The 163,969-nt window shown below is 72.3% G+C and carries 155 protein-coding genes, 6 pseudogenes and 1 riboswitch (1 of these 162 cut by a window edge); of the genes and pseudogenes, 84 read left to right on the plus strand and 77 right to left on the minus strand.

Going from position 1 to position 163,969, the window contains the following annotated elements; translation table 11 throughout:
- A protein-coding gene (locus tag STBA_RS17770; RefSeq protein ID WP_077060184.1) for a phage holin family protein crosses the window boundary here: on the minus strand, nucleotides 1–263 show its 5' portion. Its footprint begins 109 nt before the window's first position; 263 of the gene's 372 nt are visible here — the first part of the coding sequence; its start codon is at nucleotides 261–263; its stop codon lies beyond the left edge, outside the window.
- A gap of 48 nt (nucleotides 264–311) precedes the next feature.
- On the opposite strand from STBA_RS17770, the gene STBA_RS17775 reads away from it, so the two are divergent.
- Together STBA_RS17775 and STBA_RS17780 are read left to right on the plus strand one after the other, a co-directional pair.
- A complete protein-coding gene (locus STBA_RS17775; protein WP_077060185.1) occupies nucleotides 312–629 on the plus strand; it encodes a cupin domain-containing protein in 318 nt (105 codons plus the stop codon).
- 161 nt (nucleotides 630–790) lie between these two features.
- The gene (locus STBA_RS17780; protein WP_077060186.1) at nucleotides 791–1,003 is read left to right on the plus strand and encodes a DUF5326 family protein; all 213 of its coding nucleotides are present in this window, start codon (nucleotides 791–793) and stop codon (nucleotides 1,001–1,003) included.
- Here the strand turns inward: STBA_RS17780 and STBA_RS17785 are convergent.
- A complete protein-coding gene (locus STBA_RS17785) occupies nucleotides 969–2,261 on the minus strand; it encodes a YibE/F family protein (RefSeq protein ID WP_077060187.1) in 1,293 nt (430 codons plus the stop codon). The genes STBA_RS17780 and STBA_RS17785 overlap by 35 nt on opposite strands.
- 73 nt (nucleotides 2,262–2,334) lie before the next feature.
- A riboswitch (TPP riboswitch) is annotated at nucleotides 2,335–2,446 on the plus strand.
- On the opposite strand from STBA_RS17785, the gene thiC reads away from it, so the two are divergent.
- The 3 genes from thiC to STBA_RS17800 all read left to right on the plus strand — a co-directional run bounded on the left by thiC (nucleotide 2,438) and on the right by STBA_RS17800 (nucleotide 5,844).
- Nucleotides 2,438–4,081 carry a phosphomethylpyrimidine synthase ThiC gene (gene thiC, locus STBA_RS17790; protein ID WP_077060188.1) on the plus strand — a complete coding sequence of 548 codons (1,644 nt, stop codon included), beginning with the start codon at nucleotides 2,438–2,440 and terminating at the stop codon, nucleotides 4,079–4,081. Its footprint overlaps the riboswitch before it by 9 nt.
- 74 nt (nucleotides 4,082–4,155) lie before the next feature.
- Entirely contained in the window at nucleotides 4,156–4,452 is a 297-nt protein-coding gene (locus STBA_RS17795; RefSeq protein ID WP_253194807.1) for a putative quinol monooxygenase, read from the plus strand.
- Between the two features lie 27 nt (nucleotides 4,453–4,479).
- Nucleotides 4,480–5,844 (plus strand): VWA domain-containing protein, encoded by a 1,365-nt coding sequence (locus STBA_RS17800; protein WP_077060189.1) that lies wholly within the window; start codon nucleotides 4,480–4,482, stop codon nucleotides 5,842–5,844.
- On the opposite strand, the gene STBA_RS17805 is transcribed toward STBA_RS17800, so the two are convergent.
- A complete protein-coding gene (locus tag STBA_RS17805; RefSeq protein ID WP_077060190.1) occupies nucleotides 5,834–6,448 on the minus strand; it encodes a TIGR03086 family metal-binding protein in 615 nt (204 codons plus the stop codon). The two genes, STBA_RS17800 and STBA_RS17805, sit on opposite strands and share 11 nt — an antisense overlap.
- 169 nt (nucleotides 6,449–6,617) lie before the next feature.
- Between STBA_RS17805 and STBA_RS17810 the strand changes: the two genes are divergently transcribed.
- On the plus strand, nucleotides 6,618–7,907 hold the full coding sequence (locus tag STBA_RS17810) for an ATP-grasp domain-containing protein (RefSeq protein WP_077060191.1): 1,290 nt from the start codon (nucleotides 6,618–6,620) through the stop codon (nucleotides 7,905–7,907).
- Entirely contained in the window at nucleotides 7,892–9,169 is a 1,278-nt protein-coding gene (locus STBA_RS17815; RefSeq protein WP_077060192.1) for an NAD(P)-binding domain-containing protein, read from the plus strand. The genes STBA_RS17810 and STBA_RS17815 overlap by 16 nt, the downstream gene beginning before the upstream one ends.
- A 497-nt stretch (nucleotides 9,170–9,666) precedes the next feature.
- On the opposite strand, the gene STBA_RS17820 is transcribed toward STBA_RS17815, so the two are convergent.
- Nucleotides 9,667–10,314 carry an NAD(P)H-dependent oxidoreductase gene (locus STBA_RS17820; protein ID WP_077060193.1) on the minus strand — a complete coding sequence of 216 codons (648 nt, stop codon included), beginning with the start codon at nucleotides 10,312–10,314 and terminating at the stop codon, nucleotides 9,667–9,669.
- Nucleotides 10,315–10,501: 187 nt separating this feature from the next.
- On the opposite strand from STBA_RS17820, the gene STBA_RS17825 reads away from it, so the two are divergent.
- From STBA_RS17825 to STBA_RS17835, 3 genes are read left to right on the plus strand one after another with little or no spacing between them, the layout of a single operon-like run.
- Nucleotides 10,502–10,846: a helix-turn-helix domain-containing protein gene (locus STBA_RS17825; RefSeq protein ID WP_077063405.1), complete on the plus strand. Its 345-nt coding sequence runs from the start codon at nucleotides 10,502–10,504 to the stop codon at nucleotides 10,844–10,846.
- Nucleotides 10,847–10,891: 45 nt separating this feature from the next.
- Nucleotides 10,892–11,683: a hypothetical protein gene (locus STBA_RS17830; protein WP_077060194.1), complete on the plus strand. Its 792-nt coding sequence runs from the start codon at nucleotides 10,892–10,894 to the stop codon at nucleotides 11,681–11,683.
- A gap of 10 nt (nucleotides 11,684–11,693) precedes the next feature.
- A complete protein-coding gene (locus STBA_RS17835) occupies nucleotides 11,694–12,029 on the plus strand; it encodes a rhodanese-like domain-containing protein (RefSeq protein ID WP_077060195.1) in 336 nt (111 codons plus the stop codon).
- A gap of 29 nt (nucleotides 12,030–12,058) precedes the next feature.
- Here the strand turns inward: STBA_RS17835 and STBA_RS17840 are convergent, their stop codons facing one another.
- From STBA_RS17840 to paaA, 6 genes are read right to left on the minus strand one after another with little or no spacing between them, the layout of a single operon-like run.
- Nucleotides 12,059–13,231, minus strand: a complete 1,173-nt coding sequence (locus STBA_RS17840; RefSeq protein WP_077060196.1) for an aminotransferase class I/II-fold pyridoxal phosphate-dependent enzyme — start codon at nucleotides 13,229–13,231, stop codon at nucleotides 12,059–12,061.
- Nucleotides 13,232–13,273: 42 nt separating this feature from the next.
- Nucleotides 13,274–14,320 carry a 2Fe-2S iron-sulfur cluster-binding protein gene (locus STBA_RS17845; protein WP_077060197.1) on the minus strand — a complete coding sequence of 349 codons (1,047 nt, stop codon included), beginning with the start codon at nucleotides 14,318–14,320 and terminating at the stop codon, nucleotides 13,274–13,276.
- A complete protein-coding gene (gene paaD, locus STBA_RS17850; RefSeq protein ID WP_077060198.1) occupies nucleotides 14,320–14,799 on the minus strand; it encodes a 1,2-phenylacetyl-CoA epoxidase subunit PaaD in 480 nt (159 codons plus the stop codon). Before paaD ends, STBA_RS17845 begins: the two co-directional genes overlap by 1 nt.
- A complete protein-coding gene (gene paaC / locus STBA_RS17855; RefSeq protein WP_077060199.1) occupies nucleotides 14,793–15,530 on the minus strand; it encodes a 1,2-phenylacetyl-CoA epoxidase subunit PaaC in 738 nt (245 codons plus the stop codon). Before paaC ends, paaD begins: the two co-directional genes overlap by 7 nt.
- Nucleotides 15,527–15,820 (minus strand): 1,2-phenylacetyl-CoA epoxidase subunit PaaB, encoded by a 294-nt coding sequence (gene paaB, locus STBA_RS17860; RefSeq protein ID WP_077060200.1) that lies wholly within the window; start codon nucleotides 15,818–15,820, stop codon nucleotides 15,527–15,529. The genes paaC and paaB overlap by 4 nt, the downstream gene beginning before the upstream one ends.
- Complete coding sequence (paaA, locus tag STBA_RS17865) at nucleotides 15,817–16,776, minus strand: 1,2-phenylacetyl-CoA epoxidase subunit PaaA (RefSeq protein ID WP_077060201.1); 960 nt, start codon at nucleotides 16,774–16,776, stop codon at nucleotides 15,817–15,819. Before paaA ends, paaB begins: the two co-directional genes overlap by 4 nt.
- A gap of 131 nt (nucleotides 16,777–16,907) precedes the next feature.
- Between paaA and STBA_RS17870 the strand changes: the two genes are divergently transcribed.
- The 3 genes and pseudogenes from STBA_RS17870 to STBA_RS36585 all read left to right on the plus strand — a co-directional run bounded on the left by STBA_RS17870 (nucleotide 16,908) and on the right by STBA_RS36585 (nucleotide 19,672).
- Nucleotides 16,908–17,636, plus strand: a complete 729-nt coding sequence (locus STBA_RS17870; RefSeq protein WP_077060202.1) for a DUF5819 family protein — start codon at nucleotides 16,908–16,910, stop codon at nucleotides 17,634–17,636.
- Between the two features lie 119 nt (nucleotides 17,637–17,755).
- A pseudogene (locus tag STBA_RS36580) lies at nucleotides 17,756–18,947 on the plus strand (HTTM domain-containing protein).
- Nucleotides 18,944–19,672, plus strand: a complete 729-nt coding sequence (locus STBA_RS36585; protein ID WP_077060204.1) for a TrmH family RNA methyltransferase — start codon at nucleotides 18,944–18,946, stop codon at nucleotides 19,670–19,672. The pseudogene STBA_RS36580 and the gene STBA_RS36585 overlap by 4 nt, the downstream one beginning before the upstream one ends.
- Nucleotides 19,673–19,704: 32 nt before the next feature.
- Here STBA_RS36585 and STBA_RS17885 read toward each other — a convergent pair whose 3' ends face one another.
- Nucleotides 19,705–20,166 (minus strand): Lrp/AsnC family transcriptional regulator, encoded by a 462-nt coding sequence (locus tag STBA_RS17885; protein WP_077060205.1) that lies wholly within the window; start codon nucleotides 20,164–20,166, stop codon nucleotides 19,705–19,707.
- Nucleotides 20,167–20,249: 83 nt separating this feature from the next.
- Between STBA_RS17885 and STBA_RS17890 the strand changes: the two genes are divergently transcribed.
- Nucleotides 20,250–20,864 carry a LysE family translocator gene (locus STBA_RS17890; protein WP_077060206.1) on the plus strand — a complete coding sequence of 205 codons (615 nt, stop codon included), beginning with the start codon at nucleotides 20,250–20,252 and terminating at the stop codon, nucleotides 20,862–20,864.
- A 15-nt stretch (nucleotides 20,865–20,879) separates the two neighbouring features.
- Here the strand turns inward: STBA_RS17890 and dnaE are convergent, their stop codons facing one another.
- Nucleotides 20,880–24,419: a DNA polymerase III subunit alpha gene (dnaE, locus tag STBA_RS17895; protein ID WP_077060207.1), complete on the minus strand. Its 3,540-nt coding sequence runs from the start codon at nucleotides 24,417–24,419 to the stop codon at nucleotides 20,880–20,882.
- A 205-nt stretch (nucleotides 24,420–24,624) separates the two neighbouring features.
- Between dnaE and STBA_RS17900 the strand changes: the two genes are divergently transcribed.
- Together STBA_RS17900 and STBA_RS37200 are read left to right on the plus strand one after the other, a co-directional pair.
- Entirely contained in the window at nucleotides 24,625–24,843 is a 219-nt protein-coding gene (locus STBA_RS17900) for a hypothetical protein (RefSeq protein WP_077060208.1), read from the plus strand.
- An 849-nt stretch (nucleotides 24,844–25,692) separates the two neighbouring features.
- Entirely contained in the window at nucleotides 25,693–26,484 is a 792-nt protein-coding gene (locus STBA_RS37200) for an SLATT domain-containing protein (protein WP_216355938.1), read from the plus strand.
- Between the two features lie 379 nt (nucleotides 26,485–26,863).
- On the opposite strand, the gene STBA_RS17910 is transcribed toward STBA_RS37200, so the two are convergent.
- Both STBA_RS17910 and STBA_RS37830 read right to left on the minus strand, forming a co-directional pair.
- Nucleotides 26,864–27,235: a UTRA domain-containing protein gene (locus tag STBA_RS17910; RefSeq protein ID WP_077060209.1), complete on the minus strand. Its 372-nt coding sequence runs from the start codon at nucleotides 27,233–27,235 to the stop codon at nucleotides 26,864–26,866.
- A gap of 252 nt (nucleotides 27,236–27,487) precedes the next feature.
- Complete coding sequence (locus STBA_RS37830) at nucleotides 27,488–27,652, minus strand: hypothetical protein (RefSeq protein WP_171987726.1); 165 nt, start codon at nucleotides 27,650–27,652, stop codon at nucleotides 27,488–27,490.
- 288 nt (nucleotides 27,653–27,940) lie between these two features.
- On the opposite strand from STBA_RS37830, the gene STBA_RS17915 reads away from it, so the two are divergent.
- Together STBA_RS17915 and STBA_RS17920 are read left to right on the plus strand one after the other, a co-directional pair.
- Nucleotides 27,941–29,248, plus strand: coding sequence for a hypothetical protein (locus STBA_RS17915; protein ID WP_077060210.1), 1,308 nt, complete (start codon nucleotides 27,941–27,943; stop codon nucleotides 29,246–29,248).
- Nucleotides 29,249–29,252: 4 nt separating this feature from the next.
- Nucleotides 29,253–29,993 carry a creatininase family protein gene (locus tag STBA_RS17920; RefSeq protein WP_077060211.1) on the plus strand — a complete coding sequence of 247 codons (741 nt, stop codon included), beginning with the start codon at nucleotides 29,253–29,255 and terminating at the stop codon, nucleotides 29,991–29,993.
- A 53-nt stretch (nucleotides 29,994–30,046) separates the two neighbouring features.
- Here STBA_RS17920 and STBA_RS17925 read toward each other — a convergent pair whose 3' ends face one another.
- The 3 genes and pseudogenes from STBA_RS17925 to paaN all read right to left on the minus strand — a co-directional run bounded on the left by STBA_RS17925 (nucleotide 30,047) and on the right by paaN (nucleotide 32,821).
- Nucleotides 30,047–30,871 (minus strand): prolyl oligopeptidase family serine peptidase, encoded by an 825-nt coding sequence (locus STBA_RS17925; protein ID WP_077060212.1) that lies wholly within the window; start codon nucleotides 30,869–30,871, stop codon nucleotides 30,047–30,049.
- Nucleotides 30,872–30,996: 125 nt separating this feature from the next.
- Nucleotides 30,997–31,146 (minus strand): annotated as a pseudogene (locus tag STBA_RS38850) (4a-hydroxytetrahydrobiopterin dehydratase); the annotation flags it as partial.
- 31 nt (nucleotides 31,147–31,177) lie between these two features.
- Nucleotides 31,178–32,821 (minus strand): phenylacetic acid degradation protein PaaN, encoded by a 1,644-nt coding sequence (gene paaN, locus STBA_RS17935; RefSeq protein WP_077060213.1) that lies wholly within the window; start codon nucleotides 32,819–32,821, stop codon nucleotides 31,178–31,180.
- A gap of 78 nt (nucleotides 32,822–32,899) precedes the next feature.
- Here paaN and STBA_RS17940 point away from each other — a divergent pair, with 78 nt between their 5' ends.
- Complete coding sequence (locus STBA_RS17940; protein ID WP_077060214.1) at nucleotides 32,900–33,502, plus strand: TetR/AcrR family transcriptional regulator; 603 nt, start codon at nucleotides 32,900–32,902, stop codon at nucleotides 33,500–33,502.
- 189 nt (nucleotides 33,503–33,691) lie between these two features.
- Entirely contained in the window at nucleotides 33,692–34,858 is a 1,167-nt protein-coding gene (locus tag STBA_RS17945) for a nitric oxide synthase oxygenase (RefSeq protein ID WP_077060215.1), read from the plus strand.
- 38 nt (nucleotides 34,859–34,896) lie between these two features.
- Here STBA_RS17945 and STBA_RS17950 read toward each other — a convergent pair whose 3' ends face one another.
- Entirely contained in the window at nucleotides 34,897–35,400 is a 504-nt protein-coding gene (locus tag STBA_RS17950; protein WP_077060216.1) for an Lrp/AsnC family transcriptional regulator, read from the minus strand.
- Nucleotides 35,401–35,548: 148 nt separating this feature from the next.
- Here STBA_RS17950 and pdhA (STBA_RS17955) point away from each other — a divergent pair, with 148 nt between their 5' ends.
- The 6 genes from pdhA (STBA_RS17955) to STBA_RS17980 are packed head-to-tail and all read left to right on the plus strand — an operon-like array spanning nucleotide 35,549 to nucleotide 42,127.
- Nucleotides 35,549–36,622 (plus strand): pyruvate dehydrogenase (acetyl-transferring) E1 component subunit alpha, encoded by a 1,074-nt coding sequence (gene pdhA / locus STBA_RS17955; protein WP_253194809.1) that lies wholly within the window; start codon nucleotides 35,549–35,551, stop codon nucleotides 36,620–36,622.
- 8 nt (nucleotides 36,623–36,630) lie between these two features.
- On the plus strand, nucleotides 36,631–37,590 hold the full coding sequence (locus STBA_RS17960; protein ID WP_077063407.1) for an alpha-ketoacid dehydrogenase subunit beta: 960 nt from the start codon (nucleotides 36,631–36,633) through the stop codon (nucleotides 37,588–37,590).
- Nucleotides 37,587–38,864 carry a dihydrolipoamide acetyltransferase family protein gene (locus tag STBA_RS17965; protein ID WP_077060218.1) on the plus strand — a complete coding sequence of 426 codons (1,278 nt, stop codon included), beginning with the start codon at nucleotides 37,587–37,589 and terminating at the stop codon, nucleotides 38,862–38,864. Before STBA_RS17960 ends, STBA_RS17965 begins: the two co-directional genes overlap by 4 nt.
- Nucleotides 38,865–38,895: 31 nt before the next feature.
- On the plus strand, nucleotides 38,896–39,714 hold the full coding sequence (locus STBA_RS17970; protein WP_077060219.1) for an NTP transferase domain-containing protein: 819 nt from the start codon (nucleotides 38,896–38,898) through the stop codon (nucleotides 39,712–39,714).
- Nucleotides 39,711–41,009 carry a molybdopterin molybdotransferase MoeA gene (locus STBA_RS17975; RefSeq protein ID WP_077060220.1) on the plus strand — a complete coding sequence of 433 codons (1,299 nt, stop codon included), beginning with the start codon at nucleotides 39,711–39,713 and terminating at the stop codon, nucleotides 41,007–41,009. The genes STBA_RS17970 and STBA_RS17975 overlap by 4 nt, the downstream gene beginning before the upstream one ends.
- The gene (locus STBA_RS17980; protein WP_077060221.1) at nucleotides 41,006–42,127 is read left to right on the plus strand and encodes a potassium channel family protein; all 1,122 of its coding nucleotides are present in this window, start codon (nucleotides 41,006–41,008) and stop codon (nucleotides 42,125–42,127) included. Before STBA_RS17975 ends, STBA_RS17980 begins: the two co-directional genes overlap by 4 nt.
- A 159-nt stretch (nucleotides 42,128–42,286) precedes the next feature.
- Here STBA_RS17980 and STBA_RS17985 read toward each other — a convergent pair whose 3' ends face one another.
- A complete protein-coding gene (locus STBA_RS17985; RefSeq protein ID WP_077060222.1) occupies nucleotides 42,287–43,162 on the minus strand; it encodes an NAD(P)H-binding protein in 876 nt (291 codons plus the stop codon).
- Between the two features lie 40 nt (nucleotides 43,163–43,202).
- On the opposite strand from STBA_RS17985, the gene STBA_RS17990 reads away from it, so the two are divergent.
- From STBA_RS17990 to STBA_RS18000, 3 genes are read left to right on the plus strand one after another with little or no spacing between them, the layout of a single operon-like run.
- Nucleotides 43,203–44,009 carry a TetR/AcrR family transcriptional regulator C-terminal domain-containing protein gene (locus tag STBA_RS17990; RefSeq protein WP_077060223.1) on the plus strand — a complete coding sequence of 269 codons (807 nt, stop codon included), beginning with the start codon at nucleotides 43,203–43,205 and terminating at the stop codon, nucleotides 44,007–44,009.
- Nucleotides 43,993–44,868 carry a phosphotransferase gene (locus STBA_RS17995; RefSeq protein WP_253194811.1) on the plus strand — a complete coding sequence of 292 codons (876 nt, stop codon included), beginning with the start codon at nucleotides 43,993–43,995 and terminating at the stop codon, nucleotides 44,866–44,868. Before STBA_RS17990 ends, STBA_RS17995 begins: the two co-directional genes overlap by 17 nt.
- Before the next feature lie 36 nt (nucleotides 44,869–44,904).
- Nucleotides 44,905–45,207, plus strand: coding sequence for a zf-TFIIB domain-containing protein (locus STBA_RS18000; protein WP_077063408.1), 303 nt, complete (start codon nucleotides 44,905–44,907; stop codon nucleotides 45,205–45,207).
- 117 nt (nucleotides 45,208–45,324) lie between these two features.
- Here the strand turns inward: STBA_RS18000 and STBA_RS18005 are convergent, their stop codons facing one another.
- Nucleotides 45,325–45,549: a DUF397 domain-containing protein gene (locus STBA_RS18005; RefSeq protein WP_077060225.1), complete on the minus strand. Its 225-nt coding sequence runs from the start codon at nucleotides 45,547–45,549 to the stop codon at nucleotides 45,325–45,327.
- Nucleotides 45,546–46,370 carry a helix-turn-helix transcriptional regulator gene (locus STBA_RS18010; RefSeq protein ID WP_077060226.1) on the minus strand — a complete coding sequence of 275 codons (825 nt, stop codon included), beginning with the start codon at nucleotides 46,368–46,370 and terminating at the stop codon, nucleotides 45,546–45,548. Before STBA_RS18010 ends, STBA_RS18005 begins: the two co-directional genes overlap by 4 nt.
- A 244-nt stretch (nucleotides 46,371–46,614) precedes the next feature.
- Here STBA_RS18010 and STBA_RS18015 point away from each other — a divergent pair, with 244 nt between their 5' ends.
- A complete protein-coding gene (locus STBA_RS18015; RefSeq protein ID WP_077063409.1) occupies nucleotides 46,615–46,962 on the plus strand; it encodes a hypothetical protein in 348 nt (115 codons plus the stop codon).
- A gap of 34 nt (nucleotides 46,963–46,996) precedes the next feature.
- Here STBA_RS18015 and STBA_RS18020 read toward each other — a convergent pair whose 3' ends face one another.
- Nucleotides 46,997–48,280 (minus strand): RNA-guided endonuclease TnpB family protein, encoded by a 1,284-nt coding sequence (locus tag STBA_RS18020; protein ID WP_077063410.1) that lies wholly within the window; start codon nucleotides 48,278–48,280, stop codon nucleotides 46,997–46,999.
- Between the two features lie 22 nt (nucleotides 48,281–48,302).
- Between STBA_RS18020 and tnpA the strand changes: the two genes are divergently transcribed.
- The 7 genes from tnpA to STBA_RS18055 all read left to right on the plus strand — a co-directional run bounded on the left by tnpA (nucleotide 48,303) and on the right by STBA_RS18055 (nucleotide 55,282).
- Nucleotides 48,303–48,719, plus strand: a complete 417-nt coding sequence (tnpA, locus tag STBA_RS18025) for an IS200/IS605 family transposase (RefSeq protein ID WP_077060227.1) — start codon at nucleotides 48,303–48,305, stop codon at nucleotides 48,717–48,719.
- An 85-nt stretch (nucleotides 48,720–48,804) separates the two neighbouring features.
- Nucleotides 48,805–49,767 (plus strand): NAD(P)H-quinone oxidoreductase, encoded by a 963-nt coding sequence (locus STBA_RS18030; RefSeq protein WP_077060228.1) that lies wholly within the window; start codon nucleotides 48,805–48,807, stop codon nucleotides 49,765–49,767.
- Between the two features lie 88 nt (nucleotides 49,768–49,855).
- The gene (locus tag STBA_RS18035) at nucleotides 49,856–50,179 is read left to right on the plus strand and encodes a hypothetical protein (protein ID WP_143659507.1); all 324 of its coding nucleotides are present in this window, start codon (nucleotides 49,856–49,858) and stop codon (nucleotides 50,177–50,179) included.
- 347 nt (nucleotides 50,180–50,526) lie between these two features.
- Entirely contained in the window at nucleotides 50,527–51,150 is a 624-nt protein-coding gene (locus STBA_RS18040; protein WP_077060230.1) for a PadR family transcriptional regulator, read from the plus strand.
- Nucleotides 51,147–51,890, plus strand: a complete 744-nt coding sequence (locus tag STBA_RS18045) for an ABC transporter ATP-binding protein (RefSeq protein WP_077060231.1) — start codon at nucleotides 51,147–51,149, stop codon at nucleotides 51,888–51,890. The genes STBA_RS18040 and STBA_RS18045 overlap by 4 nt, the downstream gene beginning before the upstream one ends.
- Nucleotides 51,887–54,694, plus strand: coding sequence for an ABC transporter permease (locus STBA_RS18050; RefSeq protein WP_077060232.1), 2,808 nt, complete (start codon nucleotides 51,887–51,889; stop codon nucleotides 54,692–54,694). The genes STBA_RS18045 and STBA_RS18050 overlap by 4 nt, the downstream gene beginning before the upstream one ends.
- Nucleotides 54,695–54,715: 21 nt before the next feature.
- The gene (locus tag STBA_RS18055; protein WP_077060233.1) at nucleotides 54,716–55,282 is read left to right on the plus strand and encodes a bacterial proteasome activator family protein; all 567 of its coding nucleotides are present in this window, start codon (nucleotides 54,716–54,718) and stop codon (nucleotides 55,280–55,282) included.
- A 67-nt stretch (nucleotides 55,283–55,349) separates the two neighbouring features.
- Here the strand turns inward: STBA_RS18055 and STBA_RS18060 are convergent, their stop codons facing one another.
- The 3 genes from STBA_RS18060 to pdhA (STBA_RS18070) are packed head-to-tail and all read right to left on the minus strand — an operon-like array spanning nucleotide 55,350 to nucleotide 58,985.
- Complete coding sequence (locus STBA_RS18060) at nucleotides 55,350–56,807, minus strand: dihydrolipoamide acetyltransferase family protein (RefSeq protein WP_077060234.1); 1,458 nt, start codon at nucleotides 56,805–56,807, stop codon at nucleotides 55,350–55,352.
- A 26-nt stretch (nucleotides 56,808–56,833) separates the two neighbouring features.
- Nucleotides 56,834–57,817, minus strand: a complete 984-nt coding sequence (locus tag STBA_RS18065) for an alpha-ketoacid dehydrogenase subunit beta (RefSeq protein ID WP_077060235.1) — start codon at nucleotides 57,815–57,817, stop codon at nucleotides 56,834–56,836.
- Nucleotide 57,818: 1 nt separating this feature from the next.
- Nucleotides 57,819–58,985, minus strand: coding sequence for a pyruvate dehydrogenase (acetyl-transferring) E1 component subunit alpha (gene pdhA / locus STBA_RS18070; protein WP_077060236.1), 1,167 nt, complete (start codon nucleotides 58,983–58,985; stop codon nucleotides 57,819–57,821).
- 358 nt (nucleotides 58,986–59,343) lie between these two features.
- On the opposite strand from pdhA (STBA_RS18070), the gene STBA_RS18075 reads away from it, so the two are divergent.
- Complete coding sequence (locus tag STBA_RS18075; protein WP_077060237.1) at nucleotides 59,344–60,009, plus strand: response regulator transcription factor; 666 nt, start codon at nucleotides 59,344–59,346, stop codon at nucleotides 60,007–60,009.
- Between the two features lie 32 nt (nucleotides 60,010–60,041).
- Here STBA_RS18075 and STBA_RS18080 read toward each other — a convergent pair whose 3' ends face one another.
- Both STBA_RS18080 and STBA_RS18085 read right to left on the minus strand, forming a co-directional pair.
- Nucleotides 60,042–61,088 carry a phosphotransferase gene (locus tag STBA_RS18080; RefSeq protein ID WP_077060238.1) on the minus strand — a complete coding sequence of 349 codons (1,047 nt, stop codon included), beginning with the start codon at nucleotides 61,086–61,088 and terminating at the stop codon, nucleotides 60,042–60,044.
- Nucleotides 61,072–62,712, minus strand: a complete 1,641-nt coding sequence (locus STBA_RS18085; RefSeq protein ID WP_077060239.1) for a protein kinase — start codon at nucleotides 62,710–62,712, stop codon at nucleotides 61,072–61,074. Before STBA_RS18085 ends, STBA_RS18080 begins: the two co-directional genes overlap by 17 nt.
- 240 nt (nucleotides 62,713–62,952) lie before the next feature.
- On the opposite strand from STBA_RS18085, the gene STBA_RS18090 reads away from it, so the two are divergent.
- Entirely contained in the window at nucleotides 62,953–64,611 is a 1,659-nt protein-coding gene (locus STBA_RS18090) for a Stk1 family PASTA domain-containing Ser/Thr kinase (RefSeq protein ID WP_077060240.1), read from the plus strand.
- A gap of 43 nt (nucleotides 64,612–64,654) precedes the next feature.
- Here STBA_RS18090 and STBA_RS18095 read toward each other — a convergent pair whose 3' ends face one another.
- From STBA_RS18095 to STBA_RS18125, 7 genes are all read right to left on the minus strand, one after another.
- Nucleotides 64,655–65,479 carry a maleylpyruvate isomerase family mycothiol-dependent enzyme gene (locus STBA_RS18095; protein WP_077060241.1) on the minus strand — a complete coding sequence of 275 codons (825 nt, stop codon included), beginning with the start codon at nucleotides 65,477–65,479 and terminating at the stop codon, nucleotides 64,655–64,657.
- A gap of 279 nt (nucleotides 65,480–65,758) precedes the next feature.
- Nucleotides 65,759–67,042 (minus strand): M18 family aminopeptidase, encoded by a 1,284-nt coding sequence (locus STBA_RS18100; RefSeq protein ID WP_253194813.1) that lies wholly within the window; start codon nucleotides 67,040–67,042, stop codon nucleotides 65,759–65,761.
- Nucleotides 67,043–67,047: 5 nt separating this feature from the next.
- Entirely contained in the window at nucleotides 67,048–70,428 is a 3,381-nt protein-coding gene (locus tag STBA_RS37205) for an SAV_2336 N-terminal domain-related protein (protein WP_077060243.1), read from the minus strand.
- Nucleotides 70,429–70,431: 3 nt separating this feature from the next.
- The gene (locus STBA_RS18110) at nucleotides 70,432–71,379 is read right to left on the minus strand and encodes an AAA family ATPase (protein WP_077060244.1); all 948 of its coding nucleotides are present in this window, start codon (nucleotides 71,377–71,379) and stop codon (nucleotides 70,432–70,434) included.
- A complete protein-coding gene (locus tag STBA_RS18115) occupies nucleotides 71,376–73,526 on the minus strand; it encodes a trypsin-like peptidase domain-containing protein (protein WP_077060245.1) in 2,151 nt (716 codons plus the stop codon). Before STBA_RS18115 ends, STBA_RS18110 begins: the two co-directional genes overlap by 4 nt.
- On the minus strand, nucleotides 73,523–73,924 hold the full coding sequence (locus STBA_RS18120) for a CU044_2847 family protein (RefSeq protein ID WP_077060246.1): 402 nt from the start codon (nucleotides 73,922–73,924) through the stop codon (nucleotides 73,523–73,525). Before STBA_RS18120 ends, STBA_RS18115 begins: the two co-directional genes overlap by 4 nt.
- Nucleotides 73,925–74,083: 159 nt before the next feature.
- Nucleotides 74,084–75,913, minus strand: a complete 1,830-nt coding sequence (locus STBA_RS18125; protein ID WP_077060247.1) for an acyl-CoA dehydrogenase — start codon at nucleotides 75,911–75,913, stop codon at nucleotides 74,084–74,086.
- Nucleotides 75,914–76,023: 110 nt separating this feature from the next.
- Here STBA_RS18125 and STBA_RS18130 point away from each other — a divergent pair, with 110 nt between their 5' ends.
- The gene (locus tag STBA_RS18130) at nucleotides 76,024–76,533 is read left to right on the plus strand and encodes an SseB family protein (protein WP_077060248.1); all 510 of its coding nucleotides are present in this window, start codon (nucleotides 76,024–76,026) and stop codon (nucleotides 76,531–76,533) included.
- A 76-nt stretch (nucleotides 76,534–76,609) separates the two neighbouring features.
- Nucleotides 76,610–77,569 (plus strand): pirin family protein, encoded by a 960-nt coding sequence (locus tag STBA_RS18135; protein ID WP_077060249.1) that lies wholly within the window; start codon nucleotides 76,610–76,612, stop codon nucleotides 77,567–77,569.
- 34 nt (nucleotides 77,570–77,603) lie between these two features.
- Here STBA_RS18135 and STBA_RS18140 read toward each other — a convergent pair whose 3' ends face one another.
- The gene (locus STBA_RS18140) at nucleotides 77,604–79,706 is read right to left on the minus strand and encodes a SpoIIE family protein phosphatase (protein ID WP_077060250.1); all 2,103 of its coding nucleotides are present in this window, start codon (nucleotides 79,704–79,706) and stop codon (nucleotides 77,604–77,606) included.
- A gap of 150 nt (nucleotides 79,707–79,856) precedes the next feature.
- On the opposite strand from STBA_RS18140, the gene aspS reads away from it, so the two are divergent.
- The gene (aspS, locus tag STBA_RS18145; protein WP_077060251.1) at nucleotides 79,857–81,626 is read left to right on the plus strand and encodes an aspartate--tRNA ligase; all 1,770 of its coding nucleotides are present in this window, start codon (nucleotides 79,857–79,859) and stop codon (nucleotides 81,624–81,626) included.
- A 28-nt stretch (nucleotides 81,627–81,654) separates the two neighbouring features.
- Here the strand turns inward: aspS and STBA_RS18150 are convergent, their stop codons facing one another.
- The 3 genes from STBA_RS18150 to STBA_RS18160 form a co-directional block, all read right to left on the minus strand.
- Entirely contained in the window at nucleotides 81,655–82,182 is a 528-nt protein-coding gene (locus STBA_RS18150) for an SgcJ/EcaC family oxidoreductase (protein ID WP_077060252.1), read from the minus strand.
- A 142-nt stretch (nucleotides 82,183–82,324) separates the two neighbouring features.
- Nucleotides 82,325–82,846: a tellurite resistance TerB family protein gene (locus tag STBA_RS18155; RefSeq protein WP_077060253.1), complete on the minus strand. Its 522-nt coding sequence runs from the start codon at nucleotides 82,844–82,846 to the stop codon at nucleotides 82,325–82,327.
- Between the two features lie 83 nt (nucleotides 82,847–82,929).
- The gene (locus STBA_RS18160; protein WP_077060254.1) at nucleotides 82,930–85,179 is read right to left on the minus strand and encodes a heavy metal translocating P-type ATPase; all 2,250 of its coding nucleotides are present in this window, start codon (nucleotides 85,177–85,179) and stop codon (nucleotides 82,930–82,932) included.
- A 187-nt stretch (nucleotides 85,180–85,366) separates the two neighbouring features.
- On the opposite strand from STBA_RS18160, the gene STBA_RS18165 reads away from it, so the two are divergent.
- From STBA_RS18165 to STBA_RS18200, 8 genes are all read left to right on the plus strand, one after another.
- Nucleotides 85,367–86,146, plus strand: a complete 780-nt coding sequence (locus tag STBA_RS18165; RefSeq protein WP_077063411.1) for a class I SAM-dependent methyltransferase — start codon at nucleotides 85,367–85,369, stop codon at nucleotides 86,144–86,146.
- A 136-nt stretch (nucleotides 86,147–86,282) separates the two neighbouring features.
- On the plus strand, nucleotides 86,283–86,855 hold the full coding sequence (locus STBA_RS18170) for an NAD(P)H-dependent oxidoreductase (RefSeq protein WP_253194815.1): 573 nt from the start codon (nucleotides 86,283–86,285) through the stop codon (nucleotides 86,853–86,855).
- Nucleotides 86,856–86,966: 111 nt separating this feature from the next.
- Nucleotides 86,967–87,986: an ATP-binding cassette domain-containing protein gene (locus STBA_RS18175; protein ID WP_077060256.1), complete on the plus strand. Its 1,020-nt coding sequence runs from the start codon at nucleotides 86,967–86,969 to the stop codon at nucleotides 87,984–87,986.
- A complete protein-coding gene (locus STBA_RS18180) occupies nucleotides 87,983–88,855 on the plus strand; it encodes an ABC transporter permease (protein WP_077060257.1) in 873 nt (290 codons plus the stop codon). Before STBA_RS18175 ends, STBA_RS18180 begins: the two co-directional genes overlap by 4 nt.
- Before the next feature lie 143 nt (nucleotides 88,856–88,998).
- On the plus strand, nucleotides 88,999–89,661 hold the full coding sequence (locus STBA_RS18185) for a response regulator transcription factor (protein WP_077060258.1): 663 nt from the start codon (nucleotides 88,999–89,001) through the stop codon (nucleotides 89,659–89,661).
- Nucleotides 89,658–90,887 (plus strand): HAMP domain-containing sensor histidine kinase, encoded by a 1,230-nt coding sequence (locus tag STBA_RS18190; protein ID WP_077060259.1) that lies wholly within the window; start codon nucleotides 89,658–89,660, stop codon nucleotides 90,885–90,887. The genes STBA_RS18185 and STBA_RS18190 overlap by 4 nt, the downstream gene beginning before the upstream one ends.
- A gap of 124 nt (nucleotides 90,888–91,011) precedes the next feature.
- Nucleotides 91,012–91,290, plus strand: a complete 279-nt coding sequence (locus tag STBA_RS18195; RefSeq protein ID WP_077060260.1) for a hypothetical protein — start codon at nucleotides 91,012–91,014, stop codon at nucleotides 91,288–91,290.
- Nucleotides 91,291–91,603: 313 nt separating this feature from the next.
- Nucleotides 91,604–91,900 (plus strand): hypothetical protein, encoded by a 297-nt coding sequence (locus STBA_RS18200; RefSeq protein WP_077060261.1) that lies wholly within the window; start codon nucleotides 91,604–91,606, stop codon nucleotides 91,898–91,900.
- 73 nt (nucleotides 91,901–91,973) lie between these two features.
- Here STBA_RS18200 and STBA_RS18205 read toward each other — a convergent pair whose 3' ends face one another.
- The 4 genes from STBA_RS18205 to STBA_RS39295 all read right to left on the minus strand — a co-directional run bounded on the left by STBA_RS18205 (nucleotide 91,974) and on the right by STBA_RS39295 (nucleotide 94,701).
- The gene (locus STBA_RS18205) at nucleotides 91,974–92,540 is read right to left on the minus strand and encodes a hypothetical protein (RefSeq protein ID WP_077060262.1); all 567 of its coding nucleotides are present in this window, start codon (nucleotides 92,538–92,540) and stop codon (nucleotides 91,974–91,976) included.
- A gap of 128 nt (nucleotides 92,541–92,668) precedes the next feature.
- The gene (locus STBA_RS18210; protein WP_079251999.1) at nucleotides 92,669–93,208 is read right to left on the minus strand and encodes an META domain-containing protein; all 540 of its coding nucleotides are present in this window, start codon (nucleotides 93,206–93,208) and stop codon (nucleotides 92,669–92,671) included.
- 44 nt (nucleotides 93,209–93,252) lie between these two features.
- Nucleotides 93,253–94,293, minus strand: a complete 1,041-nt coding sequence (locus STBA_RS18215) for an FAD-dependent oxidoreductase (protein ID WP_077060264.1) — start codon at nucleotides 94,291–94,293, stop codon at nucleotides 93,253–93,255.
- A 276-nt stretch (nucleotides 94,294–94,569) separates the two neighbouring features.
- A complete protein-coding gene (locus STBA_RS39295; RefSeq protein WP_290443884.1) occupies nucleotides 94,570–94,701 on the minus strand; it encodes a hypothetical protein in 132 nt (43 codons plus the stop codon).
- A gap of 4 nt (nucleotides 94,702–94,705) precedes the next feature.
- Here STBA_RS39295 and STBA_RS36600 point away from each other — a divergent pair.
- Nucleotides 94,706–94,795, plus strand: a pseudogene (locus STBA_RS36600) (DUF1772 domain-containing protein); the annotation flags it as partial.
- Between the two features lie 57 nt (nucleotides 94,796–94,852).
- On the opposite strand, the gene STBA_RS18220 reads toward STBA_RS36600, so the two are convergent.
- Entirely contained in the window at nucleotides 94,853–95,077 is a 225-nt protein-coding gene (locus STBA_RS18220) for a DUF397 domain-containing protein (RefSeq protein ID WP_077060265.1), read from the minus strand.
- The gene (locus STBA_RS18225; RefSeq protein ID WP_077060266.1) at nucleotides 95,074–95,949 is read right to left on the minus strand and encodes a helix-turn-helix transcriptional regulator; all 876 of its coding nucleotides are present in this window, start codon (nucleotides 95,947–95,949) and stop codon (nucleotides 95,074–95,076) included. Before STBA_RS18225 ends, STBA_RS18220 begins: the two co-directional genes overlap by 4 nt.
- A gap of 206 nt (nucleotides 95,950–96,155) precedes the next feature.
- Between STBA_RS18225 and STBA_RS18230 the strand changes: the two genes are divergently transcribed.
- The 4 genes and pseudogenes from STBA_RS18230 (at nucleotide 96,156) to STBA_RS18245 (ending at nucleotide 98,931) form a co-directional block, all read left to right on the plus strand.
- Nucleotides 96,156–96,380: a hypothetical protein gene (locus STBA_RS18230; RefSeq protein ID WP_077060267.1), complete on the plus strand. Its 225-nt coding sequence runs from the start codon at nucleotides 96,156–96,158 to the stop codon at nucleotides 96,378–96,380.
- Nucleotides 96,381–96,472: 92 nt separating this feature from the next.
- Nucleotides 96,473–97,015: a hypothetical protein gene (locus STBA_RS18235; RefSeq protein ID WP_143659508.1), complete on the plus strand. Its 543-nt coding sequence runs from the start codon at nucleotides 96,473–96,475 to the stop codon at nucleotides 97,013–97,015.
- 71 nt (nucleotides 97,016–97,086) lie between these two features.
- Nucleotides 97,087–98,430, plus strand: coding sequence for a S28 family serine protease (locus STBA_RS18240; RefSeq protein WP_079252001.1), 1,344 nt, complete (start codon nucleotides 97,087–97,089; stop codon nucleotides 98,428–98,430).
- Between the two features lie 134 nt (nucleotides 98,431–98,564).
- Nucleotides 98,565–98,931, plus strand: a pseudogene (locus STBA_RS18245) (helix-turn-helix domain-containing protein).
- Nucleotides 98,932–98,981: 50 nt separating this feature from the next.
- On the opposite strand, the gene STBA_RS18250 reads toward STBA_RS18245, so the two are convergent.
- Complete coding sequence (locus tag STBA_RS18250) at nucleotides 98,982–100,199, minus strand: serine hydrolase domain-containing protein (RefSeq protein WP_077063412.1); 1,218 nt, start codon at nucleotides 100,197–100,199, stop codon at nucleotides 98,982–98,984.
- A 382-nt stretch (nucleotides 100,200–100,581) separates the two neighbouring features.
- Here STBA_RS18250 and STBA_RS18255 point away from each other — a divergent pair, with 382 nt between their 5' ends.
- Together STBA_RS18255 and STBA_RS18260 are read left to right on the plus strand one after the other, a co-directional pair.
- The gene (locus STBA_RS18255) at nucleotides 100,582–101,049 is read left to right on the plus strand and encodes a cupin domain-containing protein (protein ID WP_077060270.1); all 468 of its coding nucleotides are present in this window, start codon (nucleotides 100,582–100,584) and stop codon (nucleotides 101,047–101,049) included.
- 104 nt (nucleotides 101,050–101,153) lie between these two features.
- The gene (locus STBA_RS18260) at nucleotides 101,154–101,627 is read left to right on the plus strand and encodes a MarR family winged helix-turn-helix transcriptional regulator (protein ID WP_077060271.1); all 474 of its coding nucleotides are present in this window, start codon (nucleotides 101,154–101,156) and stop codon (nucleotides 101,625–101,627) included.
- Nucleotides 101,628–101,955: 328 nt separating this feature from the next.
- Here STBA_RS18260 and STBA_RS18265 read toward each other — a convergent pair whose 3' ends face one another.
- Nucleotides 101,956–105,114 (minus strand): AAA family ATPase, encoded by a 3,159-nt coding sequence (locus STBA_RS18265; protein WP_077060272.1) that lies wholly within the window; start codon nucleotides 105,112–105,114, stop codon nucleotides 101,956–101,958.
- Nucleotides 105,115–105,204: 90 nt separating this feature from the next.
- Nucleotides 105,205–105,423, minus strand: coding sequence for a DUF2277 domain-containing protein (locus STBA_RS18270; protein WP_077060273.1), 219 nt, complete (start codon nucleotides 105,421–105,423; stop codon nucleotides 105,205–105,207).
- Between the two features lie 168 nt (nucleotides 105,424–105,591).
- Between STBA_RS18270 and STBA_RS18275 the strand changes: the two genes are divergently transcribed.
- The 3 genes from STBA_RS18275 to STBA_RS18285 all read left to right on the plus strand — a co-directional run bounded on the left by STBA_RS18275 (nucleotide 105,592) and on the right by STBA_RS18285 (nucleotide 110,762).
- Nucleotides 105,592–106,560, plus strand: a complete 969-nt coding sequence (locus STBA_RS18275; RefSeq protein ID WP_077060274.1) for a right-handed parallel beta-helix repeat-containing protein — start codon at nucleotides 105,592–105,594, stop codon at nucleotides 106,558–106,560.
- 125 nt (nucleotides 106,561–106,685) lie between these two features.
- The gene (locus STBA_RS18280) at nucleotides 106,686–109,901 is read left to right on the plus strand and encodes a substrate-binding domain-containing protein (protein ID WP_077060275.1); all 3,216 of its coding nucleotides are present in this window, start codon (nucleotides 106,686–106,688) and stop codon (nucleotides 109,899–109,901) included.
- An 81-nt stretch (nucleotides 109,902–109,982) separates the two neighbouring features.
- A complete protein-coding gene (locus STBA_RS18285) occupies nucleotides 109,983–110,762 on the plus strand; it encodes an alpha/beta hydrolase (protein WP_077060276.1) in 780 nt (259 codons plus the stop codon).
- Here STBA_RS18285 and STBA_RS18290 read toward each other — a convergent pair.
- Nucleotides 110,752–112,104: an FAD-binding oxidoreductase gene (locus tag STBA_RS18290; protein ID WP_077060277.1), complete on the minus strand. Its 1,353-nt coding sequence runs from the start codon at nucleotides 112,102–112,104 to the stop codon at nucleotides 110,752–110,754. The two genes, STBA_RS18285 and STBA_RS18290, sit on opposite strands and share 11 nt — an antisense overlap.
- Before the next feature lie 67 nt (nucleotides 112,105–112,171).
- Nucleotides 112,172–112,714, minus strand: a complete 543-nt coding sequence (locus STBA_RS18295; protein ID WP_077060278.1) for a helix-turn-helix domain-containing protein — start codon at nucleotides 112,712–112,714, stop codon at nucleotides 112,172–112,174.
- A 95-nt stretch (nucleotides 112,715–112,809) separates the two neighbouring features.
- Between STBA_RS18295 and STBA_RS18300 the strand changes: the two genes are divergently transcribed.
- Together STBA_RS18300 and STBA_RS18305 are read left to right on the plus strand one after the other, a co-directional pair.
- Complete coding sequence (locus STBA_RS18300) at nucleotides 112,810–113,658, plus strand: NAD(P)H-binding protein (RefSeq protein ID WP_077060279.1); 849 nt, start codon at nucleotides 112,810–112,812, stop codon at nucleotides 113,656–113,658.
- Nucleotides 113,659–113,723: 65 nt separating this feature from the next.
- Nucleotides 113,724–114,164 carry a DNA-binding protein gene (locus STBA_RS18305; RefSeq protein ID WP_077060280.1) on the plus strand — a complete coding sequence of 147 codons (441 nt, stop codon included), beginning with the start codon at nucleotides 113,724–113,726 and terminating at the stop codon, nucleotides 114,162–114,164.
- Between the two features lie 313 nt (nucleotides 114,165–114,477).
- Here STBA_RS18305 and STBA_RS18310 read toward each other — a convergent pair whose 3' ends face one another.
- From STBA_RS18310 to STBA_RS18320, 3 genes are all read right to left on the minus strand, one after another.
- Complete coding sequence (locus STBA_RS18310; protein WP_077060281.1) at nucleotides 114,478–115,452, minus strand: 2-dehydropantoate 2-reductase N-terminal domain-containing protein; 975 nt, start codon at nucleotides 115,450–115,452, stop codon at nucleotides 114,478–114,480.
- 31 nt (nucleotides 115,453–115,483) lie between these two features.
- Nucleotides 115,484–116,569 carry a peptidoglycan-binding protein gene (locus STBA_RS36605; RefSeq protein WP_077060282.1) on the minus strand — a complete coding sequence of 362 codons (1,086 nt, stop codon included), beginning with the start codon at nucleotides 116,567–116,569 and terminating at the stop codon, nucleotides 115,484–115,486.
- A gap of 121 nt (nucleotides 116,570–116,690) precedes the next feature.
- Entirely contained in the window at nucleotides 116,691–117,434 is a 744-nt protein-coding gene (locus tag STBA_RS18320; protein WP_077063413.1) for a sulfite exporter TauE/SafE family protein, read from the minus strand.
- Nucleotides 117,435–117,675: 241 nt separating this feature from the next.
- On the opposite strand from STBA_RS18320, the gene STBA_RS18325 reads away from it, so the two are divergent.
- Together STBA_RS18325 and STBA_RS18330 are read left to right on the plus strand one after the other, a co-directional pair.
- Nucleotides 117,676–118,380: an ElyC/SanA/YdcF family protein gene (locus tag STBA_RS18325; RefSeq protein ID WP_077060283.1), complete on the plus strand. Its 705-nt coding sequence runs from the start codon at nucleotides 117,676–117,678 to the stop codon at nucleotides 118,378–118,380.
- 187 nt (nucleotides 118,381–118,567) lie between these two features.
- The gene (locus STBA_RS18330) at nucleotides 118,568–119,683 is read left to right on the plus strand and encodes an acyltransferase (RefSeq protein WP_079252003.1); all 1,116 of its coding nucleotides are present in this window, start codon (nucleotides 118,568–118,570) and stop codon (nucleotides 119,681–119,683) included.
- Nucleotides 119,684–119,747: 64 nt separating this feature from the next.
- Here STBA_RS18330 and STBA_RS18335 read toward each other — a convergent pair whose 3' ends face one another.
- The 6 genes and pseudogenes from STBA_RS18335 to STBA_RS18360 form a co-directional block, all read right to left on the minus strand.
- Nucleotides 119,748–121,196 carry a polysialyltransferase family glycosyltransferase gene (locus STBA_RS18335; RefSeq protein ID WP_077060284.1) on the minus strand — a complete coding sequence of 483 codons (1,449 nt, stop codon included), beginning with the start codon at nucleotides 121,194–121,196 and terminating at the stop codon, nucleotides 119,748–119,750.
- A gap of 3 nt (nucleotides 121,197–121,199) precedes the next feature.
- Nucleotides 121,200–122,165, minus strand: coding sequence for a glycosyltransferase family 2 protein (locus tag STBA_RS18340; RefSeq protein WP_077060285.1), 966 nt, complete (start codon nucleotides 122,163–122,165; stop codon nucleotides 121,200–121,202).
- A 237-nt stretch (nucleotides 122,166–122,402) separates the two neighbouring features.
- Nucleotides 122,403–123,035, minus strand: coding sequence for an MBL fold metallo-hydrolase (locus STBA_RS18345; protein ID WP_077060286.1), 633 nt, complete (start codon nucleotides 123,033–123,035; stop codon nucleotides 122,403–122,405).
- Nucleotides 123,035–124,120 carry an S-(hydroxymethyl)mycothiol dehydrogenase gene (locus STBA_RS18350; RefSeq protein ID WP_077060287.1) on the minus strand — a complete coding sequence of 362 codons (1,086 nt, stop codon included), beginning with the start codon at nucleotides 124,118–124,120 and terminating at the stop codon, nucleotides 123,035–123,037. Before STBA_RS18350 ends, STBA_RS18345 begins: the two co-directional genes overlap by 1 nt.
- A gap of 168 nt (nucleotides 124,121–124,288) precedes the next feature.
- Nucleotides 124,289–124,816 (minus strand): hypothetical protein, encoded by a 528-nt coding sequence (locus STBA_RS18355; protein WP_077060288.1) that lies wholly within the window; start codon nucleotides 124,814–124,816, stop codon nucleotides 124,289–124,291.
- Nucleotides 124,817–125,096: 280 nt separating this feature from the next.
- Nucleotides 125,097–125,726 (minus strand): annotated as a pseudogene (locus STBA_RS18360) (lytic polysaccharide monooxygenase); the annotation flags it as partial.
- 391 nt (nucleotides 125,727–126,117) lie between these two features.
- Between STBA_RS18360 and STBA_RS18365 the strand changes: the two are divergent.
- Nucleotides 126,118–127,197 carry a glutathione S-transferase C-terminal domain-containing protein gene (locus tag STBA_RS18365; RefSeq protein WP_077060290.1) on the plus strand — a complete coding sequence of 360 codons (1,080 nt, stop codon included), beginning with the start codon at nucleotides 126,118–126,120 and terminating at the stop codon, nucleotides 127,195–127,197.
- Between the two features lie 28 nt (nucleotides 127,198–127,225).
- Here the strand turns inward: STBA_RS18365 and STBA_RS18370 are convergent, their stop codons facing one another.
- Nucleotides 127,226–127,591 carry a PH domain-containing protein gene (locus STBA_RS18370; RefSeq protein WP_077060291.1) on the minus strand — a complete coding sequence of 122 codons (366 nt, stop codon included), beginning with the start codon at nucleotides 127,589–127,591 and terminating at the stop codon, nucleotides 127,226–127,228.
- Between the two features lie 117 nt (nucleotides 127,592–127,708).
- On the minus strand, nucleotides 127,709–129,160 hold the full coding sequence (locus STBA_RS18375) for an SPFH domain-containing protein (RefSeq protein ID WP_077060292.1): 1,452 nt from the start codon (nucleotides 129,158–129,160) through the stop codon (nucleotides 127,709–127,711).
- Between the two features lie 284 nt (nucleotides 129,161–129,444).
- Here STBA_RS18375 and STBA_RS18380 point away from each other — a divergent pair, with 284 nt between their 5' ends.
- Nucleotides 129,445–131,535: a restriction endonuclease gene (locus STBA_RS18380; protein WP_077060293.1), complete on the plus strand. Its 2,091-nt coding sequence runs from the start codon at nucleotides 129,445–129,447 to the stop codon at nucleotides 131,533–131,535.
- Between the two features lie 25 nt (nucleotides 131,536–131,560).
- Here STBA_RS18380 and STBA_RS18385 read toward each other — a convergent pair whose 3' ends face one another.
- Entirely contained in the window at nucleotides 131,561–132,313 is a 753-nt protein-coding gene (locus tag STBA_RS18385; protein WP_077063415.1) for a LysR substrate-binding domain-containing protein, read from the minus strand.
- Nucleotides 132,314–132,372: 59 nt separating this feature from the next.
- Here STBA_RS18385 and STBA_RS18390 point away from each other — a divergent pair, with 59 nt between their 5' ends.
- Entirely contained in the window at nucleotides 132,373–132,804 is a 432-nt protein-coding gene (locus STBA_RS18390; RefSeq protein ID WP_077060294.1) for a DUF5997 family protein, read from the plus strand.
- A 4-nt stretch (nucleotides 132,805–132,808) separates the two neighbouring features.
- Here the strand turns inward: STBA_RS18390 and STBA_RS18395 are convergent, their stop codons facing one another.
- Nucleotides 132,809–133,390 (minus strand): TetR family transcriptional regulator, encoded by a 582-nt coding sequence (locus STBA_RS18395; protein ID WP_077060295.1) that lies wholly within the window; start codon nucleotides 133,388–133,390, stop codon nucleotides 132,809–132,811.
- A 33-nt stretch (nucleotides 133,391–133,423) separates the two neighbouring features.
- A complete protein-coding gene (locus tag STBA_RS18400; RefSeq protein ID WP_077060296.1) occupies nucleotides 133,424–134,965 on the minus strand; it encodes an MFS transporter in 1,542 nt (513 codons plus the stop codon).
- A gap of 260 nt (nucleotides 134,966–135,225) precedes the next feature.
- Between STBA_RS18400 and STBA_RS18405 the strand changes: the two genes are divergently transcribed.
- The 8 genes from STBA_RS18405 to STBA_RS18440 all read left to right on the plus strand — a co-directional run bounded on the left by STBA_RS18405 (nucleotide 135,226) and on the right by STBA_RS18440 (nucleotide 142,122).
- Nucleotides 135,226–136,026, plus strand: coding sequence for an AraC family transcriptional regulator (locus STBA_RS18405; protein WP_077060297.1), 801 nt, complete (start codon nucleotides 135,226–135,228; stop codon nucleotides 136,024–136,026).
- 225 nt (nucleotides 136,027–136,251) lie between these two features.
- Complete coding sequence (locus tag STBA_RS18410; protein ID WP_077060298.1) at nucleotides 136,252–137,310, plus strand: iron-siderophore ABC transporter substrate-binding protein; 1,059 nt, start codon at nucleotides 136,252–136,254, stop codon at nucleotides 137,308–137,310.
- Nucleotides 137,307–138,350, plus strand: coding sequence for an iron ABC transporter permease (locus STBA_RS18415; RefSeq protein ID WP_077060299.1), 1,044 nt, complete (start codon nucleotides 137,307–137,309; stop codon nucleotides 138,348–138,350). Before STBA_RS18410 ends, STBA_RS18415 begins: the two co-directional genes overlap by 4 nt.
- Nucleotides 138,347–139,408, plus strand: coding sequence for an iron ABC transporter permease (locus STBA_RS18420; RefSeq protein WP_077060300.1), 1,062 nt, complete (start codon nucleotides 138,347–138,349; stop codon nucleotides 139,406–139,408). The genes STBA_RS18415 and STBA_RS18420 overlap by 4 nt, the downstream gene beginning before the upstream one ends.
- Nucleotides 139,405–140,217 (plus strand): ABC transporter ATP-binding protein, encoded by an 813-nt coding sequence (locus STBA_RS18425; RefSeq protein WP_077060301.1) that lies wholly within the window; start codon nucleotides 139,405–139,407, stop codon nucleotides 140,215–140,217. Before STBA_RS18420 ends, STBA_RS18425 begins: the two co-directional genes overlap by 4 nt.
- 75 nt (nucleotides 140,218–140,292) lie before the next feature.
- A complete protein-coding gene (locus STBA_RS18430; RefSeq protein ID WP_143659509.1) occupies nucleotides 140,293–140,838 on the plus strand; it encodes a hypothetical protein in 546 nt (181 codons plus the stop codon).
- Nucleotides 140,839–140,876: 38 nt separating this feature from the next.
- Nucleotides 140,877–141,446 (plus strand): SigE family RNA polymerase sigma factor, encoded by a 570-nt coding sequence (locus STBA_RS18435; protein WP_077060303.1) that lies wholly within the window; start codon nucleotides 140,877–140,879, stop codon nucleotides 141,444–141,446.
- On the plus strand, nucleotides 141,412–142,122 hold the full coding sequence (locus tag STBA_RS18440) for a hypothetical protein (RefSeq protein ID WP_077060304.1): 711 nt from the start codon (nucleotides 141,412–141,414) through the stop codon (nucleotides 142,120–142,122). Before STBA_RS18435 ends, STBA_RS18440 begins: the two co-directional genes overlap by 35 nt.
- A gap of 266 nt (nucleotides 142,123–142,388) precedes the next feature.
- Here the strand turns inward: STBA_RS18440 and STBA_RS18445 are convergent, their stop codons facing one another.
- The 3 genes from STBA_RS18445 to STBA_RS18455 all read right to left on the minus strand — a co-directional run bounded on the left by STBA_RS18445 (nucleotide 142,389) and on the right by STBA_RS18455 (nucleotide 144,869).
- Nucleotides 142,389–142,754 (minus strand): antibiotic biosynthesis monooxygenase, encoded by a 366-nt coding sequence (locus tag STBA_RS18445; RefSeq protein WP_077060305.1) that lies wholly within the window; start codon nucleotides 142,752–142,754, stop codon nucleotides 142,389–142,391.
- A 277-nt stretch (nucleotides 142,755–143,031) separates the two neighbouring features.
- Nucleotides 143,032–143,910 carry an ABC transporter permease gene (locus tag STBA_RS18450; RefSeq protein WP_079252004.1) on the minus strand — a complete coding sequence of 293 codons (879 nt, stop codon included), beginning with the start codon at nucleotides 143,908–143,910 and terminating at the stop codon, nucleotides 143,032–143,034.
- Nucleotides 143,907–144,869, minus strand: coding sequence for an ATP-binding cassette domain-containing protein (locus STBA_RS18455; protein ID WP_077060306.1), 963 nt, complete (start codon nucleotides 144,867–144,869; stop codon nucleotides 143,907–143,909). The genes STBA_RS18450 and STBA_RS18455 overlap by 4 nt, the downstream gene beginning before the upstream one ends.
- Nucleotides 144,870–144,974: 105 nt before the next feature.
- On the opposite strand from STBA_RS18455, the gene STBA_RS18460 reads away from it, so the two are divergent.
- Nucleotides 144,975–145,655 carry a TetR/AcrR family transcriptional regulator gene (locus STBA_RS18460; RefSeq protein WP_079252005.1) on the plus strand — a complete coding sequence of 227 codons (681 nt, stop codon included), beginning with the start codon at nucleotides 144,975–144,977 and terminating at the stop codon, nucleotides 145,653–145,655.
- Nucleotides 145,656–146,079: 424 nt separating this feature from the next.
- Here the strand turns inward: STBA_RS18460 and STBA_RS18465 are convergent, their stop codons facing one another.
- The 4 genes from STBA_RS18465 to STBA_RS18480 all read right to left on the minus strand — a co-directional run bounded on the left by STBA_RS18465 (nucleotide 146,080) and on the right by STBA_RS18480 (nucleotide 150,288).
- The gene (locus STBA_RS18465; RefSeq protein ID WP_077060308.1) at nucleotides 146,080–146,613 is read right to left on the minus strand and encodes a hypothetical protein; all 534 of its coding nucleotides are present in this window, start codon (nucleotides 146,611–146,613) and stop codon (nucleotides 146,080–146,082) included.
- A gap of 260 nt (nucleotides 146,614–146,873) precedes the next feature.
- Nucleotides 146,874–147,866, minus strand: a complete 993-nt coding sequence (locus STBA_RS18470; protein WP_077060309.1) for an esterase family protein — start codon at nucleotides 147,864–147,866, stop codon at nucleotides 146,874–146,876.
- Nucleotides 147,867–148,111: 245 nt separating this feature from the next.
- Nucleotides 148,112–149,134 (minus strand): winged helix-turn-helix domain-containing protein, encoded by a 1,023-nt coding sequence (locus tag STBA_RS18475; RefSeq protein WP_077060310.1) that lies wholly within the window; start codon nucleotides 149,132–149,134, stop codon nucleotides 148,112–148,114.
- Nucleotides 149,135–149,898: 764 nt separating this feature from the next.
- Nucleotides 149,899–150,288 carry a hypothetical protein gene (locus STBA_RS18480; protein WP_077060311.1) on the minus strand — a complete coding sequence of 130 codons (390 nt, stop codon included), beginning with the start codon at nucleotides 150,286–150,288 and terminating at the stop codon, nucleotides 149,899–149,901.
- Between the two features lie 157 nt (nucleotides 150,289–150,445).
- On the opposite strand from STBA_RS18480, the gene STBA_RS18485 reads away from it, so the two are divergent.
- On the plus strand, nucleotides 150,446–150,853 hold the full coding sequence (locus tag STBA_RS18485; RefSeq protein ID WP_077063417.1) for a MarR family transcriptional regulator: 408 nt from the start codon (nucleotides 150,446–150,448) through the stop codon (nucleotides 150,851–150,853).
- Between the two features lie 644 nt (nucleotides 150,854–151,497).
- Here the strand turns inward: STBA_RS18485 and STBA_RS18490 are convergent.
- Both STBA_RS18490 and STBA_RS18495 read right to left on the minus strand, forming a co-directional pair.
- On the minus strand, nucleotides 151,498–152,724 hold the full coding sequence (locus tag STBA_RS18490; RefSeq protein WP_077060312.1) for an MFS transporter: 1,227 nt from the start codon (nucleotides 152,722–152,724) through the stop codon (nucleotides 151,498–151,500).
- Nucleotides 152,721–154,154: an NAD(P)-binding domain-containing protein gene (locus STBA_RS18495; protein WP_107485246.1), complete on the minus strand. Its 1,434-nt coding sequence runs from the start codon at nucleotides 154,152–154,154 to the stop codon at nucleotides 152,721–152,723. Before STBA_RS18495 ends, STBA_RS18490 begins: the two co-directional genes overlap by 4 nt.
- Before the next feature lie 104 nt (nucleotides 154,155–154,258).
- Between STBA_RS18495 and STBA_RS18500 the strand changes: the two genes are divergently transcribed.
- Nucleotides 154,259–155,332, plus strand: a complete 1,074-nt coding sequence (locus STBA_RS18500; RefSeq protein WP_077060313.1) for an NAD(P)/FAD-dependent oxidoreductase — start codon at nucleotides 154,259–154,261, stop codon at nucleotides 155,330–155,332.
- A gap of 77 nt (nucleotides 155,333–155,409) precedes the next feature.
- Nucleotides 155,410–155,769, plus strand: coding sequence for a metalloregulator ArsR/SmtB family transcription factor (locus STBA_RS18505; RefSeq protein ID WP_077060314.1), 360 nt, complete (start codon nucleotides 155,410–155,412; stop codon nucleotides 155,767–155,769).
- An 82-nt stretch (nucleotides 155,770–155,851) separates the two neighbouring features.
- On the opposite strand, the gene STBA_RS39510 is transcribed toward STBA_RS18505, so the two are convergent.
- A complete protein-coding gene (locus tag STBA_RS39510) occupies nucleotides 155,852–156,274 on the minus strand; it encodes a DUF6082 family protein (protein ID WP_366510825.1) in 423 nt (140 codons plus the stop codon).
- A 343-nt stretch (nucleotides 156,275–156,617) separates the two neighbouring features.
- Between STBA_RS39510 and STBA_RS18515 the strand changes: the two genes are divergently transcribed.
- Together STBA_RS18515 and STBA_RS18520 are read left to right on the plus strand one after the other, a co-directional pair.
- The gene (locus STBA_RS18515; protein ID WP_077060315.1) at nucleotides 156,618–157,388 is read left to right on the plus strand and encodes an oxidoreductase; all 771 of its coding nucleotides are present in this window, start codon (nucleotides 156,618–156,620) and stop codon (nucleotides 157,386–157,388) included.
- Between the two features lie 58 nt (nucleotides 157,389–157,446).
- Nucleotides 157,447–158,193 carry an SDR family oxidoreductase gene (locus STBA_RS18520; RefSeq protein ID WP_077060316.1) on the plus strand — a complete coding sequence of 249 codons (747 nt, stop codon included), beginning with the start codon at nucleotides 157,447–157,449 and terminating at the stop codon, nucleotides 158,191–158,193.
- Here STBA_RS18520 and STBA_RS18525 read toward each other — a convergent pair.
- From STBA_RS18525 to STBA_RS18535, 3 genes are all read right to left on the minus strand, one after another.
- A complete protein-coding gene (locus tag STBA_RS18525; RefSeq protein ID WP_077060317.1) occupies nucleotides 158,142–159,098 on the minus strand; it encodes a LysR family transcriptional regulator in 957 nt (318 codons plus the stop codon). The two genes, STBA_RS18520 and STBA_RS18525, sit on opposite strands and share 52 nt — an antisense overlap.
- A 432-nt stretch (nucleotides 159,099–159,530) precedes the next feature.
- Nucleotides 159,531–160,193 carry an NAD(P)-binding domain-containing protein gene (locus tag STBA_RS18530; RefSeq protein WP_077060318.1) on the minus strand — a complete coding sequence of 221 codons (663 nt, stop codon included), beginning with the start codon at nucleotides 160,191–160,193 and terminating at the stop codon, nucleotides 159,531–159,533.
- Nucleotides 160,190–161,059 (minus strand): helix-turn-helix transcriptional regulator, encoded by an 870-nt coding sequence (locus STBA_RS18535; RefSeq protein ID WP_077060319.1) that lies wholly within the window; start codon nucleotides 161,057–161,059, stop codon nucleotides 160,190–160,192. Before STBA_RS18535 ends, STBA_RS18530 begins: the two co-directional genes overlap by 4 nt.
- Nucleotides 161,060–161,172: 113 nt before the next feature.
- Here STBA_RS18535 and STBA_RS18540 point away from each other — a divergent pair, with 113 nt between their 5' ends.
- From STBA_RS18540 to STBA_RS18550, 3 genes and pseudogenes are all read left to right on the plus strand, one after another.
- The gene (locus STBA_RS18540) at nucleotides 161,173–161,871 is read left to right on the plus strand and encodes an SDR family NAD(P)-dependent oxidoreductase (protein WP_077060320.1); all 699 of its coding nucleotides are present in this window, start codon (nucleotides 161,173–161,175) and stop codon (nucleotides 161,869–161,871) included.
- An 84-nt stretch (nucleotides 161,872–161,955) separates the two neighbouring features.
- Nucleotides 161,956–162,099 (plus strand): annotated as a pseudogene (locus STBA_RS18545) (esterase); the annotation flags it as partial.
- Between the two features lie 86 nt (nucleotides 162,100–162,185).
- Complete coding sequence (locus tag STBA_RS18550) at nucleotides 162,186–162,578, plus strand: ester cyclase (RefSeq protein ID WP_077060322.1); 393 nt, start codon at nucleotides 162,186–162,188, stop codon at nucleotides 162,576–162,578.
- A gap of 372 nt (nucleotides 162,579–162,950) precedes the next feature.
- On the opposite strand, the gene STBA_RS18560 is transcribed toward STBA_RS18550, so the two are convergent.
- Complete coding sequence (locus STBA_RS18560) at nucleotides 162,951–163,676, minus strand: SDR family NAD(P)-dependent oxidoreductase (protein ID WP_077060324.1); 726 nt, start codon at nucleotides 163,674–163,676, stop codon at nucleotides 162,951–162,953.
- Nucleotides 163,677–163,969 lie beyond the last annotated feature (293 nt).

A 163,969-nucleotide genomic window follows, 5' to 3' on the forward strand; every position in this document is an offset into this window, starting at 1 on the left:
CAGCCGGTGAGCATCAGCATCAGGGCGTTGATGATCAGGGTGAACAGGCCGAGAGTGAGAATCAGCACGGGGAGCGACAGAAGCTTCACCACGGGCTTGACGATCAGGTTCACCAGGCCGAAGATCAGCGCGACGATGAGCAGCGTCACCGTCTTGCCGCCGGTGCTCGCGTCGTCCTGCCCCAGGGTGATGTCGTCCACCAGCCAGACGGCGGCGGCCAGGGCCACCGCATTGGCGAGGAACCGAACCAGAATGCTTGTCATACAGGAGATCGTTTCAGATGGCACGGGCGGCGCAAGGGGAATGAGCCGATGAAGGAATTCCGGCTGGACCAGCTGGAGGCGGAACGCATCGCGAACGACGGCGCGTACCTGCGCTTTCTTCGCGAACGCAACATGTCGGTGGGCCTGTACGCGCTGAACGCGGGCCAGTCCGACCCGCAGCGCCCGCAGCGGCAGGACGTCGTCAATTTCGTGGTCAGCGGGCGGGCCTCGATGACGGTCGGCGAGGAGACGACCATGGTGGCGCGCGGCAGCGTGGTCTACGTCCCGGCCGGGGTGCAGGCCAGGTTCCACCACATCACGGAGGACCTGCGGGTGCTCATCATGTTCTCCCCGCCCGAGGGCTGAACGCGGCCCCGGGCCGCCCCGGCAGGCCGCTTCTCAGGGTCGGCGTCAGGGGCGGTTCAGGGGAGGACCGGGGCCGGTGGGACTCCCGGTGCCGCCCCGGCACGCATAGCATCGGGATGGACACCGGGGGCAGAAGCACGCGCGGAACAGGAGCCGTGGCAATGAAGGAAGCCTTTATGACACTGCCGGGGTGGGTGCGGTGGGTCGCCATTCCCGCCATCGCGCTCGTCGTCTTCGGCACCCTGCTGATCGGCCTGATCACGTGGGTCGTCGGGCTGCTGTTCCGTATCCTGCTGTTCGCCGCCCTGGTCGCCGTCCTGATCTTCGTGGTGCGGAAGTTCACCTCTTCTTCCTCCTCCGGTGGCGGCTGGTAGGCGGCGGGACCGCCGCCGCCGGGTGCCGGTCGGCGTTCACCACGAGCGCCGCGAGCAGTGTCGTGACCGGCACCGACGCCACCAGGCCCACCGATCCGATCAGCGTCCGTACGATCTCCTCGGCGACCAGCTCGCTGAACGCGACGGTGCCCACGCTGCTGTGCGCGATGGTGAACAGCAGGAGCAGCGGCAGCGCCGCGCCCGCGTAGGCCAGTACCAGCGTGTTGACGACCGAGGCGATGTGGTCGCGGCCGATCCGCATGCCGGCCCGGTACAGCTTCAGCCAACTCGCCCCGGGGTCGGCCTGCTTCAGCTCCCACACGGCCGAGGTCTGCGTCACGGTCACGTCGTCGAGCACGCCGAGCGAGCCGATGAGGATGCCGGCGAGCAGCAGGCCGCGGATCTCGATGCCCGGATAGAGGCTGTGCACCAGGCCGGTCTGGTCGTCGGTGTTGCCGGTCAGCGCCGCCCACCCGATGAACAGCGAGCCGAGCAGCCCGATCAGCACCAGTGAGACCAGCGTGCCGACCACGGCCACCGAGGTGCGCGCGTTCACCCCGTGGCACAGATACAGCGTCACCAGCATGATCATGCTGCCGCCGATCACGGCCACGAGCAGCGGGTTCGAGCCGTGCAGGATGGCCGGCAGGATGAACAGCGTCAGCACGGCGAAACTGATCACGAGGCCCACGAGCGCGAGCAGCCCGCGCAGCCGGCCCACCGCGACCACCGCGAGCGCGAAGACCACCGCGAGCACCAGCATGGGGGCTTTGCGGTTCACATCTGTGACGTGATACTGCAACTCCTCTGGCGCGTCGGGGGCGTAGGCGACGATCACCTCCTGACCGACGTGGTAGCGCTGGGTCGCGTCCGGGGGGACCACTTCCTCGAACGAGCGCCCGGCGTGCGGCCCCGAGGTCACCTCGACCGCCGCCTGTTCGCACGCGCCCGACACGCCCCGCGGCACCTGGACCCCGACCTCGTCGCACGGCACTTCGGTGACAGCAGTCACCCGCGCCTGCTCGTGCTGCTGGTCGAACCCGACGCCGGTGTGCTCGTGCTGCTCGGGCGCGCCGCCCGGCCACAGCAGCACCATACCGGCCACCACGGCACCGGCGAACGGGATCAGAACGGCCGCTATCACCCGGCGCAGATGGCCCGAGACGGGGGCCACCGGTCCACCGTGGTGGTGGGTGTGGCCGTGCGGATGAGGCGGGCGGGCGGGGGGTTCCAGCGTGGCTTCGTCGCGTTCGGTCACGTGCCGATCATCGCGTAAAAAGCCAGGCCCACTGTTCAGCCCGGCCGGTGTGCCGTTAGCGTGGGAGCGCGAGTTTGCACATCGCGGGAGCTCCGAGCACGGGGCTGAGAGGGCGCTGGGGCTGCGCCGACCGCCGAACCTGTTACCGGGTAATGCCGGCGTAGGGAGTAGGTCTCATGACCACGCGGGACACACGTTCGTCTGCCGCCATCGGATCGCACAAGGCATATCTCACCGGCTCCCGCCCGGACCTCAGGGTTCCGGTGCGGCGGGTCCACCTCACCGACGGGAACGCCGTCACGCTCTACGACACCTCGGGGCCCGCCACCGACCCGGCCGTCGGCACCGACGTCCGTGACGGGCTGCCCTCGCTGCGCCACCGCTGGATCGCGGAGCGGCGCGCCGACGGCACGGGGGACGTCACACAACTGGCCTATGCCAGACGCGGGGTGATCACGCCCGAGATGGAGTTCGTGGCGATCCGCGAGAACCGGTCCCCCGAGTTCGTCCGCGACGAGATCGCCGCGGGCCGCGCGGTGCTGCCGGTCAACGTCAACCACCCGGAGTCCGAGCCGATGATCATCGGCAAGAACTTCCTGGTGAAGGTCAACGCCAACATCGGCAATTCCGCGGTGACCTCCTCCGTCGAGGAGGAGGTGGAGAAGATGACGTGGGCCACCCGCTGGGGCGCCGACACGGTCATGGACCTGTCCACCGGCCGCGACATCCACACCACCCGCGAGTGGGTGCTGCGCAACTCCCCCGTGCCCATCGGCACCGTGCCCCTCTACCAGGCCCTGGAGAAGACCGGCGGCCGGGCCGAGGAGCTGAGCTGGGAGATCTACCGGGACACCGTCGTCGAACAGGCCGAGCAGGGCGTGGACTACATGACGGTGCACGCCGGCGTGCTGCTGCGCTACATCCCGCTGACCGCTCGCCGCAAGACCGGCATCGTCTCCCGCGGCGGTTCGATCATGGCGGCCTGGTGCCTGGCGCACCACCAGGAGAGCTTCCTGTACACGCACTTCGCCGAGCTGTGCGAGATCTTCCGCGCCTACGACATCACGTTCTCCCTCGGCGACGGGCTGCGCCCCGGCTCCGTCGCCGACGCGAACGACGAGGCGCAGTTCGCCGAACTCCGCACGCTCGCCGAGCTGAACCGTATGGCCAAGGCCCACGACGTCCAGACGATGATCGAGGGCCCCGGGCACGTTCCCATGGACAAGATCAAGGAGAACGTCGACCTCCAGCAGGAACTGTGCGAGGAGGCGCCGTTCTACACCCTCGGCCCTCTGACCACGGACGTCGCCCCGGGGTACGACCACATCACCTCCGGTATCGGTGCCGCGATGATCGCCTGGTGGGGCACGGCGATGCTCTGCTACGTCACCCCGAAGGAACACCTCGGTCTGCCCGACCGCGACGACGTGAAGACCGGCGTCATCACCTACAAGATCGCCGCCCACGCCGCCGACCTCGCCAAGGGCCACCCCGGCGCGCAGGTCCGGGACGACGCCCTGTCCGACGCGCGCTTCGAGTTCCGCTGGGAGGACCAGTTCAACCTGGCCCTGGACCCGGACACCGCCCGCGCCTACCACGACGCGACGCTGCCGGCCGAACCGGCGAAGACCGCGCACTTCTGCTCGATGTGCGGGCCGAAATTCTGTTCGATGAAGATCAGTCGCGAGGTGATGGAAAAGTACGGGCCCGACGGCGCGGACGCCTCGCTCAGCGAGGAGGAGATCGAGGCGGGCATGCTCGCGAAGTCCAGGGAGTTCGCCGAAGCAGGCCGCCGCGTCTACCTGCCGCTGACCGACTGACCGACTGACCGACTGACCGGCACGGCGCGCGCGGTCCGGTGGCCGCGGGCCGCGCGCGGTGGGAAGGTGGCGGGGTGTACGGATACATCGGAAGCATGCGGACCGAGCCGGGGCGGCGGGACGAGGTCGCCGCGCTGCTGCTGCGGTCGGCCGACGCGCTCCGGGCGTTCGGGTGCCGGTCGTACGTCGTGGGCGTGTCGGACAGCGACGCGGACGTCATCTGGGTCACGGAGGTCTGGGAGAGCAAGGAGGCGCACGACGCGTCGCTCGACCTGCCCGAGGCGCAGGACGCCATCGCGGCGGCGATGCCGCTGCTCACCGGGGAGTTCACCCGGCAGGAGACGACGATCGTCGGCGGGCTCGGTGCCTGACCGGCCGGAAGCGGGCAGACTGGCCGGATGACTGGCATATCCATCGGCAAGGGCGCGAACGTGCCCGTCGCCGCCGGCGCCGTGCGCGCCGTCCTCAGCTGGGCCGCCGGCCGGCCGGACGCGCCGGACGCGGACGCCTCCGCGCTGCTGCTCACCGGCGAGGGCAAGGTGCGCGGCGACGGCGACTTCGTGTTCTACAACCAGCCCGAGCACGCCTCGGGCGCCGTTCGGCACGTGGGCAAGCAGCCCGGCGCGGACGCGGTCGAGGTGCATCTGAACGCGCTCGAGCCCGGGATCGAACGGGTGGTGCTGGCCGCCTCCGCGGACGGCGGCACGTTCGGGGAGCTGCCCGGGCTGCGGCTGCTGCTCCAGGACGCGGCGAGCGGCGCGGAGTTGGCCGCGTTCGACATGACGGCGGACAGCGAGACCGCGTTCGTCAGCGGGGAGCTGTACCGGCGGAACGGGCAGTGGAAGTTCCGCGCGGTCGGGCAGGGCTACGACTCGGGTCTCGCCGGGCTGGCCACCGACTTCGGCATCAGCGTCGAGGAGGAGGCGCCGCCGCCCGCGCCGCCCGCCGCGGCACCACCACCGCCGCCGCCCGCGGATCTCGGGGGCACGGAGCTGCTGCCGCCCGAGATGCGGGAACGGCTGTCGCTGCGCAAGGAGAAGGTGACCGTCTGCCTGGACAAGCACGGCGCGCCCGGCGGCCTGCGGGCGCGCGTGGTGCTCGTGCTCGACGCGTCGGGGTCGATGACGAAGCTGTACCGCACCGGCGTCGTCAAGGACACGGTGGAACGGATGGCCGCCGTGGCCGCCGCCCTGGACGACGACGGGCAGATGCAGGCCTGGACGTTCGCGACGAACCCGGCGCAGCTGCCGGACCTGCGCCTCGGCGAGCTGCCGGCGTGGCTGGAGCTGCACGTCCGCGTCGGGGGCCACAACGCGCCGATGTTCCGCAGGAAGAAGAAGGACGGCGGCGGGCCGCCGCCCGGCCGGCAGCCCGGCCAGGTCGACATGGCGATGGTCGGCATCCAGAACGAGGAGCAGAAGGTCATCGAGGCCGTCCGCACGTTCGTGCGGCGCCGGCCGCTCGACGTGCCGACGCTCGTGCTCTTCTTCTCGGACGGCGGCGTCTACCGCAACAGGGAGATCGAGCAGCAGCTGCGCGACGCGGCGCTCGAACCGGTCTTCTGGCAGTTCGTCGGGCTCGGCAAGTCGAATTTCGGAGTGCTGAAGAAGTTCGACACGCTGCCGGGCCGCAAGATCGACAACGTCGGGTTCTTCTCCGTCGCCGATATCGCGAAGGTGCCGGACGACGAGCTGTACGACCGGGTGCTCTCCGAGTTCCCCAAGTGGCTGCGGGCCGCCGCCCAGCTGGGCATCACGTCCTGACGGGCGGCGCCCACGACGGGTCGCGGCCGCTGAGCCCGACGGCGCGGTCGAGGAGCAGCGCGGTCTCCGGCACCGGAACGACGGGCCCGAAGCCGGTGCCGCTCCGCGCCGCGTTGTCCGTCTCCTGGCCGAGCAGCGCGATCGAGGCGCGGGCCGCGTCCTCGTCGGCGGCGAAGGGCTGCCCGGTGGCCCGCGCCAGATCCCAGGCGTGCAACACCAGTTCGTTGAGCGCGACGAGGCCGGCGACCTCGCCGGGCAGCTCCACGCCGCCGGCCTGCGTGGTGCCGCGCCACGCGGCGGGCTCGTGCCAGGCGGCGGCCAGCTCGTCGAGCTGCTCGCGCAGCCTGCCCCGCCAGTCGCCATCCAGCGTCGGGCGCGGCGCGTCGGGTGCGTCGGGGGAGACGCTCGTCCAGGGCCCGAGGTCCTTGCGGGCGGCGTCACGGAAGGCGAGCGTGAGGGCGAGCAGGTGCTGGAGCAGGTCCCGCACCCGGTAGTCGGGGCAGGGGGTGGGGTGGTCGAAACGGTCCTCGCCGACGCCGTCGAGCAGGGCGGCGAGCCGCCGCGCGGTCGGTGCGAGGTCGGGGCCCTTGGCAGGTGTGGTCATGGTGGGTGGACCGCGCGGGCGGGTGGAACTCATCGGTCGGGCGCCCGGGACACGGGGTAAGTCACACCGTGTGCGGAATGCGCCGGGCGAACGCTTCCGGTAGTCCGACCGAGGAGTCCGCCGCCCCGGTGGCCCGGCGGGCGCGGTGCCGCGGTGAAGGATCGGCGGCATGTCACCGTCACCGCTCGATGCCGGGGTGCCCGCGCTGCTGCTGCGCCTGGACCGGAACCCGTTCCACCACGGTTCGCTGGGGGCGGTCAGGTCTCTGGGGCGTGCGGGGGTCGAGGTGCACGCCTTCGTGGAGGGCGCGCGCAGCCCGCTCGTCCGCTCCCGTTATCTGTGGCGCGGGCACGTCTTCCGCGGGGACGCCTGCTCGGCGGCGGAGGTGGAACGGGCGCTGCTGCGGGTGGCGGGGCGCATCGGCCGGCCGGCCGTGCTGATCCCGATGGACGATCTGGGTGCGATCACCGCCGCCCGGCTGGCCGGGCGGCTGCGCGGCCGTTACCTGCTGCCCCGGGGGCCCGCCGCCCCGGCGGAACGGGCCGCGGACAAGGCGGAACTCGCGGCGCTGTGCGGCCGGCTCGGGCTGGCGCACCCGCGGACGGCCGTCCCGGACAGCGCGGCGGACGCGGTGGCGGCGGTGCGGCGGCTGGGGCTGCCGGCCGTGGCGAAGTGGAGCCGGCCGTGGCTGCTGCCGCCGGGCGGGGCGCTGCGCAGCACCACGGTGGTGACAGGAGCCGGGCAGGTGCGGCGGCTGTTCGCGTGCGCCGGGCGCGCGGGCAGCAGGCTGCTGCTCCAGCGTCTTGTGCCGGGGGGCCGCGGCGCGGACTGGTTCTTCCACGGCTGTTTCGCGGCGGACGGCAGGCTCCTGGCGGGCGGCACCGGGCGCAAGGACCTGTCCTGGCCGGTCGGGGCGGGGCTGACGGCGGTGGGCAGCCGCCTGCCGCACCCGGCGGTGGCGCGCGCGGCCCTGCGGTTCGCGGACCACCTCGGCTACCACGGGGTGCTCGATCTGGACTTCCGCGTCGACGCCGGGTCCGGGGTGCCGTACCTGCTGGATTTCAACCCGCGCCCGGGCGCGCAGTTCCGGCTGTTCGAAGGGCCGGACGGGCTCGACGTGGTGCGCGCGCTGCACCTGGACCTGACGGGGCGCGCGGTGCCCGCGGCGCCGCGGGCACCCGGCCGGGGCCGGGTGTTCGTCGCGGAGAACTACGGGCTGCTCGCGGCGCTCGCCGCGGGGCGGCGGTGGCGGCGCGGGGGGCGCGAGGTCGAGTGGGCGTGGTTCGCGGCCGACGACCCGGCGCCGTTCTTCGCGATGGCGGGCGGCTGGCTGCGCCGCGGCCCGCTGCGGGCACGGGCGGAGGACGGGAACGCGAACGGGAACCGGAACGGGGACGGGACAACGGGGGAAACCGGAGTGACGGAAGCGAAGGATGTGGCGCGATGCATGACCTGGTAGTGGTGGGGGCCGGGCCCTACGGTCTGTCGATCGCCGCGCACGCCGCGGCGGCCGGTCTCGACGTGCGGGTGCTCGGCCGGCCGATGGCGTCGTGGCGCGACCACATGCCGGCCGGCATGTTCCTGAAGTCGGAGCCCTGGGCGTCCAGTCTGTCCGACCCGGCCGGCGCGGACACGCTGGCCGCCTACTGCGCGGGCCGCGGCCTGCGCGCCGCGCACGGCGAACCGCTGCCGATCGACACGTTCACCCGCTACGGGCTGTGGTTCGCCGACCGGCTGCCGCTGCCGGTGGAGGAACGCACCGTGACGGCGGTGCGGCCCTGGGCGGACGGCTTCCGGGTGGAGACGGGGGACGGCCGCCCGCCGCTGCCCGCGCACAACGTGGCGCTCGCGGCCGGCGTGCTGCCGTTCGTCTCGCTCCCCGGCGCGCTGGCCGGGCTGCCCGCCGGGCTGGCCGGCCACAGCAGCGACCACCGCGATCTGGCCCGCTTCGCGGGCCAGGACGTGACGGTGATCGGCGCCGGGCAGGCGGCGCTCGAGACCGCGGCGCTGCTCGCCGAGGCGGGGGCGCGGCCCACCGTGGTGGCGCGCGCGGACGCCGTGTGCTGGAACACCCCGCCGCAGCCGCTGCGCCGCGGTCCGGCGGCGGCGCTGCGTGCGCCGCACAGCGGCCTGGGCACCGGCTGGTCGAACTGGGCCTGGGCACAGCTGCCGTGGGCGGTGCGGCGGCTGCCGGCCGGGACGCGGGCGCGGGTGGCGGCGACGGCGCTCGGCCCGGCGGGTGCCTGGTGGCTGCGGGAACGCCTGGAGGGCGTCGTTCCGGTGCGGCTCGGCCGGCGGCTGCTGCGGGCGGAAGCGCTGCCGGGCGGCGGGGTCGGCCTCGACGTGGCCATGCGGGACGGGTCGGGCCGTGAGGTGATCAGGACCGGGTACGTGATCGCGGCGACCGGTTTCGTGCCGGATCTGCGGCGGCTGCGGCTGCTCGACCCGGCGCTGCGCGAGCAGCTGCGGACCGTGCGCGGCACGCGGGCGCCCGCGCTGAGCGCGTGCTTCGAGTCGTCCTGGCCGGGCCTCTTCTTCGCCGGGCTGCTGACCGCGCCCGTGTTCGGCCCGGCGATGCGCTTCGTGCACGGCGTCACGTTCACCGCCGACCGGCTCACCCGGGGCGTGCGCCACCGGCTCGGCGCCGCGTCCCCGCGGCTGCCGGGGCAGGGAGCGGGGCGCGGCGCCGACCGGGCCGGTCGGACCCGGGCGGCCGGGTAGCACGGCGGCCGGGCAGGACGGGGCTCAGGCCCTGTCGTTCGGGTCTTCGCGGGGCCGCGCTGCCGGCTACGGCACTCCCCCAGCCTGGCGGCTGGGAGGTGCCCCCACGCTGCGTTGTCGCATCGCGCAAGTACGTCCCCCAGACTCCTCCCCCAGACTTCGTCTGGGAGGTGCCCCCAGGGAGGTACCCCCACGTACGAGCTGCGATCCTCCGCCATGGGGGCACCTCCCAGGCCCCCGAGGGCCTGGGGGAGCACCGCGTCTGGGGGCACCTCCCGGACGGGGTCTGGGGGAGCCGCGGGCTGATCCGACAAGATCGACAGGACAGGACCTAGGCCCTGTCCGGCCGATCTTGCCGGGCCCGCGACGCCAGCTACGGCACCTCGCTGCGTTACCGAATCGCGCGAATACGGACAGGTATGAGCTGCGATCCGGCGCCTTGCGATGCACCGCATCTGACGCCGCGGGCTGATCCGACAAGATCGACAGGACAGGACCTAGGCGACGAGCTGGGTGGCCAGGCTCTTGGCCCGCGCGCGGGCGTCCTCGTGGGCCTGGGCGGCCGAGGCCTCGGACTGCTCGACCAGGGACGCCATGGCCGGGGTGGTCGGGGCCAGGGTCAGCTCCGGGACGATGAACTCGACGTCGAGCTGCAACTGCTGGCCGAGCACGAACTGGAGATACGGGTGGTTGTAGTCCCGGCCCTCCATCGGGGTGCCGGGCCGGTAGGAGCCGCCGCGGCTGGTGACGATGGTGACGGGCTTGCCCGCGGCGCTCGGCGCCTCCCCCGCGGTGCGGCCGACGACGATGATGTGGTCGAGCCACGCCTTGAACGACGAGGGCACCGAGTAGTTGTACAGCGGAACGCCGAGCAGCACGGCGTCGACGGTCTCCAGCTCCGTCACCAGGGAGTCGCGCAGGGCGAAGGCGGCCTTCTGCTCCGGAGTGCGCTCCTCGGCGGGGATGAAGCCGGGGTAGTACGCCTCCGCGGTCAGGTGGGGCAGCGGGTCGGTGGCAAGGTCGCGGTAGATCACCGTGCCTTCCGGGTGCTGCTCCGCCCACGCCTGGCGGAAGCTTGCGGTGACGGCCCGGGAGACGGACTTGTCGCCGTTGAACGAGCTGTCGATGTGCAGCAGCGTGGCCACGAGGGTTCCTCCACGTATGGTCTGAGCATTAGATTAGGAAGTGAAACTTCCGCTGCTACTAGTTTTACCATAGTGACTTACTTTTCTGCACCAGCTGCCTCTCGGGTAGGGTGGTTACATGCTGGAAGTACCGGACAACCAGGACAAGGCGCTTCTGGCGGCCGACGCGGAGAGCGAGCGGCACGCGCTGTGCACCGCCCCGGACGCCGCCGTGCTGCGCGTTTTCGGGCTGCTCGGGAAGCGCTGGACGGGCGTGCTCATCGCCGCGCTCATGGGCGGCCCGGGGCACTTCACCGAGCTGCGGCGGGCCGTTCCCGGCATCAGCGAACGGATGCTGTCCGACCGGCTCACCGAGCTGGCCAACGAGGGCCTGGTCAGCCGGCACGTCCAGGAGGGCCCGCCCCTGCGCGTCAGCTACCGGCTGACGGCCGCGGGCCGCGAGCTGCGCCCCGCGCTCCAGGAGCTGACCCGCTGGGCGGAGGCCCATCTGGAGGACGCCGCGGGGAAGTGCCCCGCCGAGTTCCGCGACTGAGCCGGGCGGCGCCCGGCCCTCGCCACGGCCCGTAGGGTTGAGCGGGTGACGGACGACTACGACGAGACGACCGCGCGGCTCGAACGCGCCGTCCGGGCGGCCGAAACGGCGCTGATCGAGTTCGAGATCGCCGTGGAGACCTTCCGCATCGAGGTGGAGAACTTCTCGCGCCTCCACGAACGGCGGCTCGGGCCGCTCTATGCGCGTCTTGAGGAGCTGGACGCGGAGATCGCCGAGGCCGTCGCGGCCCGTACCGGCGATCCGGCGGACCAGCGGCGGGCCGCCGAGGCCCGCGCGGCGGTAGCACCGATGCCGCAGGTCGCCGAGCTGTTCCAGGGCTGGCTGGACGGCGAGGGCTTCAGCCCGGAGGGCTACGCCATGCTCACCGAGCAGTCGGTGCAGGAGCCGCAGCGCGTCCGGCCGGACGAGGAGGCCCGCAAGCTCTACCGCGAGGTGGTCCGCGAATGCCACCCCGACCTGGCCGCCGACCCCACAGAACGCGACCGCAGGGACGCGTTCCTCGCCCGCGTGAACCAGGCGTACGCCCGCGGCGACACCGAGGAGCTGCGCGCCCTCGCCGAGGAGTGGGCGCGCGGCGGCGCGGGCCCCGAGCCGGAGCGCAGCCGCGGCGAGGAGCTGTACGCACGCCTGGAGTGGCTGGCCCGGCGCAAGGAGTTGCTCGCGGACGCCGCCTCCGCCCTGGAGGACAGCGCGATCGGCTCCATGCTGCGGATGGCGGGCGACGACCCGGACCTGATGCTGGCCGAGGTCGCCGAGGAGCTGCGGCAGCGGGTCGCCGCCCGCGAAGCCGAACTGGCCGGGCTGCTGGCCGGGTAGGGTCGGGGACATGAGTTTCACCCTTCCCACCGTGACGGCCGACGCCGTGCCCGCGGGCGCGCCGCTGCTCGACGTCCGCGAGCCCGAGGAGTGGGCCGCGGGGCATGCCGAGGGTGCGGTGCACATCCCGATCGGGCAGGTCGTCGAGCGCCTCGGCGAGATCACCGAGCTCGCGTCCGAGGGGCGCCTCCACGTGGTGTGCAAGGTCGGCGGCCGGTCCGCGCAGGTCACCGCCTACCTCGTGCAGCAGGGGCTCGACGCGGCGAACGTGGACGGCGGCATGCACGCCTGGCAGGCGTCGGGCCGCGCGCTGGTCGGCGAGGGGGACGACCCGTTCGTCCTCTGACCGCCCCCGCCGCCGCGGCCGGACCGGGCCTACGGGGTGAGGGCCGCCAGCCGGGCCACCGCGTCGCGCAGGGACGCCTCGCGCCGGCAGAAGGAGAAGCGCACCAGCCACGGGGTGGTGTCCACGCCCTGCTGGAACGCCGAGGTCGGGATCGCCACCACCCCGGCGCGCTCCGGCAGTTCGCGGCAGAACCGCAGTCCGTCGTGGAAGCCCCACGGCCGGATGTCGGCCTGGAGGAAGTACCCGGCGTCCGCGCGGAAGGGGCTGAGCCCGGCCGCGCGCAGGCCGCCGGCCAGCAGGTCCCGGTTGCCGCGCAGCGTCTCCCGGAGCCCGGCCGCCCAGTCCGCGACGCCGCCGAGCGCGGTGCCGATGGCCTCCTGGTAGGGCGTGCCCGAGGCGTACGTCAGCCACTGTTTGACCGACATCACGGCCGCCACCAGCGCGGCGGGGCCGCTCACCCAGCCGACCTTCCAGCCGGTGACGTTGAACGTCTTGCCCGCGGAGCTGATCGTCAGGGTCCGTTCGCGCATGCCGGGCAGCGTCGCGATCGGCACGTGGCGGGCGCCGTCGTAGACCAGGTGCTCGTACACCTCGTCCGTGACGACCGTCAGATCGTGCTCGCACGCGGCCTCCGCGATGAGCACGAGTTCGTCCGGGGTGAACACCTTGCCGGTCGGATTGTGCGGCGAATTGAGCACAAGCAGCCGTGACGCGGGCGTCAGCGCGGCGCGCAGCGCGTCCGGGTCGAGCTGGAAGCCGTCCCCGTCGATGGCCAGCGGAACGGTCACCAGGCGCGCGCCGGACAGGCGGGCGCCGGCGGGGTACGCGTCGTAGGCGGGGTCGAAGGTGACGATCTCGTCGCCCGCGCCGGTCAGGGCCAGGCAGGCCGCGGCCAGCGCCTCGGTGGCGCCCGAGGTCACCAGCACCTCGGTGGCCGGGTCGAGGTCGAGACCGTAGTGCGCGCGCTGGTGCGCGGCGATCGCCTCGCGCAGGGCGGGGAAGCCGAACGCGGGCGGGTACTGGTTGTGCCCGGCGAGGACGGCCTCGGAGACATCCGCGAGGAGCGCCGGCGGCGCGTCCAGCTCCGGCACGCCCTGGCCGAGGTTCACCGACCCGGTGGCGCGGGCCAGTTCGGTCATTTCGGTGAAGATGGACGTACCGGCCGCGCGGCCGGTCCCGCTGTCCTGGCGCTGCTGCCTCATGCGCTCAACGATAGGCCGCGGGCGAGGGCCGTATCTCCCGGCTCAGGCGTCGAAGTCGAGGCCGACCCGGTCCGTCAGCGGGCGGGACTGGCAGGCCAGGACGTACCCGGCTTCGGTCTCGGCGGGCTCCAGCGCGTAGTTCCGGTCCATCCGCACCCGCCCGTCCGTCAGCCGCGCGCGGCAGGTGCCGCACACGCCGCCGCGGCAGGCGTAGGGCGCGTCCGGCCGGTTGCGCAGCACGGCGGACAGCAGCGTCTCGCCCGCCGCGACCGGCCAGCTCGCGCGGCGCCCGTCGAGCGTGGCCGTCAGCGTCGCGGACCCGGGGGTGCCCCCGGCGGCGTTCGCGCCGGGCTCGGGCGGCGCCGCTCCGGCGTGGAACAGCTCGATGTGCACGCGCTCGCGCGCCACCCCGAGCGCGCGCAGCGCACCGCGCGCCGCGTCGATGAGCCCCTCCGGTCCGCACAGGTACCAGCCGGCGACGGCGTCGCAGGGCAGCAGCGCGGGCAGCAGGGCGCGCAGCCGCGCGCGGTCGAGCCGCCCGGGGGGCAGGCCGGCGCTGCGCTCCTCGCGGGTGAGCGCGTGCAGCGACTGGAACCGGCCGGGATGGCGGTCCTTCAGGTCGGCCACCTCGTCGAGGAACATCGCGCTGGCCGCGCTGCGGTCGCTGCGCAGCAGCGTGAAGCGGGCGGCGGGCTCGTTGGCGAGCAGCGTGGCCGCCATCGAAAGCACCGGCGTGATGCCGCTGCCGCCGGCCACGGCGGCGAAGTGTCCGGGGCGCGGGCGCAGCGTGAAGCGCCCGCGCGGCGGCAGCACGTCCACCCACGAGCCCGCGGCCAGCTCCCGCGCGAAGCCGGCGGAGAACGCGCCGCCCGGCACCTGCCTGATGCCGACGGTGAGCAGGTCCGCGCCGCCGTCGGCCGCGGCCGAGGCGATGGAGTAGGTGCGGCGCAGCGCGCCGTGCCGGAACGTGAGGTGCTGACCGGGAACGTGCCGGAACGCGGCGCGCAGCGGCGGCGGCACGGCGAGCGTGACGGCCACCGCGTCCTCGGCGGCCCGCGCGGTGCTGGCGACGCTGAGCGGGTGGAACATCACCGCTCCTTCATGTGGTCGAACGGCTCGCGGCAGGCGGCGCAGCGGCGCAGCGCGCGGCAGAGGGTGCCGGAGAAGCGGCTGAGCACGGTGGTGTCGGTGCTGCCGCAGCGCGGGCAGGGCACCGGCGGGGCGGGCAGCCCGACGAACACGGGGCCGCCCGCCCGGGGCGGCGCGATGCCCGCCGCGGCGAGCTTGCGGCGGCCTTCCGCGGTGATGTCGTCGGTGCGCCAGGGCGGGTCCAGGACGGTGCGGACGGTGACCTCGGGCACGCCGTGGGCGCGCAGGGTGCGCCGGATGTCCTCGGCCATGGTCTCGACGGCCGGGCAGCCGAGCCACGTCGGCGCCAGCTCCACGACGACGGGCCCCTCCTCGTGTCCGCGCCGCACGGAGCGCAGGACGCCGAGGTCCGCCAGGGTCACCATCGGCAGTTCCGGGTCGGGGACCGCGCCCGCGAGCGCGGCCAGCCGGGTCACCACGCCGCCCCCGGGTGGCTGCGGTGCAGGTGCTGCATCTCGGCGAGGAGGCGGCCGAACGGCTCGGTGTGGATGCCGCGCCGCCCGCCGCCCGCCGACCAGGCGGTGGGCGGCGGCGGGGCCTCGGGGACGGGGAGCGTCGCGGCGCGCAGCGTTTCGGTGACGCGCTCGGTCCAGGCGGCGCGCAGCCCCCCCGGGTCCGTTCCGGCGAGTCCGGGCACGGGCTCGAACAGCTCGCCGGTGAAGCGCCACAGCGCGCGGACGGCGCGCCCCGTGCGCGCGTGGCTCTCCGCCGTACCGTCGCCGAGGCGCAGCGTCCAGGTCACGGCGTGGTCGCGGTGGTAGCGGGTCTCGGGCGCGGCATGGGCGGCGATGGCGGCGAACGGGCCGCCGCCGGCCGCGAGTTGTGCGTACAGCAGCTCCTGCCAGGTGGCGTGGAACAGCTGCCGGACGACCGTGTGCGCGAAGTCGCCGTTCGGCTGCTCGACGAGCTGGAGGTTGCGGAAGTCGCGTGCGTCGCGGCGGAACGCGAGCTCGTCCTCGTCGCCCGCGAGGGAGAGCAGCGCGCGGGCCTGGCCGAGCAGGTCGAGCGCGAGGTTGGCGAGGGCCACCTCTTCTTCGAGCACGGGGGCGTGCCCGGCCCATTCGGCGAGCCGGTGGGACAGGATCAGCGCGTCGTCGCCGAGGGCGAGCGCGGCCTCCCGTTCCGACTCCGTGAGCGCGGGCGCCGTCACAGGTGCCGCACCCCCTCGGGCACCTCGTAGAAGGTGGGGTGCCGGTAGGGCTTGTCCGCGGCAGGCCGGAAGAACGGGTCGCGCTCGTCGGGGGACGAGGCGGTGACGGCCGCCGCGGGGACCACCCACAGCGAGACGCCCTCGCCGCGGCGTGTGAACAGGTCGCGGGCGTTGCGCAGGGCAAGCTCCGCGTCCGGCGCGTGCAGGCTGCCCGCGTGGGTGTGGGCCAGGCCGCGCCGCGGCCGGACGAACACCTCCCACAGCGGCCAGTCGGCGTCGCCGCCGCTCATCGCGCGGCTCCGGCCGGGTGCTTGGCGGCGTAGGCCGCCGCCGCCTCGCGCACCCACGCGCCCTCCTCGTGCGCCCGGCGGCGCTGGTCGAGGCGCTGCTCGTTGCACGGCCCTTCGCCGGCCAGCACGGCGCGGAACTCGTCCCAGTCCACGGCGCCGAAGTCCCAGTGGCCGCGCTCCTCGTTCCACCGCAGGTCGCGGTCGGGGAGGGTGAGGCCCAGGGCCTCGGCCTGCGGCACGCAGATGTCGACGAAGCGCTGCCGCAGCTCGTCGTTGGTGTGCCGCTTGATCTTCCAGGCCATCGACTGCGCGGTGCGCGGCGAGGCGTCGTCGGGCGGGCCGAACATCATCAGGGAGGGCCACCACCAGCGGTCCACCGCGTCCTGGGCCATGGCGCGCTGCGCGCCGGTGCCGCGGGCGAGCGCGTGCAGCAGCTCGTAGCCCTGCCGTTGGTGGAAGGACTCCTCCTTGCAGATCCGCACCATCGCGCGGGCGTAGGGGCCGTAGGAGCAGCGGCACAGCGGCACCTGGTTGGTGATCGCGGCGCCGTCGACGAGCCAGCCGATGGCGCCCACGTCGGCCCAGGTGAGGGTCGGGTAGTTGAAGATCGACGAGTATTTGTGGCGGCCGGTGTGCAGTTTGCCGAGCAGCTCCGCGCGGCTCGCGCCCAGTGTTTCCGCGGCCCCGTACAGGTAGAGGCCGTGGCCCGCCTCGTCCTGGACCTTGGCGATGAGGATGGCCTTGCGGCGCAGCGAGGGGGCGCGGGTGATCCAGTTCGCCTCGGGCTGCATGCCGATGATCTCGGAGTGCGCGTGCTGCGCGATCTGCCGGATCAGCGTGGCGCGGTAGGCGTCCGGCATCCAGTCGCGTGGCTCGATCCGCTCGTCGGCGGCGATGGTCCGTTCGAAGTCCTCGGCGCGGGCCCGTTCCGGCTCCGCGCTCACCGCTGTACCCACCGCTCAGCCCTCCGCGCCGACCGATCGTTCGGTTCGATGGTGCTGCGGACGCTCCGGCGTGTCAAGGCGGCCGGGAGACAGGTACCGTGCTCGGGTCAAGCGAGATGAGTCCCTGGGGGAGCGGGCCGAGCATGCTGTCATCCGACACGGCACAGGAAGAAGCCGAAGCCGACGAGACACCGACGGAGTCCGTCCGCCTCGGCGCGCTGTCGCTCCCGGCCCGGATCGTCATCGCGGTCGCGGTGGGGGGCGTCGCCGCGTTCACGGCGTGGCACATGGCGATGGTGTTCCTCTTCGTCGCGCCGTCGAACACCCTGAACGAGGAGCACCACGACACCGTCCGCGGCTACATATACCCGGAGTTCGAGCAGAACTGGAAGCTGTTCGCGCCCAACCCCCTCCAGCGCAACGAGAGTCTGGCCGTGCGCGCCGAGGTCACGGACGAGGACGGCGCCAGCAGCGTCACCGACTGGATCAGCCTGACCGCCATGGACATCGAGGGCATCGAGCACCAGCTGCTGCCCAGCCACACCGCGCAGAACACGCTGCGCCGCGCCTGGGACTTCTACACCAAGTCCCACGACGACGACGGCGACGCGGTGGGCCTGCGGGGCGAGCTGTCCGAGTCGTACGTGCGGCGCATCGCGCTGCTGCGGCTGGCGGACCGGATGGACGTCGGCACCGTGGAGCGCATCCAGCTGCGCTCCACGATCCAGCGGGTGCCCGCGCCCGAGTGGCGGCAGGAGGACTTCGACACCTCGCCCGTCCACGAGGAGCTCGACTGGTGGGTGGTGACGACCGAGGACCTGCCGACCGGTGCACTCGCCTCGGAACGGACCGGGGAAGGGGACCAGCGGTGAGCATTCCCGCTCAGCGGACGAACGCGGCCGGCACGGCCACCGGCGGGGGAACGGACGGGCCGCCGCCCTCGCCGTTCCGCGACCTCGGGGGCCGCTTCGACGCGGCGCTCGCGCGCGGCATCGGCCACATCACGCGGCGCGCCCTCGGCCCGCACCAGACGGCGATCGTGCGCATCGGCTTCGCGACGACCGTGCTGCTCTTCCTGCTGCACGAGTGGCCCAACCGGCACGAGCTGTACGGTCCGGACAGTCCGTGGGGCTTCGACCTGGCCACGCAGTTCGTCGACAACAACGGCGCGTTCACGCTGCTGCTGTGGTCGGACTCCGGGGCCTGGTTCGAGCTGGTCTACCACCTGACGATCCTCGCCGCCGTCGGCATGCTGCTCGGCTGGCGCACGCGCGCGACGTCCGTGCTGTTCATGGTGGGCGTGCTGTCCGTGCAGAACCGCAGCGTCTTCATGGGCGACGGCGGGGACAATGTCATCCACCTCATGGTGATGTACCTGGTCCTCACCCGCTGCGGCCAGGTCTGGTCGCTGGACGCGCGCCGGCGCGCGCCGGGCGCCGGGGCGCCGCGCCACGGACGACCCGGTGGGCATCGCGGTGTGGGCGGTGCTCGGCGTCGTGCTGGTGGCGGCGCTGGTCAGCGGCAAGATCGACAGCCCGGTGTGGAGCCTGTTCTTCGCCGGGATGTGGCTGGTGCACGGCTACTGGTGGCTGATCCGGCGCTTCGCGCCCGGCGAGCCGCGCATCGTCTCCGACATCATCGCCAATCTCGTGCACAACGCGGCCCTGTTCGTGATCATGGCGGAGGTCTGCATCATCTACGCCACCGCGGGCTGGTACAAGATCCAGGGCTCGCGCTGGCAGGACGGCACCGCCGTCTACTACCCGATGGAGCTGGACTACTTCAACGTCTGGCCCGAGCTGAGCGACCTGCTGGTGGGCAGCGGCCTGATCATCACGGCCCTCACCTACGGCACGGTGTTCGTGCAGGTGGCCTTCCCGTTCGCGCTGCTCAACCGCCGCGCGAAGAACGTGCTGCTGGTGCTGATGATCGGCGAGCACATCGGGATCGCCGTGCTGCTCGGGCTGCCGTTCTTCTCCATGGCCATGATCGCCATGGACAGCGTCTTCCTGCCGACCGCCTTCCTGGTGTGGCTGGGCGCGCGCGCCCAGCGGGTGACCGATCCGGTGCGCCGGCGCCTGCGCCGCCGTCCCGCGCCCGGCCGGCCCGCGCGGGACGTGGGCCCGGCCGGGCCCGGGGCCGCCGCCGCGGACCGGGCACCGGCCTGGGCGAAGTCCCGGTGACGAAGGACACGGCCGCCGCCTGGCACGAACTGGCCGCGCGGGACACCGTTCTGCTGGACGGCTTCCACGCGCTCAAGCACGCGCTGCGCTTCGGCGCCGAGGTGCCGCTCGCGGTGGCCGCGGACCGCGCCGCGGCGCTCGGACTGGCCCGGGACCTGGCGCCCGACCTGCACCCGCGGCTGGCCGCCCTGCTCACGCCGGTGCCGCCGCGGGACCTCGCGGCGCTCGTGCCCCGGCCGCACCCCACCGGCGTCGCCGCCCTGGCCCGCCCCGCGCCGCGCCCGCCGGTGCCAGGACGTGGCCCCGTGGTGGTCCTGGAGAACCCGCGCCACCTCGGGAACATCGGCGCCGTCATCCGTCTCGCCGCCGGCACCGGCGCCGCGGGCGTGGTCACCACCGGCACCGCCGACCCGTGGCATCCGGCGGTGCTGCGCGCCGCCGCCGGGCTGCACTACGCGACGGCGGTCGACCGGGCCGGCGGCCTCGACACCCTGCCGCCAGGACCGCTGTACGGGCTCGACCCGGCCGGCACGGACATCCGTTCCGTCCCGGTGCCTGACGGCGCGCTGCTCGCCTTCGGCTCGGAACGGCCGGGCCTGTCCCCCGCCCTCAAGGAACGGGCCACCGGCCTGGTGGCCCTGCCGATGCGGGAGGGCGTCTCCAGCTACAACCTGGCGACCAGCGTGGCGATGGCCCTGTTCCACTGGCTGAGCCGCCCTCGGTGACCCGCCCCCGGTGACCCGCCCCCGGTGCCCCTTCAGCCCCGGCCGATGGGCAGGCCGGTGTCGGGCTTGATCTCCTTCATCGTCAGGTGCGACGTGAGCTGCGCCAGGCCCGGCAGGTCGGACAGGGTGGCGGTGTAGAAGCGTTCGAACGCGGCGAGGTCCGCGGTCGCCACGCGCAGCAGGAAGTCCGGATCGCCGAACAGCCGGTGCGCCTCGACCACTTCGGGCAGCTCCGCCACCCTGCGCTCGAACTCGGCGATGGTCGCCCGGTCCTCCCTGGCCATCACCACGGTCACGAAGGTCTGGAAGCCCCGGCCGAGCGCGGCCCCGTCCAGCCGCGCCCGGTAGCCGCGGATCACGCCCTCCCGTTCGAGCCGGCGCACGCGGCGCAGGCACGGCGAAGGGGAGAGTCCCACCCGGTCGGCCAGCTCGGTGTTGCTCAGACGGCCATCCCGCTGGAGCTCGCGCAGAATGCTGCGGTCTATCCGGTCCATGGCGCAATATTCTGCCTCGCTGCCGTCCGGCTCGGCACTTTTTGGCAATCGGCTGCCGCGGCATTCGCACTAGCGTCCGAGGCATGGATTCCCTGCTGCTGTTCCTCGGCGTGGATCTGCTGCTGGTGTGCACCCCGGGGCCCGACTGGCTGTACGTGATCGCCCGCGGGCTCGGCCAGGGCCGCCGGGCGGCGCTCACCGCGGTGGCCGGGGTGTGCGCGGGCTACCTGGTGTACACGGTCGCGGTCACCGCCGGCCTGGCCGCCGCGGTCCGCGCGTACCCGGCGGTGCTGCCCGTGCTCCGCTACGCGGGCGCCGCCTACCTGACGCTGCTGGCCGTCCGGATGCTGCTCGCCGCCCGCCGTGGCGCGCGGGCCGCGGCGCCGGAACCGGCCGCGCCGCTGAACACCGCGGCCGTCGCGCGGCAGAGCATGCTCACCGCGCTCCTCAACCCGAAGGCGCTGCTGCTGTTCGTCTCGCTGCTGCCGCAGTTCACGGACACCGGTGCGGCCCTGCCGGTCGGCGCCCAACTCGCGCTGCTCGGGGCGCTGCACATTCTGCTGTGCGGGCTGGTGTACTCCGCGGTCGGGCTCACCGCCGCCCGCGTGGGCGGCGCGGTCCGCAGCCCGGGGCGCGGGCTGACGAGGATCTCGGCGGGGCTGCTGCTCGTCGTGGCCGCCGTGACGGCCGCGCCGTGACCGGTCCCGAGCCGATCAGGACACGCGCGTGACGGCGACGGCGGCCTTCAGGTCGCCCCAGAATTCGGGGCGGACGGCCACGCGCGGGCCGAGCCGGAACACGGTGGTCCGCGACCGGCCGCGCATCCGCAGGTGCACCTCGGTGCCGCCGGGGTGGGCGTGCAGGATGTCCTTCAGCTGCGCCACCGTCCGGGGCGTCACGCGGGATTCGGCGATCTCTAGGCAGATGCGCGTGCCGGCGGCGGACGCCAGGTCGGGCACCGTCAGCTCCATGCCGACGAGCCGCGGCACGTCCTCGCGCCGGTCGAGGCGGCCCTTGACGAACACCACCGCGTCCTCGACGAGCTGGTGGGAGACCAACTGGTAGGCGGCGGGGAAGAACAGGCAGTCGATGGAGCCGTTCAGGTCCTCGACGCCTGCGATGGCCCACGGGTTCCCCTGCTTGGTCACCTTCCGCGTCAGGCCCGAGACGATGCCGCCGACGGTGACGACCGTGCCGTCCGTGTACTCGCCCGCGGTCAGGGCGGCGATGCCGGTGTCCGACCCGGCCCGCAGCACGTCCTCAAGACCGTCGAGCGGATGCGCGGATACGTACAGGCCGAGCATGTCCCGTTCCCCGGCGAGTAGTTGGGCGCGGTCCCACTCCTCGGCCGGGAACTCGGCCGCCGTCCCGGGCGTGGGGCCGGGGCCGTCCGCTTCCCCGTTCATGCCGCCGAACAGGTCGAACTGCCCTTCCGCCTCCTTGCGCTTGAGGGCGACGACGGAGTCGATCAGCGCCTCGTGGCGTTCGGCGAGGCCCTTCCTGGTGTGCCCGAGATCGTCGAACGCGCCCGCCCTGATGAGGGATTCGACGGTCCGCTTGTTGCAGGCGACCACCTCCGACTTCTCCAGGTAGTCGGGGAACGAGACGAACTTCCCGTGCGCCGCGCGCGCCCGCAGCACCGCGTCCACGACGGGCCTGCCGACGTTCCGCACCGCCGTGAGGCCGAAGCGGATGCGGTCGTTGCCGTGCGGCGTGAACGTGGCGTCGGACTCGTTGACGTCGGGCGGCAGGACGCGGATGCCCATGCGGCGGCACTCCCCCAGGTAAAGCGCCATCTTGTCCTTGTCGTCGCCGACGGAAGTGAGCACGCCGGCCATGTACTCGGCCGGGTGGTTCGCCTTGAGGTAGGCCGTCCAGTAGGAGACCAGCGCGTAGGCGGCGGCGTGCGCCTTGTTGTACGCGTAGCCCGCGAACGGGACCAGGACGTCCCACACCGCGCGGACCGCGCCGGGGGAGTAGCCGCGCTCGCGCATGCCGCGTTCGAAGTGGACGAACTCCTTGTCCAGCACCTCTTTCTTCTTCTTGCCCATGGCGCGGCGCAGCAGGTCGGCCTGGCCGAGTGAGTAGCCGGCCAGGATCTGCGCGGCCTGCTGCACCTGCTCCTGGTAGACGACGAGGCCGAAGGTCAGGCCGAGGACGTCCGTCAGCGGCTCCGCCAGCTCCTCGTGGATCGGCGTGATCTCCTGGCGGCCGTTCTTGCGCAGGGCGTAGTTGGTGTGGCTGTTCATGCCCATCGGGCCCGGCCGGTACAGGGCGGTGACGGCGGTGATGTCCTCGAAGTTGTCGGGCTTCATCAGGCGCAGCAGGGAACGCATCGCGTTGCCGTCGAACTGGAAGATGCCCAGCGTGTCGCCGCGGCCGAGGAGTTCGAACGTGGGCCGGTCGTCCAGCGGCAGCGCGAGCAGGTCGATGCGCAGGCCCTTGTTGCGTTCGATCAGGGTGACGGCGTCGTCCATGATCGTGAGGTTGCGCAGGCCGAGGAAGTCCATCTTCAGCAGGCCGAGCGATTCGCAACTGGGGTAGTCCCACTGCGTGATGGTCACCCCGTCGGAGTGCCGCACCCACACCGGCACGTGGTCGGTGACCGGCTCGCTGGACATGATGACGCCCGCGGCGTGCACGCCCATCTGCCGGACCAGGCCCTCCACGCCGCGCGCGGTGTCGACGACCTTCCGCACGTCCGGCTCGTTCTCGTACATGCCGCGGACCTCGGCGGCCTCGGCGTACCGCGGGTGCGCCTCGTCGGTGATGCCGGACAGCGGGATGCCCTTGCCGCCCGCGTCGGCCGGCATGGCCTTGGTGATGCGGTCGCCCACCGCGTAGGGGTAACCGAGCACGCGCGCCGCGTCCTTGATCGCGTTCTTGGCCTTGATGGTGCCGTAGGTCCCGATCATGGCGACCTTGTCGGCGCCGTACTTCTCGGTGACGTAACGGATCACCTCGCCGCGCCTGCGTTCGTCGAAGTCGATGTCGACGTCCGGCATGGAGACGCGCTCCGGGTTGAGGAAGCGTTCGAAGATCAGGCCGTGGACCAGCGGGTCGAGGTCGGTGATGCCCAGCGCGTAGGACACCAGGGACCCGGCCGCGGAACCGCGGCCGGGACCGACGGCGATGCCCTGCCGCTTGGCCCACATGATGAAGTCCGCGACCACCAGGAAGTATCCGGGGAAGCCCATCCGGACGATGACGTCCATCTCGTACGCGGCCTGGTCGGCGTACCGCTGTCCGACGCCGCCGGGGAAGCGGCGGGCCATGCCCCTGCCGACCTCGGCGCGGAACCAGGACTCCTCGGTGTAACCCTCGGGAACGTCGAAGCGCGGCATCAGGTCGTGCTTGTCGAACCAGCCGGTGACGTCGACCTGTTCGGCGACCAGCCGGGTGTTGGCGCAGCCCTCCTGCCAGGCGTCGGAGGAGTCGACGGCGTACATCTCCGCGGGCGACTTCAGGTAGTAGCCCGAGCCGTCGAAGCGGAAGCGGCCCGGGTCGGCGAGGCTCTTGCCGGTCTGGATGCACAGCAGCGCGTCGTGGGCCGCGGCCTCGTCGGCGCGCGTGTAGTGGGCGTCGTTCGTGACCAGCGGCGGGATGCCCAGCTTGCGGCCGATGTCCAGCAGCCCGTCCCTGACCCGGCGCTCGATCTCCAGGCCGTGGTCCATGAGTTCGACGAAATACCGGCCGGGGCCGAAGATGTCGCGGTAGTCCGCCGCGGCCTTCAGCGCCTCGTCGGACTGGCCGAGCCGCAGCCGCGTCTGCACCTCGCCGGAGGGACAGCCGGTGGAGGCGATCAGGCCCCGCGCGTAGGTGGCGATGGCCTCCTTGTCGGTGCGCGGCCACTTGGTCAGCCAGCCGGTCGCGTAGGCGTCGGAGGAGAGCCGGAAGAGGTTGTGCAGGCCCGTGTCGTCGTAGGCCCAGATCGTCTTGTGCGTGTAACTGCCGGAGCCGGAGACGTCGTCCCGCTTCTGGTGCGGCTGCCCCCACTGGACGCGCCGCTTGTGCCGCCGCGACTCCGGCGCCACATACGCCTCGATGCCGATGACCGGCGTCACACCGGCCTCGCGGGCCTGGTGGAAGAAGTCGTAGGCACCGTGCAGGTTCCCGTGGTCCGTGACGGCCAGATGCGTCATGCCCGTCTCCCGGCACGCCTTGAACAGGTCCGCGAGCCGCGCCGCGCCGTCGAGCAGCGAGTACTGGGAGTGGACGTGCAGATGCGTGAACGGTTTTCCGGCATGCCCCATGCGGGCCACCGTACACCCGTCTTGGACGTACGTTCAGGACGCTCGTTCAATCCTCGCGAGGCTCGAACAGGTGCGCCCGTCTCGCGGCCGGATGTCATCCGAACGTGTTCACCGTTGCGCAAGGCGGAGGAAACTCGCGCGGCACCGGCCCGCCGAGCGCGCACAGTGGACGTTCGGAAGACGGACGGACGTCAGAGGAGACGCGATGTCCTGGGCTGACGGGACATGTGTGGTCGATCTGCGCAGCGGCCGGCTGGGCCGGGTCACCGGCCGCACCGGCAGCCGCCTGCACCTGCGGCCGCTCAGCGGCGGCCGCCCATGGGACTGCCCGCGGGGACGGGTGCGCGCGGCCACCGAATGGGAGCAGCGGAACGCCGACGTCCTGGACGCCACCTGGCGCTTCTGGCGCCCCGCCGCAGGCTAGCGACCTGCGGCGCGGGTAACCACCGGACCTCCCCCGCGCCTCGGCGGCGAGCCCGGCCGCCGCTCCGCCCGTTCCGCTTCCGCGGCGGCGGCACGTTCCCAAGGGGGAGCGCTCCCTGCGCACTACCGCGAACCCCGGCAGACGCCCGCCGGCCTCATCCGGCATGCCTGCCGGGCCGGCCCGGCTGCGGCAGCCCTGCCTCCCCGCGACACCACAGCCGTCGCAGGCGGACTCGACGGCGATCAGCGGCACTCATCTGCACCAAGACCCGCCCAGCGCAGCAAAGTCCGCGTGTGGGCTTCGAGCCCTCACCCCTTCCGTGCCCCGCCGCACGACCGTGCAGGACGCCGTGTGGAGCTGCGCCTCATCGGCGATACCCAAGTTAGAACACAGGGGACAGAAGCCACATTCGTACGGTTGTCCGACTAAAACAGGTCGCTTGGGTGGCTGAATCTGACACTTCGGGCACTGCCGATACCGACAGCAACTATTGTTAACTTTCTGTGGCGCGGCAAAGCGGTTGCCGCACCGTGAACCAGGCAATGCGCCCAGAAGCTAACAGGGGAGGCATTGAAAGATACTTTCGTGATATTCACTGCCGTAGGCGCGGGCTCCTTGACGACACTCGCAGGCGTCATCAGCGGTGCCTTCCTCATCATCGCGGCTCAACGGAACTCTCCGCCCACGCGGCGTGGATCGAATGCCGGGGAGCCGCCAGATGGCGAACCACTGCAGACTCCTGAGACCCGCACGCCAACCTCTACGAAAGAACAGCCCTCGACTGCTCAATCGACACAAACAGAAGGCTCAAGGACGATGACGACCCCGTTCCCGGATACAGCAGACAGGGTGAGAGCCCTGATCAGGCACAAGAAGGAAATCGGCGAGATTCGGGTCGCCTTCAGGGTTCGAACCATCCAAACGGTAACTCGATGGTTAGCCGCAGCTCTCGCCGTCGCTCTATTATTCGGTTTTACGGTCGCGAATGTCGCGTTCGGGTGGTCGGCCATCGCCCTGGCAAATAAGATCGCTATCCCTGTAGTTCTGCTCAGTGCGGCGACCTTCGGAACGATCCGTTTTGTCGAAGGTAAGGCAAGCGGGCACTACGAAAAGACAGCGCGCGAACTGAAGATTGAACTCGAAGCAGCAGAGGAGCTTCGGCTCCTGGACGCCGCCCGTCTCGGCCTTCCGGTGACAGACCGCCAATACTCCTACAAGGACTCTATCCCGGTCGAACTTGAGGGCCTTCGCAAAGACGGAAGAAAATATAGAAGGAAGCACAACATCGCACAGTCTGTCATTATCGTCGGCTCGCTGAGCGGAACGGCCGTTGCCGCCCTTGCTGATACCCCGACTCCCATCAAATACTGGGCTATGGGTATCACCTTCTCCGTCGGCGTGGCAGCAGGGTTTACCGGCTACTACAAATGGCGTGAGCGGGCCTTCTATCTTCAACAGACGGCGGATGACATCGAACACCACATCACCGCCTTTGAGTTGGGGATCTCGCCCTACGATGATTCGGATGAATCGACAAGGCTGGCAAAGTTGGCCAAGGAAGTCGAATTCCTGCGTGTTGAGCAACGCAAGCGTGAACAGCAGCTTGATCAGCCGCACGAGGGAAGTGTAGAAGTTGCCTAAAAGGCGACCTCGGTTAATGGGCTTCACCATCAGCCGCTGGTTACTCGCACCAATCACCACATGGCAAGCCTTACGTCTCACTAAAAAAAACCCCGCCTTGGGGTCGCAGAGGGCATGGATAATTGCCCGCCTCGCCACTCACCCTGAAGAGAAAACGATGGCTAGAGTGTACTGGCTGAAAATCAAAACTGGTCGGAAGAGGGGGGCGAGAAATCGGCGAACTCCATGAAGGCGCGGTATTCTGCGTAGATGTCAACGATGGGGGCAGGAGCCGTCCGGCTGAGAGGCTTCTGTCGTAACACGCGGGGGTCGCCCCCTTCCGTCTGTCCGGGCCAAAGGAGTGGTCCGGACAGACGGACAGGTTGGATATCTGGGGGTGTTACAGCGCTGTTGACGCGGGTTGTGGTGTAGATGGCTTCTGCGCGGTCGCCGGACAGGTGAGGAAGGCGGCTTCCAGCACGCGGCCGGTGGTGTCGATCGCTGTGCGCTGGATGGACAGCATGGATACGCCGATGGTGATGCCGAAGGTGTCGGCTTCGTCGGCGGTCGGGGGGCGTGCGGTGACCTGTTCCACTACCCGGTCGAGGGCGATCCCCGCGGCGGACAGCCGTTCGCGGAGGTCGGCACTCCTCAGTGACGGGGGGCATGTCGCCGAGGGGCGCCCGATACCGGCGAGGGTCGTGGGCTGGTAGACGTGCGTGATGCAGTGCGGGGCGCTGCCGCGGTGCCGGCTCGCGCAGGGGCAGCCCACGCTACCGCCGTCGTGCCTGGCGAGGGCTGATGCGGCGGGCGGCCCAAAGCACGGTCGTACGGGACATGGTGAGACTTTCGCCGCCGGCGAAGTGCAGACGCTTGCCGCCCCGTCCGATGCTCACCATATCGAGGACGACCCATGCCTGACCGCCGACCATGACTTGGTCTCCGCGCCGGACCGTGCAGGCGTCAACCTCTATGGAGACCAGGACGCCAACCGGAGGACTGCCCGCCTGGGGAAAAGCGCTCGTCATGTGCCCGCCAACCGCTTCAGATGTTCGTCGATCCGCTTGTTCAGGCCGGCCAGCTGGGCACCGAGGTCCTCCTCATCGGGTGGTCCCGTCTCTCGTCCGCTGCGGTCGTGCTCAGCGTCGCGTGCGGGCGATCCGGTCTCGGGGGGCCCTGCTTCGCTCATGACCTCACCCCCGCCCGCCGATGGGCTCCGGGGCGCTGGTGCCGGCCCGAAGTGGAAGGCATCAGTGGCGGGTCGAAGACTCTGGCGGCACGGTTCGGCATGTCAGCGCTCCTCTGCAGCGTCCGCTATGTCCCCGGACCGCTGTCCCACGGTCGCGGGGGTACGTGTGAGCACAAGCGTCGTGGCTTCGGGGCGCGTCATGTAGACCCGCATGATTACCCACCGTGGATAAGATCTCTCTCAGTGGAGCCAACCCACCCCAGCCGTCCCTGTCTCGGAGCGTGGCGCATGCCCTCCAAGTACGAACCGCCCCACGAGCTTCCGGACCGGCTGCTGCGCGACGCCGAAATGATCGAGGCATGTCGACAGCGTGAATTCGCACGCATCTTTGACCTTGTCAGGACCCGGGCCGGGATCTTCCCCTCTCTGATTGCCCGGCGTTGCGACATGACACCGAGCCGCGTCGGTGAAGTGCTCAAGAATCAGCGCGTCATCAGGGACATCTCGGTGATCGAGCGCGTAGCGGACGGCTTGCGCATCCCAGGCCGCATGCTCGGACTCGCCGCCCGCGGCTGGGAACGGGACGAGCAGGCGCCCCCCACCCCGCAGTTCGGGACGCCCGGCGCCTGGTCTCCCGTTGTGGAGGACGATCCGACCGACCCGGCGTTCGTCGTCAGCATGGTCGAGAGCCAACTGCCCAAGCACTACGCTGGCGCGAATTTTTTCGGAGCGCGTCAGACCATTCCGTCCGTGCTGCACCAGGCCCACGGCATCATGCGCGTGCTGGACACGGCCGCCGTTCCCACTCGTCAGGAACTGCTGGGGATCGGCAGCCGAGTGGCCGAGTTCCTGGGATGGCTCTTCCAGGACCTGGGCGACTTCCGAACGGCTGGCTACTGGTCGGATCGGTCCATGGAGTGGGCGCAGGAAGCGGCCGACGATCCTATGCAGTCATACGTGCTCTTCCGGAAGGCGAACCAGGCGATTGCCCAGGCCAACCCGCAGAGGGCCGTGGGCCTCGCTCGCGCCGCGCAGCGCATGCCCGGAATGACGCCTCGGATCACGGCTCTCGCCGCCCAGCAGGAGGCCCAAGGACACGCGCTCATGGGCAACCCCAAGGCCGCGCTCGCCAAGTTCGACGAGGCACACGCGCTGGCCTCGCGGGCGAACGCGACCGACCCGGGCCGCACGCTCGACACCTCGTACTGCACGCCGACCTATGTCGAGATACAACGGGCCAACTGCTGGATGGACCTGGGCGATCCCCGTCGCGCCGCGCAGCTCTTCGAAGCCGAACTCGTCGCCGTTCCCCAGGTCTTCCGCAACGACCGCGGCGTTTATCTCGCGAGACTTGCCCGTGCCTACATCGCAGCCGACGAGCCCGAGCGCGGGGCCGACGCCGCAAGGAAAGCACTGGGGATCGCCGGCCAGACGGGTTCGGCCCGCACCATGAACGAACTCGCCGCCGTCCTGCGCGCGGCTCAGCGGCATCTGCACGTGCCCGAGGTGGCCGAGCTTGCCGAGCGGTACCGGCTCACCCGGGCACCCGCCGGACTTGGGCAGCTTGGGCAGGTCGGGCAGGGTGAGGGAAGCTGACGTCATGGACGAGCTGATAACGGGAGCCACCTCCGGTGACGAGCGGCGCAGGGGGCGCGCGGTCGCCGTCCTCCCGGTGGGGAGTTTCGAGCAGCACGGCGAGCGGCTTCCCCTCGCCACCGACACCCTGATCGCCTGCCTGATCGCTCGCCGGATCGCCGATGACCACGGGCTGTTCCTCCTGCCGCCCGTTACGATCTCCTGCTCCCACGAGCACGCACACATGGCGGGTACGGTCAGCATCTCCGCCGGCACCCTGTACGCCGTGATCAAGGACATCTGGCGTTCGCTGGAAGGCTCCGGTGTACCAGGTCTGCTCATCGTCAACGGCCACGGCGGCAACTACGTGCTCTCCAACGTCGTCCAGGAGCTCAACGTCACCGGCCCCCGCGTCGCTCTCTTCCCCGCCCACGAGGACCGGCGCCGGGCCCGGGCCACGGCGGGACTCGAAAGCAGCAGTGAAGAGGACATGCACGGAGGAGAGTTCGAAGTATCGCTGCTCCTGCACGGCGCCCCCCATGCCGTCGGCGAAGGCATCGCCGAGGACGATCACTCGGCGCCCGAACGGCCGCACCTGCTGACGTTGGGCGTGGCGGGCTACACCACGACCGGCATCATCGGGCGGCCCTCTCTGGCTACCGCCGCCAAGGGCAAGGCGATTCTGGACAGCTTCTCCGGCACCGCAGCCGGCCACCTGGCGTTGATCGGCGGGCTCGGGCGGGGCGGCGGATCTTCGCGGTGCTGAAGCGGGGGTGATGTGGACGGCCAGGGGCACGTGTCGCCGCCGAGTGCCGGTGATCAACTCCTGAGGTGCCGTCGGTACCACTCCGTCAGGATCTCGTCGACTGCCCTGCTCGTGGGGCGTTGGGCAGCCGGTTCCAGGCCCGGCTCATCGGCCAGGGAGTGCGCCAGGCCCGGCACAGTGATCAGTTCGACCACGTCCGGGTCCGCGTATTGCTCGTGCAGCGCGTCGACCAGGGCGAACGCGTCCGCGCGCAGTTCCGGGCGGTCCCGCTCCCCGCTGACGAGCAGCAGCGGCGGTTGTGCTCGGAACTCTCCGGCGCGGGCGACGAAATCCAGTTCGTCGGCGGCCTTCTCGGCTTCCGCGGTCCACTGGTACGGCTGTCCGGTGAGATCTGCGACCGGCCCGACGGTGGACCGTATTCGCAGAGCCGGGTTGACCATGGCGATCGCCCGGACGGGGATCAGCCCCGTGGCCAGTATCTGGAGCGCCACGGCGCCGCCGAGGGAGGCGCCGAGAAGGCTGACCGGCTCCTCGTCGACCGGCAGTTGCTCGCGCAGTGCGGTGAGTGCGGCCGGGAATTCCTCGACGGCCTGATGGGCGATCGGCGTCAGGAACGCCAGCACCGCGTCCTGGCGGGCGAGCTCGAGGGCGGCTTCGGCGCGGCCGTCCACCATCCGCGTGCCACACATCGGCATGCCCAGGTGGACCCGCCAGGCAGGCACCCCGGCCATGGGCAGTGCGGCGGCGAACGCCGCGTCCGTACGTGGCGCGTCCAGCATGTGCCACGTGACGATCAACGGCGCGGGCCCGTCGACGTCTCCGGCCGGTGGGAGCGCCGTGAACGGTACTCCGGCCGCGGTACCAGTGATCGTTTCCATCGTCTCTCCTTCGGTCCTCGGCTCGCCACTGTAGGCGGCTCGGCGGAGACTGCGACCCTGCTTCTGCCGGTGGCCGATCTGCCAGGGCTGAATCGTCCAGGAGACGACAGGCGGGCGGGCTCGGGCGGGGCGGCACCGTGCGCGGCGGCAATGTCGTCGATACGGGCGGCCAGGTGGAAACCGGCGCTGGTCAGCCTGTTGCCGGCATCGTGGGTGGTACTGGAGAACCGAATATGGTCCCACCGCAGGTCGATGTCCGCGCGGTGGCCGGTCAGCAGGCGGCCGGGTCCGGCCCCGCAGGCGGGCTCAGGCCGGGCGGCGGATTTCTACCGTTCGGAAGCGGGGGGTGATGTAGGCGCCGTCCACCAGGGCCGCGTTGGCCGCCGGGTTGCCGCCCGAGCCGTGGAAGTCGGAGAAGGCGGCGGTCTGGTTGACGTGGACGCCGCCGGTGAGGTTGAGCGAGAGCTGCGCGCAGGTGTCCAGGCACGCCTCGGTCAGCGCCCCGGCGACGGCTTCGGACGTGGTGTGGCCGAGCACGGTGAGTGCGCCGCGTTCGGTGACGGTGCGGCGCAGCAGGGCGATCGCGGCCTCCGTCGAGTCGACGGCGACCGCGAAGCTCACCGGGCCGAAGCACTCGGTCAGATACGTCTTCTCGGCCGCCGGCTCTGCCGCGTCCAGGGCGACGATCAGCGGGGTGCGCACCGTCGCTCCGGGGAAGTCGGGGTGCGTGACCGCACGCGGGGCGAGGGCGACGCGGCCGGTCCGTTCCGCGGCTTCGAGGCGCTCGCGCACCGCCGGGCTCACCAGCGCGCCCAGCAGGCCGACGGCGCGCGCGTCGTCCGCGAGCAGCCGGGTCACCGCGCCGGCCAGGTCGGCCACCACCTCCTCGTACGTCCGGTGGCCCGCGTCCGTGGCGATGCCGGTGCGCGGGATCAGCACGTTCTGCGGGGCGGTGCACATCTGGCCGCTGTACAGGGACAGGGAGAACGCCAGGTTGCCGAGCATGCCGCGGTAGTCGTCGGTGGAGTCGAGCACCACCGTGTTGACGCCCGCCTTCTCGGTGAAGACCTGCGCCTGGCGGGCGTTGGCCTCCAGCCAGTCGCCGAACTCCGTCGACCCGGTGTAGTCGATGATGCGGATCTCCTCCCGCAGTGCGAGGGTGCGGGCCGTGCCCTCGCCGTCCCGTTCCGCGGCCAGGGCCACCAGGTTGGGGTCGAAGCCCGCGTCGGCCAGTGTCTCGCGGGCGACGCGGACCGCGAGCGCCAGCGGCAGCACGGCCCGCGGGTGCGGCTTGACCAGCACGGGGTTGCCGGTGGCCAGCGAGGCGAACAGGCCGGGGAAGCCGTTCCAGGTGGGGAAGGTGTTGCAGCCGATCAGCAGCGCGATGCCGCGCGGCACCGGCACGAACTCCTTGTCGAGCACCAGCGGATCGCGCTTGCCCTGCGGTTTGGTCCACTCGGCGCGCTCCGGCGTGCGCGTCTGCTCCGCGTACGCGTACGCCACCGCTTCGAGCCCGCGGTCCTGCGCGTGCGGCCCGCCCGCCTGGAGCGCCATCACGTACGCCTGTCCCGTCGTGTGCATGACGGCCTGCGCGAACTCGGGGGTGCGCGCGTTGATCCTGGCCAGCACGTCCAGGCACACCAGGGCCCGCCGCTCCGCGCCCGCGGCCCGCCACGCGGGCAGTGCCGCCCGCATCGCGGGCAGCAGCACGTCGGGGTCCGCGTGCGGGTACGTGATGCCGAGCGGGAAGCCGTACGGCGACACCTCGCCGCCGGCCCAGCCGTCGGTGCCGGGCTGGCCGAGGTCGAATCTGCGGTCGCACAGCGCACGGAACGCGGCTTCGCCGTCGTCCGCGTAGGCGCGCGGGTGCTCGGGGTGCGGGGACCAGTGGGCCCGGCTGCGGAGGGTCTCGACGGCGGTGTCCAGCGTGGCGCGGTGCGAAGAGGCCATGGCACGATACTGCTGCCGAACGAACGGTCGGTGCAAGACCGGCGCACGGCCGGCGGAAGAACGGGGCGAAGGACCACCATGGCAGGCAGGCGCGAGACCTACACACCGCAGTCCTTGCTCGAAGTCGCCGTCACGGTCTTCAACGAACGCGGCTACGACGGCACGTCCATGGAACACCTGGCGCGCGCCGCCGGCATCTCCAAGTCCTCCATCTACCACCACGTCCCGGGCAAGGAGGACCTGCTGCGCCGCGCCGTCAGCCACGCGCTCGACGGTCTCTCCGCCGTCCTCGACGAGCCGCCCGCCACCACGGGACGCGCCGTCGACCGCCTCGAACACGTCGTGCGCCGCACGGCGGAGGTGCTGATGGAACGGCTGCCGTACGTCACCCTGCTGCTGCGGGTGCGCGGCAACACCGAGACGGAACGCTGGGCGCTGCGCCGCCGCCGCGACTTCGACCACCGCGTGGCGGGACTGCTGCGGCAGGCCGCCGCGGACGGCGACCTGCGTCCCGGGGCCGACGCCAGGCTGGCGACGCGGCTGCTGTTCGGCATGATCAACTCGATCGTCGAGTGGTACCGGCCGCAGCGCGGGGGACCGCAGGTCTCCGCGGAGGTCGTCGAGGCCGTCGTCGCCCTCGCGTTCACCGGCCTGCGCCCGCCGGACCGCGGCGCGTCCTGAGCCGCGCGGGGGCCGCGCGGGGGCCGCGCGGGGGCCGCGCGGGGGCCGCGCCGGGGCCGCGCCGGGGCCGCGCCGGGGCCGCGCCGGGGCCGCGGCATCAATTACCCTGGCGCCGGCGGGGATCACGTACCAGACGCACCGACGACGTACCGACGACGCACCCGTGCCGTCCACGACTCCGGGAAGCCCATGCACTCCACGCGCCCCACCGCAGCCGTCCGCCCCGCGGCCCCCGCCTGGCGGGTGCCCGACTGGCAGGAGGCGGAGGAGTTCATCCGGCTGTTCCACACCGAACAGCCGGACCAGCCAGTGCCGTTCGCCACGCGGCTGCGGCAGATCCGCGAGCACCTGGAGCAGACCGGCACCTACCGGCACACGCACGCCGAGCTGGAGTTCGGCGCGCGGGTCGCCTGGCGCAACTCCAGCCGCTGCATAGGCCGCCTGTACTGGAAGAGCCTGCGCGTCGTCGACCGGCGCACCGCGGTCACGCCGCACGAGATCCACGGCCACCTGATGGAGCACCTGCGGATGGCCACCAACCGCGGCCGCATCCGCCCGCTGGTCTCCGTGTTCGCCCCGGCCACCCCGTACCGGGCCGCTCCCCGGGTGTGGAACGCCCAGCTGATCCGCTACGCCGGCTACCGCACCGTGGACGGCGCGCCGATCGGCGACCAGGGGCAGGCCGCGTTCACCGACGTCGTGCGCCGGATGGGCTGGCAGGCCCCGGGCGGCTGGTTCGACGTGCTGCCGCTCGTCGTCGAGACGCACGGCGACAAGCCGCAGCTGTTCGACGTGCCGCGCGACCTGGTGCTCGAAGTGCCGATCGTGCACCCGGACAACCCGCGGTTCGCCGCGCTCGGCCTGCGCTGGCACGCCCTGCCCGCCATCTCGCAGATGCGGCTGTCGATCGGCGGCATCGACTACCCGCTGGCCCCGTTCAACGGCTGGTACATGGGCACCGAGATCGGCGCCCGCAACTTCGTGGACCCCGGGCGCTACAACCTGCTCCCCGTCATCGCCGACCTGCTCGGCCTCGACACCGGCAGCGAGACGACCCTGTGGCGCGACCGGGCGCTGGTCGAGCTGAACGTCGCCGTGCTGCACTCCTTCCAGGCGGCCGGGGTGAAGATCAGCGACCACCACACCGAGTCCCGCCGCTTCCTCACCCACCTGGAGCGGGAGGAGGCGCAGGGCCGCACCGTGCCCGTCGACTGGTCGTGGATCGTGCCGCCCGTCTCCGGTGGCCTGACCCCCGTCTACCACCGGTACTACGACGAGGCCGATCTGCGGCCCAACTTCTACCTCGACGACGAGGCCCGTGCGCTCGGCGAGGGCCGCTGTCCGGTGGCGCACTGACCGTTCCGTCCCGCCGGACCGGTCCCGGCGGGCCGGACTCACCGGCCGGGCAGCAGGTCCTGCTCCTCGAAGACCAGCAGCGTGCGCGTGCTCAGCACCTCGGGCATCGCCTGGATGCGGGTGAGCACCAGCTCCCGCAGCGCCCGGTTGTCCGCCGTGTGCACCAGCAGCAGCACGTCGAAGTCGCCGCTGACCAGCGCGATGTGGGTGGCCCCCGGCAGCGCCTCCAGCTTCGCCCGCACCGAACGCCAGCTGTCCTGCACGATCTTCAGCGTGATGTAGGCGGACGCCCCCTGGCCGGCCCGCTCGTGGTCCACCCGGGCCGAGAAGCCGCGGATCACGCCCTCCTCGATCAGCCGGTTGATGCGCGCGTAGGCGTTGGCCCGCGAGATGTGGACCTGCTCCGCCACGGAACGCACCGACGCGCGCCCGTCGGTGCGCAGCAGCCGCAGGATCGCCGTGTCGATGGGGTCGAGGGGGCGGACGGGGGGCGCGGAGCCCGCGCGGTTCGCGCCGTCGGTGGTCAACTGGTCGTCGGGCATGCGTTTCCGGCTCCCTCCCTGGACGTCCTGCTCCCATACCACGTCACATCGGACCAGCTGTCCACAGGGTCTCCCCGGTGGTAGCCAAGCTGCGCCGTCAACCGAACAATCGGTAGGGAGGGTTGCTCGCCGCGAGGAGGTGCCCACGGTGACCGTTCAGGACGCGACCGTTACGGAACTGCCCACACTGCTGCCCGAGAGTGAACCGTTCCGGATGCTCGGCCAGTCCACGCCCGATTCCGCGCTGTGGCCACGGCTTTACACCGCACTCGTCCGCGGCCGGCGGTACAACACGCAGGCGACCGCGCTCACCCGGCAGGGGCGGCTGGCCGTCTACCCGTCCTCCACCGGACAGGAAGCGTGCCAGGTCGCCGCCGCGCTCGCCCTCGGCCCGCGTGACTGGCTGTTCCCCAGCTACCGCGACACCCTCGCCGCCGTGACCCGCGGACTGCCGCCGGCCGCCGCACTCGGCCTGCTGCGCGGCGACTGGCACACCGGCTACGACCCGCACGCCCACCGCATCGCGCCCCTGTGCACCCCGCTGGCCACCCAGCTCCCGCACGCCGTCGGCCTGGCCCACGCCGCACGGCTGCGCGGCGACGACGTCGCCGTCCTCGGCCTCGTCGGCGACGGCGGCACCTCCGAGGGCGACTTCCACGAGGCGCTGAACTTCGCCGCCGTCTGGCGCGCGCCCGTCGTCTTCCTCGTGCAGAACAACGGCTGGGCCATCTCCGTGCCGCTCGCCAAGCAGACCGCGGCGCCCAGCATCGCGCACAAGGCCATCGGCTACGGCATGCCGGGCCGCCTCGTCGACGGGAACGACGCACCCGCCGTCCACCACGTCCTCACCGAAGCCCTGGACCGCGCCCGCGCCGGCGGCGGCCCCACCCTCGTGGAGGCCCTGACCTACCGCGTCGACGCGCACACCAACGCCGACGACGCGACCCGCTACCGCGACGACGCCGAGGTCGCCGCCTGGCGCGCCCGCGACCCGCTCCCCCGCCTCGAACGCGAACTGCGGCGGCACGGGCTGCTCACCGACGACGCGGCGGAGGCCGCCCGCGCGGACGCCGAGGAGCTGGCCGCCGGCCTCCGCGCGGCGCTCGGCAGCGACCCGCCGCTCGCCCCGGCCGATCTCTTCGCCCACGTCTACGCCACCCCCACCCCGCAACTGCGCGAGCAGGCCGCCGGGTTCGGCGGCGGTGCCGGAGGCGCGCCGTGACCGTACCGATGGCTCAGGCGCTGAACCGGGCGCTGCGCGACGCGCTGGCCGAGGACCCGGACGTCCACCTCCTCGGCGAGGACATCGGCGCCCTGGGCGGCGTGTTCCGCGTCACCGACGGGCTGGCCGCCGAGTTCGGCGAGAACCGCTGCACGGACACGCCGCTGGCCGAGGCCGGCATCCTCGGCACCGCCGCGGGCATGGCGATGTACGGCCTCAGGCCGGTCGTCGAGATGCAGTTCGACGCGTTCGCCTACCCCGCGTTCGAACAACTGGTCTCGCACGTCGCCCGGATGCGCAACCGCACCCGCGGCGCCGTGCCGATGCCGCTGACCGTGCGCGTGCCCTACGGCGGCGGCATCGGCGGCGTCGAGCACCACAGCGACTCCTCCGAGACGTACTACATGGCCACGCCGGGACTGCACGTGGTCACCCCGGCCACCGTCGCCGACGCGTACGGACTGCTGCGGCAGGCCATCGCCTCCGACGACCCCGTCGTCTTCCTCGAACCCAAGCGCCTGTACTGGACGAAGGGCGAACTCGACGGCCGGGTCGCGCCGTTCGGCCGCGCCGCGGTCCGCCGCACCGGCGCCGACGCCACCCTCCTCACCTACGGCCCGGCCCTGCCGGTGTGCCTCGCCGCGGCCGACGCCGCCCGGGAGCAGGGCTGGGATCTCGGCGTCGTCGACCTGCGCACCCTCGTCCCGTTCGACGACGAGACCGTCTGCGCGGAGGTCAGCCGCACCGGGCGCGCCGTCGTCGTGCACGAGGCCGCCGGCTTCGCGGGTCCCGGCGCGGAGATCGCCGCCCGCGTGACCGAACGCTGCTTCCACCACCTGCGGGCCCCGGTGCTGCGGGTCACCGGCTTCGACATCCCCTACCCGCCGCCGCTGCTCGAACATCACCATCTGCCCGACGCGGACCGCATCCTGGCCGCGGTCGCCCGTCTCCAGTGGGACCTCGTATGACGACGACACCGACGACGCCTCCGACGACACCACCGACGACGCGCGAATTCTGTCTTCCCGACCTGGGTGAGGGCCTGACCGGAGCCGAGATCACCCGCTGGCTGGTGGAGGTCGGCGACCACGTCGACATCGACCAGCCCGTGGTGGAGGTCGAAACGGCCAAGGCGCAGGTCGAAGTGCCCTGTCCCTTCGCGGGCACCGTCACCGCCCGCTTCGGCGCGCCCGGCGAGGACATCCCCGTCGGCAGCCCGCTGGTCCGCGTCGCCGCCGACGCGGGCGCCGACGCGACCGCCGACGCGGAACCCGGCCCGGGCCAGGTCCTGGTCGGCTACGGTCCCCGGTCCCCGGCCCCTTCCCCCACCGGCGCGGGCCAGGTCGCCCCCGCGCACGAGGAGCCGGGGACCGGTCCACCCCTGCCGCCCCCGCCGCCACCGCCACCCCCGCCACCGCCGCCCTTCCCCTCCGGCGCGCGGCCGGCCACGGGCGCCGTCGCCTCGCCGCTGCTGCGGCGGCTGGCCCGCGAACGCGGCGTGGACCTGCGCGAGGTGACCGGCTCGGGGCCCGGCGGCCTGATCGTCCGCGCCGACGTGGAACGGGCCGCCGCCGCCCGGCGCGTCCCGCTGCGCGGCGTGCACGGCACCATGGCCGAACGCGTCACCCGCAGCCACGCCGACATCCCCGCCGCCACCTGCTGGGTGGACGCCGACGCCACCCGGCTGATCGAGGCCAAGCGGCGCACCGGGCTGCCGCTGCTCGCACTGCTCGCCCGCGTCTGCGTCGCCGCCCTGGCCCGCCACCCCGAGCTGAACGCGTCGCTCGACGCCGACGCGCGAGCCGTCGTACAGCACCGGGCCGTGCACCTCGGCTTCGCCGTCCAGACCGACCGCGGGCTCCTCGTTCCCGTCGTCCACGACGCGCACACGCTCACCACCGAGGCGCTCGCGGCCGAACTGGCCCGCCGCACCGAAGAGGCCCGCGCCGGAACGCTGCCGCCCGCCGCGCTCACCGGCTCCACGTTCACCCTCAACAACTACGGCGTCTTCGGCGTCGACGGCTCCACGCCGCTGATCAACCACCCCGAGGCCGCCATGCTCGGCGTCGGCCGCATCGTGGAGAAGCCGTGGGCCCACGAGGGGCAGGCGGTGCTGCGGCACGTCGTGCAGCTCTCCCTCACCTTCGACCACCGCGTCTGCGACGGCGGCGCCGCGGGCGGCTGCCTGCGGGAGGCCGCCGATCTCGTCGAGGAGCCGCTGCTCCTGCTGCGCCGGGCGTAGGCCCCTCGGCGCGGGCGGGTACGGTGCCCGCATGGCTTCCTACGACGCCGTCGTCCTCGCCGGCGGCGCGGCCCGCCGGCTCGGCGGCGCGGACAAACCGGCCGTTCGCGTCGGCGCCCGTTCCCTTCTCGACCGCGTGCTCGCCGCCTGCCCCGACGCGGCGGCCACCGTCGTCGTCGGGCCGCGGCGGGCAGTCGCGCGGCCGGTCCGCTGGGCCCGCGAGGACCCGCCGGGCGGCGGCCCGCTGGCCGCCCTGCACGCCGGTCTCGCGCACACCGACCGGCCCCTGGTCGCCGTGCTCGCCGCCGACCTGCCGTTCCTGACCGCGGACACCGTCCACCGGCTGCTCGCCGTGCCCGACGCCGCGGACGGTGTGCTGCTGCACGACGCGGAGGGCCAGGACCAGCCCCTCACCGCCGTCTACAGGACCGAGCCGCTGCGCCGCGAAATCGCCGTGCTGGCAGCCGAGTTCGGCACCCTGGCCGGACTGCCGCTGAAGCTGGCGCTGTCCGGGCTCGCCGTGCACCGGCTGCCCGCCCCCGACGGTCTCGACTGCGACACCTGGGCGGACATCGCCACGGCCCGCGCCAGGATCAGGGACGATGGAGCCGTGCTGGACGAATGGATCGCCGCGGTCAAGACCGAACTCGGCATCGACCCCGACGTGGACACCACCGCGCTCCTGGACGCCGCCAGGGATGCCGCGCACGGCGTGGCCCGCCCCGCGGCGCCGCTGACCACGTTCCTGATCGGGTATGCCGCCGCACTGCACGGCATGTCGCCCGCGGAGGCGGCCCGGAAGGTGTCCGCCCTCGCGGAGAGCTGGCAGCAGGAAGAGCCGCGGGGATGACGGACGAGTTCGACGACGCGCTCGCCCTGGCCAACGGCCCGGCGGGCGCCGCCCCCGCCGCGGCGCGCGGCGCGGGCCGCCGCGGCGTGGCGCGGCCGAGGCACGCCCAGGCCGAGGGCGCCGCGCACGTCGGCCCGGCCTGGGAGAGCGCCCGCGCCACCGCGTTCCGCTCGGTGCGCCCGCTGCCGCCGCGCCGGCTGCCGCTCGACCTCGCGCTCGGCCACACCCTCGCCGCGCCCCTGACCGCGCTCACCGACCTGCCCGCGTTCGATACCTCCGCCATGGACGGCTGGGCCGTCGCGGGCCCCGGGCCCTGGCGGCTGACCGCCGGGGAGCCCGGCGTGCTCGCCGGCGCCCCGGCCGCCGGGCGGCTGACGGACGGTGAAGCCGTGCCCATCGCCACCGGCGCCCGGGTGCCCGAGGGGGCCACGGCCGTTCTGCGGTCAGAACGCGGCACCGCGGCGGACCGCCGCCTGCGCGGCCCGAGCCCGCAGCCCGGCGCCGACATCCGCCCCCGCGGCCAGGAGTGCCGCAGCGGAACGGAGCTGCTGCCGGCCCGCACCCCGCTGACCCCGGCCGCCCTGGGCCTGGCCGCGGCGGCCGGCTACGACCAGCTCGCCGTGCGGCCGAAGCCGCGCGCGGAGGTGCTGGTCCTCGGCGACGAACTCCTGTTCCGCGGGCTGCCGCACGACGGCCGCATCCGGGACGCGCTCGGCCCGATGACCGGGCCCTGGCTGGCCGCGCTCGGCGCCCAGGTCATGGTGACCCGGCGGCTCGGTGACGACGCCGAGGCCCTGCACGAGGCGATGAGCACCAGCCGCGCCGACCTGATCGTCACCACCGGGTCCACCGCGGCGGGCCCCATGGACCACCTGCGTGCGGTGCTCGCCCGGCTCGGTGCCCACCTGCTCATCAGCGGCGTCGCCGTCCGTCCGGGGCACCCCATGCTGCTGGCCGAACTGCCGGGCGGCACGCCCCTGGTGGGCCTGCCGGGCAACCCGCTGGCCGCCGTCTCCGGCCTGCTGACCCTGGCCGAGCCGCTGCTGCGCGCGCTCGCCGACCGGCCGGCCGCGGCCGCGCGGCACGGGCGGCTGACGGACGAGGTGCGCGGCCACCCCGAGGACACCCGGCTGGTCCCGGTGGAGCTGCCCGAGCCGGACGCGGCCAGGCCGCTGACCTACGCGGGCCCCGCGATGCTGCGCGGGATCGCCGCCGCCGCGGCGCTCGCGGTGATCCCGGCCGGCGGGGCGCGGGCGAAGGACCGGGTCCGGCTCCTCGACCTCCCCGCCGCATGAGGTTCCCCAGGCGGGCCGCCCGCCGCGACGATGACGATGACGGCCGTTCGCTCGGCGTCCGGCTGCCGCGCTACGTCGCGGGGCCGCTGCTCCAGGTCGTCCGGCGGCTGTGCATGGCGCTGGCCGTGCTGGCCACCGCCGTCGTGATCGTCTACGCCGACCGCGGCGGGTACACCGACAACCACGACGGCGAGGTCGGCTTCGCCGACGTCCTCTACTACGTCACGGTCTCGCTCTCCACCACCGGCTACGGCGACGTCGTACCGGCGTCGGACGGCGCGCGGCTGATCACCACGTTCCTGATCACGCCGCTTCGCGTCCTGTTCCTGATCATCCTGGTCGGCACCACACTGGAGGTGCTGACCGAGCGCACCCGCGACCAATGGCGGCTTGCTCACTGGAGGAAGACCTTGCGCGACCACACCGTCATCGTCGGATTCGGCACCAAGGGCAGATCCGCGGCGGAGACGCTGATGAGCGGCGGCCTGAGCCAGGACCAGATCGTCGTCGTCGACCCGAGCGCGGCGGTCGTCGAGCACGCCAACGCGGAGGGCTACGCCGGCGTCGTCGGTGACGCGACCCGCAGCAGCGTGCTGATGCGGGCCCGCGTGGGGCGGGCCAGGCAGGTCGTCATCTCCACGCAGCGGGACGACACGGCGGTGCTGGTGGCGCTCACCGTCCGGCAGTTGAGTTCGAAGGTGCGGATCGTGGCCTCGGTGCGCGAGGCGGAGAACGTTCCGCTGCTGCGGCAGTCCGGCGCCGATTCGGTGATCACCAGCGCGAGCGCGGTCGGGCGGCTGCTCGGCCTGTCGATGATCAGCCCCAGCTCGGGTGCCGTGATGGAGGATCTGATCCAGCACAGCAAGGGCCTGAGCCTGCGCGAGCGGCCGGTCACCAAGGCGGAGGCGGGGCGTTCCCCGCGCGAGTGCCCGGACCTGGTCGTCTCGGTGATACGCGGTCACCGGCTGCTCGGCTTCGACGACGAGGCGGCGCAGACGCTGGAGCTCACCGACCGCCTCGTGGTCATCCACCGGGTGCGGCCGGAGGACGTGAAGCCCCTGACCCAGAAACAGGAACGGGACCGCGGCCCCGGCTCCTGGCGCATCCCCCGCCGCTGAGTCCTGTCCGGACGGATTGCGGGCTCGGTCAGGTGTCCCGCAGAGCTGCCGAGCCCGTCGGCCGGGCCGCGGGTCCGCCCGGTCGGGTCCGGCCGGGCCGGTGGGGAAGCCGCGGCCGGGGTGCTGGAAGGGGCGGGTGCCGGCCGGCCGCCGGCGGTCTCAGGCGAAGTCCGCGGCGTGGTCGCGGGCCCAGTCGGCGAACGTGCGCGCCGGGCGGCCGGTGGCGTCGGCCGCCGTCGGGACCTGCGCGGCCGGTGCCGGGGTCGGCGCCTCGGCGGGGTCCGCGGGGTCCGCGGCCTCGCCCGAGTAGTCGGTGAAGCCGAGCAGGAAGTCCGCGTTCTCCGCGGCGAACCCGCCCTGCGCAAGGTATCGTTCGCGTGCCTCGGCCGGGGTGACCCGCACCAGCGCGATGTCCTCCCCGAGCGCCGCCGCGATGGCCGCGACCTGCTCCCCGCGCGTCAGCAGCTCCGGCCCGTTCAGCGTGTGGGCCGCGCCGGCGTGCCGGTCGGTCAGCAGCGCCTCGGCGGCCACGTCGGCGATGTCCGCCTCGTGCACCGGGTACCACGGGACCTCGGGGAACGGCTCGTGCACCACGCGCGCGGAACGGATCGAAGGGCCCCACAGCCACAGCTTGTTGAGCATGAACTCCCCGGGGCGGACGAAGGTCCACGCCATCCCCGACTCCGCCACCGCGCGCTCCACCGGCAGGTGGAAGTCGGTGTCGAAGCCCGCGGTCACCGCCCCGGAGGACAGCACCACCACGTGCCGTACCCCGGACCGCGCGGCGAGCGCCGCGACCTCCCGGGCCGTGCCGGGGAAGGGGAAGAGGTACATGCGCTCCACGCCGCGCAGCGCGGACCGCAGCGAGTCCGGGTCCGCCAGGTCTCCCGCGGCGATCCCGACTCCCCCGGGCAGCACGTCGGCCGCGGCGGCCGGGTCGCGCGTCAGCGCCCGCACGTCGGCTCCCGCGTCCCGCAGCCGCGCCGTCACCAGCCGGCCGACGTGGCCCGTCGCTCCCGTCATCAGTATCGTCATGGAATTACCGTATGGCATACGGGAATGTAGGATCAAGCGCATGGCAGCCGAGCGCAGCGGGGCGGGCGACCCCAGGCGGACCCTCGATCTGCTGTGGCGCGCGGGGTCGGGCGGCGGCCCGCGGCGCCCGGCGCGCGGCCGCAGGCCGCGGATCTCGGTGGACCGGATCGTCGTCGCCGCCGTCACCGTCGCCGACCGGGACGGCATCGGCGCGATGTCCATGGAGCGCGTCGCCGAGGCACTGGGCGCGGGCACGATGTCGCTCTACACGCACGTGCCGGGCAAGGCCGAGCTGATCGACCTCATGGTGGACGCGGTCCTGGCCGAACGCGACCTGCCCGGCGCCGGGCAGGCCCGCCCGGACGGCTGGCGGGCGCGCATCGAGCTGTACGCCGCGCGCACCGGCGACCTCCACCGCCGCCACCCCTGGCTCCACCAGGTCTCGCTGGTGCGCCCGCCGCTCGGCCCCGGCCTGCTCGCGCAGGAGGAGTACCTGATCGCGGCCCTGACGGACAGTGGCCTGCCGCCCGACGACGTCGCCGCCGCGGCCGGTGCCGTCGCCGCGGCCGTGGACGCGGCGGCCTCGTCGGCCGCGGCGGCGGACCGCGCCGAGCACGAGACCGGCCAGTCCGACGCGTCGTGGTGGGCGGCCCGTTCGTCGTTCTGGGAACGGGACTTCGACGACGAGCGCTACCCCGCCATCGCCGCCCTGTGGCGCGCCGGGGGCCTCGGCCGCGACGCCCGCGAAGTGGCCACGCGAGCGGGGACGTTCGGCCTCGCCCGCCTGCTCGACGGCATCGAGGCGCGGGCCACGGCGGCAGGTGCGGGCGGTGTCCGAGGCGGCTGAGGCGGCGGCCCTCGCCGCCGCCCTGACCGGGGACGAGCCGGTGGTGCTGGCCGACCGGCCGGACGGCACCGTGGTCAGGATCGGCGACGCGGTCGTCAAGGCGCACGGCGAGGACACCGACGTGGCGGCGCTCGCCGCGCGCGTCCGCGCCGCCGCGCACCCCGCACTGGCCGGCGTGCTGCTGCCGCCGCTGCCGCCGCTGCCGCCCGGCACCGTGTCCCTGCTGCACGACGGCAGGCCGGCCACGGTCTGGCCCTACGGGGCGCCCGTCGATCCGGAGGCGGTGCCCTGGGAGGCGGCCGGTGCGCTGCTGGCCCGGCTGCACGCGGTGCCGCCGGCCGTGCCGGGGCCGCTGCCGCCCGCGGGCGGCCCGGCGCGCGCGGCGCGGGCGCTGGCGCGGCTGCGGGCCGCGCGCCTCCCGTCCGCGCGAGCCGCGGTGCGGGACGCGGCGGCGCGCATCCTCGCAACGCCCGTGCCGGTGCGGTCGGTTGCCCTGTGCCACGGCGACTTCCACCTGGGACAGCTCGTCAGGTACCCGGCCGACGGGGGCGTCTGGCGGCTCATCGACGTGGACGACCTCGGCATCGGCGACCCGGCGTGGGATCTCGCCCGGCCCGCCGCGTGGTTCGCGGCCGGGCTGCTGCCCGCCGAGGACTGGCACCGGCTGCTCCACGCGTACCAGACGGCGGCCGGCACCGGGGGCGAGGACCCGTGGCCCGCGCTCGACGGCCCGGCGCGGGTACTGACGGCGCAGTGCGCGGCGCGCGCCCTGGTCCGCGCTGCGGCGACGGGCCGGCCACCGGAACCGGAAGATGAGGCTCTCTTCATTTCCTGTCTCAGGATCGCCGCGCTGCCATAGAGTGAGACAGCCAGCAAATCGACCATGGAGCCGATGATGCAGTGTCCCAAGTGCCGTGCACCGATGCACACGTTCAACCGGAGCGGGGTTCAGATCGAGCAGTGCAGTGGCTGCCGGGGGATCTTCCTCGACTACGGCGAGCTTGAGCACATCGCTCAGCTGGAAGCCAATTGGGCACCGCAGGCGGCGGCCCCGCCGCCCCCCGCACCGCCGCAGCAGCCGTACCCGCCGGCCGGCGGCCCGGCCTGGGGGGCGCCGCAGCACGGACATCACCACGGCGGTCACCACTACCCGCGCCGCAAGAAGGGCGGCATGTCCGGGCTGTTCTTCTCCTCCTGAGCACTCACGGACCGGAATGACGGCCCGAATGACGGCCCGCGGGAGGACACGCGTTCCCGCAGAGCAATCCCCCGCTGCCCGGCCCGGGCCGCGGGGGTTCGCCGTGTCGCGGAGTCGTCAGTGCGCGGCCGGGCCGCCGCCCTTGACGGCGCCGACGAAGCCGGTCCAGCCGGCCGCGGCAAACGTGAGCACCGGTCCGGCCAGGTCCTTGGAGTCCCGCACCGGGACGATCCCGGTAGCGGCGGCAATGTTCTCCGCGTATTCGAGGCAGGCGCCCCCGTTGCCGCTGCTGTAGCTGGACTTGACCCAGTCGGCGCCGGCCAGGTCGATCGTGCTCTTCATCGGGAGTACTCCTCCAACATCACCTTTTTGATGAGCGCCCGCGATTCGTCAGGCGACATGGCGTCCGCCCGCAGCCGGTCGTAAGTTGCGGCGGCTTGCGCCACTTGCGCGGATGAGTCAATCACATGGCCGCCACTCCAGGATTCCTCGTAGAGCAGCGGGGGATCTTCGGTGAACCTCAGCAGGATGAAGCTTTCCGTCGCAGGCGCCGCTCCGCTGGAGAACGGGAGGATCTGAATGATGATCTGCGGCGATTCCGACTTGCTGAGAAGATGACCCAACTGCGCGCGCATGACAGCGATTCCACCGATCTGACGGCGGAGGCATGACTCGTCGAGAATCACCCACAAGAGTGGGGGGTTTGCTCGTTCGAGTGCTTCGTGCCTCCGCATCCTCGCGTCGACCTTGCGCCTGACCCACTGCTCCGATGAAGTCGGGTGCGCGTGCCGGTAGATGGCGTATGCGTAGTCCTCCGTCTGGAGGATGCCGGTGACCAGGTTGGCGCTGTAGTCGAGGATCGTGTCCGCCTGGGCTTCCCACTTGACGTACGGCTCGAACCAGGAGGGGTGTTCGCGGCGGTTGATGCGTTCGCGCATTCGCGCGAAAAACCCAGAAGTGTTGAACACACGATCGCAAGCCGCCGCGAACTGCGCACTGCCGAGCAGCAGTCCGTTCTCCACCTTGCTGATATAAGGCGGCTGATAGTGCGTTTCGTCCGCGAGTCCCTTCTGGGTCAGCTTTGCGTGCAGCCGCGCCTCCCTGACCTCAAGTCCGAAATAGGCGTAGCCGTCGCTCGGTTCACTGCCGCTGAACTCGTTCACTTGTTTGTCTTCCTGACTTTCCGGACCAGTGGGAAACCCGAAACCCGGTGTCTTGCGGACACCGGAGGGTGATGGTTGGGGTACGCAAGGTGAATACCCATGGCGGAGGTGGCGGTCACATGACGGCAGACGATCTCATCGGAGAAGTGCATACGATTTCGCGTACGAGCCTTCACACGTGCGCGAGGGTGCGGGCGCAGAGCCCGGAGAGCGTGGAGAGGCCGGAGAGTCCGGGGTGTTCCGCATGAGCGCGAGTGTTCATGTCGCCCTGCGCGGCATCGTGTTCTCCGGGGTGAGCGGCTGGCCGCTGCCGCAGCGGGCCCCCGAGGGCAACGACTGGGTCACCGGCCGCTGCTGGCTGTACTGCCGGCGCGAGAACGTGAGCGTGCTGTGGATCGGCCCGCTGCGGACCCCGTCGGTGGAGGGCGAGTTGTACGCCTGCGGGCAGTGCATCGCCGAACTGGTCAGCATGGCGCGCGAGGAGCAGCGCCGCCGCGACCTGCCGGAACACCAGGTCTGCGAGCACCGGGAGCTTGAGCGACGGGAGGGAAAAACGTTTTGCAGCGGATGCGCGCGCCAGATCTATCTTTGACGATGGTCGCCCGGCTGAAGCAGGGCGATTCCCTTCAGCTCGCGTTGGCGGGCTTCGGGGTTTCACGCGTCCGCCTCCGGCCGGTGGCCGGGACTCGCACCTTGGGGGTGCTGCGCGTGCTGTTGGTGACCGTGCCGCCCGTCCGGCGGGCACGGGCCTCGATTTCTACCGAGGCGTTGTGGTCGGCGTCGTCCTCGTGTCCGCAGTGGATACAGGCGAACAACCGGCCGCAGCCCTTGCGGGATTCGGGGTCGGCGTTGCCGCAGGCGGCGCAGGTCTGGGAGGTGTGGAACGGTGGCACGGCCCGGAGTTCGGAGCCGTACAAGCGGGCCTTGTACTCCAGCTGGCGTCGCCGTTCACCGGGGGTGTTGTCCAGGATCGACCGGTTCAGCCCGGCCTTGGCCCGGACGTTGGCCCCCGGCGCTTCGGCGGTGCCCCTGGCGGAGCCGGTCATGTTCTTCACTCGCAGGTCCTCGATACCGACCATGCCGTGGTTTTTGGCGAGGCCGGTGGTGAGCTTGTGCGTGAAGTCCTGACGGCGGTTGGCCTGCCGGGTCCTGAGCTTGCCGATCTGGCCGATCGTCTTGCGCAGGCGTCGGCTGTACTTGCCGCCCTGATGCTTCCTGGCGTAAGTGACCTGGCGGGCCTTCTTCCGCTCCAGGTGCTTGATCCGGGCCTTCTCATTCGCCGTCAGGGACGGCGGCATGAAGCGCGGTGCGGTCTCGGTGGAGACGTACGCCGAAGCGGCGACACCGAAGTCGACACCGCATCCCGGTTTCCCGTTGGGCGGCGCGAGCCTGGCCCCGATGTGGACGCCGAAGGAGATGTGCCAGCCGGTCCCGCCCCGTGAAATGGTGGCGTTACGGATCGTCCCGCCTACAGCTCGGGACAACCGGAAACGTAGCCATCCCAGTTTCGGGATGCGCACCTGGGCCCACTTGCGGTTGAGTTTGCGGACCTCGACCGCCTGTCCGGGGAACGGGATGGACAGTCGGTGCCCGCGCTTCTTCCGGGCCGGGAATGCGGCCGGGTGCTCCGGGTTCCAGAAGTTGTCGTATGCCCGGTCGAGGTTGCGCAGGATCTGCTGCCCGGCCTGCGCCGGAAAGTTTCCCATCCACTCCAGGTCGGCGCGGGCCGCAGTGAGGTGCTTGCACTGCTCGACGGACCGCAGCGTGTATCCGCGCTGCTGGTACAGGTACACGCGCTGTTCCAGGGCCACGTTCCACACAGCGCGCCCGGTGTGTCCCCAGCCGGTCAGGACTTGGTCCTGAGCCTCGGTGGGGTATGCACGGTACTTGCGCCCCATGTCTGCCTTCACGCCCGCATTGTACCGTTGGTCCATGGTCGGCATGACCCGGATTCGCACAGGCAGACACTGCGCTTTCGCCCTTCACGCCCACTTGGTTTTCGTGACGAAGTACCGGCACAAGGTCTTCGCCGACCGGCATCTGGTGCGCATGGAGGAGATCATGCGCGCCGTCTGCGAGGACTTCGAATGCGAGTTGGTCGAGTTCAACGGCGAGAACAACCACGTCCACCTGCTCGTGAACTTTCCGCCCAAGGTTGCCCTGTCCAAGCTGGTCAACTCCCTCAAGGGCGTCAGCTCCCGCAGGCTCCGCCAGGAGTACCCCGAGTTGGTCCGGCACTACTACCGGGCCAACCGGCTCTGGTCCGGCTCCTACTTCGCCGGATCGGTCGGCGGAGCGCCGCTGTCGATCATCCGTCAGTACATCGAGCAGCAGAATCGTCCGCTCTGACCTACGGGCCAGAGCACTTCTCAGAATCGCTTCACCACACCCTGAAGGGCGGTGCACTACGATTAGATTCGGTAGCGTCGCAGGTATGCGTGCGATCACCGTTCCCGAACCGGGCGGACCCGAGGCGCTGGTGTGGGCCGAGGTCGAGGACCCGGTGGCCGGGCCAGGGGAAGTCCTCATCGACGTTGCCGCGGCCGGTGTGAACCGGGCCGACGTGCTCCAGCGGCAGGGTCACTACGACCCGCCGCCCGGGGCGTCGCCGTATCCCGGCCTCGAATGCGCCGGCCGCGTCGCGGCGGTCGGCGAGGGGGCCGGGCCGTGGCGGGTGGGCGAGGAGGTGTGCGCGCTGCTCGCCGGGGGCGGCTACGCCGAGCGCGTCGCGGTGCCCGCGGGCCAGCTGCTGCCCCTGCCCGCGGGCTGCGACCCGGTGACCGCGGCGGGGCTGCCCGAGGTGGCGTGCACGGTGTGGTCCACCGTCTTCATGGGCGCGGGCCTCGCACCGGGCGAGACGCTGCTGGTGCACGGCGGCGCCAGCGGCATCGGAACGATGGCCGTGCAGCTCGGCAAGGCGGTGGGCGCCCGCGTGGCGGTGACCGCGGGCAGCGAACGGAAGCTGGCGCGCTGCCGGGAGCTGGGCGCGGACGTGCTGATCAACTACCGCGAGCAGGATTTCGCCGAGGAGCTGTCCGGCGGCGCGGACGTCATCCTCGACATCGTCGGCGCGAAGTACCTGGCGCGGAACGTCCGGGCCCTGGCGCCGGGCGGGCGGCTGGTGATCATCGGGTTCCAGGGCGGGGTGCGGGCGGAGTTCGACCTGCGGCAGCTGCTGGCGCGGCGCGCCTCGGTGTCGGCCGCCTCGCTCCGGGCGCGACCGCCGGGCGAGAAGGCGGAGATCGTGGCGCAGGTGCGCACGCACGTGTGGCCGATGCTGGCCGACGGGCGGGTGCGCCCCGTCGTGGACCGGCGGCTGCCGCTGAGCGAGGCGGCGCAGGCGCACCGGGCGATGGAGGCGGGGGAGCACGTGGGGAAGATCGTGCTCACCGTCTGACCACGGGCGCCCGCCCGAGATGCCGGGAACGCCCACCTGTGTGACGCTGGTCACGTATCCGGTGAACGCGCGTGAAGGGTCGGGCGCTGTGAGGGTGTGGGTGGGATTCGCGATGGCCGCGGCGGCCGTCATAGCTCTGTTCGTCCCGTCCGCCGTCGCGGGGGACCCGCCGACCGGGAGCCATGCACCGCACATCGCCGAGGGCCACGGTGCCGGGAGCGAACGCGCCGCCAGCCGCTGGCCCACGGTCTCCGGCGAGGCCGCGCCCCCGCCACGGCAGGAGCCGCGGCCCACGCCGTTCGCCGCGCGGCAGGGCGGTGAGGTATTGCCCGTGCTGCCGCTGGGCGCCGGCCTCGCCAGCTTGGGCCTGGGCCTCGGCGTCCTCGGCCTGCGGCTGCGCCGCGCGGCCTGAGCGGCAGCGCGCCTCCGGCGCATCCCCCGCGCCGCGGTCCGGCCCTCGGTGTCCTCGGCCCGCGGCCGCACCGCGCGCCTCCGGCGCATTCCCCGGGTGGCCGCCAGCTTTGCCGGTCCGTGCCGTGCGCCTCCGGTGGGGACCCGTGGTCGGTCTAGGTCCGAGTGCCCGGCACTTCCCGTGGCCCGCGAGGCCGCGTCCGCGCCGTGGCCGGGTGGTCGGTGGGGCGGGTCGGGAATGTCGTCCGCTTGTTCCCGCCGCGGCGGGAGTCGCGGCCCGGGGTGATGGCCGGCGGGCAGCGCCTCCGCGCTTGCGAACTCGGTAAATACTGAGTATAGATACTCGGTATGTCGATCCGTTTCGGGCTTCTCGCCCTCCTGGAGAGCGGGCCGCGCTACGGCTCGCAGCTCCGCGTTGAATTCGAGTCGCGTACCGGCGCCACCTGGCCGCTGAACATCGGGCAGGTCTACACGACCCTGGGCCGTCTGGAGCGCGACGGGCTGATCGTTCCCGAAGGCGGCGGTGACGCCAAGCAGCAGCTGTACGCCATCACCGAGGCCGGCCAGGCCGAGCTGGGCGACTGGTATGCCCGGCCCGTCGACCGCACCCAGCCCTCGCGGGACGAGCTGGCCATCAAGCTGGCCATGGCCGTCGGCGCGCCCGGCGTGGACATCCGGGCCATCATCCAGGCCCAGCGCCGGCACACGCTCAAGGCGATGCAGGACTACACGCGCCTCAAGGCCCGCGCGCTCGCCGGGGGAACGGACTCGCGCGACGACATCGCCTGGCTGCTCGTCCTCGAACAGCTGATCTTCTCCGCCGAGGCGGAGAGCCGGTGGCTCGACCACTGCGAGACGCGCCTGGTGCGCCTCGCCGAAGGGCGCCCGCAGCCGCAGCGTTCGGCGTCGTCGCAGCAGACGCCCGGCATCCCTGCCGCGTCCCCCGCCAAGTCCCGCGGCGGTGTCTCGTGACCCGCAGCCCTGCCCCCGGCACCCCCGTGCTCGAACTCCGCGACGTCACGCGCGTCCACGGCAGCGGAGTCGCCGTCGTGCACGCGCTGCGCGGCGTCGGCCTGAAGGTGTTCGCCGGCGAGTTCGTCGCCGTGATGGGCCCCTCCGGGTCCGGCAAGTCGACGCTGCTGACCCTGGCCGGCGGCCTGGACGCGGCCACCCGCGGCAGCGTCCTCGTCGAGGGCGAGGACCTCGGCGCGCTCGGCCGCGCCGCCCTGGCCAAGGTGCGCCGCGGACGCGTCGGCTACGTCTTCCAGGACTACAACCTCATACCCGCGCTCACCGCGGCCGAGAACATCGCGCTGCCCCGCGAACTCGACGGCACCTCGGCCCGCGTCGCACGCCGCGAGGCGCAGGCGGCGCTCGCCGAGATCGGCCTCTCGGAGCTGACCGACCGTTTCCCCGACGAGATGTCCGGCGGCCAGCAGCAGCGCGTCGCCATCGCCCGCGCCCTCGTCGGCGACCGGCGGCTCGTCCTGGCCGACGAGCCGACCGGCGCCCTGGACTCCGAGACCGGCGAGGCCGTGCTCGCGCTGCTCCGCAAGCGCTGCGACGAGGGCGCGGCGGTCGTCCTCGTCACGCACGAGTCCCGCTACGCCGCGTGGGCCGACCGCGTGGTGTTCCTGCGCGACGGCACCATCGTGGACGAGTCCGTCTCCCACTCGGCCGAATCGCTCCTCACCGACGGGAGCCACCGTTGAGCCGGATCTCCACCTGGCGGCTCGCGCTGCGCATCGCACGCCGGGACGCCCTGCGCGCCAAGGGGCGCAGCGCGCTGGTCGTCGCCATGATCGCGCTGCCGATCCTCGGCGTGACGGCCGCCGACCTGGCCTTCCGCAGCGGGGAACTGTCGCAGGCCGAGCAGCTGACGCGCCAGATGGGCGCGGCCGACGCGGAGTTCACCCTGGCCAACGGCAGCGGCCCGGTGCTCCAGTCGCCCGACGGCGAGATGGAGTACCACCTGGACGGGGACGGCTGGGAGAGCGCCGAGGAGCGCCCGGCCGACGAGGTCGCCGCGGACCTGGCCGCGCTGCTCCCGCCCGGCACCGACGTCCACCCCAACGAGTTGGCCGAAGGCGTCGTGCACAGCAGGACCGGCCTGATGACGGCGGCCATCCGCGAGTTCGACGCCACGAGCCCCGTGGCCGACGGCCTGTTCACCCTGCTGCGCGGCCACTACCCGCAGGAGCCGGGCGAGGTCGCGGCCACCCAGGCGTTCCTCGACGAGAGCGGCCTGCACGTGGGCTCGGAGCTGCGCGTGAAGGACGGCGAACGCAGCTACCGCATCACCGGTGCCTACGAGCGCCCCGACGCGCTGCGGACGGCGGAGGTGCTCGCCCGGCCGGGCGCCGTGCTGCCACTGCCCGAGTCCGCCGACGCGGGCGGCTACCTCGGCCGGACCACCTACCTCGCCGACGTGCCCGGGGGCGGCGTCACCTGGGACATGGTCGTCGCGGCCAACGAACACGGTTTCACCGCCGATTCCAAGGCCGTCCTTGCCGCCCCGCCGCCCGACTCCGAGGTGCCGCTCTACGCCGAGGAGGGCTGGTCCGGCTACACCGACCCGGGGGCCGACGCGGAGGCGGTCGCCATCGTCATCACCGTCGTCTCGCTCATCATCCTGGAGATCTGCCTGCTGGCAGGACCCGCCTTCGCCGTCGGCGCCCGGCGTTCCCGCCGCCAGCTCGGCCTGATCGGCGCGAACGGCGGCGACCGCCGCCACCTGCGGGCCGTCATGCTCGCCAGCGGCGTGGTCCTCGGCGCGTTTGCCGCCGTCATCGGCGTCACGGTCGGCATCCTCCTGACGCTCGCGGCCCGTCCGCTGATCGAGAACCAGCTGGGCAGCCGCTTCGGCGCCTGGGACTTCCGCATTACGGAACTGGCCGGTATCGCGTTCCTCGCCGTCCTCGTCGGGCTGCTCGCCGCCCTCGTCCCCGCGGTCGGCGCCGCCCGCAGCAGCGTCCTGGAATCCCTCACCGGACGCCGCGGCGTGCGCCGCGCCGGGCGGGTACTGCCCGTCGTCGGCGCCGTGGCGCTGGTGCTCGGTGCCGTCCTGGCGATCGTCGGCGGCCTGACCCTGGACAGCACCGTGGTCGTCGCGGTCGGCTCGGTCATCGCCGAACTCGGCCTGGTCGCGCTCACCCCGTTCATCGTCGGCGTCTTCGGCCGTCTCGGCCGCTGGCTGCCGCTGTCCCCGCGCCTCGCGCTGCGCGACGCCGCGCGCAACCGCGGGCGCACGGCGCCCGCCGTCGCCGCGGTGCTCGCGGCCGTCGCCGGCACCGTCGCCGTGTCCACGGTGATGACCAGCGACGACGCCGAGGCGCGCGCCGAGTACACCGCGTACCTCCCGGAGGGCACGGTGTCGATCAGCTCCGCCGGAACGGACGACACGTCGGGCCTCACCCGCGCCGGGGAGATCGCGGAAGCGGAGCTGCCCGTGGACATCCGCGCCGACATCGGGCAGCCCAGTCCCGGTGAGCCCGGCTGTGAGCCGTACTCGGGCGATGACTGCGGCTGGGCCGAGGTGGTGGTGCCCGAGGGCCAGGAGTGCCCCCTGTGGGAGCCGGACGCCGCCGGTATCCCCGCGGCCGAACGCCGCGCGCTGGTCGACGACCCGCGCTGCGATGCGGACCAAGGCGGCACCATGCTGGCCGTCGCAGGTCCTGAACTGCTGGACGTCCTCGGCACCGGCGGGGCGGCGGACCGGGCCGCGCTGGAGCGCGGCGAGGCGATCACGTTCTCGGACCGGTGGATCGCCGACGGCTCCGTGAGCCTGCGGGTGTACGAGCGGGAGCCGGAGTACGGCGGCGACGGCGAGCCGCTGACGCCGCCCGACCACGAGCCGGCCTTCCCCGCCCGCCTGGTGGAGACCGGGAACATCCCGTTCGCCGCCGTGATCACGCCGGAGACGGCCGAGGCGGCGGGGCTGCGCGTGGTGCCGTCCGAGATCTACTTCTCCACCACCCGCATGCCCAGCAGCGGCGAGCAGCAGGAGTTCGAGGGCGTGCTCGCCGACACCCTCGGTGTGGCGCCGTACGTGGAGGTGGAGGACGGCTTCGAGAGCGAGACCGCCTTCGGGCTGCTGATCCTCGGCCTCGCGGCCATGGTGATCACGCTCGGTGCCGCCGGCATCGCCACCGGCCTCGCCCAGGCCGATTCGGAGGCCGACCTCGCCACGCTGGCCGCGGTCGGCGCGACGCCGCGGCTGCGCCGCACTCTCTCCGGGCTTCAGTGCGGCCTGATCGCCGCCATGGGGGTCCTCCTCGGCGCGGTGTCCGGCCTGGTCCCCGCGCTCGGCCTGCTGCTCTCCGGGCACCGCTCCGATGTCGCCGGGTGGGAACGCAGCGTGACGGAGGGCTGGGGTGGCGGACCGCGTCCGGAACTTTTCATCTCCCTGCCCTGGAGCACGTTCGTGCAGCTCATCGTCGTGGTGCCGCTGGTCGCCTGTCTGCTCGCCGCGCTGCTGACCCGCTCGCGCATCCACCTCGCGCGGCGGGCCGGGTGATCCGCGTTGCATGATGGGGTTATGACGCAGCCGAGCAACGAAGCACCGCAGGACAAGTCCCAGATCCTGGTCGTGGGCCCGGACGGGATGGCGCTCAGCGGTGTCGCGCCCCGGGGAAACGGAGAGGGCGAGGAGGGGCAGTCGGAGACGCCCCTGACCGAGATGGTGGAGCAGCCGGCGAAGGTCATGCGGATCGGCAGCATGATCAAGCAGCTGCTCGAGGAGGTGAAGGCGGCGCCGCTCGACGAGGCGAGCCGGGTCCGGCTCAAAGAGATCCACGCCAGCTCCGTCAAGGAGCTGGAGGAGGGGCTCGCGCCGGAGCTCGTGGCCGAACTGAGCCGGCTTTCGCTGCCGTTCACCGATGACGGCGTGCCCACCGAGGCGGAGCTGCGCATTGCCCAGGCGCAGCTCGTGGGCTGGCTCGAAGGACTCTTCCACGGTATCCAGACGGCGCTGTTCGCCCAGCAGATGGCGGCCCGCGCGCAGCTGGAGCAGATGCGCCGCGCGCTGCCGCCCGGCGCCATGGGAGAGGAGCCGCCCGAGCAGGACGACCCCCGTGGCGGGGCGCGGTCCGGGCCCTACCTCTGACCGGTCAGGACCACCCATGACGCGGGGGCGGCAGCCGTACGGCTGCCGCCCCCCTTGCCGTGCCGGCTCAGCCCCAGGTGATCAGTCGCTTGGGGTGTTCGAGTACGGCGGCGGTGTCGGCGAGGACCTTGGAGCCGAGTTCGCCGTCGACGAGGCGGTGGTCGAAGGACAGGGCGAGGGTGGTGATGTGCCGGGGCTTGATCTTGCCCTTGTGTACCCAGGGCTGTTCACGGATGGCGCCGAGCGCGAGGATCGCGGCTTCGCCAGGGGTGAGGATGGGGGTGCCGGTGTCGATGCCGAAGACGCCGATGTTGGTGATGGTGACCGTGCCGTCGCGCATGTCGGCGAGGGTGCTCTTGCCTTCCCTCGCGGTGGTGACGAGGTCGCCGAGCGCATGGGCGAGTTCGGGGAGGGTTTTGGTGTGGGCGTCCTTGATGTTGGGGACGACGAGGCCGCGCGGGGTGGCGGCGGCGATGCCGAGGTTGACGTAGCTCTTGTGGATGATCTCCTGGTTGGCCTCGTCCCAGGCGCTGTTGACGTCCGGGTTGCGGCGGATCGCGGTCAGCAGCGCCTTGGCGGTGAGCAGGAGGGGGTTGACGCGGAGCCCCGCGAACTCGGGGTCGTTCTTCAGCTCGGTGATCAGGCGCATGGTGCGGGTGACGTCGACCGTGGTGAACTCGGTGACGTGGGGCGCGGTGAACGCGCTGGCGACCATGGCCTGTGCGGTCGCCTTGCGTACGCCCTTGACCGGGACGCGGCGTTCCCGGATGGCGGCGAGGGACTGCGGCTCCACGGCCGGCGCGGGGCCCGGCGCGGCGGGCGCGGTGGGCTGGGGCACGGGCGGCGCGGTGGCGGCGTTGGCCGCGGCGTGCACGTCCTCGCGGGTGATGATGCCGTTCGCGCCGGTCGGGGTGACGCGTGCGAGGTCGACGCCCAGGTCCTTGGCCAGCTTGCGCACCGGCGGCTTGGCCAACGGCCGTGCGCCTGGCGCCGCCGGCTCGTGCGCCGGCTCGTGCGTCCGCTCCGCCGCCGCGGCCTGCGGCGGCACCGGGGCCTGCTCCGACTGCGGCTCCGGCGCCTGTTCCGGTGTCTGCGGTGCGGGTGCCTGCGGCTCGGAAGTCCGCGCTGCGGGCGTCTGCGGCTTGCGCGGGCGGCGCCGCGTGGCCGGCGCCGAGACGCCGTAGCCGACCAGCACGGGCTGCCGCCCGCCGTTCGCGCTCTTCTCCTCGCCGGCCGGCGCGTCCCCGTCCGGCGGCGGGCCGGCGGACGGGTCGGTGTCGACCGTGATGATCGCCGTACCGACGTCCACGGTGCTGCCCTCGGAGAAGAGGACCTCCCGCACCTGTCCGTCGTACGGAATGGGCAGTTCCACGGCGGCCTTCGCCGTCTCGACCTCCACCACGACCTGGCCGTCGCTCACCGTGTCGCCCGGCTGGACCAGCCACTTCAGGATCTCCGCCTCGGTGAGCCCTTCGCCCACGTCCGGCATTCTGAACTCGCGGTAGCGCTGTGCCTCAGCAGCCATCGTCACGACTCTCCTCAGCCTCTCCCTCAGTACGCCAAGGCGCGGTCGACGCAGTCCAGCACCCTGTCAAGCCCGGGCAGGTACTCCTCCTCCAGGCGCGCCGGCGGATACGGCGCGTGGAAGCCGCCCACGCGCAGTACCGGGGCCTGGAGATGGTAGAAGCACCGCTCGGTGATGCGGGCGGCGACCTCCGCTCCGGAGCCGAAGAACACCGGTGCCTCGTGCGCGACGACCAGGCGGCCGGTCTTCTCCACGGACCGCTGGAGCGTGTCGAAGTCGATCGGCGAGACCGACCGCAGGTCGATCACCTCGATCGAGGTGCCGTCCTCCTCCGCCGCGGCCGCGGCCGCGGCGAGCGCCGTCTTCACCGTCGGCCCGTAGGCGGCCAGCGTCAGGTCACCGCCCGCCCTGACCACCTTGGCCGCGTGCAGCGGCCCGGGGATGCCCGCCGGGTCCACCTCGCCCTTGTCCCAGTAACGGGCCTTCGGCTCGAAGAAGATGACGGGGTCGTCGCACTGGATGGCCTGCTGGAGCATCCAGTAGGCGTCGGCCGGGTCGGCGGGGGTGACGATCTTGAGACCCGCGACGTGCGCGAAGAGGGCTTCGGGGGATTCGCTGTGGTGCTCCACGGCGCCGATGCCGCCGCCGTAGGGGATGCGGATGACGACGGGGAGTTTGACGGTGCCGAGGGAACGGGCGTGCATCTTCGCGAGCTGGGTGACGATCTGGTCGTAGGCCGGGAAGACGAAGCCGTCGAACTGGATCTCGGTGACCGGGCGGTAGCCGCGCAGGGCGAGGCCGATGGCGGTGCCGATGATGCCGGATTCGGCGAGGGGGGTGTCGATGACGCGGTCTTCGCCGAAGTCCTTCTGGAGTCCGTCGGTGATGCGGAAGACACCGCCGAGGCGGCCGACGTCCTCGCCCATGACCAGGACCTTGGGGTCGGTCTCCAGGGCCTTGCGCAGCGAGGAGTTCAGCGCCTTCGCCAGCGCCATCTTCTCGGCGGCCATGTCAGTCCCCCTCGTGGTGGTCGGCGAACGAGGCCACGTAGGCGCCGTACTGGGCCCGTTCCTCGTCGACGAGCGTGTGCCCGTCGGCGTAGGTGTGCTCGAACATGGCCATGCCGTCGGGGTCGGGCATCGTCCGGATGGCCTCGCGGACGCGCCTGGCCAGCGCGTCGCTCTCCGCGTCGAGATCGGTGAAGAACGCGTCGTCCGCCGCGTTCTCCCGCTCCATCAGGCGGCGCAGCCGCAGCAGCGGGTCCTTCGCCTCCCAGACTTCGAGCTCCTCCTTGCGGCGGTACCTGGTGGGGTCGTCCGAAGTGGTGTGCGCGCCCATCCGGTAGGTGAACGCCTCGACCAGCATGGGCCCCTGACCGGTCCTCGCGTGCTCGGCCGCGGCGCGCGTGACGGCCAGCACCGCCAGCACGTCGTTGCCGTCGACGCGCACGCCCGGGAAGCCGTAGCCCTGCGCGCGCTGGTACAGCGGCACCCGCGTCTGGCGTTCGGTGGGCTCGGAGATGGCCCACTGGTTGTTCTGGCAGAAGAACACCACCGGGGCGTTGTACACCGCGGCGAACGTGAACGCCTCCGCCACGTCGCCCTGGCTGGACGCGCCGTCGCCGAAGTACGCCACGACGGCCACGTCGGCGCCGTCCTTGACGACGCCCATCGCGTAGCCGGTGGCGTGCAGGGCCTGGGAGCCGATGACGATGGTGTAGAGGTGGAAGTTGTTGCTCGCCGGGTCCCAGCCGCCGTGGTTGACGCCGCGGAACATGCCGAGCAGCTTCGTCGGGTCCACGCCGCGGCACCAGGCGACGCCGTGCTCGCGGTAGGTCGGGAAGACGTAGTCCGTCTCGCGCAGCGCACGTCCGGAGCCGATCTGCGCCGCCTCCTGGCCGAGCAGCGAGGGCCACAGGCCCAGCTCGCCCTGCCGCTGGAGCGCGGTGGCCTCGGCGTCGAACCGGCGGGTGAGCACCATGTCGCGGTACAGCTCGCGCAGCTGCTCCGGGGTGGTTTCCAGCGCGTAGTCGGGGTGCTCGACCCGTTCGCCCTCGGGGGTCAGCAGCTGCACCATCTCGGGCTTGGGGCCCGGCTCGGGCTGCTGCCGCTTGCCCGCTGTCCTCTTCGCCGCGGGGCGGCGCGGCTTGCCGCGCGCGGCGGTGCTTTCCACGGTCACTCGTGCTCCTCCGTCGGTCCGGCCCCCGGGGTCCACCGGGCGGCCAGTGCGGCCCTCCCGGTCCCGTACGGCGCACGGGGGTGTGTGCGGCGCGGACGGAACCGAGCGGTTCTGTGTCCCGTTCTCGTCCCGTTCGACGGCCCCATAAGAGCACGGTAGCCAGTGGGTCCACAAGCCACGAAATCGCCTCTGACCTGCGGATTTACCTGGATTTCCAAGTAGTTGGCGGAGTGTGGTGGAACGGCACTGGTCCCAGCCTTGCAGGACGTCGGGACACCTGCACGTTAACCCGGGCACGCGGGTCGCGGGAAGAGTACGGCGAGGGGCGGGCCCACGGTGACTGTGTGACACTGTGCGGGTGGGCGAAGAGGGAAAAATTACCGTATTCCTCCTCGACGACCACGAGGTGGTCCGACGCGGCGTGCACGAGCTGCTCGCGCTGGAGCCGGACATCGACGTGGTCGGCGAGGCCGGCACGGCGGCGGACGCGCTGGCCAGGATTCCGGCGGCCCGGCCGGACGTGGCCGTCCTCGACGTCCGGCTGCCGGACGGCAGCGGCGTGGAGGTGTGCCGCGAAATCCGTTCGCGGGACGAGTCGATCAAGTGTCTGATGCTCACCTCGTACGCGGATGACGAGGCGCTGTTCGACGCCATCATGGCCGGCGCCTCGGGCTACGTCCTCAAGGCCATCAGGGGAACGGAGCTGCTGACGGCGGTCAGGGACGTGGCCGCGGGCAAGTCGCTGCTCGACCCGGACGCGACCCGGCGCGTGCTGGACCGGCTGCGCGGCGGCGGCGACCAGGCGGCGGGCGACGACCGGCTCGAACGGCTGACCGAGCAGGAGCGGCGCATCCTGGGGCTCATCGGGGACGGCCTGACCAACCGCGCGATCGGCCAGGAACTGAGCCTCGCCGAGAAGACGATCAAGAACTACGTGTCGAGTCTCCTCGCCAAACTCGGCATGGAACGCCGCTCGCAGGCCGCGGCCTACGTCGCGCGGCGCCAGGCCGAGCGCGGGCGGTAACGCGCGCGGGGCCATGCTCGGGGCGGCCGTGCTCAGTCGCAGAACGCGTCCCGCACCGCCGCCGTGTTCAGCGTCCACCACACCACCAGCGCGGAGGCGGCGGGGAACTGCGGATCGGGGCGGCGGTCGGCCCGTTCGTAGTGCCAGTCCAGCATCCAGAAGTCGTTCAGCCGCTCCCACCACACGCGGTGCACCGCCGCCGCCAGCTCCGCGGGCGAGGCGCCCGCGGCGGCCCGGTAGGCGCGGGCGTAGGCGCGGACCTTCGCCAGCTCGAGACTCCCGTCGGCGCAGAGGTAGAAGATGACGGCGGCCCTGACCGCCTCCTCCGCGCGGGGCCGCACCGCGAGCCGGTCCCAGTCCACGATCGCCACCGGCTCCACCGGGCCCTCGGCCCGGTACAGCAGGTTCAGCGGGTGGAAGTCCCCGTGCACCCACCCCTCGGCGGGTATCTCCTCCGCGGAGGGGCGCAACTGCTCATGGTCGCGCAGCAGCGTGCGGCGTTCGAGCAGCCGGTGCTCCGCCAGCTCGTCGAAGCCGGTGCGCCGGGCGCGGGCGCGCACCCGGGCCAGCAACTGGTCGATCCGCGCATACGTTTCCCCGGCCCTGGCCGCCTCCCGCTCCGGCAGGCGGCGCGGCGGCCAGCGCCTTATCACCCGCTCAAGCGCCCGGTGCACCAGACCGAGCAGCGCCCCGAGCCGGCGGCTCTCCCCGCGGCTGAGCTGGCCCCCGTGCCGGTGCCTGCCCTCGACCCACGGGTGCAGCGCGTAGGCACGGCCGCCGAGCACGGCGACCGTCCGCCCGTCCCTGGCGGCGAGCGGCGGCACGACCGGCAGCCCGAGACCGGCCAGCTCCGCGGTGGCGCGGTGCCGGCCGGCCAGCGGTATCACCGTCTGCGGATCGCCGTCGAGGTGGTGCTTCAGGAAGAAGACGCCCCGCGTGGTGGCCAGCCGGTAGCCGTGGTTGAGCAGCCCCTCGGCGACACGTTCGCAGGCGACAGGCTCCCCCGCGTCGTACCGGCTCAGCAGTGCGGAAAGCGTGTTCCCCGAGGGTCCCGTCGCGCCGTCAGGGAGTGTCGGCACCGGCGGCGGCGCCTCCGTCTTCCGCGCCCTGGTCCGTGCCGCCCTCGTCGGTGCCGCCGCCCTCGTCCGCGCCCCCGTCGCCAGGCCCGCCGTCCTCGCCGCCCTCCGAGCTGCCCTCGGTGGACGTCGGCGGCGGGGTCGTCTCGGGCTCGGTCGTCGGCGGGGTCTCCGGCTCGGTCGTCGGCGGAGTCTCCGGATCGGTGGGCGTGCCGGTCTCAGGACCGGTCGGCTCGCCCGGCTCGGACTCCGGCCAATCGTCGTCGTCGTCCGGCGGGACCAACTCGTCGTCCGACGGCTGCTCGACGTCATCGGGCTCCGACGGGCTCTCCTCGTCGGTCTCCCGGTCCGTCTCCCGGTCGCTCGGCTCGGTGGTGTCCGTCTCGCTCGGCGGGCTGCCCGGGTCCTCGTCGCCGCCGAGGTTGGCCGCGACGAGCACGCCGGTGCCGATCGCGACGAGCGCCAGCAGCGCGACGAGGATCAGGCGGCCGCGCCGCCCGTTCGCCGACGGGCCCGCGGGCTCGTCGCGGTCCCCGCCGCCGCCCTGGTTGCCCATGAGCATCGGCGCCGCGTACTGGCTGGTCGGCGCGTCGGTGTCGGCCCTGGTGGTGGCCGCGGCCGGGGTGCCCATCGGCGGGGTGGCCCCGCCGGTGACGGAGCCCGTGTTCCACAGGCCGCCGGTGTGGCCGCCGTGCTCCTGGAGCGTCCGCAGCGCGTACTGCACCAGGCCGCGCATCTCCTCGGCGGACTGGAAGCGGTCCTCCGGGTCCTTGGCGAGGGAACGCATCACCAGGCCGTCCAGCTCGGGCGGCGCCTCGGCGGAGATCTCGGACGGCAGCCGCGGCATGTCCTGGACGTGCTGGTAGACGACGGCGAGCGGCGTCTCGCCGACGAACGGCGGGCGCAGCGTCAGCAGCTCGAAGAGCAGGCAGCCGACCGCGTAGAGGTCGGAACGGGTGTCGATGGCCTTGCCGAGTGCCTGCTCGGGGGAGAGGTACTGCGGCGTGCCCATGACCATGCCGGTCTGCGTCATCGTCTGCGCGGCGCCGTGCAGCGCGCGGGCGATACCGAAGTCCATCACCTTCACGGCGCCGGTCTCGGTGATGATGACGTTCGCCGGTTTGATGTCGCGGTGAACGATGCCGTGGTGGTGGCTGTAGGCCAGGGCCTCCAGGACGCCGGAGACGATGACCAGGGCCTGCTCGGCCGGCGGGGACTCGGAGTTGATCAGGAGTTCCCTGATGGTCTTGCCGTGGACCAGCTCCATCACGATGTAGGGGACCATGTTGCGGCCCACCTGCTCCTCGCCGGAGTCGTAGACGGCGACGACCGCATGGTGGTTGAGCCCGGCGACGGACTGCGCCTCGCGCGTGAAACGGGCCTTGGACACCGGGTCCTGCGCCAGATCGGCGCGCAGCAGCTTGACGGCGACGGGCCGGCCGAGGCGCACGTCCTCCGCGGCGAAGACCTCCGCCATCCCGCCCCGGCCCAGGCGGTAGGTCAGCCGGTAACGCCCGTCACCGACCAGTCCGTTGTTGCCCCACAGCTCCGGGGAGTCGGGCACTTCGCTGCCGGCCGCCCCGGGCTCGTCCTCGCCGGACCCCGCAGCGCCTCGCTCGTGTGCCATCAGTCCTCGCCGTAGTCAGCATGGGTCCCGGTCAGCATGGGTCCCCTCGGCCATCAAACCCGCTCCGGGCCCGCAATGACAAGTTGAGCCGGCGGCGGCGGTCACGGTACGGACAACGTGCTTGACGTGCCCTGGCCCTGCGGCAGACTTGGGGCGGACAGCAGGTCCGTATTATGCGCGGCGGAGGACTGGAGCGCCCTACCGGCGCATCGCAGCAAAGCGCCTAGGGGGAACGACCAGATGAGTGACCATGTGCAGCCGCCCGGAGATTACCGGGGGCGCTCCGTGGGGGGCGGCCGTTACCAGTTGCGGGACGTCCTCGGCAAGGGCGGCATGGCCTCGGTGCATCTGGCCTGGGACACGGTGCTCGAACGGCAGGTCGCGATCAAGACCATGCACTCCGAGCTGGGCCGGGAGGACGCTTTCCGGGAACGGTTCAAGCGCGAGGCGCAGTCGGTCGCGAAGCTGACCCACACCAACATCGTCTCCGTGTACGACACCGGCGAGGACCTCATAGACGGCGCCCCGGTGCCCTACATCGTCATGGAGTACGTCGAGGGCCGGCCGCTGCGCACGGAGCTGGAGCAGGACATCGAGCGCTTCGGCGCGATGCCGGCCGACAAGGCGCTCCACCTCACCGCGGACGTGCTGGCCGCGCTCGACATCAGCCACGAGATGGGCCTCGTCCACCGGGACATCAAGCCCGGTAACGTCATGCTCACCCGCCGCAATGTGGTCAAGGTCATGGACTTCGGCATCGCGCGGGCGATGCAGTCCGGCGTCACCGCGATGACGCAGACCGGCATGGTCGTCGGCACCCCGCAGTACCTCTCCCCCGAGCAGGCGCTCGGCCGCGGGGTCGACGCCCGTTCCGACCTTTACTCGGTCGGAGTCATGCTCTTCGAGCTGCTGACGGGCCGGCTGGTGTTCGACGCGGAGTCGGCGCTCGCCATCGCCTACGCGCACGTTCAGGAGGAGCCGCCGGCGCCCTCCACGATCAACGCCTCGGTGCCTCGGGACGTCGACGCGCTGGTGGCGCGGGCCCTCCAGAAGAACCCCAACGACCGGTTCCCCTCGGCCGAGGCGTTCGCCGCCGAGTGCCGGCGGGTCGCCGGCACACTCTCCGGCGCCGCCCCGCAGATCGTGCCGGGCGCGCAGGCCCCGGGGGACAGCGGCGCGGCCGTGTCGAACGCGGTGTTCCCCCAGTTCGGCGGCCCGACGCCGCCGCCGGGCCACACCTACGCCTCCCCCTACGCGCCCACCCCGCCGGTCGGCGGCTACGGCTATCCGCAGCAGACCGCGCCGAGCACCCCGCCGCCGTACGCCATGGTGCCGCCCGGCGGCGCCGGGTCCGAGCCGGGCGGGAACGGCGGCAGCGGCGGCGGTGCCGGCCGCGGCAACGGGTGGATGGTGATGACCGCGGCAGCGGTCGCCATCGCGCTGGTGGCCGTGGTCGCCGTCGTCGTGATGATGAGCGGCGGGGACGACGGGGGCGGCGGGCAGGCCGAAGGCGACCCCTCGGGGCAGAGCGCGGGGCAGGGCGAGGAGCCGGACCCCTCGCAGGAGCCGACGGAACGGGAGCCGCGCTACACGCCGGGCGACCCGGAGCAGGCCATCGAGACGTCCGCGTGCGTCGGGGCCGGCGACTACTACAACCAGGAAGAGAACCCCGGCGCCGTGTCCACGCCGGACTTCTACGACTTCCACATCGACTCGGTCAAGGCGTGTATGCGCGAGGCCGGTTGGACCTACAACGAGAACCTGAACTACAAGGACGAGGTCATCAAGGGCGACGGCATGGTCGTCGACCAGAGCCCCGCCCCTGGCGAGCCGTACGTGCCGGGCGAGGACGAGATCGAGCTGACGGTCTCCACCGGCAACGAGCCCACGAACGGCTGAGCCGAGGCGGCCGTCCCCCGCCGCGCCCCGAGGTGCGCGGGGCTCAGTGCGCCATGGAGAAGCCGGTCACGATGCGCTCCGCCAGCTCCGTGTCGCCCTCCACCTTCAGCTTGTCGGCGACCCGCTTGGCCCGCACCCGGCCGCTGGCGAGGCGGCTGAACGTCTCCCAGTCCGTGGTGAACGTGACGATCGGTCCCAGCGAAGGGCTGCTCTCCACGGTGCCGTTGCCGTTCTCGTCGACGCGGACCGTGCGCAGGAACTCCACCGGGCCGTTCACGTCGAAGACCACCGCCGACTTCTTCGGCGCGCCCGCGTCCTCCGCGATCACCTTCGGCAGCCGGCGCAGCAGCTCGTCGCGCGCGATGTGCGCGGCGGGGGTGTCCAGGTTTCCCGGGCGGCGCAGGGCGCGGCGCAGGTCCTGCTCGGCCGTCCAGACGTTGAAGACGCGCAGGTCGAGGAAGTGCGCCAGGGACGTCTTGCCGTGCAGCGGGTGGGAGATGACGTCATCGGGCTTGCGGCGCTCGTTCCGCAGCTGGCGGGACCTGCGGATGATCGTGTACTCCAGCTCGCTCGTCATCTCGGGGCCGGTGTGGTGCCGCCTGACGTCGACCTGCACCTCCAGGTAGCGGGTCGTCTCGTCGGTGACGTGGTACAGGTCCCTGGGGAGGGTGTGGATCGGCCGCGGGTCGCCCAGCGCCTCGCACTCGCCGCCGATCACGTGGGAGACCACGTCCCGTACCGACCAGCCGGGGCACTCGGTGGGTCGGTTCCACTCGCCGTCCACCAGTGACGAGACCAGCTCGGATATCGCCTCGATGGACTGTGTCCAGGCATCGATGGACGGCTGAAGGCTCGGGTGCACGGTCACGGGACCCCTCGTGGCGGTTCGTCGCTGGCTGGGTGTGCTCACACGTTACGCCGCGCGGGCGCAGCCGGTGAATGCTTTCTGGGGACGAATCCTAGTGCCGCGTCAGTCAAGGTCTGCCCGCCGTACCGGGCATCGTGGGCAGCTGCCGGTGGGGGACCGGGCGGTCCGCCGTGCAGTGCGGTACCGCCCGGCCCGTGATCTCCAGCATGGTGGCGGCGTTTCACGACTTCGTGACGAGCCGTCGTCAGGGCTGCCACGGAACGCGGCGGGACGGGGGTCTCAGGGCAGCAGGAATGCCGTCATCGCGTTGGCCAGGTGGAACGGGTCGGTGGCGGCGCACAGTTCACGTGCGGAGTGCATCGACAGGATGGCGACGCCGATGTCCACGGTGGCGATGCCGTGCCGCGCCGCGGTGATGGGGCCGATCGTCGTGCCGCACGGGACGGCGTTGTTGGACACGAACGTCTGCCACGGCACCCCGGCGCGCTCGCAGGCCGCGGCGAAGACTGCCCGGCCCGTGCCGTCGGTGGCGTACCGCTGGTTGACGTTCGTCTTCAGGATGGGGCCGCCGCCCGCCATCGGACGGTGCGTCGGGTCGTGCCGCTCCGCGTAGTTGGGGTGCACGGCGTGGCCGGTGTCGGACGACAGGCAGAACGATCCGGCGAGCGCCCGCGCCCGGTCCTCGTAGTCGCCGCCGCGGGCGGCGACGGAACGTTCGAGCACGCGGCCGAGCAGCGGGCCGTGGGCGCCGGTGTCGGAGGTGCTGCCGTTCTCCTCGTGGTCGAACGCGGCGAGCACCGGGATGTGGCCGAGGTCCCCGGCCGCCGCCGCGGTGGTCAGGGCGGCCGTGGCGGCGTGCACCGACAGCAGGTTGTCCATGCGCGGGCCGGCCATCAGCTCCCGGTCGCGGCCGAGGTAGGCGGGCGGCTCGACGCTGTGCGCCATGAGATCGAAGCCGAGCACGTCACCGGACGCCACCCCGGCCTCCGCGGCGAGGAATTCGACCAGCTCGCCCTCGCGCGGCGTGCCGATGCCCCAGATCGGCGTCATGTGCTGCTGCCGGTCGAGCTTCAGGCCCTCGTTGACGCCGCGGTCGAGGTGAACGGCGAGCTGCGGGACGCGCAGCAGCGGCCGGTCGGCGTTCACCAGCGCGGCCTCGCCGTTCCGCAGGGCCAGCCGCCCGGAGACGCCGAGGTCGCGGTCCAGCCAGGTGTTCAGCAGCGTTCCGCCGTAGATCTCGACCGCGATCTGCTTCCATCCGGCGCGGCCGGTGTCGGGGACCGGCTTGACCCGAAGGTTCGGCGAGTCGGTGTGGGCGCCGATGATGCGGAACCCGGTGGCGGGCGTCGCGGACTCGGGCACGAACCAGGCGATCAGCGCCCCGCCGCGCTGCACGTACCGCCCGCCGGGCGCACCGTCCCAGGCCGCGGTCTCCGACACCCGCCGGAATCCCGACTTCTCCAGCCGCTCCGCGGCGTTCGCCACCGCGTGGTACGGCGAAGGAGAAGCGGCGAGGTAGCCCATCAGGTCGTCGGTGTGGGCGCGGTCGAACGGTGCAGTCATGGCAGTCAGCATACGAACCGCCCGGCGATCAGCGCCGCGGCGTCGAGCAGGGCGCTCAGCGTGCGCCGACGCAGCAGGCCGGGCGCCACGTCGCCGTGCGCGGCGAGGTGGGGATCGGCGGGGAGGGGCACGGTCGGGTTCCCGCGGGACTCGATGCCGCGGCGCGTGCGTTCCCCGTCCTGCTCCCAGCGCTGCCCGAGCGGGGTCAGCAGGACCAGCGCGTTCTCGGCGAGGTCCCGGTACCCGTGCCCGGCCAGCCGGTCGAGCAGCGCCCCCACGGTGCCCGCCGACGCGGTCTTGTCCGGGCAGCACACCACGAGCCGGTCCGTCATCGACAGGACGGCGTGCGCCCGTTCGTCGAGCGGGCGCTCCGCGGGGTAGGCGACGGCCCAGTCGGTGAATACCAGCGCGTAGTGGTGCTCGGCGATGCGCAGCACCCGGCGGTACTCCGCGGCGAAGTTGATCCGCGCGGCCGGGTGGCGCGCGCCGTGGGTGAGCACCTCAAGGCCGGAGGCGGTCCGCGCGGTGACGCGGCGCACGTCCTCGTGGGTCACCGGGTCGGGCAGCGCGGCCAGGCGGCGCATCGTCTCGGTCGCGGTCCTGGGGCCGAGCCGGTCCGCCAGATCGCGCATGCCCGGCACGCCGTCGACGGCGAGGACCCCCCCGCCCCGCGCCGCGGCGAACAGGGCGCCGAGCGCGAGCGTCGCGGTGGCCCGGCCGGCGCCGGGGTGGATGCCGGCCACGGTCACGCGGTGGCCGTGCGCGAGCGGGGCGCGCAGGAGGCCGAGGTGCTCCCGGGCGCGCGCTGCGCCCTCCCGGGGGCCGGCCGCCAGCCGCCGCAGGCGGCCGGGCAGCTTCGGCGGCGGGTCCGCGGGCGCCGGGGGGCGCGGCCTGGCGGCGCCGGGCGCCCAGGCCGACGCCGCCGGTGCGGTCGCCGCGGCGGACGCGGCGGGCCCGGCGCCGCTCGCCATGGCGACGAACCTGCCCATCTCCTGTTCGACGTCGCCCGCGGTGGGCCGGGTGGCGGGGTCGTCGTACAGGCAGGACTCGACGAGCGCGCGCAGCGCGCTCCAGGTGTCGCCCGCCCACAGCCTGACCCTGGTGCCGTCCGGCCTGCGGTGGTTGCTGATGGCGTCGAGCAGGCGGCCGAGGTCGCTGATGTTGTCCTCGCGAACGGGCGCGGGTCCCTGACCTGCGAACCTGCCGTCGACGGCGCACTCCGCGAGGCCGGCGAGCACCACGCGGCGTTCGGTGACGATGACGGTGGCGGGGGAGAAGTCGCCGAGTACGACGTCCTGGAGGTGGCACAGGCTCAGCGCACTGGCCAGCCGCCAGCCCAGGTGCAGGCTGGCCAGCACGTGCAGTGGCGGCGCGGCGGTGTCCCTGGACAGGGTGCGCAGCAGGTCGCCGAGCCGCTGGGCCGTCTCGTCCGGGTGCGCGACGGCCTCCGGCGGGGTCGTGGCGATCCACGGCAGGGGGGCGTCGAGGTCGCTGCCGAGGAGCGTGGGCGCGTTGCGCCCGCCGAGGCGGGTCAGCGCCGCCGCCTCGACCGCCAGCGACTCGCCGCTGAACGGCGGTGCGGCCGGCGGCGCGGCGCGCACCAGCACCGGGTGGCCGTCCGGGTCCTCGGCGAGGTAGCGAACGGTGCCGTGGCCGGCCTCCCGCCGCCCGAGCAGCCGGTAGCGGCCGAGGCGTTCCGGGTCCTCGGGCGTGAGCGGCGGCCAGTCGCCCTCGGGCCGGCCCCGGCCGTCGTTCCGCTCGGCGCCGGGCGGCGCGATCCCGAAGCGCTTCATCAGCCGCTTCTCGATGCTGGTGAAGCCGCGGGCCCGGTCCGGCAGCGTGGCGCGCCCGGCGGGGTGCACCAGCCAGGCGGGGAAGTCGGGCGAGCGGCCCGCCAGTTCCTCAAGGCGGCGGCCGATGGTGCGTCCGGTGCGCAGCAGTTCGGCGCCGGGCACGGCGTCCAGCAGCGCGGTCTTGGCGTCCTCGGCGAAGTCGAAGACGCGGTGGTGCGCGGGCAGCGGCCCGGCCACCGGGGCGTGGGCGGGGAGCAGCAGGCCGCCGAGGAACACCTCGGCGAGCTGCGCGGTCGTCGCGCGCCACGGCACGGCGGACCGCACCAGCCGCATCACGGGCACGGACACGGGGGAGACGGCCGCCAGGTGCGCGGCCAGCCGGTACGCCTCGGGCGATGCGGCGTCGCGGAAGTGCTGGAGGCCGCGTTCCCGCCGCGGCGGGGGCCGGTCGCGGGGCGGCAGGAGCAGGGGCAGGTGCGCGGTGGCGCCGGAGGAGGCGAGGAACCGCGCCCACGGCCGGACGGCGGCCGGCAGCGGCTGGAGCACGGGGACGGGCAGGCCGGGGAACGTGCCGAGTTCATCCGGCAGGACCGGGTCGGTGACCAGCCAGGCGGTGCCCGCACCGCCGCGGTGGCGGGTGGTGGCGTTCCACCGTTCCGCGCGGATGCCGGAGCCGTCCCACAGGCCGGGCGGCAGGGTGTGGACGACGGCGACGGGCCCGGCGGCGGACCAGCGTTCGATCGCGCGGTGCACCGCGCCGTCGCGCCAGGCGGCGCCCATGCCGTCGCTGACCACGACGACGAGCGTGCGCCCCGAGGGGTCGTCCAGCACGGAGGGCGCGAGGGTGGCGGGCTCGGGCGAGAACGGCTGCCGTCGCAGGCGGGCGGCCCCGGGCGTGCGGGCGTCGAGGCCGTAGGTGCGCAGCAGCCGGAACGCGCCCATACGTTCGAAGACGGTGCGGAGTTCGGCGGCGAGCCGGTGCCACAGCAGCATGGACGGGCCGTCGTCCACGACGAGCGCGAGATCGAGCCACCTTTCCCTGGTGGGGCGCAGCACGACGTCGGGCAGCCGGGTCTCGGCCAGGGCGGCGGCGGTGGCCACCTCGTCGATCTCCCGGCCGTGGGCGCTCGGCCTGCGCTGCTTGAGCGGGCGCAGGGCGCGGCCCATGCCCAGCTCGTCGGGCAGCGCCTTCTCCCCCGGCACGCGCACCGGCAGGGCGCGGCGCGGGGTGCGGGGCGGGGGCGGCAGGTTCAGCGGCTGGGTGCCGGGTCCCGGCGCGGCGTGCAGCCGCACCGGCTTGTCGTCCGGCGCGGCGGCCGGGGGCAGCGGGTCGGTGGTGGTGCGCCCGGGCCGGCCCGCCTCGGCGGCGTGCGCGGCGGACTCCGTACCGTCCTGGCCGTCGTCGCCCGGCTCCGCGGCGGGCGGTCCCGCGTCGCGGGCGCGCAGGTCGGTGCCGGCGGGGAGGCGGGTGGCGAGCCACAGCACGTCGAGCAGTTCGTGCGGCTGCGGGTCCCAGCCGGCGCGGCGCAGCACGCGCAGCGCCGTCTCCAGCGGGTCCCCGCCGTGCCCGTTCCCGTTCCCGTCCGCCGTCACGGGTCAGACCGTTCCGGTGAGCTGGTGCAGCACGGCGTCGAGCAGGCCCTCGGCGTCCAGGTCGACGCCGCTGGTGCGCAGGAAGACGGCGTTCAGCAGCTGGTCGGTGGCGAGTTCGCCGGGGGCGCGGCGCTGGAGGAACGTCTGGATGAGGTCCTGGGCCGCGCCCAGCGCCTCGGGGCCGAGGTGCGCGGCGACGATGGCGCGCAGGCGTTCCTCGTCGGCGACGGGGAAGTCGAGGCGGACGCAGCGGCGCAGGAACGCGGGCGGGAAGTCGCGTTCGCCGTTGCTGGTGATGACGACGGCGGGGAACTCGGTGCAGTGCACGCGCCCGCTCGCGACGCCGACCTCCTCGCCCGCGTCGGCGGACAGCACGCGCACGACCGACTGCTCGGCGGGCAGCCGGACCAGCTCGGGGATCTGGAAGTAGCCCTCCTCGAAGACGGTGAGCAGGTCGTTCGGCAGGTCCACGTCGCCCTTGTCCAGCTCGTCGACCAGCAGCACGCGCGGGCGCTCGCGCGGTACGAGCGCGGTGCCGAGCGGGCCCAGCCGGATGAAGCCGCCGATGGACGGCTCCGTCTCGCCGCGGTCGCGGCTGAGCGTGGTCTCGCGCAGGCGGCCGATCGCGTCGTACTGGTACAGCGCCTCCTGGATCGTGGAACGGCTGTTGACCGGCCACCGCAGCACTTCGCCGAGCCCCAGTTCGCCTGCGAGCGCGAACGCGAGGGACGACTTGCCCGTGCCCGCGGGGCCGGTCACCAGCAGCGGGCGGCGCAGGTGAAGCGCGGCGTTCACGACGTCGGCGTGCTCGCGGGAGATCAGGTACGGCAGCGGCCGGTCGGCCGGCACGTTCTTGAACCGGCGCCACGGCGGGGCCTCGGGCATGGTGACCGCGCGCTGTACGCCGTCCCCGTGGAAGATGCGCCAGGTGTCGCGGGGGACGCTGCTCATGGGGCCTCCATGGGGTCCGAGAGGTGGAGCACGGGCACAGGGCGGTCGGCGTCGGCCCAGGCCAGGACGGGCCGGCCGGGGTACTCGTCCGGCCGGTGGACCGTTTTGGCGCGGTACGACCTGACGCCCTCGGGCAGTTCGCGCGGCGCGATCGCCGAGGCGTGGCGGACGGCGTGGGACTCCTGGCCGGTGCCGCGGTCCCAGACCACCACCGGTACCCCGACGGCGATGCACACCTGCACGACTTCGCTGCGGACCCTGGCGGGCACGTCGACCGTGACGCGGACGGCGTCGAGCCGGTCCATGAGCGTGCCGTAGACGGCGCGCGCCCCGGCCGCCGCGTCCGAGACGTGGATGGTCTCGCCGGTGTCGAGGCACCGCCAGCGGTGCCGCCAGTCGGGGAGGAACCGCTCGTGGCGGCGCAGCAGTTCGGGGCAGTGCACGACGAGCGGGTATTCGGCGCCGAGCACGCCGGGGATCAGGCCGTCAGGGCCCGGACTCTCCCACTCGTCGACGGGCAGGTCGAGCGCGGCCCGATCCACCAGGACCTCCACCAGCGGCCGGGCGTGCCCGGGGGCGGCGCGGGCGAGCGGTTCGAGCACGCGCAGCACCTCCTCGGCGACCGCGGCCGCGGTGAGGGGCCGGTCGCCGTGCCCCGACACCTGCCGCGGCCCGTCGCCCTCGTCGCACCAGATGCGCAGCCGGTGGCCGTCCTCGGCGGTGGCGAGCCCCACCAGCACGCGCGGCGGGCCGGACCGCGCCGCCAGGTGCGCGGCCCAGTCGTCGGCGTCCGCGCGGCGTTCGCGCAGCGCGGGGCGCGGGATGCCGAGCCGGGCCCCCACGCCGTCGCACCACAGCCGCAGCCCGGCGCGCTGGGAGGGCGGGCAGACCACGGCGAGGTATTCGGCGAGGCGCAGCAGCGCGGGCACGCGGGGCCGGTCCTCGGGCGATCTGCCGTCGCCGGAGAACCGTTCGAGGTGGAGCAGCAGGGCCGCGGTGTCGTCGGTGGCGGGCAGGGCCGCCATGGTCGGCAGCGCGGCGCGGACGGCCTGCGGGATGCGGGCGGTGACGGCGGCGGGCACGGCGGCCAGCAGGGCGAGCAGCCGGCGGTGCTCGCCGGGCGAGAGCAGCAGCGGAACGGCGGACCATTGGCCGGTGGCGACCAGCTGTCCCGCGGCGGGGGACCTCTGGGCGTGCAGGATCTCGCTGAGCGCCGCGAGCGCCCGCGGCTCGGTCAGCAGGGTGTGGGCGAGTGCGCGGGAGCCGAGGTGGCCCTCGCGCGGGGGCGCCGTTCCGCAGCGTTCCGCGATCTCCGCGGCGAGGTCCCGGTGGTTCAGCGAGGAGCCGAGCGCCCGGTCGAGCAGGTCGCACAGGTCGGGGTAGGCGGGGTCGTCCAGGCCGGCCACGTCGGTGTGGAACAGCGACTGGGCGCCGACGGCGCGCAGTTCGCGTTCGATCCGCTGCCACGGGATGGACCAGCTGCGGCGGATGACGTGCCCGGGGTCGTGGGCCGGCGGCCCGCCGGTGACGGGGTCGTCGGGCGGCCTGCTGTGCGCGGCGACGATGCCGACGACGGCGTTGTCGCCGCCCGACCACAGCGGGCCCCCGCTGTAGGCGGGGCCGATCGACATGCCGGTTGGCTCGCCGTCCAGGTAACCGACGCGTTCGTCGCAGGACTTGATGCGGGCGTCGGAGAACGAGCCGGGGAGCGCGGTGCCGTGCCAGGCGCGCACGTCCTGCCCCTCGCGCATCGCGGTCCAGGCGGGCGGGTCCACGGTGTCGGGCGCGAGTCCCGGCACGTGGAGGACGGCGAGGTCGCCGAGCCATTCGAGGTCGCCGCCGCGCGGCGGCCGGTCGCTGCCGTCCGTGCGGCGCGGCGGCACCCAGTACACGGTGCGGCCGGTGAGGCGCTGCGTGCCGAAGGGGCCGTGGAACACGAGCGGAACGTGTACGCGCCCCGGCCGCCTGCCGTCGAAGGGGCCGCGGCCGATGGCGTCGTTGACGACGTGCGCGCAGGTGAGCAGGTGCTGCCCGGCGAGCAGCACACCGGCGCCTGCGGCCTTCCCGTCGTCGGTGCGCAGGACGGAGACCACGCTGTGGCGCGGGTCGGCCGGACGCGGGGTGGAAGGGGACGGGGACGGGGTCACGGCGCGGCCGTCACCGCCGGCTGCCAGGTGGCGGTGACGGTGAGGTGGGCCCGGCCGCCGCTCTCCACGAGGCCGAGCTTGAGATCGTTGCCGATCTCGACGCCGAATTCCACGGTGATCTCCTGCGGGGGGTGCTCGGTGGCGGAGACGGCGCCGTGCACCTCTTCGAGAAGGGGGCCGAGCGGGCCGAGGGCGGCGCGCAGGGTCCCGGTGGCCAGGCGCCGCGCGGCGGCGCGGCCCCGGCCGACGGGGACGCTGCCGCCGAAGCCCTCGGGCAGGTCCCGCTCGTCCTCCGGGGCGTCGTGGGGACCGGCGTACGGGTCCGCGGCACCCTCGGGGGCGAGGCGGACGCGGACCGAGGTGCCGTCGCGCAGCTCTAGCTCAGCGTGTCCAGACATGCATGGATTGTGCCGAGAACTCGTCGCCCCTGACCAGCGATTGACGAGAAAGGGGGAAGGGCCCGGCGCGCGGGGGGTCGCGCCGGGCCCTGGTGGGCGGCCGGTCGGACGGGGCGGTCGACCGGCGCCTGGCGGGTGGGGCTCGAAGGAGCCCGGGGGTCAGAAGGCCGACTCGTCCAGGTCCATCAGGGAGAGGTCGGTCGTCTCGGCGACGGTACGCGATACGGCGACGCCGGGCAGGACGGTGGCGGCGAAGTGCCGGGCCGCGGCGATCTTGCCCGCGTAGAACGCCCGGTCGCGCTCCGGCGCCTCCGGCAGCTTCCCGGCCGCGACGGCCGCGCCGCGCAGCAGCAGGTAGCCGACGATCACGTCACCGGAGGACAGCAGGAACGCCGTGGTGTTGAGCCCGACCTTGTAGAGGGAACGGACGTCCTTCTCGGTGGCGGCGAGGTCGGTCAGCAGCACGCCGACGGTGGCCTCCAGGTCGGCGACGGCGCGGGTGAGCTGGTCGCGGGCGGCGGCCAGGCTCTCGCCGCCCGGCGCCTCGGCGAGGAACTTCTTGATCTCCTCGGCCAGTGCGGTGAGCGCGACGCCCTGGTTGCGGACGATCTTGCGGAAGAAGAAGTCCTGGCCCTGGATGGCGGTGGTGCCCTCGTAGAGCGTGTCGATCTTGGCGTCCCTGATGTACTGCTCGATCGGGTACTCCTGGAGGTACCCGGAGCCGCCCAGCGTCTGGAGGGACTCGGCCAGTTGTGCGTAGGACCGCTCGGAGCCGTAGCCCTTGACGATGGGCAGCAGCAGGTCGTTCCGCGCCTCCTCGGCGGCGGTGTCCTCGCCCGCGGCCTGCTTGACCAGGATGTCGTCCTGGACGCTTGCCGTGTACAGCGCCAGGGCGCGCATGCCCTCCGCGTACGCCTTCTGCGTCATCAGCGAACGGCGGACGTCGGGGTGGTGGGTGATGGTGACGCGCGGGGCGGACTTGTCGGCGAACTGCGTCAGGTCCGGGCCCTGGACGCGCTCCTTGGCGTAGTCGAGCGCGTTGAGGTAGCCGGTGGAGAGGGCGGCGATGGCCTTGGTGCCGACCATCATCCGCGCGAACTCGATGATCTTGAACATCTGGCGGATGCCGTCGTGCTTCTCGCCCAGCAGCCAGCCCTTCGCCGGGGTGCCGTGCGCGCCGAAGGTCAGCTCACAGGTGTTGGAGACCTTCAGTCCCATCTTGTGCTCGACGTTGGTGGCGTACACGCCGTTGCGCGCGCCCAGTTCACCGGTGTCCCAGTCGAAGTCGTACTTCGGCACGATGAACAGCGACAGGCCCTTCGTGCCGGGGCCGTGGCCCTCGGGCCTGGCCAGCACGAAGTGCACGATGTTGTCCGTCAGGTCGTGCTCGCCCGAGGTGATGAAGCGCTTCACGCCCTCGATGTGCCAGGACCCGTCGTCCTGCCGCACCGCCTTCGCCCGGCCCGCGCCCACGTCGGAGCCCGCGTCGGGCTCGGTGAGGACCATGGTGGAGCCCCACTGCCGGTCCACCATCAGCTGCGCGATCTTCTTCTGCTCCTCGGTGGCCTCGTCGTGCAGCACGCGGCCGAACGTCGGGCCCGAGGCGTACATCCAGATCGCCGGGTTGGCGCCCAGCACGTTCTCCCCGGCGGCCCAGACCAGCGAACGGGGCGCGGTCAGCCCGCCCAGCTCCTCGCCGATGCTCAGACGCCACCATTCGGCGTCCATGTAGGCGTGGTAGCTGCGCTTGAACGACTCCGGCAGCGGGGCGGTGTGCGTCGCGGGGTCGAAGACCGGCGGGTTGCGGTCGCCGTCCTCGTACGAGGTGGCCAGCTCGTTCTCCGCGAGGCGCGTGATCTCGGCGAGCATGGTGCGCGCGGTGTCGGGATCGATCTCCTGGAACGGGCCCGTGCCGTACACCGCGCCGCGGCCCAGGACCTCGAACAGGTTGAACTCGACGTCGCGGAGGTTCGACTTGTAGTGCCCCATGGCGGCGACTCCGTAAATGGCGGGTACCGGGTAGTAACGTCCATGATGCTACCCATCGGTAATAAGAAGCAAGCGGATTCAGGACAGAAGCGGGCCGTACTCTTTCTCACATGTACGGCTACGACCAGCCGGGCTACACCGGCCAGCAGCCCTACGGGGTCCAGCAGCCTCCCGCCGCCGCCGGGTACGGCGGCCAGCAGCTCTACCCCGAGCAGCAGCAACAGCAGCAGCCTCCCGCCGCCGCCGGGGCGGCGGCGCCCGCGCCGCCCACGCTGGTGGACGCGCTGCGGGCGTACACCTCGGGCGCGATGTCGAGCGAGGAGTTCCACGACGTCTTCCTCGGCGCCAAGATCTACTGCCCGCGGGGCGAGAATCCGGGCTTCCTGGCGCTGCACAATACGCAGCAGCCGGTGATTCCGCTCTTCACCTCGCTGAAGGAGCTGCGCCGCTACGCGGGCAAGGAGTCGCGGTACTTCACGGTGACCGGTGGCGAGGTGCTCGACCTGCTGCCGGGCGGCTACGGCTTCGCGCTCGACATGGAGGGCGAGCACCGCCTCGTGCTGGACGCCAAGTCCGTGGAGGAGATGGTCGATTACACGATGCGCCGGCTCTACGGCTGACCCCGGGCGCGGGCGCCCCTCGACAGACTGTTAAGTATTCAACTAATCTGTGGGCAGTCGCCGAGGAGGACCGCACATGCCCGCGATCACCGTCGAGAATCCGCTGACCCTGCCCCGCGTCGCCGCGCCCCCGCCGGCCGCCCCCGCCCGGCCCGTCCGCGCCGTGGTCACCGCCCCGGCCGGCTTCGAGGGCGAGGGCTTCCCGGTACGCCGGGCGTTCGCGGGGATCAACCACCCGCACCTCGACCCGTTCATCATGATGGACCAGATGGGCGAGGTGGAGTACGCGCCCGGGGAGCCGAAAGGGACCCCCTGGCACCCGCACCGCGGCTTCGAGACCGTCACCTACATCATCGACGGGGTGCTCGACCACCAGGACAGCCAGGGCGGCGGCGGCACCATCACCAACGGCGACACCCAGTGGATGACGGCCGGCTCCGGGCTGCTCCACATCGAGGCCCCGCCCGAATCCCTGGTCATGAGCGGCGGTCTCTTCCACGGCATCCAGCTCTGGGTCAACCTCCCGGCCAGGGACAAGATGATGGCCCCCAGGTACCAGGACCTGCGCAGCGGCAGCGTCGCGCTGCTCGCGAGCCCCGACGGCGGCGCCCTCGTCCGTGTCATCGCCGGCGAGCTGGCCGGCCACCAGGGGCCGGGCGCCACCCACACCCCGATCACTCTGATCCACGCCACCCTCACCCCCGGCGCCGAGCTGACCCTCCCCTGGCGCGCGGACTTCAACGGCCTCGCCTACGTGCTGGCCGGCCGCGGCTCCGCAGGACCCGACCGCCGCCCCGTCCACACCGGCCAGACCGCCGTCTACGGCAAGGGCACCTCCCTCACCGTCCGTGCCGACGACAAGCAGGACGGCAACACCCCCGACCTCGACGTGATCCTCCTCGGCGGCCTGCCCATCCGCGAGCCGATGGCCCACTACGGCCCGTTCGTCATGAACACCCGCGAGGAACTCCACCGGGCCTTCGAGGACTTCCAGCAGGGGCGCCTCGGCACCATCCCCGCCGTTCACGACGCCTGAATCCCGGGCCGGTCCTGGCCGGTCGTGGCCGGTCTCAGGCCGGGTCCTCGGCGGGCTCCTCGCGCAGTTCGAACCAGGTCGTCTTGCCGGCGCCGCGCGGCGCGTAGCCCCAGGCGTCGGCCAGTGACTCCATCAGCAGCAGCCCCCGCCCCGAGGAGGCCAGCTCCCCCGGCTGCCTCGGGTGCGGCGGCTGGTCGCTCGGGTCGCTGACCTCCACCCGCAGCTGCCGGTCCCCCGGGCGCCCGCTCAGCTCGGCGACCAGCAGCGCGTCCCCGTCCGTGTGCGTCAGCACGTTCGTCATCACCTCCGACAGCATCAGGGTGGCGCCGAACACCCGGTCCGGGTCGGTCCAGTCGTGCAGCAGTGACGCCAACTGGCCGCGCGCGTCGGAGATCCGGGCCGGCTCCGACTGCGCCACGGTCAGCACCACGCGGCGCACCGGCGCGGCGCCCGGCAGGCCGGTTCTGCGTTCCTCGGGGCGGCGCAGCAGGAGCAGCGCGATGTCGTCCAGGTCCCGGGCCGCCATCGGCGACGAGGTCTGCGGCGGCGCGTTCCCGTGCACCGTCTCGATCAGGCTGTCCGCCAGGTCCTCCAGCTGGAGGCCGCTCAGCCCGGCCACCGCCTTCCGCAGCCGCGCCCAGCCCGAGTCCAGGTCGTGCCGCCCGGTCTCGATCAGCCCGTCGGTGCACAGCAGCAGCGTCTCGCCCGGCTGGAGCATCAGCCGGGTCGCCGGGTAGTCGCCCTGGGGTGCGACGCCGAGCGGCAGGCCGCCCGCGGTGGGCCGCATCACCATCGTGCCGTCCTGGAGCACCAGCGCCGGGTCCAGGTGCCCGGCGCGCGCGATGTCGAGGGTGCCCGTGGGCGGGTCGACCTCCACGTACAGGCAGGTCGCGAAGCGGGATTCGCCGAACGCCGCCTCCGGCTCGGCCGTCAGCGCGGCCAGGAAGCGGGAGGCCCGCGAGAGCACCGCGTCCGGCCGGTGCCCCTCCGATGCGTACGCGCGCAGCACGATCCGCAGCTGCGCCATGACGGCGGCGGCCCGCACGTCGTGGCCCTGCACGTCGCCGATGATCAGCGCGACCCGGCCGGACGGCAGCGGGATCACGTCGTACCAGTCGCCGCCGACCTGGAGCCCGCCGCCGGCCGGCACGTACCGGCTGGCGATCACCAGGCCCGGCACGCCGGGCGCGGGCCCTGGGCGCATGGTGTGCTGGAGGTCGGCGGACAGCTCGCGTTCCGTGTCCTGGAGGTAGGCGCGGGAGAGGGCCTGCGCGAGCAGGCGGGCGACGGTGGACAGCAGGGACCTGTCCTCGATGGTGAAGCCGACGGCGGCGCGGAACGCGACCAGCCACACGCCGATCGTGCGCCCCGCGACGACCAGCGGGAGGTAGGCCCAGGACTTGTGGCCGAAACGCTTCACGAACGGCCACAGCTCCGGGTAGCTCCCGCGGTACTCCTCCGGGGTCGCCAGGTACACCGCCCGGCCGTCGCGCAGCACCTGCGCCGCCGGGTAGTTGGCCGACAGGGGGATCGGGAAGCCGGCGGACACCTCGTCGTAGCGGTACCCGTGGTAGTCGGCGAGCTGGACCTGGTCGCCCTCCTGTACGAACACCGCGATGCCGTCCGGCGAGAAGCCGGGCATCGCGAGCGAGGCGGTCACCCGCAGCACGTCCTGGGTGGTGCGGGCCTCGGACAGCGCCTGCCCCGCGTCGAGAAGGAACGCCTCCCGGGCGCGCCGCCAGTCCCACTCGACGGACGACGGCCGGCCCGGCGCCGCGGGCACCTCCGCCACCGTCCCGGCCAGGCCCGACACCACGCCCTCGACGGTCGCCTGCCCCTCCCCGACCGGCCGCAGGCGGCTGCGCACGGTCCGCAGCACGGTGCCGTCGTCGCTGACCACCCGCATCCGGACCTCCGCGACGCGGCCCTCGGCCTCCGCCGCGGCCAGGACGCGCTGGATCTCGATGATGTCCTCGGCGGGCACCCGGGAGCGCATCGCGGACTCCGGGACGGTGACCTCTTCCGCGGGCAGATCGAGCAGCCGGGCGGCGGCCGCGTCGAGGGTGACGAGCCCGCGGGCGCCGTCCCATGTCCACAGCCCGGTTTCCGTGGCGCCCAGCACGTCCTCGGTGCGCATATTGCCCTACTTTATGGTGCTGTGATCGGCTGCGGCCACCAGTACTGGGCCGGGGCGGTGGGGACGGCGGGCGGCGGTAGTCTGAGAGACCGCCCCGCACACCCACCGGCGACGTCTCGACGACGGCTCTCAAGACGACTTGGATGAACGATGCATCGGTACCGGTCCCACACCTGCGGCGAGCTGCGCTCCGCGGACATCGGCAAGGATGTACGGCTGTCCGGGTGGCTGCACAACCGCCGGAATCTGGGCGGCATCCTCTTCGTCGACCTGCGTGACCACCACGGCATCGTCCAGCTGGTCGTGCACCCGGAGTCCCCGGGCAGCCAGGCCGTGGACGAGCGCCTCGGCTCCCTCGCCAAGGAGTCCGTCATCCGCGTGGACGGCCGGGTCGTGGGCCGCGGCGCGGACAATGTCAACCCCGAGCTGGCCACCGGTGACATCGAGATCGAGGTGACGGAGGTCGAGGTGCTCGGCACCGCCGAGCAGATCCCGTTCACCATCAACGCCGAGGACGGGGTGAACGAGGAGCGGCGCCTGGAGTACCGCTTCCTCGACCTGCGCCGGGAGCGGATGCACCGCAACATCATGCTGCGTTCCGCCGTGATCGCGGCCATCCGGCGGAAGATGACCGGCCTCGGGTTCAACGAGCTGGCGACGCCGATCCTTTCGGCCACCTCGCCGGAGGGCGCGCGCGACTTCCTGGTGCCCTCGCGGCTGCACCCGGGCACCTTCTACGCCCTGCCGCAGGCGCCGCAGCAGTTCAAGCAGCTGCTGATGATCGCCGGCTTCGACCGGTACTTCCAGATCGCGCCGTGTTTCCGCGACGAGGACGCGCGGGCCGACCGCTCGCCCGGCGAGTTCTACCAGCTCGACGTGGAGATGAGCTTCGTCGAGCAGGAGGACGTGTTCGCCGTCATCGAGCAGGTGATGACGGAGCTGTTCACGGAGTTCGGCGGCGACCGGCACGTCACCTCGCCGTTCCCGCGGATTCCGTACCGCGAGGCGATGCTGGCCTACGGCTCGGACAAGCCGGACCTGCGCGCCAAGCTGAGGCTGACCGACGTCTCCGACATCTTCGCCGGGTCCGGTTTCAAGGCGTTCGCCGACCGGCACGTGCGGGCGCTCGCCGTGCCGGACACGGCCGCGCAGCCGCGGCGGTTCTTCGACCAGCTGGGCGACTTCGCCGTCGAGCAGGGCGCCAAGGGCCTGGCCTGGGTGCGCGTCGGGGAGGACCTGAAGCTGACGGGCCCGATCGCGAAGTTCCTGACGGAGCAGGATGTGGCCGCGCTGCTGGCACGGCTGGACGCGGGCCCGGGCACCGCCGTCTTCTTCGGCGCGGGGGAGTTCGACGAGGTCTCGAAGATCATGGGCGCGGTGCGCGTGGAGGCCGCCCGCCGCGCCGGGCACTTCGAGGAGGGCGTGTTCCGCTTCTGCTGGATCGTGGACTTCCCCATGTTCGAGCGGAACGAGGACACCGGCGCCATCGAGTTCTCGCACAACCCGTTCTCCATGCCGCAGGGCGGGCTCGCCGCGCTGGAGGGCAAGGACCCGCTGGACGTGCTGGCCTGGCAGTACGACATCGTGTGCAACGGGATCGAGCTGTCCTCCGGCGCCATCAGGAACCACGAGCCCGACGTCATGATCAAGGCGTTCGGGATCGCCGGGTACAGCGCGGAGGAGGTCGAGCGCGAATTCGGCGGCATGCTCCGCGCGTTCCGCTTCGGCGCCCCGCCGCACGGCGGCATCGCCCCGGGCATCGACCGCATCGTGATGCTGCTGGCCGACGAGCCGAACATCCGCGAGACCATCGCGTTCCCGCTCAACGGCAATGCGCAGGACCTGCTGATGGGCGCGCCGAGCACGGTGGACGAGTCCCGGCTGAAGGAGCTGCACCTGAACGTGCGGCGGCCGTCCTGACCGCCGCACGCGCGGGTCTCCGGCCCGTTCAGTCCACGGGCACCAGCGAGGAGTGGTGGTTGACGATCAGCCACTCGCCGGTGTGCGCGTCACGCTCGTAGACGAACGTGTAGCGGGCGTGCGTGTCGTGCCGCTCGCCGGTTTCCGGGTCGGTCAGGTGGAAGGTGTAGCCGCCGGAGTCGACGGCCGCGTGGCGGCCCAGGACCTCGACGTAGGACGCGTCGATCTCGCCGGACGGCTGCTGGCGCAGAAAGTGCTCGAAGTAGTCGACTATGCCTGCGCGGTCGGTGCGTATCACGCTGGAGAGGGTCGGTTCGAGTACGGCGTCGGCCGCGTACAGGTCGGCGACCTGCTCGGCGTCGCCGGTGGCGAGCGCGTCGTTCCACAGCGCGAACAGGTCGCGGATCTCTTTCTCGGTGGGGGCCTGCCGCTGCTGTGCGGAGTGTGCGGGGCGGTCGTCGGGAGCGGCGGCCTGAACGCCGGTGGCCGCGGCAGTGATCATCAGCCCGGCGGCGGCAACGGCCGTCGCGGTACGGGCACGCAAGGAGATGTGCATGCCGCAAGCGTCGTTCCCGAAGGTCAAGAGCTGTGCCGGGAAGGGTAAAGGCAGGCCCGGGTCCGGGTGAGGGAAGCCTCAACTCCGGTGCCCGGGCCGTACCTTGCGCCCGGCGTGCGCGCCGTGCGCGCCGGGGACGCTCTCACATGTTGAACTCGGCGGGTGAGAGGCCGAGCGAGGCGCACACCTCCCGGATGATCTGCTGCTCGGCCTGCGCGAAGTAGCCGTCCGCCCCGGCGATGACGATGCCGGTCTGGACGACCGCCCGCGCCTCCGTGGGCTTCTTCTGCACCTTGGCGATCTCCTGGAGCGCCGCGGTCTTGCCCTGCTGGAAGTTGCTCACCAGCTGGTCGACGTGCTTGTTGAACCGCTGCCGCAGCGAGTCGGCCGGGAAGTTCTGAAGGACGTCATTGCTGACGATCAGCGACTCCACGTGCTGCCGCTCGGCTCCGTCGACGGAGCCGTCCGCGGCGGCGACCAGCGCGCACATCGCCATGCTCGCGTCCCGGTACGCGCCGCTCTTCAGCTCCGTCTTCATGGAGGACAGCTGGTTCTTGAACATGCCCACCAGCTGCGCGCCTCCGCCGCCGCTTCCGCCGCTGCTCCCGCTGCCGCTGGAGCCGCTCCGCCCCTTGGCGTCCTTGATCCGGTCCCACATGGACATCGGTGCCACCTCGCTGTCGTCTTCTCAGTGCAACAACCTCAACGTATCCGGTCCGCGGGGTGGTTCCGCCCCGTGCGGAGCACTCACCGCCCGGTGTCCGCCCGGAAGGTGCGCAGCCGCAGGCTGTTGGCGACGACCGAGACGGACGAGAAGGCCATGGCGGCACCCGCCAGCATCGGGCTGAGCAGTCCCGCCGCGGCCAGCGGCAGGGCCGCCGTGTTGTAGCCGAACGCCCAGAACAGGTTGCCCTTGATGGTGCGCAGCGTCCTGCGGGAGAGCCGGATGGCGTCCGCGGCGGCCCGCAGGTCGCCGCGCACCAGCGTCAGGTCGCCCGCCTCGATGGCGGCGTCCGTGCCGGTGCCCATGGCCAGGCCCAGATCGGCGGTGGCCAGGGCCGCCGCGTCGTTGACGCCGTCGCCGACCATGGCGACCGTGCGGCCCTCGGCCTGAAGGCGCTGGACGACGGCCACCTTCTCCTCGGGCAGCACCTCGGCGATGACCTCGTCGATGCCGACCTCGGCGGCGACCGCGCGGGCCACCGTCTCGTTGTCGCCGGTGAGCAGGACGGGGGTGAGCCCCAGCGCGCGCAGCCGCCGGATCGCCTCCGCGCTGGTGTCCTTGACGGCGTCGGCCACTTCGAGCACGCCGCGGGCCCGGCCGTCCCAGGCCACGGCGATGGCCGTGCGCCCCGCTGCCTCCGCCGCCGCCCTGGCCTCGGCCAGCGGCGCGGGGAGCGGGATCGCCCAGTCGGCGAGCAGCCGTTCGCGGCCCACGAGCACGGCGTGCCCGCCGGCGATGCCCTGCACGCCGAGGCCGGGTACGGCCGCGAAGTCCTCCGGCACGGGCAGCTCGCCCGCGCTGGCGGCGGCGCCCTCGGCGACGGCCCGCGCTATCGGGTGCTCGGAGGCGTGCTCCAGGGCCCCGGCCAGGCGCAGCACCTCGGTCTCGTCCTCGCCGGGCGCGGCGGTGACGCCGACCAGGGTCATGCGGCCGGTTGTGACGGTGCCCGTCTTGTCCAGCAGCACGGTGTCCGCGCGACGCGTGTTCTCCAGCACCTCGGGGCCCTTGATCAGGATGCCGAGCTGGGCGCCGCGGCCCGTTCCGACGAGCAGCGCGGTGGGCGTGGCCAGGCCGAGGGCGCAGGGGCAGGCGATGATCAGCACGGCGACGGCGGCGGTGAACGCGGCGGTCAGGCCCGCGCCGTTGCCGAGCCAGAAGCCGAGGGTGGCGACGGACAGGGCGATGACGACCGGCACGAACACCGCGGAGATCCGGTCGGCGAGGCGCTGCGCCGCGGCCTTGCCGTTCTGCGCGTCCTCCACCAGCCTGGCCATCCGCGCCAGCTGCGTGTCGGCGCCGACGCGGGTGGCCTCGACGACCAGCCGGCCGCCCGCGTTGAGCGTGGCGCCGGTGACCGGGTCGCCGGCGGTGACCTCGACCGGGACCGACTCGCCGGTCAGCATGGCGGCGTCGACGGCGGAGGAGCCCTCCACGACCACGCCGTCGGTAGCGATCTTCTCGCCCGGCCTGACCAGGAAGTGGTCCCCCGGCCGCAGCTCCCCGACGGGGATGCGCCGCTCGGCGCCGCCGCGCAGGACGGTGACCTCCTTGGCGCCCAGCTCGAGCAGGGCGCGCAGCGCGGCTCCGGCGCGGCGCTTGGCGCGCGCCTCGAAGTAGCGGCCGGCCAGCAGGAAGGCGGTGACGCCCGCGGCGGCCTCCAGGTAGATGTTGCCCGCGCCGTCGCTGCGTTCGATGGTCAGCTCGAAGGGGTGGGTCATGCCGGGCATCCCGGCGTCGCCGAGGAACAGCGCCCAGCCGGACCACAGCAGCGCGGCCAGGGTGCCGACGGAGATCAGCGTGTCCATGGTGGCGGCGCCGTGCCTGGCGTTCGTCCAGGCGGCGCGGTGGAACTGCCAGCCGCCCCACACCACGGCCGGTGCGGCCAGGGTGAGGGAGAGCCACTGCCAGTAGTCGAACTGCCAGGCGGGCACCATCGCCAGCGCGATCACGGGTGCGGCGAGCACCGCCGTCACCAGGGCGCGGTGGCGCAGTGCGGCCGTTTCGTCCGGCGGCTCGCCGGCGCCGGGCTCCGGCGCGGTCGCCCGGCGCGGCTCCTCGGCGGTGTAGCCGGTGGCCTCGACGGTGGCGACGAGATCGGCGACGGTGACGCCGTCGCCGTAGGCGACCCTCGCCTTCTCGGTGGCGTAGTTCACGGAGGCGGTGACGCCGTCCATGCGGTTGAGCTTCTTCTCGATCCTGGCCGCGCAGGAGGCGCAGGTCATGCCGCCGATGGCCAGCTCGACCTCGGCGCTGTCGGATGTGGTGGCAGTCATGGGCGTGCTCCTCAAACGGTCAGAATACCCCAGGGTGGTATGCCCTCTGCCACCTGTATACCCCAGGCGGGTATGGTGAAGCAAATACCCCCCAGGGGTATACGCGAGGTGTGCGGCGGTCGTGAAGAACGGCGCCCGGCTGCGCGCCTTCTGGTCGCGGCGCGGCTTCTGCACCAAGCTGCCCCCCATGCATCTCAAAAGCACTGGATTGTCCGTTAACCGCGCGAGCATCGCGCACAAGATCCGTTACGCCGCGCGGAATCCGCGCCGCATCGCGCCCTACGCGCGGCGCACCGCCAGGGACGCCTGGCTGCGGCTCAAGCACCGCGACCACGTGGCCTATTACCGGGCGGTGATGGCCTCCGACACGAGCCGCGACCCCGACGCGGCCGTCGGCAGCGCCAGCCACGCCCGCTGGCTGGCCCTCGGGGAAATGCAGTTCGCGTACCTGAAGGAGCACGGCCTGCGGGCCGAGCACCGCATGCTCGACATCGGCTGCGGCAACCTGCGCGCGGGCTGGCGGTTCATCGACCACCTCGCCCCCGGCGGCTACTACGGCATCGACATCTCCCCGGACATCCTGATCAGCGCCAAGAAGACGCTGGTCACCTACAAGCTCCAGGACAAGCTGCCGCACCTGACCCTCACCCGCGACCTCACGTTCGACTTCCTGCCCGACGCCCACTTCGACGTCGTGCACGCGCACAGCGTCTTCTCCCACTCCCCGCTGTCCGTGATCGAGGAGTGCCTGGGGAACGTCGGCCGCATCCTCGCCCCCGGCGGCTTCTTCGACTTCACCTTCGACCGCACCGAGGGCCACGAGCACCACGTGCTGCGCGAGGACTTCTACTACCGCACGGAGACCCTGGTCGCCCTCGCCGAACGGCACGGTCTGCGCGCCCGCTTCCAGGAGGACTGGGAGAAGCTGCCGCACGGCCAGTCCAAGCTGCGCGTCAGCGCCGGCTGACCCGGCTCACCCGACGCCGTGGCCCGCGGCCCGCGGCGATCTCGCGGGCCGCGCCACGCGCCGCGAGATCCGATCTCGCGGCGGCGCGCTCGCGTCTCGCGCCCTTGGGGTGAGGGACGGACGGGAGGTGACCGCCGTGGCAGAGAACGGCGCGGAGCGGCTGCGGGTGGCGCTGATCATCGGCAGCACCCGGGAGGGCCGGGCGGGCGGGCGCGTCGGCCGGTGGTTCGCCGGCCAGGCGCGGCAGCGCGAGGACATCGAGCCCGACGTGCTCGACCTGGCGGACTACGAGTTCCCCGCGTGCTATCCGTGCGCGGCGACGCCGCAGATGCGGCGGTTCACCGCGGCCGTGGCCCGCGCCGACGCGTTCGTCGTGGTCACGCCCGAGTACAACCGCAGCTTCCCCGCCTCGCTGAAGCAGGCCGTCGACTACGCCTACGACGAGTGGCACGCCAAGCCGGTGGGCTTCGTCACCTACGGCTCGGGCTCGCTCGGCCTGTACGCGGCGGAGGCCCTGCGCCCGGTCTTCACCGAGCTGCACGCCGTGACCGTGCGCAACGGCGTCGGCCTCGACCTGCTGGCCGGCGAGCCCGAGCGGCCCGACGGCGGCGGGGGACGGGCCCGCGCGGTCCGCGCCATGCTCGACCAGCTCGTCTGGTGGGGCCGCGCACTGCGCGAGGCCAGGGACCAACGGCCCTACCCGGTGTGAAACCCGCGAGGAAAAAAGAGAAGGAACCAGCGATGAGACGCGGCGACAATCGAAGTCTTACGAACATACGAGCGACTACCGGAACGCGAGCGGAGCACGGAGAGAGCAACGATGAGTAACCACAGGGGCCAGCCGGCCATCGAGACCACAGGACTCGTCAAGACGTTCGGCGAGAACCGCGCGGTCGACGGCGTCGACCTCGTGGTGCCCGCCGGCACCGTCTACGGCGTCCTCGGCCCCAACGGCGCGGGCAAGACCACCACCGTCAGAATGCTCGCGACCCTGCTGCGGCCGGACGCCGGCGAGGCCCGCGTCTTCGGGCTCGACGTGGTCGGGCAGGCTGCCGCCGTGCGCAGCCGCGTGAGCCTCACCGGCCAGTACGCCTCGGTCGACGAGGACCTGACCGGCATGGAGAACCTGGTGCTGCTCGCGCGGCTGCTCGGCCACCGCAAGCCGGCCGCCAGGGAACGGGCCGCGTCGCTGCTCGACGCGTTCGGGCTGACCGCGGCGGCCGACCGGCAGGTGAAGGCGTACTCCGGCGGCATGCGGCGGCGCCTCGACATCGCCGCGAGCATCATCAACACGCCCGACCTGCTGTTCCTCGACGAGCCGACCACGGGGCTCGACCCGCGCAGCCGCAACCAGGTCTGGGACATCGTGCGCGCCGTGGTGGCCCAGGGCACCACCGTGCTGCTCACCACCCAGTACCTCGACGAGGCCGACCAGCTCGCGGGCCGCATCGCCGTCATCGACACCGGCCGCGTCATCGCCGAGGGCACCCCCGGCCAGCTGAAGTCGTCGGTCGGCTCCGGCTCCGTTCACGTCCGGCTGCGCGAGTCCCACCAGCGCGCCGAGGCGCAGGAACTGCTGACGCGGGTCCTCGGCGCGAGCGTGCAGGCCGACGCCGACCCGGTCGGCCTCACCGCCCGGCTCATGCCCGGCGGCCAGGCCGGGCCCGCCGAACTGGCGTCCCGCGCCCTGGGCGAACTGGCCGCCGGCGGCATCGTCGTCGACGACTTCTCCCTCGGACAGCCCAGCCTGGACGAGGTGTTCCTCGCCCTCACCGACCGCAAGAACGCCGCCGCGGGCGGCACCCACCCGACGGACGCGAAGCAGGAGGCCGTGGCATGACCACCGCGACCAGCACCAGTACCACCAAGGACCGGCCGCAGGACGCGGAGGACACCTACACGCCGACCGCGGAGTCCTTGCAATCCGTGCTCGCCCCCGGGGAACGCCCGCCGCGGCCGAGCGCCCTGTCCGCCTCGCTCACCTTCGGCTGGCGGTCGATGCTGAAGATCAAGCACGTTCCCGAGCAGCTCTTCGACGTCACCGTCTTCCCGATCATGATGACGCTGATGTTCACCTACCTGTTCGGCGGCGCGCTCGCCGGGTCGACCGCGGAGTACCTCCAGTACCTGCTGCCGGGGATCATGGTGATGAGCGTCGTGATGACCACGATGTACACCGGCGTCGCGGTCAACACCGACATATCGAAGGGCATCTTCGACCGGTTCCGCACGCTGCCGGTGTGGCGGCCCGCGGCCATGGTCGGCTACCTGCTGGGCGACATGCTGCGCTACGCCCTGGCCTCGGTGGTGATCCTCGTCGTCGGCCTGATCCTGGGCTACCGGCCGGACGGCGGCGTGTTCGGCGTCACCGCCGCGATCCTGCTGCTGATCGGCTTCTCGTTCGCGTTCTCGTGGATCTGGACCATGTTCGGTCTGCTGCTGCGCTCGGAGAAGTCCGTGATGGGCGTCAGCATGATGGTCCTCTTCCCGCTGACCTTCCTGAGCAACATCCTCGTCGAGCCCGAGACGATGCCCGGCTGGCTCCAGGCGTTCGTCGACGTCAGCCCGGTCACGCACCTGGTGGCGGCGGCCCGCGGCCTCATGGACGGCAACACGGACACGGGCGAGATCGGCTGGGTGCTCGTGGCGAGCGCGGTGCTGATCGCCGTCTTCGGCACGCTGACCATGCGCCTTTACAACCGCAAGTGAGCCCGGCGGCGGCCACCGTGGCCCGTTCTCACGGGGGGAACGGGCCACGGTGCGCGGCGCCGCGGTGCCGTGGCCCGGCGCACCGCGGCCCGGCCGCCGGACGCTTATGCCTTTGTAATCGACTGCCTGATGTCATAAGGCCCATGAGGGTTCTGGTAGCCGAAGACCATGCCGTGCTGGCGCGTACCGTCGCCAGGGGACTGCGCCGGGCGTCGATGGCGGTCGACCTCGCCGCGACCGGCGACGAGGCCGAACGCATGTGCCTGCTGACCGACTACGACGTTCTCGTGCTCGACCGCGACCTCCCGGTGCTGACCGGGGACGAGGTGTGCCGAAGACTGCGAGAGCTGGAGAACCCGCCCCGCATCCTCATGCTGACCGCGGCCGGCGAGATCGCGGACAAGGTCTACGGACTCGAAGAACTCGGCGCCGACGACTACCTGGCGAAGCCCTTCGACTTCGCCGAGCTCGTCGCCCGCATCCAGGTCCTGTACCGCCGCGCCCCGAAAAGCCCGCCCGTGGTGCTGCGGCACGAGGGCATCCGGATGGACCGTACGCGCCGTGAAGTGCTCGTCCACGGGCGGCCGGTGGACCTCACGCCCAAGGAGTTCGCCGTTCTCCACGCGCTGCTGGCGTCCCGCGGTGGCCCCGTCCCCCACCGCGACCTCATACGAACCGTCTGGGACGAGAACCTCCCCCCGCGGACCAGCGCCGTCCGGGCCACCGTCAGCCGGCTGCGGGCAAAGCTGGGCGGCCCGGACACCATCGCCGCCGACACCGGTCGCGGGTACCGGCTCACGCCGTGAATCGGCGCCGCTGGTCCAAGCTCTCCTTCCGCACCCGGCTCGCCCTCGCGTTCGGCGGCCTGTTCCTGTTGTCGGGCACGGCACTGCTGGCGTTCGTCGTCGTCCTGGCCCGCTACGGGACCGCCTGGCAGACCTCCGGCATCGGCCTCGCCGAGAACGACGCACCGCCCACCGAGGAGATGGCGCCGACCGGCGTCGATCCCCCAGCGGGCGCAGGAGGCGAAACAGGCGTAGCGGAGACAACAGGCATAAAGGATATGCCGAACGAGATATCCATCCAGCTCGTCGACGACACCGTCCAGGCCGTTCAGGACACCGCGTTGCAGCAGATGCTCCTCTGGTCGAGCATCGGCCTGGCCTGCATGACCGTCCTGCTCGTCCTGACCGGCCGGTGGCTGGCGAGCCGCGCGCTCCGCCCCGTGGCCGCGGTCACCGACACGGCGCTGCGGATCAGCGGGACCAGCCTCGACAAACGACTCGACCTGACCGGCCCCGACGACGAACTGCACCACCTCGCCGACGCGTTCGACTCCATGCTGGACCGCCTCCAGCGCGCCTTCGACAGCCAGCGCCGCTTCGTGGCCAACGCCTCCCACGAACTGCGCACCCCGCTCGCCGCCCAGCGCGCGAGCATCGAAGTCGGCCTGGCCGACCCGCTCCCCGAGCACCTCGCCGAGACCCGCGACGACCTCCTCACCACCAACCGCGAAGCCGAACAGCTCATCGCCGCCCTGCTGCTCCTGGCGCGCAGCGAACGCGGGCTCGAGCACACGGAACAGGTCGATCTGGCGGCCACGGCCGACACGGCGACGACCAGACTGCGCCGGGTCGCGGAGGAGAAGGGGCTGACCCTGGACACCCGGTTCCGTGAACCGGCGCGGGTGACCGGCGATCCGGTCCTCATCCGCCACCTCGTCGCCAACCTGGTGAGCAACGCGCTCCAGTACAACCGCGAGGACGGCCGCGTCGACGTGACACTCCACGGCGACGCCCTCACCGTCACCAACACCGGCGAACCGATCGCCCCCGACCTCGTCGACGACCTCTTCGAGCCCTTCCGGCGCCTCGGCCAGGACCGCACCGGCACCACAGGACACGGACTCGGCCTGTCCATCGTCCGATCCATCGCCAGGGCACACGGGGCCGAACTGAGCGCGGCACCGGGCCCGGACGGCGGGCTCACGGTCGCCGTCCGCTTCGGCCGCGAGCCCGCGAGCCCGCGGTGACAAGCGCATAAGGAAACGGCGAACAGGACCGGTCGCACGCTTACCGTGCTGAACGCGGGCCCGGAGTTAGATGAAGTCACGGAACACGGCAAGGGGTTGTGTTCGCGGACGCAAGGAGAAACTCATGCGCAAGACCCGGATCAAGGGCATCGTGGCGGCGTCGATCGCGGCGCTGGGGCTGACCGCACTGGCCGTCACTTCGGCCAATGCCTCCGGTGGCGGCGGCGACGAGGACGTTCCCCCGCACGGGCCCACCGTCCCGGGCGACGGCCCGGTGGAGCTGCCGGAGAACGGGGTTGCGGTCGAGCGCAACGAGGACGGCAGCATGGACATCAGGGAGCTGACCGACGAAGAGGCCGAGGAGGGCGGGGACTGGCAGCCGGTCACGCCGCCGGCCGAGTAACCGCCGGAGCACGCAGCCGGCAAGGCGCACCCCCCTGTGGTGCGCCTCGCCGGTGGCCCTGCGCAGGTTGCCCGCACGTTGCCCGCCCGGTTCACGACCGGACGAGCACCGGGCCCAGCCGGGCGGTCACCCCGGGGAACCTCGGAGAACGTCTGCTCGGTGTCGCCGATCGTCCTCGCGCAGCCTGCCGCGACGCGTACGACGCCTGGCCGACCGCCATCGCCGACGGCCTGCGCGCCCCCGAGCGAGTACCGCGTGACGGTGCGGCTGGGCTCTCCTGCCCGGCCACCATGTCGGCGCCGGGAGAGGGCCGATGGCCAAGCTGAACGTCGCCCGCGTCATCACCGGCCGCGACCGGAACGACAGGACCCACCAGGCGCGCATCGGCATGCGGGGCAGGGCCCGGTACGTCGAATGCGACACCTGCGGCTACCGGAAGGCGGCGCCCATCGCCGCAGCACGCGCGGCGGACCGGCACCTGACCGGCCGCCACGGCGTGGGCCTGGACAGTGTGCGTCAGGAGCGTCCCGCCTCCGCCGCGGTGAGACCGCTGCTAGTGGTGGCGTTCATCGCGCTGTTGTTCGTCCTGATGTTTCTCAACGCGCCCTAGGCGTGCCGTTCATCGCCCGGTCCGGGGGCAGAGTGCGGCCCGTTCCCCGTGGGGAACGGGCCACGGGTGGGGGTCAGGCGCGGGAGATGCGCCAGTCGGCTACGTTGGCGGAGCGGTTGTAGTACGCGTTGGTGCACACGTCGTACTTGCCGCTGGCGGGGCCGTGGCCGTTGGTCTCCAGGAAACCGCCGTTGCCGCCGTAGACGTTCCACAGGTGAACGGTGTCCCCGATGTGGACGTTGGCGTCCTGCGGGGCGGAGGTCTGGGCGAAGATCCGCCACTCGGCGGTGCCCGTGCCGCGGTCGGCGCTCTTGGCGGTCTGGACGTCGTACTTGGCGCCGGCCTTCTTCTGCTCCGCGGTGGCGTGCCCGTTGGTGTCCAGGTAGCTGCCGGCCGAATAGAGGTTGCGCAGGGTGATCAGGTCTCCGCTGGCGACCGGCGTGCCGGCGGCCTTGCCGTCGGCCGAGGCGACCTCCCAAGTGCCGGTGCCCTGGCCACGGTTCGCGCTGTCGGCGGTGGAGACCCCGTAGACGCCGCCGGTGGCGGTGCTGTGGCCGTTGGTGTCGAGGTAGCCGCCGCCCCAGTTGCTGTATGCGTTTTGCAGGTGAATCCGGTCGCCGTACTTGAGTACTTCGGCCATGGAAGAGTCCCATTCTCTGATCGATGACGTATTGCCCCCCGACGCGGGCGGCCAGCCGATCCTTCAGGACCTTCGCCGCAGCAGGAGGGCTTTCAAGATCACGCACTCCGATCGAGTGAACCGCCTTCCTAGGTGGTGGGTAGCGGGATGGGCAGGTCTTCGGTGAGCGTGATGGTTCCGCCTGCGTGGTTGGTGAGGGTGAGGGTGGCGGGGTCGTTCATGCCGGGGCCGTCCTCGTCCTCGATCTCGTAGGTGAGGCTGCCCTGGAAGACGTCGAGGAAGTGCTCCTCGAAGGCGTCCTCTTCCCCGGCGCAGCCGGTGTCCGTTCTGATCACCTCGTCCACCAGCAGGGTGTCGCCGCTGAGCGTCACGTCGGAGCCGTAGCGGCATCCGTACTCGTCGAGGAACTCCTCGACGTCGGGCAGGTCCAGGTGGACGAGGGTCAGGCCCGGCGGCCGGGGGTGCTCGGTGCCGTCGACCGTGACCTGCTCCGGCAGCCAGCGCGAGTCCGTCAGCTGCTCCGCCCCGTCGGGGGTGCCGTTGCCGGTGCCGCCCTCGGTCCCGGTCCCGGTCCCGGGCTCGGGCTCGGGCCCGGTCTCGCAGCCGGCCAGGGCGGCCATGGCCGCGAGCGCAACCGCCACCACGGGGCGGAGTTGTCCATGTCTCATGCCGCTCAGACGTTCAACGGCCGCGGTAGGTTCGGGCGGTGAGGTCAGTGGACGCGTGGCCGGCAACGCAGAAGCTCGCGAGCCGGTCTGGCGGTCACGAGTTCGTCGGCGACGAGCCGTCCGACGGTGGGCGCCAGGGTGACGCCTGGGTGCATCACCGCGACGTAGACGGACCGATCGTGTGTCGCGTAGCCGATGAGCGGTCCGTGCGCGGGCATGGGGCGTCTGCCGGTGCGGTAGCCCAGCAGGCGGCACTCGTCGCTTCCACGGAAGGCCGTCCGCAGGCGCCGGAGAGCGTCCTGCGCGGCCCGTTCACGGAGCGCCGCTGGACCGTCAACGTGCGGCAGGACCAGCAGAAGCTCGCCGTCACGCACTTCCCGGACCTCCAGATCAGGGCGCGCCACGATGGTTCTGACCAGGCCGGGCGGTGCTGCGACCCGCGCGAGGGTGGCCGGAGAGGCAGCAACGGGCAGATCGGCCGGCAGCGGCTCGCAGAGCTGGGGGACGTTGGTTCCGGCAGTGAGCACGACGGTCGCGGCCGAGTGCGGCCCGGTTGCGGACAGCACTCCCTCGACGCGCTCTCCGGACAACTGCAAAGAGGTAACGGCGGTTTCGTAGCGTACGGTGGCGCCATGGGCCTCGGCCGCGGCCACCAACGCGCCGGTCAGCGCCGTCGCATCGACACCGGCGTCGCCGGGAACGTGGACGGCTTGATCCGGAGGGTGCCGGAGGTTGGGTTCCAGGGCGGTGATGTCACTTCGCCCGACGCGGAACTGTCCGGGCATCAGCCGTGACTCCTGATCCGGTCCGCCTCCCCAGTTCAGCGAGCCGGTCCGGCGGAGGGTGACGTCGGGCAGTTCGGCCTCCAAACGCTCGTAGTCCGCCAGAACGTACTCGCGCAAGTCCTGTGCTCCGCCGGGCCAATCGCCTCCGGAACCGCCGACCCAGGCGAACGAGTCCGCGGTAACCCCGGTGCCCGGCCCCGGCCCCTGTTCGAGCAGGGTGACCGGAACGCCTCGACGCGCCAAGTGGTAGGCCACTGAGGCACCGACGATCCCCGCACCGACCACGACAACGGCTGACATGAGGTCCTTTCCGCCGGCACAACGACCGCTCGGGCCGTGCTCCGGCCGCAGCGGCATAGTCGGCCCGCTGCCGAAAGCGGCGCAACGGAATTATGCGGCGCCTCGCCTTGCTCAACTGGCCTCGGTTCCCGGGAACGTCCGCGGCACATCGTCGCTGCGGAGAACGGTCGATTCCTCCGAAGGGTGATCAGCCCGGAACTGCTGGACATTGCATTGGAAAGGAACGGAAGAGGCGGGGAGGCACCGCACGTTGAAGCGGGAAGCCCTCGGACCGGGTCACCAGAGGAGCGCGGTGTCCATGTCCTGCTGCCAGTACGTCACCATCGCGGATTCGTCGATGACGACTTCGTCCTCGGGGAGGGGCGTGGCCACGCTCTCGGTGTCGTCGATGTGGAAGGAGACCTCCATGGACGTGGACCGCTGGGACCGCTTCCACTACGTCCGCGTCGCCGTCATCATCGCTGCCTTCGCCCTGCTGGCCGCCGCCCTCGCCCGAGCCTGAAGATCAGCGCGAGGGCGGCCCGCTCTCCCCGGTCGTCGGGGCGGAGCGGGCCGCGGGTCAGGGTGTGCCGTCGAGGATGCCTTGGCGGAACGCGTCCCATTCCTCCGCGGTGTAGCGGAGGGGAGCGCGGTGGGGGTTCTTGGAGTCGCGGATGGCGACGCCGCCGCCGGGGAGGTCGGTGATCTCCACGCAGTTCTCCGCGCCGTCGCTGCGGGGGGACTTGCGCCAGACGGCTTCAGTGAGATCGACGGCGTAGAGGTCGTCCTTGCGGGACGCGTTCATTTCCGGTTCCTTTCGATGAAGGTCTTGATCAGCTGCTGTGAATCGTCCACCGAGAGGGCGGCGGCGACGACCCGTTCGAAGGCGGTATCGAAAACTTTCACATCCTCGATGCCCTCCACGAAGTGGCCGCCGCGGATGTTCTCCAGCATGACCACGGTGGGCCAGGGGTGCGGGAAGCGCACGATCTGGAAGAGGCCGAGCATCCCCGGGTGCGGCGTCGCGGTCAGCGGCATCACCTGGATGGTGATGTTCGGCAGTTCGGTCATGTCCAGCAGGTGCTTGAGCTGCTGGCGCATCAGGAACGGCTGTCCGGCGGACCGCTGGTGCAGACCGGCCTCGTGGATCACCGCCCACAGTTTCAGCGGGGCGCCCTCCGGTCTGGTGGTGAGGATGGCCTGGCGCATCTTCCGGATCTCGGCAAGGGCCATAACCTCCTGCGGAGTGCGGGTGGTTGAGATGCCGGCGATGATCTCACGGGCGTACGGGCCGGTTTGCAGGAGTCCGGGGATGAGTCCAGGCGTGTAGATGTGGACGCTGTCGGCGTCGGTCTCCAGCGTCAGAAAGTCCTTGTAGCTGAGACCGACGGCGTCCCCGTACGCCTGCCACCAGCCCTGTTTTCCGGCGTCCTTGGACAGGCCCTCCAGTGCGGCGATCACCTCGGGGTCGGTGATGCCGTACTGGGCGAGGAGTTTGGCGACGTCCTGCGGCAGCAGGCGGGCCACGGCGGTTTCGATGCGGGACAGCTTGCTCTCGTCCCAGCCCATCGCGCGCGACGCCGTCAGCAAGGTGACCCCGGCCTCGTTGCGGTACTTCCGCAGGGCTCCGCCGAGTCGTCGCCTGCGCAATGTTGGGATGGCCCGAACATTCGGCATGGTGCTATTTCACACTCCTCCGGTGCTGGTTCAGAAGGTTTGGGTGCGCGGAAGTCCCCCGCGGGTGCGGCATGCGAGGTACGGGGTGACCATTCTTTTGCTTAAACCGCTGCCAAGCTTGCCCGTTGGCCTCCTGATGCCGCATTGTTCCTTCTCCAGCGCGTAGTTGCAGCCCGTTTCCGCGCGATCACCCGGAGTCGAACGCAATGTCCACGACCTTCCGCACGCCCCCACCGCCCGCCTGGCTCGTGCCGGGCGTTCGTGTCCGTGACGTCGCGACCGACGGCGTGGGCGTCGTCGTTCTGCTCCAGGACGCCACCGCGGAGGTCAGTACCCGCCGGATAAGGCGGCCCGTGCGCGCGCTGCTCCGGGCCGAGTGCTGGGGCGGGCCGCTGTGGTGGGCCCCGGTCGCCGACCTTGTCACCGTCTGAGAAGGACATCCGCTGATATGTCTGTTCGCAGTGTGAGGCCGCGTACTCTGCCCGTTCCGTATGCCGTCGTGTGGTCCGCAGAAAAGACGGCGGTGAGCGGTTCGTTGACCGTCCGGGCCGATCGGAGCGGTCTCGCCTACCGGGACGAGACGCCCGGTGACCGTGACGGCCGGAGTGTGCTGTGGGCCAGGATCGGGCGGGCGCCGGGGAAGGGCCGGCCCGACTTCCGCGCCCTGCACTCCGACCGCCAGCGGCACACCATGCTCAACAAGCTGTGCCAGGTCTGCGGCGGGCAGGCCAGCCGAACGGCCAAGGGGTGGCTGTTCCTGCTCCAGCGCCCCGACGACATGGCCGGATCACCGGACTGGCCCGAGGGGACGCTCTGCACCAAGCCGCCGGTCTGCCGCCCGTGCGCCGCGCTGGCCGTCCGCCACTGCCCGCACCTGACCGATCCGGTGACCGTCCGTTTCCGCAAGCCGCGGACCTGGGGCGTGTTCGGCGGGTTCTTCTCCCCGACCCCGGCCGGGGGCCTCGCGTCCCACCCCGACAGCTGCCTGCCCTACGGCGATCCCTACGCCCCCTGGTTCCTGGCCTCCCAGCTCGTCGTCGAACTCACCCGCTGCACCGTGGATTGAGCCCCGGGCGGCCATGTTCAACTGCTTCGCTCAACTTCTCTGCAATTGTGGGTCGTTGTTAGCTTCGCGGCATGAGTCTTCGCAGGAGATGTCTGACCGGAGCGATTGCGCTGGCGGCCGGGGGTACGCTCATCGGCGGTCCCGCGGTGGCCGATTCGGGCCGGGACGCCGATGTCGCCGATATCAAGGACCGTATCCTGGCCGTTCCGGGCGTGAGTCTGATCGAGGAGAAGCCGGGGCCGGACGGCGAGCGCTTCTTCCTCCTCAACTTCACGCAGCCCGTCGACCACCGCGACCCGGACGGCGAGACGTTCGAGCAGCGCATCTCGATCCTTCACACAGGCGAAGAGCGGCCGACGGTCTTCTGGACCAACGGCTACTACATCAACCCGAACCCGGCGGTCAGCGAGCCCACCCAGCTCCTCGGCGGCAACGAGGTCGGCATGGAGCACCGCTTCTTCGGCGAGTCCGTGCCCGACCCGGACGACTGGAGCACGCTGGACATCTGGCAGTCCGCCAACGACCAGCACCGCATCTACCAGGCGCTGGACGACATTTACGCCGAGGAGTGGATCTCCAGCGGGCGCAGCAGGGGCGGCATGGTCGCGACCTACTACCGTCACTTCTTCCCCGAGGACATGGCGGGGACCGTCGCCTACGTCGCGCCCAGCATCACGGACCGCGAAGACACCGAGCCCTACGACGAGTTCCTCAACACCGTCGGCACGCCCGAGTGCCGCGACGCCCTCGCGGCGCTGGAACGGGAGGCGCTGGAGCGCCGCGACGAGATGGTCGGCCTGCATGCGGCGTGGGCCGAGGAGACCGGCGCCACGTTCGAGACCGTCGGCAGCGTCGACGCCTCGTTCGAGTCGGGACCGAACCTGCTGCGCTGGCAGTTCTGGCAGGTCCACACGGAGGCCGACTGCGCGGACATCCCCGCGACGACCGCCACCTCCCAGGAGATCTACGACTACCTGACGGCGACGACCGGCTTCGCCTCCGACCAGGAACTCGCCCCGACGCAGCCGCACTACTACCACGCCGCCACGCAGCTCGGTAACCCGCTGTACTCCGTCGACCACATCGCGGACCTGGTGGAGTACCCCGAGCTGATGTACTCGGCCGCCTTCGTGCCGCCGAACGTCGAGCTGCCCGCGTTCGACAACAGCGCGGTCGTCGACGTCCACAACTGGGTCCGCGACGAGAGCGAGCGGATGCTGTACATCAACGGGGCCGACGACCCGTGGAGCGCGAAGCCGTTCGAGGCGGGTGCCGGCAGCGAGGAGACGTACGTCATGACGGCGCCCGACACCAACCACGTCGGCATCAGCATCGACCGGCTCACCGAGGACGACCGCGCCGTGGCCACGTCGTCGCTGCTGGAGTGGGCCGGGCTCGGCGGCGCGCAGCGCTGAATCCCTCCCCGTGCCGGTCGGACAGCTCAGGAAAGCGCCACGCAGACCTCGAAGACGTCCGGCCGGCCGGGTCGGGGCCCTCCTGGTCTGACGGAGGGAGCCGCCACGCGCCGAATCAAGCCCGCGTCGTCCCGCTGCGCAAGGCGACGACGGCCGCCGAGCCGCGCGGAGGTGAGCGGACGGGGACAGGCGGAGCCCCAGGCCGCCCCGAACCCCTGTGGCGGCACGTCGTCGGCGACGTGCCGCACCGCAGACGCCTGGTGCAGGGGCGGACCCTCAAGGACGTGGCCGAGGCGGCCAGGATTTCCATGCCCTGTCTGTCCGAGGTGGAAGCGCGGGCGCAAGGAGGCGTCCTCCGAGGTGCTCGCGGCGGCGGCCCGCGCCCTCGGTCTGCGCCTGGCCGACCTCCTCGCCCCGGCCCACGGCGAGTTGGCCGGGCCCGCCCGGGCGGCGAGGGCTGCTGACGGGGACCGCCACCGCGAGGTGCGCCTGGCCGCCTGACCGTGCCGTGGCCGCCCGGACGCGGCGCCGTGGCGGCGCCCCGCGGCGCGTTACGAGGGCGAGGCGCTGTTCCCGGTGGCGGAAAAGGGCTCGTCGAGCATGTCGCAGATCGCGGCGTCGATCAGGGCCGAGTTGGCCGTGGCGGCCTCGGCTTCCATGATGCCGAAGTTGGTGCTGGTCAGGACCGCGACGCTGCGTTGGCCCGTGTCGTCGGTGTAGATCTCGCTGGAGTAACCGGGCAGGCCGCCGGTGTGGCCCCAGACGGTGCCGCAGGAGGTGGTCTTGCGCATCAGGCCGAGGCCGTAGTCGCCGTCCTCGTCGGGGATGGGGACGGTGGTGCGCATCTGCTCCATCTGGGCCTCGGGCAGGAGTTCACCGGACATCAGCGCGGACAGGAAGCGTGTCCAGTCCTCGGCGGTGGAGACCATGCCGCCCGCCGCCCAGGACCAGCTCGGGTCGATGTCGGTGGTGTTCACGTTGTCGTGCGGCCGCTCGGGGCCGACGAAACCTATCCCCTCCGGCAGGTCCACAACCGGGGCGAGGATGTCCCTGAGACGTTCGTCGTCCGGCTCGTAGCCGGATGCGTGCGGCTTCTCCGGGTCCCAGCTGCCGCTTGTGGCCAGGAAGGAGTCGTTCATGCCGAGCGGGTCGGTGATCCGCTCCGCGATCAGCTCGGACAGGCTCTGCCCGGTGGCCCGCTCGAGGATCAGGCCGAGGGCCGTGTAGTTGGCGTTGCTGTAGTAGTGGCTCTCGCCAGGAGCGGTCGGGGGGTCCTGGGGCTGGGTGATCGCGAGCAGTTCCCCGGGCTGCCAGACGCGCTGCTCCTGCCCGGTGAGGGAGGGCAGGAAGTCCGGGGTCAGCAGGTAGTCGTCCAAGCCGCTGGTGTGGTTGAGGAGCATCTCGACGGTGATGTCCTGGCCGCCCGGCACCAGTCCCGGCAGCCACCTCTCCACCGGGTCGTCCAGGCCGAGCCTGTGCTCGGCGACCAGTTGGAGAATGAGTGTGGCGGTGACCGACTTGGTATTGGAGCCGACCCTGAACTGATCGGTCGCGGCCAGATCATGATCGTCCTTGGTCCACTCGGCCTGGCGTGCGAGCTCCACCAGCCGGCCGTCGCCCTGCTCGACCCGGACTATCACGCCCAAGGAGCCTGTGTCCGCTGCGGTCTGTGCAAGCTCGGCCAGCCGTTTGTCCGGCGCGGGGGCGGGGCTCGCCTCCGCCTCCGCGCAGCCGATCAGGAGCCCGCTCAGGCCGGTCGCTAACGTCAGCGCCAGGGCGGTACGCAGGGGCCTGCGGCTCGTCGTCACGGGAGAGAACAAGGTGGTACTCCTTTGGGAACTTGCGTTCTGGGCCGCCTGGTTGGTGGCGGTTGTCCACGTTAGGGCCAGGCGCGTTCGCGAGAGGAGCCGTTCAGGCCCCCAGGCGGCCGGGGGGTTAAGCCCATCAGGGCCCGGTCGACACGTTGACAAATGGAGCGGGCTGTCGTCGCGGCCGCCCAGGGGGCGATGGCCAACGTGGGCCCCCATTTATGTTGCCAGCCACGCAAATGGCGTATACGTTTATGTGGCTGGCCACATAAATCGGCCCCGGCGGGCCGGTCTCCGCGCGGCCGGCTGCCCCGGACCGTCCTCTACCGCCGAGGAGAACCACATGACCCTGGCCTATCTGGCGCAGCGCGAGCAGCAGCAGAAGCTCGAATGGCTCGACGGAGGCACGTTCTCCGTGCTGCTCGGCAAGGACGCCACCGAAGGGAAGCTGACCGTGGGCCGGTTCGACGTCCCCCGGGGCGAGGCACCGCCGTTCCATCTGCACACGCGCGAGGACGAGGTGTTCCTGCTCGTCAAGGGCACCGCCGTGGTGTGGTGCGGCGAGGAGGAACACGAGTTGGGTGAGGGAGGGATCGTCTACCTGCCGCGCGGCATCCCGCACTCCTACCGCATCACCTCCGAGCGCGCGGACCTCCTCATGATCGCCACGCCCGGCGGCATTGAGGGCATGTTCCGCCACGCCGGACGGGACCTCGCCACGCCGCGTCCCGAAGACTTCGAAATCTCCCCGTCCCTGCTGGCGGAGGCCGCCGGGCTGTACGGCAACATCGTCGTCGGCCCGCCGCGATGACGGGCAGCACGGCTCGCACGGCGGGCGGCTCTCCCCGACCCAGGTCTTCTTCCGCGGCGGCGGCACTTCGGTCCCCCGCCCACGCACCCCGAGGAACATGAGCGATGAACGATCCCGGACCTCCGGTGCCGAGCTCCGCCCGCGAGGGACGCCTGAGCCACGCGGTCTTCCAACTCGCCCGAGCTCACCGGAGCCGGGCCGCCGCCATGCTCCGCGCCATGGATCTCCATCCGGGGCAGGAACTGCTGCTGATGCAGCTCTTGGACAAGGACGGCCAGACCCAGTCCGAACTCCTCGCCGGCGTCGGCCTGGACCACTCCACCGTCTCCAAGTCCCTGCGCCGGATGCAGGACGCCGGGCTGCTCACCCGCGAACCGGCAGAGCACGACCGGCGCGCGGTGGTCGTTCGGCTCACCGACAAGGGCCGCGCCCTACGGGAGCCCCTCACGGCGATGTGGCGAACGCTGGAGGAAGCATCCGTGCGGGATCTGAGCCCGGAGGAGGTCGAAGCGTTCATCGGCATCGCCCGCCGGATCGAGGTGGCGGTCGGCGACCGCGACCGCCCGTCACCGTCGTAGCCCGGCACCCCTCGCCGCGTTGCCGCATCGCCCGAGCAGGCCCTTTGCGAGGCCGATCCGGCGGATGCCGCCGCGGCCGAGCCGGCGGAGAACCGGAGCCTCCCGGGCCGGGGCGCGCGCGGTCCGGGCGTGCGTGGGCGCGGCCGGGTACCCGAGTTTGACGGCATGACAGCATCGGCCCCGGCGACGCGCCACACGGAAGGACCGCGCCGGTCGGTCACGAGCCGACGGGAACGCGGCCGGATCAACTCCGCGATGTCCGCGGTCAGCTCGTAGGGACCGTCATCACCGTCACTCAAGTCACCGCTCCCGGCCGTGGATTCGCCGCCTACAGCCGGAAGTGGGCTTCCTCGCCCGGGGGCGGGTGGTAGGTGCATACCGTGCCGGTGGAGACGGTTGCGCGGAGGTGGGCGGCCAGTTCGGGGTGGTGGGTGTCGAGGCGGCGCAGGGTGTCGCGGATGCGGGCGGTGACCGTCTTCCTGGCCCGTTCCGCCTCGTCGCCGAGCCGCCTGCTGCGCCCGCCGAGGCCCGCGGCGGCGCGCAACTCGTCCAGCAGCGCGGCTCGTTCGCGGTCGAGCTCGGCCGCCTTCGCCGGGTCGCCGCGCCCGGCCGCCCGGTCGATCTCGTCGTCCAGCCGGTCAAGACGCTGCCGGTAGCGCGCCTTCGCCTCGTCGTCGAGCACCGGATCGCCGCCGAACACCTGCACCTCGCCGGACGGGTCGAGCAGCCGGCCGGCGGCGATGTCCTGCCCCGCCTGCCCGATCAGGTGGCGCAGGTCCCGCAGCCCCTTCGCGTCCGGCAGGTGAACGGTGCGCCCGGCGTAACGGAGCGTCCACACCCGCCCGTCGAAGCGGAACTCGTTCCGCTCCGGCGCCGCGGCCCGCGGCTCCGACAGCGCCGCCGCGGCCTGCTCCGCCACGTTCCGCAGGCCGAGGTCCGCCGCCTCCTCCGCCGTCTCGCGCAGCAGCACCCGCGCCGCTTCCGCGTCGCCCGCGCCGCCGCGGCCGAGCAGCGCGCGGGCCAGGTGCAGCCGCGCCCGCGCCGCCCAGGGGCGGGCCAGCAGCCGGTCGGCCGACCTGGCCGCCTCGGTGAACGCCCCGACCGCATCGTCCCAGCGTTCCTCGGCGAGGTCCAGCAGGCCCGACCACAGCAGGAACGGGCCGCTGATGTCGAACCCGAACATCGACACCGCCCACTGCCCGGCCAGCGGCGCGAGCTTCGCCCTGGCCGCGGCGATCAGCTCCGGGTCGCGGGACAGGGCGGCGGCCTGCGCCTGGAAGCGCAGCCACAGCGCCTCGACATGCCGCGGGTAGCACGCGGCCCGCGCCGTGTCGAAGTGCCGCATCGTGGCGGCCACTTGACCCTGCTCGGCCGCGTCGATGCCCGCGACCAGCTCCGGGTGCGGGTGTCCCTTCGCGCCCGAACTCACCTGTTGTTCCGCCAGCTCCGCGAACCGGCCCTGCTCCTGGAGCAGCGCCCAGCACATGTGGTTGCGGAAGAGCGCGAGCTCCTCGCGGTCGTCGTGGCGCATCAGATCCGCCAGCCGGGCCCGCGCCTCCTCCGCCTCGGCGAACCGGCCCTGGAAGGTGGCGAGGATGGTCCGGTCGATGGCCGCCGACAGGTGGTAGCGCGGCCGGTCCATGCGTTCCACGGAGGCCAGGAACGCGTCGAACTGCTCCAGGTAGCGCGGATCGCCCTGCTCAAGGAGCGCGACCCAGCCGAGCGCCGTCGCGAAGTGCTCCAGGTCCGCGTTGCCGCGGCGGCGCGCCATTTCGGCCATCTCGGCGGTCAGCGCCTCGCGTTCGGCCGCGGTGCCAGGACCCCAGATGGTGTCGTGCCGCGCCCACAGGCTGAACGAGAGGGCGTCCTCGTCCTGCCCGCGCCGTGCCAGCACGGCGGAACGGATGCTCAGCTCGCGGGCGATCCGCTCCAGCGTGTCCGGGTCCTCGCCCGCGGGCAGCGGTCTGCCCTGCGGTTCGCCGATCAGCCGCCGGTGGGCGTGCTGGAGGAGCTCCGTGTTCAGCCGGCCGAGCCGGGTGCGGAAGATCGGGCCGTTCGACTGGTACATCGACAGCGCGACCCGGGCCATCAGCTCCGGATCGTCCAGGCGGCGGGCCTCGTCGGCCACCTGCTCGTAGACGTCGGTCGCGTGCACGGGGCCGCCGGCGTGGCCGAGCTGGCCGGCGAGGTCGAGCCCGGCCAGGATGCGGCGGCGAGGGCCGACCGCGGCGGCCAGCTCGAACGCCTTGCGGCTGTGGCCGATCGACTCCTCGAACGCCATCCGGCCCCTGGCCTCCTCGGCGGCGGACCGCAGCAGCTCCACGGCGAGTGCGGCATCCAGCTCGCCGCCCGCCAGGTGCGCGTGCCGGGCCAGGTCCGCCGGGGGCACGCGGTCGGCCAGCTCGGGCGCGCCGTCGAGCGCGCGGACGACGGCGGCGTGCCGGCGCCGCTGCTCGGCCTCGTCCAGCGAGTCGTACAGCGTCTCGCGGACCAGATCGTGCGCGAACGCGAAGCGTCCTGAGGGGCGTTGCTCGACGAGGCGGGCCACGGCCGCGTGGGCGAGGAGCCGGTCGACCTCGGCCACGGGCGCGGCGGCGGTGGCCGCGAGCACCTGCCGGTGGAACTCCCGGCCCAGCACCGCGGCGCCGGTGAGGAGGGCGACGACGTGCTCCGGCAGCAGCCCGAGCCGCCGCCGCACCGCCTCCCGCACCCCGGGCGGGATGCCGCCGACCCCGCCGCCGCCGTGCCACAGCCGGGCGGTCTGCTCGACGAAGAACGGGTTGCCGCCGGTGCGCCGGTGCACCTGGGCGACCAGTCCCTGGCCCGGGTCCCGGCCCGCGGTGCGGGCCATGAGCGCGCCGACCTCGTCCGCGTTCAGACCGGCGAGCGCCAGCGTCGTCGCCTTGGCGACCAGCGGCATCATCAGCGCGTGCAGCGGGTGTTCCGGCGGTGCGACCTCCGTGTCGCGGTAGGTGCAGATCAGCAGCAGCCGTTCGAACCACGTGTGCTGGACCGCGAACTGGAGCAGCCGCAGGGACGCCGTGTCGGCCCAGTGCAGGTCTTCGAGAACGATCACCACCGGCCGGTGCTGCGAGGCGGTGACCAGGGCCGTCGTCACCGCGTCGTGGAGGCCGAAGCTCTCGGCGGCGCCCGCGCCGCCCGTTCCGGCGAGCAGGATCGCCAGGTCGGGGCCCGCGGCCTCCTCGGCCGCCGCCCACTCCCGCGGTGCCGCCGCGCGCCGCAGCCCGCGGATCACCTGCACCCACGGCCAGTAGCCGGGCGCGTTCTCCGCGTGCCAGCACGAGCCGCCGAGCACGAGGGCGCCCCGGGCCCTGGCCTCCTCGGCCGCGCCGGTCACCAGCGCGGTCTTGCCGATGCCCGCCTCGCCGGCGACCAGCACGAGACCGCCGTGACTCGCCACGGCCCTGGCGATCTGAGAGCGGAGCACGCCGGCCGCGTGCTCCCGCCCGAGCAGGTCGTCGAACACGTGTGCCCCTGAAGGTCCGCTGTCCGGTAGTCCGGTAGTCCGGTAGTCCGGTATGAGCATGGCACAACGCGGCCCTCGCGCCGCCGGGCGCTACCTGGGGGTGGAGCCGCGGACGGTCAGGTTGGCGAGCAGGTGCCGGGTCGCCTCGGTCACCGCGTCCACCGCCTCGTCGAACACCTCGCGGTTGTGCGCGGCGGGCGCGCGGAATCCCGACACCTTGCGCACGTACTGGAGCGCGGCGGCGCGGATGTCGTCGTCACTGACCTCGGGCGTCGCCGGCGGGCGGAGCGTCTTGATGCTTCGGCACATGCCTCCAGTGTGCACCCGTCCCGAAGCCCCATCCGGACGCAATAGTCCACACGCGGCCCGGCATCGTCCACAGGTCCCGGCCTAGCATCGAGGCCACGCCGAAGCCGGCCGGCACCGGTCTCTCTCCCCCCACACCCCCCACACCCCCCACACCGGACGGAGAATCCCATGCGCAGGACGAGCGCACGATTCAAGCTGGCCAGCGCCGTGGCCGTCACGGCCGCCGCGGCCACCTTCGGCGGCATCACCGCCGCCGGCGCGGCCGAGCCCGCCGCCGAGAACGACATACTCGCCGTCGGCACGCCCACGGGCTTCGGCGCCGCGACCACCGGCGGCGCCGGCGGCGACACGGTCACCGTGTCCGACGCCGACGCGTTCATCGAGGCCGCGTCGAGCGACGGGCCGCTCCAGATCGAGGTGGACGGCACCATTCAGCTCGACGACATGGCCGACGTGTCGTCGGACAAGACCATCATCGGCGTCGGCTCCGGCAGCGGCTTCGACGGCAGCGGCCTGCACGTCGCCGACGCCGACAACGTGATCATCCAGAACCTGGTGTTCGCCAACTCGAACGACGACGGCATCAACGTCCAGTACTCGACGAACGTCTGGATCGACCACAACGACTTCACCAACCCGAACGACGGCGCCCTGGACATCAAGCGCGCGTCGACCGACATCACCGTGTCGTGGAACCACACCTACGACTCGGACAAGAACATGCTCCTCGGGCACGACGACGACAACGCCTCCGAGGACGTCGGCCGGCTGAACGTCACGTACCACCACAACTGGTTCGACGGCGTCAACCAGCGGAACCCGCGCGTCCGCTTCGGCGACCCGGTGCACGTGTACAACAACTACTACAACGACATCGGCAGCTACGGTGTCGCGTCCACCGAGGACGCCGGGGTGCTCGTCGAGGCCAACTACTTCGAGAACACCGACGACCCGTACCACCTCGGCGAGGGCGACTCGGGTCCCGGCAGCCTGGTGGCCGTCGACAACCACTACGAGAGCTCCAGCGAGGGCGAGACCGGCGGCTCCGTCTCCGACATCCCCTACAGCTACACCCCGGACGCGGCGACTGACGTCAAGTCCATCGTGACCGGCGGCGCGGGCGTCGGGAACATCTGACCCGGCACGCCAGAGCCGAGGGCCGGCGCCGCGGCACTGCCGCGACGCCGGCTCTTGTCGCCGCGCCGCACCGCCGCTATCGTCCACGCCACCCCCGGCGTCGTGCGAGGAGCGAGGCGGCCCCCATGGCGGAACGCGGGCCAGGCCAGGAACGGCGGCTCACGGTCGGCCTGGTCACGGCCAACATCCACCTGGGCGTTGGCGCCACCCTGTGGTCCGGGGTGCTCGACGCCGCGGAACGCGAGGACGTCAACGTCGTCTGCTTCCCCGGCAACGCCCTGCGCCCCGGCGGCGGCGACCCGCGCAACGCCGTGTACGACCTCATCGACGCCGCCCGCCTCGACGGCGCCATCTGCTGGTCCTCCACCCTCGGCGTGCCCGCGGCCGACGAGGACGCCGACCCCGGCGGGGCCGCCGCCCGCCTCGCCCGCCGTCTCGGCGGGCTCCGCCACGTCGTCAGCCTCAACCGCGTCCTCACCGGCCACGAAACGCTGCGCCTCGACTCCTACGCCGGGATGCGCGACGCCGTCGGCCACCTCGTCGAACACCACGGCCGCCGCCGCCTCGCCTGCCTGCGCGGCCCGCTCGCCAACCCGGTCTCCCGCGACCGGTTCCGCGCCTACGCCGACGCCCTCACGCGCTACCGCCTGCCGCGTGACCACTCCCTCGTCTCCGCCTCCCTCGACTACGCCGCGGGCGCGGGCGCCACCGCCATGGGCGTTCTGCTCGACGTGCGCGGGCTGCGCCCAGGACGCGACTTCGACGCCGTCGTCGCGTGCAGCGACGTGCTCGCCGCGGACGCGCTGCGCTTCCTCGCCGGGCGCGGCATCCGCGTCCCCGACGACATCGCGGTGATCGGCTTCAACGACTCGCTCGAGGCGCGGATCAGCGACCCGCCGCTGACCTCGGTCTCGCTGCCGTTCGCGGAGCTCGGCTCCCTCGCCGTGGACACCCTCCTCGCCCGGCTGCGCGGCAACGCCCCGCCCGCGCGCCGCGTCGTGCCGGGCACGCTCGTCACGCGCCGCTCGTGCGGCTGCCACTCGCCGCTGGTCAGCCAGGGCGAGGAGGACGCGCCGCCGCCGGAGGGGCCGCCGCTGGCGGCGGACCTGGCCGCCGCGCTGACGCGGCCGGGCGCCGCGTTCCTCAACGCGATGGAACGGCACATCGCCGACCACGTGCACACGTTCGAGGACGCCGCCGCCCTCGACCGCGCCCTGCTCCGGGAGCGCGCGGGCGCGGACTCCGGCGCCGACCCCGGAGCGGACTCCGGGGCGCGGTCGGCCGTTCGCATCGAACGGCTGCTCGGGCAGGCGAGGCTGATGGTGGCGGACAAGTCCCACCGGCTGCTCGAATACGAGCGCTGGACCAACGAGCAGCAGGACCGCAGGCTGCGCGAACTGGCCACCGCGCTGACGGCCGTGACCGACACCGCGGGCCTCACCGACGCGCTCGACCGGCACCTGCCGGCGCTCGGCGTCCCCGGCTGCCGCCTGGCCATCGCCGGCGAGGAGCCGCCCGCCGGGCGGGCGGCGGGCGGGCTGCTGCCCGCGGACCACCGGTTCACCGCCGTTCTCGAACCCCTGCACCTCGGCGAAGAACGCCTCGGCCACGCCGTCTTCGACGCCGGCCCGCGGGAGGGTGCCGCCCGCAACGGCGCCCTGTACCGCGCGCTCGGCGACCAGATCAGCGCCGCCCTGGGCGGGGTGCGGCTGTTCACCGAGGTGCGGCGCGCCCGTGACGCGGCCGAGCGGGCCAGCCGCTTCAAGACGAGGCTGCTGGACAACGCCACCGACGAACTGCGCACCCCCGTTGAGGCGATCCTCGCGCACACCCGGCCCGGCGACGCCGCCCACGAGGACGCGGGCCGGCTGCTGCGGCTCATCGACGACCTGCTCGACCTGTCCCGCTCCGAGATCGACGCGCTGGCCCTGCGCCGCCGCCTGACCGACCCGCGCCCGCTGCTCGCCGAGGCGCTGCGGGCCGCGGGCAGCGGCGGGCGGCCGCACCTGCCGCGCCGCCTGCCCGCCGTCCTCGCCGACGCGGGGCGGCTGCGGCAGATCCTGCACAACCTGCTGACCGTCGCGGCCGGGGAACGCACCAGGCTCACCGTCCGAGTGGGGCCGGCCCGGCTCACCGTCCTGGTCACCAGCCCCGACTTGGCGCTCCCGGCCGCGGAGGACGACCAGCTGTTCCACCCGTTCGCGACCGGCGCGCCCGGCACCCGGCTCGGCCTGGCCATCGCCCGCCGCCTCGCCGTTCTGCACGGCGGCACCCTCGCCCCGCACCGCGGCCCGGGCGGCAGCGGCTTCCACCTCACGCTGCCGCTGCCCACCCCGGCCGAGCCGCCCGCGCCCCGCCCGGCGGGCCGCACGCTGCTGGTGGCCGCGGACGGCGCCGTGCCCGCCGAGTTCGCCGCCCTGGCCCGGGACCACGGGCTCGACCTGCACCGGCTGCACCCGGACGACGACCTGGCCGCGCTGCTCGCGCCGCCAGGACCGGCGGCCGTGGCCTGGGATACCGGGCACGCGACGGCGCACGAGTGGTCGGCCGTCCGCCGCCTCCACGACCATCCGGCGCTGCGGCACACCCCGTTCCTGCTGTACGGCGAGGCCGCGGGCGAGGCGCTCGACCATGCGCTGGGCGCGCTGAAGCCCTCGGGCCTCGGCGTGCCCGTGGTGGTCGCGGACGGCTCAGCGGCCCGGCGCGAGGAGTTCCGCAGGCTGCTGCCCGAGCACCAGGTCAGGGCCGCGGCCGACGGAACGGCGGCGCTCGCGCTGATCGCGGAGGAGGCGCCGGGGTTGCTGATCGTCAACCGGGCGCTGCCGGACATGGACGGCTTCGACCTCGTCGAACGGCTGCCGGGCACGCCCGCGCTGATGATCGGCGACCAGGGCTTCACGGCGGCGGACGCCCGCCGCGCCGACCCGCACCCGGGTCTCGTGCTGCTCGGCCGCGACATCCTCACCGGCCCGGAACTGGTCCGGCTGCTCGCCGCTATGACGGCCCGCGCGCCGCGCGCGGCCGATCCGGCGCCGGTGCGCCACGCCCTGGCCTGCATCGAGCAGCACTACCGGCACCGCCTGACGCGCTGGCAGATCGCGCAGGCCGCGGGCGTCAGCGAGGACCACCTCGGGCGCCTCTTCCACCGCGAGATCGGCGTGACGCTCTGGGAGTACCTGACGCGCCTGCGCATCAGGCAGGCGAAAGAACGCCTCCAGCGCAGCGACGACAGCGTGCAGACGGTGGCCAGGGCCGTCGGCTTCCACGACCGCGCCTACTTCAGCCGCGTGTTCCGGCGGCTGACCGGCGTGGCCCCGCACGCCTACCGCGACGCGTCCTGAAGCTCCGGGGCCGGCCGATGAGTTCCGTCCGCCGCCGCGGTCCACCTTCCGAGGAAGTGTGTCAACGGGAGGGACGTCACCATGGAAGCCACCGCGGTCTCGGCGGACGGCACCGGCATCGCCATCACCAGGACGGGCAGCGGGCCGCCCGTCGTGCTGGTCGACGGGGCGATGTGCCATCGGGAGTTCGGCCCCTCGGCGGATCTGGCCGCGCGGCTCGCGCCGGATTTCACCGTGCACGCCTACGACCGGCGCGGACGCGGCGGCAGTGGGGACAGCGCGCCGTACGCGGTGGAGCGCGAGGTCGACGACCTGCGGGCGGTGATCGCCGCGGCGGGCGGCTCCGCCTGCGTCTACGGCGTCTCCTCCGGCGGCATCCTCGCGCTTGAGGCCGCGGCGCGCGGGGCGGCGATCGACCGGCTCGCGGTGTTCGAGCCGCCGCTGCCGGGTCCCGGGCTCGCGGGGGACGCCGCTGCCGAGCTGGCGCCGCGGCTGGCCGCGCTGGTCGCCGACGACCGGCGCGGCGAGGCCGTCGAGCTGTTCCAGACCTCGATCGGGGTGCCGCAGGAAATGGTGACGTCGATGCGCGGGGCGCCGTTCCGGCCGGGGCTCGAAGCCATCGCGCACACCCTCGTCTACGACCTGACGGTGACCGGTGCGGCCCTCCCCGGCCGGTACGCGTCGGTCGCGGCTCCGGCGCTCGTGCTGCGCAGCGAGGACACCAGCGCGGGCCTCGCGGCCTCGGCGCGCGCCCTGGCGGAGGCCGTGCCGGGCGCGCTGCTCCGGGCGCTGCCGGGGCATTTCCACGAGGTGGCGCCGGAGGAGCTGGCCCCGGTGATCGCCGCGTTCTTCAAGGGCTGAGGGCGCCGCCCGGCGGGATGTTGTGGTTGACGCGGAAGACGTTCGCCGGATCGTAGGTGCGCTTCAGCTCGGTCAGCCGCGCGAAGTCGCCCGGGTCGAACGCGGCGGACAGCCGGGACGCCTCGGTCTCGCCGCTGCCGAGGAAGTTGACGAACGAGCCGCCGCCGCTCCAGGGCCGCATCGACACGTGCAGCCGGTCGGGCGCGTCGCCCGCGGCCGGGTCGGCCCCGGTGTACAGGGAGAACGCGGCCGAGCGGTGCCCGACCGCGTTGGGCACGCGGGGCGGGCGGGCGTAGGCCCCGCCGAAGTGGCGCAGTTCGGTGACGAACGGCGCCCGCGCAGCCGGCCCGGCGGTGGCCAGCAGGGTGTCGACGGCGGCCGGGGGCAGGCCGGTCAGCAGGGTGCCGCGGTCGTGGGCGGCGGCGGACGCGGTCGGCTCGTGGTGGATGGCGCCGACGTCCCGGTAGGGCATGTCCGAGACGGTGTCGAGCAGCGGGGTCCCGACGGCGCGCAGCGGCGCGACGAGGGGTTCGCCCTCGGCGGGCGGCCCGGACCAGGCGATGCGCAGGTGCGTCACGTGGTGGCCGCGCAGCGGGCCCGGTACCTCGGGCACGTCCGGGTAGGCCATCAGCAGTACGGAGGAGGCCATCTCCTCGGGCAGGTCCCGCGTCCACTCGGCCCAGGCGTGCAGCGCGTCGGCGCACAGCTCGGCCGGGAAGTACAGGCCGCCGCCGTAGAGGCGGGCGACGGGGAACAGCGCGATCTCCATGGCGGTGACCACGCCGAAGTTCCCCTTGCCCGCGCCGCGCAGGGCCCAGAACAGCGAGGGGCAGGTGTCGGCGGTCACCGTTCTGGGGGTGCCGTCCGCGGGCACGAGGTCGAGGCTGCGCACGTGGTCCGCGGCGTAGCCGTAGCGGCGGCCGAGGAGTCCCGCGCCGCCGCCGAGCGTGTAGCCGACGGCGCCGACGTGCGGGCTCGACCCGTTCAGCGGCGCCAGGCCGTAGGGCGCGGCGGCCTCGATGACGTGGTGCCAGCGCGCGCCGGCGCCCACGCGGGCCGTGCGGGCGCCCGGATCGACGGTGACGCCGGTCATCCGGCCCGTGGTGATCAGCACCGCGTCCTGGCCCGCCGGTACGGAGGGCCCGTGACCCGTGGCGAGGACGCCGATGCCGAGGCCGCGGTCGGCCGCCCGGCGGACGGCACCGACGATGTCCTCGGAGCTGCCCGCGCCGACGACGTAGGCGGGGCGGTGGTCGACGGCGAGGTTGAAGCCCGTGCGTTCGGCGTCGTAGCCCTCGTCGCCGGGGCGGAAGACATGTCCGGTCGGTCCCGTTTCGCTCACCCTCGTCAAGCTAGCCGCGGCGGCCGGACGCGGTCTTGTACGAAACGGCCGCGGACGGGGGAGCGCGTCAGCCGCGCGCCAGGCCGTCGATCATGAAAGTGAGCAGCCGGTCGGCCTGTGCGGGCGGCACCTGGTCGCGCAGCCAGGCCGCGGCGCTGATCAGGGCGAACACGTCGTCGGCCGTCGTGTCGGCGCGGATCTCGCCCGCCGCGGCGGCGCGGGCGACGAGGTGCTGCCCCGCCTCGCTCATGCGCCGGCAGGCCGCGTTCAGCTCCGAGGTCTCGTCGTCGAGGCTGCCGAGCAGCTGGGCGGCCAGCCCGCGGTAGGTCGCGGCGTGCTCGGTCACGGCGGTGATCCACTCGGCGAGGGCCGCCCCGGTCCCGTCGGCGTCGCGCAGCCGGTCGCCGAGCCGGAAGACCGCGTCCTGGCGATCCCGCAGCAGCGCTCCGAGCAGGGCTCTGCGGGTGGGGAAGTGGCCGTAGAGGGTGCCGATGGCGACGCCCGCGCGGCGGGCGACGGCTTCGAGCGAGGCGTCGGAGCCCTGCTCGCGGAACACGGCCTCGGCCTCGGCGAGCAGGCGGTCGCGGTTGCGGCGGGCATCGGCGCGCATGGGGCTGCCTCCCGGGGCGGGGCGGATAAGTCGAGGCTGCCTCGATATGGTGCTTGTTGTCGAGGCAGTCTCAGATTAACCGGAGGGCGTGCGCAGTGATCTTGGTGACGGGGGCCACCGGCTCCATCGGCAGGCATCTGGTGCGGCACCTGGCCGCCGCGGGCGCGGACTTCGCGGCCCTGGTGCGGACGGCGGCGAAGGGCGAAGCGCTCGGCTGCCGCTACGTCGTCGGCGACTTCGACGACCCCGGCTCACTGGCCGCCGCGTTCGCGCGGCTCGGGCCCGTGGACCGGCTGCTCCTGAACAGCACGGGCGCCGTGCCGGTACCCGACGGGGCGCCGCAGCCCATGGTCCGCAGGCAGAACGGCGCGATCGACGCCGCCCGCGCGGCCGGCGTCGGCCGCGTCGTGAAGATCTCGGCACTCGGCCCCCGGCCCGGCGGGAAGCTGTCGCTCGGCGCGCACTGGGAGATCGAACGGCACCTGAAGGCGTCCGGCGTGCCCTGGTCGATCCTGCGGCCGAGCGGCTTCATGCAGAACTTCACGACCGGGGACGGCGGCTACGTCCGGGACGGCGCGCTGGTCGGGACGTTCGGTGCGGGCCGGGTGGCCTACGTCGACGCGGCCGATGTCGCGGCGTGCGCCGCCGTCCTGCTGACGGGGCGGCGCGGCGCCGGCGAGACGCACGTGCTGACCGGGCGCGAGGCCCTGACCCACCGGGAGATCGCCGCGAAGCTCGGGCTCGGCTTCCGCGACGTCCCGGCGGCGGAGGCGGCGGCCGGGCTGCGGGCGCGAGGGCTGCCCGCGGGGTTCGTGGCCGATCTGGTGTGGCTGTGGGAGGACATGGCCGCGGGCGGCCTGTCCGAGGTGACCGGTGCGGTCGCGGAGCTGACCGGACGCGAGCCGCGCACCTTCGACGCGTGGCTGGCCGCCGGGCGAGAGTGAGTAGTGAACAGTTTGTTTACATCAACCTGTTGACAACGGAGTGTGTGCGGCGGCACGGTGGGGGTATGGACCGCAACGAGAGCCCCGCGCCGGGCGCCGACCCGTTCACACCCCCCGACCCGGACGAGGCGCGGGCGCACCGCGTGTACGCATCGCTGTTCCGCATTGCCGAGCGGCACGCCACCACCGGCGAGCAGCGCGCGCGGCAGGTGCACCCGTACACGCTCGCGCCGCACGAGGCCATCAGGCTGGTGTCGTTCCTGCTCAGCGGCGCCGCCGCGCTCGACGACGGCGAGCCGGAGATCGACCGGGCGGACATCACCGCCGCGCTGACGCTGGTGCCGCGGGCCCGCGGCGAGATGGACGAGCTGGAGGCCGGACTGCTCACCATGGCCAGGGGCCGCGGCCTGACCTGGCAGGAGATCGCGTTCGGTCTCGGCCTGGGCACCCCGCAGGCCGCGCGCCAGCGCTACGCCCGGCTCGCCGGCCGCGTCCCCGAGGAGTGAGCGCCGAGGTCCTGTCGTTTGGATCTTCGTGGATCAGGTCGCGTTGTCAGATGCGGTGCTCCCCCAGGCCCTTGGGGGCCTGGGAGGTGCCCCCATGACGGAGGATCGCAGCTCGTACGTGGGGGTACCTCCCTGGGGGCGCCTCCCAGACGAAGTCTGGGGTGGGGGCACCTCCCAGACGAAGTCTGGGGGAGGAGTCTGGGGGACGTACTTGCGCGATGCGACAACGCAGCGTGGGGGCACCTCCCAGCCGCCAGGCTGGGGGAGTGCCGTAGCCGGCAGCGCGGCCCCGCGAAGATCCGAACGACAGGGCCTACGCCACGCCCGTGCGCGCCGCCAGCTCCGCCGGCGGCAGCGAGCCCGGCGGGCGGCCCGCGCGGGCGCACTCGACGGCCAGCCGCTGCAACGCCTCGTTGACCGGCACCGGCACGCCGAACCGGCGGCCGAGCAGCACGATTTCGCCGTTCAGATAGTCCGCCTCGATCGATCCCGTGCCGCGCCGCAGGCTCTGCCACGACGAGCCGCCGACCCGTTCCTCGCCGTCGGCCTGCCGTATCCGCATGCGGTCGCCCCGCAGCCGGGCCTGCTCCTCCTCGCTCGCGTACGCGAGGCCCGCGGCGTCGAGCACGGCGACGCCCTCGGCGCGCGCCGCCGCCACCACCTCCGTGAGCGGCGGCGCGGCGGGGGGACCCGACAGCGCCTCCACCGCGTTCGCCAGGTTGGCCAGCAGCTTCGCGTACTTCCACCGCATGACGTCGGGCACCACGGGCGACAGGAACCGGGACGCCGTCAGATCGGCGGAGATCTGCCGCGCCGTGTCGTCGGCGCCGCCCGGGTAACGGCCGAGATGCAGCATCCCGGTCAGCGGGGCACACGGCGCGGTGACCTCCCCGGCCCGGAGGAACTGCGAGGGCAGCCACACGCACATCCCGTACACGTGTGGGAAACGGCGCAGCGCCAGCCGCTCGTTGGCCACGCCGTTCTGCGCGCAGACCAGCGGCGCCCCGCCCGCCACCGGCGCCCACGCGTCGAGCGCGGCCACGGAGTCCTGCGTCTTGACCGCGAGGACCAGCACGTCGTCCGGCCGCGGCCGGTAGGCGTCGGGGCCCTCGATCACCGGAACGGGCAGCGTCAGCACGGCCTCCGGCGTGTGCAGGCGCAGACCGTGCTCGCGGAGCGCGGCGGCGTGCGCGCCGCGCGCCACGAGGACGACGTCATGGCCGCTTTCGAACAGCCGGCCTCCGATGGCGCCGCCGACGGCGCCCGCTCCGATGATCAGATAGCGCATGGTGCCATTGTGGCCGCCGTGGCCCGCCGGGTCACCAGTACACGACGACCCGGTCGCCCTCGGCCACCTCGTCGAACAGCCCGGCGATGGCGGCCTCGTCCCGGACGTTCACACAGCCGTGGGAGGCGCCGTTGTACCCGTTGGCCGCGAAGTCCTCGGAGTAGTGCACGGCCTGCCCGCCGTCGAAGAACATCGCGTACGGCATCGGGGAGTCGTACAGCGTCGAGTGGTGGTTGCGCGACTTCCAGTACACCTCGAACTCGCCCTCGCGCGTGGGCGTCTCCTCGGCGCCGAACCGCACGTCCACGGTCGTCCGCACCTCGCCGTCGATGACCCAGGACATCGTGTTCGACGTTTTGGAGATGCACAGCACCCGGCCCTCAAGGCAGCGCTCGTCCAGGTCCTGGGCGGGCTCCACGTCGGGCACGTCGAGCGGCGGGTACATCTCGTCCTCGGTGGGCGTGGTGGTCTCCGCGGTCAGCGCGTCCCACGTCGGCTCGAAGACGGTGCCCGTCACTTCAAGGCCCGCCGCCTCCTGGTACGCCTGGACGGCGGTGGTGGTGACGTCGCCGTAGTAGCCCGTCGGGTTGTCCGCGAAGTGGCCGAGCTGCTTCAGCCGGGCCTGGAGCTCGCGCACCTGCTCGGTGTTGTCCCCGTAGCCCATCACCTGCTGCGGCGGGTACAGCTCGGTCTCGGTGGGCGTGGTGGTCGCCCCGGTCAGTGCCGACCACGTGCTCTCGAAAACCGTGCCGGACACCTCGAAGCCCGCGGCGCGCTGGTACTCCGAGACCGCGCCGAGCGTGACGTCGCCGTAGTACCCGGTGGGCTGGGCCGCGAAGTGGCCGAGCTGCAACAGCCGGGCCTGCAACTCCCGTACCTGGTCCGACTCGTCGCCGAAGTCGAGCACGACCTGCTCGGCCGGCTCCTCGGACTCGTCCGTGCCGTCACCGCCCTCGCCGTCGTCCTCCGGCGGGGCCTGCTCCTCCTGCGACGCGGCGTCGGACGGACCGTCCGACGCCTCCTGTCCCTGTGCCGAACAGCCGGTCAGCAGCAGCGCGGTGGTGACGGCGCTCGCGGCGGCCGACACGACATACCTGCGAAAGTGCGCGGAGCGCATCAGTGTTCCCCCTGGCGTTACCAGATCTCTCAGGACCTCATAGGTAAAGATGCGCGAACCCGGCGGATTGTTGCGTCGACAGCCATAACGATGGAGCCACGATTCCGCTACCGCTCCTGTTTCACCGCAGCAAATTAAGGCTCGACACCACCGTGAACACCAGTACCAGCCGCTCGAACCTGCTCTGGTCGAGCCGCTTCACCCCGGCCCGCCCGAGAAACACGCCGAGGAACAGCGCGGGCAGCAGCACCGCGTTGAGCGTCAGCGAGTCGACCGTGATCAGTCCAAGACCCGCGCTGAACGGCACCTTGAACACGTTGACGATGAGGAAGAACCAGGCCGCCGTGCCCAGGAACGTCAGCATCGCGTAGCCCGCCGCGAGCAGGTACAGCGACATGACGGCGCCGCCCGCGTTCGCGACCATCGTCGTGAACCCGGCGAGCAGCCCGTAGCAGAAGGCGATCCCCCGGCCCGCACGCCGCGGCTCCCCCGCCGCGTCCGCGGCGCGCGCCGGGGCGCCCGCCGCGGACCGCGCGCCCCGGCGCCGCTGCCACAGGTGCACGCAGACCACCGCGAGCAGCAAGCCGCCGATGGTGCGGCGCATGACGGTGTCGTCGACCCTGGCCACGAACACGACGCCCGCCAGCACCCCGGCGGCGACCGAGGGGAAGAGGCGCAGCAGCGCGGGCCAGTCCACGTGCCGCCGGTAGGCGTGCACGGCGAACAGGTCGCCGACGATCAGCAGCGGCAGCAGCGCCCCGCTCGACTCGCGCGCGGGCAGCACGGCGGCGAAGAGCGCCACGCTGATCGCGCCCACCCCGCCGATCGCCGTCTTGGCGATCCCGACCAGCACCGCGGCGGTCATCAGGACCGCGAGATCCGCCCCGCCGAGCCCGGTGACCCCGGTCACCCCGGTCGCCCCGGTCGCGGAAGGACGTCGACGGCAGGCGGGCGTTCGCGCATGGGTGTCAACGATCCCCGGGGTGTACGGAAACTGTGCGGTGTACGGAAACTGTTCGATTGGCCATCATGCCCGACCCGCCGGTGCGGAGCCAGGGCGCCCGGCAGCCGGGGAACTCGGCCGCCCCGCGGTACGTGATAACGATGTGATCCCCGATCGATCGCGGCGCCTGCTGCGCGCCCTCAGGCCGCGCCTGCCGCGCACGATCCGCGGCAAGCGCCTGGCGGTCCAGGCCGTCATGGCACTGTGCGTCCTCGGCCTGCTGCCCTCGGCCTGGCTCCACCTCACCACCGACGGCCGGGTGCGGACCGTCGCCGACGCGCCCGCCGCCCCGGTGACCGTCGTCTTCGGTGCGGGCCTGCGGCCGGACGGCGCGCCCACCCAGTGGCTCGCGCACCGCCTCGACGCCGCCGCGGAGCTCTACCACACCGGCCGCACCCGCGCGATCCTCGTCACCGGGGACAACAGCACGGAGGACTACAACGAGCCGGACGCCATGCGGGACTACCTCGTCGGTCTCGACGTGCCCGCGGACCGCGTCGTCGCCGACTACGCGGGGTTCAACACGTGGAACTCCTGTGCCCGTGCCCGTTCCGTCTTCGGCGTCACCGAGGCGCTGCTCGTCTCGCAGGACTTCCACATCCGGCGCGCCCTCGCACTCTGCGAGGCGGCGGGTATAGATGCCTGGGGAGTGGGTGTGCCGGAGCGGTTCAGCGGGGTCTGGGTGTTCAGCGGGATACGGGAAATGGCGGGCGCGGTCACGGCGATGTATCAGGCTGCATTCGATCCGTCACCGGTCTTCCCCGGGCCCCCGGACAGCAGCTTGGATGAGATCCTGTCGGAGCACTGACGGACCCCGGTCGCCGGCCGCGCGCGGGCACCGGACGGTATCCCGTAGTTCACCGGGCGGATACCTTCCAGCGATGGAGCGTTATCGGGGAAGGGCTAGAAGTTCACGAGCAACGGATTCCGGAGCCAGGTCCGGCACCGGCGCTGCCGACACGGCACCCACACGAGCCACCTTGCGATCGGAACCCATGCCCGCTAACAGCGCACCACCAGCGACCCCGAAAACCGGCGCGGCCACCGACAGCGACAGTCTGAAGCCGGTCCCCGCACCCCGGTCCACGCCGAAGAACGAGCACCGGTTCGACATCGACCTGATGCGGCTGATCTGCTCCTGCGCCGTGATCCTCGGGCACGTCGCGGGAGCCTTCATCCTCGCCGTCGACATGGACGAGTCGAACGGCGCGGCCTCCTACTGGGCAGGCCACATAGCGGACGGCGCGAACCAGTTCGCGGTGCCGATGTTCTTCGCCATGGCGGGCTGGGCCGTGCTGATGGGCGCCCCGCCGAAGGACGGCGCCCGCATGTGGACGCGGATCATCCGCAACGGGACCCCGTTGTTCGTCTGGACCGGCCTCTACCTGGTGTGGGCCTACCTGCGCGACCGCAACGACGAGCCCATGACCAACCTCGCGGTCGACTCCGTCTTCGGCTCCGTACAGCCCGCCTATCACCTGTGGTTTTTGTACGCGTACATCCCGATCATCATGGCCCTCGGCTTCGTGGTACTGATCCGCGCCGGCCACCGCCCCTGGGGCCTCGGCGCCGCCCTGCTCGTCATCGCGGGCCTGCCGCACCTGCTGGACACCGTGAGCGAGTTCACCGGCTGGTCGCCGCCGCCCGTGGGCTGGAGCTTCGGCACCTACTCGGTGGTGTACGCGATCGGCGGCGCCCTGCTGTTCGCCCTCCCGAAGGGCCTTTCCAAGCGCAACCGCGGCCTGGTGGCGCTGCTGATGGTCGCCGCCATGGCCGGCTGCATCTGGTGGGACACGCAGGTCCACTACGTCATCCCGAACGCGCACCCCTTCGTCGCCATCCTCACCCTCAGCCTGCTGCTGCTCGTCAGCCGCATGCACATCCGCGAGAGCTGGCGCCCCCGGCTGACCCAGCTCGCCTCCGCGGCGATGGGCGCCTACATGGTCCACGTCTTCTTCGTCGAAGAGCTCGTCAAGCGCTGGGTCTCCGCGGACTCCGGCGCCGTCGAGGCCACCGCGATGCTCGTGGCCATGGTCACGATGACGACCGTGCTGTCCTACGCCGCGAGCCTGCTGTGGGGCAGGCTCGGCCTGCGCCGCTGGCTCGGCTGACCGGGGCCCGGCCCGGACCGGCCCGCCCGTCCCCGGAAGCGGACGGGCGGGCCGGACCGGCCGGTCACTTCTTGTTGCGCAGCGTCGCCTTGCGCACCTTGCGCGCGATGCGCATGGCGGTGCCGCCGCCGGGAAGCTGCCGGGTGAGGTGCGAGGCGAAGCCGCCGGGCAGCGCCAGCGCGGTGAGCCGCGCCCGCTTGAAGTACCGCCAGGTCGTCTCGTCCAGGTGCTGCTCCAGCCACTCCTCGGCCTCGCCGCGCAGCCCCGGATTCGTCTTGGCCTGCATGCAGTAGCCGACGGTCCGCACCAGCGGCGCGACCCGCTCCGCCGCGTCGGGCAGCGCGGTGACGGCCTCGCCGGCCCGCCGCGTCTCCAGGTCGGGCACCAGGGCGTCGACGATGGTCAGCGGAATGCGGTTGCTGTTCTGGTAGGGCGTGATCCGCTCCATGAGCAGGCCCGTCCCGACGCGGGCGATCGGCACCTCGTAGTACGCGGAGGCCGTCAGCATCGCCGTGGAGAAGCAGCCGACCACGAGCCCGGGGCGGTAGTGGTGGAACACCGTCTCCGCCAGCATCGGCGTGTCCAGAACGGTCAGCCGCACCCCGGCGTCCGCCGCGGCCTTCTCCAGCGCCCTGGAGTACTGGACGGGCGCGGTCGGATGCGGCTTGAACACCGCGTTCCTGAACCCGGCCGCCGCCGCGCCGCGCAGCATCCGCTCGTGCAGCGCCTCCTCCTCCTCGGTGGTGAGGATGTCGAGGGCCGCGAGGTACTGCCCGAGCAGCACCGCGACCGGCGCCTGCGCCTGCTGCTCCGCCGGCTCGTCGTTCCGTTCCGCGTCCGCGTCGTTCCGTTCCGCGCCGTTCCGTTCCGCGTCCTTCTCCCCGGCGGCCCGGACCGCGTCGGCCGGCGTGTGCTCGGCGCTGATCTCGTCGAGGACGGCGCGGAACGCGTCTCCCGGCACGACCTCGGACGGCACCCGGTGCTCGGCCAGCAGCAGCGGGGCGAGCCCCGGCACCAGGTCCAGGTGCAGCAGGCGCTGTATCCGGACCGCGGTGTCCTGCGCCAGCCGGTCGCGGGTGGGGCCGTAGCTCATGAGCCCGTCCGCGTACACGTGGATGTCCGCGTCTGCGAAGATCACGGCCAGCGCGGCGGCCGGCTTCGCGTGGACGGACTCCACCGCCAGCTCCACGGGCCCGTCGCCAAGACTCCAGTACCGGCGCAGCAGCCGCTCCCACACCGGGGCGTCGCGGTCGGCCGGGCCCCAGTCGCTGGGGTGGTGCGGACGGATGGTCTCGTTCCAGTCGATGACCCGGTCGAAGCGCGTCGCGATCCGGTCCCAGCCGGTCATCTCCGTGAGCGCGGCGGCCGTTTCGGGAACGGCCGCATTATTGGACACCAGGAGCACCCGGCGCGCCTCGTCCCGCGCGCCGAACTGCCCGGCGTCCAGCGCCGCGGCGAGCGTGGCGGCCCCGTACAGCGTCGACACCTCGAAGATCTGTGTGCGCACACCCATGTCTCAGGCCGCCTTCCTTCCCCGGCCGAGCAGCCGGCGGAGCACTTTCCCGCGCTCGTCGCCCATTGCCACCAGTGTCCGCTCCAGAAGCTGCGGCGGGAAGCGCCGCAGCGCCGCCGCCGACTCCTGCTTCAACCGGCGCGCGGCCTCCGCTTCGTAGCTTCCCGCGTTCCCCGCGTGGAAGGCGATCATGGCGCAGTAGGTGCGCACGATCTTGGGCAGGAAACGCTCCGCCTCCGGGTCTTTCTCGACCTCCCGCAGGATCAGGTCGTGCGCCGGGAGGAAGTCCAGCTGGCGGTCGTCCTTTATCTGCGTCAGCGAGGTGGTCACGCCCCGGCGGTAGAACACGCCGAGCAGGCCCACCGAGGCGAACGTCCGGGCCCGCAGCTGGAGTTGCCAGCAGAACACGCGGTCCTCCGCGGTGCGCAGATGCGTCTGGAACCGCAGGCCGTCCTCGAACAGCTCGCGCCGGTAGACCCCGGCCCACACGAAGGGGTAGTCGACCATCGTCTTCTTGTCCGACGGGGTGATCGCGTCCCGCGGGCTGATGGCCACCCCGCGCCGCGGCGCGGGCGCGCGGTTGACGGTGCGGCGCTTGCCGTTGGACTGCACGTGGTCGGTGCGCACGTAGTCGCAGTCCAGGTCCTCGATGGCGTGGGTCAACTCGTCGAGATAGCCAGGTGCGTACCAGTCGTCCCCGTCGAGGAAGGTGAGGTACGCGCCCCGCGCCGCCTCGATCCCCGTGTTGCGCGCCTGGGAAATGCCCTGGTTGGTGTCGTGCCTGATCACTCTCGTCCGCGGCAGCTCCCCCTCGGCCCGGCCGAGGATCTCCCCGGTCGCGTCCGTGGAACGGTCGTCCACCAGGATGAACTCGGTATCCGGCCCGGCGTTTCTCGCCAGGCTGCGCAGCGTGGTGGGAACGAATTCCTGCACGTTGTGGCAGGCGACGATGACAGAGAGCTTGGGCACCGGTATTCCAGGGGCTGTGAGCAGGGTGATCGCGACGGTAAACACGAGATCAGCGAGTCAGGATACGCTCAGATGACCACGCGGTGAACGGCGACTGTACGGTCGGCCAATTCCCCCTTTTTCCGGCACGGATCACCAATGGACACGCCCCAGCATGCCATCCGCCGGGGCGGCCCCGCGACGGACCGTGGGCCCGTCACGACGCACGCCCGCGGCGGGGCGCTCCCCGCCGCGGCCTCAGTGCCCGCGGTCGATCCACTCCTGGAGGTGAGGCGCCTCGGCGCCGATCGTCGTGCCGTCGCCGTGCCCGGTGCGCACGACGGTCGCGGGCGGCAGGGTCAGCAGACGGTCGCGGATCGACCCGACGATCGTCGGGAAGTCCGAGAACGACCGGCCGGTCGCGCCCGGCCCGCCCTGGAACAGGGTGTCGCCGGTGAAGACGGTGTTCAGCTCCGGCGCGTGCAGGCACACCGCGCCGGGCGCGTGCCCCGGCGTGTGCAGCACGGTCAGCGCGGTACCCGCCACGGTGAGGACCTGCCCGTCGGCCAGGTCGCCGTCCGGCTGCCGGCCGGGGTGCGTCTGCTCCCACAGCGGCAGGTCGTCGGGGTGCAGCAGCACCGGCGCCCCGGTGCGCTCCGCGAGGGCCGGAGCCGCGTTCACGTGGTCGTTGTGCGCGTGCGTGCTGATGATCGCCCGCAGCGCCCGGCCGCCGAGCGCCGCGGCGATGGCGTCCGCGTCGTGCGCGGCGTCGATGACGACGGCCTCCGCGTCGTCGCCGACGATCCACACATTGTTGTCGACGTCCCACGTGCCGCCGTCCAGGGCGAACGTGCCCGAGGTGACGAGGTGTTCGACGCGCGCGCCCGCCATCACAGCACCACCACGGAACGCAGCACGTCGCCCGCGTGCATACGGTCGAACGCGGCCTCGATGCCGTCGAGCGCGATCGTCTCGCTGACGAACGCGTCCAGGTCGAGGCGTCCCTGCCGGTACAGGTCGATGAGCATGGGGAAGTCACGGGACGGCAGGCAGTCTCCGTACCAGGAGGACTTCAGCGCGCCGCCGCGGCCGAAGACGTCGAGCAGCGGAAGCTCGATGCGCATCTCGGGCGTCGGCACGCCGACCAGCACCACCGTGCCCGCCAGATCGCGGGCGTAGAACGCCTGCCGGTACGTCTCGGGGCGGCCGACCGCGTCGATCACGACATCGGCGCCGAAACCGCCGGTCAGCTCGCGGATCGCGTCGACCGCGTCCGTCTGTGCCGAGTTGACGGTGTGCGTCGCGCCCAGTTGCCTCGCCGTCGCCAGCTTCCGTTCGTCGATGTCCACGGCGATGATCCGCGCCGCCCCGGCCAGCCGGGAGCCGAGCACGGCCGCGCCGCCGACCCCGCCGCAGCCGATCACCGCCACGCTGTCGCCGCGGCCGACGCCGCCGGTGTTGATCGCGGAGCCGATGCCAGCCATGACGCCGCAGCCCAGCAGGCCCGCGGCGGCGGGTGACGCCTCCGGGTCGACCTTCGTGCACTGCCCGGCCGCGACGAGCGTCGCATCGGCGAACGCGCCGATGCCCAGGGCCGGCGACAGCTCCGTGCCGTCCTTCAGCGTCATGCGCTGCCGCGCGTTGTGCGTGCTGAAGCAGTACTGGGGCCTGCCCCGCAGGCAGGCGCGGCACCGGCCGCAGACCGCGCGCCAGTTGAGGATGACGAAGTCACCGGGCGCCACCTCCGTGACGCCCTCCCCGACCAGCTCCACGACCCCCGCGGCCTCGTGGCCAAGCAGGAACGGGTAGTCGTCGCTGATACCACCCTGCTTGTAGTGCAGATCGGTATGGCACACCCCGCACGTCCGGACGCGCACCACCGCCTCGCCGGGCCCCGGGTCGGGTACCACGATCGTCTCCACCCGCACCGGCTCGTCCTTGCCCGGCGCGATGACGCCACGTACTTCGAGTGCCATAGAGGGGGCCCTTCCGATCAATCGGACCGATATGCCGACCTGGGCTGGTCGCGCTCATGCCGGTGCCATTCTCGGGCACACCGTGCGAACCGTCCATGAGCCGCGGCCGCGGCCGCGGCAGCTCCGGGCCGGGCCGGGCCGGGCCGCGGCCACGGTGACTGCGGCGGCTCAGCAGCCGCCGCAGTTGTAGTACGTCACGTCCCAGTGGTTGCTCTCGCGGGCGTAGACGTTCCCGGACGCCGACTCGTACAGCGCGGCGCCGTCGCCGCGCTCGCCGATGTAGGTGAACGCGCTGGTCACGTAGGAGTTGAGGCAGCTGCTGAGCCCGAAGTCGAGCTTGTAGCCGTTCCAGTGGCTGTAGGTGCCGCCCGCGTGCCCGGTCTCGGTGCCACCGGTGACGTTCAGCGCGCAGCCGCTCGCCGACTTGAGGGTCTGCGCGCCCTGCGCCGAGGCCAGGTTCAGCTGTTCGAACGAGGTGCAGGTGGGCACGTTGCGGTCGGAACAGCCTCCCGAGGACGACCAGGTGATGCCCGAGGACTGGAACATCGACGTGGCCTGCGAGTGGCTGATCTTGGTGACGAGCGGCGCGGGGGCGGCCGCGGGTGACCCGTCCGCCAGGGCGGACGCGGCCCCCGGCGCGGCGAACAGCGCGGTGCCGGCGAGCGCGAGCGTGGTGAGGACGGAACGCAGTTTCATGGGAAACCCTCCTGCTTCCTTCCGCCCCGGGCCGGGGCGGGCGGGCTGGCCTGTGGGGTGGGCTGTGCAGGTGCGGTGCGGTGCGGTGCGGTGCACAAGGATGGTGCCCGACATCTACGCGCGTTCGCCAGAGCGCGGGGGCGACCCGGATGTGAAGAAACCGTGAGCCCGCGGCGCGCCCCGCCACAGCCACCCAGCGCAGGGGCCCCGCCGGACATGCGCCCGGCGGGGCCCTTGACTTCGTTCCGGCGTCACGGTCGGCCGGACGCGGACGTCACATGGTCACCTGGCCGCTGCCGCCGTCGAAGACGACGTCGGAGCAGGAGTAGAAGTTCTCCTGGCTGTCCGAGCGAATCCAGTGGACGAAGAGGACGTGCTGACCGGTCTTGCCCGAGGGCAGGGCCTGGTCCCAGTGGTAGTAGCCGCCGTCCGAACCGGCGCCGCCCTGCTGCGGCGGGTCGGTCACGGAGTTGATCAGCTCCAGGTCGCTCCACCCGATCGGCTGGGTGGGGGACCAGCCGTCCTTGGTGATGTACACGTCGAAGTCGCCCGGGTGGGCGGCCCAGTTGCTGTACTGGAGCTCAATGGTGGAGCCGGCCGTCAGGTGGGTCGTGGGCCAGTCGGCGCGGGCCGCGTTGTACGAGGAGAAGTCGTAGGGGCCGTTGTGGCCGCCGCTGCAGATCTCGCCGTCCGGAATGTACCCCTCGGTCCTGCCGCCGCCGTTGGAGTCCAGGACGGCGAACCAGTTGTACAGCGGCGTGGTGCCGGTCTCGGCCACCGCGTCGGCGCAGGCGGGGTTGGAGGGGGTCTGGTTCCCGCTCGCGAGCATGTCCTTGTAGCACAGGTACGTCCGCGAACCGGGCGACATCGAGACGCCGTGCGCCGATGCCGGGGACGGCAGGCTCGCCATGACAAGCCCGAGCAGGGCGGCTCCCAGGACGCTCAGCAGGCGAGCGTTCCGGAACGGGGCCTTCTTCCGTTCGACGTGTGGATGAGCCATGTGGGGGGTCTCCTAGTTGTTCTGCACGCAATTCCCGTGGGAGCGCTCCCGCACAGCAACGTAGCGCCCATCGAATCGTTGCGTAAGCGTTCGCGCACGAACTCCTGCGCGTCGCACGTGACTCCGGGCAATCGCCCCACGCCAGCGTGCCGCGCGCCGGACAGGAAATTTTGCGAACCGAACCGAACCGAACCGCGCCGAGCCGTCCGCGAAGCGGGTGACACCGGGCATGAAACGGCCCGTCGCGGGCAATCACAGGCAGTTGGGCAGCGACAGGGGATGACGAACGTGAGGACCGAGCATGAGTCGCACGACTGACGCGCACGCCGGGGACCCGGCAGGAGACACCGCCGAGGGGACCGCCGGGGCCGGCCACCAGGGCAACACCCAGTACGGCAGAAAGAGCTTCAAACGGTCCGCGGGCCACTTCACCGACCGCATCACGGCCGACGGCGCCGACGGCTGGCCGGTCGAGGCCGGCCGCTACCGGCTCGTCGTCAACCGCGCCTGCCCCTGGGCGAGCCGCGCGCTGATCTCCCGGCGCCTCCTCGGCCTGGAGGCGGCGCTGTCCCTCGCCGTCACCGACCCCATCCAGGACGACAGAAGCTGGCGCTTCACCCTCGACCCGGACGGCAAGGACCCGGTGCTCGGCATCCGTTACCTCAAGCAGGCGTACGACGCCCGCGAAACCGGCTACCCGGGCGGCGTCAGCGTCCCGGCCGTCGTCGACGTGCCCACCGGGCTGCTGGTCACCAACGACTACCAGCGGATCACCCTCGACCTTGCCACCGAGTGGACGGCGCTGCACCGCGAGGGCGCGCCCGACCTGTACCCGCACGCGCTGCGCGACGAGATCGACGAGGTCATGGACGGCGTCTTCCGCGACGTCAACAACGGCGTGTACCGCGCCGGTTTCGCCACCAGGCAGGACGAGTACGAGGCGGCCTACCACGATGTGTTCCGCCGCCTCGACCAGCTGTCGGAGCGGCTCGCGGACCGCCGTTACCTGGTCGGCGACACCCTCACCGAGGCCGATATCCGGCTGTTCACCACGCTGGTCCGCTTCGACGCCGTCTACCACGGCCACTTCAAGTGCAACCGCTCCAAGCTCACCGAGGACCCGGTGCTGTGGGCGTACACCCGCGACCTCTACCAGACACCTGGCTTCGGCGACACGGTCGACTTCGACCACATCAAGCGGCACTACTACCTCGTGCACACCGGCATCAATCCCACCGGTATCCTCCCGGCCGGGCCCGATCTGTCCGGCTGGCTGACCCCGCACCACCGCGAGCAGCTCGGCGGGCGCCCGTTCGGCGACGGCACCCCACCGGGGCCGCCTCCCGCGGCCGAGGAGATCCCCCCGGCGGGCCGCCCCTGACCCCGGCTGCCTCGCCACGAAACCTCGGCTACCTCGCCACGAACTGGGTCAGTATCGCCTGCACTTCGTAGATGTCGACGCCCTTGGTGAACGTCTTCTCGATCGGCAGGTCCGTGCCGGAGAGCCAGATCTTCAGCTCCGCGTCGAGATCGAACGTCCCGGCGGTCTCGACCGCGAAGTGCGTGATGCTCCGGTAGGGGATGGAGTGGTACTCCACCTTCTTGCCCCTGATGCCCTGCTTGTCGACGAGGATCAGCCGCCGGTCGGTGAAGAGGATGGTGTCGCGGATCAACTGGAAGGCGGCATGGATACGTTCGTCATGCCCCAGCAGCCGCGCATACTCCTGTTGCGCGGCCATGGGATCGACGGTGTGCGCATTGCCGAAGAGTGCCACAGCAGGCCCCCGCCCTGAGAGATTGCACGTTCTGTGTGCACTGTAGAGGATTCTGCACGCCGAAGCGGCGCACGGCGGACCGCCGTGCGCCGCTTCGGCATGCGCCGTGCGCCGCCCTCAGGCGTGGAGCCGCACCGTTTCCCGTGTCGTCCCGGCGTGCAGGTCGACCATGGTGCGCACCGGCGGCGGCAGCCACTCGTTCGTCTCGTGCGGCGCGGGCGGCGACAGGCGGGCGAGGATGTCGTCCAGGCCGGGCCGGGCCGCCGGGTCGGGCGCGAGGCAGCCCCGCACCAGCTCCTGGAGCCCCTCGGGGAGCAGCCGGAGGACCGACTCGATCGGCTGCCCGTCCGCCAGCGGCACGAGCCCGCCCGCGTGGCACAGCACCATGCCGTAGGCGTACACGTCGGTGGCGGGCGTGACGGCCGCACCCGTCAGCTGTTCGGGCGCGAGGAACCCCGGCGTGCCCACGACGTGGCCGGTGCGGGTGAGCGCCGTGGCGTCGACGGCGCGGGCGATCCCGAAGTCGATGACGCGCGGACCGTCCTCGGAGATGATGATGTTGCTCGGCTTCAGGTCGCGGTGCACGATGCCGCAGGCGTGGATGCCCGCCAGGGCCTCCGCCATGCCGCCGGCGATCGTGTACAGCGTCGGCGAGGGCAGCGCGCCGTGGTGGCTGATCACGTAGTGCAGGGACGGCCCGGGGATGTACTCCGTGGCCAGCCAGGGCGGTTCACCTGCCGGGTCGGCGTCCACCAGGGGGGCCGTGCGACTGCCGCCCACGCGCCGCGCCGTCTCGATCTCGCGCGTGAACCGCCGCCGGAACGCCGCGTCCTGCGCGAACGGGCCGCGGATCACCTTGACCGCGACGGGCTGTTCCGCGGGCGAACGGCCGAGGTACACCGTTCCCATGCCGCCCTCGCCGAGCCGCGCGAGCAGCTGGTAGGGGCCGACCCGCGGCGGGTCCTCCGCCCGCAGCGGCCGGTGCGGCACCCCGGCCCCGCCCGCGGCGGGGCCCCCGGACCCCGGCGTGGCGTGGGATGTGACGGTGGCCTGGGAGGAGGAGGACGGGTCGATCGCGTCGATGAGGACGCGGTCGATGCGCAGCCCCCAGGCGTCCGCGGACCGGGCGAGCTCCTGGTGCAGGGCCGCCCCGATCTCCTTGCGGGAGGCGAGCGCGCGCTCCGCGTCCAGCTGTCCTGCGGTGACCCGCAGGGTGTTGTACGCCTGCTGCTCCATCGCCCCGACGTAGTTCGTCACGTGATACACCGCCTTCACCGGGTCCTGGACCTGGAGGTACACGGTGATGTCGGCGTTGAGCGCGTGGTTGTCCCTGGTGGTGACCCGCACCGGCTGGAGCGGCACGACCTGGAGCCGCGTGTCGACGTGGTGCGCGACCTTCTCCACGCCGAACATGACGAAGCTCATCCCCGGGGTCAGCGTGCGGTGGTAGCGGCCGAGCCGCTCCACGAGGCCGACGTTCCCGACCGGAATCCTCTGCAACGACTTGCGCAGCAGGGCGATCAGCCCGATCAGCACAGCGCCGTTGAGTAGCGAGATCCAGATGTCCAAGGTCACTCCTGGGCCGCAGGGTAAGTGCGTTGCGGGTCGGGGCGGTTGATGCGGCCCCCAGACTACGAGGGCCCGCGCCTGTGCCACCGGCGCGGGTTCGCTCGTGAGGATGCCTTCACAAGGAGACGATGAAATCTCCAAGCTCTCGCCGACGCCGCGACGCCCCGGCGTACTTCCTCACCCGGGACGGCGAGTTGGGCAACCCCGCGGCGGAGTCGTAGGTCCTCTCATAGATGTGACACCGCGGAACGGCCGTGTTCCGCGGGGGAAGGGGTGAGGGCGGCATGAGTCGGCGTTCTCGTGGCGTGGTCGGGGCGTGGGCGGAGGCGCAGCGCCAGCAGCAGCTGAGGGCTCAGGCGGCGCATCGCGCATGGGTTCAGCAGCAGCGCGAGCAGGAGCGGCAGCGCCGTTCCTGGGAACGGGAGCAGGCACGCACCGAACGTGAGCGGCAGGCGGCGTACCGGCGCGGGCGCGAGGCGGGCGCCCGGCGGCTGACGGAAGAACTGGACGCGCGCGTCGCCGAGTTGTCCGGGCTGCTGGCCGCAGGGTGCGACGCGCCCGTGTTCCGGGCGGAAGCACTGATGAAGGCGGAGGACATCGAGCCGTTCCACCCCGGGGCGCTGGGGGAGCCCGTCCCGATGCCCGAACCCGGCTGGTACAGGACCCAGCGGGACGGCTGGACGTTCCGGGCGGGACGGCGGGCGCAGGCCGAGGCGGATGCGCAGGCGCGGTTCGAGCGCGACTGGCACGCCGCCCAGGCGGCGGAGGCCGAGCGGCAGCGCAAACTGGCCGACTACCAGCGGCAGTACGACCACTGGGCGCAGGCACAGCTCGCGGAGGTCCGGCAGCACAACGAGGGCGTGCGCCGCCTGCGGGAAGGACTCGGCCGCGGGGACGCGGACGCGGTGGTGGAGTTCTTCTCCGCCGCCCTGTACGCGGCGGCGGCCTGGCCGGACGACTTCCCCCGCCGGGTCGAGGCGTCCTTCGACACGGCCGGCCGCCGGCTGGTGCTGGACTGGGAGCTGCCGAAGTACGCCGTGGTCCCCGGGACGAAGGCGGTGCGGTACGTCGCCTCCGCCGACGAGGAACGGGAGACCGCGCGGCCCGCCGCCCAGCGCCGCGTGCTCTACCGGGACGTGCTGGCACAGTCGATGCTGCTGGTGCTGCGGGACCTGTTCACCGCGGACGCGACCGGCGCGCTGCGATCCGTCGTGCTCAACGGGTTCGTGGACGACCACGACCCGGTCACCGGACGGCGGACCCAGCTCGTTCTGGCCACGGCCACGGTCCCGCGCGCCTCCTTCGAGGAGCTGGACCTGGCACGGGTCAACGCCGTGGACTGTCTGGTGGACGGTCTCGGCGGGCGGCTCTCGGCGCGGCCGGACCAGTACGCGCCCGTGCCCCCCGGCCCGCGGCCCGCGGATGCGGGCCAGGGGGTGGTGTCGCTCGGCGACGACGCCCCTGACCTGTTGGAGATGGACCCGGTCGAGTTCGAGCGGCTGGTCGCGGCGCTGTTCCGGGCCCGCGGCATGCAGGCGGTCATGACGCAGCGCAGCAACGACGGCGGGGTGGACGTGGAGGCACTCGACCCCGATCCGGTCAGTGGCGGCCGGATCATCGTGCAGGTCAAGCGCTACCGGGCCACCGTGCCGCCCGGCGCGGTCCGCGATCTGTACGGGACCGTGCAGAGCGCGGGGGCGAACAAGGGCATCCTCGTCACGACCTCCGGCTTCGGCCCGGGCTCGTACACGTTCGCCAACGGCAAACCGCTGACGCTCATCTCCGGCGCCGAGCTGGTCCAGCTGCTGGGGCAGGCGGGGCTCCCCGGCCGCCTGGGCGGCGGCCCGGCCCGGGCGCCCGGGGCGCAGCGACCGCCCGCCCGGCGCGAGTCGGAGGAGCACGTGCTGGGGATGGCGTGGGACGGCGCGGTTGCGCTGGACGTGTGCGCGCTGGTGTGCCAGGGGCAACGGGCCTTGAGCGACGACCACTTCGTCTTCTACAACAACTCGCGCACGCCCGAGGGAACGCTGCGCGCCGTGGCGGCGTCTCCGCCCGACCGGGCCGCGCTGCGGGTCGCGTTCGACGCGCTGCCCGAGCGGGCCGACCGGCTGGTGCTGGCCGCCGCCATCGACCCGGCCGCCGACCCCGACGCCGATCTGTCCGGCTTCACCGGCGCCCGTATCCGTCTGGCCGACTCCGCAGGCACCGAGCTCGGCCTGCTGGAGGTCTCCGACGGGCGCCCCGGCGAAACCGCGCTGGTCCTGGGCTCCTTCCGCCGCCGCGCGGGCGGCGACTGGTCCTTCGTCGCCGGCGGCAAGGGCTACCCCGGCGGCCTGGCCGACCTCATCTCCGACTACGGCATCGACACCGAATGACCGGCGCGGTCCCCCGGCGGCGGGGCTACGACCGGCGGCGGGGTTTGCCGCGTCTGCCGCGTCCGGAGTCGGCGTGGCCGCCGGAGCCGTGTCGCGCGTTCTTGCCGGGGGCGGGGCGCTTGGGCTTGGGCTTGGGCTTGGGTTTGGGCTTCGGCTGCGGCGGGGTCGGCCGGCCGCGTGAGCTGTTGACCGTCCGCCCGCGGACGATCCCGATGAACTGCTCCATCAGGTCGGTGGTTTCCTCCTCGGGCCACGACAGTCCGACGCGCGACTCGGGGGCGTCCGTCAGCGGCCGGTACGTGAGGTCCCTGCGGTGGTGCAGACGGGCGAGTGACTGCGGGACGACGAGCAGTCCCACGCCCGCCGCCACCAGTTCGACGGCGTCCGCCGTCGTGGCGGGGCGTTCGTGCGCGGGCAGGCCGGGCGGCCGTTCCCAGTCGAGGGTGTCGTCCAGGGGATGCAGCACGACTTCCTCGGCGAGATCCTCGGTCGACACCTCGTCGACCGCCGCCACGACGTGGTCCTTCGGCACCACGACCACCGTCGTCTCGGTGTAAAGGGGGATCACGCTGAGGCCCGTCCGGTCGGTCGGCAGCCGCAGGAAGCCCGCTTCGGCTTCCGCGCGCCGCAGCATGCCGGACACCTCGGCGGCGGGGACCTGGGCGAGGGTCAGCGGGACGTCGGGCAGCCGTTCGTTCCAGATCCGCACCCACTTGGCCGGCGTCACGCCCGGAACGTACGCGAGACGAAACGAAGGGGGCACTTCCGCGTCTGTCACCACGCCAGGCTATCCGGTCGTGGTCGGGCGCCCTGCGCGCGCTCGTTACCCTTGGCACCATGACCCCGAACCGGACCGTCCAGACGATGAAGCCCGCCACCGCGGCGAAAAAGCTGGGGGTGTACCTCCAGGCCACCCCCGCCGAGTTCCAGGAGGGCGTCGTCTCGCGGACCGAGTTGAGCGCGCTCCAGGCCGATCCGCCCGAGTGGCTGCGGGACCTGCGGAACAACGGCCCGCATCCCCGGCCGGTGGTCGCGGCGAAGCTGGGCATCTCCATCGCGGGCCTCGCGCGCGGGGGTGTGACCGGCGCCCTCACCACGGCGGAGATCGACGCGCTGAAAAGGGACCTTCCCGAGTGGCTCCGGCAGGAGCGTGCCACGCAGGCCGAGGTGAGGAAGGAAGCGGCGCGCGTCAAGGAGAAGAGGGAGAAGGAGAAGGCGCAGGAGAAGGACGCGGCGGAGGACGACAAGCCGCGCCGCCGGCCCTCCTGACGTATCAGCTCGGCCGGATGATCGTTTCGCCGCCGAGTGTCTGCTGGAGAACGGCGCGGATGTAGCCGGTGTCGGCGGGGGCGTTGTCGATGAGGATGGCGGTGCACAGGCCGTCGGAGGCCGCGACGAGCGCGGCGACGGCCCCGGGATCGTCGGTGAAGTGCCCGGCCAGCTCGGCCACGTTCTCCCGCCAGCGACGGGCGGTGGGCCGCAGCGCCGGCCTGCGGGCGGCGAGGCTGGACAGCTCGCGTTCGGCGAGGGCGCGGTCGCGCCCCGGGCCGGCGGATTCGGCGATGAGCGCGGCCAGCCCGTGGAGCTTGTCGTCGTCGTGGTCGATGATGTCCCGGATGCGGGCGGTGTACGCGTCGGCGACGCTGGAGAGGGTCGCGACGAGCAGGTCGTCCAGGGTGGCGAAGTAGTACGTGCTCAGACTGGTCGGAATGCCGGCTTCCTTGGCGACCGTGCGGTGGGTGACACCGGCGGCGCCATCGCGCCGGACGACGGCGAGGGTGGCCCCGATGATCTCGGCGCGGCGCTTGTGCCCTCTGGCCCTGCGCCCGTCGGTGACGGCGTCGCCCTCGTTCATGCTCCCTCCTGCGCCCCAGTGTAGTCGGGCCGTTCACGACAGGTCGGGCCCTTCGGCCCGGTCCTGGCCCAGTGGGCGGACGTGCCGCAGCGTCAGCAGGCACAGCACGGTCACGGCCGCGATGGCGGCCCCGGCGACGAGGGCGGCGACGTTCACCCCGGTGGTGAACGCCTCCTGGGCGGCGCGGATCGTTTCCGGCGGCACCCGGTCGGACACTTCGAGGGCGCCGCCGATGCTGTCGGTGACGCGATCGGCGATCTCGGGCGGCGCGTCCTGGGGCGTGGGCGCGTGGCTGCGGTAGACGGAGGTGGTGAGACTGCCGAGCAGCGCGACACCGGTCGCGATGCCGAGCTCCTGGACGGTCTCGGACAGGGCCGCGGCCGAGCCGGATTTCGTTGCCGGGGCGGCGCCGACGACCATGTCCGTGCCCAGCGCGGCGATGGCGCCGAGGCCGAGGTAGACGAAGGCGAAGCCGATCACGACCGAGGTCCTGCTGCCGGGTCCCGCGGTCGCGAGCAGCGCGTAGCCGAGCACGGAGATCCCCAGCGTCGCCGCCATGACCAGTCCCGGGCGCATGCGTCCGGCCAGCAGCGGGGCCCCGATGGCCGCGGCGAACATGGCCAGCGCGGGCGGCCCCATCCACAGGCCGGCCGCCGCCGGGTCGAGTCCTTCGACGAGTTGCAGGAACTGGGTGACCAGGTACATCGTGCCGCCGACGCCGACCAGCCCGACCAGCAGGACCGCCAGCGCGGCCGAGAAGGCACGGTCGGTGAACAGCGTCACGTCGAGCAGCGGCGAGGCGAGCCGGCGCTGCCTGCGCACGAACCCGGCGCCCGCCGCCCCGCCGGCCGCTGCGAGGACGGCGGTCAGCGGGGTGGGCCCGTAGGCGGCCATGTCCTTCACGGCATAGACGACGGGGAGGATGGCGGCCAGCGAGAGGACGACGCTGACCGGGTCGAGCCGGCCCTCGCGGGGCGCGACGTACTCGGGGAGCAGCAGCCGCGCACCGGCCAGCACGAGGACCGCGACGGGGACGGCGAGCAGGAAGGCCGCTCCCCACCAGAACCGGTCGACCAGCGCGCCGCCGACCACGGGGCCCGCGGCCATCCCGAGCGCGAACATCGTCGCCCACACCCCGATCGCGAGGGCGCGCTGCCGCGCGTCGGGGAACATGTTGGAGATCAGCGACAGGGTCGAAGGCATGAGCGTGGCCCCGGCGACGCCGAGCAGTGCCCTGGCCAGGATCAGCAGGTCGGCGCTCGGGGCGAACGCGGCCAGGACCGAGACGCCCGCGAACGCCACGACCCCGATCATCAACAGGCGCCGCCTGCCGATCCGGTCGCCCACGGTGCCCATCGTGATGAGGAGACCGGCGATGAAGAAGCCGTAGGCGTCCATGATCCACAGCGTCTGCGTCGCCGAGGGGTCGAGGTCGGCGGCCATGCTCGGCAGCACCAGGTACAGCACCGTGAGGTCCAGGCCCAGCAGCACGGTCGGCAGCGCCAGCAGCGCAAGGCCCGCCCATTCCCGCGCTCCCGCGCGCTTCGTTCCGGTCTGCGTCAGCGTCTGCGTCATAAGTTGAACCATAGTACAAGTAGAACTATCGTCCAAATATGAGGGAACGGTACGTGCCCCTGGTGCCACGGGGCGCTCGCGCGCAGCCGGAGCGAGGCGGGCGAACTCCAGAAGGCCATCGGCGGGCTCGGCGAACTCCTCGCCGACCAGGAACGCATCCTCGCCCTGCGCAGGACGCTCGACAGGTGGCGCACGCGGTGGCGGGAGTAGGACGGGAATCCGCCGGTTCGCCCGGCTTCCCGTGCTTCTAGGGTGGGGGCATGCGAGCCCCCGCCGCCCGCCCGCGCACGAGCCGGGAGACCCGTACGCTGCCCGCCCTCGCCCCGGGCGCGGTCGAGGTGCCGTTCGTCATCCGGTGCTATGACGAGGTCGTCGCCCACGACACCACCTGGAACGAGCACTCCCACCCCTGCCACGAACTGCTCTGGAACCAGCGCGGCGCGTCCACGGCCGTGGTGGGCGCGCGGGTGTGGACCATCACTCCCACCCTGGGGCTGTGGATGCCGGCGGGCACCCTGCATTCCGGCTCGGCGACAGCCGGCACCTGGTTCCGCGCGAGCTTCTTCGGCCTCAGCGGCACCACCTCGATCTCCGACGTCCCCGTGGCCGTCGAGATCACCCCGCTGCTCCGGCTGCTCCTCGAACGACTGGGCGAGTCCCGGCTCTCCGCGGCGTCCCGGTCGGTGACGGAGGCCATGGTGCTGGATGTGCTCACGCCGTCTTCGCGCGAACTGCTGCTCAACGTGCCCGTGTCCGACCTGCTGCGGCCCATCGCCGAGGCGGTCCGCGAGGACCCCCGCGACCAGCGGACGCTGGCCAACTGGGCGGCCGAGCTGGGGGTGAGCCCCCGCACGATCACCCGGGCGTTCACCGCGGAGACCGGCACCAGCTTCGGGCGCTGGGTCGCGGCGGTGCGCGCGCAGCACGCGGTCGGGCTGCTGACCCGGGGCTGGGAGGTCGAGGCTGTCGCGGAGCGGGTCGGCTACCGGTCGGCGAGCGCGTTCGGCGCGGCCTTCCGGCGCACCACCGGGCTCACCCCGGGGGCTTTCCGGACCCGTTGAGCGGGCCTGCCGGGCGTTCACCCGCCGGTCGTATGTCCCGATTGCTACAACACGTGTCCCGAAAGGCTGATTGCGACATGGGGTCGGCTCTCTTAAGGTGCTCAAGGAAGGCAAGCCTTACCTAAGTGGCTTGCGTCAGTACGGTGCACCGCTCCACGACCGCGTTCCGCGACCCAGACGTGCGAGGTCCGACACCAAGGAGTTCCGGAAGTGGAGTACGGATCAATGCGCCCACACCGCATTCCCCTGCTTGCCATGGCGGCGGTCCTGCTGGGGCTCACGGCCTGCGGCGGCTCCTCCGACGCCCAGGACGACAGCGACGGGAACGGAGGCAACGGCGGGAACGGCGGGAACGGTCCGGCCGCGTTCCCCCTCACGGTCGAGCACGCCCTGGGGGAGACCACCATCTCCGCCCAGCCGGAGCGCGTCGCCACCGTCAACTGGGCCAACCACGAGGTGCCGCTGGCCCTCGGCGTCGTCCCGGTCGGCATGGCCGCGGCCAACTTCGGCGACGACGACGGCGACGGGGTCCTGCCCTGGGTCAGCGAGCGGCTCGACGAGCTGGGGGCCGAGCCCCCGGTCCTGTTCGACGAGACCGACGGCATCGACTTCGAGGCCGTGGCCGACACCCGCCCCGACGTGATCCTGGCCTCCTACTCGGGGCTGACGCGGCAGGACTACGACACCCTGAGCGAGATCGCGCCCGTGGTGGCGTACCCGGACTCCCCGTGGGCCACGCCGTGGCGCGAGATCATCCGCCTGAACAGCGAGGCGATCGGACTCGCCGACGAGGGCGAGGAGCTGATCACGGACATCGAGGGCGACATCGAGGCCGTGGTCGCCGACTACCCGCAGCTGCAAGGGAAGTCGGCGATGTTCATGACGCACGTCGACCCCAACGACGTGAGCGAGATCGGCTTCTACACCACGCACGACACCAGAACCCTCTTCTTCGAGGACCTCGGAATGACCACCCCGGGCAGCATCGCGGCGGCTTCCGAGGGCACCGACCAGTTCGCCCTGACGCGCAGCGCGGAGCAGGTCGACGTGTTCGACGACGTGGACATCATCACCGGATACGGCGACGAGACCGGCGAGCTGCTCGAAACGATGCGGAACGACCCGCTGCTGTCCAAGATCCCCGCCGTCGAACGCGGCTCGGTCTACCTCCTGCCGGGCAGCGCCCCCCTCGCCACCGCGGCGAACCCCACCCCCCTGTCGATCTCCTGGGTGCTGGAGGACTACGTGGCGGCACTCGCCGAAGCGGCGGACAGGGTCGGGTGACGGCGCTCGGAACCCGACGCCCGCCGGACGCCGCCATGGTGCGGCGTCCGGCGCGCGTCCGGCTGCTGTGGCTCCTGGTCCTGGTCCTGACGCTGGCCCTGATCATGCTGGCGTCCGTCGCCTTCGGCTCGCGCACCGTTCCCTTCTCCGACGTCCTCGCGGCGCTCGGCGGCGCCGAGGACACCCTGGAACAGGCGGCGGTCACCAAGCGGATTCCGCGCACGGTGCTCGCCCTGATCATCGGCGCCGCGCTCGGCCTGGCGGGCGCGGTCATGCAGGGAGTGACGCGCAACCCGCTGGCCGATCCCGGAATCCTCGGTGTCAACATGGGCGCCTCACTCGCCGTCGTCACGGCGGTCGCCTACTTCGGGCTCACCTCGCCGACCGGGTACGTCTGGGTCGCGATGGCCGGGGCGGCCGTCTCGGCCGTGTTCGTGTACACCGTCGGCTCCCTCGGGCGCGGCGGTGCCACCCCCCTCAAACTCGCGCTCGCGGGCGCCGCGACGTCGGCGGCGTTCGCCTCGCTCGTCACCGCCGTCGTGCTGCCCCGCAACGACATCGCCGGCAGCTTCCGGCTCTGGCAGATCGGCGGCGTGGGCGGCGCGTCGTTCGAACGCATCGGGCACGTGCTGCCGTTCCTCGCCGTGGGCTGCGCCATCTGCCTCCTGTCGGCGCGGACCCTCAACTCGCTGGCCCTCGGCGACGAACTCGCCGCGGGACTCGGCGAACGGGTCGCCCTCGCCCGCGCCACGGCCGCGGTCGGCGCCGTCGTGCTGTGCGGCGCCGCGACGGCCGTCGCGGGCCCGATCGGGTTCGTCGGTCTTGTCGTTCCGCACGCCTGCCGCCTGCTGACCGGCGTCGACCACCGCTGGCTCCTGCCGTTCTCCGCCCTGGCCGGCGCCGCGCTGCTCACCGCCGCCGACGTCGTCGGACGCGTCGTGGCCCGCCCCGCCGAGGTCGACGTGGGCATCGTGACCGCGCTGATCGGCGCGCCGTTCTTCATCCACATCGTCCGCCGTCAGAAGGTGCGTGCCCTGTGAGCGCCCCCGCCGTCACCCGGCCCCGGCCGTCGTCCGTGCTCCGGGCCGTCACCCACGGCCGGACGCGACGCGCCGCCCGGCGCCGGCTCATCGTCCTGGTCCTCGCGGTGCTCGTCGTCGCCGCGTTCGCCATCACCCTGATGTACGGGCAGACGTACTACCCGCCGGGCGACGTGATCCGGGTGATCCTCGGGGAGCAGGTGCCGGGGGCGTCCTTCACGGTCGGGCGGCTCCGCCTGCCGCGCGCGGTACTCGCCGTAACGGCGGGATTCAGCTTCGGCCTGGCCGGCGTCACCTTCCAGACGATGCTCCGCAACCCGCTGGCCAGCCCCGACATCATCGGCATCAGCGCGGGCGCGAGCGCCGCGGCGGCCATCGCGATCGTCACGCTGTCCCTGAACGAGAGCCAGGTCTCCTTCTTCGCGATCGCCGCCGCCCTCGCCGTCGCCCTGCTGGTCTACACCCTGGCCTTCCGGGACGGCGTCGCCAGCACCCGGCTCATCCTCATCGGCATCGGGATCTCCGCGATGCTCGACAGCGTCACCTCCTACGTCCTGTCCCGGGCCGCAGAATGGGACCTCCAGGAGGCGATGCGCTGGCTGACCGGCAGCCTCAACGGCACCACCTGGGATCAGGTCGTGCCCACCCTCGCCGCCCTGGCCGTGCTCGTCCCCGTCCTGCTGTCGCGGGCCCGCGACCTCTCCGCGATGCAGCTCGGCGACGACACCGCCGCCGCCCTCGGAGTCCGCGTCGAACGCACCCGCGTCACGCTGATCGTCGCCGCCGTCGGCCTGATCGCCTTCGCCACCGCCGCCGCCGGGCCGATCGCGTTCGTGGCCTTCCTGTCAGGGCCCATCGCGGCCCGGCTCGTGGGGCCCGGCACCTCACTGCTGGTACCGGCCGGGCTCGTCGGCGCCCTGCTGGTGCTCACCGCGGACTTCACCGGCCAGTTCGCGTTCGACGTCCGCTACCCGGTCGGCGTCGTCACCGGCGTCCTCGGAGCGCCCTATCTCATCTACCTGATCATCCGCACCCACCGGGCGGGAGGCTCGCTTTGACCACGTCCCACACACTCGCGGCCGAAAACCTCACGCTCGGCTATGGCGACCGCGTCGTCGTCTCGGACCTCGACCTGACCGTGCCGCCCGGCGCGATCACGGTCATCGTCGGGGCCAACGCCTGCGGGAAGTCGACGCTGCTGCGTTCGATGTCCCGGCTGCTCGCGCCGCGCGAAGGCCGCGTGGTCCTGGACGGCAAGGAGGTGCACCGCCGGCCGGCCAAGGAACTCGCCCGCACCCTCGGCCTGCTGCCCCAGTCGCCCCTCGCCCCCGAGGGCATCACCGTCCTCGACCTCGTCGGCCGGGGGCGCCACCCCCACCAGGGCATCTTCTCCCGCTGGAACGAGAACGACGACGCCGCGGTGGCGTCGGCCCTGGAGGCCACCCGGACCGCCGACCTCGCCGACCGCGCCGTCGACGAACTGTCCGGCGGCCAGCGGCAGCGGGTGTGGATCGCCATGGTCCTGGCGCAGCAGACCGATCTGCTGCTGCTCGACGAGCCCACCACGTTCCTCGACGTCACCCACCAGATCGAGGTACTCGACCTGCTGACCGACCTCAACCGGACCCGCGGCACCACGATCGTGATGGTGCTGCACGACCTCAACCTCGCCGCCCGGTACGCGGACCACCTCATCGCCCTGGCGGCGGGCCGCCTGCACGCCGCCGGAACCCCGGCCGGGGTACTGACGGAGGAGAGCGTCCGCGCCGTCTTCGGCCTCGACAGCCGCATCATCGAGGACCCGCTCTCCGGCAGGCCCCTGATGCTGCCCATCGGCAGACACCACACGGCGCCCGCGGACACCTGACGAACGGTGGATAGATCCGGCCGCCGGCCGGCGTCTGAGTCATGACCGACCAACGACAGACCCTTTGGAGGGTTCATGACCGGGAAGTTGACTCTCAGGCGCGCCGTGCTCACCGGCGCCGCTGCCGCCGCCGCGATGGTGGTGCTCCTCCCGCAGGGGGCCCAGGCCGGCGGGATGGACCTGATCGAGGCGCAGCCCTACGAGCGGGTGGAGATCAACGACTCCTTCGTGATGGGGCTGCTGCCCGAGGGCAACCAGAACTACGTGGTTTCCTCCCCCGAGCAGTTCGACGAAAGCGTCGAGGCCGCCAAGCAGTACCCCGGCAGCAACATCCGCCCCAACAGCATCAGCGCCGGCATGTACGGCGAGGACGGCGAGATCGTCCTGATCGAGGGTGCCTGGCGGCTGGACGAGGGCGTGCCGTTCATCTCGGTCACCCCGGAGGGCCAGGACTGGGGCTACGGGGCGCACCCGGTGGCGCTGGAGAACGAGGACGGCTGGGGTACGTTCTACTTCGACCCCACCCACTGGGAGATCGAGGGCGTCGACACCTACACGATCACCGCGAGCAACGGGTACGGCGAGGTGTTCAGCGAGCTCGAGGTCTCCCTCGACCGCTGAGGCGACGTCCGACGACTCCGACGACTCCGACAGCTCCGATGACTCGCGCACCCGAAGCCCTCGATGCCGACTTCAGGACCTTCGCGGTCAGCCGGTGGTCCCCGCTGCTGCGGACCGCCTACCTGCTGACCGGCAACCACCATGACGCGGAGGACCTGACCCAGTCGGCGCTGGTCAAGGCGTACGCGCGGTGGGATCGGGTGACACAGGCGGCCGATCCGGACGCCTACGTGTGGCGCATCATGATCAACGCCCATCGCGACCGGGTCCGCCGGCTGCGGGTGCCCGAGTGGCTGACGACCCGGTTCCCGGAACAGACCGTCCGGGACCGGGTCGATCACGTCCTCGCCCGGGGCGTGTTAACGGCCGCGCTGCAACGGCTCCCGCCGCGGCAGCGCGCCGCGGTCGTGCTGCGTTACGTCGAGGACCGCACCGAGACCGAGGTCGCCGCGCTGCTCGGCATCCGGGTCGGAACGGTGCGCAGCCGGTCGGCGCGCGGCCTGGAGAAACTGCGCGCCGACCCGGCGGTCCTCGACCTGCGCGAGCCGGAGAACGGACAGGAGGTGACGAGCCGTGCCGGAGCGGAAGAACGGGCCGGAGCTCGTTGAGGAACTGCGCCTGGCGGCGGAAGCGGTGGAGGTCGGGCCGCCACCGGTGGAGGAGATGATCCGCCGGGGCCGCGCGCTCCGCGCCCGCCGCCGGGCGGCGGCAGGCGCCGGAACGGCGGTCGTCCTGGCGGCGGCGCTGGCGGCCGGTCTGGCATGGCTGCCGGCCGACGCGGGACCCGACGGCACCGCGCCCCCCGCGCCCCCCGCGGCCACGCGCGAGTCGCCGTCCCCCCGCGGCCACGTGCGGGTACAGCCCTACGAGCGGGTGGTGATCAACGACTCCTTCGTGATGGGGCTGCTGCCCGAGGGCAACCAGAACTATGTGGTTTCCTTCCCCGAGCAGTTCGACGAGGACGTCGAGGCCGCCAAGCAGTACCCCGGCAGCAACATCAACCCCGACAGCCTCAGTGCCGGTTACCGCGCGGAAGCCGACGTGGTCGAGCTGGTCGAGGGCTCCTGGCGGCTGGACAGGACGCCCGCGCGCATCGAGATCGCGCCCGACGGCCAGGACGTCACCTACCCGGCCACCGTGGTCACCCTGGCAGGCGAGCCGGGCTGGGGCACCTACTACCTCGACGTCGGCCACCACCCGGCCTTCACCCTCGGTTTCCGGGTCATCGCCTACGACACGACCGGCGAAGTGCTCGCCGAAATCCCCGTGACCGCCCGACGTTGAGCCGGTCCGGCGGCCCGGCGGTCCGGCGGCCCGGGGGCGCGACCCGCCCCGCCGCACCGGCCCGTCACTCGGATGCAGAGGGAATCGGCCGGCGGCGGAGGGCCGGTCGAGCTTGCGCCGCAGCCGCGTCACCGCAGCAGCCCGTTCGTGCCCTGAGTTCGTTGACGCCGAACGGCTTGACGACGTAGTCGTCGTCGGCGCCCGCGGCCAGTACGATCCGTGAATTCCCCGGCCGTTCTGGCATCCGTCGTGGCTACAGATCGACATCAGGTATCGCCGGTCCGCTGGGGCCCAGGGCCGATCTCGCGCACGACCCGGTAGGTGGGGGCTCCGCTCATGCGCGGCTCCGCTTCGCCCGACAGCCCGTCCAGCGCCCGCTGGATGGCCGCCATGCGCCCCTCGGTATCGGACGTTTCGACGAAATCGCGGTAGTCGGCCTCGCTCGCCCAGTGCACGATGTTGTAGACACGGGTGCCGTCGGTACTCGCATGGAGTCGAGCGGACAGGTAGCCAGGATAGAAGCGCACCCACCGCTCCTGGATTTCGGCGAAAGCCTCCGCCAGTTCCCTTTGGGTCTCGGGGCCGTCGACGGTGTAGTCGATGATCGAGTAGAAGCCGGAATCGCTGCTCATGCTGGTTTCGCTCCGTGGATCGGCAGGTTGGCGTTGTCCACCGGACCAGATCCTGCAAACTCAACCGCACTTGAGGTCAAGCGTGACCACGGTCACCCGCGGCCGGCCAGCGGACGACATACGGCCGTTCGTGACGTTCGAGGAAGTGCGTGGTGAGGCCGTCCCGTTCGGTGGACTCGGCGGAGACCGCCGGCTCTCCGCCGGTGAAGCAGACGATGATGTGCGGGCCGGCCTTCCGAACGCGCGGGGGACCGGCCGGCGGACTGCTCCTCCTGTTTCACTCCGCCTTCGCGAAGTGCCGGGCCGTCAGCGGGGCGAACAGCATGATCAGGGCCACGGACCAGATCACCGTGGTGAGGACGGGATGGGCCAGCGGCAGCGGTCCTTCGGGCACGGGTGCGTTGCCGAAGAGCAAACGCGCCGCGCTGATTGCCGCGCTGAAGGGGTTCCACTCCGCCAGCGTCCGCAGCACGGTCGGCATGCCGGTAGTCGGCACGAAAGCGTTGGAGAGCATGACGAAGGCGAAGACGAGCGGCGCGAGCTGCTGGATCGTCTCCATGGTGCGGATCGCCAGTCCGAGGAAGACCCCGGCCCAGGTCAGGCCATAGCCGAAGAGCAGGAGCAGGAGGAAGCCCGCCAGCGCGGACAAGGCGCCGTCCTCGACGCGCCAGCCGACGGCGAGACCGAGCAGCGCCATGGCGGTGAGGGAGACAACGGACAGGATGAGCTGGCTGCCCGCCAGGCCGAAGGGCACGGCGATGCGCCGCATCGGGAGCGACTTGAGTCGTTCGGTGACGCCGTTCTGCGCGTCCATGGCCGTCGACCCCGCTGTCATGACGGCGCCGGTCGCGGCGACGAGCACGAAGACCGCGGGGATCAGCTCTCTCCGGTAGTCCGTGGCGGAGCCGTCGCTCAGGGCATTGCCGAATACGTAGCCGAACATGGCGACCATGCCGAGCGGGGCGGCCAGGCTCGCCGCGATGACCGAAGGGTTCCGCCTGAGGGCGAGGAGGTTGCGATGGACGATGATCGCGCCATCGGCCGGCCACCACCGCTTCCGTACGAGGGGCCGTGCGCGCGGTCCGTTCCGGGGCGTCCGGTCGGCCGTATCCCTGGTTTCTCTCGCCGGTGTCGCCTCGTTCACCGCGTCGTTCATGCTGGTCCTCCGGTCAGGGCGAGGTAGGCCTCGTCAAGGGTGGGCTCGTGCAGGCCGATGTCGGCGACGTCGACCCCCGCGTCGTTCAGTGCGGCGAGGACGGAGGGCAACGTCAGGGTCCCTGCCGCCACCGAGCCCGTGATCGTCGTCGCCCGGGGAGTGGGGGCGGGGAGGCCAAAGACCCCGAGGCCGCTGAGCAGGCCGCACGCCGTTCCGTGCGATTCCTCCGAGGCGAGGGTCACCGACAGCCGTAGCCCGATCCGCCGCTTCAGCGCGCGCGGTGTGTCGTCGGCGATGACCCGGCCCGAGTCCAGTACCGCCACGCGCTCCGCGAGGTGGTCGGCTTCCTCCAGGTATTGGGTGGTCAGAAGGACGGTCGTGCCCCTCTCGGCCAGCTCTTTCACGGTCTTCCAGATGGCGGTGCGGCTGTGTGGATCGAGCCCGGTGGTGGGTTCGTCGAGGAAGAGGACGGCGGGTTCCAGGAGGAGACTGGAGGCGATGTCCAGCCTGCGGCGCATTCCGCCGGAGTAGGCGCTGACCGGACGGTCGCCCGCCGCCGCCAGGTCGTACCGCTCCAGGAGTTCCCCGGCGGTGCGGCGGGCCGTTGCCCGGGAGAGCCCGTACAGCCTGCCGAAGACGAAGAGGTTCTCCCGGCCGCTGAGGCGCCCGTCGAGCGTGGTCTGCTGTGCGGTGATGCCGATCGCGGCCCGGACGTCGGCGGGATGGGTGACGACATCGTGGCCGCCGACCCAGGCGCGTCCCGAGGTCGGGGCAGCGAGGGTCGACAGCAGCCGGAGCAACGTGGACTTGCCCGCACCGTTGTGTCCCAGAAGTCCGAATACCGCTCCCGCCGGCGCGGTGAGGTCGATGCCGTCGAGCGCGGTCATGGCCTTGTGGCCCCGACCATAGACTTTGGTCAACTCCTCCGTACGGATTGCCGGCGCGGATGGTCCTGACATGGCCACTCCTTCAGCGATCGATGTTCGCAGTACGTGCCCAGCCTACTGCGAACGCTGTATGCAGTGTGCGGGGGGCGACCGGCAACGCGGGAACTGAGAGGTGCTGTGACCACCGAGGTGATCTGGATGCGGGCCAGGGCCGGCAGGAAGGGGCCGCGGCCGGCGCACAGCCTCGACGACATCGCCCGGGAGGCCGTGGCCTTGGCCGATGCCCAGGGGCTGGCGGCCGTGTCGATCCGGGCCGTCGCGGCGGAGCTGGGCGCAGGGGCGGCGTCGCTCTACCGGTACATCGCGAGCAAGGACGACCTCTACGACCTGATGGTCGACGAGGTCGCCGCCGAATACGACCTGCCCGATGAGCCGTCGGGCGACTGGATTGCCGACCTGACCCTCGTCGCGGAGCGTGGCCGGGCCGCATACCGTCGGCACCCCTGGGCCGGACAGCTGAGTGCGGGAGCGTCCTGGGGCCCGCGGGTGCAGGACTACATGGAGTTTCTGCTGGCCGCCCTCGAACCGACCGGGCTCGACATCCCGGAGCGGGTGGACTTCATCGCCCTGCTGAACAACTGGATCGCCAACTTCGCCCAGCACGAGATCCAGCCGGTGGACGGCGATGCCGCGGCGGCGAAGGCACGCCACGTGGAGAGCATCGCCGCCGATCCGAGCCGCCCCCACCTCGCCGGGGCCATGGCCTCGCTGCTGAGGACGGACCCCGCGGACGCCCACCCGGACCTGCTCTTCCGCCGGGGCCTGGACCGCCTCTTCCACGGCATCGCGCCCCGGTAGCGCGCTTCGCGGCCCACTGCCCGGCGGCAACCCTTCCGCTTGACGCATCGGCCCGCGGGGGGAGAGGTCACTTCGTGGGGAACGCCGAGTCGGCGCAGTGCGCGCGCCTGGGCCGGCCATGGCTTGTCGGCCCTGGGGGAAGCGCCGGGCAGGATCGAGCAGTCCGGTGCGGATGGACCTGGGCCTCGACCGTTCTCACCTCGGGGCGCGTGTCGCCAAGCGTGCAGCGGCGACGAACCTGATCGCGTCGAGGGTCAGCCGAGGACGACCAGGGCCGACGCCGGGTCGGCCACTAAGTCCTGTCCGGCCGGGAGCAGTGAGATCCGCATCCTCTTCGGGTTCGGGCGGTTTCGGGCGGTTTCGGGCGGTTCCGGGCGGTTCCGGGCGGTGCTGATCACAGGCTTCGACTGTCTTCAGGTGTCGGTCAGTTCGTGAAGTCGGGCCGCGGGCGGCCGTCGTGGCGCAGCCGGAGTCGGCGCCGGGGATGCGAGCGCAGTACCGGATGGAGGTTCCAGCCCTGCTCCGAGGCGACGCGCAGCACGTAACCGGCGCCCGCGCCCCGGAAGTAGTGCACTCCGAGTTCCAGTTCGCGGTCGAACCCGTGGGAGGTCCCCACCAGCCGGGTCTTCCTGCTGATGCGCCGGTCCACTCTGGCCCGGTAGTACGCCGTGTCGCCCTCCCGCACCAGCGCCACGGGGGTCACGCACCAGCGCGGGATGAACGGCACCCGGCCCAGCGTGGCGTCCAGCACCCGCACCGCGCCGTTCTCGGCACGCGGCAGCACGTAGACGATCAGCTGGGCCACCGTTGCCACGCCGTAGAAGCAGACCGCTAGGAAGACCCACACCACCCACCACAGCGGTAGGAACACCATGGTCAGGGGCAGAAGCAGCAGCCAGCGCAGTGCGGCCGGCCGGACGGGGAGCGGTCTCCAGGCCGGCTCGTCATAGTCGTGCACGGATGGTGTGTTCCCCTCGGGTTCGCCTTGGCGTGCGCCTGCGCGCCGGTGAGTGTACGCCGCGCGCCCCCTCGCTCGACGCGGCGGGTGGCGAAGCGACGCAAGCCCCACGGCCTTCAGGACTCCCGGGCGCAGACGGCCGCGAGGCCGCCCAGCTCATCGACACCCGACCGCCCACGGCACCGTGCCGGTACGCAGAAATCCGTCCAGGGCGCGGCGAACCGGCCGCTCTCTGCCGGCGGTTCCGTCTTCATGTCCAGTCAGGCCTTGCGGAGGCGGGCCACGATCCCGTCGAGATCGCGGAGGAACAGGTCGGGGCGCACGAGGTGGCCGCCCGACGGCTCGTGCCACTCGTGCGGAATCCCCGCCGAGCCGAGACGTTCACGGAACTCGCGCTGCCCCGCGAGAACTTGAGTCTCGTTGACCGTGTCGAACCAGTTGATGGGGTCGGGGCTGGTACCAGCCACCAGGAACACGCGCTTGTTCCGGTAGCTCTCCACGCGCTGCACCGGGTTGTCAGCACTGACTCGGGCCTCGTCCCACGACGGCGCGCCGTAGACGGTACCTCCTCCCAGCTCCACCGCTGCTGAGGAGACGTTCGCCCAGTGGGTGACCAGACCGAAGTCCCGGCGCAGGCTGGCAGGCCCGGAGTGGGAGCTGACCGAAGCGAAGTGCCCGTAGTACTTGGCCGCGTACTTCAGGGCACCGAACCCGCCCATGGAGAACCCGGAGACCGCGCGGCCGTCGTACTCGGCATAGGTCCGGAAGTTGGCGTCGACCCATGGGAGCAACTGTCCGATGTGGAAGGACTCCCAGTTGCGGGCACCGACGTTGGAGCTGACCGGGTTGGAGTACCAGCCCGCGTGACCTCCATCGGGCATCACGACGATGAGCGGCTTCCCGGCGGTCCAGGCGCGGATGCCCAGCCGGTCGAAGGCGATGAAGTCCTGGTCGAGGCCGCCGCCGTGGAAGAGGTACAGGACCGGATACCTGCGCCCCGAGGTGTGGTAGCCGTCCGGGAGGAGGACGTTGACGCCGGGGTTCCAGCCGATCTCGGCGGTGGCGAAGCGGTAGTACCACATCCTGGGGTCGCCTTCGCCGCGTTCGACGATGCGCAGGCCGAAGCCGTCGTCGGCCGCGTGGGCGGGGGAGGCCGACCCCAGAAGGCCGGCCCCACTGAGGGCCGTCAGCGCGGTGATTCCGGCAGCGGCCTTCATGGCACCTCTGCGGGTTGGACGGTGCGTGCTCAACATGACCTCCGGTGACGTGGGTTCGGATGCGCGTGGTGGCACCGTGCCCGCCGCGGCTGATCAGCCGGAACGGTAGGCGGCGACGGCCGGCACGTTCATGGCCGGGACGGTGGGTGCGGGCGAGGCCTGGACGGCGAGGGTGCGCGGGGCAGGCCTGTCGCCCATGAGGGCTCTTGTGGGGAGGGGACCGTACGAGAGGCAAGCGTGGTGCCCCGGCTGGGACGCGCACAAGTGACGTAAGTCCAGGCTTACATGGGTGTCGCGTCGCCCGGTCCGCCACCGGCGCCGCGGTCCTCGGCGGTCAGGAGCGCGCGCCCCTCGGCCGTCGCGAGGTGGAAGGCACGTCCGGCCGTGCGGACCGTGGTGATGAGACCCGCGGCGCGCAGGACGTTCATGTGCTGGCTGACTGCCGGGTGCGTCACCTGGAGCATCCGTGCGGCTTCCACGGTGGTGCAGCCGACACGGGCGGCCCGCAGCAACTCCGCACGGGTCCTCCCGAGGAGGCGCCCGAGTGGGTCGCGGCCCGCCACCGGCGTCGGCCCGACCGACCGCGAGGCCCAGCCGGCCGTGTGGTGGATCGGATGGACCAGAACGGGCGGCAGCTGCCCGTCCGCCAGCGTGGTCGGGGCCGGCCAGCAGAAGAACGAGGGCTGGAGCACGAGCCCCCGGCCGGCCAGATACAGGTGCTGTTCGACCGGGTAGGTGACCTCCAGAACGGGCGGGCACCAGCGGGTGTCCGGCCCGAGACCCGCCAGCAGACCCTCGGTGCCGCCGTCCATCAGGCTCTGCAACCGCCGTGCGCGGTCCGCCTCGATGTCCGCGCGGACGTGCCGCCAGTGGGGGAGGAGTACCTGTGCCTGGTAGGCGCGGAGAGCGTCGCCCAGCCGGGCGAGTGTGTCCGCGTCACCTTCGGCGAGTGCGCGCGTCCAGCGGGGCAGCCGTGTCGAGGTGGCCAGCCGCGTCAACTCCGTACGCAATCTCGGGCGCGGAGTTCCCAGCAGGGTGTCGATGGCCGCCTGGAGGGTGGGGCGGTCACCGGATGTGGGGGTGAGGAAGTCCGGGGAGTAGCCGTACGGCGGCAACAGGGGTGAGAGCAGCCGTCGGCCCTGCGGTAGCCGTGGGCGCACCCATCGACGCCAGGTGCCGAACACCCTTTCCCCGTCGGTCCGTTGCAGCGTCTGCACGCTGTTGGTGATCTCCCACAGGAAGTCCGGGCCCCGGGCCACCTTGACCCGCGCCATGTCATCGGGGGTGAAGTGGATTCGCAGCATGGATGCTCCATCGGGACCACGGCCCACACAGTCCCGGTCCTCCTGGGAGCCGTGCGTCGCTCCTCTGCCCGCCGCCGACGCGCTCGTGCAGACCGGCGGCGATCAGCCTTTACCCGCAACCATGCCGGGATATGCCGCCCCGGGCCGGCGGCGGCGGAGGCGGCGACTTGATCACCGTCCACGTGAAGCTCCAGTGTCACCGATCTTGCGAAACCCGCTCCCACCCGGTCCGTTGCGTGGTGAGCGACGCGGAGGGCAGGCGGCCGCTCTCCCGCCGGGTGGCCGACGACGAGACGGTACCGCTCGCCCTCACACCGCGGTGCCGTGCTGCTGCCGGGCCGGTTGGCCAGCCACGGCCGACGAGTGTTCTGCCTTCCACGGCCGGCTATCGCGGCCAGGGCGGGCAGGGCGGGCAGGGCGGGCAGGACCGATGCCCGGGATGCGGCGCTCATCGCCGACCGGGCCCAGGATGCGCCGCCAACTTCCGCGAACTGGAGCCGGTGCGACCCGATGCCGAGGCCATCGCCGAGCTGAAGATCGTCACCGTTCACCGAGCCGACCTGGTCGCCGCCCGCACCGTCACCTGCTGATCCGCCGAACAACCGGTCCAGCTGGTCACCCGCCGAGGTGCCGCAGCCGGAACTGGTCCGCGTCGCAAGTGGCCGCTGGGCCACGTCGGACTCGCCCATAACAGGTCGGACGCCGGACCTCACGGCACCGGCACACCACACCCGCCCTGCCCGCCCTGCCCGCCGGAAGGCGGCTCAGTGGCGGGTGGCGAAGAGTTCGCCGCCGACTGCGGAACGGTCGTCGGGCACGCCGACCAGGGTGATGGCGATGTCCCGCCGGAGGTGCTCGCCGAGTACGGCGACGACGGCTTCCGTGAGAGCGGCGGCCAGGCGACCCGCGGCGTCCGGCATCTGCTCGAACAGCCCGGCGCGGCTGTTCAGTTGTACCGCAGGGCCGGGGGCGGTGCCGAGCCTGCCGCCCACCGCGAACCGCGCGGTCGGGATGCCATGCAGGGCGATGACCACCAGTGGGCGGGCCCAGTCGCCGTAGACGGACACGACGGCGTCGGTGAGGGTGCCGGCAAGCCGCTCCTCGACTGTGCCGTCCAGAAGTTCTTCGGCGAGGGTGACGGTGCAGTGCGGCATACTTCCTCCTGTTGCCCGTACGAGCAAAATAGATTTGAGATCAAATATAATGGCCTCCTCGTCTCCCGTCCACCCCGGACCCGACGACCGCGGTGACTCCCGCGACCAACGTGACGCCGGCGATCTGGACGTCGCCATCCGCGCGCTGCTGTTGGTGATGCCCCGCGCCATCGGGCGGATCAAGCGCATGGAGGTCCCCGAGGAACTGCGGGGGATGGCGCTCGCCCCGCGCCATCTGTCGCTGCTGTCACTGCTGCTTCTCGACGGCCCGATGACGGTCCGCGAGCTCGCCGATCGACTTGAGGTGGCGCCGACGACCGCAAGCCTGCTCGTCGGCGAACTCAGCAGAAAGGGCGTACTGGACCGGCGCGAGGACGACGACGACCGGCGGCGGCGTATCGTCAGCGTCCCGGCGGGGAAACGGTCGGCACTGGAGCGGTGGCTCTCCCCGGGCGCCCGTGCGTGGCGTACCGCGCTCGACCCGCTGGAGCCGACCGAACGAGCCGCCGTGGTCAAGGCGTTCATCGCCTACGAGGCGGCGCTCGCCGAAGGGGCCGAGGACTGAGCGCCCGGGGAGGCCCGGCCCGGTGGCAGGGTGACGCGACCGACCGCCCGGCCACCCCTGCGCGCGCTCGCGAACCGTTCCCCGGCGCGGCAGCGGGTGTCAGCCGGGACCGCCCCACGCCCTCCGCTTCTCCCTGAGCCCTGCGTGCGACCCGCTCCTGCTGGTCCGCAGGCCCAGGCGGACCGGGAGGCCGAGCGCGCCCTCGACCCGGCGGCGCAGCTCGACCAGGCCGGCATCCCCGCGCAGCCGAGGACGAGCACTTCGGCGCCCGCGTCCGAAGGACCGTGGCTGAGGGTGAGCACGGGCATGCTCAGCACCACCGGACTCGCCGTCGAATCCGGGCTGCGCCGTGACGTGGTCTGCCACCACCCCGATCTCGTCGAGGCCTGTCAGGCTCAGGTCAAAGCGCGGCAAGCCATATCGGATGCGGTGACGGCGATGGCATGGGAGTTGGAGAGGGCTCGCGAGGAACTCAGGCGCATCGAGGAGGAACTGGGGGCCGAGCGCGGCCGGACGGCGTTCTCGCGTGGGGACGTCACAGAACTGTTCATCGAAGCCAGGCCCTCAGAAACCCGGACGAACGACACCGTCGGGTGCCACGGCTGGCCGACCGCCGCCCAGACGGCCACTCCCGTACCTGACCCTCACCTGCTGATCCGTGAAGGGCTTGTCCACCCCGCGGTCACCGCAGCAACCACAGAGACGAGTGACAGCAGGGCGAACAGGTGGCCGTACCCGCCCAGCGGCGCGGCGAGGGCGGCGCCGGCGAAGGGGGCGAGGGCGCCTGCTGCTGTGGCGGGGGCGGCCAGCAGGCCGGACAGGCGTCCGTAGTGGGTGGCGCCCCACCGGTCGGTGATGGCAGTGGCCTGGAGCAGGGTGAGGTTGCCGCGGATGACGCCGGCTGCGACGGATGCGGCGACCAGCAAGCCGTAGGGGCCGGGGATGACGGCCAGGGCGGCGGTGGTGGCTGCGCCCAGGGCGATGAACATCACGGTGCGGGCGGTTGTGCCGGTGCGGCGGGCGAGTGTGGCGTACAGGGTTCGCCCCAGCGTCTGTCCTGCGCCGCCCAGGCCGAGCGCCCAGGCGGCCTGGGAGGTGGTGAAGCCGCGTTCGAGCATCAGAGGAACCAGGGCGACGACCACCCCGAAGACGGTGAACGCCGACAGGGCCAGGGCCGCGGTCAGCAGCAGGAACGGCCGGCTGCGGGCCACCTCCCCCGGATGATCGTCTGCGTATCCCGGGACACGTGGTGCTGCGGGCCAGGGCGCGTTGAGGGCGAAGGCATGTGCGGGAATCGTGACGATGGCGAGGGCAGCGGCGAGTACCAGGTAGGTGGTGCGCCAGGACAGGTCGTCGGCGAGGGCGGCGGTGATGGGGGCGAAGACGGTGGAGGCCAGGCCGCCGGCCAGGGTCACGATCGTCAGGGCCTTCACGTGGTGGGGCGCCCACCAGCGGGTCAGGGCTACGAAGGCGGGCTGGTAGAAAGTGGCGGCCATCGCGAACCCGGCCAGCGCCCACCCGGCGAAGAACGCGGGCAGGTTCGGTGCTGTGGCCACCACCACCAGGCTCGCCGCTCCTGCGGCCGACCCGCCGGTCATCACGGCTCGGGGCCCGCGGTGGTCGATGACACGGCCGACGGCGATTCCGGCCAGCGCTGAGAGAGCCAATGCGAAGGAGAACGCCGCCGTGGTTGCCCCCGTCGGCCAGCCAGTGGCGGCGGTGATCTGCGGGTTGAGGACGGGGAAGGCGTAGTAGACGATGCCCCAGCTGGTGATCTGGGTGACGCACAGGGCGGGCAGGGCGGCACGGGGCCGCGACCGGTCCCCTGTACCGGTCGCGGCCTCGTCCGTCCGGGTGTTCAGATCGCTCACGAGCCGCAGCAGCCGCCCGACGGGGCCTCCTGGCCCGCGGCGGCCGGGGCTCCGACGCCGAGCTGCACAAGCTGCGGTGCCGGGGCGCAGCAGCTGCCGTCCGTCTCGTCCTTGGACGCGGTTTCGTCGAAGAGGCCGGCTCCGCCGCATACCCCGGTCTCGGGGAGGGTGAGCTCTACGCGCTCGGCTGCCTCCATGTCGCCGGCGAGGGCGGCGGCGATGGAACGTACCTGCTCGTAGCCGGTCATGGCCAGGAAGGTCGGAGCGCGGCCGTAGGACTTCATCCCGGCCAGGAACAGGTCCGCTTCGGGGTGGGAGAGTTCCTTCACGCCGTGGGGATAGACAGTGCCGCAGGAGTGCACGTTGGGGTCGATCAGGGGGGCCAGGGCGGTGGGGGCGGAGAGCCGTTCGTCCAGCCCGAGCCGTACCTCGGACAGGAAGGCGAGGTCCGGGCGCAGGCCGGTGAGCACGACGATGTGGTCGACGGGCCCGGTGCGGCGGCCGTCGTCGGCGACCAGGACGAGGCAGTCGTCGCCGTCGCGTTCGACGGCGGTGGCGCGGAAGCCGGTGACCGCTTCCGCGTGGCCGTCGTCGACGGCGGCCTTGGCGGCCAGGCCCAGGGCGCCGCGGGCGGGGAGCTGGTCGGCGGTGCCGCCGCCGAAGGTGGAGCCGGAGATGCCCCGGCGCAGCACCCACAGCGCGTGCGTGCCGGTGCCGTCCTCGGCCTTGGCGAGGTCGGCCAGGCCGGCGAGGGCGGTGAAGGCGGAGGCGCCGGCGCCGACGACGGCGGTGCGGCGGCCCGCGAACGCGGCGCGCACCTCCGGGTCCCGCAGATCCGGCACGCGGTAGGTGATGCGGCCCTGGGCGGCCAGGGCGCGCTCACCCGCGGCGGGCAGGCCGTCGGCGCCGAGCGGGTTGGGCGTGGCCCAGGTGCCGGAGGCGTCGATGACCGCGCGCACCGCGAGCCTCCCCCAGCCAACGCTGGGAGGTGCCCCCATCTCGCCGCCGTCGGCGAGGGTGAGGTGCACGGTGAACGGCTGGTCGGTGCGGCCGGCATCCACCACGCGGTCGCGGCCGGCGCGGGCCACCCCGGTCACCGTTGTGCCGTAGCGGACACGCTTGCCCAGGGCGTCGGCCAAGGGCTGGAGGTACTCCCCGGCCCACTGCGCCCCGGTCGGGTACTGGCTGTCTTCTGGCCGGGTCCAGCCTGTCGGGGCCAGGAGCTTCTCGGCGGCCGGGTCGATCAGTTCGGCCCAGGTCGAGAACAGCCGAACGTGTCCCCACTCCCGCACTGCCGCGCAGGCCCGGTCACCGCGCTCGATGACCAGGGGCTCGATGCCGCGCTCGATCAGGTGGGCGGCGGCGGCAAGTCCGATGGGGCCGCCGCCGATGACGGCGACGGGCAGATCGGCGGTGTCCGGCATGATCAGCACTCCTCATTGTTTCGATGTCTGTCGATGGTTGCGCGGTCAGCATCCCATCTGCTTTCATCTCCGTCAACATAGACGTTTCTCGAAGCAAAGGGGTGTTCGCTGTGGAGCGGATACAGGTGGCGGTCATCGGCGGCGGGCAGTCCGGGCTGGCGGCGGCGCACGCGGCGAGGCAGGCCGGGCTGGTCCCGGTGGTGCTGGAGGCATCCGACCGCGCGGCGGGTTCGTGGCCGTCGTATTACGACAGCCTGACGCTGTTCTCCCCGGCCGCTTTCAGCGCAATGCCGGGCCTGCCCTTCGGCGGGGACGGCGAGCGCTACCCGCACCGGGACGAGGTGGTGGACTACCTCACGCACTACGCCGCGGGCCTGGACGCGGAGATCCGCACCGGCGTGCGGGTGGAGTCGGTAGAGCCGGACTCCGATGGCTTCGTTCTGCGCACCTCCGACGGCTCACAACTGGCCGCGGACGGCGTCGTGGCGGCCACCGGCTCCTTCTCCAACCCGCTGGTCCCCGCGCTCCCGGGCCAGGAGACGTTCACCGGGGAGCTGCTGCACTCGGCCGGCTACCGCAACCCGGACGCGTATGCGGGCAAGCGGGTCCTGGTGGTGGGCGGCGGGAACTCGGCCGTCCAGATCGCACACGAACTCGCGCGGGCCGCCAGGGTGACGCTGGCCAGCCGCGCTCCGCTGACCTTCCTGGCGCAGCGGCGCGACGGCAAGGACTTGCACCACTGGCTGGCCGGCACCGGCTTCGACGATCTGCCCCCGGCGTGGCTGGCCCGCGTCGTCCCCGGCACCCTGGTGCTGGACGACGGCCGCTACGCCTGCGCCCTCGACGAGGGCGTCTTCGACCGGCGGCCGGTGTTCAGCGCGCTGGAGGGCGACAGCGCGGTGTGGGCGGACGGCAGCCGGGAGGCGGTAGACGTCGTGCTGCTGGCCACCGGCTACCGTCCCGCGCTCGGCTATCTCGCCAAGACGGGGGCGCTGGACGCCGACGGCATGCCCCTGCACGCCGGCGGCCTGTCGCTGACCCAACCGGGCCTGGTCTACCTGGGGCTGGAGTTCCAGCGTTCCTTCGCCTCCAACACGCTGCGCGGGGTGGCGCGGGACGCCGCTCACGTCGTGGCCGCGCTGTCGGCCCATGTCCGGGGCGCGGCGCCTGCCGTCGGCCTGTGACGCCGGGGGAAGCGGAGTGGGCCCGGGCGGTCGGGCTCGCTCTCCCCGTCTGCTTCGACGTATGTCAACCTAGGAGTATGTCGAACAGCAGGGTGCTTGAGGTGCTGCCGCCGGATGTCGAGCCGTGCTGCCCGCCATTGAGCGAACGTCCCTTCACCGCGGAGGAGGCCGAGCGCACCGCGCGGATGTTCAGGGCGCTGGGCGATCCGGTCCGGCTGCGGCTGTTCACCGCGGTCGCCTCGCATCCGGACGGTGAGGCGTGCGTGTGCGACATCTCCGACGTCGGCGTCTCCCAGCCGACCGTCTCCCACCACCTGAAGAAGCTCAAGGAAGCCGGCCTGCTCACCTCGGAACGGCGCGGCACCTGGGTTTTCTACCGCGTCGAGCCCTCAGTCCTCGCAGGGATGGGGCAGATGCTGACCCCCCGCGCGGCCTGAGCCCCGGCCACCGGGCACGGCCCTCCTTGTCGCGGCAGGGAGGCCCGGGTCCCATGGCCTGGCAGCTGACGGCTGCGGTCAATCAGTTCTCCACGGTGGGGGACTGTAAAACGAGCGGCTCTGTTCCGTAGTCGGTGGTGACGTTCCCACCGGGTGTGATCAGATGGGTGAAAGCCAGGCGCTGCCACTCATCGGCCGTGGCGCCAGCTACGGGAGACGCCCGGAGCGAAGGATCGGCGAGTGAGAGCAGAACCAACTCCCGATGCGCGGTTCCCGGGGCCTCCTCCTGCGCCGCCCTGGTCTGCCGCGCCTGAAAGTTGAGCGACGGAGCAACGCCGACGAGTGCCGCCGCGGAGATGAGGAGTCCTTCCGCGTCTCGTCCAGCGACGCATGGGCGTAGACCTTCATGGTCACCTCGATGCCGCTGTGTCCGGCGATCGGCTGGACGACGTCGGCCGGACGCCGAGGTCGAGCAGCAATGTTGCGCAGGAGTGACGGAGGTCATGGAAGCGGAGGGCAAGGCCGAGCCGCTTCCGGAGCGGGTACCAGCTCCGCCGGAGGTTGTCCGGCTCAAGAGCGGTGCCCACCCGGGAGGTGAGGACCAGCCCGGTTTCCGCCCACGTGTCGCCGACCGCCGCCCACTCCTGCGTCCTGGTCACCGGGTTGCCTATAGAGAACTCCTATAGCACCTGCTCGTTTTTCGTCTTTGCCCCTCAATCCCTCCCGGATCTACGGTGAAACATCTCGACGAGGCGAGACGTGTACCGCGGTTCTCCGCAATCAGTACCCCGTGCACGTCACCCCTTTACGGTCGAGCGGACCGAGCTGCAATTGAGAGGGCAAGCGGCATGACCACCCCCAGGAACGATTCAAGAGTGCGAGAATTCACGGGAAAGCGAGTTTTGGTCACGGGCGGTTCGCGCGGAATCGGCGCGGCGATCGTGCGCCAGTTCCTGGGCTCGGGCGCCGAGGTACTCACGGCCGCCAGGTCGAGGACGAGCACGGTGCCGGAGGGCGCCGCCTTCGTGGAGGCCGATGTGCGGACACGGGTCGGAGTGAAGGCAGTCGCCGAGGCCGCGCAGGAGGCCCTCGGCGGGGTGGACGTCCTGGTCAACAACGCGGGTGGAGCGCGCCCCTTCAAGAACGCCTGGGCCATCCCCGACGAGGAGTGGCAGGACCAACTGGACCTGAACTACCTGGCGTCGGTGCGGTTGGACGCGCTGTTGACTCCGGGGATGCGTGAGCGGCGTTCGGGTGCGGTCGTGCACGTCTCCACTGCCGCCGTCCCCACCTCCGCACCGGCGTTCCTGCACTACACGGCGGCGAAAGCGGCGCTGCAAAACTACAGCCGGGGACTGGCTCTGGAACTGGCCCCGTTCGGAGTCCGGGTCAACGCGGTGTCTCCCGGCAGGACCGCCACCCCCGGCGGCGAGGCAACGCGGAAACAGCAGACGAGCTTGGACGAGGGGACGGGCCAGGACGACACCGCCCCTCCGTTGGGGCGCGATGGCCGGCCCGACGACATCGCCGACGCGGTGCTGTTCCTTGCATCGGACCGGGCGAGCTGGCTGACCGGAAGGAACCTCACCGTGGATGGCGGCGAGTTCCCCGTGGGGTGACGCCGATGAAGTGAAAGAAGGAACTGAACGAGGAAATGAAGAAGTAAGGATCTCGGAAATGAACGACACGTACAGCGGCAAGAACGTGGTCATCACGGGGGGCAGCAGTGGCATAGGCTTCGCGACGGCGCAGCTACTGGTGGACGCCGGAGCACGCGTGGTGATCACCGGCCGTTCCCAGACCACACTCGACGCCGCCACGGAGCGCCTGGGCAAGAACGCGCTGGCTTTCCGGGGCGACGTGGCCTCACTACCCGACCTGGATGCTCTGGCTGCCCACGTACGAGACCAACTCGGCACGGTGCACGCCCTGTTCGTCAACGCGGGCATCACCAGCCCCATGCCTTTTGCATCGACGACCGAGGAGATGTACGACGAATCGTTCGCGATCAACGTCAAGGGTGCCTTCTTCACCGTGCAGAAGCTCGCCCCGCTGCTGAGCACGGGCGCCGGCATCGTCCTGACCACCTCCGTCGCGAACGTCATGGGCATGCTGGAATCCAGCGTCTACGCGGCCGGGAAGGCAGCGCTGCGCTCCATGGCCCGCAGCCTCTCCCGCGAGCTCCTTCCGCGAGGAATCCGCGTCAACGCGGTCAGCCCCGGTCCGGTCGACACGGGGATTCTGGAGAACACGATGACCAAAGAGGCCGCAGATCAGTTCAAGGCGGAACGGGTCGCGGAGAACCCCATGAACCGTTTCGGGACTCCGGAAGAAGTCGCCGGGGCGGTGGCGTTCCTGGCCTTCGACGCCACTTACACCACGGGCGCCGAGCTGGTAGTGGACGGAGGCGCCACCCAGTTGTGAGCAGGCCCTGACCCGTTACCGGAAAATCCGGTGTAGTACCAGGTCTCTTGACGCAGGAACTCGAGCAGGGCCATTTCCGCCGGGCCCGCCCCGGGCCGGACCGCAGCGACGGTGGGCATGGACACGGCGGGAAGGACGGGACGCGTGAGGTGCTCGAACCCGGGAGGCACCGCGGAGGCCGGCACGAGAGTCACCCCCAGCCCGTGGGCGGCCCAGCGCACCGCCGTCGCCGTCTGCGAGACGCGGGCGACCGTGGTCGGGGCCAGCTCGTTGTCCCGTAGGACGTCCCGCAGCACACCGTCGAGCGCACCGCCGTGGTCGAACCTGATCCACGGCTCCCGCGCCAGTTCGCGCAGCTCGACCCGGTCCGCAGCGAGCCGCGCCCGCTCGGAACCCAGCACCACGACGAACTCCTCGTCGCCGAGGTGGTGGCCCTCGTACAGGCCGTCCTTGCACGGCCCGCCCATCAGGCCGAGGTCCACCACGCCCCGGCGGGCCAGCCGCTCCAGCTCGGCGAGATTCGCCTCCTCGAACACGGTGATCTCCAGCCGCGGGAAACGGCGGCGCAACGCGCTCAGCGCGCCCGGCAGCTGCCGCGTGCCCAGTCCCATCTGCGCCGCGACCACCAGCTCGCCCTCCAGCTCATCGGCACCGGCCCGCGCTGTCGCCCTCGCCCGCCGCGCCGCCCTCACCGCGACCTCCGCGTCCCGCAGGAACGCGCGACCGACCGCGGTGGGCACCAGCCCGGTCGGCGTACGGGCGAACAGCGTCACACCGAGTTCCCGTTCCAGGCCGCGAATCTGCTGCGATACCGACGGCTGGGCGACACGCAACAGCTCCGCCGCTGCCGTTACCGAGCCCGCCTCGGCCACAGCCAGCGCATATTCGAACTGACGCATAGTCATCGTTTCTTGTCTCCCCCTGCGCCGGATCACGGTCCACCGCGTTGCACCTCGAGTCCTGTACGGCGCCCGACGAGACCGCCCCACGCCGTGATCGTCGGCCGCGAGCCGCAGCGCAGATCAGTCGGAGCCCGGACACGCCACGGCGTCCTCAACGCCGGACGCCGACGACTGTCCCTCGCCGAAGCGGCAACGCGATCGCGCCCCGGCCGCATTCCCGTTCCTGCGCCATGGCACAGGATGGCCGGCGCAATCGGAAGTCGCGACAGAGCCGTCTCGCGCCGTCCGCTCTCAGTGGGCGTCGAGGTGGGCGCCCATCTCCCGGCGTTCGCAGGTGACGGGTGATCAGGAACGGCTCATCGATCTCGTGGCTTCGTGCCCGTCAACGACACGGGATCAGCGGGTCGAGTGAACCGGCGAGGTCAGACGCCAGGCTCAGCCTCGGACGGGGTACCTGATCCTGCGCGCGTCGGCCAGGTTGGCGGCGAGTTGCTCGCGCGTCTGGTGGGCGTGCGACAGCCAGGCGGGCTGTCCCGGGCCGCTTCGCCAGGACTCGCTGAGTGGACTGTTGTCGACGGTGTCGAATCCGAGCTCGTCGTACAGGCGTGTGACGAGCTCCACCGCCTCGGGGTAGTTGCTGGAGACCGAGAGAGCGTACCGTCCGGGAGTGCCCGGGGGACTCGCGGAGAGGAAGAGGCGCGGAGCCTGGACGTGCGTGAACGCCTTGGCGACCTTCGAGGCGGGCAACTGCTCCTGGCGCAGCTCGTGCACGGTCTTCTCTCCCGAGTCGATGGCCGCGAAGTGGCCGTCGCGCCAGGGCATGTAGTTGTTGGTATCGAGCACGATCTTGCCGGCCAGCTGCTCCACAGGCATGTTGTCGACCAGCTTGAGGGGGACGGCGATGATCACGAAGTCGCCCGCTTCGGCGGCGTCGGCCGCTGTCGCGGCGCGGGCCGGAGGTCCGAGCTCGTCGACGAGGTGCGCCAGCGTTTCCGGTCCCCGAGAATTGGCGATTACTGCCTTGTAACCGTGGGCAACGGCTGCGCGGGCGAGCTGGCTGCCCACCTCGCCCGCTCCGATGTTGCCGATCGTCCTCACGCGTCGTTCCTCGGAGGAGTGATGATGCCGGCGAGTTCGAGCTTGGACTCGTCCTCGCTGCCCGGGACCGCCGTATAGGCGACGACCTTGAGGTCGGTGTCCCCGTCCGTCAGGACGTCGCAGTCGACGCTCACCTCCCCGATGTCGGGGTGCCGGATGGTCTTGCGGTCCTCGGCGTGTCGGCCCACGGCGGCATCGGCCCAGAACGCGGCGAACCGGGGGTTGCCGGCGACCCTGCTGGCCACCAGCTCGGACACACGCGGATCGTCGGGGAACCGTGCCGCGGCTCGGCGCAGGTCGGCCACGAGGGCCCGGTCGGCGGCCTCGGCGTTGACCGGGATCACCGGCCAGCTCGTCAAACGGCCGCGGTCCGAGGCGACCGGAAAGCGCAGCCGCACCAGGTTGCGCTCCTCGGCCCCGATCCGCGTGGGGTCGCCGAACAGCGCTGCCCACCTGAGGTTCCACCAGACCAGCTGCCAGTCTGCGGCGAAGACCGCGACCGGAGTGGACTCGAGCAGGGTCAGCAGCCGTCGCATGCTCGGCGGAATGTCGTCGACGACCCGCTGGTCCTGCGGCGGCCCGATCCCGGCGAGCCGATGGAGGTGGTCTCGCTCGTCCTGGGAGAGCTGCAACGCGCGGGCCAACGAGCCGACGATCTGCTCGGAGGGACTGACGGCCCGGCCTTGCTCGAGCCGCACCAGGTAGTCGACGGAGAGACCGGCCAGCTCGGCGAGTTCCTCACGCCGCAGGCCCGGCGATCGACGGGCCCTGTCCACCGGCAGTCCGACGGCTTTGGGCGAGAGCCGGTCCCGCCAGGCCCGAAGCGTCGCTCCCAACTGCTTGTCGACAGCATGTCCCTTGTTCACCCTTGCATCGTAAGCATCCGCGCATCGGTCTGGGTGGGCGCCCGGGTGGTGCTGCTGGTCCTACCGAGAACCGTTCTCTGGCTGGTCCCGGCAGTCTCGGAAATGGTTGGGACATGTCCAAGACCACGTTCATCACCGGCGCCAACAAGGGCCTCGGTTTCGAGACCGCCCGCCGACTCACCGAACTCGGCCACACCGTGCTCCTCGGCGCCCGCGACATCGATCGCGGACGCCGTGCGGCGGCAGAACTCGGTGCCCGCTTCGTTCGGATCGATGTCACCGACGATGCCTCGGCCGCGGCCGCGGCCGCCGACGTCGCGGCCAACGAGGGTCGGATCGACGTCCTGGTCAACAACGTCGGCATCACCGGCAGCGTCGTGTCCGCCGAGGGGTTGACCGGCGCGGAGGCCGCTCTGGTGCTCGACACCAACGTGGCCGGCATCGTGCGGGTCACCGCGGCCTTCCTGCCGCTCCTGCGCGCCTCCGGTGCTCCGGCCGTCGTCAACGTCACCAGCGGCCTGGGGTCCGTCGCGCTCACCCACGACCCGGAACGGGTCGAGTCACAGGTGATCGCCCCCGCCTACGCGGCCTCCAAGGCCGCCGTCACGATGCTGACCACGCAGTACGCGAAGGCGTTCGGCGACGTCCGGTTCAACGCCGCCGATCCCGGCTACACCGCAACCGACCTCAACGGCCACACCGGCACCCAGACCGTGACCGAGGGAACCGACGCCATCGTGACGCTGGCCACCGAGAACCCCAGCGCCGGAACCGGTCGGATCATCGACCGCTACGGCCCTCTCGTTTGGTGAAGCGGAGCAAACGACACCTGGCGCCTGGACGCCGTGGACGGCACCGCGCTGAGTGAGTCCGGGCGCACGGAGCTGGCCGGCGCCGCCGGCGTCCCCGTCATCGCCACCCGCTACCAGGGAATCATCCACGACTTCGTCATGCTCAACGCTCTCCGCGACACCCAGGCCGCCGAAGCCGCCATCACCCAGGCCACCACCACACTCCGCTCAGCTCTCCACACCTCCTGAATCCGCCGCACGACAGCGGTGGGTCCCACAACGAGACGCCATTCGGTCCCGCCCCGGGCTCGGGGCCCACAGAAAGAGAAAAGATCATGTCCGACACCGACCTGCGAGACTTCTACCATCGCTACGTCGAGGCGCTCAACGCGCGCGAGTTCGACCGCATGGACGAGTTCGTCCACGAATCCATCGTCATGCACAGCGAGCCGAGCTCCCGCGCGGCCCTCGTCGCACAACTGAACAGCATCGTCGACGCGGTCCCCGACTTCCACTGGGAGGTCCAGGAGCTCGCCATCAACGACGACAGCATCGCCGTCCGTGCGATCAACACCGGCACCCCCACCAAGGAGTGGCTCGGCGCGGCTCCTACCGGGAAGTCGATCGAGATCGTCGAGTACGCCATCTACCGGGTCCGCGACGGAAAGTTTCTGCACATGTCGGCCGTCCACGACGCCGCGGCCCTGGAGGAGCAGCTCGCAGGCTGACTCGGTCAGGCTCGGCCAACGCAGAGCCCAACGCAAGCGGGGTGCCCCGTCCTTCCCCGGGCGGGGCACCGCTCTGTTCGGGGCCCTACACGGCCGACGTCGCGGCGAGCGGCACGCCGCTGCAGGGGGCGGCCACTGGCGCGCGCATTCTCCCGATCCGTGGCGAGTAGTGCCCACGCATCAGGAGCGGGGCGTCATCGGGGCCGCGGACACGCCGAACCGCGTCGCCACGGAGCGCATCGGCATCCCTCGCGGCCGTCCGCGGAGTTCCGGCGGCCGTCGCGAGGCCGAGCAGCGAGCCGGTGCTGCCCAGGGCGCCATCCACGCCGCCGGGAGCGATTGCTGCGACGTGGTCCACGCCCCGGGCCGAACTCAGTCGGCCCTGAACTTGTCGGCGAGCTGGAACTCGAACTCATCGGGCAGGTCGTAGTGGAAGACCTCGGGGGCGTCGCGCTCGACGTGGGCCTTCCAGTAGAGGTCGGCGATCACGTCCGGCTCCGAGTTCGGCCGGCCACTCCCGATCCTCGCGCCCAGGGCGACGTGCACGACGTGCACTCCACTGTCGGCGAGCGACTCGTTCAGCGCGAGGAGCCAGTTGCGCATGGCAGCGTTCGCGACGTTCGCGTTGGCCACCTGCGGGACGACCATCGGGCCCGATCCGGCACCGCTCGTACCGATTATGGTGCCGGCAGCGCGGTCGATCATGCCGGGGAGCACCTGGCGAACAGCGGCGACCGCGCCGAAGAAGTTGGTCCGGAGTCCGGGCAGAACCGACTCGACAGTGAGATCGACCGCGGAGACGAGCGGCTGGTCCGCCAGGTCCGACAGTGTCGGGGCAGGTGAGTACTCCAGCACGTCAATGGGTCCGAAGTGCTCTTCTGCGGCCGCCAGCGCCTTCTCGAGGCTCGGGCGGTCAGTGACATCGGCCGCGAAAGCGGCAGCCGATACCCCTGCGCCTCGGAACCTGTCGACCATGGCCGCGAGTTGCGCTTCACGTCGCGCCACGAGCGCGACGTTGAAACCGCCCTTCTCGGCGAACTTCGCACCGATGGCGAACCCGAGTTGCGGCCCCGCCCCCACGATCGCAATAGTCGACACAGCTCGTCCCCCCACAGCAGATCTGCATGCCCTGGTGCCGGCTGTCCCAGTGGCGGACCCCCGGGCCCGGCTCACCGGCCAGCCGATACTCGGCCTCGTCATCGAGCTCCTACTGATCCATAGTGCCACGGCTCTCTCCGTTCCCTGGAGGCCGGCCACTAGCCTCGCGCTTTCGGTGCGACGTGAAGTCGCTGTCGTGCAGTAGTAGTTGCGAGGAGAGGAGTCGACTACTCCGGCCTGTGACCGACGGCCGGTCCCCGGCCTCGGGTGCGTCTGCGGTGACGCGGGGGTGT

Origin of the sequence: Streptomyces sp. MP131-18, from assembly GCF_001984575.1 — a bacterium.
Taxonomy (GTDB): Bacteria; Actinomycetota; Actinomycetes; order Streptomycetales; family Streptomycetaceae; genus Streptomyces; species Streptomyces johnsoniae.

Coding starts and splice junctions, on each gene's coding strand:
- STBA_RS18515 (WP_077060315.1), top strand. CDS start 156,618: ATGACCACCCCCAGGAACGATTCAAGAGTGCGAGAATTCACGGGAAAG.
- STBA_RS18155 (WP_077060253.1), bottom strand. CDS start 82,846: ATGTCCATGTGGGACCGGATCAAGGACGCCAAGGGGCGGAGCGGCTCC.
- STBA_RS18220 (WP_077060265.1), bottom strand. CDS start 95,077: ATGAACGCGTCCCGCAAGGACGACCTCTACGCCGTCGATCTCACTGAA.
- STBA_RS18230 (WP_077060267.1), top strand. CDS start 96,156: ATGTCCACGACCTTCCGCACGCCCCCACCGCCCGCCTGGCTCGTGCCG.
- STBA_RS18270 (WP_077060273.1), bottom strand. CDS start 105,423: ATGTGCCGAAGCATCAAGACGCTCCGCCCGCCGGCGACGCCCGAGGTC.
- STBA_RS17985 (WP_077060222.1), bottom strand. CDS start 43,162: ATGACGATACTGATGACGGGAGCGACGGGCCACGTCGGCCGGCTGGTG.
- STBA_RS17840 (WP_077060196.1), bottom strand. CDS start 13,231: ATGAGGCAGCAGCGCCAGGACAGCGGGACCGGCCGCGCGGCCGGTACG.
- STBA_RS17890 (WP_077060206.1), top strand. CDS start 20,250: ATGGATTCCCTGCTGCTGTTCCTCGGCGTGGATCTGCTGCTGGTGTGC.
- STBA_RS18130 (WP_077060248.1), top strand. CDS start 76,024: ATGTACGGCTACGACCAGCCGGGCTACACCGGCCAGCAGCCCTACGGG.
- STBA_RS18540 (WP_077060320.1), top strand. CDS start 161,173: ATGTCCAAGACCACGTTCATCACCGGCGCCAACAAGGGCCTCGGTTTC.
- STBA_RS18295 (WP_077060278.1), bottom strand. CDS start 112,714: ATGCGCGCCGATGCCCGCCGCAACCGCGACCGCCTGCTCGCCGAGGCC.
- STBA_RS39295 (WP_290443884.1), bottom strand. CDS start 94,701: ATGGAGGTCTCCTTCCACATCGACGACACCGAGAGCGTGGCCACGCCC.
- STBA_RS18365 (WP_077060290.1), top strand. CDS start 126,118: ATGAGTCGCACGACTGACGCGCACGCCGGGGACCCGGCAGGAGACACC.
- STBA_RS17980 (WP_077060221.1), top strand. CDS start 41,006: ATGAGGTTCCCCAGGCGGGCCGCCCGCCGCGACGATGACGATGACGGC.
- STBA_RS18480 (WP_077060311.1), bottom strand. CDS start 150,288: ATGCCGCACTGCACCGTCACCCTCGCCGAAGAACTTCTGGACGGCACA.
- STBA_RS18485 (WP_077063417.1), top strand. CDS start 150,446: ATGCCCCGCGCCATCGGGCGGATCAAGCGCATGGAGGTCCCCGAGGAA.
- aspS (WP_077060251.1), top strand. CDS start 79,857: ATGCATCGGTACCGGTCCCACACCTGCGGCGAGCTGCGCTCCGCGGAC.
- STBA_RS18410 (WP_077060298.1), top strand. CDS start 136,252: ATGCGCCCACACCGCATTCCCCTGCTTGCCATGGCGGCGGTCCTGCTG.
- STBA_RS17835 (WP_077060195.1), top strand. CDS start 11,694: ATGAGTTTCACCCTTCCCACCGTGACGGCCGACGCCGTGCCCGCGGGC.
- STBA_RS18160 (WP_077060254.1), bottom strand. CDS start 85,179: ATGACTGCCACCACATCCGACAGCGCCGAGGTCGAGCTGGCCATCGGC.
- STBA_RS17945 (WP_077060215.1), top strand. CDS start 33,692: ATGCACTCCACGCGCCCCACCGCAGCCGTCCGCCCCGCGGCCCCCGCC.
- STBA_RS18225 (WP_077060266.1), bottom strand. CDS start 95,949: ATGCCGAATGTTCGGGCCATCCCAACATTGCGCAGGCGACGACTCGGC.
- STBA_RS18345 (WP_077060286.1), bottom strand. CDS start 123,035: ATGGCGGGCGCGCGCGTCGAACACCTCGTCACCTCGGGCACGTTCGCC.
- STBA_RS18400 (WP_077060296.1), bottom strand. CDS start 134,965: ATGACGCAGACGCTGACGCAGACCGGAACGAAGCGCGCGGGAGCGCGG.
- STBA_RS17915 (WP_077060210.1), top strand. CDS start 27,941: ATGCCCTCCAAGTACGAACCGCCCCACGAGCTTCCGGACCGGCTGCTG.
- STBA_RS18000 (WP_077063408.1), top strand. CDS start 44,905: ATGCAGTGTCCCAAGTGCCGTGCACCGATGCACACGTTCAACCGGAGC.
- STBA_RS18320 (WP_077063413.1), bottom strand. CDS start 117,434: ATGACCGCCGCGGTGCTGGTCGGGATCGCCAAGACGGCGATCGGCGGG.
- STBA_RS18125 (WP_077060247.1), bottom strand. CDS start 75,913: ATGGGGCACTACAAGTCGAACCTCCGCGACGTCGAGTTCAACCTGTTC.
- STBA_RS18305 (WP_077060280.1), top strand. CDS start 113,724: ATGGACCGCAACGAGAGCCCCGCGCCGGGCGCCGACCCGTTCACACCC.
- STBA_RS18310 (WP_077060281.1), bottom strand. CDS start 115,452: ATGCGCTATCTGATCATCGGAGCGGGCGCCGTCGGCGGCGCCATCGGA.
- STBA_RS18030 (WP_077060228.1), top strand. CDS start 48,805: ATGCGTGCGATCACCGTTCCCGAACCGGGCGGACCCGAGGCGCTGGTG.
- STBA_RS18260 (WP_077060271.1), top strand. CDS start 101,154: ATGAACGATCCCGGACCTCCGGTGCCGAGCTCCGCCCGCGAGGGACGC.
- STBA_RS18285 (WP_077060276.1), top strand. CDS start 109,983: ATGGAAGCCACCGCGGTCTCGGCGGACGGCACCGGCATCGCCATCACC.
- STBA_RS18085 (WP_077060239.1), bottom strand. CDS start 62,712: ATGGCACACGAGCGAGGCGCTGCGGGGTCCGGCGAGGACGAGCCCGGG.
- STBA_RS18150 (WP_077060252.1), bottom strand. CDS start 82,182: ATGCACATCTCCTTGCGTGCCCGTACCGCGACGGCCGTTGCCGCCGCC.
- STBA_RS18390 (WP_077060294.1), top strand. CDS start 132,373: ATGACCCCGAACCGGACCGTCCAGACGATGAAGCCCGCCACCGCGGCG.
- STBA_RS17940 (WP_077060214.1), top strand. CDS start 32,900: ATGGCAGGCAGGCGCGAGACCTACACACCGCAGTCCTTGCTCGAAGTC.
- STBA_RS17870 (WP_077060202.1), top strand. CDS start 16,908: ATGCTGTCATCCGACACGGCACAGGAAGAAGCCGAAGCCGACGAGACA.
- STBA_RS17975 (WP_077060220.1), top strand. CDS start 39,711: ATGACGGACGAGTTCGACGACGCGCTCGCCCTGGCCAACGGCCCGGCG.
- STBA_RS18455 (WP_077060306.1), bottom strand. CDS start 144,869: ATGTCAGGACCATCCGCGCCGGCAATCCGTACGGAGGAGTTGACCAAA.
- STBA_RS36605 (WP_077060282.1), bottom strand. CDS start 116,569: ATGCGCTCCGCGCACTTTCGCAGGTATGTCGTGTCGGCCGCCGCGAGC.
- STBA_RS18065 (WP_077060235.1), bottom strand. CDS start 57,817: ATGGCCGCCGAGAAGATGGCGCTGGCGAAGGCGCTGAACTCCTCGCTG.
- STBA_RS18165 (WP_077063411.1), top strand. CDS start 85,367: ATGCATCTCAAAAGCACTGGATTGTCCGTTAACCGCGCGAGCATCGCG.
- STBA_RS18255 (WP_077060270.1), top strand. CDS start 100,582: ATGACCCTGGCCTATCTGGCGCAGCGCGAGCAGCAGCAGAAGCTCGAA.
- STBA_RS18550 (WP_077060322.1), top strand. CDS start 162,186: ATGTCCGACACCGACCTGCGAGACTTCTACCATCGCTACGTCGAGGCG.
- STBA_RS17970 (WP_077060219.1), top strand. CDS start 38,896: ATGGCTTCCTACGACGCCGTCGTCCTCGCCGGCGGCGCGGCCCGCCGG.
- STBA_RS18205 (WP_077060262.1), bottom strand. CDS start 92,540: ATGGCCGAAGTACTCAAGTACGGCGACCGGATTCACCTGCAAAACGCA.
- STBA_RS18120 (WP_077060246.1), bottom strand. CDS start 73,924: ATGTCTGGACACGCTGAGCTAGAGCTGCGCGACGGCACCTCGGTCCGC.
- STBA_RS18175 (WP_077060256.1), top strand. CDS start 86,967: ATGAGTAACCACAGGGGCCAGCCGGCCATCGAGACCACAGGACTCGTC.
- STBA_RS37830 (WP_171987726.1), bottom strand. CDS start 27,652: ATGAGCGAAGCAGGGCCCCCCGAGACCGGATCGCCCGCACGCGACGCT.
- STBA_RS17965 (WP_077060218.1), top strand. CDS start 37,587: ATGACGACGACACCGACGACGCCTCCGACGACACCACCGACGACGCGC.
- STBA_RS18470 (WP_077060309.1), bottom strand. CDS start 147,866: ATGTTGAGCACGCACCGTCCAACCCGCAGAGGTGCCATGAAGGCCGCT.
- STBA_RS17885 (WP_077060205.1), bottom strand. CDS start 20,166: ATGGACCGGATAGACCGCAGCATTCTGCGCGAGCTCCAGCGGGATGGC.
- STBA_RS18140 (WP_077060250.1), bottom strand. CDS start 79,706: ATGCGCACCGAGGACGTGCTGGGCGCCACGGAAACCGGGCTGTGGACA.
- STBA_RS18335 (WP_077060284.1), bottom strand. CDS start 121,196: ATGGGTGTGCGCACACAGATCTTCGAGGTGTCGACGCTGTACGGGGCC.
- STBA_RS18180 (WP_077060257.1), top strand. CDS start 87,983: ATGACCACCGCGACCAGCACCAGTACCACCAAGGACCGGCCGCAGGAC.
- STBA_RS18240 (WP_079252001.1), top strand. CDS start 97,087: ATGAGTCTTCGCAGGAGATGTCTGACCGGAGCGATTGCGCTGGCGGCC.
- STBA_RS18520 (WP_077060316.1), top strand. CDS start 157,447: ATGAACGACACGTACAGCGGCAAGAACGTGGTCATCACGGGGGGCAGC.
- STBA_RS17810 (WP_077060191.1), top strand. CDS start 6,618: ATGTCACCGTCACCGCTCGATGCCGGGGTGCCCGCGCTGCTGCTGCGC.
- STBA_RS18380 (WP_077060293.1), top strand. CDS start 129,445: ATGAGTCGGCGTTCTCGTGGCGTGGTCGGGGCGTGGGCGGAGGCGCAG.
- STBA_RS39510 (WP_366510825.1), bottom strand. CDS start 156,274: ATGACCTCCGTCACTCCTGCGCAACATTGCTGCTCGACCTCGGCGTCC.
- STBA_RS18195 (WP_077060260.1), top strand. CDS start 91,012: ATGCGCAAGACCCGGATCAAGGGCATCGTGGCGGCGTCGATCGCGGCG.
- STBA_RS17800 (WP_077060189.1), top strand. CDS start 4,480: ATGACTGGCATATCCATCGGCAAGGGCGCGAACGTGCCCGTCGCCGCC.
- STBA_RS18430 (WP_143659509.1), top strand. CDS start 140,293: ATGACCGGGAAGTTGACTCTCAGGCGCGCCGTGCTCACCGGCGCCGCT.
- STBA_RS17960 (WP_077063407.1), top strand. CDS start 36,631: ATGGCTCAGGCGCTGAACCGGGCGCTGCGCGACGCGCTGGCCGAGGAC.
- STBA_RS18280 (WP_077060275.1), top strand. CDS start 106,686: ATGGCGGAACGCGGGCCAGGCCAGGAACGGCGGCTCACGGTCGGCCTG.
- STBA_RS18015 (WP_077063409.1), top strand. CDS start 46,615: ATGAGCGCGAGTGTTCATGTCGCCCTGCGCGGCATCGTGTTCTCCGGG.
- STBA_RS18505 (WP_077060314.1), top strand. CDS start 155,410: ATGTCGAACAGCAGGGTGCTTGAGGTGCTGCCGCCGGATGTCGAGCCG.
- STBA_RS18110 (WP_077060244.1), bottom strand. CDS start 71,379: ATGAGCAGCGTCCCCCGCGACACCTGGCGCATCTTCCACGGGGACGGC.
- paaN (WP_077060213.1), bottom strand. CDS start 32,821: ATGGCCTCTTCGCACCGCGCCACGCTGGACACCGCCGTCGAGACCCTC.
- STBA_RS18060 (WP_077060234.1), bottom strand. CDS start 56,807: ATGGCTGCTGAGGCACAGCGCTACCGCGAGTTCAGAATGCCGGACGTG.
- STBA_RS18185 (WP_077060258.1), top strand. CDS start 88,999: ATGAGGGTTCTGGTAGCCGAAGACCATGCCGTGCTGGCGCGTACCGTC.
- STBA_RS18395 (WP_077060295.1), bottom strand. CDS start 133,390: ATGAACGAGGGCGACGCCGTCACCGACGGGCGCAGGGCCAGAGGGCAC.
- STBA_RS18210 (WP_079251999.1), bottom strand. CDS start 93,208: ATGAGACATGGACAACTCCGCCCCGTGGTGGCGGTTGCGCTCGCGGCC.
- STBA_RS18215 (WP_077060264.1), bottom strand. CDS start 94,293: ATGTCAGCCGTTGTCGTGGTCGGTGCGGGGATCGTCGGTGCCTCAGTG.
- STBA_RS18435 (WP_077060303.1), top strand. CDS start 140,877: ATGACTCGCGCACCCGAAGCCCTCGATGCCGACTTCAGGACCTTCGCG.
- STBA_RS18450 (WP_079252004.1), bottom strand. CDS start 143,910: ATGAACGACGCGGTGAACGAGGCGACACCGGCGAGAGAAACCAGGGAT.
- STBA_RS17920 (WP_077060211.1), top strand. CDS start 29,253: ATGGACGAGCTGATAACGGGAGCCACCTCCGGTGACGAGCGGCGCAGG.
- STBA_RS18475 (WP_077060310.1), bottom strand. CDS start 149,134: ATGCTGCGAATCCACTTCACCCCCGATGACATGGCGCGGGTCAAGGTG.
- STBA_RS18330 (WP_079252003.1), top strand. CDS start 118,568: ATGCCCGCTAACAGCGCACCACCAGCGACCCCGAAAACCGGCGCGGCC.
- paaB (WP_077060200.1), bottom strand. CDS start 15,820: ATGAGCGGCGGCGACGCCGACTGGCCGCTGTGGGAGGTGTTCGTCCGG.
- STBA_RS18275 (WP_077060274.1), top strand. CDS start 105,592: ATGCGCAGGACGAGCGCACGATTCAAGCTGGCCAGCGCCGTGGCCGTC.
- STBA_RS18525 (WP_077060317.1), bottom strand. CDS start 159,098: ATGACTATGCGTCAGTTCGAATATGCGCTGGCTGTGGCCGAGGCGGGC.
- STBA_RS18355 (WP_077060288.1), bottom strand. CDS start 124,816: ATGAAACTGCGTTCCGTCCTCACCACGCTCGCGCTCGCCGGCACCGCG.
- STBA_RS18100 (WP_253194813.1), bottom strand. CDS start 67,042: ATGACTGCACCGTTCGACCGCGCCCACACCGACGACCTGATGGGCTAC.
- STBA_RS17845 (WP_077060197.1), bottom strand. CDS start 14,320: ATGTTCCACCCGCTCAGCGTCGCCAGCACCGCGCGGGCCGCCGAGGAC.
- STBA_RS17805 (WP_077060190.1), bottom strand. CDS start 6,448: ATGACCACACCTGCCAAGGGCCCCGACCTCGCACCGACCGCGCGGCGG.
- STBA_RS18005 (WP_077060225.1), bottom strand. CDS start 45,549: ATGAAGAGCACGATCGACCTGGCCGGCGCCGACTGGGTCAAGTCCAGC.
- dnaE (WP_077060207.1), bottom strand. CDS start 24,419: ATGGGGCATGCCGGAAAACCGTTCACGCATCTGCACGTCCACTCCCAG.
- STBA_RS18200 (WP_077060261.1), top strand. CDS start 91,604: ATGGCCAAGCTGAACGTCGCCCGCGTCATCACCGGCCGCGACCGGAAC.
- STBA_RS18405 (WP_077060297.1), top strand. CDS start 135,226: ATGCGAGCCCCCGCCGCCCGCCCGCGCACGAGCCGGGAGACCCGTACG.
- STBA_RS17925 (WP_077060212.1), bottom strand. CDS start 30,871: ATGGAAACGATCACTGGTACCGCGGCCGGAGTACCGTTCACGGCGCTC.
- STBA_RS17900 (WP_077060208.1), top strand. CDS start 24,625: ATGTCCTGGGCTGACGGGACATGTGTGGTCGATCTGCGCAGCGGCCGG.
- STBA_RS18135 (WP_077060249.1), top strand. CDS start 76,610: ATGCCCGCGATCACCGTCGAGAATCCGCTGACCCTGCCCCGCGTCGCC.
- STBA_RS17990 (WP_077060223.1), top strand. CDS start 43,203: ATGGCAGCCGAGCGCAGCGGGGCGGGCGACCCCAGGCGGACCCTCGAT.
- thiC (WP_077060188.1), top strand. CDS start 2,438: ATGACCACGCGGGACACACGTTCGTCTGCCGCCATCGGATCGCACAAG.
- STBA_RS18445 (WP_077060305.1), bottom strand. CDS start 142,754: ATGAGCAGCGATTCCGGCTTCTACTCGATCATCGACTACACCGTCGAC.
- STBA_RS18350 (WP_077060287.1), bottom strand. CDS start 124,120: ATGGCACTCGAAGTACGTGGCGTCATCGCGCCGGGCAAGGACGAGCCG.
- STBA_RS17815 (WP_077060192.1), top strand. CDS start 7,892: ATGCATGACCTGGTAGTGGTGGGGGCCGGGCCCTACGGTCTGTCGATC.
- STBA_RS17780 (WP_077060186.1), top strand. CDS start 791: ATGAAGGAAGCCTTTATGACACTGCCGGGGTGGGTGCGGTGGGTCGCC.
- STBA_RS18055 (WP_077060233.1), top strand. CDS start 54,716: ATGACGCAGCCGAGCAACGAAGCACCGCAGGACAAGTCCCAGATCCTG.
- STBA_RS18040 (WP_077060230.1), top strand. CDS start 50,527: ATGTCGATCCGTTTCGGGCTTCTCGCCCTCCTGGAGAGCGGGCCGCGC.
- STBA_RS17775 (WP_077060185.1), top strand. CDS start 312: ATGAAGGAATTCCGGCTGGACCAGCTGGAGGCGGAACGCATCGCGAAC.
- STBA_RS18090 (WP_077060240.1), top strand. CDS start 62,953: ATGAGTGACCATGTGCAGCCGCCCGGAGATTACCGGGGGCGCTCCGTG.
- STBA_RS17950 (WP_077060216.1), bottom strand. CDS start 35,400: ATGCCCGACGACCAGTTGACCACCGACGGCGCGAACCGCGCGGGCTCC.
- tnpA (WP_077060227.1), top strand. CDS start 48,303: ATGGTCGGCATGACCCGGATTCGCACAGGCAGACACTGCGCTTTCGCC.